Below are 224512 nucleotides of genomic sequence, written 5' to 3' on the forward strand. Positions count from 1 at the left end.
CGGCAACGTTCCGTTGGATCACGAAGTCGCAACCGAGCATTTCATCACCGTCGTTGCATCTGACGGCAAGGTGAGCGGCCAATCGGAAACCTTTAAAATCGCCATTCTCAATGTCAGGGACGAGCCGAACGTTGCTCCTTCGCAACCATCCCTTACCGGCGCTTCAATTGCAGAGAATGCGAGCTCCGGTGCCGTTGTCGGCATCCTCAAGGCCACCGACGCCAATGGAGACTTGGTGACCTACAAGCTGACCAGTGACGCAGAAGGGCGCTTCAGCGTCGTAGGGAATCAGGTTGTGGTTTCTGGAACGACCCCACTCGATTTCGAGAAGGCCTCAACGCACACGATTAGCATCGTTGCCAGCGATGGGGATATGAACAGCCTGCCTGCTACTTTCGCCATTTCTGTTACCGATGTCATGGAGAAGCTCCCTGGCACGAAAGGCAAGGACATACTTGCCGGTACAGTGGGCCAGGATCTGATGAACGGCTATCTGGGTAACGACACTCTGACCGGTGGCGGCGGCAAGGATGTTTTCGCGTTCACCACCAAGCTCGGCAAGAGCAACATCGATAGGCTCACGGATTTTCTGCCCAAGCAGGACAAGATCCATCTTGATAATGCAATCTTCAAGAAGCTGCCCAAGGTCGGTGCCCTGAAGAAGGAAGTATTCTACCAAGGCAGCGCGGCTCATGATAAGGATGACAAGATCATCTATAACCAGAAAACGGGTGCTCTCTATTACGACCTGGATGGGACCGGAGCTTCGAAAGCTGTGCATTTCGCGACGCTCTCGAACAAAGCCAATCTTAAATACTCGGACTTCTTGGTGATCTAAGGGGGTGGTGCGCAGACTTAGATGAAGCATGCCCTGTCAATGGGACGACTGGTGCTCCAGCATCCCACCTTCATCGCTCAGCGGAACATCCATGACGCACACGACGCCGGCTAGGTCGTAAGTCAGGCGGACCTCGCCGCCGAGGTCCTGGGCCAGGCTGCGTTCGATCAGGCGGGTGCCGAAGCCCCTGCGGGTGGGGGGCGCCACGGGGGGGCCGTTCTGCTCCTGCCAGCGCAGGACGAGGCGCGGCGTGGCGTCGGGCACGAGCGTCCACGCGATGACGACGCATCCGGACGGAACGGAGAGGGCCCCGTACTTGGCGGCGTTCGTCGCCAGTTCGTGAATCGCCATGGCGATGGCGAGCGCCGTTCTCGGAATGAGGCGAAGGCGCGGCCCCTCGATCTCGAAATGCCTGGTGCTCTGCCGGAGATAGGGCTCGACGACCTCGTGAATGATCTCGCGAAGCTCCGCGCCCTCCCAGTTCTCGCGGGTGAGCACGTCATGGGCCCGGGCCAGGGCGAACAGCCGGTCCTGGAAGGCCTGAAGCTCGGGGCGGCTGCCGTCCCCCACCTGGCGCAGGCTCTGGGCGGCCATCGCCTGAACGATGGCCAGCGTGTTCTTCACCCGGTGGTTCAGCTCGTTGATGAGGAGGCGCTGATGCTCCTCCCAGCGCTTGCGCTCGTTGATGTCCACGCAGATCCCGAACCACCGCTCGATCGTGCCGTCCGACCCGGTCTGCGGCACGGCGCGGAAGGCATGCCAGCAATACTCGCCGTCATGGCGGCGGTAGCGCGCTTCGCCCTCGTAGATCTCGCCCGTCTCCCGGCATCGCTGCCAATAGGGCAGGATGCGCCCCAGATCGTCCGGGTGGATCGCGGCGGTCCAGCCGGAGCCGACAGCCTCGTCCATGCGCTGGCCGGTGAACTCGTACCAGCGCTCGTTCAGGTAGACGATGTTGCCGTCGTTCGAGGAGACCCACACGAGAGCGGGGGTGGCGTTGGTGACCGTCCTGAACGCAGCCTCGCTTTCCCGCAGGCGCTCCTCGACCTCCTTGCGGTCGCCGATATCGAGCACCGAGCCGACGAAGCCGAGGAAGCTGCCGTCGCTGCCGAAGCGCGGCGCGGCGGCGTCGATGGCCCAGCGGTAGGTGCCATCGGCCCGGCGCAAGCGGTATTCGAGCCGGAACGGCTCCCGTTTGGCATTGGCGTCCCGGAACACCTCGGCCGACCAGGCGCGGTCATCGGGGTGAACGGCACCGAGCCAGCCGAAGCCGAGGCCCGTCTCCGGCGTCTGGCCCGTAAACTCGTACCAGGAACGCGACAGGTAGGTGCAGATGGCATCGGGCTCCGTCACCCAGACCATCACCGGCGCATGGTCGGCGAGATTGCGGAACCGCGCCTCGCTTTCGCGCAGGCTCTTCTCGGCCTGGACCCGCTCGGTGACGTCGTAGCCTTCGGCGAAAATGCCTCTGACGTTGCCTTCCCGATCCGTGACCGGCTGGTAGACGAGGTCGACGACCCGCTCCTCGACGGGGCTTCCGGGCTTTCGCTGCAGCCCGACCCGCACGCTGCTCCCGGTGAAGGGTTCGCCGGTTGCGTAGACGCGGTCGAGCAGCTCGAAGAATCCCTGTCCCTCGACCTCGGGCAAGGCCTCCCGCACAGGCTTGCCGATGATGTCGCGGCGATGGCCCACCAGCTGGAGATAGGCATCGTTCACCAGCTCGAAGACGTGATCGCGGCCGGAGAGCATGGCCATGAAGCTCGGCGCCTGCTTGAACAGCTCGCGCAAGCGGTCCTGCTCCTCCTTCAGGGCCGCGCGGGATCTGACCTCCTGGGTGGTCTCCGTGCAGGCGCAGAACATGCCGGCGATGCCGCCCGTCTCGTCCCGGACGGGCGAGTAGGAGAAGGTATACCAGGTATCCTCCGGATAGCCGTTGCGCTCCATCACCAGGTGCAGGTCCTCGTGATAGGTCGCCTCCCCGGCAAGAGCCTTCTTCACCAGCGGCTCGATATCGGCCCAGATTTCCGACCACACCTGGCGGAAGGGCAGGCCGAGCGCGTGCGGGTGCTTGGCGCCGAAGATCGGCCGGTAGCCGTCATTGTACAGGAAGGCGAGCTCCGGGCCCCAGGCGATGAACATGGGGAACTTGGAGGTGAGCATCAGGCTCACCACGGTCCGCAGGCTCTGCGGCCAGCGCTCCGGGAGGCCGAGCGGCGAGGTGGACCAGTCGTGGGCGCGCATGAGCGCCCCCATCTCGCCGCCGTCGCTGAGGAAATCGAGGCCGGGGGTGAGCTTACCGTGCATTGCACCTGCCTGCTGGGAACGTCCGGCCGTTCCGCCCAGCGGAACCCAGCCCTGCCTTGGCCGTCGCAGGGCCTCCAGGCTCGGGCATGCAGGCGGCGTTCAAGATTGTGCTGGTGAGCATGCAGAGCTTCGGAGCGGCAAGGGGAAATCAGTCATTTAAGGCCCCGCCACATGACTTCAATCGCTGCATGGACCATACCGTGATCCCGCTCCGTGTCCATTGCAAAAGCATGACCGCCCGCGATCCCACGCTCAGGAGCCACATGCCGGCTTCGGGATACGGCATCACTCGCAGCCCTGCGCCGGCACGCTCACCTCTCCCTTCCCCATCCGGGTCGGGTGTTCCCGATCCGGACCTCCCCCGCACTCACGTCGGAAACATCCGGCGTGAGTGCGGGGGAGGGTGGCGAGCGGAGCGAGCCGGGAGAGGGCGAGGTGCGGGTGCAATGTTCTCACTTTGTTCTTGACAGTTCGCTTAAGCTGGGCTATATCATGGCTCATCCTCGTCCGATGAGGGGCGCGCTCGCGAGGCGTCGCAGATGCGGGACGGGGCGCGGTCCCGCCGCAGGCCTCGCACGCCTGTGGTCGCGGGAGGCCGATCCTGGCCTGTTCCAGGTCCGCCTGAAAAGAACCGCGCGTGACGAGCAGTCCGGCTCTCACACTCACCACCATCCCCCATCGAGCCGGGCTGCCCCAAGCGCCACCCTCGAGCAACCCTGACGGCCCGCAGCTCACGCTGCGGGCCCGAAGGCGCTGGATCTTTCAGGGAAGGGCTACAGGCGCCGGCGTCGTTCCGCCCCCGTCCAGAACGAACTTCCATGCCCCATCCGGCTGCCGCTTCCAGATGCTCACATAAACGCCGTATCCCTTGATCTCTCCGCCCTCGCTCAGCGTGTAGCGGCCGAAGGTATAGCCGAGGTCCTGGCTGGCGGCGATCTCCGCCTTGAGGGGCTCCCACGCAAGGGTCGAGCCGCTGGCCTTCGAAAAGGCCTCGATGAAGGCCGGCCGGCCGAGCAACGGCATGCTGCCCGGGCGGATCAGCACCGCGTCGGCGGCGGAATAGGCGATGAAGGCTTTTCCCGTGCCTTCCGCTTGGGCCATGTCGTTGAAGGCCCTGTCGGTATCGATCAGCTGCTGAACTGACATTCGGTCCAAACACCACGCGTTGCGCGCCGACGAAGAGGACCACGGGCCATCGCCGGCCGCGGCCTCATGTGATTTATGCAACTCTATAGCGTGAGCTTGCCGCCCTGCCCAGCTTGCAATCCTGTTCCCTGCCCTATTGCCGCCGCTCTCCGATCATTATATTGCAGCGCATCAGATTTTCCGCCCGGTACGAGCCAGGGGCGCGGCCGAGCTTGCCGCGGACCGGGCTGCTTTGCTTTGAAAGACCCCTTATGAAACTACGCAATATCGCCATCATCGCCCACGTCGACCACGGCAAGACCACCCTGGTCGACAAGCTGCTCCAGCAATCCGGCGCGTTCCGCGAGAACCAGCGCGTGGAAGAGCGCGCCATGGATTCCAACGACCTGGAAAAGGAGCGCGGCATCACCATCCTGGCCAAGGCGACCTCGGTGGTCTGGAAGGACACCCGGATCAACATCGTCGACACCCCCGGCCACGCCGATTTCGGCGGCGAGGTGGAGCGCATCCTGAGCATGGTCGACGGCGCCATCGTGCTCGTCGACGCGGCCGAAGGCCCCATGCCGCAGACCAAGTTCGTGGTGTCGAAGGCCCTCAAGATCGGCCTCAAGCCCATCGTGGCCATCAACAAGATCGACCGTCCCGATGCCCGGCATCAGGAGGTCATCAACGAGGTGTTCGACCTGTTCGCGGCGCTCGACGCCACCGACGAGCAGCTCGACTTCCCGATCCTCTACGGGTCCGGCCGCAACGGCTGGATGGCGAAGTCGCCGGAAGGCCCGAGCGACCAGGGCCTCGCGCCCCTGTTCGACCTCGTGCTCGAGCACGTGCCCCCGGCCAAGACCGAGGAGGGCCCGTTCCGCATGCTCGGCACCCTGCTGGAATCCAACCCCTTCCTGGGCCGGATCGTCACGGGCCGCATCAGCTCAGGCACGGTGAGGCCGAACCAGGCGATCAAGGTGATCGACCGCGAGGGCAAGCTCGTCGAGACCGGCCGCGTGTCCAAGATCCTCGCCTTCCGTGGCCTGGAGCGCCAGCCCATCGACATCGGCGAGGCGGGCGACATCGTCTCCATCGCGGGGCTGGAGAAGGGCTCCGTGGCCGATACCTTCTGCGCGCCCGAAAACGACATTCCGATCCAGGCCCAGCCCATCGATCCGCCGACCGTGACCATGTCGTTCATCGTGAACGACTCGCCGCTCGCCGGCACCGAGGGCGACAAGGTCACGAGCCGCATGATCCGCGACCGCCTGTTCAAGGAAGCGGAAGGCAACGTGACCCTCAAGATCGAGGAGGCCTCCGACAAGGATTCGTTCTACGTGTCGGGCCGCGGCGAATTGCAGCTTGCGATCCTGATCGAGACCATGCGCCGCGAGGGCTTCGAGCTTGCCGTGTCGCGCCCCCGCGTGGTGTTCGAGAAGGATGAGAACGGCCAGCTTCTCGAGCCCATCGAGGAGGTGGTGATCGACGTGGACGAGGAGTTCTCCGGCGTCGTGGTGCAGAAGATGTCCGAGCGCCGCGCCGAGATGGTGGAGATGCGCCCCTCCGGCGGCAACCGCCAGCGCCTCGTGTTCTACGCCCCGACCCGCGGCCTCATCGGCTACCAGAGCGAGCTGCTGACGGACACCCGCGGCACGGCGATCATGAACCGCCTGTTCCATGCCTACGAGCCCTACAAGGGCGAGATCGCCGGCCGCACCAACGGCGTGCTGATCTCCAACGACCAGGGCGAGGCGGTGGCCTATGCCCTGTGGAACCTGGAGGACCGCGGCCCGATGATCATCGAGCCGGGCTGGAAGGTCTATCAGGGCATGATCATCGGCATCCACAGCCGCGAGAACGATCTCGAGGTGAACGTGCTCAAGGGCAAGAAGCTCACCAACATCCGCACGACCTCCAAGGACGAGGCGGTGCGCCTGACCCCGCCGATCCGCATGACCCTGGAAAAGGCGCTCGCCTGGATCCAGGACGACGAGCTCGTCGAGGTGACGCCGAAGTCGATCCGCATCCGCAAGGCGATCCTCGACCCGAACGAGCGCAAGCGCGCCGAGAAGCAGAAGGAAGCGCTGAGCGCTTAAAATTCAGCGCCTGAGGCAATGGTTGAAAGGCCGCTCTCCGGAGCGGCCTTTTTCATGAAGCGGCCGGAGCGGGCTCGGCGACCGGATCTGGCAGCCGCGTCAGCTTCGGGACGGCCGAGGTCAGGATGACGAGGAGCTGCACCACGAAGCCGAGGACCGCGATGACGATGCACGATTGCGGTCCGTAGGCGATCCCGACCGCCGCGCCGAGGGCGGCCCCGACGGGCCGCACGCCGGCCGTCGCCGTCATGACGAGCGCCGAGACCCGCCCCAGCAGGGCACCCGGCGTCACCGTTTGACGAAGGGTCGTCTGGCTGATGGTCCAAAGGATCGGACCGGCCCCGAACAGGAAGAAGGACAATCCGGCGAGGGTGCCGGACGGCAGCCAGAGGGTCGCGGCCATCGTCATGGCCGCCATGACGGACACCAAGGGCCCGACGACGATGGCGACGCCGAAGGAGAGGCGGGCGATCAGGCGGGGGGCGAGGAGGGCGCCGACGACCATGCCGAGACCATAGGCGGCCAGGGACGTTCCGATCCCCGACGCCGTCAGCCCGAGCACATGGGCGGCATAGGGCACATAGGCCGCCTGGAGCACGAACCAAGCGAGATTCCAGGCGATGGCCGTCAGCAGAATGGGCCTGAGAAGGCGATGATTCCATGCAAAGGCCGCTCCCTCCTGCAGATCGCGCCAGAAATGCCGCTTCGGCAGGCTGGGGCGTGGGGCCTCCGGCACCTGGAGCAGGAACAGGGCCGCCAGGAGCGAGAGCATCGCCGCCAGCATGAAAGTCTGCGATCCGCCCACCCAGCCCACGAGAGCGCCTGCGAGGGCCGGTCCGGCCGCGAAGGCCAAACTGCGCGCCAGTTCGAGAGAGCCGTTGGCCCGCGCCAGCATCTCGCGGGGCACCAGGGTCGGGACGAGAGCGGGCGCAGCCACGCTGAAGACCACGGTTCCCGTCGCCGCCGCAAAGCCCAGGATGGCCAGGGCCGGTACGGAGAGGAGCCCGAAAGCCGCCAGCACGGGGAGAGCCAGGAGAGCCAGAGCCCGGAGGACTTCCGCGGCCGTCATCAGCACACGGCGCGGCATGCGGTCGGCGAGCACGCCGGCAGGAAACGAGAGCAGCAGAAACGGCAGGGCCTGCACCGCGACGAGCAGCCCCGTCTCGCCCGTTCCTGCCCCGAGGGCCAGGACTGCGATCATCGGAGAGGCCGCAAGACCGATCTGTTCGGCGGACTGGGCGGCGATGTTCGACCAAGCGAGACGCCGGAACGAAACGGGGAGGGAAGAATGGGACATGGGGCGGAAGGCCTTCGCAGGTTTTTTCCGCCCTAGGAGATATTGTTTCGCAATCAGCGCCCACCCGATTCCTGTGGCGCGGAAGCGCGAGACCCTGATCGGCGGCCCTAGCCTTCGGCCTTGTCGCTCTGTCCCTTCTTGGCACCCTCGCCCATTGGATTCGTCGAATCCTCACCCGAGGCTTCGGGATTCTCGCGGCCCTGCGGAGTCAGCCGGGGGGCGCTGATGTCCTCTTCGGTTGCCGTGTTCGATTTCTTGTCGGGTGTCGTCATCGCTGATTGTCCCTCATGAACTTGTGGTATCGGTCGCATCCCGGTCGCCCGCCTCCGGCAGGGCTCCGGTGCCGGGAGTGGAATCCGGGTTCGTGAGCGACGGCTTGGCATGGGGGCCTGCCGCCGGCTGCTTTGCGCCGGACGACTGCTTGTCGGACGAGGCGTGCTGGCCGCCCTGCGGATCGAGCCGCTTCGACTCGACGTCCTGCTTCGTGTCTTCGGTGTGGTTGCCGTAGCCTGCATTGCCCATGGGGCTCTCCTGTCAGCCGTGCTGCTTGCCGTTCACGGCGGTGGCGCGCTCGATGGCCTCGGCGGTGGCGTCCTTGTCGTCGGGCGAGAGAGTGGCATCGCTCAGATGCCTGGTGGCCTCGGGCGTCTCGGCGGCGGTGAGCTCGTCATGGCCGTCATGACCGGCCTTGCTGGTCTGGCCCGTCTGGCCTTGGCGGTAGGCATAGGCCTCGCCGCCCGGCTGGCTCCAGACGCGGCGCAGGGTGGCGCTGCCTTCGATGCCGCCATCCCGGTTCGGGTCGATGGGGCTGTCGATGCCGCCGCGCTGCTCGTTGCGGATCTGATCCGCGTCCTGATCCCGCAATGAATGGGGAGCCTTGCGTTCCGCCATGATGAACTCCTTGAAACATCGTTTGAATTCGCATGCAGCAAGGAGAACCCGAGGGATGGGGGGAAGTTCTGGCCAAGGTTGGCGTTCAAGCCAACAAAAAGGGCGGCCGTGAAGCCGCCCTTCGCAACGGATCTGAATGGATGGATCAGAGCCCTTCGAAGAGAGCGCTCGAGATGTAGCGCTCGGCGAAGGAGGGCGCGACGGTGATGATGCGCTTGCCCTTGAACTCGGGACGTGCGGCCACTTCGAGCGCCGCCGCCACATTGGCGCCCGTGGAGATGCCGCCGGGGATTCCTTCGAGCTTCGCGAGGCGGCGCGCCGTGTCGAAGGCCGTCTGGTTGCCGACCGTCACCACGTCGTCGATGAGGGAGCGGTCGAGCACGTCCGGCACGAAGCCGGCGCCGATGCCCTGGATCTTGTGCGGGCCGGGCTGGCCGCCGGAGAGCACCGGCGAATCCTCCGGCTCCACGGCGATCACCTTCATGTGCGGCAGCCGCGGCTTGATCACCTGGGCGACGCCCGTGATCGTGCCGCCCGTGCCGACGCCGGCCACGAAGGCATCGAACTGGCCGCCCGTGTCGTTCCAGATCTCCTCGGCGGTGGTTTTGCGGTGAATCTCCGGATTGGCCGGGTTCTTGAACTGCTGCGGGATGACCGAGCCGGGGATTTCCTTAAGCAGCTCCTCGGCGCGGGCAATCGCACCCTTCATCCCCTGGGGGCCGGGGGTAAGCTCGAGCTCCGCTCCCAGATAGGCCAGCATCTTGCGGCGCTCGATCGACATGGTCTCGGGCATGACCAGGATCAGACGGTAGCCCCGTGCCGCAGCCACGAAGGCCAGCGCAATGCCGGTGTTGCCGGATGTGGGCTCGATCAGGGTCGCGCCGGGCTTGATGTGGCCTGCGGCCTCCATGGCCTCGATCATGCTGACGCCGATGCGGTCCTTCACGCTCGAGATCGGGTTGAAGAACTCGAGCTTGAGGAGAATCTCCGCGTCGATCCCGTGCTCCTTCGGCAGGCGGTTCAGGCGCACGAGCGGGGTATTGCCGATGGTCTCGGTGATGGAACCGTAGATGCGGCCGCGGCCGGGCTTCGTGTTCGTGCCCGAGGCGTTCAGGGTGTCAGCCATGGGTGGTGCTCCTTCGATGGAAGCGACCTTATCCGTATTTGCAGCCTGTGTCGATATTTTACATATTTCACTTGCCTAAATCGTGAAATCTACGGTGGGGGTCGCCTGGACGGCCGCCTCGGCCTGCGCCTTCTGGCACAGGTCCTCCACCGTCACCTGGTCGAGTTCGCTTAGAAAAGCCTCGGTTCCGCGCTGGACCAGGGGGCCGACCACCGCCTCGGCCAGCCGGGATTCCGGCACGGGGGAGGAGCCGTCCTCCTCGAGCGCCGACATGGCGATGCGCACGATGTCCCCTGCCGTGATCCGCCGGCGCTCCCGGGCCAGTTCGTAGCCGCCGCGCGGGCCGCGAACCCCTTTCAGGATGCCCTGCCGCACCAGCGCCTGCAGGACCGGCTCGAGATAGCGGGGCGGCAGGTTGTGCCGGGCGGCGAGGGCCTTGGACGAAACCGGCATGGGCCGGGCGTGAAGTGCGATGTCGGTGACGGCGGCAATGGCGAGAAGCGAGCGGCGGGAGAGGAAGTTCATGGGCTCAACCACAGGCGTCGCTGGCGGTCGCGCAGGACGCGACTCGGGTACGGATACTGACCATGCTCGTTTTCACCAGCCTCCTTGCTCTCGACAGCAGGCCCATCTTAGCGGCACTCACTGCGGGTCGTCCATTTTCGCCGGGCCCGTGCCGGTCGAGCCGAAGCCGCCCTCGCCCCGTTCGCTGGTGCCGGAGAAGTCCTGAACCACGCTGAAATGGGGACGCAGGATCGGCACGAACATCATCTGCGCGATGCGCTCGCCGGGTTCGATCACGATCGGGCTTGTGCCCGGGCCGTTCCGGTTCCAGACGCTGACCATGATCGGTCCGAGATAATCCGCATCGATCACGCCCTGGAGGTTGCCCAGCACCAGCCCTTTCCTGTGACCGAGCCCGGATCGCGGCGCGACGATCGCCGCCATGTGGGCATTGTCCATGTGAAGGGCGATTCCCGCCGGAACCAGGTGAGCGGGAGAGCCGGGGGGCAGGACGAGGGCCTCGTCGAGGCAGGCATGCAGGTCGATGGCGGCGGCCATGGCGCTCTGATAGCGGGGCAGGCCCCATTGCTCCAGGCGCGGATCGAGCACCTTGATCTCTACGCGCGGATTCCATTCAACCATCGCCTGAGCCCCTGCTCCCCGTGTCCACGTTGCCGAGCACTAGAGCAGGATGGGCGATCCCACAATCGGCGATCCTCGAGGCTCATTGAGCTTCGACGCCCCGGCTTGCTAGGATCGCTGCCGGCTGCAGGGAGTTGACCTCGGCCCTGCGGGCGGTCAAGCCGTCCTTGCAGCAGCGAGAGCCACGTTCGATCGGATCTGGGATGGTATCGTTCTTTTCGCCCTATCGTCACGACTTCGCCCGCATCGCAGCCTGCGTGCCCCGGATCGAGGTGGCGGATCCCGGCTTCAACGTGGAGCGCACCCTCGAACTCCTGCACCGGGGGCACGAGGAGCGGATCGCCCTGATGGTTTTTCCGGAGCTCGGCCTGTCGGCCTATGCCATCGACGATCTCCTGCACCAGGATGCCCTGCTCGAAGCCGTGGAGAAGGGCATCGCGCGCCTTGCGGAGGAGAGCGCCGATCTCTTCCCGGCCTTCGCGGTGGGAGCCCCGCTGCGTCTGGACGGGCGGCTCTACAATGCCGCCGTGGTCATCCATGCGGGCCGCATCCTGGGCGTGGTGCCGAAGGCCTACCTTCCCAACTACCGCGAGTTCTACGAGCGCCGTCATTTCGCGCCGGGCGCCGGGATCCGCGGGCAGATGATCGAAGTCGCCGGCATCCAGGCGCCCTTCGGCACCGATCTCCTGTTCCGGTCCGCCGGCAGCTGCGCCTTCACCTTCCATGTGGAGATCTGCGAGGACATGTGGGTGCCCCAGCCGCCGAGCACCCGGGCAGCGCTCGCGGGAGCCGAGATCCTGCTCAACCTCTCCGCCAGCAACATCACCATCGGCAAGGCCGAGGACCGGCGCCTGCTGTGCGGCTCCCAGTCCATGCGCTGCGTCGCGGCCTATGCCTATTCGGCGGCGGGTCCGGGAGAGTCGACCACCGACCTCGCCTGGGACGGACATGGCGGCATCTTCGAGGACGGGCTACGTCTCGCCGAGACCGACCGCTTTCCCTCCGGCTCCACCATGGCGGTCGCCGACGTGGATCTCGGGCGCCTGCGCCAGGAGCGCATGCGGCGCGTCACCTTCCGCGATTGCGGCGACGAGCTCCAGGTGAGGCCGGGCGACTTCCGCATCGTTCCCCTCGCCCTCGATGCGCCGGAGGAGGCCCTGCCCCTGCGCCGGCCGGTGGAGCGCTTCCCTTACGTGCCGTCCGACCCCGCCAAGCTCGCGGAGAACTGCTACGAGGCCTACAACATCCAAGTGCAGGGCCTCGCCAAGCGCCTGCAGGCGACCCGCACCGGGAAGGTGGTGATCGGCGTCTCGGGCGGCCTCGATTCCACGCAGGCCCTTCTCGTCTGCTGCCGCGCCATGGACAGGCTCGGGCTGCCCCGCACCAGCATCCTCGCCTATACCCTGCCGGGCTTCGCCACGAGCGAGGGCACCAAGGGCAATGCCTGGGCGCTGATGCGGGCGCTCGGCGTCAGCGCTGCGGAGATCGACATCCGTCCGGCCGCGCGGCAGATGCTGGGCGATCTGGGGCATCCCTTCGCCGAGGGGCAGCCCGTCTACGACGTGACCTTCGAGAACGTGCAGGCGGGCCTGCGCACCGATTACCTGTTCCGGCTCGCCAACCATCACCGCGGCATCGTCGTCGGCACGGGCGATCTTTCCGAGCTCGGGCTCGGCTGGTGCACCTACGGCGTGGGCGATCAGATGTCCCACTACAATGTCAACGCCTCGGTGTCGAAGACCCTGATCCAGCACCTCATCCGCTTCGTCGCCGCCTCCGGCGACGTGGACGAGGCGACGGCGAAGATCCTCCACGCGATCCTGGCCACCGAGATCTCGCCCGAGCTCGTGCCGCAGGATGCGTCGGGGCAGATCCAGTCGACGGAGGCCACCATCGGCCCCTATGCGCTGCAGGACTTCAACCTCTATTATCTCACCCGCTACGGCTTCCGGCCGTCCAAGATCGCCTTCCTCTCCTGGCACGCCTGGAAGGATGCCGAGGCCGGCACCTGGCCGCCGAACATCCCGGCCGGCGCGCGCCGCTCCTACGAGCTTCCCGAGATCAAGAAATGGCTGCGGGTTTTCCTAAGCCGCTTCTTCACCAGCCAGTTCAAGCGCACGGCGATGCCGAACGGGCCGAAGATCTCGTCCGGCGGCTCCCTTTCGCCGCGCGGCGACTGGCGGGCGCCGTCCGATGCGGGGCCGGCGGTCTGGCTCGCGGAACTGGAGAGCGGCGTGCCGGACGGCGAAGCCGCCTGAGGCGCTAAGCCCGGCCGCCGGCGATCATCTCGCCCAGCCGCTCGACGAGCCTTTTCGCGACATCCGTCTTCGACAGGGTGGGCCAGGTTTCCACATGCGATGCGGTGACGAGGTGCACGGTATTGCTGTCGCCGCCCATCACACCCGTTGCCGCCGAGACGTCGTTGGCAAGGATGAGGTCGCAGCCCTTCTTCGCGAGCTTCTGCTGTGCGTGAGCGATCACGTTCTCGGTTTCCGCCGCGAAGCCCACCATGAGCGGCGGGCGTCCGTCCTTGCGCCGGGAGATCGTGGCGAGGATGTCCGGGTTCTCGGCGAGCGCCAGGTTCGGCAGGGCACCGTTCACCTTCTTGATCTTCTGCGCGCCCGCATTGGCCACGCGCCAGTCGGCCACGGCGGCGGCGAAGATGCCGATATCGGCGGGCAGGGCCTGTTCCACGGCCTCCAGCATCTCGCGGGCGCTTTCCACAGGCACGACCGTCACGCCCGCCGGATGGGGCAGGGTGACAGGGCCGGAGATCAGCGTCACGCGCGCCCCGGCCTCGGCGGCGGCCTTTGCGATGGCGTGGCCCTGCTTGCCTGAGGAACGGTTGGCGATGTAGCGCACCGGATCGATGGGCTCGTGGGTCGGGCCGGAGGTGACGATGACGTGCCTGCCGGAGAGCGGCCCCGAAGGCGCCAGCAGCCGCTCGACGGCGGCTGCAATTTCGAGGGGCTCCGCCATGCGGCCGGGACCGAATTCGGCCTCCGCCATGGCGCCCTCGTTCGGGCCGACGACGTGAATGCCGTCCGCCTGAAGCGCCTTCAGATTGCGCTGCGTCGCCGGATGCAGCCACATGCGCACGTTCATGGCAGGCGCGATCAGGATCGGCAGGGTGGTGGCGAGCAGGACCGTGGAAGCGAGATCGTCCGCATGCCCCCCGGCCATCTTCGCCATGAGGTTGGCGGTGGCGGGGGCAACGACGACGAGGTCGGCATCGCGGGCGAGCTTGATGTGCCCGATATCGGCCTCGTCCTCGCGGTTGAAGAGATCCGTGTGCGAGCGCTGGCCCGTGAGAGCAGAGGCGGCGAGCGGCGTGATGAACTGCTGCGCGCCGTTCGTCAGGATGCAGCGCACGGAGGCGCCGCGCTCGCGCAGGCGGCGGATGAGGTCGAGGGATTTATAGGCCGCGATACCGCCGCCGATGACGAGGAGGATACGTTTGCCGGAAAGCGCCGTCATGCGAAGCCCCTGAACAGCATGATCATCAGCGAAGCGGCGATGATCCACAAGGCCGCCACGCCCCAACGGTTGCCCCGCGCCTCGGCCCGGCCGATGGCGGCGACGCTGTCCTGGTTGAGCGCCACGCCGCGGGCTGTCACGTCCTCGAGCTGGTTGAGCACCCGCTCGGCGCGCAGGGCCAGCTCCGGCAGGTCGCCGATGACTCCGGCCAGCGTCCACAGGCCGCGGCCCGCCTGCTCGGCGCGGCCGAGGGGGCCGAGGTTCCGCTCGATCCAGTCCCGCACCACCGGCTCCGACGTGGTCCACATGTCGAGCTTCGGATCGAGGTTGCGGGCGACGCCCTCCACCACGACCATGGTCTTTTGCAGCATGACGAGTTCGATGCGCGTCTGCATGTCGAAGAGCGCGGTGATCTCGAAGAGAAGCGTCAAGAGCTTCGCCATGGAGATCTCGTCGGCCCGCCGGTCGTGGATCGGCTCGCCGATCGCGCGGATGGCCTGCGCGAAATCCTCCACCGAATGGTGCGGCGGCACGTAGCCGGCCTCGAAATGCACCTGCGCCACGCGAAGATAATCGCGGCGGATGAAGCCTAGGAGAATTTCGGCGAGGAAGCGCCGCTCCTTCATGCCGAGCCGGCCCATGATGCCGAAGTCGACGGCGACGAGACGGCCTTCCGGGTCCACGAACAGGTTGCCGGGATGCATGTCGGCGTGGAAGTAGCCGTCGCGGATCGCATGGCGCAGGAACGACTGGATCACGGTGCGCCCGAGCGCCACCCGGTCGAAGCCGGCAGCCTCGATGGAGGCGAGATCGTTGAGACGGATGCCGTCGATCCAGGTGGTGGTGAGCACGTCGCGGGCGGTGAGGTCCCATTCGGGCTTCGGCACGCGGAAATCGGGATCGTTCTTGGTGTTCTCCGCCAGCTCCGAGACGGCGGCGGCTTCGAGCCGCAGGTCCATCTCGACGGCCACGGAGCGGGCCAGCGCCTCCACCACCTCGAGCGGCTTGAGGCGCTTGGCATCGGGCACCACGCGCTCGAACAGGCGGGCTGCGGCGCGCATGGCCTGAAGGTCGCGGGCGAAGCCCTCGCGCACGCCGGGCCGCACCACCTTCACGGCGACGATCTCCTCGCCCTCCGGGGTGCGGATGCGGGCCTTGTGCACCTGTGCGATGGAGGCGGCGGCGATCGGTTCGCTGAATTCCAGGAAGAGTTCGTCGATAGGGCGTCCCAGAGCGATCTCGACCATGCGCACGGCCTCCGCCCGGGGAAAGGGCGGCATGCGGTCCTGCAGGCGCTCCAGGTCGCGGGCGGCGGCCACGCCGACGATGTCGGGGCGCGTTGCCAGGAACTGGCCGAACTTCACGTATGAAGGACCTAGCCGCGTCAGCGCCTTGGAGAGCCGCGCCGCGCCGTCGCCGGCTTGCGGCCGCTCGATGAGGCGCGCGAGCTTCAAGGCAAGCCGCGCGGCGGGCGGCAGGGCGCTGGGATCGACGAGCGCCAGCGCGCCTTCGCGCGCCAGGACGAAGCCGGCGCGCAGGTTGCGGGCAAGGTGAAAGATGCTGCCGATCACGGGCTCAGATCTTCCAGCCGGAGTGAATGGCGACGACGCCCGCCGTCAGCGTGCGGTGCGTGACGCGCCGGAAGCCCGCCTCCTCGATCATCCGCGCGAAGGCGGCCGGAGGCGGGAAGCGCCGGATCGACTCGACGAGGTACTGGTAGGATTCCGCATCCCCCGTCACCATCTGCCCGAGCCGCGGGATGACGTTGAAGGAATAGGCATCGTAGATCCTGTCGATGACCGGCACGTCGACCTTGGAAAATTCCAGGCACAGGAAGCGCCCGCCCGGTTTCAGCACCCGGTGGGCTTCGCTCAAGGCGCGGTCGATGCGCGGCACGTTCCGGATGCCGAAGGCGATGGTGTAGGCATCGAAGGTCCTGGGCTCGAAGGGCAGCTCCTCCGCATTGGCTTCCACGAAGTCGATGCGACCCCCGTAGCGGCGCCCGGCGCGCTCGGCGCCCACCTTCAGCATCTCGCCGTTGATGTCGAGCACGGTCACGTGGGTCTGCGGCCCGCTCTCCTCCAGGATGCGGAACGCCACGTCCCCGGTGCCGCCGGCGACGTCCAGATGGCGGAAAACCCGGTCGCGGGGCGGGCGCAGGGTGGCGACGAGATCGCCTTTCCAGAGCCGGTGGAGGCCTGCGGACATGAGGTCGTTCATCAGGTCGTAGCGGCCGGCTACGGAGCGGAAGACCTCGTTGACCTTGCCCTGCTTCTCGCCCAGGGGCACGGACTGGAACCCGAAATGGGTGTTCTCGTCGGTCATGGTCTCCATCCAACCTTTCGTACCTAGAGCATCGGACCCAAAAGTGGATTTGCACTTTTGGGATCGATCCGATGCTCCACCCTCCGAAATGCGCATCGTTGGGTGCGGAAAACCGGGGACCGCTTTTCCGCACGATGCGCCAGTGTCGCGATCCATAGCGGAAGCGGACCTCAAAGGCTATGTAAGAGCCCTCAAGAAGCCGAGAGATGGTTGATGCCCGAACTGCCCGAAGTCGAGACCGTGCGCCGGGGCCTGGAGCCCGCCATGGTCGGAGCCCGCTTCACCAAGGTCGTCCAGCGCCGGCCCGACCTGCGCTTTCCCTTTCCGGAGCGGTTTTCGGAACGCCTGGAGGGGCAGGAGGTGCGGTCCCTCAGCCGGCGGGCCAAGTATCTGCTCGCCGATCTCTCCTCCGGCGAGGTGCTCGTCATGCACTTGGGCATGTCCGGCCGCTTTCTCGTCACCATGGACGGCGCCACCCGGATGCCGGGCGAGTTCCATCACGAGCATGGCGGCGCAGGGGCCCACGACCATGTGGTGTTCGGGCTCTCCAACGGGGCGACCGTCACCTATAACGACGCCCGCCGCTTCGGCTTCATGGACCTGGTGCCCCGGGCCGGGATCGAGAGCTCGAAGCATTTTGCCGGCATGGGGATCGAGCCCCTCGGCAACGAGCTCTCGGGCGAGGCCATCGCCCGATTGTTCATGGCTAAGCGCACGCCCCTGAAGGCCGCCCTCCTCGATCAGCGCCTGATCGCGGGCCTCGGCAACATCTATGTCTGCGAAGCCCTGTTCCGCACCGGCCTTCATCCGGAGGCTCCGGCCGGCTCGCTCGTGACCAAGACGGGGGAGCCGACGGAGAAGGCGCATCGGCTGGCGGACATCATCCGGGAGGTGCTTGCCGAGGCGGTGGAGGCCGGCGGCTCCACCTTGCGCGACCACGCCCAGGTGGACGGCTCGCTCGGCTACTTCCAGCATTCCTTCCGGGTCTACGACCGGGAGGGGGAGCCCTGCGTGACGCCCGGCTGCGCCGGCACGGTGGCGCGGCTCGTGCAGTCGGGACGCTCCACCTTTTATTGCCCGGAATGCCAGCCGCACTCCCCGTCGAAGGCACGGTAGGCTTCGATTTTCTCTTGCCGCGGCCTGCGCCCTCGCCTACCGGTGTCCTGTCATCGATGAGGAGATGCCGGCATGGCTTTTGAGACGATTCTCGTTGAGACCCGCGGCAAGGTGGGGCTGATCACCCTCAACCGGCCCCAGGCGCTGAACGCCCTCAATTCCACCCTTCTCGGCGAGGTGAACCAGGCGCTCGACGCCTTCGAGGCGGACGCAAACATCGGCTGCATCGTCATCACCGGTTCGGAGAAGGCTTTTGCCGCCGGCGCCGACATCAAGGAGATGGCGGAACTCGCCTATCCTCATACCTACATGGCCGACTTCTTCTCCGGCTGGGAGAAGGTGTCGGGGCGGCGCAAGCCGATGATCGCGGCGGTGGCGGGCTTTGCGCTCGGGGGCGGCTGCGAATTCGCCATGATGTGCGACTTCATCATCGCGGCCGACAACGCCAAGTTCGGCCAGCCCGAGATCAAGCTCGGCGTGATGCCGGGCATGGGCGGCACCCAGCGCCTCACCCGCCTCATCGGCAAGGCCAAGGCCATGGAGATGTGCCTGACGGGCCGCATGATGGGCGCGGAGGAGGCCGAGCGCTCCGGGCTCGTCGCCCGCGTGGTGCCGCTGGCGGATCTTCTCCCCGAGGCGCTGAAGACGGCCGAGACCATCGCCTCCATGTCGCTGCCCATCGCCATGATGACGAAGGAGACGATCAACCGGGCCGACGAGGTGTCGCTCTCCGAGGGCATCCGCTTCGAGCGGCGCCTGTTCCACGCCATGTTCGCCACCGCCGACCAGAAGGAAGGCATGGCCGCCTTCATCGGGAAGCGGCCCCCTGACTTCAAGAACACCTGAACCTTGGACGCCATCGGCTTCGACATGATCGCGGCGCTCGCCGCGGTCTCCTTTTTGGCGGGCTTCGTCGACGCGATCGCCGGGGGCGGCGGGCTCCTGACCGTGCCCGCCCTGCTGCTTGCCGGCCTCGATCCGGCCCAGGCCATCGCCACCAACAAGGTGCAGGGCTCCGTGGCCGCGGCCTCCGCCACCTACACCTTCGGCCGGAGGGGCCTGATCGACTGGAGAAGGGCGTGGGGTTTCACCCTCGTGGCCTTTGCGAGCAGCGTGGCCGGGGCGCTCTGCGTGCAGTTCCTGCCGCGCGCGGTGCTCGAGGTGCTGATCCCGCTTCTCCTCATCGTCATCGCCCTCTACTTCGCTTTTTCGCGCAAGGTGAAGGACGAGGACGCCCAGGCCCGCATGACGGCTCTCGCCTTCGGGCTCACCGCCCCGGTGGCGGTGGGCTTCTACGACGGCATCTTCGGGCCGGGCGCCGGCTCCTTCTACATGCTCGCCTTCGTGACCCTTCTCGGCTACGGGGTGGTCCGGGCCACCGCCCACACCAAGCTCGTCAATTTCGCGAGCAATTTCGGCAGCCTCCTTCTTTATGCGGCGACAGGCGCGGTGGTCTGGCCGCTGGGCCTCGCCATGTCGGCGGCCTCCCTGCTCGGGGCCCAGATCGGATCGCGGCTGGCCCTTCGGCTCGGCTCCCGGCTCATCCGCCCCCTGCTGGTCCTGGTATCGAGCCTGATGGCCCTGAGGCTCCTGCTCGACCCTGCCAATCCGTGGCGGCAGGCCCTTCGGGGGCTTTTTTGACGCGCAAAGGCCCATGGACGTTGACGTTCACAGGGTTCGCGTCTATAAGCCGCCTCACATGAGCCCGCGCGTCCCGCGGGCTCTTCGGTTTCCATGCAATCAACCGATCGCTGCCGGAGCTCTCCAGGGCTTGAGCTTGGCCATCGGGATTTTGAAAAGAACGAGGATGGGCCATGGCCAACACCGTGTCCGCCAAGAAGATGACCCGCAAGATCGCGAAGCGCACCGCGATCAACAAGTCGCGTCGCAGCCGGATGCGGACCTTCATCCGCAAGGTTGAGGAGGCGATCGCCTCCGGCAACCAGGCCGAGGCTGTGGCGGCTCTGCGCGCCGCCGAACCGGAGATGATGCGCGCGGCCCAGAAGGGCATCGTGCACAAGAACACCGCGTCGCGGAAGGTCTCGCGCCTCGCGCACCGCATCAAGACGCTGAGCGCTTAAAAAGCAGCTTCGAAGCTGTCTTCTCATCACCGATCAGACCCGGCCGAAAGGCCGGGTTTTTTCATGTCCGGCTTCAGGTTCTGCGTCTAAATTTTATCCACATGAGAGCTTGACTTTATCCCCGTTCGACAGGGTGAAGGCTGCGCGGCTCAGATTCAAACTGCACACAAAAGATTCTTCATCCTCAACACTTTAGCAGGCAAAGCATTGCGAAGCATCAGAATCACCCTGCGATTCGACACGAATCGCGCGTGATTCAAGGTTGCGCGAAAACTCTTTTTTCGGATCCCGGGCCGACCCGCGCGACACAGTGAATCACCTGAAGAGTCAGGACTTTAAAGCCGAGTTTGAAAACCTGTGGACGAGGCCGTGGACACAATCACGGGTTTGCCGGCGCCCGTGACTCGACTCGGCCGTATTGCACCCCCTCCTGCACCCTGTGTAAGGTCAACCTGCTTCAACGGCTCGCCGTTAAGTCATTCACTCAACGATCGAACTAAACACACCATGCGTGGGGATAAGCTGTTGTTTCATTCCTTTAAGAAGCAGGCGAAGGCTGATCCTTTACCAAGGGGTACACTTGACAGACCTTGAGTGATCCAAAAGGGGGCGGCATCCGACGACCGTCTCCACTTAAAAACAGACGTATAATCTTTAGTACAATTTGGGGGCTCCACGTTCTGAACATCTTGTGAGGCAGCTGTGTCCGGGTGTTCAAAACGGGTCATGCGTGGGGGTTTCGGCCGTGTCAGGCATCGGAACCTCGTGGAGGGATGTTGATGTATCGCAGCGACGATCACCGAACCTATGCCGCGTCCAGCGAGAACGGCATGGAGGTTCCGGGCGAGCAAACGGCAGCGGAGGTATGGGCGCGGGTGAAGCGCCGACTGCGGGCCGAGCTGGGCGAGGATATCTTCGCCAGCTGGTTCGGCCGCCTGGAGCTGGATTCGGTGATCGAGGGCTGCGCCTATCTCACGGTGCCCACCCGCTTCCTGAAGAGCTGGATCGAGTCCCACTATGCGGACCGCGTGCTGGCGGTCTACCGCTCCGAGGCCGGCAACGTGGAGCGCATCTCCATCGGCGTGCGCAGCACCCTCGGCCGCGACCCGGCCGCTCAGCGCCGGGCGAGCGAGGCGCCGCGTCCTTCTCCCGCTCCCTCCATGGCCATGCCGACCAGCCCCGGCGAGATCAAGCTCCCTTCCTCGCCCGGTCCGCAAGAGGAGCGCGGCGAGTCCGGCGATCTCGGCGGAGCGCCGCTCGACCCGCGCCTCACCTTCGAAAGCTTCATCGTCGGACGCTCCAACGCGCTGGCCCACGCGGCCGCCGACCGGGTCGCCCATGCGCAGAACGGACAGGTGATCTACAACCCGCTCTACCTTCACGCGGGCGTCGGCCTCGGCAAGACGCACCTTCTTCATGCGATCGGCCATGCGGTGCGCGCGCAGGGACGCCGGGTGATCTATCTCACCGCCGACCGTTTCATGTACGGCTTCGTCGCTTCCCTGAAGGCCCAGACGTCGCTTGCCTTCAAGGAGCGCCTGCGCGGCATCGACCTGCTCATCATCGACGACGTGCAGTTCATCCAGGGCAAGCAGATCCAGCAGGAATTCGGCCATACCCTGAACGCGCTCATCGATGCGGGACGCCAGATCGTGATCGCCGCGGATCGTCCGCCGGCGGATCTCGAAAACCTCGACGAGCGGGTGCGCTCGCGCCTCGCCGGCGGGCTCGTGGTCGAGGTCAGCGCCCTGGACGAGGCGCTGCGCACCTCGATCCTCACCACCCGCATCGAGGCGCTCAGGACCATTCATCCCAGCTTCGAGGTGGGGCCGAACGTGATCGCCTACGTGGCCCGCGCCATCACGGCCAACGGGCGCGACCTGGAGGGTGCGGTGAACCGCCTGCTGGCGCATGCCACGCTCACCGGATCGGCCATCACCCTCGAGACCGCCGAGACCGCGATCCGCGATCTCGTGCGCAACCGGGAGCCGAAGCGGGTCAAGATCGAGGACATCCAGAAGCTGGTGGCCTCCCGCTACAACGTCTCCCGCTCCGACATCCTCTCGGAGCGCCGCACCGCCGCCGTGGTGCGCCCGCGCCAGATCGCCATGTACCTGTCGAAGGTGCTCACCCTGCGCTCCCTGCCGGAGATCGGCCGCCGCTTCGGCGGGCGCGACCACACCACCGTGCTCCATGCGGTGCGCAAAATCGAGAAGGCCTTGGGCGAGGACAATGCGCTCTCCGACGAGGTCGAGCTCCTGAAAAGGATGCTGCAGGAGTAGGCGCTTCAGGGCCGGGACAGCCCCCGGCCTTGCTTTCTCCTGAGACAAAAGCCAATCTTGCTGCCCTGCTTGCCCCGCCCGAGGCCCCCTCGAGGCGGATATGAGCCAAGAATTTCACCGAAACCGGGTGCATAAGGTTATGAGAGTTACCGTTGAGCGCGCCGCTCTGCTGAAGGCGCTGGGGCACGTGCACCGCGTCGTCGAGCGCCGCAACACCATCCCGATCCTGTCCAACGTCCTGCTGCGGGCGGAGGAGGGGTCGCTGCGCCTCAAGGCCACCGATCTCGACATCGAGGTGACGGAGACGATCCCGGCCGACATCACGGAGGCCGGCTCCACCACCGTGCCGGCCTACATGATCTACGACATCGTGCGCAAACTGCCGGACGGCTCGCAGGTCTCCCTCGAGATGAGCCCCGACATGGGCCAGATGCAGATCCGCTCCGGCCGTTCGCGCTTCATGCTGCAGGCGCTGCCGGAGAGCGATTTTCCGGATCTCGCCGCCGGCGACCTGCCGCACCGCTTCACGCTCCCCGCCTCGGACCTCAAGCGCCTGATCGAAAAGACCCAGTTCGCGATCTCGACGGAGGAAACGCGCTACTATCTCAACGGCATCTACCTCCACACCCTGGATGCCGGCGGCTCCGTGGTCATGCGCGCCGTCGCCACCGACGGCCACCGCCTGGCCCGCGTCGAGATCCCGGCGCCGGCCGGTTCCGAGGGCATGCCCGGCGTGATCGTGCCGCGCAAGGCCGTGGCCGAGATCGTCAAGCTCGTGGAGGACGGCTCGGAGAACATCACCATCGAACTCTCCTCCGCCAAGGTGCGGCTGACCTTCGATGGCGTGGTGCTGACCTCCAAGCTCATCGACGGCACCTTCCCCGATTACCAGCGGGTCATCCCGGCCGGGAACGACAAGGTGCTCGTGGTCGAGCGCGGCGACTTCTCCAAGGCCGTGGACCGCGTCTCCACCATCTCGTCCGAGCGCGGCCGTGCGGTGAAGCTGGCGCTCGCCGACGGGCGCCTGACGCTGACCGTCAACAACCCGGATTCGGGCAGCGCGACGGAGGAGCTCGAGGTCGACTACGATGCGGCGCCGATCGATATCGGCTTCAACGCCCGCTACCTCCTCGACATCGCAGGTCAGCTCGACGGCGACACCGCCCTGTTCAAGCTCGCCGATCCCGGCTCCCCCACCATCATCCAGGACCGCGAAGGCGCCGCCGCGCTCTACGTCCTGATGCCGATGCGGGTGTAGCCCACGTGGTCATCCCGGACGGAGCGTAGCGACGATCCGGGATCGTCTTCAGAATAAGGCGCCATTCCTGTCGACCGATCCCGGGTTCCGCTGCGCGGCCCCGGGATGACGCTTCTGTTGCCGTCAAAGCTTGATCTTTCGCCCCCGCTCCTGAAAGAAGGGGGCGCATGTCCTCCGCCCCCGTTGCCGCGTCCCGAATCGTCCGCCTGATCCTTCAGGATTTCCGCACCTATGCGAGCCTGGACCTCTCCGTCTCGCGCCCGCTCGTGGCGCTCGTCGGCGAGAACGGCGCGGGCAAGACCAATGTGCTGGAGGCGATCTCCCTCTTCATGCCGGGACGGGGCCTGAGGCGCGCGGAGCTCGCCGAGATGGCGCGCCACGAAGGGCCTGGCTCGTTTGCCGTATCCGTCGCGCTCGATGCACCTTACGGCGAGCATCGCCTCGGCACGGGAATCGAGAGCCCGAACGACGGCTCCCGGTCCTCGCGGGTCTGCCGCATCGACGGCATGTCGGCCCCCTCGCCCACGGCTTTCGCCGAGTACCTGCGCATCGTCTGGCTCACGCCGGATCTCGACGCCCTCTTCCGCGGCCCCGCCGGCGACCGAAGGCGGTTCCTCGACCGGCTCGTGCTGGCGGTGGATGCGGAGCATGGCGCCCGGGTGAATGCGCTCGAGCGGGCCCTGCGCTCGCGCAACCGGGTGCTGGAAGAAAACCCCGACGACCGCCTCTGGCTCGACGCGCTGGAGCGCGAGGTGGCGGAACTGGCGATCGCGGTCGCGGCCGCCCGCCGCGAGACGGTGGAGCGGCTGGCAAGCCTCATCCTCGAGACCCGCGAGGACAACTCGCCCTTTCCCTTCGCCACGATGGGCCTGGAAGGCGAGATCGACACGCTGGTTGCCACTCTGCCTGCCGTCGATGCCGAGGACCGCTACCGCGCGATCCTGCGGGAGCACCGCCCCCGCGACCGGGCGGCGGGCCGCACCCTCGTGGGCCCCCAGGCCTCGGACCTGCTGGTGCGCCATGGACCGAAGGATATCCCGGCCAGCACCGCCTCCACCGGCGAGCAGAAGGCGCTGCTCATCGGCCTGGTGCTCGCCCATGCCCGGCTGGTGGCCAGCATGAGCGGCATCGCCCCTTTCGTGCTTCTCGACGAGGTGGCGGCCCATCTGGACCCCCGCCGCCGGGCCGGCCTCTTCACGGCGCTGGAATCGCTGGGCGGTCAGGTCTGGATGACGGGAGCCGATCCGAGCCTGTTTGCCGAGCTTGAGGGACGGGCCGACATCGTGCGCGTATTCCCAGGTCGGGTCGAGGTCTGAGATGTGGTTCCTCGCTCCCTTCGCAGTTTTCGGAGCCATAGGCCTCATCGGCGTGGCTTCCCTCATCCCTACCCTCGGTCCTACCCTCGACAAGCTGCGATCGCTTCCCAAACCGCCTTCCCAGTCGGATGTGGGACTGGTTGCCCTTGTTCTGATTCAGCCGACGATGCTCGTCCTGCTGACGGTCGCCGCCGGCGTCCTTCTCGCAGACCGGGTCGGCCTGCGCTCCTACCTCCTCGCATGGTCGCGGGGGGTGTCCTTGCCTGGAAGCTTCGGCTCGGGAGTTCCGGCGGCTATCGGCCTGGCGCTTGCCACCGGGACGGCCATCATCGCTTTGGATCTCCTTTTCAAGGAGGTCATGGAGCCCGGGTCCATCGCAAAGCTTGCGGGGACGAGCCCTATGCCGAATTGGGCCGCCCGGGCGAGCGCCATCCTTTACGGAGGCATCACGGAGGAAGTGATGATGCGCTTCGGCCTCATGACACTCCTCATCTGGTTAGCGAGCCTTGTTCTTCCCGGCACCTTCGCCAGCCGTCCCGGCATCCTGATCGGGACGGCGATCATCGTCTCGGCGCTCCTGTTCGGCCTTGGACATCTGCCCCGGCTTTTTGCCGCGACACAGCCCTCGACGGCGCTCGTCCTGCATATTGTCGTCCTCAACATGCTGGCGGGGCTCGCCTATGGCTGGCTTTACTGGCGGCACAGCCTGGAGCACGCCATGCTGGCCCATGCGCTTACGCACGTCACCTTCTGGATAATGACGCCGGGTCTCGTCCGTATTGGGCAAAGTCTCGCTAAGTGACGGCGGAGAACTCCCCGCAACATTGAAGGCCGGCCGATATCTTGCAGGCCCCAGCCGGAATAATCGAACCCATCACAATTCCTTGATGGTCTACGGGGTCCACAGATTGTAGTCTGGCCCGCGACGCCGCTTCTCATCGTACCCGATTTCTAGCCATGGATCCCGCAGGCCTTCTGCTCTTCTCCTCCGCCCTCTTCATCGCCGCGGCCTCGCCGGGGCCGGGGATTGCCGCCATCGTGGCGCGGGTGCTGGGGCGCGGTCCCAGGGGCGCCGTGGCGTTCAGCATGGGCGTGGCCCTGGGCGACGTGGTGTGGCTGTCCTTCGCAGTCCTGGGCCTTGCCGCCCTGGCGCAGACCTTCCACGGGATTTTCCTGGTCATCAAATATCTCGGCGCCGCCTATCTCCTGTACATTGCCTACAAGCTCTGGACGGCACCCGCGGCATCCCAGGAGGTGGAGGCGAATCGGGCGGCGGAGCACCCGGCCAAGCTCTTCCTCGCCGGGCTCGCCGTGACCATGGGGAATCCGAAGGTCATGGTGTTCTACCTGGCGCTCCTGCCCACCTTCCTCGACCTCACCCGGATCACGGTGCTCGGCTTTGCCGAGCTTGCCCTGGCGGCCTTGACGGTTCTGGGCGTGGTCTTCGCCGGCTACATCGTCCTCGCCGCCCGCGCCCGCCGGCTTTTCACCAGCCCGCGGGCGGTCCGCATCCTCAACCGGGCCACGGGCACGGTCATGGCGGGCGCAGCCGCTGCCGTTGCGGCCCGCTGAGGGCTCTTCCGGCCTGAGGCAACAAACCACCCCTGAAGGGCCTCGATTCGGCGGTTTTTGGTGGATTTTCCCGCCCCTTTTCACGCGCGCATATGCGCGCGGGGGTGAAATTTCAACCATTCATCCCTAAATAACTGATCTGACGAATCAAAAGCCTGGCGCGCCCTTTTCCTTTCGCCGCGCCATGAAGGATCCCAAATGGCCGAACCTGCTATCAACGTGAATGCCGACGCCTATGGCGCGGAATCGATCAAGGTGCTCAAGGGCCTTGATGCGGTGCGCAAGCGGCCGGGCATGTATATCGGCGATACCGATGACGGCTCGGGCCTGCACCACATGGTCTACGAGGTGGTGGACAACGCCATCGACGAGGCGCTCGCCGGTCACGCAACGGAAGTCACCGTCACGCTCAATGCGGACGGCTCGGTGACCGTGACCGACAACGGCCGCGGCATCCCCACCGACATCCACCCGGGCGAGGGTGTCTCGGCGGCCGAGGTCATCATGACCCAGCTGCATGCGGGCGGAAAGTTCGACCAGAACTCCTACAAGGTCTCGGGCGGACTGCACGGCGTGGGCGTGTCCGTGGTGAATGCGCTCTCCACGTCGCTCAAGCTGCGCATTTTCCGCAACGGCAAGGAACACTTCATGGAGTTCCGCCACGGCGAGGCGGTGGCCCCGCTCGCCGTCGTGGGCGACGCGCCGGGCAAGCGCGGCACGGAGGTGACCTTCACGCCCTCCCCTGAAACCTTCACCATGGTGGAGTTCGACTATTCCACCCTCGAGCACCGTCTGCGCGAGCTCGCCTTCCTGAACTCCGGCGTGCGCATCATCCTCACCGACAAGCGCCATGCGGAGCACAAGCGCGAGGAGCTGATGTACGAGGGCGGCGTCGAGGCCTTCGTGCGCTATCTCGACCGCACCAAGAACCCGCTGATCCAGCAGCCGATCATGATCCGCTCCGAGAAGGACGGCATCGGCGTGGAGGTGGCGCTGTGGTGGAACGATTCCTACCACGAGAACGTGCTCTGCTTCACCAACAACATCCCGCAGCGGGACGGCGGCACCCATCTTGCGGGCTTCCGCGCGGCCTTGACGCGCCAGGTGAACGGCTACGCCGAGTCCTCGGGCCTGACCAAGAAGGAAAAGGTCTCGCTCACCGGCGACGATTGCCGGGAAGGCCTGACCGCCGTCGTGTCCGTGAAGGTGCCGGACCCGAAATTCTCGTCGCAGACGAAGGACAAGCTCGTCTCGTCCGAGGTGCGGCCGGCCGTCGAGAACGTGGTCAACGAGGCTCTCAACAACTGGCTCGAGGAGCATCCGCAGGAGGCACGCACCCTCGTCGGCAAGGTGGTGGAAGCCGCCGCCGCCCGCGAGGCCGCCCGCAAGGCGCGCGAGCTCACCCGACGCAAGGGAGCGCTCGACGTGGCCTCCCTGCCCGGCAAGCTCGCGGACTGCCAGGAGCGCGACCCCTCGAAATGCGAGCTGCTGCTCGTCGAGGGCGACTCGGCCGGCGGCTCCGCCAAGCAGGGCCGCGACCGCGCCTTCCAGGCCGTGCTTCCCTTGCGCGGAAAAATCCTCAACGTGGAGCGCGCGCGCTTCGACAAGATGCTCTCGAGCCAGGAGATCGGCACGCTGATCACCGCGCTCGGCACGGGCATCGGCCGCGAGGAGTTCAACATCGAGAAGCTGCGCTACCACCGCATCATCATCATGACGGATGCGGACGTGGACGGCTCGCACATCCGCACGCTCCTGCTCACCTTCTTCTTCCGGCAGATGCCGGAGCTGATCGAGCGCGGGCACCTCTACATCGCGCAGCCGCCGCTCTACAAGGCGACCCGCGGCAAGTCCTCGATCTACCTGAAGGACGAGCGCGCGCTCGAAGACTACCTCATCGGGGAAGGCATCGAGGGCGCCTCGCTGCAGCTCGAAACCGGCGTGTCCTTCCAGGGCGACCAGCTGAGAGGCCTGATCGACGAGTCGCGTCTCGTGCGGCAGGTGCTCAACAGCCTGCACACCCGCTACGACCGCAAGATCGTGGAGCAGGCGGCCATCGCCGGGGCTCTGCGTCCGGACGTGGCCGAGGATCCGCAGCAAGGTCCCGCGAAAGCCGCCTATATCGCCCAGCGCCTCGATGCGATCTCGGAGGAGCTCGAGCGCGGCTGGACCGGCGAGGTCCGCGAGGGCGGCTACGTCTTCTCGCGCACCGTGCGCGGCGTGACGCAGACCGCAATCCTCGACCAGGCGCTGATCGCCAGTCAGGAGTCCAAGAAGCTCGACGAGCGCGCGGCCACCCTGCAGGACGTCTACGCCAGGCCTGCGAAACTCCTGCGCAAGAACGACGAGACGCAGATCGACGGTCCGCTCTCCCTGTTCCAGGCGGTGCTCGCCGCCGGCCGCAAGGGCCTTCAGCTCCAGCGCTACAAGGGTCTCGGCGAGATGACGGCCCAGCAGCTCTGGGAGACCACCCTCGACCGCGACGTGCGCTCGCTCCTGCAGGTGAAGGTGAAGGACACCACCGACGCCGACGACCTGTTCGTGAAGCTCATGGGCGACGTGGTGGAGCCGCGGCGCGAGTTCATCCAGGAGAACGCGCTCTCGGTGGCGAACCTGGACGTGTAAGCCGCACTATCTGTGGACAGTCACGCAATAAATGAGAAATCGACCGGCAAATATTGCGAAACTTTCCATCAAATGGGCTGCCCTCCTTTATTATTGTGGCACAAGGACTTAGATCCGCAAAGCCGCACAGGAGCCTGAGGTTAACGGCATTGCTATTCGCACTGGCAACGCCACGAGGGAAAGCGGCTGGAACGGAATTTGAACTGAAACGGCGCGCCCTGGGTGCGCCGTTCTGTTCTCTGGAGGGGACTTTGGACAGCTCCAGCCCATTGCACACGCTCTACCTTTGGCTGGCCGTGACTGGCTTGTTGCGAGTTCACATCGTCTCCCCTCCACGATCAATAGAGCCCCTTTCCAAACCCTGTGACAAGCCTTCCCAGAAATCGACAAGGTGAGCTGCTGCTGAAACCATAGAGACCTGCTGATCGTGTCGTTACAATGCAACCCTGCGAGGCCTGCACCTTTCCAGCGCAGTCCTTTTGCGTTCCAGTGCCCTCCCAAGGGAGTTCGAGCAACCGGCAGCACGGTCTTCTTGACAGGATCGCGGTGGAGGCTCACCGCCTATGCCTACGCAATGGCGTCAGCGGGGAAGCAGCGGGCTTGGCGCGAGTGCTGGCACCATGAGTTCCACACTGGCCTTCGCACGGCTCAGCGCCACGTAGGCTAGACGACGGCCACGTTCGTCAGCAAAGTGCCCAGCACTGAAGTTTCCCACCAACACGTGGTCGTACTCCAAGCCCTTGGCCTTGTGGATGGTGCCGATGCTTCGAGCAGGCTGTGGGAGCGACAGCTTGCGGGCACCGATGGCGGCATCGAGGGCCTCCAGGGCATCGTCCGGGCCCGAAGGACGGATGCGTCCAAGGATGCGCAGGCACTCAGGCTGACGTAGGCGCAGCCAGTCTGGGGGGCAACGCGCGATGCCTTCGATGGCGGCGCAGAAACTCGCAAGATCTGGGCAGGAGTAAATCGGCGCGAAGGTCGCCAGAAACGGCGCGAGGGCACGGCTACGCCCAGCTTGGACACCTTGGACAGTTAGCGCACGACCAATGGTCTCACGATAAGCCGCTGTTAGCCCTGTTGCGACCTCACCGAGCAGGTCAAGAATGATCAAACATAGATCCCTTGGACGGCCGACCGCTGCGATGGCACGCTCCAGCGCAGAGTAAGCGCCCTCGAAATCCGCACCCTCATTGAACGTAAGGCGGCCGCGTCCGCAGCCGTAAAGCCCAACGGACAGGAGCCTGCTGGCGGCGAGAACCGAAACCGTGCCGTGTCGATGACGGTTGAGAAAATCCTGCAGCGGCTGTGCCAGGAAGCGAGGATTCCCCTTCCCGAAGCCCGCATCGGGCATTCCGGGTACATAAGTGAGGCGCACGCCCTCGGGCCGCCGAGACATGGGCAGCGCCGTGCCGGCCTTGAGCGCGTTGCGAGCCCTGAGGATCCACTCGCCCAGTTCAGGCGCCTGGGACCAGCGCTGCGGAGTATCAAGCGCGACGCGGACATCAGCTTCGCACTCCAACTGGCGCCACGAAATTGCGTCTCCGTCGTCGTAGATAGCCTGGAGAGGGTCCCCAAATATCCGCAGCCGCCCGGAGCCGGCCTCCGCGAGAATGCGTGCCACCCGATGTTGGTCGCGGCGGGCGTCCTGGTGCTCGTCTACGATGATGACTGGGTACCGGGCCGCCACCATGCGCGCGAGCGAAGGGCTGCGCGACAGGAGTTCCACCGCCTTACAAGCCAGAGTGTCAAAGGGCACACGGTCGCGGCCCGGCCCGACCTGACGGCGCAAGTCGGATGGCAACCCGAGCACACTCGCGTAGGGACTTAGGAGGTCAAGGCAAAACGCGTCGATGGTGGTGACCCGCACGGACCCGCGCACACCTCGCGTCCTTGCCGAGAATGCCTGCACAGCAGCATTCGTATGGGCCAAGACCAGCACCTCGCGCCCCGGATCCAGCGTCGGTGCGAGGTCTGCAGCGAGGGCGGCTGCCTCATGCGTCTTTCCGCAACCGGCCGGCGCCTCCGTGAGCACCACCGGCGCCGATGAGCGCAGGATTTCCCGGCATCGGATCAGGGTCATGTTGTGCCCCGAAGCGCCGCGGCAAAGGGTTCAACCTGCCTCCTGATGGCTTCTGGCAAGCCTACATCCAGAAGGCGCTGACCGAGAAGACGGCCAGCATCAACCGTTTTGAACCAAGTGTTGTTGCTCATGCAGGCTGCCAGAGCCTGCCGCACGGCTCTGGCACCGAACTCATCGATCAATTCGCCAATGGTTCTGCCCGCTGGTTGGGAAAACCGGCCCCGGACTTGGTCCACATATGAACGCTCACGACCATCCCTTGCCTCGGCCGCCCAGGCCGGGACATCGACGAGCCGCTCCTCGGGCAACCACTGAGCGACGGCCTCCTCGATGTTGCAGGCGTCTTCCCAGACGAATAGGTGACAGCCTGCGCTGAGGCGTGCGCGCTTTTCAGGAAACGCTGCCTCGTTGTCGAGGAAGGCGGCGCATCGAAGGCCGGCCGCAGCGAACGCCTCCACCCTCCCAAATACCTGCGGCTGTCCCCGCCCGTCGATGAGATGAATACCAAGACGATCAAGGGAGCCGCCCAGCAATGGGGGCAGCACGACTGACAGCAGTCCAATCTCTGTTGGGCCTTCACAGAACACAGGCAGGGGGCAAAGAAGCGCCTCAGGATCAGTTGCGAGAACCTTGTGCAGGTCAGGGCTGTCCAGGGCCACGATTTCTGTGCTTGGACCCATGCGCCAGACGGATCCTGCTGGCATCCGTGACAGCACAGCTGGAGCGTGCGTGGTGAGGAAGGCGTGGCCGCGTTCACCTGAAAGCTCGACGATGCGTTCGGCCGCAAGACGCTGCCGGTACGGCTCAAGCCCGCGTTCAGGCTCGTCGACGACTATCACTGGCTGTTCGAGTGCGAGTGCGGAAGACAGCTCCAGCAAGGCGAGGTGACGGGTGCCGGTTCCAGACAATGCAATTGGAATGGCCTCGGCAGGATCGGCTCCGTGCAGGAGAGTCACCATTCCCGGCAGCGTTGTGCCCCCCGCCGGCGGCACGATGCCAAGGTGCAGGTCTGTCGGAAGATTAGCCCGCTCGAAGAGCGCGGCCATGCTCGCCACGCCCTCCTGTACGCTTGTGGGTAGTTCGAGGCTGCGGGACGCGACAGCCACCGCCTGGTGCAGCGCTGGGCGGAAATCAGTCCGTCCGAGATATTTATCGAGGAGACTGCCTGGCCCGACCCGCAGATCACGTGGAGCTCGGTCTTCCCCAGAAAGGCGTGCCAAGGCAAACCGTCGACGTAAGGCAACCGAGAAAGGTGGGCACTCCACCGCCTCTGTGGGCGGGACGATCTCGTGAAGGGCCTCCATGTCAGGTGTGCCACGCACCCGCACCACGATCACCGGTTCAGCGCCGTCCTCATCCGGGAGTGGGGTCACCTCCCCATTTCGCCATCCCTGAAGCAGTGGAGGGAAGCGGTCTGTCGCGAGAAGCCTCGGATCTGGCACATTGATGACCGCAGTTATCTCAAATCCGTTGCCGACCCGACGCCCGTAGTAGTCAAATTCGCTGCACGGCCCCGCTGGGTACGGTGCCAAGAGAAGCGAGATAGCGGCAAGTACCGTGCTCTTCCCGCTATCGCCAGGTCCGATCAGACAGTTGACCCCGGGTTTCGGGTCCCATGTGAAATCGCTTAGACCGCGGTAGTTCCTGATGGTGAGTCGTCGAATGTGCATGAGCCGCACTATGCAGGTGGCAGTCACAAGCGACGATGGGAAACTCTTCTATGTCCACATCATCCACAGATAGGGCCAATCGGGAGAACACTTCGGGTCACTTTCATCGATGAACGGTTGCTGACCGGCCTACCCTCATGGCGAGCGAGTAGGGAGTTGTTGCTCCCAACAAAAAGCCCCCGGGCTGTATTACCTGGGGGCTCTGTCGCCATGACTACTTTGAATTGATTAATCGCTATCCTTGGCCGTCAGGATCCGACACCGCTTTTTCTTCCCGGGCATCAGAATGCATTGCTATCAGTTCCTCTTCGTCGATCACGAAAGGACCACGGCGGCTTGAGGGCTTCTTCAGCAGCGATGCGCACGCCTGATGGAACTGGGAATAAAGCCAGCTGGAGTCCTTATCCTCTCGACGCGCACTTGCCTGATCATAGCTTAACATTGCATCGTCTCTCCATCGGCAGTGATTCCGTCGGAACTTACACCGAACAAATCTCAAGCCCCAAGCGATGGTTCCATACTATGGATAAAGAGTTGTTAATAACGCCGAGTCAAAACAAAGGCGCACAGAGTACAAAAACAATCGGAAATCCTGAAATAATATTTGGTATTGTTGGCCCTATTGGCGTCGATATCGATGGCGTCGTTGCTGCATTATCTAAATCACTCCAAAGTGTTAATTATAATACTAACACAATACATCTAACCAAGTTCATCAAGGATCCGCGTATTGAGATCGAAATTGACGAGTCGAGTTATTTCAAACGCTACAAATCCCTCATCGAGTACGGGAATGAGTTTCGTAAGCTTGCTAATTCAGCCAACGCGATGGCAGCTATCGGAATCGCCAAAATCCGGGAGAGGCGTACGGATTTAACTCAAGATGTCGAGCAGCCCGCATTTGGTCATGCATACATCGTTAGGCAGTTTAAGAGAACGGAAGAAGTCGAACTCATGCGCCAAGTCTACGGCCGCAAGTTCATTCAGGTATCCGTATTCGGAAGCCCGGCAGATAGAAGGCGGATCCTCATAGAGAAAATTCGCTCGTACAATTCATCTCCAAAGAGCGACGCCCAATGCGAGACCGAAGCCATTGAACTGATTGATATGGATCACAACCAGAAGGACGATGACAATGGTCAGCGCCTTTCCGAGGTCTTCCATCTTGGTGACGTTTTCGTGGATGGCATAAATCGCGACAAGGCCGAGGAGACAATCGACCGGTTCATAAGAGCATTCTTTGGGGATACTTCGGTATCACCAACGAAGGACGAGTATGGGCTTTACATCGCTACGGCTGCCGCACTGCGCTCCGTCGATCTTTCACGTCAAGTGGGCGCCGCCATCTTCAGCAAGCGTGGCGAGGTGATTTCCCTCGGGTGCAATGAGGTTCCAAAAGCAGACGGCGGTACATATTGGTCTGATGATGACCAGCCTCCTGTCCGGGACATTGAATGGGGCAGAGATCCGAACCAGGAACGCAAGAACGAGATTATCTATGACTTGCTGGACCGCATGTTCGATGAAGGACTCCTTTCCGACAAGCTCGGATCGATGGAGGATGGACAGAAGAGAGTGGATTCGCTTCTCGCAAGCAAGAAGATCAGAGATGCTCAGCTTCTCGACATCATTGAGTTCGGGAGGATCATCCACGCTGAAATGTCTGCGATCTCAGACGCCGCACGGCTGGGACGAGCGACGGCAGGCGCAAGCCTCTACTGCACGACCTTCCCGTGTCACTTGTGTGCAAAGCATATCGTAGCCGCAGGTATGGATCGCGTCGTCTTTCTGGAACCATACCCAAAGAGCTACGCCCAGAAACTGCACCCTGACTCAATCACTTTCGATCCTGCTGATCGAAGCAGAGTTCTTTTCCAACCATTTATGGGGATATCACCTCGACGCTACCGGGATATCTTTGAAAAGAAGAAGAGAAAAGATGCTGAAGGCAAAGCCATCAGCTGGTACGAGAAAGTACCAACTCCGCGCCTTGAAGATCGCAGCGGATCGTATGTTGAAAATGAAGAAGGCGCGATGGTGTCCGCGCTGAAGAACCTGTTCCAATCGTCGGCACCGGCTGACGAGGCCGACAATCCCTCCAACCTAGAAAGCAGCTAAGGGCTTGTGTACGCTCTTCCTCTTAGATCCCACGATCAAGGAAGAGCGGCAGTCCCTCGGTGCCACGATCTTCGCGGCGGGCAGGAGCGGGCCTCGCTGCCTCTCGCTCGGCCACTCTGCGCATCAAGGCTTCGACAAACTTATCCATCTCTGCCTTGAGCACATCGTCTGATAGGAGGTCGAACTTATCGCGTCCGCGGATATGCAGAGACCGGGATTCATTTTTCCCTGGCCGTGAAAGATCAACCAAGTCCAATTCGAACTCCGTCAGATCTGGCAAAGTGAATACGGCCTTCTCCAAGATCGTCGCAAAAAGGGATGCCGTGAATCCCCTTAACTTCGGCTGGGACCAGAAGCTTATCCAGAGAACCTTTTGCCTCTCTTCACTCAGCAAAAGGAAAGGTGGATTAACTGGTACTTGCAAACCGCGCCCGATGGGGAAGTAGGTTCTTTCGAAAGAAACGCACTTATATCCTCGGTTCAGCTCAATGTAACCGCGCAGCGCTGTCAGGGCCGAGAGGTTGGAGCTTCGATTGAGCTCACCCTTCAAGATGCTGTCGGCGGCCCTGTAAACTTGCTCAAACGGAAGCCCTAATTGTAGGAGATCGAGCAGCCATTTTGTCCGAAGGGTCTCATAGCTCACAAGGATTGAGTCATTCTCACTCTTTCGTATTCGGTTGTAGATCTCGTCAACAGTTCCGCCACAAAAGGTTACAAAATGCTGCAGGCTTGGGATCTTTAGTTCACGCACTACTACTTCCTCCAGGCGACTCATGTTGCCGGAAGTACTCAGCAACTAAGTCGTCTGGTATGATCATGCCAGGATTTGACGGCGACAAGTGGTTCCAGATCCTATCCCATGGGCCATCAGGCTCATGGGAGAGCTCGACCAATTTCCAGGCCGGTATCCGAATGTAAAAATCGATAACTGGAGCAATAAATTTTAGCTCGTTCGGCGGCAATGCAATCGAAAATTCGACCATCTTCCCAGAAGAAACATCTAGTTTCTTGGCTCTCGCATTGATTGATTTCTTCTCGAAAGAACTAAATTGCCGATAAATCTCGCGATAAACCGGCCCGAACTCCCAGGCTTCTGCTTTCTCTCGAAGCAAAGGTTTATTGAAATGCGCTAAGAAGTGCCCGTGCGCAAAATATAGAATCTTGTTGATAGACAAGTTGGTGACGCTGATGCCGAGGTGCTCTGCTCGGTCAAGCACAACGTTCGCAATTGCGCGCACGTCGTACGCCATAACAACTCCTAGAACTCAGTAATTTGATTCGAAGATAGCCCCATCCATGGTCAGAGCAACCGGTAAGCGCGTTTGGCGTCCAAAGATCCTTAACAAACGGGGTGCGCCCAATAAGTAGCTGCCCCCTTCAAGACGCCGTCAGCAGTTCTCAGTGCGTCTCGTGCAGGCACTTGTCGTGGTCGGCGAGCACCTCGATGATCCGGCACTTGGCCACCTTACCGTTGTCACAGGCAACCATGTTCTGGAGTTCGTCCCGCAAGGCGGTCAGACGGGCGATCTTGTCGTTGACCTCGGTGAGATGGGCCTTGGTGATCTCATGCGCCTCGCCGCAGGAGCGGTCAGGATGGCTGGCAAGGCCCAACAGCTGGCGGATGGCCTCGACCTCGAAGCCTAGCTCGCGGGCGTGGCGGATGAAGTTGAGCCGGCGCACATCCTCAGGCCAATACCGACGCTGCTGACCCTCGGTCCGGACCGGCTCCGCCAGCAGGCCGATCTGCTCGTAGTAGCGAATGGTGGGGATCTTTACCTGGGCCTGTCGCGACAACTCGCCAATCGTCAGGGACATCGAAAAAACCTCTTGAACCTATAGCCGCTAGAGGATGTAGCCTCCGGCCGAATCAAAGTGAAGAGGTTTGTGATGTGTGAGGCATGCAATCTGCCCGGCTCCCGCGAGGAGAAGCCTAAGGCCGTGCCAACGCAGGGGCAGCGCACCCGCTACCGGGTTTCCGGCATGGACTGCGCCTCGTGCGCGGCCAAGATCGACACGGCCCTCCGGCGCACCCCCGGTGTGGCGGACGTGAGTGTGTCAGTCCCTGCGGGAACCGTAACGGTAGCCCACGACGACACGGTCGTTCCTGCCGCCTTGGCTCAAAGGATCAAGACGCTTGGGTACAAGGTCACGGGACAGGGACCGGCCGATGGTACGGCGGCTCCGTCGAAGTCCGATCACCAGGAACACCAGCATGATCATGATGGTCATGATGATGCGCACGATCATGATGCCGAGACCACGGCCGGCCTGCACGGGCACATGCATGACCATGGCGCCTCTGAAGGGCCTTGGTGGCGCAGCCAGCGTGGTCTGCTGACCATCGCCTGCGGCGTCGCGCTGGTGGCGGCCTATGTCGTGGGACAGGTCGCGCCGGTGACCGAGCGCTGGGCGTTCCTTGCCGCCATGGCCATCGGCCTGGTGCCGATTGCCCGACGCGCCTTCGTGGCAGCCCGCTTCGGCACCCCGTTCTCCATTGAGATGCTCATGACCATTGCCGCCGTGGGCGCCGTGATCATCGGCGCCACCGAGGAGGCGGCCATGGTGGTTTTCCTGTTCCTCGTTGGCGAGCTTCTGGAGGGCGTCGCAGCAGGGCGTGCGCGCGCCAGCATCCAGGGCCTGACCAAGCTGGTGCCCAAGACGGCCCTACTAGAGCGGAACGGCTCAACCGAGGAGGTCCCGGCCGAGAGTCTCACCGTTGGATCCGTCATCCTGGTGCGTCCGGGCGACCGCGTTCCGGCCGACGGCGAGATCGTCTCGGGCGAGAGCGCCGTCGACGAGGCGCCCGTCACCGGCGAGAGCGTGCCCAAGCGCAAGAGTGTCGACGACACCGTCTTCGCCGGCACGATCAACGGCGACGGTGCGCTCCGCGTGCGCGTCACCGCGGCCGCGCAGGACAACACCATCGCGCGCATCGTGCGCCTGGTTGAGGAGGCGCAGGAGGCCAAGGCTCCGACCGAACGCTTCATCGACCGCTTCTCGCGCTACTACACGCCGGCCGTCCTCGTCGTCGGCGCCCTCGTCGCCATCGTGCCGCCGCTCCTCTTCGGCGCTCCATGGGGTGAGTGGGTCTACAAGGGCCTAGCGATCCTGCTGATCGGCTGCCCATGCGCGCTGGTGATCTCGACCCCGGCCGCCATCGCCGCCGGCCTGTCGGCCGGCGCCCGCCGCGGCCTGCTGATGAAGGGCGGGGCCGTGCTGGAGAGCCTCGGCAAGATCACCATGGCAGCCTTCGACAAGACCGGCACCCTGACCGAGGGCAAGCCCAAGGTCACGGACGTGATCCCGATGGCTCGTTCCGAGCGGGAGGTGCTGTCCCTGGCGGCCGCTCTGGAAACTGGATCGAGCCATCCGCTCGCCACGGCGATCCTGGCCAAGGCCGCGGAGGCCAAGGCTCCGGTCCCTCCGGCTGCGGACGGCGCGGCCGTCGGCGGCAAGGGCGTGACCGGCAGCGTCGGCGGGGTGTCGCTGTTCCTCGGCTCGCCCAAGGCCGCCGGCGAGAAGGTCGCGCTCCCGCCCGAGGCTGAGGCCCGGATCGGGGCTTTGCAGGAGGAAGGCAAAACCGTCTCGGTTCTCCTGGCGGGAGATCAGGTCGCGGGGCTGATTGCCATGCGCGACGAGCCGCGCCCCGACGCCAAGGCCGGCCTTGAGGCCCTGAAGAAGGCCGGCGTGGAGGCCGTGATGGTCACAGGCGACAACAGTCGCACGGCGCAAGCCATTGCCACCAGTCTCGGCATCGAGCCCCGGGCCGAACTGTTGCCGCAGGACAAGCAGACCATCGTCCGCGAACTCCAGGCCAAGGGCCAAGTCGTCGCCAAGATCGGCGACGGCATCAACGACGCCCCGGGATTGGCCGCCGCCGACGTCGGCATCGCCATGGGTGGCGGCACCGACGTCGCGCTGGAGACCGCCGACGCCGCGGTCCTGCATGGGCGCGTGACGGACGTCGCCCGCATGGTGCGCCTGTCGCGGGATACGATGGCGAACATCCGCCAGAACATCACCATCGCGCTCAGCCTCAAGGCGGTGTTCCTGGTGACCACCATCCTCGGCATCACAGGCTTGTGGCCGGCGATCCTTGCCGACACCGGCGCCACGGTGCTGGTCACCGCCAACGCCATGCGCCTGCTCGCGGCCGGAGGACGGACTTGAGGATGGTCGCAAAAAGGATCCGCCGCCTTCTTGAGGTGACGGTGCCCGTCGTGATGATCGATCAGGTCTCCAAAGGGCTCGCGCGGGCATCCCTCATGCCCGGGGAGGTCCATGAGCTCCTGCCGTTCGCGAACCTCAGGCTGGGCTTCAACCGGGGCATCAGCTTCGGGTTCCTGCCGGCCGACGAGGCCTCCGGTGTGCTCCTGTTGATCGGGATCACTGCCCTCATCTCCCTCGGCATGGCGGTTTGGAGCGTCATGGCTCAGACTTGGCAGGAGGCCACGGCCTTAGCCCTGATCCTGGGCGGCGCGCTCGGCAACCTGATCGACCGGGTTCGGGACGGCATGGTGACCGATTTCATCGATCTCCATGCCGCCGGCTACCACTGGCCGACCTTCAATGGCGCCGACATCGCCATCACGCTCGGTGCGGTCTGGCTCGTGGTGGACAGCCTCGGCATCGGGGTCCGGCGGAGGGAGGCATCCTGATGCCGTCCACCATTCTCCCTGTCGTGTTGCTCATCGGCCTTGGCGTGGCGTTTGCGCTGCTCACCCGCCGCGTGTCGCAGCGCCTCGGCCATTCGGCCGACAGGTTCGGTACGGGCGACACCGCCCATGACTTCGTCGGGCGGGTCTATCGCATCGGTGGCGCGATCCTGTTCGTCTTCCTGATCGTGCGGGTGGTCCTGCCGACAGCCGATATGGCCGTTGGCCTGATCCCGGTGTTGGCCCAGCCCGCCTTCGCATGGCTTGGTCTCGTGGTGATGGCTGCCGGCAGTGCCGTCATCCTCGCCGCGCAGGTGCAGATGGGGATGTCATGGCGGATCGGCCTCGATCATGAGAGGACCGGGCTCGTGACCGCGGGCCTGTTCGCATGGTCACGAAATCCAACGTTCCTCGGGATGATGGCCGTGGCGGTCGGTGCCTTCCTCATGGCTCCGACCGCCATCACCGGCATCGTGCTGGCCGCCGCCTGGGTCGCCTTCTCGCTCCAGATCCGGATGGAGGAGGAGCACCTGCAGCGCATGCATGGTGTTACCTATGACCGATACCGCGCTGCCGTGCCACGATGGATCGCCCTTAGGCCTTCGGCCAGGGCGGATACCGCTCGTGGCTCACCTGTGGATCAGGGGTGACTGAGTAGGGCCGGCCTCAATCCTGCCGGACTTGTTGGCATTCTATACGTCGGACGGTTCAGGCTTGCGGCAGGGCGGCGTTCCGGCGGTAAGACAGGGTTAAAGCTAACGATTTAAGAGTATCGGGGAACTGCCCGGCAGCAACGTCCGGGCAGGTCGTCAAGGAATGCGGGGATCCCCATGATGAAGCGTATCGCAATGGCTGCGGGCCTGGTGCTCGCGCTCGCCGCCTGCCAGGGCGAGGGCGGTTCTGTCAGTTCCACGCGCCACCTGGCGCCGATCCCGCCGGCCACCATGGCGTTGATGTCCACCAAGGGCATGTCCAAGGACGACCCGATCCTCATGCGCTCCTTCAAGAAGGAGTCCGAGATAGAGGTCTGGAAGCGTGGCCGCGATGGCAAGTACGCGCTCCTCAAGACCTATCCGATGTGCCGCTGGTCGGGCCAACTCGGGCCGAAGATCCGCGAGGGCGACCGCCAGGCGCCAGAGGGCTTCTATACGGTCACGCCCGCGGCCATGAACCCGAATTCGCAGCTCTATCTCTCGTTCAACCTCGGCTACCCGAACGCCTATGACCGCGCCCATGGCCGGACGGGGTCGCACCTGATGGTGCACGGCTCGTGCTCGTCCATGGGGTGTTTCGCCATGACGGACGAGGCCATCTCAGAGGTGTACGCGCTCGCCCGCGAGTCGTTCGCCAGCGGCCAGCGCGGCTTCCAGTTCCAATCCTATCCGTTCCGGATGACCGCGGAGAACCTGGCCAAGCATCGCTACGACCCGAACATCGCCTTCTGGAAAAACCTCAAGGAAGGTTCAGACTACTTCGAGGTGGCGAAGCAGGAGCCGCAGGTGTCCGTGGCCAACCAGCAGTACGCGTTCGGCGGCGACGCCTCCGTCATGGCAGCGGTCGCGCAGAAGCAGCGCCAGGACGAGCAGGAGGTCGCTGGGCTCGTGGCCAAGGGCGTGCAGCCGATCAAACTGGTCTACGACGATGGTGGGCAGCATCAGACCTTCCGTCAGGCGCTTGCAGGTGATGCCTCTGGAGACGGCGGCTCGCTTGCCGTCGACGCCAGCGCCCGCAACCGCCTTGGGGACGTGAGCCGACCCGAAGCCTTGGCAGCTGGGCCGCGGGAGATCATCCTCGCCGCCAATGGCAAGCCGAGGCAGCAGACATCGTCCACGCTCGCTTATGCCTCGCAGAGGCCCGTGGGCCAGGCGCGCGCTGTCCAAGGCATCCCGCCGTCGGCTCCGGTCGCGGGTGCGGCACCTGAGCCGACCGTCCAGGCATCGGGGGGCGAAGGACGCTCGGTGCTTGATCGCTTCCGGGGACTTTTCGGCGGTTAGCAGCCACTCCGGGCGGTGATGAAGATTTGAGCAAATTCCGAACGTCAGCGCACCTCGGACGGTCTCCGCTAGCCCTGGGCAATCTACGACTGCTATTGCTTGGGGCACCATGTCTGGAATCACCCGCATCGCGCCGAAATCTTCGGCACGAGGGCTCAAGGCCTTCGTTCTCGTGGTTTGCCTCATTATGCTGGGTGGCGAGGGCTGGCGCGATTGGAGTGAGCGGGAGCAGGAAATTGCCAGCGTCAGCACCGACACGCTGAACCTCGCCAAGTCACTGGCACAGCATGCGCAAGACTCCTTTGAAGTCGCAGACGCCCTTCTGGTGGATGTGGTTGACCGTGTCCAAACCAGCGGCGCTGTGCCTGATGCCATCGATAGACTGGGGAGCTTCCTCGTCGAGCGGGTGCAGTCCCTGCAACGCATCAAATCCCTGACGGTCTATGGAGCGGACGGGCTGCTCCTGACCAGTTCCCTGCCGGGGCACCGCGGCCGGGTGAACGTGAGCGATGAGCCCTTCTTTCAGCACCACAACGCTGTCACAGGCAGTGGTTGGTTCTTGGGGCCCTTGATCCGCGATCCGCTCGGAAGCGACTGGGTCCTCACACTGTCACGTCGGTTCAACAAACTTGACGGAAGCTTCGGCGGGGTCGTCCAAGCCAGCATTCCGCCCCGTTATTTCGCAAACTTCTTCGGCCGCATCGACGTCGGCACGCAAGGTTCAATCTCGCTCTTCCACACGGATGGCACGCTTCTGTCCCGCTATCCCTACGTCGAGCGGGCCATCGGGACCAATGGAGCTTACGAGCCCTGGTTCCGGGATGGGAAGGCCTCCGGCGTCTACGAGTACAAGTCCCCCGTCGATGGAGTGAAACGCATCGGCGGCTTCCAACGCAACCACATCTTCCCCATCGGGGTCCTCGCGTCGATTGGCCGGGACGAGGCACTATCAAACTGGAATCACACACTCATTGTTCGCCTTATCCTCACTGGATTGCTTGTCGGCACCATCGCCATCCTCGGCTGGAGCCTTATCGGACAATTACGGCGACGGGAGGAGGCGGAGGCGGAACTCGCGATCCTTGCGACGACCGATGGCCTGACGGGCCTTGCCAACCGACGGACATTCGACCGGCAGCTCGAAACGGAGTGGCTCCGCGCGGCGCGTGATGGAAAATCCGTTGCGCTCCTGCTGGTCGATGTGGATCGGTTCAAGTCGTACAACGATATCTACGGACATCAGGCCGGCGACGAATGCCTGCAGACGGTTGCAAAGGTCATTGCAGGCTCGGCTCGCAGGCCGTCTGACTTGGTCGCTCGCTATGGTGGCGAGGAGTTCATTGTTCTGTTGCCGGACCTGAGCGCTGCTGGCGCAGCCGCCGTGGCGGAGGATATCCGCGCACGGATCGAGGCGCTACACCTGCCGCACGAGGGGAACACCCCAATAGGCATCCTGACAGTCAGCATCGGCTCCGCGAGCCGTAGCGCGAGCGTGGACCGCTCCCGCATCAGCCCAAGGGATCTCATCTCGCTGGCCGACGCCGCGCTCTACAGAGCCAAACAAAGCGGACGCAACCGGATCGCAACAGCGAAGGCCGATCTGTCGGAGGCGCGGCTTCAAGGCTGATGGGATGGTGCCGGCTCAATGTCCGGGACGTTACGGTCGAGGTTGTCCAGCAACACGCTTGGCCCCGCGTCGGACGGGGCACCTCAATCGCCGCGTGGGGACAGGGAGCCACCGGACAAGATCCTCGGTGCCCACCCAGCCGCATGATGCCAAGCGGCTAATATTTGCTCAACGGGCGACCCGGATTAACTAGGGCGCAGGTTTGGAGGGAGGACCTGCATGGGCTTGCGGATCCTCCCGGTGGCGGAGATCCTCGCGCTCACGGGTTTTCACGAATGAGACTGCGTAGAGGATGATGGTCAGGACCACGAGAGCCAGGGCGAGCGCAAGGTTCCTGCGGCCTCGCCGGTTCCGCCATTCATCCATTCCTGCTGCCCTCCGCCAGATTGTGGCTGCCGACCTAGCACCTCAAGCCGCTAGAGGTTCAAGCCTGAATTTTTCGGATCGCAGCAAAGATAGACTTACGGAGCTGAAACTGAGGGCGCGCTCCCCCCGACACACGCACACGGGCATGCCCACTCTCACGGCAGCGCCGGCTCAGAGGATCGATCTCCCAACGCAGGCGCCGTCTGCTGATCGCACTTGCACTCAACCTCGGCATCACGGTCGTCGAGGGCGTCGGGGCGTAATTCCCGGTTCGCTCGCGCTCCTCGCGGACGCGACGCACAACTTCTCCGGCGCGGCCTCCGTGCTTGTGTCCTACATCGCCTGGCGGATTTCCAGGCCCGAGCCGGACCGCCGCCGCACCTTCGACTACGATAAGTTGTTGGCTGAGCTGAAGGCGTTCCCCTCGGTCGAGGACGTGCATCCCTTGCACGTCTGGCAGCCAGACGAGGGGCGAACCGCCTTGGAAAAGCACGTGGCGGTGTTCGAGCGGGATCTCGCCGCCGTGGCCGACCTCTAGGAGCACCTTAGAGACCTGTTCGGCATCGACCACACCGCACCGGAGTTCGAGCTCTCATCGCAAGTCCGGCACAGCCGCGCACTGCTCCAGGACCAATGAGGTCGGCCGTTTGGCTCCAGCCTATTGGTTGGCAGTCATGGTAGGCGACGTGCGGCCGCCGAGCGAGGCCCAGATCGAGCCCGCATCGCCCTCGCGCTTGATGTAAACGTAGCCCGTCTTGTGCCACGGCAGAATGGCGTTACGCTTGTTGTCGAGGATGAAGTCACCGCGGGTGGTGCGCACCATCATCACGGCATGACCAGCGCCCTCCTCGTCGATGACAACCGTCATCCGCAGCGCCCGGCGCGGGAAGCCGGCCTCGACCAGGCGCTTGCGCTTGACAAGCTGGTAGTCCTCACAATCGCCATAGCCGTCCTCGGCGAAGTCCCAGACGTCGTCGACGCCCCAGTGGTCCTTGTCGGTCTTGGCCTTGATGTCGGTGTTGACCTGCTGATTGATCCTGACGAGCATCTGCCAGTCCTTTGACGTGAGATTGATCGTCGTTGGCTCGGACGGGTCGACAGCGCATTCCGCCGGGTTCTGTTCGCAGAAACGGATCCAGCCCATGATCGGCTTGGCAACGCCCACTTGCGCTACGGGCTGTGTGGCGCCTGGCAGGATGCTCCCAGTCTGCGCCTGTACCCCGGTCCCGATCACGGTAAGCGCCATCGCGAGGCCTGCGAGACGAAGCATGTTCCGGAGAGAAGGTCGAGTGTTCAGAGACCCGAAGAGAGGTTGCCGCATTGCCCCCACCGCTGTGCCGTTAAGGTTTTGTTCATCAAACCTGACACAATGGGCGGGAGCCGCTCAAGGCAAAAGTTAAACGAGAGTTAACAGGTCGCACCCTGTTTCGTTCCGGAAATTGCGTTAACCATGTCCTGCGCGTAATGTCGCAGCAATGATCTCCAAGCGCCCGCTCACGTCGTCGAATGAGAGGGCGTAGTGGACGTCAGCGCTGTCCCGGTGCGCCTCACCCACGCTGAGCGCGGCATCACCAAGTTCGAGCAGGAACTCGCCACGGCGCTCCGCCGCCATTCTTGGATCGTAGACGACCATCGTCGCACCGAGCACGGTCAGCGTATCGTCGACGAGCTTCGTCGCCGCCGCATCGTCTCCCTGGCGGAACGTGGCCGCGATCATGATCCGCTCGGTGACCGGACGATCCGGCGGGCCAACCACTTCGATGCCGACCTGACGCGCGGCGTAACGACAGCGACTGCTGACCACACAGGAGGTTTGCCGGACGCGAAGATCAGCGCCGAACTGTCCAAGCGCCGGATTGATCATTTCTGCATAATTTGGCGGCGGGGCATCAAATGGATCGGCCGTCGCCTGGGAGGCAAGGGCGAGCGTTGCTATGAAAAAGGCAAAGACTGGTCGCATGGCCCCTCCGAATGTTGCCGATATGCCGCCTGAGCATCATGGCAGGCGCATGACCCACCATTCCTTTCCGATGTCGTTATCCCCGCAAAAAATGGAGCATGGCCGACGGGGCTGCCAACCTCCCGGTTGTAATGCGTCGCTTTACCTCTCCAGCGGACACAAGCTATTGATTGTGCCGCGCTTCACATTTCAGGGGGCATGTGAGAGGCTCCCGGCATGAAGCCGTGGCTTGCCATCACACGTATGCTCTCGATCCTTGCGATCTTTGGGCTCGTGCTCGCCCCGTTCACCGTTCCCGCGGTGGCCGGAGGGCTGGTCACGCCTATCACGGCGTCTGACACCGGAATGGCACGGGCCTCCGCAACCTATGACATGGCGATGGCCGAGGCGCAGTGCTGCGCGCCTGCCCGGTCATCCAAGTCGGAAGGCCCCAAGGCCTGCCCGCTTGCGGCTTTGTGCCATGCGAAGATCGTTCAGGGCGTTTCGGTCGCCACTGTGGTGCTGCGTTGGTTCAGCCCTGCACAGGCCCGGGCACCCGGGAACGATGCCACGCCGAAGACGCTGGCCCAGGCTCCACCTGCTCGGCCCCCGCAAGCCTGAGGATCCCGCCGGCGCAAGCGCCGGAAGCCGCGTGACAATCGCCGCGCCGAGGCCGACCTGTTGGGACATGGCCGCCGTCGATCTTGGGACAATCCAATAAAGCCGTCCATCCGGGCACGCCCTCTCGGCGGCGCTCCTCCGGGCAATACCAGGACGACCCCGATACCTAAGCACAGACGTGATGATGCACCCCGTCGAGGGGCGAAAGACACCAAAATGACGAAGCGATCTCTCGTTGCTCTCCTATCGACCCTGGCCATCGGTGGCATGCCGGCTGCGATGGCCCAGGCCCCTGAAACCTACCGCGCCGGCGCCATCGTGGTGGAGGCGCCCTGGTCCCGTGCCACGCCGGGCGGCGCCAAGGTGGGCAGCGGCTACATGCGGATCATGAACACAGGTTCGGAGCCCGACCGTCTGGTTGGCGGCTCGACCGTGGTCGCGGAACGCTTTGAGGTGCACCGCTCCACGGTTGTCGATGGCGTCGCCCGCATGGAGCCCGTCACCGGAGGCCTGGAGATCGGCCCGGGTCAGACCGTGGAGCTGAAGCCGGGCGCGCTGCATGCCATGCTCGTCAACCTGCGGCAGGGATTGAACCCAGGCGACACAGTGAAGGGCATGCTCATCTTCGAGAAGGCGGGCGTGCTCAAGATCGAATACCGGGTCGGCGGCATCGGGGCACAGGCCGCCCCGGCGGCTGCCAACGTTCACCAGGGCCACTAAGGCGGTGCGATGTCATCCGCTCTCAAGATCATTCGCTGGGTCGCATTTGCGCTCATCGCCGTCCTGCTACTCCAGATCGGTTTCTTCGCCTGGCACTGGTACCGCGGGGAGACGTCCGCCTCTCGGTTCGCCCAACCCGTCATCACGACGACCGGCGTTCCAGATGTCGGTGGCCCGTTCTCGCTGGTGAACCACCGTGGCGAGCGCGTCACCCAGGACACCTTCAAGGGCAAGCCGACGGTGTATTTCTTCGGCTTCACCCACTGCCCGGAGGTGTGCCCGACGACGCTGTTCGAGATGAGCCAGCATCTCAAGGACCTCGGCCCCGACGCCGACCGCCTCAACGTCGTCTTCGTGACGGTCGACCCGGAGCGGGACACCCCCGAGTTGCTGAAGACCTACATGGAAAGCTTCGATCCCCGGATCGCCGCGCTCACCGGCTCGCCGGAGGAAGTGACCGCGGCGGCGAAGGCCTTCCGCGTCGCCTACCGCAAGGTGCCGACGGAGGGCGGCAACTACACGATGGAACACTCCGCGTCGGTGATCGTGACCGATGCACAGGGCGGGTTCGTCAGCCTGATCGACTACCACGAAGACAAGGCAACGGCGCTCGCGAAACTCAAACGAGCGATCCGGGGATAGGACATGGGCCAAACCGCCAGCACTCGTCACGTGACCATGCCCGGTGGGCTGCTCACAACCTCAGGCCGTCACGCGTGGGCGTACCTGTTCGCCGCCTGGATCATCGCGCTTGCGGCAACCTTCGGGGCCCTGTTCATCGGAGAGGTCATGGGGCAGACGCCCTGTAGCCTATGCTGGCACCAACGGGTCTTCATGTTCCCGCTTGCCGTCATCCTGGCTGTGGCGACCTTCCGCGAGGATCCCGACGTCTGGCGCTACGCCTTGCCCATCGCAGGGCTTGGGTGGCTCGTCGCCGCCTTCCACTCGCTGCTCTACGCCGGGATCATCCCCGAGGCGATCAAGCCCTGTGGACAGGGTCCGTCCTGCTCCAGCGCCGACATGACCGTTCTGGACCTGCCGCTGCCCTACCTGTCGCTCGCGGCCTTCACCGCCATCGCCGTTCTTCTCATTCCTGCCAGTCGAAAGAAATCCAATGTCTAAGCGCCTCCTTGTCATCCTGACCGCCCTGATCGTGGTCGCCGCCTTTGCCGGTGGCGCCTTCCTATATGACCGCTCCGGCAAGGGCGCTGAGCCTGCCTCCGCGGCCACCGCCGCCAACGGCACCCTGGTCCGGCCGCACTCGCCGGTCATCGGCCCACCAGAGGCCCCGATCACCATCGTGGAGTTCTTCGATCCGATGTGCGAGGCCTGCCGGGCCTTCTACCCCATCGTCAAGCAAATCCTTGCGGACTTCCCGAAGGACGTGCGCCTGGTCCTGCGGTACACACCCTTCCATGAAGGGTCCGACATCGCTGTCTTCATCCTTGAGGCGGCTCGCGGACAAAATAAGTTTGAGCCGGTTCTCGAAACCCTGCTGGCGAACCAGCCGGAATGGGCCGCACATGGCGCGCCGGACCTCGACAAGGCTTGGCGCTTCGCCGCGGCCGCGGGCCTTGATGTGCAGCAGGGCAAGAAGTTGGCATCCACACCCCTTATGGGTCGTATGCTGGAGACAGACATCGCCGACGTGAAGGCCAACAATGTCCGGCAGACGCCGACCTTCTTCGTCAACGGCAAACCGCTGACCAATTTCGGCCCGCAGCAGCTCCGCGACCTGGTCCAACGCGAGGTCGACCAGGTGCGGAAGGGGTCATGATCGCCCAATTGGTCTTAGGTCCCTATGGGATCCGGCCAAAGGTCGGATCCCCGGCGGACTGAACTGTTGTAGTTCTCGGAGGCTCCGTTGAAACCCTGGCCACCCGCTGATCTCATGCCCGCCCGAGTCAAACGATCCTCCCGACGTCCGCTCACGAAGTCGGGGGGCACCCCTTGGGTCAGGATCCTCACCGTCGCCCTCGGCCTTGCCGTTGGTCTTTCCGCCGCCGGCGCCGCGGAGGCGCCGCCACGTCTGATCGTGCATGAGACGCCGCGCCCCATCCCGGAGCTTTCCTTCAAGGACGACGGCGGGCGGCAAGTTTCCCTCGCCGATCTGCGCGGCAGGATCGTCGTTCTGAACATCTGGGCGACTTGGTGTTCCCCCTGTCGTGAGGAGATGCCCGCCCTTGATCGCCTCCAGGCCCAGTTCGACCGAAAGGATGTCGAGGTCGTCGCCCTGTCGATTGACCGGAAGGGGCTCGATCCGGTGCGAAAGTTCCTCACCACGGTCGGTGTCAGGCATCTGGCGCCGTACATCGACGAGAGCGGCAGCGCGTCGCGCAGCCTCGGCCTCGTCGGCCTGCCGGGCACCTTGGTGATCGACCGGGACGGGCGGGAGATTGGCCGCCTGTTGGGCGCCGCGGAGTGGGACAGCCCGGAAACCGTCAAATTCCTGAAGGCACGTGTCGAACAAGGGAAGACCGCTCCAGCCCGGGAGCCCGCATTGTGATGCTGGCTCGATCCCGCCACGTGCCTTGGACGAACACTTTGGACGCCCGGTCCTTGTGCCGCGGCGCTAGGATCGAGTGAAGGACCCATGCTCAGCGTCTCCCTCCCGGCCGCCATGCTCGGCGGCCTCATCAGTTTCCTGAGTCCCTGCGTCCTGCCGCTGGTGCCGCCCTACCTGTCGTTCCTGGCGGGCACGACCTTCGACCGGCTGAGCGCGGGCGACGACCGCGCTGTCCGTCGGCGGGCCGTCCTGGCGGCGCTGCTGTTCGTGGCGGGCTTCTCCACCGTCTTCGTGCTGCTGGGGGCTACCGCTTCGGCCCTTGGCCAAGTGATCCGACGGTACCTCGATGTGCTGAGCACCCTCGCTGGCGTCTCGATCATCGTGATGGGGCTGCATTTCCTCGGCGTCTTTCGCATCGGGCTGTTCTACCGCGAGGCGCGGTTCAGTGTGCCCAAGCCGACCGGGCTGTGGGGCGCCTATGTGATGGGTCTGGCCTTCGCCTTCGGCTGGACACCCTGCATTGGACCGGTGCTGGCTGCGATCCTGACCGTGGCGGGCTCGGAGCAGAGCGTCGCGCAGGGGGCCTTGCTGCTCGCCGCCTACTCGGCAGGCCTTGGCATTCCCTTCCTGCTCGCAGCCTTCGCCATGAAGCCCTTCGTGGCGCTCCTGAAGAGCATGCGCTCCCGCTTCGTGCTGATCGAGAAGACCATGGGCGTCCTCCTCGTCCTGACCGGGATCGCGTTCCTCACCGGCTGGATCACCAACATGTCATTCTGGCTTCTGGAGACGTTCCCGGCCCTAGGGACGTTGGGCTGAGGCGGAAGCGAGTCGGCGCCATCTAAAGTGACACCGCTCATGGTGTAGGCGTCCGCGCAGGACTGTTGCCCGATCACCCTCAATCGGAAGCAGCTATCCTTTGCCCGCTCAACGATGGGTCTTGCCGGCCACTTCGTGGCGTTCAGGATTCCTTTCGCGCGGTTCTTCTTCGCCCATAGAGTTCCAGGCGATGGCCAACGAGGTCAAACCCGAGTTCCCGCGCGACCACAGCCTGAAGTCGCTCGATCTCCTCGGAACGGAACTCAATCACTGTGCCCGTATCCACGTCAATCAGGTGGTCGTGGTGCCGCTTTGCGGCCGGCTCGTACCGCGCCCGCCCGTCCCGAAACTCATGTCGCTCAAGAATGCCGAGTTCTTCGAAACGCTTCATGGTCCGGTAGACGGTCGCGAGGGAGATGCGATCATCCTCCTCGGCCACGCGGCGGTGCAGTTCGGGCACATCGGGATGGTCGTGGGCGCTGGCAACAACCTGCGCGATGAGCTTGCGCTGGCCCGTGAGCCGAAGGCCCTTGGCCCGGATCTGAGCTTCAATCCTGTTGGTTATATGCACTGACTCCCAGGCGGCCGAGATCAGCCTATCACAAAGTCCACCAGGAGCTTGACGTTCAAGGTCACGATCACGGCGGCGATGATCCCCGCGAGGCCCACGAGCCACGCCGGAGCGACGAGCGCGCCCATCTTCGCCTTGCTTGACGTGAACATGATGAGCGGGATCACCGCGAAGGACAGTTGCAGGCTCAGGATGACCTGGCTGAGGATCAGCAGTTGAGCAGTGCCGCTCTCGCCGTACCAGATCGTCACGATGGCTGCCGGAACAATCGCCACCAGACGGGTGACGAGCCGGCGCAGCCAAGCCGGTAGGCGGATGTTGAGGAAACCCTCCATGACCGCCTGACCGGCAAGGGTCGCGGTGACCGTCGAATTGAGGCCGCAGCAGAGAAGCGCGATGCCGAACAGCGTCGGCGCGATGGCAGCGCCCAGGAGCGGCGAGAGAAGGCTATGCGCTTCCCCGAGTTCCGCCACCTCCGAGCGTCCGGTCGTGTGGAACGCCGCAGCGGCGAGGATCAGGATCGAAGCATTGATGAAAAGCGCGAACATCAGCGCGACCGTCGAGTCGATGGTGGCGAACTTCAGGGCCTCGCGCTTCTCAGGCAGTGAGCGCCCGTACGACCGCGTCTGCACGATGGCCGAGTGCAGGTAGAGGTTGTGGGGCATCACGGTGGCGCCCAGGATGCCAAGCGCCAGGTAGAGCATCTCCGGGTTCGTCACGATCTGGGTCGTGGGCGCGAAACCACGGATCACCCCGCCCCAATCTGGGTCCGCCAGCGCGATCTGCACGCCGAAGCAGACGGCGATGACGCCGAGCAGGGCGATCACGAAGGCCTCCAGGTACCGGAACCCGAGTCGCTGCAAGTAGAGGATCAGGAACACGTCGAGTGCGGTGATGACGACACCGATCTCCAACGGGATCCCGAACAGAAGATTGAGGCCGATGGCCGTGCCGATCACCTCCGCCAGATCGGTTGCCACGATGGCTAGTTCCGCCAGGAGCCAGAGCGGCACGCTGACAGCCTTGGGGAAGGCGTCGCGGCAGGCCTGGGCAAGGTCACGCCCAGAAGCGATGCCAAGGCGGGCGCAGAGCGACTGCAGCACGATGGCCATGATGTTGGAAACCAGGGCGACGACAAGGAGCGTGTAGCCGAACTTCGAGCCGCCGGCGATGGAGGTCGCCCAGTTGCCCGGATCCATGTAGCCCACCGAGACCAGGTAGCCCGGACCCACGAACGCGGCGAGCTTGCGCAAATTGCCCCCGATCCTGGGCACCGCCACGGTGCGGTACACCTCCGACAGGGGGGCGTCCCGCCGGGGCTGGCGCCAGCCCGTCAGGTCCTCGGCGAGATCGGGAGCTCGGGCGTCCATGGTCAACTCCAGCGTGTTGCAGTTGCAAGTGATTTGCAAGAGCATGACACAGTCCGTGCCGCGTGTGAAGTCCGGGTCGTAAAGGCTCTTTAGGAGAGGCCGGCAAACCTCGCCATGCCCCCATCCTGGCCCTGGAATGGCCCCTACAAGCCCGGCCCCTTGGCGGCACCGAGGATCCTGCCCGGCTTCCCGTCCCATGCCTTCTGAAGAAGGACGACGTACGTGTCGGCCCCCTGTGTCTCGACGGCTTCGAGGGGCATCTCGAAGCGGATGTGAGAGCCCGACCAGCGCCCGAGGGGATATAGTCCGCGCACGACATTCGTATACGTTTCCGTGCGCCCGGCGTTCTCTCCGCGATGGATCGCAACCTGGCTGTGCCGGCGGACCGGCAGCAACCAAGCCTCAGCCTCGCCGTCGCCTTCACCGACATCGACGATGACGAGACCGTTTTCCTCCTTCACCTGGATGATGACGGGTAGGGAGCCCCCAGCCGTTGCCTGATCGATGGATCTTATGGCCTGGTCCCGCGCCGACCCGATGCAGGACACCACGCCGTTGACGATCATCTCGGGCGTGTAGATCTGACCCGCCTTGCGGGCTTTCGCATATCCCTTCTGCCGTAGGGTGAAGAGCGTGTCCGCCAGCGTATCCTTCCAGCCGAGATAATCCCAGTAGTTCACGGGCAGGGTCAGCACGACGAGACTGGGATCCCGTTGCTACTCCATCATGAGCTCGTCCGCGGGCCGGCAGGCCGAGCAGCTTTGGCTGACGAAGAGTTCGAGAACCGCGCGCGGCTCCGGCGAGGCGGCAGCCTGGCCCACAACGAGGGTGGAGACAGCAGACAGGAGGCCAGTCCAGGTTCTCAGAGGATATCGCATGCCTCTAACTCAGCACGCCGTCCGGACGGCGTGGAAGTCACGTTCCCTTGATCTCGGCCCGCCCGGGACGTCAGGCCGGCTGCCGTGATCGACAGCGGGAATCCGAATCGGTAGTCATGGGGAGCTTGCAACCGGCAAGTGGCTGACCCGTCCGACGCGGAGCCGCGAACAGGACGGTCTGAACGCAAGGATCTCTGTGATGCCCTTCAACGCCCCCGCCGTGCGCCGTGTCGCGCTCCTCGCCGCGCTCGTCCTGCCGTCGGCGGTGCTGGCCCAGCCCGCTTCGTTCACGCCGGAGCAGCGCGAGGCCATCGGCGGGATCGTCCGGGAGTATCTCCTCAAGAACCCCGAGGTGCTGCAGGAGGCGTTCACCGAGCTCCAGCGGCGGCAGCAGGTGGCCGAGCAGGCGGGCCGGGCAGAGGTTCTGACCGCCGAGCGCGGCAAGCTGGAGAACTCGCCCCGCGACTTCGTGCTCGGCAACCCGCAGGGCGACGTCACCATGGTCGAGTTCCTCGATTACAACTGCGGCTACTGCAAACGTGCCATGGCCGACGTGAAGGCGCTCATCAAGTCCGACCCCAAGCTGCGGGTGGTGATCAAGGACTTTCCGGTGCTTGGGCCAGGGTCCGTCGAGGCCAGCCGCGTCGCGCTGGCGGCCAAGTCGCAGCTTGCCGGCGACAAGCTCTATGATTTTCACACCAGGTTGATGGAGAGACGCGGCCAGGCCAACGGGGAATCCGCCAAGGCAGTCGCCAAGGAGATGGGCCTCGACATGGCCCGCGTGGAAAAGGATCTGCAGAGCAACGAGATCGACGCCATGCTCCAGGAGAACATGGGGCTCGGGGAAAGATTGGGGATTAACGGCACGCCTGGCTTTGTCATCGGGAATGAGGTTATTGCGGGCGCCGTCGGGGTCGAGCCACTGAAGCAGGTCATCGCGAACACGCGGAAGTAAAGGTGCGGACCAAGGCGCCTATAGACCAACGAGGATGCGGCCAAGCCGGCATTGAAGGAACAACGGCTTGGCCTATGTGATCTCCTGCGCGTTCGTTCCCTAGCGCCCAGAGTTTCCAACATGGCCGTCACCCCTTCAACGTTTCCTCGCAGCTCCTTACGAGCTGAGCGAAGCGGGCACGGCGGCAATATGAGGTCGCCGTGCCGTGAAGCGCTGCCCCCTGCAGTTGGCAGCGGGCAAATCTCCAGTCTTCAGTTCTTCGGCTTCTCCAGCACCGGGAACTTGATGCCCAGCTGATCGAGGTACGTCGCGTACTTGGTCGGATCGTAGTAGTACTTCTTCATCTCGGGCCGGTACTGCGCCATGATGTCGGCGTTGATCTGCACCTGGGGCTTGTCCTCGGCCGAGATCATCGGGACGTACTTCTGGTTCTTCTGCTGCTCGGTGGCGAAGTACTCCTTGGCCTGCACCAGCAGCTCCGGCTTCGACAGCAGGTCGATGGACGTCATCGCGATCACCTTCGCCCCGGCAACGATGCCCTTATGCGCAATGGGCGTGGCCATCGACATGGCATTCGCCCAATGGTGACCCGGCAGGTTGGGAATGTTAGACGGGTAGTTCAACGTGATCGTCGGGACTGTCCATGAGATGTCGCCGATATCGTCGGATCCGCCGCTCTCGGGCTTCTCCAGAGGCGGTTCGAGCTTCTTCAGTTCGACGGCGAGACCTTCCTCCTTGTCCTTGACCGTGCGCTGCACCGCCTTGGCGAAGGCCTGCTCGTCCTCGGTCCATTGCGGCAGCCCAACCTGCTGGATGTTGGCATAGGCAGCCTCCGCCATTGGCTTGTTGAAGTGGCGGGGGGCGGCAGTGCCTATGATCTTCCGTGTGACGGTGGTGTCCGTCATCTTCGCCGCCGCCTCCGAGATGGTGTTGGCGATCTCGAAGTTCTTGCGGATGTTCGCGAAGTCCTGCTCGCGGATGAAGTACCAGACGCTGGCGACCGACGGCACGACATTGGGCTGGTCGCCCCCATCCGGGATCACGTAGTGGGAGCGCTGCTCCGGCCGCAGGTGCTCGCGGCGCATGTTCCAGCCGATGTTCATCAGCTCGACGCCGTCGAGCGCGCTACGACCGCGCCATGGCGCCATGGCGGAGTGGGCGGATTCACCGCTGTATGTGTACTGGACCGAGACCATGCCCGTGCCGCGGGGCTGGCCCCAGGTGGTCTCCAGATTGTTGCCGACATGGGTGAACAGGACGGCATCAACCCCGTTGAACACACCGTCACGGACCATGTAGGCCTTGCCGCCGAGAAGCTCCTCGGCCACGCCCGGCCAGAGCATGATGGTCCCGGGGATGTTCTCCCGCTCCATGATCTCTTTCAGGGCAAGCGCTGCCACGACGTTCACCGCCTGGCCCGAGTTGTGTCCCTCACCGTGTCCCGGCGCGCCTTCGATCATGGGTTCGCGGTAGGCGACGCCCGGCTTCTGCGACGCCTTCGGGATACAGTCGATGTCGCTGCCGAGCGCGATCACGGGGCCGCCTGAACCCCACTTGGCAACCCAGCCTGTCGGCAGGCCCGCGACGTTACGTTGAACCGAGAAGCCGTTCTTCTCAAGAATGTCGGTGATGTACTTGGAGGTCTCGAATTCCTGGAACGCGAGCTCGCCGAAGCTGAAGATCGAGTCGTTCATCTCCTGGGCGAGCTTGGCGCGGGCCTCGACGCCTGCGACGGCACGCTTCTTCAGTTCAGCTATGCGCTCCACGAGCGCGGCGCTCTGTTCGGGGGTTTGGGCCAGAACGGGGGCTACGGTCGTGAGCAGGGCGGTGAGTACCAGACTGGGTAGTAAACCACGTTTCATGAGAACCTCCCGGGAGTGTCGAACCGCGCGGGCAAATCAGCGGGCGCGAGCAACATCGGAGCAGATCACGCGGAATTCAGCTTCTGTGCTAAATACATTCCAGCCATCAGCTATGAACATGGCCCTCGTTGGAACTTTTCGCCTGCTGACAGAATCAAGATGGCCGCGGAAAAGGCGCCGACAAGGGCTGAAGGGGTTCAAACCGAGCTATGGCTTAGGCGCCAAGCAGAGATTGGGGGCATCGAAAGATCAATGTCCTCGTCCGCGTCCGAACTGCGCGACTAGTTCGCATCGGTCCGGCACCAGTGCCTCGACTGTCTTGAGCGTTTCCGCACTCCAGGAGCAAGCGCAGCTACTAGGTGGGGTGACCGAAATCGAGAAACCCGTGTAGAAGACCAGAAATCGCTTCCTGAGCCGCTCACCTCATATGCCATCCTTCCCTTCAGATCCTGACGAAGAGACGCTTCGGAACGTCGTGGAGGCGCTGACCGAAAGCGGACAGGCCGTCTCCATCTACGATGCCGAGGACAACCTCCGCTACGCGAACGAGACCTACCGAGGCATGTTCCTGATCGGCTACGAGGGGCCGTACACCTTCGCTGACATCCTCCGCTACGGCGCCGCGCACGGGCTCGGGGTGAGGATCGACGGCGGCGACGTCGAAGCCCTGATCGCCAGGACCCTTCCTCGGCGGCGGAGTTCACGCCGGAAATCCTTCGAGACCGATCTCGTCGATGGCCGCTGGTTCTGGATCGAGCACTCAGTGCTGCCGAACGGATAGATCCTGACGGTGGGAACGGACATCTCTGCCCTGAAGCACAACGAGAAGTCCCTGCGCCAGGCCCACGAGTCTGCCCTGCTTGCCTCACGCACGGACCTCCTCACCGGCCTGCCGAACCGGCGCTACATCCTCGAACTGCTCGACGAGGGCCTCGCGGCGGGCGAGGCGTCCGGCGCCGGACTGTGTGCGTCGATCATCGACATCGACCAGTTCAAGGTCGTCAACGACACCTACGGGCATGATGCCGGCGATGCCGTCCTCCGGCATTTCGCGCAGGTTTTCCGCGAGAGCCTGCGCCCCGGAGACCATCTCGGCCGGATCGGAGGCGAGGAGTTCCTGCTGCTGCAGATGGATGTCCGTCTCGACGACGCAGCCCGCCTGCTCAACGGGATCAGAGCGGAGTTTCCACCTGCCACATTGCCGGACCAGACAACGCGTCGGCCCATCGCCTTCAGTGCGGGCCTGACGGCGGCCCTGCCGCACGACGACCGGAGCTCGATCCTTTCCCGTGCGGATCGTGCTCTTTACGCTGCGAAGGCTGAGGGGCGAAACTGCACCAGGATTGGCCTTGGGATGGAACGGACCGCTACGGATCGTGCCCACGCGCCAGCGAAGACGGCTGGTCGAAGTTCCTGACCCAAGCGCTCCAGAGCCCGAGCAGGATGGCAGCTGTGCTTGCCAGGTAGACCTCTGTCCCAGACGCCATCGGTCAGGTCGAAGTCCCTCGACCAGCCATAGCCAAGCCAGCCCCTACACCCTCCCGGTCCTCTGCCTTGCAGCAAGTCCACACACTTCCGTGAGGTCGGACCAGCCTGCGGAACCGTGGTCCTGACTGGACGTCTGTAGGATTGTCGCCTTGTATTCCTACCTGGAGGACTTTTCCCTATGCGTCTTGTCGGTCTGCTTGTCGCCTCCTTGCTTGGCACTCTCACACTCGGAGCTGGTTGGGCGAAAGCGGATGTCCTGATCACCGTCGACAAGACCACCCAGCACATGTCGGTCTCCGTTGGTGGCAAGCCGCGCTACGCTTGGTCGGTGTCGACCGGCAAGGCGGGATATGAGACGCCGGTTGGCACCTTCACGCCATCTCGCTTGGTGAAAGACCATGCCTCCAAGGAATGGGACAACTCGCCCATGCCGCACTCGATCTTCTTCACGCACCGGGGCCATGCGATCCACGGCAGCAACGCCACCCGTACCTTGGGGCGGCCCGCTTCGCACGGGTGCGTCCGCCTCGCGCCCTCAAACGCAGCAAAGCTGTTTGCCCTGGTTCGAAGCGAGGGCCTAGGGAACACGAAGATTGTGATCCGAGGAGATGAGCCGAAGAAATCCTCGGCGCGGACGGTCACGCAGGAGCGGCCCAAAGCCCGGAATGCTGAGCCTTCGTCTGTCGGAGCAGGTTACTCCGACCGTCGGCCACAACGTCCAGAGGCCCTACGCCCAGCACCGGCTTATGGATACGCAAGCCCGCTGAACACGCAGGCCATTTTCGATTGGCAATGAACAGTGCCCTGCCGCTCACCCTCAAGACAGGCGTATGCCAAAAACATCAGGCATCCCGCGATTTCGGCGAGCGCTACCTCAATGGAGGCGAGAGCGGTCAGTGGTGGCCCTTGCGGCCATGCCCCTGGCCTCCCGAGGCCTGGTAGCCACGCAGTTCACCGTAGCGGCGGACCTGCTCGGGCGTGAGCACGTCGAGGGTGGAGAGGTGATAGCGCAGGTGGGCTCCGCGAAGAGCGCCCTGCGTCGCCCCGATGTCGGCCGTGGCGGCTTGCAGGCTCGCCGAAGTAACTGACTTGGTGGCAAATTGACGGTCGAGGTCCGTCTCCTGCGCGATCAGGCGCTCGCCGAGCGGCACCGTCTCCGCCCTCATCGCCATGTGGAGCTCCTCAACCCGGGTGCGCTGCTCCCCGGTCAGCGCAAGCTTCGCGCCGAGTTCCAGGACATGGATCGGACCGGGATAGCCGTTGAGTTCTGCCGGCAACGCCAGTCCCATGCCGCGGCCCGCGCGGAGGTCGGCGATCTGCTCATCGGACAGTGCCTTGACCGGCCGCGCCTCCAGGCCGGTATACGGCGAGGCCGGGGTATGCTGGGCTTGCGCGGCATCAGCGGCAGCGAGGGTTGCGGCAATCACGATCCAAGCGCGGTACATTGATGATCTCCTAGAAAGATGCTGTCAGAGCAGGCGTGCACCCTCATAGCGGGCGAAGGCCTTCTGGCCTGATGGCCCAAACAGCACGACGTCGTAGGTGTCATTCTCAACACCCGCGACCTCCATGCCGGGCGATCCAACCGGCATGCCAGGGACGGCTAGGCCCTTCGCCTGGGGCTTCTCAGCCAGCAGGCGCTTGACCGCGTCCGCCGGCACGTGCCCCTCGATGACATAGCCGCCAACCTCCGCCGTGTGGCAGGAGGCGAGTTCGTCCGGGACGCCCAGGCGGACCTTGACCCGGTTCACCTCTGGCGTGGTGACGACGTCAACCGGGAAGCCGGCGGCCTTCATGTGCTCGACCCAACCACCGCAGCAACCGCAGTTCGGGTCCTTGGCGACGACGACCTTCGGCAGGGCGGCCTGTGCGAAGGAGGGCCCTGTCGTGAGGGCCGCACCGGCGGCACCGAGAACAGTCAGGAAGCGGCGGCGGCTGAGCATGGGGATCTCCTTCAGGCTGCGGTCGGAGTGTAGCCGGCCTCGGACACGAGGGCCTTGATCGAAGTCAGATCGGTGCTGCCGCGGACGGATACAAGCTTGGAGGCCGGATCCGCTTCGACGCTCGTTCCGGGCAAGCCCGTCTCGATGGCCTTCTTGATGGTACCGGCGCAGTGGCCGCAGGTCATGTCCTCGACCCGCAGGGTGAGGGCGTCCGGGTGGCGGGCCACGGTCTGGTCCGACTGAGATTGGTGGGGGCTGCATCCGCACATGGTGCTTACTCCGTTTCGTGATGACGATGCGGGCACCCTGCACCTTCCCATGATGGCAAGGTCAAGAGGCGACTTGAACCCTGCACTCCAAGGATCCCTGGCCGGGCCAGGGGAACCCGATGCCGAAGGCCACCGTTGGGCCGATGATCATAGGGATGGTGCCTTGCATGACCTGATCCGCCTCATGCTCAGCCGCCTGACGGTCGCGCTGCTGGCCTTCGGCCTCGCCAGCGCGCCGCTGTATGCGGCTGTCCAGGCGGGAACCTCTGATCATGGACCGTCCGCCCATGCGGTGCAGACCACGCACGCATCCCATGGCCAGTCCGATCACCACCACAGCGGTGCTTCCAAGCCCTATGCGGCCGGCCAGTTCTGCTGCCATCCCGGCTGCATCATGGCCGTCTTCCCCATCCCTGCGAACCTGACGCAGGGCGTGCCGCTGTCCGAGGTGGTCCCGATCCCGCCGGACCTGACGCCCGTGCCGGCCATGCTGTTCGGCATCGACCGCCCACCGAAACGCACCTGATCTACGCCGAGCGGCCATGCCGCTTGCGATGAAAGCCGGCCCGTTGGCGTGTCCGGCGCCGCGCCCATGTGGGCCGATCAGATCACCGCGCCTGGAATAAGGATTTCAACATGACTATTCGAATGATCGCTTTCGCCACTGCCGTTCTCTCCATCAGCGCCTGGGGCGCCGCGGCTCAACAAAACCAAGGCCAGATGCAGCATCCCTCAGGTGGCCAGATGGCCATGTCCACCGAGGGGCTGCCGGAGGAGTGCCGGACCGCGGCTCAGGCCGGCGGGCCGATGCCGAACATGCAGGGCATGGACATGTCAGGCATGATGCAAAGCATGCAGGGCATGATGGCCAACATGAACGAGGCTCAAAAGGGCTACATGGACACCATGATGAAGATGCACGGTCCCATGATGAGTGCCCACATGATCAAGGACTCCGATGTCGCCTTCGTCTGCGGGATGATCCCCCACCACCAGGGCGCCATCGACATGGCCCGCGTCGTCCTCAAGACTGGCGACAACGCCGAGGCCAGGAAGATGGCGGAGACGGTGATCAAGGCGCAGGAGCAGGAGATCGCCGAGATGAAGGACTGGCTGAAGAAAAACGCCAAGAAGGAAGGAAGCAACTGAAGTCGGGCATTCTGAGCCGGCAATCAAAAGGTGGTGCCCGCTGGCCCGAGGTGGTCAGTGGGCACTTGGAGCATCCAGGCTTGACCTTCCCATGATGGGAGGGTCTAAACCGCCTGTCGAACATCGAATCCGTGGTCTCAAGGAGACAAGCGATGGCCGACGACAAGCAGCACGTTCACCACGATGGGCACAGCGAACCCACCCATGGGCACAAACGCGGGCATGGCGCTCACGTCCATGAGGCCGGTCCGGCGGGCCATGAGCACCACCATCATGGTCATTCTGAACTGGCGGCCGATGGCCATAAGGTGAAGGATCCGGTTTGCGGGATGTGGGTCGATCCCCACAGCACCCGGCACAAGGCGGAGCACAACGGCCATCCCTACTATTTCTGCTCCTCGGGCTGTAAGTCGAAGTTCGTGGCCGAGCCCGTGAAGTACGTCGAACCAGCAGTGGCCAGGAAGGCCGAGCCCGTTCCCGAGGGCACGATCTACACCTGCCCGATGCACCCCGAGATCCGCCAGGTCGGCCCCGGCTCCTGCCCGATCTGCGGCATGGCGCTCGAACCGGTTCTCGTCAGCGCCGAGGCGACGCCCAACGCCGAGCTCATCGACATGACCCGGCGGTTCTGGGTTGGCCTCGCCATGACCGTCCCCGTGTTCGCGCTGGAGATGGGGGCTCACCTCACCGGCCTGGATCACCTCATTCCGCGCGGCACGTCAAACTGGATCCAGCTCGCCTTCGCCACGCCGGTCGTGCTCTGGGCCGGCTGGCCCTTCTTCGTACGGGGCTGGCAGTCGCTCGTGAACCGCAGCCTCAACATGTTCACCCTGATCGCCATGGGCACTGGGGTGGCCTGGGTCTATAGCGTTATCGCGACGCTGATGCCCGGCATCTTCCCGGCCGCCTTCCGTGGCCACGATGGCTCGGTCGCCGTGTATTTCGAAGCGGCGGCGGTGATCACCGTCCTCGTGTTGCTCGGGCAGGTGCTCGAACTCCGCGCCCGGGAGAACACGAGTGGCGCGATCCGGGCGCTCCTCGACCTGGCGCCCAAGACCGCCCGGCTCATTCGCCCCGATGGCTCCGAGGAGGAAGTCCAGCTTGACGCTGTGCATGTCGGCGACCGCCTGCGGGTACGCCCGGGTGAGAAGGTCCCGGTGGACGGCGCTGTCGTCGATGGCCGCAGCTCCATCGATGAGTCGATGGTCACAGGCGAGTCCATGCCTGTCACGAAATCCGTCGGTGACACGGTGATCGGCGGCACGATGAACCAGTCCGGTGGCGTCGTCATCGAGGCCCGGAAGGTTGGCCGAGATACGATGCTGTCGCAGATCGTCCAGCTCGTGGCCGAGGCTCAGCGCAGCCGCGCTCCGATCCAGCGCCTTGCCGACCAGGTCTCCGGCTACTTCGTGCCCGCGGTGATTGTGGTGGCGCTCCTGGCCTTTGCCGCTTGGGCGATCTGGGGACCCGATCCCCGTCTCGCGTTCGGCCTCGTGGCTGCGGTTTCGGTGCTCATCATCGCCTGTCCCTGTGCCCTTGGCTTGGCCACGCCGATGTCGATCATGGTCGGCGTCGGGCGCGGCGCCCAAGCTGGCGTCCTCATCAAGAATGCCGAGGCGTTGGAGCACATGGAGAAGGTCGACACCTTGGTTGTCGACAAGACCGGCACGCTCACCGAGGGCAAGCCCGCCGTCACGACCATCGTTCCCCATGAAGGGTTTAGCGAGACGGAGATCCTTCGTCTGGCCGCCAGTGTCGAGCGTGCGAGCGAGCACCCGCTGGCTCTCGCCATCGTGGCTGCGGCCGACACCAGGAAAGTGGCCACCACCCCGGTGGGCGAATTCGACTCCCCGACCGGCAAGGGGGCCTTGGGAACCGTCGAGGGACGGCGCGTCGTGCTCGGCAACGCCAAGTTCCTTGCTGAGCATGGTGTCGATGTCGCTTCGCTGGCCAAGGCGGCTGACAACCTGAGGCGGGACGGCGCCACGGCGATCTTCGCCGGCGTCGATGGCCGTCCTGCCGGCATTCTGGCCATTGCCGACCCGGTGAAGGCCTCGACGCCGGAGGCCCTGGCGGCATTGAAGAAGGAAGGCATCCGGGTCGTCATGCTCACGGGCGACAACCGCACGACGGCTGAGGCCGTGGCCCGCCGGCTTGGGATCCCCGAGGTCGAGGCGGAAGTCCTGCCGGAGCAGAAGAGCGCCGTCGTCGAAAAGTTCAAGCGCGAGGGCCGGGTGGTTGCCATGGCCGGCGACGGGGTCAACGATGCCCCGGCTCTGGCTGCTGCGGACGTCGGCATCGCCATGGGATCGGGAACGGACGTGGCCATTCAGAGTGCGGGCGTCACCCTCCTCAAGGGCGATCTGACAGGGATCGTGCGGGCACGGCGGCTGTCACAGGCCGTGATGGGCAACATCCGCCAGAACCTGTTCTTCGCCTTCATCTACAACGCGCTCGGCGTGCCGGTAGCGGCGGGGGTGCTCTACCCGGTGTTCGGGATCCTGCTGTCGCCAGTCATCGCCGCGGCGGCCATGGCCCTGTCCTCGGTGAGCGTCATCGCCAATGCCCTGCGCCTCCGCGCCACCACGCTTTAGAATAGGAGGCGTGATCCCTGGATTGGAAATCAAGCCGCGCAACTGCTCGGGGCATCTCGGAACCAGCCGTTGCCGCCGGCGCGGAGGATTTCATCGATATCAGATACCAAGGTCTCAAAGGTACTTGGTGAGGGTCTTGAACTCGGCGAGCGCTGCCTTCGCCCCGCGGCCGTTCTGGGCGGCGGCGTCCTCCAGGCAGTGGTCGATGTGATCCTGGATCAACTCCCGCTTGGCGTTCGCGATGGCCTTCTCGACCGCGTGGAGCTGCTGGGCGAGATCGATGCAGGGGCGGCCGGTCTCGATCATCTGGATAACGGAGGCGAGATGGCCATGGGCCCGCTTGAGACGGGCGATGATGTCGGGATGGCTTGCGTGGTTCATGCGATTGTCCTATCCCCCTGGAGGGGATCAGGCAAGCGCATTGGTGCTTGGCCGCTCCCCGCTGCGTTCTTCCCATCGCGGTCGACTCACGCATGACATCGGTCAGGAGCACCCATGCTCGAAGTCCTCGCCAACCGCACCTACCGCCACCTCTTCATGGCCCAGGTGATCGCGCTCGCCGGCACAGGGTTGCTGACGGTCGCGCTTGGTCTTCTGGCCTACGACCTCGCAGGAGCAGACGCAGGGGTTGTCCTCGGCACGGCGCTCGCCATCAAGATGGTGGCCTATGTTGGGGTGGCGCCCGTCGTCGGTGCCTTCGCCAACCAGCTTCCCCGCCGCGCCTTCCTGGTGGCGATGGACCTCGTGCGGGCCGCGATTGCGCTGCTGCTGCCGTTCATCACGGAGGTCTGGCAGATTTACGTCCTCATCTTCCTGCTTCAGTCGGCCTCGGCCGCCTTCACCCCCACCTTCCAGGCCACCATCCCGGACGTCCTGCCGGACGAGAAGGAGTACACCCGGGCGCTCTCGCTCTCGCGCCTCGCGTACGATCTCGAAAGTCTGCTCAGCCCGGCGCTGGCGGCGGCGCTGCTGACAGTCATCAGCTTCCACTGGCTGTTTGGCGGCACGGTCGTCGGATTCCTGTGCTCCGCCGCCCTGGTGCTGTCTGTGCGGCTCCCGCAGCCGGCTGCATCCGAGCGGAAGGGTGGCGTTTACGACAAGACGACCCAGGGTCTGCGCATCTACCTCAAGACGCCGCGCCTGCGGGGATTGCTCGCCCTCAACCTGTCGGTTGCGGCCGCTGGAGCCATGGTCATCGTCAACACCGTCGTTATTGTACGCGGCGTACTGGGCCTGCCGGAGAACGACGTCGCGCTGGCGCTCGGCTGTTTCGGCGGTGGATCGATGGTCGCGGCCCTCCTCCTGCCCAAGGTACTCGACAGACTGGAGGATCGGGCGGTGATGCTGCCGGCGGCAACGCTCCTGGGAGTGGTCCTGCTCGCCTTCGCCGCGGCGACCTGGACCGGGTCCATCAACTGGGTGGCACTGCTCGTCACCTGGGTGTTCCTTGGGATCGGCTACTCGGCGGTGCAGACGCCGACCGGGCGCCTGCTGCGGCGTTCGGCCCAGGCCGAAGACCGTCCCGCGCTCTTTGCCGCCCAGTTCGCCCTGTCGCACGCCTGCTGGCTTCTGACCTACCCGCTCGCAGGTTGGCTAGGACGCGTAGTCGGAATTCCGATGACCCTCGCAGTGCTCGGGCTGGTGACCCTGCTCGGGTTCATCCTGGCGGCACGAATCTGGCCCACGGATGATCCCGAGGAACTCGTGCATGCCCACCCCGAGCTGCCGCCGGATCACCCGCACCTGCGGCAGCATCACGGACGTGGCCATGCGCATGCATTCACGATTGACGACCTGCACCGACGCTGGCCCGCCAAAGGGGCACAAGGACATGAGGCATCGACGGTCTCAGGAAGGACATGATCATCCCGCACGTCCTGCCGACTTGCAGCAGGTGGGCTTTGCCCTAACTCCCGGTGCCCACCCGCCCCAGTTAACTCCCGATCAACCCGGCAATCCTTAAATCCCCTCATGACGAGAGCGGCACTCCTGAACGGTCTACGCCTCATCATCGCCCTGGCGGTGATGTTGAGCGCGTTGCCCTTCCTGCGTGCGGCTCCGGCTATGCATGACTTCGGACAAGTCCAGGTGACGGACAGCATGGCCTCTACAGGCTTCGCAGGCGAGGTCGGGCACGGGCACACCCATGGCGATGATGACCTTGATCCGGATCACCGACCTGGCCATGGCCCCGAGCACAAGGATCACTCTCATGTCACGTTGGGACTCGCGGCTGCGCCAGCATCCCTGATCGCTCCCGATGGCAGGTTCCTGCGCCTGTGGGAGCAGGGCCGCCCACCGTCGCATCTCTCGTTCCAGCTCGACCGGCCGCCGTGTCCTTCGGTCATCGCCTGATCCCGCAGGCCGCCTGAACGCGGCCATTCCAGACGAACGAACATCGGACTTTCAACAATGCACAGACCTCTTCGCGGAGGCTGGTCGTGGCTGCCATCCGTGCGCCCACCGACCGCCTTCCTTGCGCTCGCCGCAGCCCTCCTGATGCTGTCGCTCTCCAGCCTGGAGGCGCTCGCCCATGCCGTCGCCGAGGGCGATAAGGGCTACATCCAGGAGATCACCGGGGTTCACCTGATCCCCTTCGTCTATCTCGGCGCCAAGCACATGGTGACCGGCTACGACCACATCCTGTTCCTGCTCGGGGTGATCTTCTTCCTCTACCGGGCCAAGGACATCGGGCTCTATGTCAGCCTGTTCGCCCTCGGCCACTCCCTGACGATGATCTTCGGCGTCCTCTACGGGATCAGCGTCAGCGCCTACCTGATCGACGCCATCATCGGCTTCTCGGTTGTCTACAAGGCGCTTGACAACCTTGGCGCCTTCCAGCGCTGGTTCGGCTTCCAGCCCAACACCAAGCTGGCCACCCTGATCTTCGGCCTGTTCCACGGCTTCGGCCTAGCTGCGAAGATCCAGGAATATGACGTCTCGCCCGACGGGCTGCTGCCGAACCTGCTTGCCTTCAACGTCGGCGTGGAGATCGGCCAGCTTCTGGCGCTCTCCGCAATCCTGATCCTGATGGGCTACTGGCGCCGCACCGACGGCTTCTTCCGCCACGCCTACACCGCCAACGTCGCGATGATGAGCGCTGGCTTCGTGCTGATCGGCATGCAGCTCACGGGCTACTTCGTCGCGACGCCTGCCACCTGATCCCTCGAACACAAGGAACACACCGATGTACAACACCGACATGCCCACCCGCGCCGAACTCCCGTCCTCGGCCCAGCTCGTGCGCTCCACCTTCATAGCGGCCGGGGTCGCCGCAGCACTCCTCGTCACGGTCGTGCTGCCGTCCGAGTACGGCATTGACCCAACCGGTGCCGGACGTGCGCTCGGCCTCACCGAGATGGGCGAGATCAAGACTCAGCTCGCCGATGAGGCGGAGGCCGACCGGGCCAAGGATCAGGCCGGCCAGACGCCCGCCGCTCCTGTGGCACCCACTACGCCGGCTCCCGAGCAGCGCTCCAGCCTGCTCGGTGCGATCTTCGCACAACTCGTGATCGGATCGGCGCAGGCCCAGACCCCCGCGGCCAAGTCGCAGGAGATCGTGGTCACCCTCCAGCCCGGCGAGGGCACCGAGGTGAAGGCCGACATGAAGCAGGGCGCGAAGCTGACCTATTCCTGGAAAGTCGACGGCGGCACGGTCAACCACGACACCCATGGGGCAGGCCCAGGCGGCAAGGAAGTCTCTTACTCGAAGGGCCGCGGCGTTCCAGGTGACGAGGGTGAGATTACGGCGGGCTTCGACGGCGGCCATGGCTGGTTCTGGCGCAACCGCGGCTCCGCCCCGGTCACGGTCAAGCTGACCGCGAGCGGTGACTTCGGCAGCCTGAAGCAGGCGAAATAGGCGGGTCTCCCTGCGGGCTTCCTCACCGAAGTTCGCAGGGACCGCCATGGAAATCCTATGGAACATTGGCTCGAATACCTCGGACTGGCCGGGGCTGCCTTCCTGTCGGCGACGATCTTCCCGTTCCAGTCGGAGGTGGTTCTCTTCGGCATGCTGGTGGCCGAGCACTATCAGGTTTGGCTGCTCGTGCTCGCCGCGAGCTTCGGCAACATCCTCGGCTCCTGCGTGAACTGGTTCCTGGGCCGCTTCATCGCGTATTTCGAGGACCGTCGGTGGTTCCCGCTTACCAAGAAGCAGGTCGTCAAGGCCGAGGGCTGGTATCACCGCTACGGGCGATGGTCCCTGCTGCTGTCGTGGGTGCCGATCATCGGCGACCCGCTCACCATCGTGGCCGGCGTCCTGCGTGAGCCTTTCCCGGTGTTTCTCGCCTTGATAGTGGTAGCCAAGACCGCCCGCTACCTCGCGGTCACCGGGCTGACGCTGGGGTGGATGTAGGCATGGTGTCCCTGATCGCGGTTCAGAAATGGATCCGCCAGTCGATCACCGCGGACCTGAATGCCTTCGCAGCGACCCACGACTGGGCAGCCCTGTTCCTCGTCCTGCCGCTGGGGATCCTGTTTGGGGCCTGCGCATGTGCTGATCCCGGGGCCCAGAATGAGGAGACACCGTTGGTAATGCTCCGACACGAGGAGCCCGAACAGCACGACCTCGGACTGAATGGCAGCACCGTGCGGACAGGAACGCCGCCGCGAACAGACCGCCCTATTCTAGAATTTGGTTCAACCAACCAATCCTTCATGAGCTGCAGCCTCAGCTTCAACGAAGCGAACCGACAGGATGTCCGGCAAGTCCTCATCGCCAGGGCGCCGCTCGACTGGACGCGCATCGAGCCGGGCACGTCGGGAGGGTGTCAGCAGACGGAGGAACTTCTTTGACGCGACCACCCCCAGGTTGGCCTGCTTGGACCGCCGCTCCATCCGCGGCAGGGCGTTCATCGCAGGTCCGAGCACCGTGAACTCGGCGCGGCGTCCGTCATCGAAGACGCCGGCGAGGACAGGACCGCAGTGGAGCGTGGCGATGACATGCGTGCCCGACGGCATCTCGTCGTGGCTGCGCCAAGTGTTCAGGGGGCGCAGGATCTCATCGGCTGCGTCAAAGGCCCGGGCCGCCTGGTCCTCGGGTGAGCCTTCGAGGAACACCGCGAGAACGCCGTCCCCCAGGTACTTGTCAACGATGCCGCCGTGGCGTGAGACCGCGTCGTGGACGAAGCGTCGGAACGCCATCAAATCATCGATGACCTCGCGGCCCGGCCGTTCCCGGGTCAGCGCGGAGAAGCCGCGGATGTCCACGGCCAGCAGACAGGCATGGCGCTCCGTGACCTCCGCCGTCTCCTCGCTGGCCACCACCTCGGCGGCGATCCCCTCGGGCAGGAAGCGCGACAGGAGCATCCGGTCCCATCGCGCCTTCAGCACAGCCGCCCAGGCCAGCCGCGTGCGATGCACCGCGTAAAGGACGAAGCCCGCCGCCACCGCGAACGACAGAAAACCGAGCGTCTGCCGGAACGCGAAGGCGGGCGTGGGCCCGGTCGCGGGTAGCGACGCCGAATGCGTGAGCAGGGCTAGCGCCGTGAGCCAACCTCCTGCCACGATCCCGGCAAAGGCGGCGACAAGATCACGGCGCAACCTCATCCCGGTCTGGATGAGAAGGAGAATGGCCGGCAGCAGGCTGACCGCATCCGTCGCGAGGAAGAGATCGTGGGCATCGCGCGGCAAGTGGTCGGCAATGACATAGACCGCCAGCACCGCGTCGGTCACCGTGGCAGCCCACGGCAGCCATCGACCGCCAATGGAAAAGCGTGACGCGAAAGCCAGCACGACAGTCGTCAGGCAGTAGACCACCAGCACGATCCAGTGACCTTCCCGGTGGCCATGGCCGTATTCGAGGACGGCTCCGGCCCCGAGGATCGCCAGGACCAGAAGCCGCGGCACCAGGGCCCGACGGTCGAAGTCGTTTTCAGGTACTCGGGCAGCCCGCCGGTCGGGTGCCGACCAAGGACGGGCCTGCCTGGGCCATCGCTCTCCGGTGGGCGCGGATCCCGGCGGATCAGGTTCAGCATCCGGTGCCGTTGCGTGGCTGCGCCGGGCCCCCATCGGCGATCTTTGCGGTGTCTGGACCGGCACTCCGGGTCGAGCCGGTGGCGACGGGACCGACATGGAGCGTCAGCGGGCTCTCATAGGAGCCGAGAACCAGGCGCGCCGGAACCGTCGTGTCCGGCTCAAGGTCCCGGGCAAGGGGGCCGACCTCGATCCAGACCTTCCGGCCATCCAGGCTCTCCGTGGCGCCCGACCTGACCGGCAGCGTCCCGATCTCGCCGGTGCGTCCCTGGCCGAAGGATCCCATGATCCGCGATGGCTCCCCATCCGGCAGGCGCAGCCCCGTGATCAGAACGCGGTCCTCTCCGGAGTTGTCGACCGAGAAGGTGACGATGGCCGTCTCACCGGCCCGGGCCGGGGTGGCGGCGACCTGCGTGACCGTGACATCGCCGAAGACGGCTCCCTCGTCGTCAGCCCTGGCGAAGCAAGGCTGCAGGATGGAATAGGCTGCCATCGTCGCAACAGCCGCCCCGACGGCAACGAACCGCTTCATCGAATGCATAGAGGTTTCCTTGTTGTTGTTCTTGGATGCCGCCGGCCGCCGCGGCGACTCCGAAAGCGCGGCGGCCGGCGACGGTCCGCCCGGGGTTGGGACCGGACGGAGTCTCGTGGCTACCTGCCCTTGCGGATGCTGACGACGGAGATCTGCCCGTTCACGCGGTCAGCCTGGAACTGAACCTTGTCCCCCGCCTTCACGCCCTTGAGCACCGCCGGATCCTGCACCCGGAACACCATGGTCATAGCATCCATGTTCAGATTGGGGATTGGCCCATGGTCGATGGTGACTTTGCCCTGGGCGGTGTCGACCTTCTCGACCGTGCCGGACACCGTGGGGAGGTTCGTCGCGGCGGCCGGCTGGGCCGCAGGCCGGGTCGGAGATGGCTGGGGCCTGCCGGTCTCAATCCTCACGACGGAGATCTGGCCGTTCACGCGGTCGGCCTGGAACTGGATCTTGTCGCCTTCCTTCACGCCCTGGAGGATGGCAGGGTCCTGGGCACGGAAGACCATCGTCATCGCGTCCATGTTTAGGTTCGGGATCGCGCCGTGATCGATGGTGACCTTGCCGCCACTGGCATCCACCTTCTCAACCGTGCCGGAGACCATCGGTAGATTGCTTGCGGCGGGTTGTGCAGCGGGCTGCGCCGGTGCGGTTGCCTGGACCTGGGCGGTCTGCCCAGCCTTCTGGTCAAGCGGCCCGGACCCATGCGGCGGCTGGTCCAACCGGGCGCGGTAGTCGGGCTGCCGGTTGCGGACCTGCCATTCCTTCAGCTCGCTGATCTGCTTCTGCTGCTCGTCGAGGATCTTCTGCGCAACCTGGCGGAGCTTCTCGTCAGCACCGTGCTCCAAGTGCGTCCGGGCAAGGAAGATCAGGTCCTCGTGGTGGGCGATGAGCAGCGCGGCGAAATCCTTATCGGGATCGCCGGCGAGCTTCATGTCCTTGAAGCGGTCGTCCATGACCTCGCGGACGCGTTCGTAGGCAGCCAGCGCACCCTTGGCCGGCTGCGCCTGTGCAATCTGGTCCGGGCCGATGGCGACGACAGCCAGCAGGGTCCCGAGTGCGGAGAGGGTGGTGGTCAGGCGTTTCATGGCAGTCTCTCGCTGGACAGAGGGAGGGGCCGCCCCGCAACGGTGGGTCTCGGGCACCGGTTGCGGGGCGGCTAGGGCGTTATTTGCCCTTCTTGATCGAGGTGACGGAGATCTGGCCGTTCACGCGGTCGGCCGTGAACTGCACCTTGTCTCCGGCCTTCACGTCCTTGAGCAGGGCGGGGTCCTGAGCGCGGAACACCATGGACATGGCATCCATGTTGAGATTCGGGATTGGCCCGTGGTCGATGGTGATCTTGCCTTGGGCGGTGTCGACCTTCTCAACCGTGCCGGACACGGTCGGCAGGCTCTGCGCGAAGGCGGCGCCGGAGAGGCTCAAGGCCGCAATCAGGCTGATGGCGATACGTTTCATATAAAACTCCTGGTTCGGATGGTGGCGAGGAGATCGGGTTGTCACTTGACGACCACGGTGCCGTGCATGCCGGACTCGTAGTGGCCGGGGATCAGGCAGGCGAATTCGAAGGTGCCGGGCTTGGTGAACTGCCACACCATCTCCCCGCCCTTGCTGACGGCCAGGCGCCGGGCATTCGGATCGTCGTGCTCCATGTCCGGGTTCTTCTGCATCTCGATCTTGTGCTTGGCGTTGCTCTCGACGGTGTCGAGGACAAACTCGTGATCGACCTTGCCGTTGTTCTTGAGGACGAACTTGATCTGCTCGCCCTGGCGCACCTCCACCTTGTCGGGGAAGTAGACCATCTTGCCGTCGTCGGTTTCCCTCATGCTGATGGACACGACACGGGCCGGCTTCTTTGGGTCGCCGGGCTTGCCGTACGCGGCTTCCTTGTCATGTCCGTGCCCGGCTGCTCCAGGGCCCGCGAGCGCGAGTCCGGCCGAGAGGGCAAGGACCGCGAGGCCGGTGCCGAAGGTCAGGATGTGCTTCATCGTTGAGTGCTCCTAGTCTGTGATGGATCAGTGATTGCCGTGTCCGCCGGCCTTGGCCGCGCGAACGGGACGCTTGCGGGGGTCGACGGCGCGGAACTCAGTCGCCTTCACGCCGCTGTCTGGGGACGTGCCGCGGGCAGGCTCGGCGAGCTTCTCGCCGGTCCACTCGTAGGCGACCGTGCCCTCCGGGTGCTTGTACCAACCCGGATCCTTGTAATCGTCGTGGGCCAGGCCGGGCCTGACCTTCACGACCGAGAACATGCCGCCCATCTCGATGGGTCCAAACTGGCCGTAACCCGTCATCATCGGCAGCGTGTTGTCGGGCAGCGGCATCTCCATCGAGCCCATCTCGCCCATGCCGGCGCCGCCCATCGGCATGTAGCCCGGCGCGATCTTCTTCAGCGCCGGTGCAGTCTTGTTCATGTTGACGCCGATGAAGGTGCGCACGTCGTGGCCCATGGCATTCATGGTGTGGTGGCTCTTATGGCAGTGGATCGCCCAGTCACCGGGCGCATCGGCCACGAACTCGAACGCGCGCATCTGCCCGACGGCTACGTCAATGGAGACCTCCGGCCACGCTGCTCCCTCCGGCACCCAGCCGCCATCCGTGCCCGTGACCTTGAAGTCGTAGCCGTGCATGTGGATCGGGTGGTTTGTCATCGTCAGGTTGCCGAACCGGACGCGGACTTTGTCGCCCTGGCGCACCACGAGTGGATCGATGCCGGGGAACACGCGGGTGTTCCAGCACCAGAGGTTAAAGTCCGTCATCTCGTTGACCCGGGGCACGTAGCTTCCGGCTTCGATGTCAAACGCGTTGAGCAGGAACACGAAGTCACGGTCCACGCGGCGCTCGGCCGGGTCGCGCGGGTGCACGACGAAAAAGCCCATCATGCCCATCGCCATCTGCACCATCTCGTCCGAATGCGGGTGGTACATGAAGGTGCCGGACTTTTGCAGGACGAACTCGTAGACGAACGTCTTGCCCGGCGGGATGTGCGGCTGGGTCAGGCCGCCGACGCCGTCCATGCCGTTGGGCAGGAGCTGGCCGTGCCAGTGCACCGCCGTGTTCTCCGGCAGCTTGTTGGTGACGAAGATGCGCACCTTGTCGCCCTCGACGGCTTCAATGGTCGGGCCCGGCGACTGGCCGTTGTAGCCCCACAGGTGCGCCTTCATGCCGGGCGCGAGCTCGCGCACGACGGGTTCAGCGACGAGATGGAACTCCTTCCAGTCGCCGTTCTGGCGCCACGGCAGCGTCCAGCCGTTGAGGGTGACCACGGGCTGGTAGTCCGGCCCGCTCTTCGGGTAGAGCGGCGGCTGCATCGTGGCCTCGGTCATGGTGGGCGCCTCGGGCAGGCTTGCGGCCTGGGTGCGCCCGCTGATCATGGAGGCTCCGGCGAGGGCTAATCCCCCTGCGCCGAGAAAACCTCTTCGCGATACGGTCATTGGGTTTCTCCTCAAAGATTTCAGTGTCCGCCGGCGCCGGCTCCCCCGCCGGCGGCAGCTGTGGTGGCTTCTCCGCCGCCTTCTCCACCGCCGACCCCGCCGCCGATCAGAGCGGCCTTGAGGTCGGTGTCGGCGATCCAGAAGTCGCGGCGGGCGTTGATGGCGTCGACGTTGCTGAGGATGCGGGCGCGGGCGTCGAGGATGAGCTGGCTCACGTCGACGAGCATGCCGCTGTACTGGAGCAGGGCCTCGTCCTGGATCCGCTTCTGCAGCGGCAGGACCCGACCCTGGTAGTGGCGGGCGAGGTCGTAGTTGCCGCGGTAGCGCAGGTAGGCCTCGCGCGCCTCGGAGCGCACATTGACAGCGCGCTCGGCGAGGCGATTGGCCGCCGCCATATAGGTTTCCTGGGCATTACGCGTCGCGGTGCCGCCGAAGTCGAAAATCGGGATCTGGAACTCGATTTCCAAACCCCGCCTTTTGACCACCTCACGCTCGACCTCGGTTTCGCCCAACTCGTTGGTGGTGAACGACTTCGCCCGTTCGTAACTGGAGATGCCAGCGAGCTCGATGTCGGTCACAAACCGCGTGGCATTGGTCAGCCCGAACTGGCTTGCAACCCCGGTGAGATCGTTGCGCAAGGCCTGGAGGTCGACACGTTTCTCCAGCGCCTGACGCTCAATGTCCTTGGCCGAGGCAATGCGGGCCGGCAGCGGCGGCAATGAGCTGGGTAACCGGAAGTCGATATCCCGCCCCCACACGCCGAGCTGCCGGATCAAACGCTCGCGGGCGACCTTCTGCTCGATCCGGGCGCGGGCGAGCTGGGCCCCGAGCTCCTGGTAGAAGGCGTGCTCACGGGCCTGCTCCAGTTTGTTCATCGAGCCGCTCTCTCCGAGCTGCTTGGCAAGCTCTGACGCCGTCTCGGCGGTTCCCAGGGCCTGCTGCATAAAGGCAACCTGCTGATTGGCCGCGATGGCGCGGTAATACTCCCGGCGCGTCTCGGCGGCGAGGCGGAGCACAGCCTCTGCGGCGCGGAACTGAGCGGCCCGGAACTGCTGCTGGGCGATGGCCGCCCGCGCCGGCAGGGTGGCAAGCTCGAACAGCCCGATGACGATTTGGCGCTCAACCTCCAGCTCAAGGTTGCCGCCGAGGCGCGACAGCGCCACCGTCGGGTTCGGAGGCAGCGTCGCCTGGACGTACTCGGCCTCCGAGACGCCCAGTTCGTTGAAGTCAGCCTGCAAGCCACGGTTCTTGAGCAACGCGATCTGCACGGCGCTGTCCGCTGTGAGCGGGCGCCGCAGCAGTTCCTCAACCCGCTGCTGAGTGGCGAGCGCCTCGGCCTCGTTCGTGACCTTGACCACGTCCTTGTTGAGTTCGGTGTAGGCCACGTTCTGCGCCACCGAGAGCCCAGCATCCGGGGAAAACGAGGCGCATCCCCCCAGAAGCAGGGCGATGGCCACGCCCCCGAGCAGCCTCAGCCGATGGTGGGGCGTCCCTTTGCAGTCTTGTGAGGTCATTGTGCTGCCTTCCTTGCGCGTGCCCTGCCGAACCGCCTCCTGGCGGCTGGTGTGTTATTGTCGTGCTCCATTGGTCACCGTCCCCGCCGGGCCGCGTCGTCGGAGTCGCCCCGCTCGGGATCTGTCCCGGCTCCAGGTGCCACGCGCCGGTTGAGCTCACGCCAGTCGCCAGGCTCGACGACGTCGTAGTTGCGGACGCCCGCAGTCACGGAGGCATAGCCCGGGCTTCGGGTGCCAATGGCGGGATCCGTGGGCGCGGCCAGGTAAGTGGGAAGGGTAGTGGGCACGCATGCGCCAAGGCCGAGGCCAAGGGCGACAAAGGGGATTAGCTTCATCATGGGGTCCATCTCCGGGCGGACCTCCACAGGGCGGCATTGAATCCGGGCGCAGTGCTGGCGGACAACGAGTCCGCCCATCACGAGCCAGGCGTTCGGATCGCGTTCTGGGAAGGGTGACCGGTTCGAGCGTCAGGTCGGTCGCAGCCGGCTCTCAGGAGCGGGCGCGCCGGTTCGTGCGGGCCCTAGCGGCCCGCGCCTGGCTCAGACGGTTCGCGGCGGGCGGTCGAGGCCACCTGTGGTGATGCCTTCGACCTGCTCGTCACCAGCCATGGCCATGGAAACCTGGGAGACGGTCGGGGAGTAGACGGTGGGGGCCGCACTCTCCTGGAAGGCATGGCATGTGCTCATGCTGCAGCAAACAGGGCCGGAGCACTCCTGGGAGCCCTGGTGGTGATCGGCCGAAGCATCCAGGGCAGCGTCGTGAGACGGCGCCAGTTCATCGGCGTGCTCGTGATCCCCGGCAATGGCGGCATTCTCGTGCCCGGCGTCGACCCTGACGGCGTGGTGGTTCCCAGCCGACGCAGCCGCCTGCGGCATGGAGATCGGAATGATCGCCATGGTGATCGCAAGCAGAGCAACGATGATGGTGCCCATCAGCCGCAAGGGGAAAACGCTCCAGTTCGTCAGGAGGGGATATGTGTCACGAAAGGTTGGATTCGACAAGGCGTGGTTGGACCGAACGCCTGCGGCATTCATCGTCGGGAGTGCGTGACGGTAGAGCATCAGGATCCCTGCCTCAGGTTCGCTTCTAGCTTCTCTGCACCTTGCCATGGTGGCAAGGTCAATACCCTATGGGCCGGTGCAGAGGTGGGTTGTGGCGAAGGGGCCTTGGTCCAGAGGGGAGTGTGAGCGGAGCCTGTGGATCAGGAGGCTTGCCGCGGATGCCGCCGCCCCCTTCGCGGCCGGGCAATCAGCAGATAAGCATCCCCCAGCGACGAGCCGGGGCGTGGCTCGCCTTGCAGGGCTTCAAGTGCCTGGAGCAGGTGCTCCGCGACATCCAGCCGGTCTTCGACCATGGCCTCCTTGAGGACGGCCAGGACCTTTTGATCAAGCGGGCGCCGGACAGCCATGTTCTTCCCATCATGAACCAAACCCGATGATGCACCCTGCCACGGTTGCAAGGTCAAGCGCCACATCAGGCCAAGTACTACCCAAACTTTCTCGTTCATAGGTTCGCCCACCGCAGGGGCATGATGCTTGAGGCTGGCGGAGATTGTGGGCTTGGCATGCCGGGCGGCGTTATCCGAGAGGCTGGATTACCCGTTCGGCGGGTTAGCCCGCCCCGTGGAGGGCCCGCGGGAGCGCGGACTTGAAGCATCGGGAAACGCCCCGGAACCTGCGATTGGGCAGGTCCGCATCGAGGCGGACCGTGTGGTCGATGTTCTGCAACCCCGGACGATGGAAACCCAGGCAGTCCCCACACTTATGTCAGGCACATGGAAAAGATGCATGGGATGGATCCTAACCTTTTCGAGCCCCGATCCCTCTGCTCCTTCCCATCACGGCAGGGTCAAGCACAGATGCTGTCACCCATCGGTGCATGCACCGACCGGCGCCGCACTCTCGGCCTCGTGAAGCGACCGGGCTTCCCAATTCCGGATTCGTGTGAGAGTTTGGCCCCATGAAGTCGTGGCTTGCCATCACACGTCTGCTCGCGATCTTTGCGATCCTCGGGCTTGTGCTTGCCCCGTTCACCGCCCCGGCGGTGGCTGGCGGGATGGCCGCGCCCATGGCAATGGCGGATGTCGTGGCGATGGACATGGCGTCTATGGGCGATGACATGACGATGGCGGACATGTCGTGCTGCCCGCCCGAGAAGCCGGTCATGCCGGACTGCCAGAAGGCCTGTCCGCTGGCGACCCTCTGCCTGGCCAAGGTCGTTCAAGGCATCGCGCCCGTAAGCGCTGTGCCGTCCCGGTTCAGCGTCGCCAGGGCGTTGCTTCCTGGGAATGACGCCAACATGGATACGCTGGCGCCGATCCCGCCTCCTCGACCTCCGCAAGCCTGAGATCAACGCCGGCCTGAGGGCCGGCCGCTGCCGCGTGACCAGCTCCGCGCGGCAAGACAGGTCGCATTTCGCGGCCGCCGTTGATCTCAGGAGAATACGCAACATGACGTCGTCTACATTGATGCGCGCCCTCGGGGCTGCGCTGTTTGGCCTTGCCCTCGTCGGCCCTGCCCGGGCCGAACCCAAGGACTATGAGTTCCAACTCGTCCAGAGGGAGCTGAAGATGGGCGAGGCCGTCGTCGCGGTCCGCCTCGTCGACAAACGCTCCGGCAAGGCCGTGCCGGACGCGGTGATCTTCGCCAAGCGCATCGACATGGCCCCGGACGGCATGCCGACGATGGACTCGCCCATCGAGCAGGTGTCGTCGACCGAGCCCGGCGTCTACCAGTTCAAGACGCGGTTGATGATGGCCGGCGGCTGGCAGCTCTCGCTCGGGGCGAAGGTCCAGGGCGAGGAGGGCACGGTCGAGAACAAGCTCGTCCTCAAGGCCACCCAATGAGCCGGGCTGCATGGATTGCCGGAACCCTCGCCGCGCTCGCGGCCGGGGGCGGCGGCTATTGGGCTGGGCAGGGAAAAATCGGGCTGCCGGCCATCGACGTGCCGGCACTGGTCTCTACGGCCCGGACACACTTGGGCCTAGAGCAGCCGGCGGCTGCCCCAAGTTCCGCGCCTGCTCAGGCTGGGACCGGACCAGTCATCTACTATCGCGATCCGGATGGGAAGCCGTTCTATTCGCTGGAGCCGAAGCGGACCACGGACGGACGCGATTACCGTCCGGTCCGCGCCAGCGAGGACGTGAGCTTCGAGGACGAGCTGGTGCAGGCTGCCGGGACACCCGCCCCAGCCGCGCAGGGCGACAGGCGCGTGCTCTACTACCGCAACCCGATGGGGCTGCCCGACACCTCGCCGGTGCCGAAGAAGGACTCAATGGGGATGGATTACATCCCGGTCTACGAAGGCGAGGATGACGGATCCACGGTCACCGTCTCCCCCGGAAAACTCCAGCGCACCGGCGTCCGGTCCGAGGTGGTCGAGTTGCGCAGGCTAGAGCTGCCCGTGCGCTCGCCCGGAACCCTCGTTGAGGACGAGCGCCGGATCTCCGTGGTCTCCGTCCGCTCCGAGTCCTTCATCGAGAAGGTCGAGAACGTCACGACGGGCGACCATGTCCGCCGGGGCGAGCCGCTGCTGCGGCTGTATTCGCCTGAGATCGCGGCCGCGGGCGCCCAATACCTGAGCACGGTGATGGACGGGGGTGCCCAGTCCGGTGGCCGTCTGGTCTTGGACGGCGCCCGGCGGCGGCTGGAGAACCTCGGAGTCTCGGCCGAGGTGCTCGCTGAGATCGAACGCACCCGTCGGGTCCCGCTCACCATCCCCTGGACGGCACCGCGGGACGGCGTGGTGGTCGAGCGCAGCGTGTCGGACGGCATGCGTGCTATGGCGGGCGACGTGCTCTTCCGCATCGTCGACCACTCGGTGATGTGGGTGCTGGCCGATGTGACGGAGCGCGAATTGGCCCTGATCCGCGAGGGCCAATCGGCCACGGTCCGGGTCCGGGGCTTTCCCGGCCGCGAGTTCACCGGGACGGTGGCCCGCATCTACCCGCATCTGGCCACCGAAACCCGGACAGCGCGGATCCGGATCGAGCTTGCCAACCCGAACGGGATCCTGCGTCCCGCGATGTATGCCGACGTGGAGTTCGCCGCTGGTTCGCAGGATGCCGTGGTGGCGGTGCCGGACAGTGCCGTGATCGACACCGGCACGCGCCAGGTCGTGATCCTGGACAAGGGCGACGGCAAGTTCGAACCGCGCGAGGTCAAGGCTGGCGTGCGCGGTGCCGGCTACACCGAGATCAAGGAAGGCGTGGCTGACGGCGACCGGGTCGTCGTGACGGCGAACTTCCTCATCGACGCCGAGAGCAACCTCAAGGCCGCCCTTCAGGGCATGGCCACATCGGAGGCGACGCCATGATCGCCCGCGTCATCGCCTGGTCTGCCCGGAACCTCGTCCTGATTTTCATCGGCGCGGCGTTCGCCGCCGCCGCAGGCGTCTATGCGCTCCGCACCTTGCCGCTCGACGCCATTCCCGACCTCTCGGACGTGCAAGTCATCGTCTATACCGACTACCCCGGACAGGCGCCCCAGGTCGTCGAGGATCAGGTCACCTATCCGCTGACCACCTCGATGCTGACCGTGCCCAAATCGAAGGTCGTGCGCGGCTTCTCGTTCTTCGGGGTCTCGTTCGTCTACGTGATCTTCGAGGAAGGCACGGATCCATACTGGGCGCGCAGCCGCGTGCTCGAATATCTCAACGCTGCCAGCCGCCGGTTGCCCACTGGGGTGACACCAAGCCTGGGGCCGGACGCAACTGGCGTGGGCTGGGTGTACCAATACGCGGTCGTGGACAAAGAGATGTCGCTGGCGGAGCTGCGCTCGCTTCAGGATTGGGTGGTGCGCTACGCCGCGTCCAGTGCCGAGGGCGTCGCCGAGGTCGCGAGCGTCGGCGGCTTCGTTAAGCAGTACAATGTCGTCGTCGATCCCCGCCGGCTGCGCGCGCAGGGCATTCCGCTCCAGAGGCTCCGGGACGCGATCCGCACCAGCAACATGGACGTCGGCGGACGCACGGTGGAGCTGTCCGAGTTCGAGTTCATGGTGCGGGGCCGCGGCTATCTCAAAGGCATCCAGGACATCGAGGCCATCGTTCTGAAAACCGAGGCCGGCGTTCCCGTCCGCGTCGGTGACGTCGCCCGGGTCGAGCTTGGGCCCGACGAGCGCCGCGGCATCACCGAGATGAACGGTGAGGGCGAGGTCGCCAGCGGCATTGTCCTGCAACGGTTCGGGGCCAACGCGCTGAACGTGATCGACAGCGTGAAGACGCGTCTGGCGGAGATCGCCCCCAGCCTGCCGAAAGGCGCGGAGATCGTCCCGGTCTACGACCGCTCGCAACTGATCAACGATGCCGTCGCGACGCTCAAGACAACGCTCATCGAGGAAAGCATCGTCGTCGCGCTGGTCTGCATCGTCTTCCTCCTGCACGTGCGGAGCGCGCTGGTCGCCATCCTCATGCTGCCGGTCGGCATCCTGATGGCGTTCGCCGCCATGAAGCTGATGGGGCTCGGCTCCAACATCATGAGCCTCGGCGGCATCGCCATCGCCATCGGAGCGATGATCGACGCGGCCATCGTGATGATCGAGAACGCCCACAAGCACCTGGAGCGCGCTCCCAAGGACAAGCCGCGGGTCGAGATCCTGATCGAGGCGGCGAGCGAGGTCGGGCCGGCGCTATTCTTCAGCCTGCTGATCATCACGGTATCGTTCCTGCCCATCTTCACGCTGGAAAGCCAGGAGGGGCGCCTGTTCGGGCCGCTCGCCTTCACCAAGACCTTCGCGATGGCGGCAGCCGCCATACTCTCCGTGACGTTCGTTCCGGCTCTGATGGTGATCTTCGTGCGCGGACGCATCGTGCCGGAGCACCGGAACCCGATCAACCGCTTCCTGATCTGGATCTATCGTCCGGTCATCCGCGGCGTGCTCAGGGCCAAGACGCTGACGATCCTGGTTGCGCTCGTGGCGCTCGCCGCCACCGTGTGGCCGGCACGCCAACTCGGGTCGGAGTTCATGCCCGACCTCGACGAGGGCACGCTGATGTACATGCCGACGACCCTGCCCGGATTGTCGGTGACCAAGGCTGCCGAGCTTTTGGCGACGCAGGACAGGATCATCAAGTCGTTCCCGGAGGTCGCCTCCGTCTACGGCAAGGCGGGTCGTGCCCTGACGGCGACCGACCCGGCCCCGACCGAAATGTTCGAGACGATCATCAACCTGAAACCCAAGAGCGAGTGGCGGCCGGGCGTCACGCTGGCAAGCCTGAAGGCCGAGATGGACCAGGCGCTGCAGTTCCCTGGTGTCTCCAACGCGTGGACGATGCCGATCCGGGTCCGCATCGACATGCTCTCGACCGGCATCCGGACGCCGGTCGGCATCAAGGTGTTCGGGTCGGATCTCGCGGAGATGGAGAAGGCGGCCCGCCAGGTCGAGGCTGTGGTCAAGGCGGTACCTGGCACGACGAGCGCCTATGCCGAGCGCGTGATCGGAGGCTACTACCTCGACCTCGTGCCCGACCGGATCGCGCTCGGCCGCTACGGCCTGACTGTCGGCGATGTGCAGGACGTGATCTTGACCGCGCTCGGCGGCGAGGTTGTCACGACCACTGTCGAGGGTCGGGAACGCTATGGCGTCACCATCCGCTACCCGCGCGACCTGCGCTCGAACCCGCAGGCCATCGCGGGCGAGGTGCAGGTCCCGCTGCCAGCGGGCGGCACCGTGCCGCTCGGCGAGGTGGCGGAGGTCAAGCTCACACGGGGCGCCACCTCTATCCGGACAGAGAACGGGCAGCTGGCGATCTACATCTTCGTCGACATCGCCGGCCGTGACCTTGGGGGATACGTCGCCGAGGCCCGGCAGGCGGTCGCCAACGAGGTGAAGTTCCCGGCGGGCACGTATGTCCAATGGAGCGGCCAGTTCGAATATCTCGAACGTGCTGCGGCGCGCTTGAAGATCGTGGTGCCCGTCACGCTCCTCATCATCTTCCTGCTGCTGTATCTCAACTTCCGCCGGATCACCGAGACGCTGATCGTCATGCTGTCGCTGCCCTTCGCCCTGGTCGGGGGCGTGTGGATGATGTGGTGGCTCGGGTTCAACCTGTCGGTCGCGGTCGCCGTCGGCTTCATCGCTCTCGCGGGCGTCGCCGCCGAAACCGGGGTCGTGATGCTGATCTACCTCGATCACGCGCTGAAGCACCTGAAAGCCGAGCGCGCGGCTCAGGACAGGCCATTCACCCGGGCGGACCTCTACGAGGCCATCATGGTCGGTGCGGTCGAGCGCGTCCGGCCCAAGATGATGACGGTGGTCGCGATCATGGCGGGCCTGCTGCCGATCCTGTGGAGCACCGGCACCGGATCGGAGGTCATGCAGCGCATTGCCGTGCCGATGATCGGGGGCATGATCTCGTCGACCTTGCTCACCCTGATCGTGATCCCGGCGATCTACGGCCTCGCCAAACGGCGGGAACTGACGACGGAGGCAGTGGTCGCCTGCGCGACAATCGACGTCGACACACAAGGGTTAAAGCACGCCGCGGAGTGATCACCTGAGGAGGATGCCATGATGCACGACATGATGGGAGGAGGAATGATGTGGGGCATGGGCCTGTTTGGGTTCCTGGCCCTCATCCTGGCGCTGCTCGCCGTCGCTGCCCTCGTCAAATACGTCTTCTTCCGGTGAAGGCCGACCATCTCAACGACTCGAACGAAGAGAACCAAGGAAAACGCTATGAACAACGCATTCGCATGGACCCGGCGAGCCTTCATCGCCGGACTGGCCGGAGCGGCCGTTGCGGCGCCGCTCCGCGCTGCTGAGGGATTGCCGAAGGTGGTGGTCACCAAAGATCCGAACTGCGGTTGCTGCTCCGGGTGGGCGGACCACCTGAAGCAGGCAGGCTTCCAAGTCGAAGTCGTCGAGACCACTGAGATGAACCGCGTCAAGACGCGCCTTGGCGTGCCGCAGGCGCTGGCGTCCTGCCACACCGGCGAGGTTGGCGGTTATGTGATCGAAGGGCACGTGCCCGCCCCATCGATCAAGCGACTGCTCGCCGAGAGACATCAGGCAGTTGGGCTGGCCGTTCCCGGGATGCCGGTCGGATCGCCTGGGATGGAGGTCGAAGGCATGGAGCCCGACACCTATGAGGTGATCCTGTTCGGACCGTCTGGCCAGCGCTCCTTCGCGCGCTATCGGGGCCGCCAGGAAGCCTGATTGCACCCGTGTCCGACAACACCCCGGCGTTGGGGCTAGAGCGAAACAAGCCCCGCTTCGGCGGGGCTCCCTTCTTCGGGCATGCGCCGGGACCCGTGGCCAGGTCATGTCCGTGACGGTCGTGAGACCACCCAAAGCCAGGTGACAAGACCGACGTCCATTATTGTGCCCTCCCAGTCACACCCAGGGCTTTTCCGCCGATCCTGTCGGTACGTTGCCGACAGCAGCTTCACCGGTCGCATGCGCGCGGATAACAGGGGGCAAACATACAATGGGGCATGCCTGCACATGGCACGGGTACGAGTCGTCGAGATCCGCAATTTCCGATCCATCAAGGAACTCAGCTGGGTGCCTTCGGCGGGCATCAATTGCCTCGTCGGTCCCGGCGACAGCGGCAAGTCGACGATCCTTGACGCGTTAGACTTGTGCTTAGGCGCCCGGCGCAACGCCACCTTCACCGACGCAGACTTTCACAACCTGAATGTCGACGAGTCCATCACCATCCTGGTCACCGTCGGCGAGCTCGAAGACACGCAGAAGAATTTCGAGAGCTACGGGCTGTACCTCCGAGGGTTTAACAAGGACACGGGCGAGGTCGAGGACGAGCCTGGTGTCGACCTGGAGACTGTCCTGACAATCAAGCTTGAGGTCGAAAGTGATCTGGAGCCGTCCTGGTGCCTTGTGTCGGACCGCGCGACCGCCCAGGGGCAATCGCGCCTGTTGCAGTGGGCTGATCGCGTCAAGTTGGCACCAACGAGGATCGGAGCTGTCGCGCATCATAATCTGGGATGGCAGCGGGGCTCCGTTCTCAACCGTGTCTCGACCGAGCGCGCGGACGCGTCGTCGGCTTTGGCCAAGGCCGCACGGGATGCCCGCGCGGCCTTTGGCCAGGAGGCGGAAACGCAGCTTGGCGCCACCCTGGGGATCGTGGCCAATACGGCAAGAGAGCTCGGCATTCCGGTAGGCCCGTCCGTGAAGGCCATGCTTGACGCGCATTCCGTCTCGTTCGTCGGCGGCACGATTTCGCTGCACGACGATGGTGGCGTACCGCTCCGTGGTCTTGGCATCGGCTCGACGCGGCTGCTCATCGCGGGGCTGCAGCGCAAGGCAGCCGAACGGTCGACGATCATTCTGGTGGACGAGCTGGAGCATGGGCTTGAGCCGCATCGGATCATCCGGTTCGTCAACTCCCTGGGCTCGAAGGAGCGCGAGCCGCCCCTGCAGGTCTTCGCGACGAGCCACTCGCCCGTCGCTTTGAGCGAACTCTCCGTGGACCAGCTCAATGTCGTCCGTCGGTCGGACGTGCGGCACGAGATCCTGCGGTCCAGTGCGGAGGACGACATCCAAGGTACGGTTCGATCCTATCCGGGAGCGTTCCTCGCGACCTCGATCTATGTTTGCGAGGGGGCAAGCGAAGTGGGGTTGCTGCGAGGCCTCGACCAGCACCTGGTGGCGGCGCAAGGCCAAACGTCCCTTTTCGCGTCGGGTGCGTTCCTCGTGGACATCGGCGGAGCCCAGAAGATCTACCGTGGGGCGGAAGCCTTCCGCAAGTTGGGCTACCGCATCGCGGTCCTTCGGGATGACGATATCCAGCCCACGCCGGAAGCCGAGCAAGCGTTCACGGCCGCAGGCGGGCAGCTCTTTGTGTGGCAGGGCGGCCGCACGACGGAGGACGAGCTCTTCCTCAGCCTCTCCGACGAGGGGGTGCGGAAGCTGGTGGCGTTGGCTGTCGACCTGCATGGGGACGACACGGTCGACAGCCATATCCGTTCGGCGGACAGGCGCTTCACCCTGGCCTCGGTTGCAGGGATGATCAGCACCGACCTGAGGATCGCCCTCGGCAGAGCCGCGAAGGCCAAGAAATCGGCTTGGTTCAAATCCGTCACCGATATGGAGACCGTTGGGCGGGAGATCGTGGCGCCCGACCTGCCGCAGGCCGACGCAACCTTCGTCCAGACAATCGCATCATTGATCGGATGGGCTTCCCATGGCTGACGCGGACATCGATCTCCTCAGTGTCAGACTGGGCTCCGTCACCGCACCGGCTGGGTGCGGGAAGACGCAACTGATTGCGTCGACGCTGGCCCGGTGCGGGGACGACAAGCCGGTTTTGGTGCTCACACACACCAACGCTGGTGTGGCGGCGCTGCGGAGCAGGCTCGACCGTCTTGGCATCCCAGCCAAGCGGTACCGCCTGTCGACCATCGATGGCTGGTCGATGCGCCTGATATCAGCCTTTCCGGCCCGGAGCGACATCGACCCGGCTGTTCTGATGCTCCAGAACCCCAGGAACGATTATCCCGTGATCCGCAACGCCGCGCATGCATTGCTCGAAAGTGGCCATGTGAACGATGTACTTGCGGCCACTTATTCCCGCATCATCGTGGACGAATATCAGGACTGCTCCGTCCCGCAGCATTGCATCGTCGGGTATGCGTCAACGGTGCTGCCAACGTGCGTCTTGGGTGATCCCTTGCAATCGATCTTCGGGTTCAAAGGCGTACCCATGCCTGATTGGGACGAGCATGTCCGCGCGCACTTCCCTGAGGTCGGGGTTCTGTCCGAGCCGTGGCGCTGGATCCGCGCGGGCACGGAACACTTTGGGCGTTGGCTGCTCGACGTCAGAGAAAAGCTCCTGAACCGAGAACGAATCGACCTGCGAAACGCGCCGGCGGAGGTGACCTGGGTGCACCTCGACGGGACAGACGATGAAAAGCTCCGTCTCGCGGCCGCCCGAACCAAGGGGTTGTCCGCGGAAGACAGGGTCCTCGTGATCGGCTACAGCACCAAACCCGCCGCTCAGCAGGACATCGCGCGGCGTACGCCCGGAGCCCAGGCCATTGAGGCCGTGGACCTAAAGGATCTCACCCAGTTCGCGGGCAGGCTGAACCTCCATCATGCCGACGCCCTCGACGTCGTGGCCACCTTCGCCCAGTCCGTCATGTCGAACGTCGGCGCAGCCGACTACATCCGTCGGGTGGACTCCCTACGACGGGGAACGGCGCGTCTCGCGGCGAGCGCGGCGGAGCAGGCCGGCTTGAACTTCGTCGCCGCACCCTCGTACAGCGGTGTGGCCGACGTGCTGGTGGAGATCGGCAAGACCCCAGGCGTGATCACCTACCGGTCCAGCATGATGCGGGCGTGCCTCAAGGCCCTTCAAATGTGCCATGCCTCCGGCGGATCACTTTCGTTCCACGACGCTGCCGTCCATGTCCGGGAGCAGAGCCGGCTCCTGGGTCGTGCGCTTCCGCGGCGTGCCGTTGGCAGCAATCTGCTACTCAAGGGGCTGGAGGGCGAGGTCGCCGTGATCCTGGATGCGGATGAGCTCGATGCCCGCCACCTCTATGTGTCAATGACTCGGGGTTCTACATCCCTTGTCATCTGTTCCCGGAGCCAAGTCCTCAACCCACATGTGAACTAACCTTGCCTCACACACTGCTCCCTCTGGCAGGAGGCTGGATCGTGAGCAGAACCTGGGCTGGCCCGGCACGTGGCGCAATCGCATGGATGATCCCGCGTTGGGATCGGCAGGTCCAATGGCGCAGTGGTGTGCCCTCAGGGACCGTTGGCAAGCCGAAGGAGGGTGCTAAGGTCACAGCCGAAGTCGTCGAACTCCTCGTCGAGCAATCCCTCAATGGATTGGCCTGTGTCAACGCCACCGTGCGGCTGGCGGGTGTCGGCAATCGCGCTCCTGTGGCACGACTCCGGCAGGCTAACCGGCATGCGCGCCCTCATGGCCGTCGCTGTCGACCGTGGGCTGCGGCGGGTGGCGGCGACGCTGCCTGAGGGCATGAGGGGCTGCGTCGGGGTCTCGACCGGGCGAGCCACGCGGGAGCCTGCACCCCTGCGGCGTGGTCGGGAGACCTCCGGGGTGACAGCCAGGGCACGGATGGTGTTTGCGGCGTATGGCATGGGTGATCGTCCTTGTGGTTGGACCTTTGCGACCTTGAAGGTCAGGGACGCCGCAGCGACGGCCTGGCGTTGGCGAGAGTGAACGGAGGAGTGCGCCGATGGAGTTCGCGCATGATGGCGGTTCGGCGGGCGGGGCGGCTGGAACGGGCCGTTTGCCTTGGAGCCGTTCCAGCCGGCAGGAAGGTGGGACCGCGATCCGTGTCAGGGCGGCGGGATGCTCCCCTTGCGGCGGGAACGGTTTGGTGGGTGTCCGACAGCAACTCGAACATGTCCGCGAGCGCTGACAGTTTCTCGCCAAGACGGCGGTCCTCTAGGCCTGGGCCGGGATCCAGCATGTCGGCAAGTCCTGCCCTGTCGAGGCAATCGGCGAACGGATCGGCGGCGGCGGCTTCCAAGGCGGCGGCCAGCAGAAGCCCATGGCGCAGGATGGAGGGCGCCGGCGATCCCCCCATAAGCGCTGCGGTGTCGGCCCGGCGCAGGAGGGGCATCGCGAGGGGAAGAAGGCGGGTCGTCTGCTGCCGCGTCGACGCTGTGCGTTCATCGTGAACGTTTCCGATAGTGTCCGCAACGTTGTGGTAGCCACAGGCAAGAAGCCAATGCGGCACGTCGCGGTCCGACGGGGAAGCGTTCCTGAGCCTGTGGACAGCCTTCTTCATCGCGGCGGTCCCCATGAATGTCGCGCCACATGGCAGCACGGGCAGATGGCGGCAAGAAGCCAGCAGCGGCGAGCGTATGAGATGCAGCGGAGCGGCCAGGATTAGATCGCCGTCCTCCTCCACCTGGTCGAGCAGCCGTCGCAGATCAGCGAGCGGGCGGCTTCCTGCATCGATCCGCACGACCGGGACGGATGATGCTGTCGAGGGAGCACTCAGTGCGATGGCACCGGGGTGCGTGAACTGGACCAGCGTCGCCGGCCTGTCGACGGTGGCAAGGCCACGGGCGGTCAGCAGCGCCGCATGGGATGCGGATGTATCGTCCGCGAAGAACGCAACGATCATGGTACCTCTCCAGCCCCCTGGTGCGCTGGTCCGCCCTCTTTTGTCGGGTCGATGTCCTAGTGCGTCTGGTACGGGCACGCCCTTTTCGAGCATGTAAGAATTATATCATTGATATACCTCTAGAAACTAGAGGGTCAGGCGAACAACATCGCTGCTTGGTTACCAAGAGGTTGCCGACGGGTCCGAGCACCACGGGTTTGCCGGCGCCGAAGCGCTGCGAGGCCCCGGGCCAGTGGGACAGGCATCACGGGTGTTGCGGCAACGGCCGGAACGGCAACAAGCATCGGGGAAGGACGATCCGACGATTGCCAGCGGTCGAGAAACTCGCCCAGGTGCGGGCGTTCCGCCCTCCCCGCCTCCAGGCAGCTGACGAGACTTTCCATGCTGGCGTTGTGCCCGGCCGCATCGATCCGCCCGGTGAGGAATGCCCAGCGAACGTACAGGGCATACAAGTTCAGGACATCGCCCTCGCAATAGGCCCTGACTTGCTCGATGTCGCCCCGCTCGACCATGGCCTCGACCTCGGAGCCGTGACCGCCGATCTTGCCGGGCAGGCCCATCGCGCGGGCCGCCTCGTCCAGGCCCATCCGTGCGCTCGCCCCATAGTCGGAGAGCACCTCCATGAGGTCGCAATGCCAGTCCGGCGCAAAACGCTGGGCGTAGTTGTTCCACCTGTTGCCGCGTTGGCTCCAGGCGTCGGCGGTGATGCCATGGATCAGGGAGCGCAGTTGCAGGACCGCGATGTCGAAGGCCCGCCCGTTCCAGGTCACCATGCGCATGTTCCGTTGCGCGAAGTGGCGCCAGAACGCGGTGAGGATGCGCCGCTCGTTCCAGTCGGGGCGTCCACCCGAGCGGCAGCACTCGACGACGTAGCGCTCCTGCTCCGTGCCTTCGTCGCGCTCGATCCTTGCCTCCACCACCGAGATCGCGACGATGCGGTGCCAGATCGGTTTTGGGAACTTGTCGGCGGGCCAGTCCGCAGGAATGAGATCGCGGTCCGGAACGGTTTCGATGTCGAGGCAGATCAGGCGGTCGTGCTGCATCGTGGACTCCATGGTGAACGACAGCGGTGTCAGGGGTGACGAAGTGGCCGTTGAAGGAAAGGCGACCGGGCAGGTGCAGGTGGGGCGAGCGGCTCAGACCTCGACGATGAGCCCCGGGCTGGGAGCGTCGGTGTGCCCGGTGCCACCGGGATTGCTCACGACACGGGTTTTCCCGACCCGGTAGTCGACGGCTCCCGCCACGTGTCCGTGGACCCACAGGGCGGGAGCGCCCCAGCTCTGCATGATCGGCTCTAGATCGGACGCATGGGCTGTGGGCAGCCAGCGCTCGGTGGAGCACCAGCCGATCCAGTCGTCAGGCAGGGAGCGTCGGGATGGGGCGTGATGGGTCAGCACGACGGCCCGGTCGCCCGGTCGCACGCCGGTGATCATCGACTCCGGGGACGGGCGAATGCCGTGCTCCTGGCAGACGATGCTGCCGAGGACGTCTTCAATGTAGGCACGTGACCGCGCGTGCGCGCCGGCGGCCACGTGCGGTGACCAAGACCGTTGTTGCGTCAGGATGATGCGCTGACAATCTGGCCACGAGCCGCGCGCAAAGCCACGTGCAACGGTGGCCCGGTCGGCGCCATTGAGGCCCCAATCGGTCCACAGCGTTGCACCGACGACGTGCACGCCCCGCCCCTGCCTGTCGACGAGGCTGGCGGTTTCGTCCGAGAGCAGCGTGATGCCAGTGTTGCGCGCGAACTCGCGACCGCGGGCCAAGGTCTCGGCCATCGGGCGCCCGTTCCAGTACTCCTCGTTGCCTGGGACCATGAGGATGGGGTGATCGCGGCAACGGCTGCGCAAGGAGCGGTCGACCCACCGCAGCGCCTCCTCCAGATCCGAGGCCACGCCGCCCGCGATCAGGACTGCATCGCAGTCCGGCAGATGGTCCGGCAGCGTGAAGGGCGGGAGGCGTCCGTCATCAACGTGCAGGTCGGACATGATCCAGAACCGCATGCCGCAATCCGGCGCGGCCTTGGGACGCGCCGGTGCCGACCTGGCGGCCGCGCGCCCGCGGGAGGCGTCGTGGGTGGGCCGGCGCAGGGGAGCGGTCGGCGTGCCGGGAGTGGATTTCGGGAGCGGAGGAATGGTTCTTGGCTTCGGCGTGGTCCGAGGTGCGTCAGTCATTCTCGCGAGGTCTCCGCCATTGGGCTTTGGGCCGCAGGAGTTCAGCCGGTCGGGATCAAGGGAGGGAAAGCGTCACTGCGGCCTTGCAAGGCTGGCGTGTTCTCGGACCCGCAGGACCGCGTCGACCATGCGCCGAAGCCTGCGCACGGAGCCACCCTGCCAGCGCGTGCGGAGGGCATCCCGTTCGATGCCGTCCAAGGGCGGAAAGTAGCGCGCATCCAGTCCCCGCTCGCGGGCGATGTCCTCGACCAGGGCGGGCAGAAGGGCGTCCAGGTGCTCGGGACCCGGCTCGGGAAAGAACAGGACGGCGCGGAAGCGGTCGAGCAGGGGACTAGGGAGACGCCAGACTTCGTTCGCGGTGCAGATCATGGACACCCAAGACAAGTCGAGGTCCGCCTGCAGGCAAGGGTCGGGAAAGCGGGCCGCCGTCTCCGGCTCCATCGCCTGCAGCATGGAGTCCCACAGCCGGCCGTAATCCGAGCGGGTCGGCGCCTTGTCGACCTCGTCCACAAGCAGCAGCGGATTCGCTTGCTGGAACCGGGCGATGGCCATGAAGGGGCGGCACGGCTCGGTCGAATACCACCGCCGTTCGGTGCCGCCGAACGAGCCGCCTCCGTCGTTGGATCCATCCACGCGGAAGACACCCATGCCCAAGGCCTCGCCGAGACGCCTCACGAAACGGCTTTTCCCCGACCCCGGCGCCCCTTCGACCAGAAGGTGTCCAAGATGCACATAAGGGCGGCCCACAAGCCACCGCAATGTTTGGTCGATGACAGCCTCAGCCTGCGGGAACTCACGGAGCAGGGTCCGGCGGACCGCCGGCAGGTCGGGGGTGGCGACCAGGGGCAACGCAGCGCCGATGACATGCTCGTAGCCGCGCCAAGCCTCCCTGCCCCGGCTGCTTCCTGTTTCGCCTGCGGACCGGCAGACAATCACATGGCCCTCTGGAGGCGGAGCGTCGGCCGGTGCCGCGTCCGGCTGGGACGCCGGTGTCTGCGTGCTCTTTTCCTGCTCTTTGCGGCGGGCGAGGGCCGCCTTGCGCTCCGCGACGCGGCGGCGTTCCTCCGCCACCGCAAGGCGCTCGACCGGTCCGAGGACGAGGCGGCCGGCCTTGAGGGCCACGGTCGCCAGTGTTTCGTAGGCATAGGCCTCCGGCACGCGTCCGACAGCCATGACTGACAACCCTGTGCCCAAGCAGGCGACGTCCTTCTTGAGCCCGTTGTAGGCCGCGCCGAGCGCTTGGCGCCATTGCTGGGCAGCATCCGTCCGGACGGCCGCACTCGCCGGGAAGGTGGCGCCCATCTCAGGATCGTCGACCTGGGCAAGAAGGTCATCGAACGGGTTCGGCGCCTCCTCCTGGTCTCCCTCGGATGCCAGGAGGAGGCTCAGCCGCGCAAGGGCCGTTCCGACCTCGTCGAGCCGCTCCGCGTCGCGCCAGACCGCCAAGGCGAGGCGCATGGCGATGTCCCGTTCACCCGCGGGGCCGAGGAGCATGAGCAAGGCGTCTGCCACCTCCCGCGCCGCGGGCCGGTCGGTGAGGGCGGCAACCTCATCGAGCATGGAGCAGGTGCCTGCCAGCGGGATGTCCGCCGGCAGGCGGAGCGTTCCAACGGCGGCGTCGAGGCAGCGCTGGACCGTCGCGCCAAGACCGGCGCCGAGCGCGCGGGCATCGACAATGAGCTGCTTCGCGGGCTCGCCGTGGATGCCGTCGGCGTCGAGAGCCGTCCGGAGGACCCGGGGAAACGCCCGAAGCACGATGGATCGTGCCAGCGCGGGCTTGATACGTGACATGGGGCAGCCTTGGTGTCGGGTAGACGGATCCGCAGTCCAACAGGGACGCGGATGGGCGAATTCGGTGCCTCTGATTGAGGCGGGCCCCAGCCTATGAGGCGACCTCCACGACGAGCGCCGGGTCGAATTTGCTGTTTTCGGTTCCGTATCCCTTTGGATTGCACACGACCCGCGTGCCGCCGATCCGGTAGTCGACGCTCGCATGCATATGGCCATGGACCCACAGGGTCGGCGCCGCCGCCTCGATGAGCGGCTCCAGATCGGATGCGTATGCCGGGTTCAGGGCGCTCTTGGCGAACTGTGGCGCCACCGACCGCCGGCTCGGAGCATGGTGCGTGATCACCACACGCGATACGAGGTCGTCCGCCACGCGCAGGTCGCCAAGCAGGACCTCCCTGAGATAGGCCCGCGAGGCCGCATGAAGGGCGGCGGCCTCCTCCGGTCGGAAGCGTCGCCACTGGGGCTTGGTCGCCCAGGCGATCCGTCGGTGGTCGTTCATGCCACGGCGCGCGGACTCCATCGCCAGCGGCCGCAGTACGGCACCGTCGAGGGCATAGTCCGTCCACAGGGTGCAACCCGTGATGCCCACCCGCCCGATCACGACGCTGTCGTTCTCCAGGAGGTGGATGCCGCGCTCGGCCGCCGCGGCCCGGCCTCTGGCCAGCTCCGCCGGCAGTTCGCTGCGGTAGAACTCATGGTTGCCCGCCACCATCAGCACGGGCATGTGCGGCCGTATCGTCTCGCCCGCCCAGGCGATGCTGTCCACGAGTCCTTCGCCGATGTCGCCGGCGATCACGGCCACGTCAGCCTGCGGGATGGTGGCAGGAGCCCATGCGGGCCCGACGTCCCGGTGAAGGTCGGACAAGATCCAAAGTCGCAAGCAATCCTCCCAGGGCTGGGGTTAGGGACATTGGCAGGTCGGCTAGGCCGGTGGCTGCGGCGGGTCCGTCAGCGGGCCGGGTGCGGGACGGCGGCTCCATTGCCGCCACCGGACAGACAGGTCGAGGCACGCCGCATGCCGCTCCGACTGGCGGGCCAGGCGCGACAGCGCGTGGGCCAGAATGAACGGCGAGGCCGCATCGCCTTGCAGCCCGTGCGCGAGAAGGCAGCTCATGACGAAGTCGGCGTAGCGGCTGTCGAGCGCGCCGCGGCGCAGCAGGAGATCGACCGCGGCTCCGATCACGAGCGCCGAGTTGGCCCGCGCATGCAGGCGCCGGCTGCCAACGGACGCGGGGCCGTTCAGGGCGAGCACCCGTTCCAGCACGCGCCGGCGCCCGGCCCCGATCTCCTCCGGGGCCAGGGTGCGCCAGAAAGCCAGGGCCTGCCGCTCCGTGGCCGTCACGTGCCGTTGCCGGCCGCCCCGTCGCGGCCGCCGACCGGCGCGGGCTCCACCGGGGGGCGAGACTTTGCGCGGCCGGGGGACGGCCGGCCTGATGTGCTGGGGGCGCTTGACGATGGGCGGCATGGTTGCTCCGTCGGCTGCCCGGGCCTGGTCCCGGGTTCGGTGTCTGATGGCTGGCGGGGTGATGGTCGGGATCGACTCAGTGCACCGAAGCGGCAGCGGACCCGTCCTGGGCCGGGGTCCCGAGCCTGTACAGGCGCGAAAGCGTGCGGGCGTAGGTGCGGCCGTCGGTGGCGTATACCTCCGAGGTCCGGACCAGCCGTCCGGAAGGAATGCTGGGATGGCCATAGGATCGGCCCTCCAGGATGCGGACGGGCCGGGTCGTCCGCACCCAATCATCGAGCACCGGCGCCGTGGCGAGTTCCTCCGGCGTGGGCGGGTTCCCGTCGCGGATCGCCTGGAGCGCGTCCGCAAGGTCGCGCAGCCGCTCCGGCTCGTCGCGCTCGTCCGCCGTGATCCGCGTCGGATCGCCCGCCCCCAGGATCTCGGCGAAGGCCGCAGGGTCGATGTCCGGCGCGGAGGGGGCCGCGGCGACGGCGCGCAGGGCGGCGGTGAGGAGCACGCCCGAGCGCAACAACCAGGGCCGGGGCTGTCCGGCCAGCAGCGAGGCCGCCTCGCCCCGGCTCAGCAGCGGCAGCGTGAGGGGCAGGACGCGGGCCGGCACGGGTCCGGCGTCGGCGGTGAGGAGCGCCTGCATGGTCTCGGTGAAGCCGGCCAGGGCGGGTCCGCCGCCGGAGCGCCCGCATCCCAGCAGCCACGGCACAGGGCGTGCGGCCTGCGGCCCCCCGTCCATGCCCTGCCGGGACCCAGGCTCCCGCGGACCCATGCCGGCCGCCAAGTCGTGGAGGGCCGAGGCGACGAGGTGCTCGTCCAGCGGGGCCGGGCCGACGGGAACGACCGGCAGCACTCGCGCGCGCGCCGGCCCGGCCCAGTCGGTGAGCTCGGCGAGTGGCATGTCGAGCACGACGGCCCGGCCGTCGCCCTCGGCGGCGGCAATGGCCCGGTCGACGGCTGGACGGTGTCCTGCCGCAGCGAGCGGATGCTCGACGACGCGGACGGCATCTGGCATCGTTTCCGGACTCGGGAGCGCCGCCTCGGCCGCTCCCGTGATCCGGACCAGGGTCACGGGTCGGTTTGCGGCGATGCCGAGGCCACAGGCAGCAAGCAAGGCCGCGTGGGTGCTGACGGAGCGCCCATCGACGGCGACAAAGGCGGGGATCATGGCGGAAAAACTCTCCCTCAAACAGGGCCGGCACCAAGGGCCGGACGTGGGGGCGACGTCCGGAGGAGATGGAACGGCAGGAGCGACGAAGAAATGGAACTATACCATTGGTATACGAATTTTTCAAGACAATCCTGCCCGGCCGCCTGCGCTCGAAGCGCTGATGGTTAACGGCTTCCCGGCCGACGAGCCTATTCCGGGGGAGCTGTGCCAGGCGGCCAGGACGATGCTCGGGCTTTCGCAGCGGCAGCTCGCGGAGGCGGCGGGCGTCTCGAAACTTTACATCAATGATTTTGAGAACGGCTTCCGCAGGATCGCAGCGAAGTCCGTCGCAAAGCTGCGCGCGGCGCTGGAGGCTGGCGGTGCCCGCTTCCTCAAGGGCGACGGCTGCACTGGCGTCGTCACGGAGATGGATCGGCCGGAGTTCGAGCGGCAGTCCCGCTCGCCGGAAAGACGGGAACGAGGCGCAGGATCGGACGCTGACGGAGCCGAGGCTGAAGGAGGGGGGCAGCAGGCGCCGCGTCCGCGGGGAAGGCCGCGCAAGGCGTCCTTGCCACCGGCCGCGTGAGCCTGGGCCTGCCAGCTCGGTGTCTCGCGCGCGAGGATGGACGGGACCGGGTGGCTTGGCATGCTTGCATGAACCGTCCCGATTGTGATTCGGCCCGGAGGCGTTAACCGAGATGGCCAGGCTTGACGCGGCGGCCTCGATTTGCCTCGCTTTTTGTTTATACCAATGGTATAATTGCCGGTCGCCGCGCCTCCGCCCAGGCTGACAGGGGCCCGGCTGCCGAACCCCGTGACGCGCCCGCCGGAGAAAGGAGCGTGGATTGAATCCTTGTGCACATCGTTCGATACAAGCTTTTGCGAAGGATATCCCTAAGCCGTTGCGGAGATTGGAAAATCAAGCTCCAGCCCTGAAGATCCGGCAAAGAATCAAGTATTCAATCCTTTCCCACCAAGGATAAGGCAAGGATTACAGCACTACTTCTTGCGTTTGCTTCTTGCCCGTGGACATGGCCAAAGTCGACAGGCAGCTTCATGAAGTAAGCCTCCAATAATCCTGTTGACTCACCTGGGCTCGCTCAGGCAAACCATGCGCCGCAACGGCGGGCGGTGGCCAGCACGCATGGGCGGCCCAGGCTTCCGCCGCTAGTTGCGACGCGAGGCTGCCGAAACCCAAGGAGGTCTGCCCATGTTTGCAAGCCCGCGGCCGTCCTGGCGGCCAAGTCTCCGCAAGGGCCGGCCACCGGCTCTGCCGGCGCGCCGTGTCCGCCCGGTTAACCAGTCATCAACCATGTCGGAGGAAAGATGTTGCTCCACGGCCGCGCTTAGGCTTAGCTGTGCGGATGCTGCGAAAACCGAAATCGACACCGCTCCCGCTGGGGCGCATCCGCCAGGCCTAACGGCCGGCCCATCGGTCGTCATGATCGTGGCGTCGGCTCGTCGAGCCGGCCACGGCGCCGCCTCCCCGCCAGGGCGCCTATCCCCTCTGCCTGCGTTCGATGGGCCGGGCGGCATCTTCGCAACAGCCCCACCCTTCCCCCACTGCGACCGGGCCCGGCATGGCCCCGTCCACCAGATGCCCTTGGCCTCCGTTCCCGGCCAGGGCGTCCAATCCGGGATCCGCCCCCGGACGATCCGCCCGGCCCCCAACGGCCGAGCCGCCTGTTCGGGCAAGGTCGTCCGCGGCCGGGTTTCCGGTGCGGGACCGGCAATGGCAACCGCCTGAGCCGAACCCAAAACAGAAAGCGCGCGGCCATCCGTGGCCACGCGCTTCTGAAACTGCAGGACCCCAAGGGTCGGGCCGGTGTGTTTTCCAGGCGCCCCGTACCGTCCCTGCCAAGGTCCACCGCAAGGAGCTCGACTTCCCAGCCCGATGACGGCTGTCGGGAGAAGGTCGGCCTGCGCCTTTGGGGGCGCAGCGTCTTTCTGACAGCTCCAGCGGCAAAGTGCAAGAGCGGGCGCCCCGAGCGCCCGTGCCATCCCGCGCAACCAAGCGCACCGCAAAGGAGCCGTACCATGGCAAAGTTTAAGAAGCCCTTGCCAACCAGGGAAGACGGGGCTGCCGGCCACCGCCGCAGATCCCGTCCCCCCGTGCGTCCGACGGACGGGCCCGTGGCAGACATCGGTTTGCCCCTGACCGGCGACGCTCCGGCGCCCCGGCTGACCGGCCGGAGCGCCGCGCCGGACTACTCAGCGGAAAAGGCCGCCCGCGAGCGGCTGGCCAGGGCCCTGGCCCATGCGTCCGGACACCCCGTTCCGGCCGTCGCGCAGCCTGAGGGCCAGCCCGGATCGTCCCTGCCCCACCGGTCGACGCTGGAACGGTGGGTCCGCCGCCTTCGCGAGAGCGAAGAAGGTCAGAACACCGAACTGGTCGCCCGGACGAGGAACCGCGCCCGGCGGCGTTTCTCGCCCGTGGTCGAGACCATTCTCACAGAGGCCGTGCTCTCCTACCGGGCGGCCCCCCGGGGAACCACCATCGACCAGGTCTGGCAGCAGGTCCGCCTCCAGGTCTGCGCCGCCTCGCGCAACTCGCGAAGGGAGCTGACGGTGCCGAGCCGGGAAACCGTGCGGCGCTACCTGAAGCGTGGACTCCAGTTCGCGGGCGATCCTTCGTCTGAGCAGCCCAAGACCCGACTGGTCCGCATTTCCGGCCACGGCCGGCCGTGCCTCATGCCCGCTGAACAAGGGCGGACGGTGTTGTCGGACGAGCCACCGGCGGATCCGGCGGCGACGGCAAAGGCGTGGCTTTTGATCCGACGGCTCACGGCCACCGGAATCCATGTTGGCGGGCGCCGGTACCAGGACCCGGGCTTGGCGGCGCTTCGGGCGGCAGGCGCCGATACGATCCTTGTGCGGGTCGATCCGTCCGATCCGTCCTGCATCGCGGTGCAGGAGCCATCGGGGCGGTGGATGCGGATCGCGGCGTGCCAAGGGTGCCGTGACAGGGGCAACGGGCCCAAAGGGTGAGCCGCACCGAAACCCGGCCGAAACGGCCCGGGGGCGGCTCAAGCCGCCCCGGATCGACAACCACCCATCCAACCCAAGGACAGACAAGGAGCCTGACCATGGCCACACATCCTGTGGCGACCGCCCCTGTGCAAGGCGGACGCGTGGAATTCCTGGACCTCAACTACACCGGGGCGGGGCTCGACCGCCTGCGCGCGGAGATCGGCGACGAACTCAGGGAAGTGGAGGTGATCTTCGACCCGACCGACCTCCGCTTCATCGTCGTGCGGCACCGCCCCACGGGCTATGTCGGGCGGTTGCGCTGCACCGACCAGATCTATGCCGCCATGACCACCGTCGCCGTGCAGAGCACGCTGGCGCGGCGCGCGAAGTTCAGGGCCCTCGCGCAGGAGCTCGGGCAGGGTGGCGGGAGGGCGGCGCCCGGGCCGGATCCAACTCCGGGACAGCCCGTCAAACCGGACGCTGGTCACCCCCTCTGATCTGGCGGCGACGTCTCCCATCCTCGCGGGCCCTCGGCCCCCGCCCTGTTCATCCGATGGATCATCCCATGCGCTTCAACCTGATCACCACCACGCGTCCGAAGCTGCACGCCAAGAAGCTGAAGAAGTTCGTCGCCGCGCTCGGCTACGACCTGCCGCTTTTCGCCTGCCTGGACCTCGTCGCCGAGATGCTCGGCTATCGCGACTATCGTGAGCTTCACGCATGCGTCGGCTCCGCTCCTCCTTCACTTGGCGATGCCTTTGTCGACGATGCCACCGCGGCAGCCCGCCGCCGCCGGCACATCGCCGTTCTCGTGGATGCCGGTCTCGATGCCGGGCATGCCGCGGCGGCGGTCGACGCCATCGGACCGACCGACTACGGCGAGCCGCCTCCCGCCGAAGATGCCGACGACGGCAAGATGTCCGCATTCGAGTGCGAATGGGGCCTGTGCGGAGCACAGAAGTCCGTCGTCGTCGAAATCCGAAAGGCGAGGCGCTCCCGCCCGGGCTGAGCACCGGTCGGCACCGACGCCGGAGGCGCTCCTCCCCTCAACCTCACCCTCTCCAGCGGCCGCGTCGCCCCGGTGGCGCGCGGCATCAAGGAACCCCGCGATGCGCATGACGCCCGCCCAATCCATTCTTGCGGCCCGCGCCGCCAACCGCGAGCAGACCCCGTTGACGCTGCCCGCATTCCCGAAGCCTGCCGCCGCGACGGCAGGCTCGGACCACACCGGAGACCTGGCGGCATACTTCCGCGCCAGGCTCGCCAGTCCGGTTCCCGAGCCGCTGACGCCCGATGACCCCGAACCGGTCGCGCGGGACTGGCCCGCCGCCGCAGGACCGGCCGAGCCGCTCTCGGGCGTCCGGATCACCCACCGCCATCCTGCCCTCGCCTTCGGCCTCGAAGCCGTCCCGGAGATGGCCATCGGACGCTCGCCCCGCAGCTCCCAGCGCGGCCGCCGGAGCCGGTTCCACAGCCTCAAGACGCGACGCACGCTGCGGGCGGCATCCAGCTCGGAGCATGACAATTTCCTGCACCACGAGCTTGATCCCTCGGTCCTGATGTTCGTCGAGCAGCCCATCCGTCTCCAGTACCTCGACCGGAGCGGCGCGGTGCGGTTCCACCGGCCGGACTGCCTCGTCCTGCGGCCCGACTGGGTGTTCGAGGAGGTCAAGCCGGAGGAGGACGCCGCGCGCGAGGAGAACGAGGCCCGCTGGCCCGAGATCGGCGCGGCGCTGAACAGCCTTGGCTACTCCTTCAGGGTCGTCACCGAGCGCCACCTGCACCGCAAGCCGCGCTGGCCCAACCTCACCCTGATCTGGCGGCACCGCCTCGCGCCGGTGCCGCAGACGGACCTGCGCGATGGGCTCGCCGCTGCCCTGCGCGACGCTGGCTGCCTGACCATCGCGGAGATCCTCACGCGCTTCCCGGCGCTGGAGGGCAAGCACGTCTACGCGCTCTGCCGCCGCGGCTTTCTGGCCGTCGACCTCGATGGCCCTCCGCTCGGTCCCGCCACCCCGGTGCGCCTGGGGCGCGGTCTGATGACTTGGCTCGGTTCGGTCGACGGGGAGGAATGACATGGCCCGCCACAGCTTTGCCGTCGGCGTCCACATTTACATCGGCCGGACGCGGTACCAGATGGTGGCGTCCTTCCCCAAGGAAGGCGTGGAGCACTGGGAGCTCAAGAACACCAAGAACGGCGTCAGAACGGACAAGCCGCGCACCGAGCTCGAACACCTCTATGACGAGGGGGACCTGCGCTTCGACGGGGACCGGGACGAGGACACCGAGGACAAGCGCCGGGAGCGCCGTCGCCGGCACGGCGTGCCGCTGAGCGACATGGACCCGGCGAAGCAGAAGCGCGTGGCCTTCCGCCGGGCCGTGATCCGCACGGTCGACGAACGCACCGCTCCGGGCACCAAGACGGCGAAGGTGATCGTGAACGGCGCGGCCACCGGAACCACGGTGCTGCAGGCGCTGCTGGACGAACTCGGCCGCACGCTTGGGCTGGAGCATCTCGGGAAGGAGCAAACCGTCAGCCAGGCCACCTACTACCGGTGGTGCGCGATTTACCGTGCCTACGACGAGCACCGCGACCTCGGCGGCGACCATGACCAGCGCGGCAACCGCAAGCAGCTGCATCCCTTGGTGGCGAGGATCATGAAGGAGGAGATGGCGGCCGAGATCGAGGCGGCGCGCCACCGGAACCAGCCGGGAGGGAAGGTCCATCCCGTGATGGCCTCCATCATGGGCAGGGTCCTGAAGCGGGTCAAGGCCGAGCGCCTCAGGCACCCGGGCGAGACGCTGCGCATGCCCGAGAAGACCACGTTCTACAATCACTGGAACGAGTTCGACGCCCGCCTGCGCGACATCGCCAAGTACGGTCTTGTGAGAGCGCGGCAGATGCACCGCTTCCCGCGGCCGAGCGTCGATCCGGAGCACGCCCTCGACCTTGTGCAATTCGATGAGACGCGGCTGCCGATCTTCGTGATCGACGAGATCCTGGGCATCCCGCTCGGACGCCCGTGGCTGGCCTGGCTGGTCGACGTGTACACGGGCGCGATCATCGGGGTCTACCTGGGGTTCGAGCCGCCGGGCGACCTGGTGATCGGCAGCACGCTCCGGCATGCCGCCTCGATGAAGAGCTATGTGGCGAAGGAGTACCCGGGCCTTCCCCCCTGGCGCTTCTCCGGCCTGCCGCGGCACATGACCTTCGACAACAGCCTTCAGGCCCACGGCAGGACCATCCAGACCATCGCCGGCAACCTCGACATTCCCTACGACTTCACCCCGGCCCGCATGCCCTGGACCAAGTCGGAGGTCGAGGGCGCCTTCCAGGTCGCCAACACGCAGTGGCTCCAGGAGATGAACGGCTTCGTGCTCGCCGCCAGGGACGAGATCGACGGCCAGGACTACGACCCCACGCGGAACGCCGTCATGGGCTTCCGGCACCTGTTCTACATCCTGCATTGCTGGCTGCTGGAGGTTTACCACCAGAAGCCGACGCCGGGAACGCGCCTCTCGCCCGACCAGCGCTGGAGCGCCGGCACGGCCCAGGTCGACCCTGAGTTCCCGGAAGACGGCACCGATCTCGACCTCATGTTCGGCATCGTCCGGGAGGGCCAGCTCCTCGACCACCGCGGCGTCGTCTACGAGAACATCCGCTATTACTCCGAGGGCCTCAGCCGCGTGCGCGACCGCAACGGCCACTCGCTGAAGGTGAGGGTCAAGGTGAACCCGCTCAACCTTGGCAAGATCCACGTCTGGGACCCGAAGGTGGAGATGTGGATCCCGGCGACGGCGCGGGAAATGGGGTACGGCGACTACGCGGAGGGCCTCGAACTCCACTGCCACAAGCTGTATCTGCGGCACGCCGACCGCCTGTCCGGCCGGAAGTCGCTGGAGGCGCTCATCGAGTCGCGCCTCCACCTGCAGGATCTGATCGCGCATGCCCTGCCCGACGCGCTGAGCATCCGGACGAACACCCTGATCGCGCGCGCGATGGGTGTCGGCTCGCAGCACATCATCGCCAATCTCGATGCGGGCGGAAATCTGCCGCGGCTGACGGGTCCCTTCGCCGGCCTGCCGCTCAATCCGCTCCTGCCCCCGCCGCAGCCCGTCGCCGTGCCGCCCGTCAAGCAGATCGGCGGCCCCGCGCCGGCAGCCGCGGCACCGGCCTCGGAGGCCCCGGGCGCGGCCCCCGTCCGGCCGCGGCGCGCCATCCCAACCTTCAAGACCAACCGCTCCATTGGCCGCGGCTGAGCCCGGCACCAACCGCACCCACGAAAGGTACCCCCCATGAATGCCGTTGTCCCTGTCCCGACCCCGTCCAATCCGTGGGCCGTCATGCAAAGCGTCTTCGTCGAGCACCCCCTGTTCGACGACATCATGGTCGAGGTCGAGGACGTTCTAAGCCTCCACGGCTCCGCCGCCGAGGTTCCGTGCGTGATGATCAGCGGCGTCACCGGCATCGGCAAGTCGACCCTGTTCGGGAAGCTGGTGGAAAGATACCCCGTGACGAAGGACGGACGCCGGACGGTGCTGGCCTCCGGGGAGGAGCTGACCGTCGACGACGTGCCGCTCCTGGCCCTGGAGATGCCGTCGCGGCCGCGGGTGATCCCGGTGGCGAAGGCGATGCTCAAGGCCCTCGGCGACCCGCTCTGGAACAAGGGCAAGCGGGAGGATCTGGAGGACCGTGTCGACCTGTACCTGAGGGCTTGCGGCACCAAGGGAGTGCTGATCGACGAGGCGCAGCGCGCCGTCGACCGCAACGGCGCGCTGACCGCGGCGGACCTGATCGACTGGATCAAGTCGCGCCATGGCAACACCGGCATCAGCTTCATCTTCCTCGGCCTGCCCCGGATGCGGCTGCTGGTCGAACAGGATGGGCAGTTCGACCGCCGCTGGGACAACGACATCCCGATGCCGCCCTACGAATGGGGCCGGGACATTCCGCCGAAGGACGTCCCGGACGAGGAGGCCGACGACGAGGAGCCGGAGAGCCGCCTTTTCTTCTACGGCCTGCTTGCTGCCTTCCAACGCGAGAGCCCCTTCCCTTTCGCGGGGGAGATCGACATTGGGGACTACACCACCGCGAAGCGCTTCTACTACGCCAGCCGCGGCGTGATCGGCCGGCTGAAGAAGCTGTTGGCCATGGCGATGCGCGTCATCATGCGCGAGAAGAAGGACAAGGAGATCACGTTCGCCGTGCTGGAGAAGGCGTTCGACCGCGCCTTCCGCAAGGACAAGGCGCTTGAGAGGCTCGTCAATCCCTTCGGCAAGGCGTGGAAGGGCGAACTCCCGCCGCCCCTGCCCCAGGACGATGTGCCCGTGCCAAGGGCTCGTCCCCAACCGCGGGGTGGACAGGCGCCGAAGCGGGGCGGGGGTGGACGCAAGTCCGAGCGCAATCTTGCCGTCATGGCCGCCCTGACGAAGAGGAGCTGAGTACGGATGCCGGCTCACCACACCCACACGGCCGGATGCCTGGTCGTCCGGACCGCTCCGGATCCGGAGGAGGGACTTCACCAGTTCGTGTCCCGCCTGGCGGCGCTGAACGGCTACCACGACCCGCGCTGGCTCATCCGCGGTGCCGGGCTGTCGCGGGTGTTCCTCACGACGCCATGCGATCTGACACGCATGGTGGCCATGCTCGACGGGGCGGTGGACGCCGACACGCTGGCCGCAACGGCCTACTGGCCCCTGCCCGGCGCCCCGGACCGTGTCCGCTTCGGCGATGTGCCATCCGGTGTGAGCCCGCGGGGCCTGACGCTGGCGCGGGGCAAGGTGTGCCCGGCCTGCCATGCGGATGGGCGGCCGGCGCGCCGGACCTGGGACCTGTTCGGGATCGCGGTCTGCCTGCGCCATGGCTGCCTGCTGCGGGACGGCTGCACCGCCTGCGGCTCCGCGTTCCCGCTGCTTGGCCCTGGCCTCCCGGCCGGGCGCACCCGGTGCCTCTGGTGCGGCGGGCCGGTGCTTGCGGAGCCCGTCCCGGCACCTCCTCCGGCCTTGGCCCTCGCCGCTTGGCTTGATGCCTTGGCTCGGGGCGCAAACCCGCCTGGCCGTGCGGTGCCCCTGCGCGAGTTGGACGCGGCGGTCCACCTGGTCCGCTTCTTCGGAGCGAGGGACATGGAGGCCGGCGGACGCGGGTGGCGGTCCGGCTACATCGCCAAGCCGCGCATGGACGACATGCTCACCGTGACCGAACGCGCCGCAACGGTTCTCCTCGACTGGCCGGGCGGGTTCATCGACTACCTCGAACGACACCGGCGCGCCCCGGATGCCCGGGTCGGCCTTGCGGCGGAATTCGGGTCGCTGCTGGTTCGCCTGCGCTCCGCCCTCGATCAGCCGCGCTTCGAGGCCGTCCTGGAACTCGCCCGGCGCCACGTCGCCCGGTCCATTCCCGGCCCGACGCTGAAGCCGTGGTCGTTTTTCAGCGTCCCGCCGGATCATCACGGGCCGGCCGGAGCCTCAACCGTGAGCGGCGTGGCCGCAGCCCGGGCGCTTGGCGTCAGCGTCGCGGCGGTGGCCCGGATAATCGCGGCGGGGGAACTCAAGGGTGAAAGCCGTCGCATGGGCCGGCGTCAGGCGCATCTCGTCGACGCAGCGTCGTTGACGGCCCTGACCGCACAGCGGTCTGGATCCCTGTCGGCGGCCCAGGCCGCATCCGAGCTGGGCCTGACGTCGTATCAGGTCGAGCGCCTTCGGGCGGCTGGGCTCCTGCATGGCAGGCGCGGCCGGGGCACGCCCGCCCACGAGTATCGGTTCGCTCCGGCCGACCTCGCCGCCTTTGTGGACCAGCTCCATCAGGCCGCCCAGGCTGACCGCGCGGCGCCGCCCCGCACCCATGCGGTCAGCCTGTCGGAGGTGGCGGGCATGCGGGCGTTCAGCCTCGTCGAGGTCGTCAGGCGGATCATCTCCGGGATCCTGCCCGTGTTCGCGGCGCCTGACGGCCTCTCCGGCTCGCGCGGACGCCTCGGCCGGCTGATGGTCTCACGCTCCGACTTGTTGGGGCAGCGGGCGGACCCGGCCGGCGGAGTCAGCCTTGACGTCCGGCGGGCCGCCAAGGGACTCGGCGTGTCGGTGCGCATGATCCCGGTGCTGGTTCGTGCCGGCTGCCTCAGCGCTGGCACCCGGAACGCGGACACGCTGGCCAGGCGCAGCGTCAGCGCATCGTCCGTTGCCCGGTTCCGGCGTGGCTTCGTGATGGCCCGCGCCTTGGCGGCCCAGCACCGGACCAGCACCCGCATGGTCGTGAAGGGGTTGGCCGCCGCCGGCGTCTCGCCGGTCGTGGCTTCGGATCCGCGTAAGGGGATCTCCGCCGTCTGGCGTCGCGACGATGTCGACGCGGTGGACCTCGGGCGGGTGCTCCGGCGCATCGGTGGGGACGCCTCATGACGCTGTTGCGGAGGGGAACCAGGAGCCCGGGGCACGCCGGGGCGCCACCCGCCCCCGCGGCGGACCCGCCCGACGTCCTGGCGAACCCGCCGACAGGCAGGCTTGTTGTGCGCTCGCCTCCCCTGCCGCAGGAAGGTTTTCTGGAGTGGCTCCTCCGCCTCTCCGCCCGCAACATCCTTCCCGGGCCACAGGCCATCCTCAAGGCCGCTGGCCTCGGCGGCGGCATTCGGAACCATGGCCGGGACAAGGTCGTTGCGAGGGTCGCCGCCCTGACCGGCACACCGCCGGAATCGGTGTCGATCCGGCTTGCCGAACGCTGGGCTGGCCCCCGGGACGGCCTCTTCATCGTCCCCGGCCATCCGGACCTGCGTCGGCGCATGCTGCGTTTTCATGAACCTGCAGTGTGTCTGGCCTGCCTTGAGGAGGATGGCGGTGTCGTCCCCGCCGCATGGGGCCTGGCGGCCTGGGTGGCTTGCCCACGCCATGAGTGCCGGATGGTTAGGACGTGCCCGGCGTGCTCCACACCGTTGTCGTGGAGCCGGCCCGCGGCCGGCCGCTGTGGTGCTCCAGGTTGTGGAAGGGCTTTGTTCTGCGACGCGCCCGATCCCGCACCTGCCCCAGTTGTCGATCTCGTGCGTCTGATCGCCAAGGCGGCGGGCGTAGGGGACATGCCGCCCTCGTCTCTGGAGCCCGTGTTCGGTAGCCTGCCACTCAAGCACCTCCTGATGATGATATCGGCCTTGGACGCGCCACTGCCGAATACGCCGGACAAGAAGCTTTGGACATCGCGGCGGTCGGGCGAGGACGCGGTTCATGCGGCTTCCGAGCTGCTTGCGGATTGGCCGAGGCAGTTCCACGCCCACCTGCACCGCATTCGCGATCCAGACGCGGCGGGCCGCCATGTAAGCCTTCAAAAGGAGTTCCCCGAGTTCTTCCGTCGGCTGTCGCTCCGGGCTTTCTTCCCTGAGGACGCGCGGACAATCCTGCTCAAGGAGGCCGTGGCGTTCCTCGATGAGCACTGGACCGGCGATCCGGTGAAGTCACAGCGTCTAGCCCGCCTGGGCGGGGCGTTGCCCACCTCCAAGTGGATCAGCCGGGGACAGGCGGCGCGCCGGCTTCGGGTGAATACACCTGCCATCGTGGATCTGGTCAACAAAGGGCTTCTCAAGGGGGAAAGGCGGGTGGCGGCCGGCTCCAACCGCCTGTGGATCGACCGGGCCGATCTTGAGCGCTTCGTCGTCGAAGAGAGTCGGCATGTCAGCCGGGAGGCGTTCAAGGCGACAAATGGCCTTTTGACCAAGCAGGAAATCGCACAGCGGCTCGGGGTCGACTTGCCCCGGGTTGTCCACCTGGCCGAGGCAGGTCACCTTGATCAGCGGGGCCGCTATCCGGACCTGTATTACACCGAGGCTTCGGCCGATGGGCTGGTCGCGATGTTCGAGCGCGCGGCCTCGGGCACCCTCCCTCCTGGCCAAACCGCGAGTTCCCGACGCTTGGTCAGCGAACGTGGGCTGCGGCAGGGACGCTTGTCCATCGACATCGTCAAGCTGGTGGAGGCCGTGTCGGCCGGCTTGGCCGCACCGGCGCACGTTGATCAGGCGAAATCCGGCCTGCGCCGCTACTCGTTCGATGCGGACGAGATGAAGGCTCTGGCCCGGACCCTGAGCGGCGACACGACCCTCGACGTCGTCGCGGCGCAGAAGGCCCTGGCATGCGGGACGAAGGACGTGCCGCGCCTCATTGCGGCTGGCCTCCTTGCAGACCTTCGGTCCGGCCTTGGCGACTGTGGTGGCAAGGGCGTGCGCCGGCGGGTGACACGCGAGAGTGTCGAGAACCTTCGGCGGGACGTGGCGCCATCCTCTGTGTTGGCGCGCGAACACGGCGTCCCGGCAAGCGCCTTCGACCGGCTTATGGCGGGGTTTGGGATTGAGCCGGTGCTCGCGCGGGCCGGAGAGAACACGCGGTCATTCTGGCGCCGAGAGGAGGTCGCGGCGGCTCTCGCAGGTCGGGAAGCGCGAAACGCTTCGCAGGAATTGCGGGAAAGTGATGGTGGATTCGCAGGAATTGGTGGTCAGAATTCGCATTCCTGCGTGGAAAGAAATTCGTAAGCGATTGATTTTGCTTGAGGGCGATTCGCACTTATTGCGTGACTGTCCAATCTGCGAATCGTCACCCGCTGCGGTGAAGATGGAGAGAGGCAGTTCAGCGAACTGCCTCTCTTTTTGCCCGCGAGGCTTCAAGGATTGGCAGCACCGGCCAACGCTTTGTTCTGGATCAAGGAGAGATCCCGCACGACCCGGCAGATTCTGCCCGACAATCTGAAAAGGTGCGGGTATGAACGGGAGAAGCGACAGAACCGTTCCGGTTTGGTGGCCATGGTTCCTGGCCAGTCTAGCGACCACGAGCTTTGCCTTGTCTTCATTGATCCGGTGAAAGACAGGACGGCGAGCGCCAACAGTCGTTCCGAAAACGGAAACAGCTCCGCTGAAACCGATCACGAGGGCATGAGTTGCCCCTTGGAGACAACAACAGGGGGAATGCAGGGCACTTTCACGAGAACAGAGCCATGCAGCAGCAGAACAGCCGTGACTGGCCGCGCGACATTCCCAACAGCTTGAACTTCTCGCAAGAGCAGGTGGTCTTTTTCCTGGGGCACTCCCTGCGAAGCCTGTATGCCGACGTCGTCGCTGCCGACCTTCCGGATCATCTGAAGGCCATCGTTCTCAAGCTCGAAGAAAGAACTTCTCCATAGCGCCGCTCCTTCGCGAGCGGCCGGAAGGGCAGTCCGATGCGAACCGCCCTTCCGCCACCTTGCATCAAGCCGCGCGGATCTCGCGGAAGAAGTGCTCGACCCTTTGCTTCAGCAGCTCCGATTGGCGGGACAATTCGCCTGCCGCATCGAGAACCTGGGCGGCGCCGGCGCCGGTGAGGCTTGCCCCCTGCGTCACGTTCGCCACGTTCTGCGAGACCTCCTGGGTGCCCTGGGCCGCCTGATGCACGTTGTGGGCGATCTCGCCGGTGGCGGCTCCCTGCTGCTCCATGGCACGGGCGATCTCGGCCGAGATCGCATTCATCTCGATGACGATGTCGCTGATGGAGCGGATGGCCTGCGCCGCCTGATCGGAGACCTGCTGCATCTCCTGGATCTGGCGGGCGATGTCCTCCGTCGCCTTGGCGGTCTGCGAGGCCAGCGTCTTCACCTCCGTGGCCACCACCGCAAAGCCCTTGCCGGCCTCCCCGGCCCGTGCGGCTTCGATGGTGGCGTTGAGCGCCAGAAGATTCGTCTGCGAGGCGATGTCGCTGATGAGCCCGACGACCTGCCCGATTCCCTGCGTGGTCGAAACCAGGCTGCGCACCGTCTCGTCGGTCTGCTGCGCGGCCTGGGCGGCGTTCTCGGCGATCAGGCGCGAGGCTTCGACCCGGCTGGCGATCTCGCTCACCGAGGCCGCGAGCTCCTCGGAGGCCGCCGCGATGCTGCGCACGTTCACGGAGGCCTCCTCGGACGCGGCCGCCACGCTCATGGCGTTCTGCGCGCTCGCTTCGGCGGTCTGGCTCAGGGTCTGCGCCGTCGCCTTGAGCTGGACGGAAGCCGAAGCGACGGTCTGAAGCGCCTGCGCCATGTCGCCGTCGAAGGCGCTGATGAGGGCGTCCACCGCCGCCACACGGCGCTCCCGGGCGGACTGCTCCGCGAATTGCTGCGCCTCGAGGCGCTGCCGCGCGATGGCGTTCTCCTTGAACACCTGAACCGCCGCCGCCATGGCGCCGATCTCATCCTTGCGCCCGTGGCCCGGAATCGGGGCGGACAGGTCCCCGCCGGCCAGTCGCTTCATGGCTTCGGTCATCTGGTTGATCGGCCGGGCCACGAGCCTGTGGGTGAGGAAGCCGAGGAGGACGAGCATCAGCATCACCGCGCAAAGGGTCGCGATGGCCGCCGAGACCCGGAACTCGGAGAGGTTGGCATAGGCCTTGGCGCTGTCGATCGAGAGACCGACATACCACTTCACGGAAGGCAGGCCCGGAATCTCGAAGAACGTGACGATCCGGTCGTTCCCGTCCTGCACCGTCTCGCTCAGCACGCTCGCGATCTTGGGCGTGCTGACGGGATAGACGTCGCCGAGGCGCTTGTTGATCAGCTCCTTGTTGGGATGGACCAGGATCTTTCCCTCGGCGCTCATGAGGAAGGCCTGCCCCATGCCGCCGAGATCCATGGCGCCGATCATGTCCACCAGGGCATCGAGGTTCATGTCGGCGCCCGCCACGCCGACGAAGGCGCCGTTCTTCTGCACGGGAGTGGCCATCGACAGGATCAGCTTCTTCGTCGAGGCGTCGATATAGGGCTCCGTGAGCGTGCTGGTTCCCGCCGACACCGCGTCCTTGTACCAGGGGCGCACCCGCGGATCGTAATCCTTCGGCATCTCGGACGGAGGCCACATGGTGAACCGGCCGTCCTTCTCGCCGAGATAGGTGGTCTGGAAGCTGTCCACATAGACCTTCTGCTGCAGCAGGGACAGGACTTGGGAAGGTTCCCCGAAGCTGGCGACGCCCTGGGCGACGCTCTGGTTCAGGGCCACCCGGCCGCCGAGCCAGTTCCTGATGCTCTCCGCCGTGGTGGAGCCGACATTCGACAGGTAGCGCTCGATTTGGGAGCGCGTCGCATTCCGTTGGAAGTAATCGTTGTAGAGCGAGAATGCCGAGAAGGCGCCAACGACCGCTAAAGCCGCAGCGAAAAGAATTCTCAGCATCAAAGACGATCTGCGGGGGATGAATCTGTTTTGCGCGAGAGATGACACGGGATCGACCTAGTAATCTTATTGCCAATGCGAACATGCCTTTACGGCATGAACGTCCCGGTCGTCATAAGGTGAAATTATTAACGATAATCTTCTTTACTTTGAGCCTGTTGGCGCCCGGGAGCGTGGCTGATCCGCTGCGGTAGCCGACACCCAGGCACGAGCATGGCGATCCAGACCAGCTTTCGAGGCGATCTCTTCGGCAGAATGCCCATGATGAGAATGCACCACCGATCACTCCGGCAGCAGCTCACCCTGCTGGTCAGCGTGCTGTGCCTCGCCCTCATGTGCATCCTCGCGGCAGGGGCCGCCTATATCGCGCAGAGCCGGATCCGGCAGATCGTCATGCACTACGCGGCGCAGGAGGCGGCGCTCACCGCCAGCATCCTGGACCGGGGCATGTTCGAACGCCATCGGGAGGCGCGCAACCTGGCGGCGATGGTGCCGCTGAAGACCGTTTGGTCGGGCAGCAAAGCCGGGATCCGCCAGGTGCTCGAGCAGCTGCAGGCCTCCTATCCCGACTATGCCTGGATCGGATACGTCACACCGGACGGGATCGTGCAGGCCGCCACCCAGGGCATGCTGGAGGGGCAATCCGTTCGGGCGCGCCCCTGGTTTCAGGACGGCCTCAAGGGACCCGCCGTCGGCGACGTTCACGAGGCCCAGCTCCTGGCGAAACTTCTCGGCCCTTCGCCCTCCGGAGAGCCTTTCCGCTTCGTGGACGTGGCCGCTCCGGTCCATGACTCCGCCGGGCAGGTGGCGGGCGTGATCGGCGTTCACCTGAGCTGGACATGGGCGGACGAGGCGCGTGAGGCGATCCTCGGCGAGCAGGCTCGCGCAGCCGGCAAGTCGATCTGGATCCTGGCGGGCGACGGCACCATGCTGCTCGGACCCGGCGTGGGGAGCAGGCCCTTCGGGGACGACATCGTTGCAGCCATGCGCCAGGCGAAGGCAGGAGCCTTCGAGGACGAAACCGGCTCCGAGGCCATGCTGACGGGCTTTGCCGTGGCCGAAGGGTACAGGGATTATTCCGGCCTCAACTGGATCGTCGTCTCGCGCCAGCCGGACAGCATCGCGTTCGCGGCCGCCAAGGGCATCGTCTGGACGATCCTCGGTCTCGGATGCGGCATCGCGCTGGCGGGACTGATCTTCACCCTTCTCATCGCCCGGCGCGTGACGCGGCCCTTGCGCGCCATCATCGAGGCTGCGAACCGGATCGGCCGGGATCCCACCATCTCGCAGGTTCCGCGCGTCTCCGGCTCGCTGGAGATCGTGCAGCTCTCCTCGGCGCTGCGCTCGCTGCTGCGCCGGGCAGGCGCCGCGGAGCAGCAGGTGATCGCAACCTCCTCCCAGCATGAGAAGGACGTGACGGTGCTGCGCCATCTGGCGGAGACGGATGCCCTCTCGGGGCTCCTCAACCGCCGCGGCTTCAGCCTTCTCGCCGACGACGCCTTCGCCCTCTACAAGCGCTACGAGCGGCCGCTCGCGGTCCTCATCCTCGACATCGACTTCTTCAAGGCCATCAACGACACCTATGGCCATGCCGCCGGCGATGCGGTGATCCGCAGCGTCGGGGAGATCCTGACCCGGACCCTGCGTTCGTCGGACAAGGTCGCCCGGTTCGGCGGCGAGGAGTTCGTGGTGCTCGTGCACGAGGTGGATGCCGGCGGCATCATCACCGTTGCCCAGAACCTGCGCCGGGCCGTCGAGACCCTCGCGATCGAGCATCAGGAGCACAGCATCTCCGTGACGGTCAGCATCGGTGGCGCCATGGCCCATCGGGGCGATGCGGACATCCAGGAGGTTCTCGAACGGGCGGACGCCGCTCTCTACAAGGCGAAGGCTGCAGGCCGCAACCGCGTGGTCGTGGACGGCCTGCAGATCCAGCTGGCCACGGCAGTCGCCTGAGGGCGAAAGGGCGCACGAACCTGTCCCCTCGAGGAGGGTTCTTGATACGGCTCAATAAGGCAAGCTGCGGCGATTGACCGTGTCTCAGCGGCCGGACAGTTGTTCGCGGAGCTGGTCTTCGCGTGCGGCGAGTTCCGGCGTCAGGGCCTCGCCGAAATCGGCCGCCTCCACCACCGGGCGGATCTCGATCTCGCTGGGTCCTGGCATCGGATTGGGGCAGCGCCTCACCCACTCGACCGCCTCGGCCATGTCCTTGACCTCCCAGAGCCAGAAGCCGGCCACCAGTTCGCGGGTTTCGGCAAAAGGCCCGTCGACGACGGTGCGGCTTGGGCCATCGAAGGCCACGCGCTTGCCCTGGGATGACGGCTTCAAGCCCTCGCCAGCCAGCAGAATGCCGGCCTTGACCAACTCCTCGTTGTACTTGCCCATGGCCTCAAGGAGCTCGGTCGAGGGCATGAGGCCTGCCTCGCTGTCCTTCGTCGCCTTCACCAGAACCATCACACGCATCGTCTTCTCCCCTGCGCTCCAGGCAGGCCGTGTCGGCCTGCCGGCCTTGCCTCGGGCGGGCGCTGATCAGGCCGACGCCGTCTCGCCCATGGCTTCCTTCGCCGCTTCCACGTCCATCCACATCACTTCCCAAATATGGCCATCGGGATCCTCGAAGCTGCGGCCGTACATGAAGCCGTAATCCTGCTTGGGGCCGGGATCGATGGCGCCGCCGGCCGCCTCCGCCCGGGCGATCATGCCGTCGACCGCCGCACGGCTCTCAGCCGAGATGCAGATCAGGACCTCCGTGGTCTCCCGCGCATCGGCGATCCGCCTGGGCGTGAACTGGCGGAACTTGTCGTGGGTGAGGAGCATCACGTGAATGGTCTCGGACAGAACCATGCAGGCGGCCGTATGGTCGGTGAACTGCTCGTTCTTCACCGCGCCGACCGCCTCGTAGAAGGCGACGGCACGCGCAAGATCGCTCACAGGCAGGTTCACGAAGATCAGCTTGGACATGAGGCTCCCCCGGATGGTGTATCGTCGGCCTTGACAAAAATCGTTGATATCAACATAATAGGTGCATGTCAAACAGCCGTGACATTCCCTTCGAGACGACTCATCTGGTCCGCGACACCTGCCTCTGCCTTCATACGCAGCGTGCCGCGCGGGCGCTCGCCCGGCGCTTCGACGAGGCGCTGCGGCCCGTAGGGCTCACCAACGGCCAGTTCTCGCTGCTGATGTCCCTGAACCGGCCGCAGCCCGCCACCATGGGATCGGTGGCCTCGCTGCTCGCCATGGACCGGACGACCCTGACCGCCGCCCTGAAGCCGCTGGAGCGGCGCGGGCTGGTGGAGGTGCGGCCGGATCCCAAGGACAGGCGCAGCCGGCTCATCGTGCTGACGCCGGAGGGCCTGAGCCTCCTCTCCCGTGCCGTTCCGATCTGGGAGGCGACGCACAAGGATGTGGAGGCCCTCACAGGCGGGGAGGCAGAGCGCCTCAGGCTGCATCTGCGCGCCCTGTCCTGAGCGGCCTCTCCTGCGCGGCTGCCGGCGCCCTATCTTCAAGCCCTGCAGACCAACAGGCTTTCCCTCTCCAAGGCACCCCGATGACCGCTTCATCACAGCTCGGCCGGGAGCAGCCGCTCGTTCTTGCGCTCGGCGGCGGGAATGCGCTCGGCTCCTATCTCGCCGGCGCCTACGAGCACCTGCAGCAGCGAGGGATCGAGCCGCAATGGATCGTCGGCGGCTCCATCGGCGCGGTGACGGGGGCGATCATCGCCGGTAACGCGCCCGAGGATCGCATGCCGCGGCTCAGGGCCTTCTGGGACGAGGCGATGATCCGCTCCCCCGGTCTGCTCGGGCGCGGCACGAAGATCCGCCACGCCTACAACGAGATCCACACGATCACCGCGCTGCTGTTCGGGCGGCCGGGCCTGTTCGGGCACCGCTTTCCGGGGATGCTCTCCATGCTGCCCTGGATGCCGGGCGACGTGGCGCTCTACGATCACAAGCCCCTGCTGCAGACGCTGGAACGGCTCGTGGATTTCGAGCGGCTGAACCGGGGCGACATCCGGCTCACCGTCGGCTGCGTCGATCTGGAATCCGGGGAGGAGGTCTTCTTCGACACCGTGCGGGACACCCTCACGCCCGAGCACTTTCTCGCCTCCTCGGCCATCACCCCGGTCTTCCCGCCGGTCGAGATCGGCGGGCGTTTGCTCTGCGACCCGGGCTACACCAACAACCTGCCCCTCGACGTGCCGTTCGCCGAGCCCCTGCCGGACGATTTCACCTGCATTGCGGTGGAGCTGTTCAGCCTTCAGGCATCGCGCCCGGCTTCGCTCGATGCGACGGCAGAGCGGGCCAACGACCTGATCTTCGCAAGCCCCACGCGACGGAGCCTGGAGGCGCTCAAGCGCGAATACGCCCTGCGGGATCGGTGGGAGCCGGACGGCCCCCAGGCCACGCTGCTGCACATGGCCTATTACGCGGGAAGCGACGAGCGGGCCGGCAAGACCTTCGACTATTCGCCGTCCTCCATCCAGGACCGCTGGGCGGCCGGGCGGCGCGACATGGAGCGCAGCCTCGCTCTGCTCGACGGCGCGCCGGCCGAGGGGCGCCGCTTCCGCTATCTTGCCTTGGGCCCGCAGGAGGAAGCAGCTTCCGCCGAACGCGGCGCGGGGGCGTGATCGTCAGGGGCCGCCCGCGAGCGACCCCACCACCGCCATGGTCAGCTCGTCGAGGTTGATGCGGCCCTCGACGGTGATCGTCTCGGCCTCTCCCGTCTGGACGCGAAGGCCCCGCTGGCCCGCTTCCGACTGGCGCTTCAGCTCAGCGACGATGGCCTCGCGCACTTGATCCTCGATGTTCATCACTCGCTCCCGTTCGCCGGATGCCACCTCGCTGGCGAACGCCCGTGCCGACCGCCCGTTCCATGCACCCCGTTCAGGTCTCGCGCCCGGCAGCCTTGACGGCGCGGAACGCCTCCACGTCCATCACGCCGCGCTCGTTGTTGCAGGCGGAGCAGGCGAGCACGAGGTTCTCGCGGGTCAGCGGGCCGCCGAGGGATCGGGGCACCACATGGTCGAGGGTTGCCAGATCGGCAGCGCGCCTCACGCCGCGGCCCGGCCGGCGCGCGACGATTCCGCAATAGACGCAGCGCCCGCCGTCGCGGGCGTAGACCTCCTCGAAGAGCCGGATGCGTTGCGCGGGCTTCATGGCGGGAACCACACGGAATTGGGTTGGTTGCTCCTGCGAAGACAGGAGCAGAACCATGGTAGACACCCGCCGCAGGAACCGAAACCCCATCAACGACGACAACGGCTACGGCGACGTGCCCCAAGGCGCCGTGGGCTTCCGCGGCGAAGGGCGCGAGTATCCGGGCGGGTACGGCAGCGACGCGAACGAATTTTCCGGCGGCGTGATCGACGACGGGCGCGGAGGTCCCCTTGACGACGAGGGCTTCGATCCCGGCTACAGCCGCCGCCGCTCGGGCTACGGCGGCTTAGGCGACCGCGATCCGAACGACGGGGATGTCCGGGGCGGGCGTGACGAAGGGCGATCCGGCGCAGGGCTCCATCGCGGCCGCGGTCCGAAAGGCTACAGGCGCTCCGACGAGCGCATCCATGAGGACGTATGCGAGCGCCTGACCGAGGATCCCTTCATCGATGCTTCGGACATCGAGGTTGCCGTGAAGGACGGCGAGGTCACGCTCAGCGGCACCGTCTCCAGCCGCGGACTCAAGCGTCGCGCGGAGGATCTCGCGGAACTCGCCTCGGGCGTCGCCCACGTGCAGAACAATCTTCGGGTGCAGGGAGCCTGAGGATCGTCGCAGCCCGCATCGCGCGGTGCGGGCTTGCCGTCATGTCTCACCGGGCCAGGGGCGAGCTGTCGTAGTGCTGAAGCAGGTGCTCCGGTCCCTCGTAGACCGCCATGCAGCCGGCATCGCGGAGGGCCTGCTCGGCGAAGCCGCCCGACAGCACCCCGACGGATTTCGTCCCGGCGTTGCGCGCGGCCTCCGCATCGTAGGGCGTGTCGCCGATCACCACGGCCTGTTCAGGGCTCACCGACGGCAGCTTGGCGAGGGCGGCTTGAAAGATGTCCGGAAAAGGCTTCGAGCGCTCCGCATCGTCCGAGGACGTGGCCCCGTCGATCAGATCCGCGATGCCCGCGATCTCCTTGTACCGCTCGACTTCGTCCGCAGTGCCGGAGGAGGCCAGCACCGCCTGCTGCCCCGCCGCGCGGATGCGCTCGAAGAGCGCGCGGACGCCCGGAAAGGCGCGGGCCTTGTGCAGGTACTCGCGCTTGAACAGGCTGGCGCGGAAGTCCTTGATCTCCTCGCTCTGCCGCTCGACGGCCTCGGGCGGCAGGAGCCCGTGCAGGATCTGGTCGCCGCCCTTGCCGATCTGCGCGCGCATGTCCTGGAACGCGATGTCGTAGCCGAAATGCGCGAGCGCCTTCACCCAGGCCTCGGCGTGCAGATCGACGGTGTCGATGAGGGTGCCGTCGATATCGAAAATGACTGCCTTGATCATGGGATAGGGTGCTCCACGCGCTGCGGCGTCATCCGTGCTTGAGCTTGAAATAGAGGATCGTGCCCGCAAGCATGAGCGTGACGCCGTTTGCAGCGACGAGCGGAATCTCTCCCTTCCAGAAGCCGTAGGTCAGCCAGAGGGCGAGACCGGTGACGAGCACCAGAAACATCTTGAGCGAGATATCCTTGGTGGAACGCGTGCGCCACACCCTGACCACCTGCGGAATGTAGGCCGAGGTGGTGCAGATCGCGGCCGCGTAGCCGGTATAGTCCATAAGCGACATGGGGAGGTCACCGTCCTGCAAGAAGCCTCCAACGCTGCGGGGGCAGCGATGTTCCAGCGCCTTCTGCCGCGCCGCCGCACGGGAGGGGAACAGCGGCCCCTGCTCCGGCGTTGGCGCGGCTTGAAGGGAAGGGCGCAGCGCCATGGCCGGGACAGATTACACGTCAGGGGTTCTCAAGGCGCGTCCGGAGAGGATCGCAGGCCCCGGTGCGGCCAAGCCGGGCCGCCAGCCTCTCGGGCTGGACGTCCGGCGTGACGGAGCCGTTCTGGTGCCGGACGGGCTCGACCCGGCCGTGCCCGCGCCGCTCATCGTCGCCCTTCACGGAGCCGGGGGCATCGCCTCGCACATCATCGATCTCGTCGCCCCGCAGGCGCAGCAGCATGGGATCATCGTTCTGGCGCCCGAGTCGCGCGGTTTGACGTGGGACGTGATCCGCGGCGGGTACGGCCGCGACGTGGCATTCATCGACCGCGCCCTGGCGACGGTCTTCGGGATCCATCCCATCGATCCCGCCCGCATCGCCGTTGCGGGGTTTTCGGACGGTGCGTCCTATGCGCTGTCGCTCGGCGTCGTCAACGGCGAGCTGTTCGACCACATCCTCGCTTTCTCCCCGGGCTTCATGGTGCCGACGAAGACGGCGGACACGCCGCGGATCTTCGTGTCTCACGGCACCCAAGACGAGGTGCTGCCCATCGATCCCTGCAGCCGCAGGATCGTGCCGTCGCTCCGGCGGGCCGGCTACGACGTGGACTATCGGGAATTCGACGGCGGCCATGTGGTGCCGCCCGGAATGGTCGACCGTGCGGTGGCCCGCTTCCTCGGCTGAGAGCTCACGGCCGAGGAAGCGAGCCTCACGGCACCTCGGGCTGAGGCGTCGGGTGGATCACCGGCCTGTCGGGCTCGGGCGGCTGCTCGGGCAGGGAGGAGGGCACGCTCGGTGACGTGGTGGGAGCCGGGGCTCCGGGCGGCATCGGCGGCGCGGCGGCCGGTTCCGTCGGAGGCGGCTTGGGATAGAACTCGTCCGGCTGCGGACGGCTGCTGGCGCTGTACGGGAACACGCGGGTCTCCTTCGATCCTGAGATGGTCAACAGCCCGGCTGCGGGAAAGTTCTCCGCGGTCCGCCCCGGTTCGCCGGGCCTGGTGAGAATGGCGAAACCATAGGCGCGATCCCCGGCTTGACCTTGCGTCCGTTTGCGGCCACCACGGCAGGGTGGAATTGCGAGCCTGGAGGAATCATGCACCTCGCCCGATCCTTTGCCCTGCTCACCCTGCTCGTGACGGGCTCGACCCTCGCCGAGGCCGCCGATCCCCTGTTCTCGCCCCAGCCGCTACAGAACGCGTCCGGATGGATCGTCACCGTGAAGGGCAACCTGCGGGTGGGGCCGTCCTATCCCGGCTCGGACGAGTTCAGCGTCATCGGCTATCCGTCCTTCAGCATCCGCCGGGCGGGCACGGTGGAGCGCTTCAGCGCCCCCGACGACGGGCTGAGCTTCTCGTTCCTGGAGGAATCCGCATTCCGCTTCGGCGTCGTCGGCCGCTTCCAGGGCGGACGCTACCTGCAGGACGACCGGCGCCTGTTCGGCCTGGAGAAGATCGACTGGGCGGTGGAGCCCGGCGTGTTCGTCGAGTACTGGCCCCTCGAATTCCTGCGCGCCCGGGCCGAGATCCGGCGCGGCTTCAACGGGCATGAGGGCTTCGTGGCCGATCTGGGCCTCGACGCGGTCCAGCGGTTCGGCGCCTTCACCCTTTCGGTCGGGCCCCGCCTGTCCCTGGGCGACAGCGAGTTCGCGCGCACCTATTTCGGCGTGACGCCGGCGGAGGCGGCGCTCAACGGGCAGGTCGCGGCCTACCGGCCTTCCGGCGGCATCACCTCGGTGGGGGCCACCGGCGCGGTGAGCTACGACTGGTCGCCGCAATGGTCGACGACCGCCTTCGTCACCTACAAGCATCTGGTGGGCGACGCCGCCGACAGCCCCATCGTCCAGCGCTTCGGCTCCGAGCATCAGGTCGGCCTCGGCCTCACCGTATCCTATTCCTTCGGCTACACGCCGTAGGCCGAGCACCGCTTCTCGAACAAGAAAGCCGCCCCTAAAGGCGGCTTTTTTCATGAGGGAGAGCTCTCCCCTCAGGCTGCGAGGCTGGAGCCTCCGACATCGCCTTCGCCGCGATAGATGCAGCCCTCCGACGATCCGGCCATGCCGCGCTTGAGCTCGACCTCCTCGAGGCCGGGGAAGCGCTCCTTCACCAGCTTCCAGATGTACTTGGTGACGTTCTCGAGGGAGGCGATCCCGATGGCCGGGTTCAGATCCAGGTTGCCGTGATCGAGGCCGGACCCGTGCTCGCCCTTGATCTCCTTGATGAAGTTCTCGACGTCGTAGAGATTGACCGGCCAGCCATAGACCTCGTCCACCGGCCCGCCGAAGGTGAGCTTGACGATGAAGGTGTGCCCGTGAAGCCCCGAATAGGGGGCGACCGAGTGAGCCGCTTCGAACGTGAACTCGCAATAGGTCTTCATTCATCCTGCTCCGGAAACGATGGGAAGGACCGTCTGGAAAAGCGCCGGCGTCGAAACTGCGACAGGGCTCTGCCTACCATAACCCGCGAAGCGCACCAACGGGGTCCGCCCAGGACTCTCCCAGGACTCATGCGACCTCGGTGGGCTGCCTGAGAGCGGCGAGCGTATGCACGAGGTCCCGCGCCGGCCTCGGGCGGCCGAAATAGTAGCCCTGCGCGTCCGTGCATCCGGCCGCTTCGATCCGGCGCAGCTGGTCCTCGGTCTCGATGCCCTCGGCCACGGTGGGCATGCCGAGATTGGCGCCGAGGCTGGCGACGGATTGCACGATGGCCGCGCAATCGGCCCTCTGCGACATCTCCCGCACGAAGGACTGGTCGATCTTGATCTTGTCGAACGGGAAGCTGCGCAGGTAGCTCAGGGAGGAATAGCCGGTGCCGAAATCGTCCATGGCGATGCGCACCCCGAGACGGCGCAGCTGGTGCAGCATGGACAGGGTGGCTTCGTTGTCCTGCAGCAGGACCGACTCGGTGATCTCCAGCTCCAGCCGTTCGGGAGCCAGTCCCGACACGGCCAGCGCGCGGCTGACGCTCTGCACGAGCCCGCGGCTGCGGAACTGCACCGGCGAGAGATTGACCGCCACATGGATGTTGCGCGGCCATCCGGCGGCTTCGCGGCAGGCCTGCTCGAGGATCCACTCGCCCAGGGTCGAGAGCAGGCCCGTATCCTCGGCGACGGGGATGAACTCCGAGGGCGGAATCGGGCCGCGCTCCGGATGATGCCAGCGCAGGAGGGTTTCGAAACCGGTGATCTCGTTGGCCTTGAGGTTGATCTGCGGCTGGTAATGGAGCTCGAACTCCCCGTTGGCCATGGCCTTGCGCAGATCGGCCTCGAGCAGGCGCCGGGCATGGAGCTGCTCGTCCATGGCCGGCTCGAAGAAGCGGAAGGTGCCGCGCCCGTCGGCCTTGGCGTGGTAGAGCGCCATGTCCGCGTGCTTGAGGATCTGGCTCGACGTGACGCCGCCCTGCGCGAGGGCGATGCCGATGCTCGTGCCGATGAAGATCTCCTGGCCGTTGACGCTGAACGGTGCCCGCAGGGCTTCGACGATGCGGGCGGCAAGAGCCGCGCTCTCTTCCGGGCGGCGGATGCCCGTCTGCAGGATGGCGAACTCGTCGCCGCCGAAGCGCGAGATCAGGTTCTTCGTATGGCCTTCGTCGACGGGGATGCAGTCGCGCAGCCGTTCGGCCACGGCCTTGAGCAGCTCGTCGCCCGTCTCGTGCCCGAAGGAATCGTTCACGTCCTTGAAGTGGTCGAGATCGAGATAGGCCACCGCCAGGGAGGGCCCTTTGGCCCGCAGGCCGGCAAGGCCCTGCTCGAGCCGCTCGCGCAGCACCACGCGGTTGGGCAATCCGGTCAGGGCATCCTGGTGGGCGAGGACGTGGAGTTCCTGATGGGCCCTCGTGAGCAGGCGGTTGTGCCTGTCGAGGAGGAGGATGAGGACAACCCCGATGAGGATCAGGCTCACGGCGATGCCGGAGAACAGCCAGTGCAGGCGCACCAGTTCCTGCTGGTCCTTCTGCACGAGCGCCGCCCCGTGGTTGTGCGCCGCTGACGCCAGCTGCGCGAGCTTGCCCTCGAGGGGCCTCAGGATGTCCAGGGCCTGACGGGCTGCGGCCGGGTTCCGGTCGAGCTCCCCGACGAGCGGCTGGATGGCGGCGAGCCTGTCCTGTAACTCGCGCAGGGTCGCGCCGTGTTCCGGATTGCGCTCGAGAAGGCCCTGGAAGCGTCCCTCGGTGAGGATCTGCGCCCGGCCCACCAGAATGTCGTAGCGCAGCTCCACCTCGTTCCTGTCGACCGTGCTGCCGGGCCTGCCGAGCTCGGAGAGGCGCTGCTCGAGCCTGATGAACTCCGATGCCGCCTGCCCCGCCTCCCAGGCAGGATTGTAGAGGGAGATCTGCCTCAGGGCGCCCTGGCGCTCGACCACGAGCACCGAGATATAGATCCCGGCGATCAGGAACCCGCCGATGACGATGGCGATCACCATCTTGAATGTGCGCAGCGACAATGGGGCGCCTCCGGGCCACGCCGGCCTTGGATTATCTCACCTCGATCTTGGCGACCTGCCAGGCGGAGCGCGCATAGTAGGTCTGGGTCCTCAGGTCGGGATTGCTGTCGAACGGATAAACGATGAAGAGCGGGCCCTTGTCGCGCACGGGCATGTACTCGCCGTTGCGCTTGAGCGCGAGGATCACGTTGAACCGGCTGACATCCTCGATCGGGATCTCCGTGGCATAGTCGTTGAGCGCGACGACGATGAGCCGCTGCCCCGCCGCCCCCACATGCTTCATCAGCCTGTCCATGGGGACGCCCTCGAACCTGACCTTGCCCTCGTGCCAGGGCGTCGTCGTCTCCACGGCCGTCATGCCGAGGGCTTCCAGCATCGCCCGGTCGAACTGCGCCGTGCCGTCCTTGTTGGTGTTGGAGATCTTGCCCGAGATCGTCAGGATCGGCCTTTCAGCCGGTGCGGCCAGCGAGGCGGCATGAGCCGCAGCCATGAGGGCCACGAATGCAATGAAGGCCCCTGCCAGGCCCCTTCCCGTCTTGGCGCCGAACATCAAGATCCCCTACGAGGCACAATCTGAAAAAACACGAATAGACATAGAATTCGGGCAAGTCTTGCACAACAGTGCAGACGAAGCAAAAGCCTCGTGCAGGTATTGTTACGGTTTACGGACCTTTACCGTGTGGCAGGCTCGCTAGAGCGGCTTGAGTCCGGCCTCGATCTGCGCCCGGCGCGGCTCCAGGAAAGGCGGCAGGGCGAGACGCTCGCCAAGCTTGTCCATGGGCTCGTCGGTGGCGAAGCCCGGCCCGTCGGTGGCGATCTCGAACAGGATGCCGTTGGGCTCGCGGAAATAGAGGCTGCGGAAGTAGTAGCGATCCACCGGGCCGCTGGAGGGCGCCCGCAAGGATTGCAGGCGCTCCCAGCATTCCTGGTAGCTCCGCTCGTCCGGCGTCCGAAAGGCCACGTGATGCACCCCGCCCGCGCCGGGCCGGGCCGGCGGGAGCCCCGGCTCGACGGCGATGTGCAGTTCGGCCGCGGGGCCGCCTTCGCCCATGTCGAAGACATGAACCGGGGTGTCGCCCACGCGGTATTCCCGCGCGGCCCGCATGCCCATGGCCTCGGTCAGGACCCGGGCCGTGCGCTCAAGCTTCGGCACGCTGAGCCGGATCGGGCCGAGCCCCCGGATCTGGTACTCGGCCGGCACGGGGCTGCGCTCCCAGGGATGCGCCTCGCCCTGCCCGCCGTCATCCACGAAGCTGAGGCGCTGGCCCTCGAAATCCTCGAAGTCGAGGGAGAGGCGCCCGTCGCGCTCGACGATCTCGCTGCTGCGCACATGGCGGCTGTCGAGGCGCTCCTTCCACCATTGCAGCGCCTTCATCCCGTTCACCCGCAGCGCCGTCTGCGAAATGCTGTGGGTGCCGCGCCGCTCGCGCTCCACCGGCCAGTCGAAGAAGGTGAGGTCGGTGCCGGGAGAGGCCAGCCCGTCCGCATAGAAGAGGTGATAGGCGCTCACATCGTCCTGATTGACCGTCTTCTTCACGAGCCGCATGCCGAGCACCTGCGTGTAGAAGGCGTGGTTGCCGCGCGCATCGGCGGTGACGGCGGTGAGATGGTGAATTCCGGTCAGCTTCATGGGAGGCTCTCTTCGTTGCAGGAGCGTAGATAAGTCTGCACCGGCGCCAGGGCGAGCCCTTCAGGGTCAAGATGGGTTTGCCGAAATGCAAGAACGCCCCGGCTCCCGGCGGAACGTTCACGGCCATGGGCCGTCCTGCCGTCAGGCGGCCTTGGCGCGCAGGTCATCGGGCGTCACATCGTCCGGGATCGGGCAGCGGTAGGGCTGTCCGCCGGTGCGCTCCTTCAGCTCCGCCTTGGCGCGGGCGACGAGATCCGGGTTGCGCAGGCAGTCGGCGGCGGTGGCCGCCATGGCCTTGGCGGCGAGCACCATGCCCTTGTGCGCCGCAGGCAGGTTGCCCTGCGCCACGAGCTGCCAGGTGTGGAACGGGGTGCCGATGGCGAAGCAGGCCGTGTGGCACTGCACGGTCGGCACGATCCAGCTCACGTCGCCCACATCGGTGGTGCCCATGGAGACTTCCTCCCGCGCCGGCATGGCGAGCACGCCGTCGTGCAGCACCTTGGTCTTGAGCGAGAGATCGTGCGGCTTCACGCTGGCAAGGATCTCTTCCTCCGTGAGCGCGGCCTTCTGCAGCTTCTCCGCGAAGGCGAGGTCCGCCTCGTCGAAGGCGGGCGGACCGAGGCGGCGCATGTTCTCGTACATGGCCTCCTGCAGCGCCCTGTTGGGCACGATGTTGGAGGTGGCGTCCGTGATCTGCACCGAGACGGCGGTTTCCGTCATCAGCGCCGCGCCTTCCGCGATCTTCTTCACGCGCTCGAACAGGCGCTCCGCGTCCGGCAGATGCGGCGAGCGCACGAGGTAGAGCGCCTCCGCATAGGCCTGCACCACGTTGGGCGCATCGCCGCCGGTGTTGGTGATGGCGTAGTGCACGCGCGCATCGGAGGGCATGTGCTCGCGCATGTAGTTCACGCCCACATTCATCAGCTCCACCGCATCGAGCGCCGAGCGGCCCACATGGGGCGCGGCGGCCGCATGCGCCGCGCGGCCGCGGAAGCGAAAGTAAGCCTGGATGCAGGCAAGCGACGAGGTGGTCTGCACCTCGTTGACCACGCTCGGATGCCAGCAGAAGGCGGCATCGAGATCGTCGAACAGGCCGGCGCGGGCCATGAAGGTCTTGCCGGATCCGCTCTCCTCCGCCGGGCAGCCGTAATAGCGCACCCGGCCGGCGATGCCCTCCGCTTGGAGCGCATCTTTCAGCGCGACGGCGGCGAGCGCGGAACCGGCGCCGAGCAGGTTGTGGCCGCAGCCATGGCCCGGCGCGCCCCTCACCGTCGGCCTGTGCTCGGTGCGGCCGGATTCCTGCGCCAGATCGGGGAGGGCGTCGAACTCGCCGAGGATCCCGACCACGGGACCGCCCGAGCCCCATTCGGCCACGAAGGCGGTGGCCATGCCGGCGACGTTCCTCGCGATGCGAAAGCCCTCGCGCTCCAGGATAGTGATCTGCTCCTGAACCGAGCGATGCTCCTCGAAGGCGAGTTCCGGCATTGCCCAGATGCGGTCGCTCAAGGCGCAGTAATCCTCGGCTTTCGCGTCCACATGGCGGGCAATGGCCTCGAGGCTCAGGCGATCGTTGTGCATGGCGTGACGACATCTCGGACAATGGGGATGGCGCGAACTTACCCATGATCGGGCGCGGGTGAAAGGGTGCGATGCGGCCAGGCTTTTATTTCCGCCGTCGCCGGCCTCGTGCGGACGATCCCGGTCGTGTGAAGCGCGGCGCTGGATGACGGTGCCGGCTGGTTTGCGCGATCCCGGATCGGCTTCGCCGTCCGGGATGACGCTGATGAATGTCACAGATCCAGCGCCTTCGGGCCCGCAGCGTGAGCTGCGAGCCGTCAGGGTTGCTCGAGGGTGGCGCTTGGGGCAGCCCGGCTCGATGGGTGGTGGTGTGGATGGAAGAGCCGGACGGCCTCTTCGCGCACGGTTCTTTTCAGGCGGACCTCCTGCGGCAGAGCCCAGGGTCGGCCTCCCGCGACCACAGGTTTGCGAGACCTGCGGCGGGACCGCGCCCCGTCCCGCATCTGCGACGCCTCGCGAGCGCGCCCCTCACCGGACGAGGATGAGCCATGATATAGCCGAGCTTAGGCGAACTGTCAAGAACAAAGTAAGAACATTGCACCCGCGCCTCGCCCTCTCCCCGCTGCGGGATAGGGTGGCCTGCACAGCAGGCCGGGAGAGGGGCCGTGCTCACCCAGTACTCCCCCTCTCCCGGCCCGCCCCGAACGACCCCGCCCCTCACACCGCTTCGTCCCTGGTCTCCCCGCGCGGCGCCAGGAACCCGCCGGACTGGCGCGACCAGAGGCCGGCATAGAGGCCGTTATTCTCCAGCAGCTCCCGATGGGTGCCCTCCTCCACGATCCGCGCCTCGTCCATGACGATCAGGCGGTCCATGAGCTGGAGGGTCGAGAGGCGGTGGGCGATGGCGATCACCGTCTTGCCCTCCATGAGCGTGGCGAGAGATTCCTGGATCGCGGCCTCGACCTCCGAGTCCAAGGCCGAGGTCGCCTCGTCGAGCACCAGGATCGGCGCGTCCTTGAGGATCACGCGGGCGATGGCGATGCGCTGGCGCTGGCCGCCGGAGAGTTTCACCCCGCGCTCGCCCACATGGGCGTCGAAGCCGCGCCGGCCGCGGCCGTCCACGAGGCGCTCGATGAACTCCGTGGCATGGGCCTGCCGCGCGGCCTCGCGCATGGCCTCCTCGCTGGCATCGGGCCGCCCGTAGAGGATGTTCTCGCGGATCGAACGGTGCAGGAGCGACGTGTCCTGCGTCACCACCGAAATTTTTTCGCGCAGGCTCTCCTCCTGCACGTCGGCGATGTCCTGCCCGTCGATGAGGATGCGGCCCTCCTGCGGGAGGAAGAAGCGCAGCAGCAGGTTCACCAGCGTGGTCTTGCCGACGCCGGAGCGGCCCACGAGTCCGATCTTCTCGCCCGGGCGGATGGTGAGGTTGAGCCGGTCGATCACCCTGTCGCCCTCGCCGTAGGAGAAGCTCACATCCTCGAAGCGGATCTCGCCGCGCAACACGCTCAAGGGCCTTGCGGTCGGCTTGTCCTGCATGGTGAGCGGGCGCGAGATCGTCTTCATGCCCTCCTGCACCGTGCCCACGTTCTCGAAGATGCCCATGACCTCGAAGGCGACCCAGCCGGACATGGAGACGATCTGGGTGGAGAGCAGCAAAGCCGTGGTCATGGTGCCGGCATCGACGCGGTTCTCGCTGAAGAGCCACACGGCCACAGCGCCGGTCGCGACCAGGAAGACGGCGTTCAGGAAGGTCAGCCCCGCCACGTAGAGCGTGTTGACGCGCTGCTGGCGCATGAAGGCGTCGTTGAGCCGGCTGTAGCCCTCGCTGATGTACTCGTCCTCGTCCTTGCGGCGCCCGAAGAGTTTGACCGTCATGATGTTGGTAAAACTGTCCACCACCTTGCCGGTGACGGCGGAGCGCGCCTCGCTCGACAGGCGCGAGAGCTTCTGGATGCGCGGCACGGAAAAGCCGAGGAGCGCCGCATAGAGCACGAACCATCCGGCCATGGGCAGGGCGAGGCGCCAATCCTGCGTTCCCATCAACCCGATGGAGGCCGCGCCGAAGATCAGGATCTGCCAGACGGCCCGCGCCACGGAGAGAACCGTCTCGCGCAAGGGACGGCCCGTCTGCAGCACCCGGTTGGCGATGCGCCCGGCAAAGTCCTCCTGAAAGAAGTTTAAGGGCTGGCGCACCACGTGCCAGTAGTTCTGCCAGTGCACCATGGTGGTGAAGGAGACGGCGAGCGAGTGGTTGACCAGCAGCCGGAACAGGATCGTGCCGAGGGGCCGCACGAGCAGGATGATCGCCGCCATGGCGATCAGCAGCGGCCCGGCCTCATCGAAGATGCCTTTGGGTGTGGCGGTCGAGAGGGCGTTCACCAGGCGGCCGATGAGCCAGGGCACGAGCGCCTCGACCACAGCGAGCACGAAGCCCAGCGCGAAGAGCGCGAGAAATAAGCCCTTTGCCTGCCGGATGAAGTGCCAGTAGAAGCCCCAGAGCGTATCCGGCGGCGCTTCCTCCGGCGGCTTTTTTCGGAAATCGATGCGGGTCTCGAAAAAGCGGAACATCAGGGCCTGCGTGCGTTTCGACCCGAATCAAACGGGCCAGCGGCCGGAATGATGCAGCAATGTTTGGCTTGAGGGTGACGATTGCCTCATCAATCCGTCGACTGTTTACAGCAGTCACGTACAATCGGATCTGTCCTCCCGACGTGCTCTGTATATGAGCGCCGCTTTCTTCAACTGCATTACGAAACAAAGAAAAAGAGTCATTGCCACTGGAAAGGCGATGGGAACAAACATCAAAAGTTTTATATCATTAAACTTGTTTTTCTTGCTCAATGTAGAGGCATCTATATACTGTATGATGAAAATCATGAACAATCCAAAGGCCAAGCCCCCTATCCCAGTCATGATCTCGGAACTTACATGGCGTATGCGGACTTTATCGCTGCTTTGCGACTCAACTTTGTAGTACTCTAGTCCAAGATCTTTTATGACGAGAAATAGGATCGGCAGAGACAAGAGTGATGTTGCGAGAGAAACATTGAAGGCAATCAACACAAAAACATCCCTGAACGAAGCTTTCCACTTGATGTTAAATCTGATGAAATCAGCAATTCCTGGCGCAGAAAAATCTAGAACGCTCATCATGATATATGTTGCTGTTGAACAGCATATATCTTGCGAATGTATGTAAAACGCTGAAATGATTAGGCTGATGATGGGAGACAAATAGATCATCAGCACAAACAAACCGAGCCGTTTCTTCGTGACAGCGGCACGCGCGAGTTCAGCCTCAGTAAGAGGGATAGAAGATATGTCCTGCGTCACTGTGCTGAACCGGTGAATTAATCCAACAGATGTTCTATGACGGTTTCTAGTCAGATGACAATTTAGGGACCTGCACTCTTACGAAGCTCGACTAAACGGCCTACCCCACCGCGAACAGATCCCGCGTCTCCGGTCCCTGCGGCTCCTCGAAGGCGTTGGGGTCGCCGGGGCCGGTTTCCCAGCCGAGATCGGGCAGCGCGATGATGCGCAAGCCCCGCGGGTCGTTGCGGGTCACGACGATGTTGCGGCTTTCCATATAGGCGATGAGGCGCCGGGCGCGGCCCGGCGAGCGGCTGCCGCAGGCCCGGGCGATCTCGCCGTCCGGCGGGCAGGGCGAGCCCTCCATGGCGGCGCGGGCGATGAGCAGATAGATGCCCTGGATGTCCTCGGCGAGATCCGACGCGAAGGCCACCGCCCGGTCCCATTCGGTGCCATCAGTGGTGGCGGTGTCGACGCCGGCGCGGGCGACCGCGAGGCGGCGGCGGAAGGCGTTGAGGTTCAGGGGCTCGCCGGAAACCCGGCGGATCCGGCAGCGGACGAGAAAATCCTGATACAGCACGGCCACGGAGCGGAAGGCGGCTTCCCTGTCGTCCAGGATCTCGCGCAGGATCGCGTCGAGGGCGGCCTCGCGCTCGGCCCTGGACTGCTCGGTCTCTTCGGCCTGCAGCTCGGGTGCTGCGGCCGGGCGCGAGCGGGCGAGCTGGGCGAGAAGATCGTTGGTGGAGGGGGCCGGCGGCGGCGGGGGCGCGCGGCGCGGCATCGCCGGGCGGGCGGCCACCTCGTCCTCGCCCGCCTTGAAGATGAGGTCGCGGGCCTCCTCCTTCGGCTGCTCGGGCAAGGGCACGAGCTTGAAGGTGCCGGTGCGGGTGGAGGTTTCCACCGGGCCGATGCGGATGGGGAGCGGGCGGCGCGACAGGGCCGGCCCGAGGGCCACGAAATGGCCGCGCTCGAGGTCGCGGAACATCTCGGCCTGGCGGCGCTCCATGCCCAGAAGGTCGGCGGCGCGGGCCATGTCGATGTCGAGGAAGGTGCGGCCCATGAGGAAGTTCGAGGCCTCCGCGGCCACGTTCTTGGCGAGCTTGGCGAGGCGCTGGGTGGCAATGATGCCGGCAAGCCCGCGCTTGCGGCCGCGGCACATGAGGTTGGTCATGGCCCCGAGCGAGACCTTTCGCGCCTCGTCCGACACCTCGCCCGCGGCGGCGGGGGCGAAGAGCTGCGCCTCGTCCACCACCACCAGCATCGGGTACCAGTAATCGCGCTCCGCATCGAAGAGGCCGCCGAGGAAGGCCGCCGCGCAGCGCATCTGCGCCTCGGCGTCGAGACCCTCCAGGCTCAGCACCACCGAGACCCGGTGCTGGCGCACGCGGGCGGCGATGCGTTGCAGGTCGCCCTCGGAGCGGGAGGCGTCCACCACCACATGGCCGAACTTGTCGGCGAGCGTCACGAAATCGCCCTCCGGGTCGATGACGGCCTGCTGGACGAGATGGGCGCTCTGCTCGAGAAGGCGGCGCAGGAGATGCGACTTGCCGGAGCCGGAATTGCCCTGGACGAGCAGACGCGTCGCCAGAAGCTCCTCCAGATCGAGCAGCGCCGGTTGCCCCCCCGGAGCGGAGGACGTCACTCCCATGTCGATGCCAGCCTTCATCAGCCTCCCTCGTGCGATTGCCGTCGAAACCCGGCACGGTCCTAACACGGCAAGGCTTATGGAAGTGCCGGGCGATCGAGAGCTCTCCACAGGCGAGAGGCCCTATCCCCAGCCACGACGCCGCAGGATGAAGGAAACCCTTGCGCCGGAGGATCATTGGTTCCGGCCACGAGCCCCTTCGAGCTTGGCTCATAAAGCCATAAGCTGCTCTTCCCTCCCCCTTGCGGGGAGGGGTAGGGGTGAGGGTGGTGCGACCGGGTGAGCAGCCTAACGTGAGAAGCGCTGTAGCAGCCTTATTGATCTCTGAAGCTGTGGGGAGTTCCGACTTTGCGACCCCCACCCGGCCGCTACGCGGCCCTCCCTCCCCGCAAGAGGGGAGGGAAACGTACGGCACCCTTTATGAGCCAAATCATAGGATGGACGATGCCGATTCCCGCCCACCGAATCACCCATGACGCCCTGGTCGTCCGCGCCCAGGGCACGACCCCCGGCATCGAGACGCCGGGATCGCAGACCACGCCGCCCGGCGCGGCGGAGACGGAGGGGGCCTTCGGCATTTTCGGGATGATGATCTCGGGGCTGATCATCATCTTCGCCATCGTGCTGCTCTACCTGCGCTCGCGGAACCGGGGCTGACTAATCCGCGACGGCCGCCTCCGCGGCCTTCGCGGCGCCGCCGCGCAGGGGCCGCTCCTCCAGGGCGAGCAGGAAGGCGAGGGACAGGCCGAAGCCCAGGATGGCCGCCACGAACACGGAGCGGAAGACATCCGCGAGATCGATGCCGCTTCGGGCGGCCGCCTCGCCCAGGGCCTCGAAGCTCGCGGCTCCCGTCACGCCCGAGCCGCTGAGCACGATGGCGCCGAAGACCGCCACGATGAAGGCGCCGCCGAGGGAACGGAAGAAATTGGCCGTGCCGGTCGCCGTGCCCATCTGGTGCGGCGCCACCGCGTTCTGGGTCGTGACCATGGTGACGGGCAGGACCGTGCCGAGGCCGATGCTGACGATGGCGAGAATGACCTCGACGGCGGCGATCGACAGGGCCTCCCCGTAGAGAACGAGCACGCCCGTGGCCGCCATCGCCACCAGGAGCCCGGCGATCGGCAGCCGCTTGTAGTGCGTCACCTTCGCCATGGTGCGGCCGGACAGGGTCGCGCCCACCACGGTGCCGGCCATCAGGGGGATGAGGGCCAGCCCCGAGAGGCTCGCGGAGAGGCCGCGCACCGTCTCGAAATAGACCGGCAGGTAGATGGTCAGCCCGATATAGGTGCCCATGCCGAAGCAGGCGGAGAGGGTCGCCATGCGCACGACGGGATTGTGCAGCACGCCCGGCGGGATCAGCGGCTCGGGGGCGAGACGCATGCGCAGAGCGAAGAGAACCCACAGGGCGAGCGAGCCCGCCAGAAGCCCGAGGATCGGCCCGGAGCCCCAGGCATAGCGGATGCCGCCCCAGCTCAGGGCCAGGAGCAGGACGACGGTGGCCGTGACGAGCAGGGCGGCCCCGAGAAGATCGAGCCGGTGCGGGCGCTCGAACCGGGGCAGGCGCTTCAGGCTGCGATAGGCGATCGCGAAGGCGAGGAGGCCGAGCGGCAGGTTGATCCAGAAGATCACCGACCAGTGCAGCTTCTCGGCGAAGAAGCCGCCGAGCACCGGCCCGAGCAGGCTCGACGTCATGAACACGCTCGCGAAATAGACCTGATAGCGCCCGCGCTCCTTCGGCGGCACGAGATCGGCGATGATGGTCTGGGCCAGCGCGATCAGCCCGCCCCCGCCGATGCCCTGCAGGCCGCGGGCGAGGATGAGCGCGAACATGGTCGGAGCCAGCGCGCAGGCGATGGAGCCGACGATGAAGACCACGATGCCGATCAGCATGATGCTGCGCCGGCCATAGGAATCGCTGAGCTTGCCGTAGAGCGGCGTCACGGCGGTGGAGGTCAGGAGATAGACCGTCACGATCCAGGACAGGTGCTCCAGGTCGCCGAGCTCGCGCCCGATGGTCGGAAGGGCGGTCGCGATGATCGTCTGGTCGAGCGCCGCCAGGAACATGGCGAGCAGCACGCCCACGATGATGGTGCGGATCTCGGCCTGGCTCAGGGCGGGTTTCCGGTCGGCACGGGTCTGTGGTGCGGGTGATTGATCCATCGGGTCCATCGCGTTCCGGCAGGCACATCTAGGGGAGGGGCCGCCGCCGTGCCGGATCATCCTTTGCAGGTCTGGTATGCGTTCGCGTCGAAGAATGGACCAAGCGCCGGCTCCGTCCACAGGTTCCGTCCGCGGATGCTGGCACCGGAGAGCGCTGTTCCTCTATTGTTCGCGCCATGCCGATCCGCACCCGAATCACCCTCGCCCAGGCCCGGCGCATCGCCCTGGCGGCCCAGGGGCTTCACGAGGGCCGCCCCGCCGCCGCCTCCCGGCGCCACCTGAGCCGTGCGCTGCAGCGCTCGCACCTCCTGCAGATCGACTCGGTCAACGTGCTGGTGCGGGCCCATTACATGCCCCTGTTCTCGCGGCTCGGGGCCTATGACCGGGGCCTTCTCGAAACGATCGCCTACCACCGGCGCAGGCGCGAGACCTTCGAGTACTGGGGCCACGAGGCCTCCCTGATCCGCCTCGACCTGCAGCCGCTCTTCCGCTGGCGCATGGCCCGCGCCGCCCGGGGCGAGGGCATCTATGGGGGCCTCGCCCGATTCGGGCGCGAGAAGCGCGCCTTCATCGAGGAGGTGCGCCGCGAGATCGCGCTGCGCGGACCCATCGGGGCGGGCGAGCTCTCCATCGGCGGCAAGGGCCAGGGCTCCTGGTGGGGCTGGAGCGACGGCAAGCGGGCGCTCGAATGGCTGTTCTGGGCCGGCGAGGTCACCACCGCGGCGCGGCGCGGCTTCGAGCGCCTCTACGACCTGCCGGAGCGGGTGCTGCCGCCCGAGATCCTGAACGCGCCGACACCCTCGGCGGAGGAGGCGCAGCGGGAACTCCTGCGCCTCTCCATCCGCGCGCTCGGCATCGCCTCGGAGCGCTGCCTGCGCGACTATTTCCGCCTGGAGCCGCAGGACGCCAAGGCGCGCATTCCCGAACTGGTGGAGGCGGGCGATCTCATCCCGGTCACGGTCGAGGGCTGGGGCCCGGTCTATCTCGACCCGCAGGCGAAGATCCCGCGCCGGGTCGAGGCGCGGGCGCTGGTGTCGCCCTTCGACCCCATCGTCTGGGAGCGCACGCGCACGGAGCGCCTGTTCGACTTCCGCTACCGCATCGAGATCTACACGCCCGCCGAGAAGCGGGAATTCGGCTATTACTGCCTGCCCTTCGTGCTGGGCGAGCGGATCGTCGCCCGCACGGACCTGAAGGCCGACCGCGCCGCGGGCAATCTCATCGTCCATTCCATTCATCCGGAGGCCGGGGTTACGCCGGAGGAGATCGCCCCCGCGCTTGGAGATGAATTGCGTCTCATGACCGAGTGGCTCAACCTCGGCTCCATCACCGCGCCGAAGGAGTGGCGGAGGCGGCTGCAGGTTTGACGGCAGCGATCCCAGCCTGCAAGCACCAAGACTGATGACCACCGCGTCATGGCCGGGCTTGTCCCGGCCATCTCGATCCGAAGAGCGCGGCGCTTCAAAAAATTCGGATCACCGGCACAAGGCCGGTGATGACGTCCGTAGAGAACTGAAGCCCCTCGCCAGACGCCCCATCCTTTCCTATGTCATGAGGCCATGAACACGCTTCTCGCCCCCGCCACCCGCCTGTGGATCCGCCTGCGGCTCAACGAGATCGGCCCGCTCCTGTCGCTTTCGGCCTGCGGCTTCTTCGCCTGGGCCTTCATCGAGCTTGCCGACGAGGTGCAGGAGGGCGAGACCCATGCGCTCGACAGCGAGCTCCTGCTGGCCCTGCGCGATCCGCAGAACCCGGCCAATCCCCTCGGCCCCTCCTGGCTCGAGGAATCGGCGCGGGACATCACGGGGCTCGGCGGCTACGCCATCCTGTCGATCATCACCCTGGCCACATGGGTCTATCTGCTCATGACCCGCAGGCAGGGCGCGGCGCTTCTGGTGCTGATCGCCATCGTCGGCGGCATGCTGATCTCCACCGGCCTCAAGATGGGCTTCGAGCGGCCCCGTCCTGACCTGGTGCCCCATGCCACCCGGATCTACACCGCAAGCTTCCCCAGCGGCCATGCCATGATGTCGGCCATCACCTATCTGACCCTCGGCGCCCTGCTCGCCCGGGTGGAGAGGAGCCGGCGCGCCAGCGCCTTCATCATGGGGCTTGCCATCGTCATGACCCTGCTGGTCGGCGTGAGCCGCGTCTATCTCGGCGTCCACTGGCCGAGCGACGTGGTGGCCGGCTGGGCGGTGGGTGCCGCGTGGGCGGCCCTGTGCTGGTTCGTGGCCCTGCAGCTGCAGCGGCGCGGGCAAGTAGAGAGGCCGGGAGAGACCTCGCCCGCATCGGACGCCAAGCCGGAATGACGGACGCAACCGACAAGCCCCTCGCTAAACCGCCGCGCAAGGTGACGGAGGCCTATCTGCAGCGGGCGGCGCTCGCCTATCTGGAGCGCTATGCCTCCTCGGCGGAGAACCTGCGCCGCGTGCTCCGGCGCAAGGTGGACAAGCGCTGCCGCCTGCGCGGCGAGGACCCGGCCGAGTTCCAGGACATGATCGACGAGGCGGTGGCCAAAAGCCTGCGCAGCGGCCTCATCGACGACACGCGCTATGCGCAGGCCCGCGTCGCCACCCTGCGCCGCCGGGGCGGCTCCGCCCGCGCCATCCAGGCGAAGCTCTCCGCCAAGGGAGTCGACCGCACCACCATCGCGGCAGCGCTCGAAGATGGCCACGAGGACGACGAGGAGCAGGCGGCCCGCGCCTTCGCCCGCCGCCGCAAGCTCGGACCCTTCCGGCCCGGCGAGCGCGCGCCCTACCGCGACAAGGATCTGGCCGCCATGGCCCGCGCGGGCTTCCGCTTCGACGTGGCGCGCAGCGTCATCGAGGGCGAGCGGGACAAGGACGAAGCCTAGAGCTGATTCCTCTGACGTGGAATCAGCTCTAGTCTTTGCTTAGCCACGCTTTTTGGCGGCGAACCGGACCCACTTCGCTAAAAAAGCGCTTTAGGTGCCGTCCCGCACGAACATGATCGTGGGATTGTCCTTGTAGGTGGTGCGGCACAGTTCCCGGTAGCCGCATTTCTGAGCCACGCGAATGGAGGGCGCGTTCTCCGGAGCAATGATGCAGGCGGTCCGCACCGGGCCGAAATGCGCCTCGCCCCAGGCAATGACGGCGCGCGCAGCCTCCGTCGCATAGCCCCTGCCCTGCGCATGGGGCGCGAGCGCCCAGCCGATCTCGGGCATGCCGTCGAGGGACGGCTCGATCTCGCGCCGGAAATTGGAGAAGCCCGCCTCGCCGACGAAGCGTCCGGTCTCCCTTTCCACGACGACCCAGTAGCCGAAGCCGAGCAGCGACCAATGGCCGGCATAGCGCAGGAGGCGCGACCAGGTCTCCTCGCGGGTGGAGGGCTTGCCGCCGATGAAGCGGGTCACCTCCGGATCGCTCCACAGGGCGAGGCTGTCGGGAAAGTCGTCCAGCCGGTGCCCGCGCAGGATCAGGCGCTCGGTCTCAATGTCGGGAGCAAGACCAGGCGAAGGAGCGTGACTGGACATCGGAAAACCCGGTTGTAGCAGTGTTTGCAGGATCGACCGTGTTCATAGCAGCCCGGCCCCCACATTGACCGCAAGCGCCAGAACAGTGGTGTTGAAGAGGAAGGACAGGATCGTGTGCGCCAGCGCGAGGCGGCGCATGCGCCGGGAGACGATCGCCACGTCGGAGGTCTGGGCCGCCGCACCGAGATTGAACGAGAAATACAGGAAGTCCCAGTAGTCAGGCCGGTTTTCATGCGGGAAGACCAGGCCCCGGCGCTCGCCCCCATCGCCGTAATATTCGTGCGCGTAGTGAATGGCGTAGATGGTGTGCACGAAGAACCATGAGCACAGGATGGTGACAGCGGCGATCCCGAGGCGGGAGGCCTGCTGCCCCGCCTGACCATCGCGGATCCCGGCGAGCTCCACGGCGATGGCGGCGAGGCTGGCGACGGAGGCCGCCAGCGTCAGGGCGAGAACCACGACGGCGCTCTCGTCCTCTTGCGCCGCCCGCTCCTGCATCTTGGCCGTGGAGGAACGCAAGGCCATGATCCCGGCGAGCGCGAGGTAGCACACGACCCCGATGTCCCACGCCGCGAGCAGGCGCGAGTTCACCAGCCACGACCACGGCAGAGCGGCAAAGACCAGGCAGGCCACGACGGCCGAGCCGAGAAGCCGCGGACGCAGGCGGGCCTCGAGATGGATCATGGCTCACCTCGTCACGCAAATGGCGGCCTCTGGAGGTTGGCCGTCCCTGTTCTAGATCACCAAGCCTCACTGCATAAGGAGATCAGGATGAACCGCAAGGCAAGAGCCGTCTGGCAGGGCACGGGCAAGGAGGGCACCGGCCACCTCACCTCGGATTCCGGCGTTCTGTCCTCGACGCCCTATTCCTTCAAGACCCGCTTCGAGAACGAGAAGGGCACGAACCCGGAGGAGCTGATCGCGGCCGCCCATGCGGGCTGCTTCACCATGGCGCTCGCCTTCCAGCTTCAGGGCGCGGGCTTCACGCCGACCGAGCTCGCCACGGAGGCGGTGGTCTCCCTCGAGCAGGAAGGCAGCGGATTTGCGATCAGGAAATCGGCGCTTACCCTCAAGGCCAATGTGCCGGGCATCGACCGCGGCAAATTCGAGGAGCTCGCCCGCGCGGCGGAGAAGAACTGCCCCGTGTCGAAGGTGCTCAACGCCGAGATCACGATGGATTTCACGCTGGCGTAACTTCCCTATCAATCACCCGTCATCCCGGGGCTGCGCGGCAGAACCCGGGATCGTCCGACGAGAGTGGCGCCGGAAACCCTCCTCCCCCCTTGTGGGGTGGAGGTGTGAGCGCTCACCTCATAAGGTCTGGCGCCGTTTCAGTGCCGGCACCCCACCCTGGCCCTCCCCACAAGGGGGAGGGAAACCCGCGCTCGATTCTGAAGGCGATCCCGGATCGGCTGGCGCGTCCGGGATGACGCGTGAAGCTTCGGCCTGCTACGACCCCGCCTTCTTATAGGCATCCACGATGGCCTGACCTTCGGGACCGGCCTTCTTCAGCCAATCCGCCGTGAGCTGCTCGCCGATCTTCAGGAGGCCTGCCTTCAGCTCGGGGCCGGGGGGCTGCACCTTCATGCCCTTGGCGGCCATCTGCTCCACGTACCACTTGGTCTTTTCCTGCGCGGTCTTCCAGCCGCGCTCCTCGGCCGTCTTGGCGGCCTTGAGCACCGCCTCCTGCGCTGGCTTGTCGAGGGCATCGAACGCGGCCTTGTTGACGAAGGTGATGTTCTTCGGGATCCAGGCCTGGGTGTCGTAGAAGTGGGTGAGCGATTCCCACACCTTCGAATCGTAGCCGGTCGCGCCCGAGGTCATGAAGGTGTTGACCACGCCGGTGGCGAGCGCCTGGGGCAGATCGGCGGCCTGCACCGTCACCGGCTGCGCGCCGACGAGCTCGGCGATGCGCGCGGTGCCCGGATTGTAGGAGCGCCACTTCACGCCCTTCAGGTCCTCGACGGTGTTGATGTCCTTCTTGGCGAAGATGCCTTGCGGCGGCCATGGAACGGCAAAGAGCAGCATCAGGCCCTGGCCGGACAGCTTCTTCTCCAGGGCCGGGCGCTGCACGTCCCAGAGCTTCTTCGCCTGGTCGAACGAGGTGGCGAGGAAGGGCACCACGTCGAGGCCGTAGACCGGATCCTCGTTCTCGTGGAGCGACATCAGCACCTCGCCGGCCTGGGCCTGGCCGGTCTGCACCGCGCGCTTGATCTCCGGCGCCTTGAACAGGGAGGCGTTGCCGTGAACCGCGATCTGCAGCTTGCCGCCGGTGGCGTCCGCCACGTCCTTGGCGAAGAGCGACAGGTTCTCGGTATGGAAGTTGTCCTGCGGATAGGCCGCGGGCAGGTTCCACTTGGTCTGCGCCAGCGCGGGGGCTGCCATCAGCAGCGCACCGGCGAGGCTTAGGGTGAGGCGCGTCATGTGTTTCATCGGTCTGTCTCCCTCTGCTGTTGTGAACGACGCTAGTCCGGAAAGGCCATCTGCGGAAGCACCATGACGATCTGCGGAAAGACCGTGATGATCGCCACCGCCACCACGAGCAGGAAAAAGAACGGCAGCGAGGCGAGCGCCACCGTGTTCGAATCCCTGCCCGACATGGTCTGGAGCACGAAGAGGTTGAAGCCGACCGGCGGCGACACCTCCGCCATCTCGACCACGAGAATGAGGAAGATGCCGAACCAGATCAGATCGAAGCCCGCCGTCTTCACCATCGGTATCACCACCGCCGTGGTGAGCACGATCATGGAGATGCCGTCGAGCGCGGTGCCGAGCAGGATGTACATGATCGTGAGCGCGGCGATGAGCGCATAGGGCGAGAGGTTCAGCCCGTCGACCCAAGTGGCGAGCGCCTGCGGAATGCCCGTATAGGCCATGGAGGTCGACATGAACGAGGCACCCGCCAGGATCAGCATGATCATGCAGGTGATCCGCGTCGTGCCCATGACGCTCTTCCAGAACGAATCCCACGACAGGGAGCCCGACCACCAGGCGATGGCGAGAGAGCCGAGCACGCCCCAGGCGGCGCATTCCGTCGCCGTGGCCCAGCCGAGCAGCAGGGTGAGGAAGACGAGCGCGATCAGGAGCGCCACGGGGATGAGGTTGGCCGATTCCCGCACCTTCTCGCGAAAGCTCATGGCGGGCTCGGGCGGCGGCGCCTTCTTCGGGTTGAGCAGCGACCAGACGGCGATATAGCCGGAATAGAGCGCCATCACGAGAAGGCCCGGCAGGAAGCCTGCCAGAAAAATCTGGATGATGGAGACGTTCGCGGCCACCGCATAGACCACCATGGTGATCGAGGGCGGGATGAGGATGCCGAGCGTGCCGGCACCCGCGAGGCTGCCTAGGCTCACCATGTCGTCGTAGCCGCGCTTCTTGAGTTCCGGCAGGGCGATCTTGGCCACCGTCGCGCAGGTGGCGGCGGACGAGCCGGAGACGGAGCCGAAGAGGCCGCAGGCGAGCACGTTGACGTGCATCAGCCGCCCGGGCAGCCAGTTGAGCCAGGGGGCAAGCCCCCGGAACATCTCCTCCGACAGGCGCGTGCGGAACAGGATCTCGCCCATCCAGATGAAGAGCGGCAAGGCGGCCAGCGTCCAGGAGGCGGAATTGCCCCAGATCGTGGTGGCGAGCACCGAGCCCGCCGGAATGCCGCCGCCCACGAACTGCATGCCGACCCAGCCGCAGGCCATGAGCGCGATGGCGATCCAGACGCCGCCGGCGAGCAGCACCGCCAGCAGCAGGAGCAGAAGCCCTGAGATCTCGATGAGCTCCATTGCGCCCTACACCCCGCTCTGGAGCGCGCGCTCCACCACCTCTTCGGCGGTGGCGGGAGGCGGCTTCTCGTAGCGCGGATCGCCGCCGCGCAGCACGTGGACGAACTCGTCCAGGAAAGCGATGAACAGGATCACGAGACCGGTGGCATAGCCGATCTGCGGGATCCAGAGCGGGATCGCCAGCACCCCTTGAGCCATGTCGTTGAAGCGCCAGCTGTCATAGGTGAGCTGCACCGCGTGCCAGGCGAAGAAGCCCACGAAGCCGAGGCCGATCACCAGAGAGAAGATTTCGAACCACCAGCGGGTTCGCCCCTGCAGACGATCGACCAGCAATCCCACCCGGATCATCTCCCCGGACCGGAAGGTATGGGCCAACCCCAAGAACGCCATCGCGGCCATCGACCAGGAGGCGAGATCGTCCCCGGCCGGAATGTTGATTCCCACACCGCGCCCGAGGGACAGGCCCATCATGAGGAGAAAGATGATGAGGAGAAACAGGCCGGCGAGATAGCCGGCGAGGAGGTAGAGACCGTCGAGGGCGGAACGGAGCATGCAGCCTGATTTCTTTCGCGCCCGATGCGCGAGCCAGAGCTTAACCCGACGGCAGGCGGGGGCAAGGGTCTCTTCCTGACCGAATGCACAAGCTTTCCGTCTCTGGTGCGCAAGTCGTGGGCAGGCATGTTTCGAGACTTGCGCTGTCATCCCGGACGGCGAAGCCGATCCGGGATCGCGTGCAGGATCGAGCGCAGGTTTCCCTCCCCCTTGTGGGGAGGGTCAGGGTGGGGGTGCCGGCGCTGACCTGGACCAGCGTGACGCAGGTTCACCTCTCCCCGGCGGGGAGAGGTCGAGCACAGCGAGGGTGAGGGGGAGAGCGGTCTCCGGAGAGGGCTGTCACCCCTCACCCGGACCTGACGGTCCGACCTCTCCCTCAGGGAGAGGTGAACAGGCGCCACACGCGGATAGGCTCTCGCTCACACCCCCACCTCCAACTCCTCCCCGCCGCAAGTCGGGTGTTCCCGACTTGCGGCAGACCAAAGGCAAGTCTCGGGCAGGCCCGAGGCTTGTGGGGGAGGAGAGTTCCAGCGCCACTCTCTTCGGACGATCCCGGGTTCCGCTGCGCAGCCCCGGGATGACGCAGAGCCCCCTTCCTCGTGCGACCTCCCGCCCTCTTCCGAAACCCTCGCCAGCGCCCCATCTCCGTGCTAGAACAAAACACGAACAATTGTGCGGAAGATCCATGGACGAGAAGCTTTCGAAGAAGCTGCGCATCCTGGCGGACGCGGCGAAATACGACGCCTCCTGCTCCTCCTCCGGCGCGCCCAAGCGCAAGGCGGATGTGGGCGGCCTCGGCTCCACGGTCGGAACCGGCATCTGCCACGCCTACACGCCGGACGGGCGCTGCGTGTCGCTGTTGAAAATCCTGCTCACCAATTACTGCCTGTTCGACTGCGCCTATTGCGTGAACCGGCGCTCGTCCAACGTGAAGCGGGCGAAGTTCTCCGTCGACGAGGTGGTGACGCTGACCGTCGAGTTCTACAAGCGCAACTACATCGAGGGCCTGTTCCTCTCATCCGGCATCATCCGCTCGCCCGACTACACCATGGAGCAGATGATCCTGGTGGCGAAGAAGCTGCGGCGCGATCACGGCTTTCGCGGCTACATCCACCTGAAGACCATCCCCGAGGCGAGCCCCTGGCTCATCGAGGAGGCGGGGCTTTGGGCCGACCGCCTGTCGATCAACCTCGAACTGCCGACGGAGCGCAGCCTGGAGCAGCTGGCGCCCGAGAAGGACGGCGCCTCCATCGAAACCGCCATGGCGCAGATGTTCGAGCGCATCGAGGAGGCCCGGGAGGAGCGCCGCCATTTTTCCCCCGCCGGCCAGACCACGCAGATGATCGTCGGTGCCGACGAGAGCACGGATGCGGATGTGTTGCGCACATCGGCCAAGCTCTACGGCCACTACGACATGAGGCGCGTCTACTACTCCGCCTTCAGCCCAATCCCGGATTCGAGCGCGATCCTGCCCCTGAAATCGCCGCCGCTCATGCGCGAGAGCAGGCTGTACCAGGCCGATTGGCTGCTGCGCTATTACGGCTTCGACGTGGACGAGATCGCATCCAGCGGAGAGAAAGGGATGCTCGACCTCGACGTCGACCCGAAGCTCGCCTGGGCGCTCAAGAACCGCCACCGCTTCCCGGTCGACGTGAACCGGGCCGAGCGCGAGATGCTGCTGCGCGTGCCGGGCCTCGGCGCCCGCGCCGTGGACAAGATCGTGGTGGCGCGACGGCACACGATGCTGCGCCTCGAGGATGTCGCCCGCCTCACCTCGGGCCTGAAGCGCGCAAAACCCTTCCTCGTCACAACCGATCATCATCCGAAAGCCAGGCTCGACAAGCTCGACCTGCGCGAGCGGCTGATCGAGAAGCCTGAACAGCTGAGCTTGTTTGCATGAGCAGAGGTTCAGCCGTCATCCCAGGGTTGCGAAACAGAACCCCAGACTGTTGGACGCCAAGAGCGCTGGAGCCCTCTCCCCCCTTGTGGGGGAGAGTTGGAGAGGGGGGTAGCCACGGGTCAACCGGATGCAACGGTCAGCCTGTAAGCGCCGTACCCCCCTCCCTGGCCCTCCCCCACAAGGGGAGAGGGGAACCGCGCTTTGTCCTTAAACTCCGATGCGCTCTGGCTGGGAATGACAATGGAGAGCACTCATGAGTCTCCACCGCATCACTCTCAAGGCAGGCGCCGATCTGAACGGCTTTCGCAAGGCGGTGCGGCAGCTCGTTGCGGAGGAGCTGGCGCCGCAGCATGTGGTGTTCGCCATCGACGATGCGCCGGGCCTCTTCGGCGACGAGACGGTTGCCGACGCGCCGCCCGTCTCCATCCCGAAGGGCGTGGCGCGGCTGATCGAGCAGGTGGTCTGCCATCACGATCCCGAACGCTACGCCCTGCTCTACCAGCTCGTCTGGCGCGTGCTCAACGGCGAGCGCGACCTTCTGGAGGTCGCAAGCGACCCGCTCGTCCACCGCATCGACCTGATGGCGCGCTCCGTCAGGCGCGACCTGCACAAGATGCACGCCTTCGTGCGCTTCCGCCGGATGCAGGGAGAACTTGAGCGCTTCGCCGCCTGGTTCGAGCCGGAGCACTATATTCTCGAGGCAGCGGCCCCGTTCTTCGTCGACCGCTTCCGCTCCCTCGACTGGACGATCCTCACGCCCATCGGCTCCATGCGCTGGGACCGCGCGGCGCTCGCCTTCGGCCCGCCTGCCTCGCGGGAGGAGGCGCCCGACGGCGACAGCTTCGAGGAGGGCTGGCGCGGCTATTACGAGAGCGTGTTCAACCCGGCGCGGGTCAACCCCACCGCGATGCGGGCCGAGATGCCCAAAAAATACTGGCGCAACATGCCCGAGACCGCCGCCATTCCCGGGTTGATCCAAACCGCCGCCCAGCGCGTTGAACGGATGATCGAACAGGAGGCGACCATGCCCGCCAAACGCACGCCCGAACGCGCGATTCAAGCCATGTGGGATCAGGAGCCGAAGACGCTGAAGGAGCTCAACGCCATCATCGCGAAGGCGGGACCGCTGGTGCCCGGCGCCACCCAGGCCGTGTTCGGCGAGGGGCCTCAACATGCGGAGATCGTCTTCGTGGGCGAGCAGCCGGGCGACCAGGAGGACCTGCAGGGCCGGCCCTTCGTCGGTCCCGCGGGCAAGCTTCTGGCCAAGGCCATGAAGGAAGCGGGCATCGATCGCGAGAAGGCGTACCTCACCAATGCGGTCAAGCACTTCAAGTTCGAGCAGCGCGGCCACCGGCGCATCCACGCCAAGCCCACCGCCGGCGAGGTGAAGCATTACCGGCCCTGGCTCATGAAGGAGCTGGAGCTGGTGAAACCGAAGCTCGTGGTGGCCTTGGGCGCAACCGCCGTGCTCGCGCTCACGGGCAAGGCGACGCCGATCACCCGCTCGCGCGGACGGGCGCAGCTCGGGCCTTATCAGGGCTACATCACCGTGCATCCGAGCTACCTGCTGCGCCTGCCCGACGAGGCCACGAAGCGGGAGGCCTACGAGGCGTTCCTCGACGACCTGCGCCGCATCCACGATCTCGCGCAGGCGGACCTGGACACGGGCGAGCTGCCGCTGGCGGCGGAGTAGCATCGTCCGCGAGCATGCGCAGCGGGGAGGGTTTTCGGCAGGCAGCATTGCGCAGGTTCGAACCATGATCGACCCTGCGACGGCCGATCAAGGCAGCTTCGAACCGGGCAAGCTGCCCCGATGGATGTCCGGGGCGAGCCGCTGGCTGATCCAGGCCTGGGCCTGGTCGAGATCGGGGAAAATCGGATGGCTCAGCCCGTCGATCCGGCCGAAGCCGGCTTCCAGGTACCACTGCCCCGGAGCCACCTCGTTCCGGTCTGAGAGGCGCACCAGCACCGCCACCAGCCTCTGCTCCTCATCGAGGACCATCATGCCTTCCTCGTCGAAGCCCGTCGCAACGCGTATGGGCCGAAGGGTGAAACTCATGCAGCTACCTGGTGGCTCTCCAGATGAAGATAGGTTGGGTCGAAGTCACCTGCCTGCATCAACTTCTCCCAGTCGGGAATGTTCAGCCGGTCGCCTTTCAGCTCGATGAGGCCGTCGGCCCGCATGGCTTTCAGAACCCGGTTGACGTGCACCGTCGTGATGCCGAGCGCATCGCCGATCTCGGCCTGGGTGATCGGCCAATGACAGCTAGAGCCGTTGACCAGCCCTACCGCCCTCAGCCGCATCATCATCTCGCATAGAAGATGGGCGACGCGCGAATAGGCTTCGCGCTGCCCGATGCTGGTCATCCACTCCCGGAAGATCGCCCCATCGATCAAGGTCTCGCGCCAGAAGGCCTTTGCAATCCGGTAGTGGCGCTCGCACAGCTCGTCCAGGGCCTCATGGGTGATGAACCCGACACTGCAGGGGGTGAGAGTGCCGAGGCTGTTGTCCAGCACCTTCAGGTGGAGGCTTTGCAGGTCGGGAATGTCGCCGGGGACGTGGAAGTTGTGGATCTGGCGCTTGCCGTCTCCCGTGATCTTGTAGGTGCAGGCAATGCCGCTCAGGATCAAGCAGGACCGGGAGGGGTTATCGCCCACGCGCACGATGTCCTGGTTTTCCTTGATGGCCACGATCTGCATCGGCAAGGCTTCGACGGCTTGGCGCTCGTCATCGGTCAGCGTGAAGAGGCTCTCCAGCTTGCGGATGAGAATGGCCGTCGTGAAAGGATGAGTGGCGTCCAAGATGGCGCTCCCCTGTTGACAGGCGGGAGCACACGGATCTCTCAGGCATCAGCGCCTATGATCGGTTGCCGATGATGAGAACATCATGGCACGGAAGTAAACGACCGTCACTAACCTATGTTGGTCTCTCGGCCGAGCCTTCCGCCTTTCGGCGTTGATCAAGGTGCCGCATGGCCGGCGTGACCGTGATGCCGTGGAGCACGATGGAGACCAGGATGATGAAGCCGGCGGTGCTCCAGAGAAGATCGGCATTGTCGAACTTCGCGTGGTTCAGGGCGTAGGCGAGATAGTAGATCGAGCCGAGCCCCCGGATGCCGAAGAAGCCGATCGCTGCCTTCTCGCCGGGCGGCGGATCGGTGCCGACGAGGCTGACCCAGCCGGCGAGCGGGCGCACCACGAAGAGCGCCAGGAGGCCGAATGCGGCTGCCGGCCAGGTGAGCGCATCGAACAGGCCGCCGCCGGTCATCGCGCCGCCGAACAGGACGAGCAGCACCATCATCATGAGGCGCTCCAGCTCCTCCGCGAAGTCGTGGAGCTTCTGGTGATATTCGTGCTCCGGCTCCGTGGCCCGCAGGGCCAGGGCCGCCACGAAGACGGCAAGGAAGCCGTAGCCCTTCACCATCTCCGTCAGGCCATAGGCGATGCAGGTGATGCCGAGCGCCACGAAGCCCGCCCCCGTGCGCGACAGCTTGGCCCGGTTCGGCAGGTGGAAGGTGAGCCAGCCCAGCGCCCGCCCGATCCCATAGCCCATGCCGATGCCGGCGGCGATCTTCCAGAGCACCGCATAGGCGAACCACTCCGCCACGCCCGTGAGGCTGATCTCGTGGGCGAAGGCGATGGCCAGCAGAACGAAGGGAAAGGCGAGGCCGTCGTTGAGGCCGGCCTCCGAGGTCAGCGTGAAGCGCACCTCGTCCTCCTCCCGGTCCCCCGGCGGTCCCACCTGCACGTCGCTGGCAAGCACCGGATCGGTGGGGGCAAGGGAGGCCGCCAGCAGCAAAGCGGCGGCCAGGCTCACCCCCAGAAGGCTCGTGCCGAGCCAGGCGAGCGCCAGGATCGTGAGGGGCATGGCAAGGCCGAGGAGCCGCCAGGTGAGCCGCCAGCGCGTCCAGCCGAAGGGCCGGTCGATCTTCAGGCCCGCGCCCATGAGCGAGATGATGACCACGAACTCGCTCAGGCGCTCGACCATGGCGAGCTCCTCGTTCGGATGGGGAATGACTCCGGGAAGATCCGGAAAGGCGAAGATGAGCGCGCCCAGCCCGACGCAGAAGATCGGCAGGGAGAGCGGCAGCTCCTTGAGGACCATGGGGAGCCAGGCGGTCAGCAGCACGACCACCCCGAACCCGGCGAGCACGACGATGTAGGCGTTCATCAGCGGGCGAACGCGGTCCGGACTCGGCAGTTCCGGAGAAGAAGGGGTTAACCCCCGTTAACCGCCCCTTAAACCGCCACAATTAGGGTGCTCCACAGCATCAAAGGCTGGAACCCACCGGCCGGGTGCATGCGGGGTTACAACAACGTGGCGAACGGACGCGACCGGCGCGAGCCGGTCTTCGACGCGCCCGCGACGCAAGCGGGGGAGCTGGATTTTCGCCTCTCGCCCGACGATCGGGCAGGGGGAACCATGGCGCGCAGGCGAGCTTCTCAGGACGACGATCGGCCCCGCCGCGCCGCCCGCCCCAGGAAGGCCAAGCGGCGCAGCGGCCGCTCCTTCTTCAGCAAGCTGGTCTATGCCGGGCTGGTGCTGTGCCTGTGGGGCGTGATCGGGGTCGGCGGCATCGTGGCCTATTACGCCTCGCAGCTGCCGCCCATCGACCAGCTCACCGTGCCCAAGCGCCCTCCCAACATCGCCGTCATGGCAAGCGACGGCTCGCTGCTTGCCAACCGCGGCGAGACCGGCGGACGCACCGTCACGCTCAAGGAGCTTCCGCCGTACCTGCCCAAGGCTTTCGTGGCCATCGAGGACCGGCGCTTCTACGATCATTTCGGCATCGACCCCATCGGCATCGCCCGCGCGGTGTACCGCAACTTGAGCAACAGCGGCGGCCTGCAGGGCGGCTCGACCCTGACGCAGCAGCTTGCGAAAAACCTCTTCCTGACCCAGGAGCGCACCGCCTCGCGCAAGATCCAGGAGGCGATCCTGGCGCTCTGGCTCGAGCGCAACTACTCGAAGGACCAGATCCTCGAGCTCTACCTCAACCGGGTCTATTTCGGCGCCGGCGCCTATGGCGTCGAGGCCGCCGCCCAGCGCTATTACGGCAAGTCGGCCCGCAGCGTCTCGCTTGCGGAGGCCGCCGTGCTGGCGGGCCTCGTCCAGTCCCCGTCGCGGCTGGCCCCCAACCGCTATCCCGAGCGCGCCCAGGCCCGGGCGGAGCTCGTGATCGCGGCCATGAACGAGCTCGGCTTCATCACGCCCGGCATGACCAAGACGGCGCTCGGCGATCCCGCCGAGCCGGTCCGGCCGCGCGGCGCAGGATCGGCCAATTATGCCGCCGACTACGTCATGGACGTGCTCGACGACTTCGTCGGCACCATCGAATCGGACATCGTGGTCTCGACCACGATCGAGCCCGCCATGCAGGCGGCGGCCGAGCGCGTGCTGGTGGAGGAGCTCAACGCCAAGGGCCAGAAGTTCAACGTGAGCCAGGGCGCCATCGTCGCCCTGCAGCCGGACGGCGCCGTGAAGGCGCTGGTCGGCGGCCGCAACTACGAGACGAGCCAGTTCAACCGGGCCACCGCCGCCCGCCGCCAGCCCGGCTCGGCCTTCAAGCCCTTCGTCTATCTCACCGCCCTGGAGCGGGGCTACACGCCGGACATGGTGCTGGAAGACGCCCCCGTCGCCTACAAGGGCTGGGCCCCCAAGAACTACGACCGCAAGTACCGGGGGCCGATCACGATCCGCGATGCGCTGGCGCTCTCGCTCAACACCATCGCGGTGAAGCTCAACATGGAGGTGGGACCCAAGGCCGTGGTGCAGACCGCGCAGCGGCTCGGCATCTCCTCGCCGCTCCAGGCCAACGGCTCGCTGGCGCTCGGCACCTCGGAGGTCACGCCGCTCGAGCTCGTCAGCGCCTATGCGGCCTTCGCCAACGGGGGCATCGGCGTCGTTCCTTACGTGATCACCCAGGTGAAGACCACCGACGGCAAGCTCATCTACAAGCGCCCGAATTCGGGCGGCCTCGGCCGCGTGATCGATCCGGGCATCGTGGCCCAGATGAACGACATGATGCACAACGTCTTCGTCATCGGCACGGCGCAGAAGGCGCAGATTCCGGGCTGGTCCCTCGCCGGCAAGACCGGCACCACCGACGACTACAAGGATGCCTGGTTCGTGGGCTTCTCCGGCAGCCTCGTGGCCGGCGTCTGGCTCGGCAACGACGACGGCGCGCTCACCAAGCGCGTCACCGGCGGCAACCTGCCCACGGAGGTCTGGCACAACTTCATGACGGCGGCCCTCAAGGACCAGCAGCCCGTGCCCCTGCCCGGCAGCGAGCGCTTCCGGACCCCGGCGGACGTGCCGGTGGCCAGCGCCGGAGCCGATCCGCGCTACGCCAATGCGGGCGACAGAAGCTGGGTGCAGCCCGCGCCCCAGCGCCGCGCCAGCCGCGAGAAGAACTTTTTCGAGAAGCTGTTCGGGCTTTAAGCCTCGGATGTTCCCGACACTGTCATTCCGGGGCCGCGCAGCGGAGCCCGGAACCCATGACCGCCAACGGCGCAGGAAGAAGCGCGACGCGGCTCGCCTCTTCTTGAGCTGTGGCGGTCATGGATCCCCGCCTGCGCGGGGATGACAGGGGGTGCTTTTGAGCGAACCTTCGAACATTACCTCGCACGTCATCGCCAACCCTCTCTCCATGCAGCATGCTCCGTTCATCACCTGAGAAGGAGCCTGCCATGTCCACCTACGCCATCGGTCATCTGCACGACGTGAATGTCGGTCCGGATGTCGTCGAGTATCTCCGGCGGATCGACGAGACGCTCGCCCCTTTCGGCGGGCGGTTCATCATCCACGGAGGACCTGCGACGGTCATGGAGGGATCGTGGTCGGGAGACCTGATCGTGATCGCATTCCCGGACCGGGACAGCGCCCATGCTTGGTATGAATCCGCTGCCTATCAGCGGATCCTGCCCCTGCGCACCGGGAACTCGCGCGGCGACGTGTTCTTCATCGAGGGCGTCGATGCCGGCCACAGGGCGACGGATGTCCTCGCCGGAATCCCCGCGCATCAGCCCCCCGGCTGATGCCTCCGCGCCCGCCCCGTCGTCACGAAGAGGATGAGCGCCAGCACGCCGGTGGCGGCGATGGTGGCGGGCAGGGGAATGGCCGATCCGTCGAGGTTGCGTCCGAGCCCGATGCCGACGATGGCGGCAAAGGTCATCTGGCAGATGCCCAGCAGCGAGGAGGCCGCGCCGGCGCGCTCCGGGAAGGGCATCAGCGCCGAGGCCATGGATTGCGGCATGGTGAGCCCGACGCCGATGCCGTAGACCGCCATGGGGGCGCTGATGCCGAGTGAGGACGGCACGCCCAGGAGCACCAGGACGAGCATGGTCGCGCCGCCGAGCGCCAGGCATGTCACCCCGAGCTGGATCGTGCCGTCGAGCCCGCGCCGGCCGACGAGATGCTGCGCGAGATACGTGCCGCCGATGAAGCCCACCACCACGAAGGTGAAGGAGAAGGCGTAGGACAGCTCGTCCAGGCCGTAGATCCTCTGCAGCACGAAGGACGAACCGGAGATGAAGGCGAAGAGCCCGCCATAGGTGAGCATGGAGAGGCCCACATAGGTGCGGTAGCCCTTGTGCCCGAGCAGGATTCCGAAGCCGCGCAGGATGGCCGCGAAGGAGATCGGCACCTCCGATTTCTTCCGGATGCTCTCGGGCATGCGCAGGCCGATGACGGCCGCCATGGCGATGCCGAACAGGATCGACACCGCGAAGGTCACGCGCCACCCGCTGAACCGCTCGATGACGCCGCCGAGGATCGGGGCTGCCGCCGGCACGACGCCCATGATCGTGCCCATGCGCGACAATTCCCGGCCCGCCCGCGGGCCCTCGTAGAAGTCGCGCACGATGGCGCGCCCGAGCACGATGGGGCCGGAGGCGCCCAGCGCCTGCAGGAAGCGGGCGCCGATCAGGGTCTCGATATTGGGCGAGAGCGCGCAGATCAGGCTCGCCAGCGTGAAGAGCCCGAGCCCGAAGAGCAGCACGGGCTTCCTTCCGATCCGGTCGGACACCGGACCGTAGACGAACTGGCCGGCCGCGAAGCCGAGGAGGAAGGCCGAGAGCGTGAGCTGCGTCTGGCCCGTGGTGGCCTCGAGCCCCGACGCGATCGCGGGAAGCGACGGCAGGTACATGTCCGTGGACAGGGGTCCGAGCGCGGTGAGCAGCGCCAGGACGACGGTGAGGGCCAGGGTGTCGGGCTTGAGCATGTCTTCGGGACGGCAGCGATGGTGACAGGTGGGACTAAGCCGAAATGCGGGACCTGTCACTCTTTAAGACGGCTGCTCGCAGGATCGCCGGCTGAAGACAGCGCCGTCCTTAAACTTCCTGCGGCGGATCGAACGCAAGCCCTCTGCCGCATCCGGCCGGGATCGGCAGCCTGGCTCAATCGCGAAAGGCGCCTTCGACCGGCGCCGACAGCCTTTCATCCGCCGCGCGGATCTCCGCCACGACCCTCGCGCAGGAGGGACGCTCGCCCAGCCGCGCATACCAGGCCGCCAGAGCCTCGTGCCCTCTCAGCGACGGGCCGGCCAGGCGCCTCGTCCAGAACACGCTCATGAACACGGCGATGTCGGCGGCCGAGAAGGCGCCGCAGAAATAGTCCCGGCCCCGGAGCTGCCGGTCGAGTTCGGCGAAATGGCCGGCGAGCGCCGGCTCGGCCTCCCTGGCCTTCAGCTCCTTCGCGTTCCAGCGCTCCGGATCGTCCGGCCTCGGCTCGGTGCGGTGCATGAGAAAGCGCAAGGGGGCGAGCATCACCTCGTCGGCGAACACGTCGAGGAGGCGGCAGCGGGCGCGCTCCTGGGCCAAGCGCGGATAGAGCGAGGGCTCGGGATAGGCATCCTCGAGATATTCGAGGATCACGGTCGAATCGTAGAGGGACAGGCTCCCGTCCACGAGGACCGGAACCTGTCCCTTGGGGTTGGCGGCCAGAACGTCCGGGTGCTTGGGGGCATAGCCCGCCGTCTGGCTGAAGGCGACCTCGACGCGCTCGAAGGCGAGCCCCTTCTCGTGAAGAGCGATCTCCACCTTGCGGGAGAAAAGGCTCAAGGGGCCGGAATAGAGCTTCATCGGGGCGCCTTTCGTGGGATCAACGGCTGAAGGGTGACGGCAGGTGGTCCTGCCAGGAAGCCTCATTCAAGCCGTCCACATCGGCCCGCGACAACCCGATATCGGCGAGCGCATGGTCGTCGAGTTCGTAGAGCGTCTTCACGGTCCGACGCCGGTCGAGCCAGGCCTCGTAGCGCAGCAGCAGGCCCATGATCGTGGTCCGGCTCTCGCGGCGGGCAGTGTGGAGCCCAAGATTTGCTGTGGCATATCCGGTCGCCATGACAGATCTCCTTCGATGGCGTTTCGCTGGAGAAGAATGTGCTCCCGTGATAGGCTTCCGGCAAACGAGAAGTTCTTGCCTCTCGCCCAAGAAAAACTTGGGCTGAACAGCCCCCGGAGCGTCATGTCCCGCCGCCGACTGCCCCCGCTCAATGCCCTGCGCGCCTTCGAGGCCGCCGCCCGCCACCTCAATTTCGAGAAGGCGGGCGACGAGATCGCGGTGACGGCCAGCGCCGTGGGCCAGCAGGTGAAGGCGCTCGAGGCCTGGCTCGGGCGCCCGCTCTTCCTGCGCCACCCGAGCCGCGGCGTGGCGCTCACGCCCTTGGGGGAGCGCTACGCCGCGGCGCTCTCCGGCATCCTCGACCGGCTCGACGAGGCCACCGCCCAGGCCCTGCGGCCGGAGGCGTCGAACGTCATCACCGTGAGCGCCATGCCGAGCCTCGCCTCGAACTGGCTCATCCCCCGCCTCGGCTCGTTCCGGGACCGTCACCCGGAGCTCGACGTCCGGGTCTCGGTCTCGATGAAGCTCACCGATTTCGCGCGGGAGGACGTGGACATCGCGATCCGCTTCGGGCGCGGGGATTACCCGGGCCTGCGCACGGACCTGCTGATGGAGGAGTTCTTCTTTGCCGTGTGCAGCGCGAACCTGCTCAACAATCCGGAGCGGCCCCTGAGGGAGCCTGCGGACCTGCGCCATCACACGCTCATCCACGAGACCGTGGACGGCGTGCTCGACTACGTCACCTGGGACCGATGGCTGAAGGCCGTCGGCGTCGAGGGCGTCGACACCTCCCGCGGCCCGCGCTTCACCCACACCTATCTCTGCCTGCAGGCGGCGGCCTCCGGCCAGGGCGTGGCGCTCGCCACCAGCGTCCTCATCGGCGACCACCTCCAGGCAGGCCGCCTGGTGCAGCCTTTCCCGCACCAGGTGAAGGGCGCCTACCGCTACTACGTGGTCTGCCCCGAGGCGACCGCCGACCGGCCGGCGCTCGCGGCGTTCCGGGCCTGGCTGCTGGACGAGGCGCGTTCATGAAATCCTCACCGTCATGGCCGGGCTTGTCCCGGCCATCCCGATGCTGTGATGCGCGCCGTTTCGATCGGTCGGGATCACCGGCACAAGGCCGGTGATGACGTGGGGAACGTCGGCGACGTCACGCCGCTCTCAAAGCCCGCCGCACCTCGGCCTCGGCGAAGGCGGTGGCCTGCTTGCGGCTGCCGTTGAACGGCATCGGCTCGCCCCAGGTCACCACCACGTCGAGGGGGATGCCCCGGACGAAGAGCTTGAGATGGGGCGCCAGGTCCATGTCGCCGTACCAGGCGATGAACGGGCGCTCGCGCCGGGTCACGGGCAGGCCGTTGCGATGGGTGTAGGCGATGGCCAGCGGCTGCAGGAGCACGCGCTCGACGCTGTCGTGCATGAGCGCGGTCTGGGCCGCGCCGACAAGCGACGAGCGGAAGGGCAGGAGCCGGTTGCCGTCGCTCGTGGTGCCTTCCGCGAACAGCACGATCACCTCGCCCTTCACCAGCCGGTGGGCGAGCGCATCGTTCACCTCCGCCGTGGCCTTGCGGCGGGCGCGGTCGATGAAGACCGAGCGGTGCAGCCGCGCCAGGGTGCCCACCACGGGCCAGCCCTCGATCTCCGATTTCGCGATGAAGGAGAGCGGATGAAGCGACCCGATCACGGGGATGTCGAGCCAGGAGACGTGGTTCGAGAGCACGATGGTCGGCGCCCGGCCCGGCGGCGTGCCCCGCTCGATCACGCGCACGTTGAAGATCTTGAGAAGGGCACGGTGGAACCACACGGGCAGCGCATGCAGCAGGAAGGACCAGCCGAAGCGCAGGGCCAGCATCTGCAGCGGCACGAGGACGAGGCTGCACAGGCCGAGCAGCAGCAACCTGAAGGCGACGGCGATGTTGGTCACGCGTCGTCCCTGTCGAGGGGAACCGCATAGAGCTCCAGGCGGTGATAGACGACCCGGTAGCCCAGCCGCCGGGCGATCTCGTTCTGCAGCGCCTCGATCTCCTCGGAGCGGAACTCGATCACGGCGCCGGTCTCGAGATTGATCAGGTGGTCGTGGTGCTCGCGGGCCGCCTGCTCGTAGCGCGAGCGCCCGTCGCGGAAGTCGAGCCGCTCCAGGATGCCTTCGGTCTCGAACAGCTTCACCGTGCGGTAGACCGTGGAGAGCGAGATGCGCTCGTCCACCTCCGCCGCGCGCCGGTGCAGCTCCACCACGTCCGGGTGGTCCTCGGCGGCATCCAGGATCTGCGCGATGACCTTGCGCTGGCCGGTCATGCGCAGGCCCTTCTCGCGGCAGGCGCGCTCGATGGCGTCCGACCGGCGCGTTCTGGTGGATGTGCTGTTGCGCGTGGCCAAGATGAAAACGCTCCTTGTGCACCGGACCCGGAAATGGAGGCCACTTCCGGGACCCATCCGATGCTCATCCTGATAACCTGCGCATCGTTGGGCGCGGACCCAGCGGGCCGCGCCGGCGAAAACCGGGTCCACCCTTCCGCACGATGCGCCTACGAGGCTTATAGGGGACGCGAGCGCAGCGGGCTATAGCGCCAGCGCCATGGTGAGGGCCGTGGCCTTCGTCCCGTCGGCCTTGTGGTAATAGCCCGCCCGCCGTCCGGTTTCACCAAACCCCAGACGGCGGTAGAGGGCGAGCGCCGGCGCGTTGCCCTCCTCCACCTCCAGATGCACCCGGGCGACCCCGCGGCGGGAGAGGGCTTCGAGGTGATGGGCGAGCAGCGGGCGGGCATGGCCCTTCCCGCGCGCCTCCGCGGCCATCGCCACGGTGATGATCTCCGCCTCGTCGAGCACGATCCGCGACAGGACGAAGCCCGAGGGCTTTCCGCTGCGCCCGACGAAGAGCCCGTCCGCCATCACGCCGCGTTCGCTGAGCAGGCGCTCGAAGTCGAGCGTGCTCCAGGGGCGGGGGAAGGCGGAGGCGTGGATGGCCGCAAGACGCGCGGCCGCCTCGGTTCCCACGGGCTGCACGTGGGGGGCGGGGGGATGGATGAACCGGTCGAGGATGCTCATTGCCGCGCGATTCGCGCGCCGTCCTGGGGCTTGGCGTCGGGCTCGCGCAGGTAGAGAGGCTTCGGCAGGGCCTGGGACGGATCGGCGAGGGAGCCGAGGCGGGCCACCCAGGCGATGTCGGGAAAGGCCGACACCTCGCCGATATGGGCCTCGACCCCCTGCACCCGCGCCTCCGCCGCGAGCAGGGCCGCGGCCGAGCCCGCCACCACGATCGGGCCCGATCCTAGGAGCCGCATGGCGTCGCGATAGGTCATCAGCCCCGGCGGGATGATGGTGCGCCCGCCCGGGGCCACGGCCTGGATGTAGAGGTGGCCGTGCTTGGCGTCGATGGCAGCGGTGAAGAGCCCGCGCCGGTCGCCCACCATCAGGGGCGCGAGAAAGGCCGAGAGGGTGGCCACCCCCACCACCGGCACCCCGGCGGCCAGGCCGATGCCGCGGGCCGCGCTGATGCCGACCCGCAATCCCGTATAGCTGCCCGGCCCCACCGTCACCGCCACCCGGTCGAGGCTCTCGAAGCCGCCGTCGACCTGCGCGGAAAGCCGGTCGAGCAGCGGCATCAGCGCCTCCGCATGGCCGCGCTCCATGGGAATGGTCTCGGCGGCGAGCGGGACGGGCTCGCCCGCCTGGACGATGCAGGCCGAGCAGGCGCCGAGGGCGGTGTCGATGGCAAGGACGCGCAAGGGTCGTCTCCGTCAGGTCGTCCCGTTCCTTTAGATCATGAGCCCCGCGGGAGAAACCCCGGAATCGCCGTTCCGGCTCCCGTCACGGGGAGGCGGGCGGCAGGGCGCCGGCCTCGTATTGCGCGGCGAATGCGGGTGCCGGCGGGATCGGCTTGATGATGTCGATCAGCACGCCGTTCGGATCCGCGGTGATGAAGTGCCGCTGCCCGAAAGGCTCGTCGCGCAAGGGAACCAGGATCGGCAGCCCCCTCGCCTGCACCTCCCCGTAGAGGGCATCCGGATCCTCGACCTCGAAGTTGAGGATCAGGCCTGCGGCGGGCTTCCGGGCCTCGGCAGGCACCGTGTCGTGCCGGCAGTCCAGCACCGCGAGGTTGACCGAGGGGTCCGCGCCGGACTGGAGATGGACGTACCAGTCGCTCGTGAAGAGGGGCCGGAAGCCGAGATGCTCGCTGTAGAAGGCGGCCGTGCCCTCCACGTTCCGGGTCATGATCACCGGGTAGTAGCTCGTGATCCTCATCCCTGTTCAACCTCCCCGTTCTGACATACAGTCTGCATGTTTGTGTCAAATAACATACAGGCTGTATGTATGCAACAGAGGCGACCCAATCCGGAACGGGCCGAGGCCACCCGCTCGGCACTCCTGGCCGCGGCCCGGACGCTTTTCGTGGAAAAGGGCTATGCGGACACCTCGACGCCGGAGATCGTCGCGGCCGCAAAGGTCACCCGCGGCGCCCTCTACCACCATTATGCGGACAAGGCCGATTTGTTTCGCGCGGTGATCGAGCGGGAGGCGAAGGCCGTGGCCGACGAGATCGAGGCCTCGGCTTCCCCCGATGCGCCCCCCGGGGAAGCGCTGCTCCGGGGGAGCCTCGCCTATCTCGAGGCCATGTCGGTTCCCGGACGAACGCGGCTCCTTCTCGTCGACGGCCCGGCGGTGCTCGGGCCGGGCGCGCTCGCCGCCCTCGACGAGGCGCATGCGGCGCGAACCCTGCGGGAGGGGCTGGAGGCCGCGCTGCGCCCGCCGCGGCAGGAAGGCGCGTTCATCGAGGCGCTGACCGCCCTTCTCTCCGCCGCCTTCGATCGGGCGGCGCTCGCCATCGAGGCCGGCGGCGACAGGGCGGCCTACACGGCGGCCATGATCGGGCTCGTGGAGCGGGTGACCGCATCCCGGTGAGGGCGCCCAAAGAAAAAGCGCGGCCGGGATGGCCGCGCTTCGGGATCGGGGCAGGGGCGGATCAGACCGCCTGCACCTCGCGCACGTCCGGCAGGAAGTGGCGCAGCAGGTTCTGGATGCCGTGGCGCAGGGTTGCCGTCGAGGACGGGCAGCCGGAGCAGGCGCCCTTCATCACGAGGTAGACGACCCCGTCCTTGAAGCCGCGGAAGGTGATGTCGCCGCCGTCCCCCGCCACCGCCGGGCGGATGCGGGTCTCGAGCAGCTCCTTGATCGTCTCGACCGTGGAGGCATCCTCGGGGTCGAAGAACTCCTCGCCGTCCTCCTCCGCGGCGCCGTAGCCGTTGGCGAAGAGCGGCGCGCCGGTCATGAAATGCTCCATGATCGCGCCGAGGATCGCCGGCTTCAGGTGCTGCCATTCCCCATCCGCCTTCGTGACCGTGACGAAGTCGTAGCCGAAGAAGACGCCGGTCACGCCCGGCACGGCGAAGAGCCGCTGGGCGAGCGGCGACACCTCCGCCTGGGCGGGGGTCTTGGCCTCGAAGGTGCCCTCCGGCATGACCACGCGGCCGGGCAGGAATTTCAGGGTGGCGGGATTGGGGGTGGCTTCGGTCTGGATGAACATCGCGTCTTGTCCTCTGCGCCGGTTCAAGGCCGGCCGAGCGGTGGATTTAGAATCGTTCTAACGGATTCCCTCCCCAATGTGGATCGAATCGGGGCGGATTCCAAGGGGAGAGGCCATACTTGGACGTCATCCCGGGGCTGCGCGGCAGAACCCGGGATCGGGAGACAAGAATGGTGCCCTACTCGGCACACGATCCCGGATCTCGCTTCGCTTGTCCGGGATGACCATAACTAACCAGCCAGGGCGTCGATCTCCTCGTCCGTCAGGCTGCCTGGGACGATGACGATGGGGACCGGGAAGGAGGCGGCGGCGCGCCCGCCGAGCGTCGAGGTCAGGGGGCCGGGGCCTTCCTTGCCGCTGCCGGCGGCGAGCACCAGGAAGGAGATGTCCTCGTCCTCGCGGATGAGCTTCATGATCTCGTCCGCCCGGGTGCCGACGCGGATCACCTGCTCGGGCTCGACGCCCGCGGCGCTGCGCGCCTCGCGGGCGGCGGCCTCGAGCAGCTTCTGGGCGTCCTCGCTCGCCTCCTCGATCATGGCCTCGCCGACGCCGATCCACTCGAAATTGTCCGGCGGGTCCACGACCGCGAGCATCACCATGCTGGCGCCGGTGCGGGCGGCGCGGCGCGAGGCGAAATGCACCGCCCGGGCGCATTCCGGGGTGCTGTCGACCACCACCATGAATTTCGGGCGGTGGCCCGATTCGTAGGATCGGCGCTTGCCGCTCACGGAACGCTCTCCTGATGACGCCCGATGCTGCCCTGCCTTTGCGTCAAGGGCAAGCGGGGGCTGCTCGTGGGGAGCACGTCCTTGCAAGCAGACCCGGTTCCCATCGTTGCCCTCGGGCCCTAGCGCGAGCGCAGGAAGCCGACGATGTCCTTCACCGCGTCCATGGTCACGGAGGCGAGGGCCCGGGCCCGGGCCGAGCCGTCGGCCAGCACCGCGTCGATGTGGCCGGGATCGGCCATGAGGCGGCGCATCTCGGAGGCCACGGGGGCGAGCTTCGTCACCGCCACGTCCACCAGGGCGGCCTTGAAGCCGGAGAACTGCGCCCCGCCATGCTCGCGCAGCACCTCCTCGGGCGCGACGTCCATGAGCGCCGCGTAGATCGCCACCAGGTTCTCGGCCTCCGGCCGGGCCTTGAGGCCCTCGACCTCGGAGGGCAGGGGCTCGGGATCGGTCTTCGCCTTGCGGATCTTCTGGGCGATGGCGTCGGCATCGTCCGTGAGGTTGATGCGCGAATAGTCGGACGGGTCCGACTTCGACATCTTCTTCGAGCCGTCGCGCAGGGACATGACGCGGGTGGCGGGCCCGTGGATCATCGGCTCGGTGAGCGGGAAGAAGGCATCGCCGTAGCCATGGGCCGCGATCGACTCCGCCCAGTCGTTGTTGAACTTCTGGGCGATGTCGCGGGTCAGCTCCAGGTGCTGCTTCTGGTCCTCGCCCACCGGCACGTGGGTGGCGCGGTAGAGCAGGATGTCGGCGGCCATCAGGTTCGGATAGGCGTAGAGGCCCACGGACGCGTTCTCCCGGTCCTTGCCCGCCTTGTCCTTGAACTGGGTCATGCGGTTGAGCCAGCCCAGCCGCGCGACGCAGTTGAACACCCAGGCGAGCTCGGCATGCTGGGGCACCTGGGACTGGTTGAAGACGATGTGGCGCTTCGGGTCGATGCCGGCGGCCAGGAACGCCGCCGTCACCTCCCGGATCTGCCGGGTGAGGTCGGCCGGGTTCTGCGGCACCGTGATCGCGTGCATGTCCACGACGCAGTAGATGCAGTCGTAGGATTCCTGCATGGCCACGAAGCGCTTGATGGCGCCGAGATAATTCCCGAGATGAAGGTTTCCGGTGGGCTGAACGCCCGAGAACACCAGTTCCTTGAACTGCGCCATCGTCCTGAACTCCACAGGGGCCCGTGCGGGTTCAGGCCGAACCGCCGATCGCCCCGGATTGTCTGCGACGGCGCCCGGAGGCCGCAAGCCGCTTCTTCTCGAAACGCCGTCGTGAGGCGCGGGTTATGACAGGGCCGTGCCACGATGCAAGGGTTCTTACGCTTTTTTCGTCAGCGCAGCCCAATCGGCGCGGGTCACGGCGCCGGTGGCCCAGGCGGCGAGGGCATAGAGCGCAAGCCCGCCGAGGCACAGGGCGGCGAGACCGAGAGGCTGGTCCTGCGGCAGCACCCGCTGCGCCGCCACGAGGCCGAGGCTCATGGCCAGGGCCGACGCCGCCGTGCGCGCGAGGCGCGCCGCGTTGCGCCGGTCCGGGCGCCAGAGGCCGAATCGGGCAAGCCCCGGCACCAGAGCCGCCGCATGGGCGAGGCAGCCGAGGCTCACCCCGAGCGCGATGCCGACGGGGCCGAGGGGCCAGACGAGGAGCAGGGCGCCCGCCACCGTCGCCCCAAGGCCCGCAAAGGCCGCCGCGAGCGCGGCCCGCAGCGACCCGCAGGCGAAGAGCGTCTGGCTCAGCACCTTCGCCACCGTGGCGAAGGGCAGGCCGAGGCTGAGCGCCATCAGCACCCGCGCGGTGCCCTCCGCGTCGGCGGCATCGAAGGCGCCGCGCTCGAACAGGACGGTGCTGACCGGGCGCGCAAGGACGAGCAGGGCGGCGGCCGCGGGCAGGGCGAGGAGCAGCGCCACGTCCAGGGCCCGGTTCTGCGCCGCCACCAGATCGTCCGTGGCATCCGCGCCGTAGCGGCGGGCGAGCTCCGGCAGCAGGAGGCTCGATCCCAGCGCCGCCACGAGCCCGAGGGGGAGCTGCATCACCCGCTCGGCATAGTAGAGCCAGGACACGCCGGAGGGCCAGAACGAGGCGATCTGGGCGGCGGCGAGAAGGAAGACCTGCACCGCGCCGCTCGCGGCGAGCACCGGAAGCCCGGCGAGGAGCAGGCTTTTCAGGGCCTCCGGCCGGCCCGAGGCCCGGAACCGCACGAGGCGGGGCCTGCCGCGCATCAGCGCCGCGGCCACGATCGCGAGCTGCACGAGGCCCGCCAGGCTCGAGGCGGCGGCAAGCCACGCGGCCTTCTGCGCAAGCGGCAGGCCGGAGCGGGCTTCGAGCACCGCGAGCGCCAGGATCAGGCCGCCATTGACGGCGAGCGGCGCGAGCGCGGTGGCGGCGAAGCGTCCGCGCAGGTTCAGGATGGCGGCACCGATGGAGGCCAGCGTCACGCAGAGCACGATGGGAAAGGCGAGGCGGGTGTAGAGCGCGACGAGACCCAGCGCCTCCCCGTCATCGTGCAGGCCCGGCGCCAGCAGCAGGGCGATGAGCCCCGCCCCGATCTCCACGAGACCGGTCAGCGCGAGGAGCGCGAGGCCGAAGGCCCTGAGCAAGCCGCCGGCGGCGGCTGCGGCCTCGTTCGGCTCCAGACGGCTCAAGGCAGGCACGAGCGCCGGGTTGAGCCCGCCCTCGCCCAGGATGCGGCGCACGAGGCTCGGCAGCCGAAAGGCCGCGAGAAACGCATCCGCCACGGGGCCCGCGCCCAGAGCCTGCGCGAACAGCACGTCGCGCGCGAATCCCAGAACGCGCGAGGCCATCGAACCGAGGCCGACCAAAAGGGAGGAGCGGAGGAGCGACATGCCCTGTGAGGCTTAGCGAGTTCCTGGGGAAAGTCCAAGGAAGGGGGAGATGTGACCATTGTCATTCCGGGGCGAGCGCAGCGAGAGCCCGGAATCCATAAACACCACGTCCTAAGAAGGAACGAGCGGGGTTTCGCCCCTTCTTGCACCGTTAGCGGTTATGGATTCCGGGCTCGCCTACGGCGCCCCGGAATGACAGTGAGCAGCTACCCTCTCGCCTGCGCGATGGCCTCGCGCTTCTGGGCCAGGGTCATGCCGCCCACATAGGATTGCGTGGCGACCAGGAAGGACGGGGTGGCGACGAAACCGAGGGAATTGCCGAGGGTGAAGGCGTCCTTCATCCATTGCGTCGTGCGCTCGCCATTGGCAGCCTCCTCCAGGCGCCCGCGGTCGCCGCCGAGGCGCTCGGCTTCCTTGAGCGCCCGCTCCCCGTCGACCGTGCCGCGCAGGCGGAACAGGGCGAGGTGCAGGTCGAGATAGCGCTCGGGGCCGTGGAGCTGGAGATAGGCGAGCGCCGCCTTGTGGGCGGTCACGGAGGGAATGCCGAGCACCGCGAAGTTCACCAGCACGTAGGTGAGCTCCGGCTCCGCCTTCAGGAGTGCCGGCAGGTCCCCGGCCGAGCGCCGGCACCAGGGGCAGTTGTAGTCGAAATACTCGATCATGATCACGTCGCCATGCTTGTGCCCGAGGCGCACGGCCGAAGGCAGGGCAAGCGAGTCCTCCACCAGCTCGATGGGAACGAGCTGCGCCTCCGGGGCCTGCTGCGCCAGGGCGGGGGCGCCGGAGGCGGAGGCGGCAAGGGCGGCGAGAAGGGTGCGGCGGGAGAGGATCATGAACGGCGACTCGCGTGAGGGGAGGCCCCTCGTGCCGCGGGATCGTGGCGGAGACAAGGCCAAGGTTTGCCGTCTCGCAGACCTGTGAAGGGCCGGGCTCGGTTGCGCCTGGTCCTGCTCTCGCCGACAATGGCCGCGACAGACGGAAAGGCCCGATGAGTTCCGCTTTCAGCCCCGACGAGCTGGCCGTGATCCGGCGCGCCTACGCCAAGCAGATTCTCGCGCTCTCGAGCGTTGCGGATGATCCTGAGCTTGAAGAGGCCTTCGCCACGGTTCCGCGCGAGCGCTTCCTCGGCGCTCCGCCCTGGCAGATCTCCCGCGCGGGGAGAGGCTACGAGGCCGTGGCCTCGCACGATCCGGCGGTGCTCTATCAGGACGCCCTATTCGCCCTCGCATCCGAAAAGGGGGTCAACAACGGCAGCCCGTCCCTTCATGCCCGCTGCCTGCATGCCCTGTCCCCGCGCGAGGGGGAGCGCGTCGCCCATATCGGTGCGGGGACGGGCTATTACACGGCGCTTCTGGCGCATCTCGTCGGCCCAAAGGGGCATGTGCTCGCGGTGGAGTTCGATCCTGCTCTTGCGGAGCGCGCCCGGGCCAACCTGGCCGACCGCGCCAACGTCACCGTCGTCCAGGGCGACGGCGCCGAATGGCCGCGCGAGGATGTGGATGCCGTTTACGTGAATTTCGCCGCCGAGCGGCCGGCCGAGGCCTGGATCGAGCGTCTCAAGCCGAACGGCCGTCTCATCTTCCCCCTCGGCGTTCCCCGGCCAAAGCCGAGCCCGTGGGGAGGAACGCATACGCTCCATGGGGCGGGTTTGTGCGTGACGCGCAAGAGAACCGGCCTTGCCGTGCGATGGCTCGGCCAGGTTTCCTTCGTCTGCGCGGAAGGGCGCCTGTCGCAGCCGGGCGAGGACAGGCGTGCGCTGCAGGCCGCCTTCGAGACCGGCGGGATGGAATTCGTGCGCAGCCTGGTCTGGCGGGAGGGCGCCCCGCCCGGACGGTGCTGCTTCACCGGCTCGGGCTGGGCCCTGTCCTATGACCCCGTGGAGGATTAGCCCTCTTCGCCGGTCACGCCGGCGGCGTCCTGGGCCTTCAGAACCTCGGGACGGGGCATGGAGATGATGTTGTAGCCGGAATCCACGTAGTGGATCTCGCCGGTCACGCCGCTGGAGAGATCGGAGAGCAGGTAGAGGGCCGAGCCGCCCACATCCTCGATGGTGATGTTCTGGCGCAGGGGCGAGTGGGCCTTCTGGTAGGTGAACATGAGGCGCGCATCGGCGATGCCAGCGCCCGCGAGCGTCCGCACGGGGCCGGCCGAGATGGCGTTGCAGCGGATGCCGGCAGGCCCGAGATCGTTGGCGATGTAGCGCACGGAGGCCTCGAGCGCCGCCTTCGCCACCCCCATCACGTTGTAGTTCGGCATGACCCGGGTGGAGCCGCCATAGGTCAGCGTCAGGAGCGCGCCGCCCTTCCTCATGCGCTTGGCGGCGCGCTGGGCGATCTCCGTGAAGGAGAAGCAGGAGATCACCATGGTGCGGGAAAAATTCTCGCGGGTGGTGACGTCCACGTAAGGCCCCTTGAGCTGGGACTTGTCGGAGAAGCCGATGGCATGGACCACGAAATCGAGGCCGTCCCAGTGCCTGTCCAGGGTCTCGAACACCGCATCGACGGAGGCAATGTCCTCCACGTCGCAGGGAACGACGAGGCTGGAGCCCAGCGACTGCGCCAGCGGCGTCACGCGCTTGCCCAGCGCCTCGCCCTGGTAGGTGAAGGCGAGCTCGGCGCCGTGCTGCGCCAGGGTCTTTGCGATGCCCCAGGCAATGGAGTGGTCGTTCGCGACGCCCATGATGAGGCCGCGCTTTCCTTGCATCAGACCGGTCACGTGGGTCCCCCTCTGCAACGGCTCCATGCTGCGACGCGAATTGTTATGAAAATGTGCATCGCGAGCCGGAAGAATGGTGTGATTCAGCGTATCCATGCGAGGTCCCCCGTGGTTGGCCGGGGGCATCGCATGGCGCCGTCTCAGGTTTATGACACCGTCTTACCCGTTGTAGCGGCTGAAGACGAGTGTGGCATTGGTGCCGCCGAAGCCAAAGGAGTTCGACAGCACCGTGTCGATCTTGGCGTCGTCGATGCGCTTGCGGACGATGTTCATGTCGGCGAATTCCGGATCGAGCTCGTCGATATGGGCGCTCTCGCAGATGAAGCGGTTGTTCATCATCAGGAGCGAGTAGATCGCCTCCTGCACGCCGGTGGCGCCCAGCGAGTGGCCGGTGAGCGACTTTGTCGCGGAGATCGGCGGGCACTTGTCGCCCGAGCCGAAGACCGCGCGGATCGCCTCGATCTCCTTCTGGTCGCCCACGGGGGTCGAGGTGGCGTGCGGGTTGATGTAGTCGACCGGGTTGTGCACGTTCTGGAGCGCCATGCGCATGCAGCGGATCGCGCCCTCGCCCGAGGGGGCCACCATGTCGTAGCCGTCCGAGGTCATGCCGTAGCCGACGATCTCGCCGTAGATGCGGGCGCCGCGGGCCTTGGCATGCTCCAGTTCCTCGAGCACCAGCACGCCCGCGCCGCCGGCGATGACGAATCCGTCGCGGTTGGCGTCATAGGCGCGGGAGGCCCGGGCCGGGGTGTCGTTGTACTTGGTGGACATGGCGCCCATGGCGTCGAAGAGGTTGGACATGGACCAGTCCAGATCCTCGCAGCCGCCGGCGAACATCACGTCCTGCTTGCCGTACTGGATCATCTCGTAGGCGTTGCCGACGCAATGGTTCGAGGTCGCGCAGGCCGAGGAGATCGAATAGTTCACGCCCTTGATCTTGAACCAGGTGGCCAGCGTCGCGGAGGCCGTGGAGGACATGGCCTTGGGCACCGCGAAGGGGCCGATGCGCTTGGGACCCTTGTCGCGGGTGATGTCGGCCGCTTCCATGATGACCCGGGTGGAGGGGCCGCCCGAGCCCATGATGATGCCCGTGCGCTCGTTGGAGATCTCGTTCTCCTCGAGGCCGGCATCCCGGATCGCCTGATCCATGGCCACATGGTTCCAGGCGGTGCCCCGGGCGTGGAAGCGCATGGCGCGCCGGTCGACGATCTCCTCCGGGTTCAGGCTCGGGGCGCCCTGCACCTGGCAGCGGAAGCCGTACTTCGCGAAATCCTCGGCCTTGCTGATGCCGGATCTCGCTTCGCGCAGGGAGGCCAGCACCTCCTGCGTGTTGTTGCCGATGGACGACACGATGCCCATTCCGGTGACGACGACGCGCCTCATAGCCTACCTCTTCAAAGGACCTTCACTGCCGGCCTGTCCCGCAGACGTAAGGCCGACCCTGCCCATTCTCAACCGTGAGCCTGCGAAAGCATGCAAGCGCGATGCGCAGGCCGGGGATCCTGCCTTGGGGCAGTGACGCCGGTTTTTCGAAAAGACCGCGCTTTGTCAACAGGATGTGGGCGCGGCGCCGGCCAGGGACCCCGCCGCGCGAATTCTTCAGCCGCCCACCGGGGCCTCGGCCTGGAAGAGGCCGACCCGCATGTCCTTGGCCTCGTAGATCCGGCGCCCGTCGGCCTCCAGCCAGCCGTCGGCGATGCCGAGCACCAGCTTGGAGCGGAAGACGCGCTTGAGATCGACGCCGTAGACCACCTTCTTGACGGTGGGGAGCACCTGGTCGGTGAACTTCACCTCGCCGACGCCGAGCGCCCGGCCGCGGCCCGGGGAGCCGCCCCAGCCGAGGAAGAAGCCCGTCATCTGCCAGAGCGCATCGAGGCCGAGGCAGCCCGGCATCACCGGATCGCCCTTGAAGTGGCAGGGGAAGAACCAGAGGTCCGGCCGCACGTCGAGCTCCGCGATCACATGGCCCTTGCCGTAGGCGCCGCCATCCTCGCCAATGGAGGTGATGCGGTCGAACATCAGCATGGGCGGAAGCGGCAGCTGGGCGTTGCCGGGGCCGAACAACTCTCCGCGCCCGCAGGCAAGGAGCTCTTCGTAAGTAAAGCTGGACTGGCGGGCCATGCCGGTTGCCGATCCTTTCCTTGTGTCTCGAATAGGCCTCGAGGGAGCCCCGGGGCCAAGGTGCGCTCTGGTAGCACAGGCTTGGCCATCCATCAAAGGACCTCGGCCGGGATTCTTCGCTGACTCAGGAATGTCCCAAGAATGTCCCACGGGGCGGTCCCGGGGCAACCTTGCGACAACCCTCTCGCTTTCCTATGATTGTGAGGTTAGAAGCGCTCATTCCTCCATTCAGTTCCGCGACATGACCGATCCTTTGTCCGCCTACATCGAGTCCACCACCGCTCCGACGCACCGGAAGGGCTGTCCCGTGTCCGAGCTGCGGGACAAGCTGCGCCGCGTGGGCCTGCGCCCGACCCGGCAGCGCGTGTCGCTGGGGTGGCTCCTGTTCGGCAAGGGCGACCGGCACATCACGGCCGAGATGCTCTTCGACGAGGCGACCCGCGCCCGGGTCCCGGTCTCGCTCGCCACCGTCTACAACACCCTGCACCAGTTCACGGAGGCGGGGCTCCTGCGCCAGCTCGCGGTCGACGGGGCCAAGGCCTATTTCGACACCAACCCGAGCGAGCACCACCACTTCTTCCTGGAGGAGGAGGGCGAGCTCGTCGACATGCCCTCCTCGGGGATCAGCGTGGCCGACCTGCCGTCCCCGCCCGAGGGCATGGAAGTCGCCGGGGTCGAGGTGATCGTACGGCTGCGCCGCAAGAAGGCCTGATCGGCCGCCCCTCGCCACAACCTCGAGAGAGCGGCAGCCCGGGTTCAAAAATCAGATGCCGCTCAGCCACAGCCTCGCCGCCCTTCTCGTCACGACCATCTGGGGCCTGAGCTTCGTCGTCATCAAGCTCGGGGTCGGCGCCATGCCGCCCCTGCTGCTGGCGGCGCTCCGGTTTCTCCTCGCGGCGGTTCCGGCCGTCCTCTTCATCCCGCGCCCGAAGACCGGATGGAGGAACGTGGTCGCCTACGGCTTCTTCCTCGGCGTCGCCCAGTTCGGGCTGCTCTTCGCCGCCATCGCCCTCGGCATGCCGGCGAGCCTCGCCTCCGTGGTCATGCAGGCGCAGGTCTTCTTCACGATCCTCTTCGCGGCGGTGCTGATGGCCGAGCGGCCGCGGCCCCACCAGATCCTGGGCGGGATCGTGGCCGGCCTCGGCCTCGTGCTCATCGCCTGGCCGCGGATGACGGGCGGAGGCGCCGGTCCCTTCCTCATGACGGTGGTCGCGGCCGCCTGCTGGGGCGTGGCCAACATCGTCTCCAAGCGGGCCGGCCGGGTCGACATGCTGGGCTACATCGTCTGGTCCAGCCTGGTCGCCCCGCTGCCGCTGCTCGGCCTCTCGCTCTGGTTCGACGGCCCGGATCGGGTGATTGATGCGCTGACCCGGATGGACGGCGGCACCCTGGCGGCGATAGCCTATCTCGCCTATCCCACCACGATCTTCGCCTTCGGGGTCTGGGCCTATCTGCTCTCCCGCCACCCGGCGGCCACGGTGACGCCTTTCGCGCTCTTCGTGCCGGTCGCCGGGATCCTGGGCTCGACCCTGATTCTCGGCGAGGCCCTGCATCCGATCGAGGCCGTCGGGGGAGCGGTGATCGTGCTGGGGCTCGCCTTCAACGTGTTCGGTGGCCGCCTGATGCGCCGGCCCCTCAGCGGATGAATCCGTAGCCCACCAGGGCGTAGACGATCAGGAAGATCGCCACGAAGACGTTGAGGAAGCGCGGCGCGACGAGCGACGCGATGCCGAGCGCCAGGGCCAGGATCGGCAGGAGTTTGAAGCTCAGGTTCAGGGTCATGGGCAGGCGTCCGCGGTGAAGGAAACGATGTTTCCTTATCTAGAGCCCGAATGCTTGATAAATCGGAAAGGCCCTATTCCACCGTCTCGTTGGGATAGACGCCCCAGAGCCGGTCCTGCTGGATGTAGCCGTCCACGTCCGGCGCGCCGTCCATCACGATCATCACCCGGCACCACTTGCCGTCGCAGCCCTTGATGTTGGTGATCACGCCCGGCTGCAGATGGGCCACCACGGCGCCCTTCTCGTCGGCCCGGTCGAAGAGGCTGATCGCGGGCTGCTTGCCCTTGGCCCAGGGCATCACCAGGGCCGTGCGCCGGCCCGAGAGCAGGGAGTGGAGCACCCATCCCTCCGTGCCTTCCGAATCGCGGATGCGCCGCCAGGTCTCGTATTCGGCGATGATCTCCACGGGGAGCCCCGCGCGCTGGAACACCCAGGCCGTCCGGTGGTCCTTGGAGGGGCCCTCGCGGAGATTGACGCGGTCGGTCTTGAGGCTGACGTAGCGCGGCACGGGCAGGCCCGTGCCCAGGCGCCCGCCAGGCGGCTGCTGCGCAAGAGCCGACGCGGCGCTCAGGCTGACGACGGCAAGGGCAAGAACGATCCTGCGCATGGTTCCCCCGATCTGGCTTTGTCTTGAATTTCAGGCTCTGGTAGAGAAGCTTGACGGATGCCGCCACGCGGCGGGCTGTCGCCTTTGATCGCCGAAGCAGGGTTAAGAGAGCGTGAAACTCTTTCCAAGTCGCGGCTTTTTCAGTGCTGGGGACCCATGAGCCGATGAAGAAGAGACCCTTGGTCGTTGTCACCCGCCGCCTGCCCGACGCCATCGAGACGCGCCTGCGCGAACTTTTCGACACGCGCCTCAACCTGGAGGACAAGCCCCTCTCCGCGGAGGAGCTCGTCGAGGCGGTCAGGACGGCCGACGTGCTGGTTCCCACCATCACCGACGAGATCGACGCCTCCGTCGTCGCGCAGGCCGGGCCCAACCTGAAGCTGATCGCCAATTTCGGCAACGGCGTCGACAACATCGACGTGGCGGCGGCGGTGGCCAAGGGCATCACCGTCACCAACACGCCGGGCGTGCTCACCGAGGACACGGCAGACATGACCATGGCGCTGATCCTGGCGGTGGCCCGCCGCCTGCCCGAGGGCGTGCGCGTGATTCCGGACGGGGACTGGGCCGGCTGGTCGCCCACCTGGATGCTGGGGCGGCGCATCACGGGCAAGCGCCTGGGCATCGTCGGCATGGGCCGCATCGGCCAGGCGCTCGCGCGGCGCGCCAAGGCCTTCGGCCTCTCGATCCACTATCACAACCGGCGCCGCGTGCCGCCGAAGATCGAGGCGGAGCTCGAGGCGACCTACTGGGAATCCCTCGACCAGATGCTGGCGCGCATGGACATCGTGTCCGTGAACTGCCCGCATACGCCCGCCACCTATCACCTGCTCTCCGCCCGGCGCCTGAAGCTCATGCGGCCGGATGCGATCCTGGTGAACACCGCCCGCGGCGAGATCATCGACGAAGGGGCGCTCACCAAGCTCATCGAATCCGGCGCCATCGCCGGCGCGGGCCTCGACGTGTTCGAGGAGGAGCCCGCCGTGAACCCGCGCCTCGTGCGGCTAGCCAAGCAGGGCAAGGTGGTGCTGCTGCCCCATATGGGCTCGGCAACGCACGAGGGCCGCATCGCCATGGGCGAGAAGGTGATCGTGAACATCCGCGCCTTCGTGGACGGCCACAAGCCGCCGGACCGCGTGCTGCCGAGCATGCTGTGAGGAAATATGGATCGTTATATATCTGAAGTTCTCCTGCGGCATTACAAAAGTATTGGCCGCTGCCGTGTGAAGTTGGGCTCTCTCTCAATCTTGGTTGGCCCAAATGGTGCAGGTAAAAGCAATTTTATAGATGCGATAAAGTTCACCAGTGAGGCTTTATCGCAGGGGCTAGATTACGCAATACGCCAGAGAGGCGGAATCGATGGTGTACGTCGGCGCTCCACAGGTCACCCAACACACTTTGGAATTAGATTAAATATCCGATTGAGTGATAAAGCTTCTGCATACTTCGCTTTCGAAATAGGCGCACAACCAAACGGTGCATACGTAGTGCAAAGAGAAGTTGCTTCCATCTCAAGTGATGGGATAGAACCAGCCCACTACGAAATAAAGCGGGGCGAGACTGTAAAATTCAGCGGATCAGTACAAGCCTTTCCGAAGATCACATCAGATAGGCTGATGCTGGTAAGCTTATCTGGCTTGGAAGAATTCAGAGATTTGTACGATTTCCTGACCAGGATGGCTTTTTACAATATAAACCCTGCGGATATCCGGGCTCCGCAGCCACATGAAGCCGGAGATATATTATCTCACACTGGACGTAATATTTCTTCTGTTATCAGGCAAATGAAAGAAAGCGCTCCACAGTCTGTTGAGAGAGTTGAAGCATATCTTAGATCGATCAATCCAATGATTGAAGGAGTAGATAATAGGTCCTTTGGCCCTCAGGAAACACTTGAGTTTAGACAGAAAGTTCAGAATTCTGCTCATCCATGGCGTTTCCTTGCTCATTCTATGTCTGATGGAACCCTCCGTTCGATAGGCCTCTTAACTGCCCTCTTTCAAAACAGCCGGGTCTATGGTCCTCCGTCACTAGTAAGTATTGAAGAGCCAGAAATGACTATCCATCCTGGTGCGGCAGGAATAGTAATGGACGCCCTCTTCGAAGCTTCCAGATCCCAGCAGGTTATTGCGACAACTCACAGCCCTGATTTGCTAGATCACGAGAATCTGAAAATCGATGATGTAAGAGTAGTAAGGAATATAGATGGAGAAACTTTTGTAAGCAATGCTGATAAATCGAGTGTTGATGCCATAAAACAGCAACTTTATACAGCCGGAGATCTGTTGAGAAATAGGCAGTTAGAGCCTGACTTAACGAATATTAAGCCTATTACTCAGTTGGAACTTTTTGCACACTCATGAGTAAGAATATTGGTATATTCTCCATTGTGGAGGGGCATGGTGAAGTTCCGGCAGTACCGGTACTATTACGCCGCTTTGCACATGAAATATACAATAGATACGATTTTGATGTCTTAACGCCATTTCGATTACCAAGGTCCAAGTATGCTAAAGATGACGAGCTTATGCGTTCATTGTTGCTAGGTAGTGTTAAACTATCTGAATACAGTAAGCCACATATTCTGATTATAATGGATGCAGATGATGACTGTCCAGTCACCGAACAACAGAGATTGAGTAGACTTATCTTAAATAATAATTTTAATGTACCTGTTTCCCTCGTAATGCCATACAGGGAATATGAGACTTGGTTCAATACATCAATTGGGCCAGGTACTAACCATGCTACGTTTAAAGCACCTTACAATCCATCTCCAAATGCACATGGTATAAGAGATGCCAAGGGTTATTTCGAGCGTAATTACCTCAATCAAGGAGTGTTCTATAGCGAAACTGTTGATCAACAGAAATATACATCGTTGATCGACCTACAAGCGAATGACGATCGATCATTTAGAAAAATGCGAAAAGAGATGAGTATTATATTCAATTGATACTATAATTTAGAATAATTAATGTTCGTTCTATATTATAAAATATTATTGGTTTTGTATTAAGAATACATGCAGAAATGTATTCTGATGAAATTAAACTTTCTGCATATATAAATTAATTTGTTTCATCACGCACCTAACGACAGATTGCAGGAACAGAAACCATCCTGGGCATAAACATATGTGAGTGCAGCTAAGTTCGGTCTCCGACCAGAACAGGGGTTCCACGATCCCCCCGCACGGCCCTGATGACCAACCCCTTGATTCTGAAACTCGAACAGCGCGACCGGCTCTCGGACGAGGAAAAGAAGGTGCTGGAGAATGCGATCTCCCGGGTTCGCGTGGTCGAGGCCGACGAGGATATCGTGCGGGAGGGTGATCGCCCGACGGAAAGCTCCCTGCTCCTGGACGGGTTCGCGGCGCGCTACAAGATCGTCTCCAACGGACGGCGGCAGATCTCCGCCCTGCACGTGGCCGGCGACTTCCTCGACCTGCACAGCTTTCTCCTGAAGACCATGGATCACGGCGTGCTGGCGCTGACCACCTGCCGCATCGCCACCGTTCCGCATGCGACCCTGGAAAAGATCACCGACGAATATCCGCATCTAACCCGGATGCTCTGGCTCAACACGCTCATCGACGGTGCCATCCACCGGGAATGGCTCACCGCCATGGGCCGCCTGTCCGCCACCGCCCACATGGCGCATCTGATCTGCGAGCTTTACCTGCGCCTCAAGACGGTGGGCCGGGCCGAGGGCGACACGGTGCAGCTTCCGATCACGCAGGCCGAGCTCGGCGACACGCTGGGGCTCTCCACCGTGCATGTGAACCGGGTGCTGCAGGAGTTGCGCAAGGAGGGCATGATCCGCTTCCAGGGCGACGCGCTGACCATCCTCGACTGGGAGCGCCTGAAGACGACGGGCGAGTTCACCTCGACCTACCTCAACCTCCAGCGCGAGAGCCGCTAGCCCCGTTTCGGGGAGCAAGCTGCCCGAGAACCTCCGCCGCCGCCCGCTCCCCCTCCTCCCACGCGCCGCCTGCCGTGCCCCACTGGGCGCGCGAGAGCGCCTCGCCCGCAAACCAGATCCGCTCCCCGACCGGCGCCTTCAGCATGTCGCGGATCGGATGGAGGCCCGGCGGCACCACGGCCCAGGAGGCGCGCGACCAGGGATCGTGGCGCCAGGCGGTGGCGTGCATCACGGTGAGATCCCGGATCGCCCGGTGCCCGAAATGCTCCGCCAGCACCTCGCGGGCGAAGCGGAAGGGCGCGTGGGGATCGCGGCGGTCGAAGCCTGCGGCTCCGGGCTGGTCGAGCTCGAAGAAATGGAACGGCGTGTCGTCGATGCAGGTGAGAAGCCCCGGCGGCTCCCGGCGCCCGCCCGTGAGGCTCGCCAGGCGGTCCGCGCCGCGAAAGGGCGAGCCCGGCCAGTGCAGCACCACGTGCTCGTAGACGCCTTCCGTGAAGCCGTGGATCGCCTCCCTGCAGGCGTCCGGCAGGGCCGGGACGAAGCGGATCGCCTCCCGCTGCAGCACGGCCATCGGGGCCGTGACGATGGCGGCTCTCCCATGCAGCGTCCCGGCGCTGCTCTCGACCCGCACGCCCTGCCCCGACCAGTCGATGGCGTGCACGGCGGTGCCGAGCCGCACCGGCAGGCCCCGGGCCAGGCGCTCCACATAGGCGCCGAGGCCGCCGGCGATGAAGAGATTGTCGGCATATTCCATGCTGGGGAAATCGTGCAGGCTCACCTCGCCGAGGGGCCGGCCCGACACGAGCCCGTGGATGGCGGCCACGCGCCTTCCCTGCGGCCCCATGGGCGGCAGGGCCTTTGCCGCCGGCTGGTCCTCGCGCCCCTTCGCGGCCTGGGTCATGGCCCGGTCGGCCATGGCGAAGGCCCGGTCGAGGGCGGCGCCCTGAGCCCGACTTCCCGGCCGGCCCCGCACGAAGACATGCCCCTCCACCGGCGCCCGCCGCAGCGGCTCGCGCCTCTCGCGGCCCAGCCTCACCAGCGGGTTGATGGGTCCCGCATGCAGCCAGTGGGCGCCGAGATCGAGGGGATGGCCCCGGAAGCGCCGCGTCAGCGTGCGCCCGCCGATGCGGCTGCGCGCCTCGAGCACCACGACGCTCAGCCCGTTCGCCAGGAGGCGCCGCGCCGCCGCGATGCCGGCGCTGCCGGCCCCGACGATCACCACGTCCGCGTTCGTCCCAGGAACACCTCCAGGAACGCCCGTCGTCTCGGTTTCCAGCGCCACGGCCCCTCCCGCCTCTCGCTTTGCAGCCGCGTCGTTCATAAGTAAGCTCCGCGCCCCGCGGCAAGCGTGGCCTTGGCACCCTTAGGAGACGAACGACAGATGCTCATCCAATCGGTTTTCGCGGCAGCCCGCGAGGTCTTCTCGCCCGCGCTGCGGCGCATCCTCTGGAAATCGGTTGGATTGACCCTGGCGCTGCTCGCCCTGGTCTGGCTCGGCCTGACCAAGCTCCTCGACATCTTCCTCACCAACCACGATCTGAGCGCCAGCTACCCGATCCTCGACAGCTTCGCCTTCTTCCTGGCGGGTTTCGGCCTTTTCGTGGCGCTGATCTACCTGCTGCCGGCCGTCTCGGCCATCGTGGCGGGCTATTTCCTCGACGACGTGGCCGAGGTGGTGGAGAGCAAGGACTACCCGGTCGATCCGCCGGGGCGCGCCCTGCCCTTCGGCCAGGCTCTTCTCTACGGCATCCGCTTCGCCGGGCTCTCGCTGCTGGTCAACTTTGCCGCCCTGTTCCTGCTCTTCATCCCCGGGATCAACATCGCTGCCTTCTTCGTGGCCAATGCCTACCTGCTCGGCCGGGAATACTTCGAGCTGGCGGCCGGCCGCTTCTGGTCGGCGGAGGAGGTGGCGCGCCTGCGCCACGAGCACCGGGGCACGGTGCTCGCCGCGGGTGCGGTGTTGGCGGGCCTGGTGCTGGTGCCGGTGCTGAACCTTCTCGTGCCGATCTTCGGCGCCACGATGATGGTGCACCTGCACAAGAGGCTCACGCGCGGCCGGGCTGCGATCCCGTCGGGCCGGGAAGGCCAGGCGTCCCTCCAGAACCGCTGAAGGGCCGGCGGCTCAGCGGCTTGCCCGCTGGCCGACCGCCGGGCCGATCGCCCGATCCGGGTGGAAGTCGGACCCGGCTCCCCCTGACTGGGGCGCGAGCAGATCCGGCACGCTGCCCGGGGTGGCGTTGCGCCTGAGATCGAACTGGCCGCTCTTGCGGAAGCGCACCAGGTAGCTCGGCACGATGGCCTCGATGGTGGTGGGGGTGACCCCCAGCGCCTCGAGCGTGCGGCCCTCGGCGCGGGCGCTCTCCGACACCACGTTGTCGCGCTCCAGCAGGATCGCCTGGTCGCGGGTGGTGACGAGCTCGTTCGGCATCAGGCCGAGGGTGAGCCAGTCGAGGCCGCCCAGGACGCTGCCCATGGCCCGGGCGATGCCGGCCGGAACGGGCAGGATGGCGCGCCTGCGCTCGGTGACGTGGAAGACGAAGTCCATCATCTGGCGGAGGGTGCGGATCTCGGGCCCGCCGAGCTCGTAGGTGCGGCCGGTCGGCACCTTGCCGTCCACTGCGGCCACGATGGCGGCGGCCACGTCGCCCGCATAGATCGGCTGGAAGCGGGTGTCGGCGCCGGGCAGGGGCAGCACGGGGAGCATGCGGGCGAGCGTCGCGAAGCGGTTGAAGGAGTTGTCCCCCGGCCCGAACAGCAGGGAGGGGCGCAGGATCACCGCATCCGGGCGCACCCGCAGGAGCGCCGCCTCGCCCTCGGCCTTGGAGCGGGCATAGGCCGATTCGGAATTCGCATCGGCGCCGATGGCCGAGACATGGGTGAAGGAGACGGCCTTCCTGGCGGCCTCGGCGATCAGGGCCGGCGCCTGGGCATGGATGGCGTCGAAGCGCTGGCGGCGGGTCTCCTGCAGGATGCCGACCAGGTTGACCACATGGTCGGCCCGGGCCACCGCATGGGCCACCGAGTCGGGGTGGCGCAGGTTGGCATGGATCGGGTGGATCTGCCCCACCTTGCCCAGGGGCAGGAAGTTCGCGAGGTTCGGCTGCCGGGTCGGCACCAGGACGCGGTAGCCGCGCTGGGCCAGGAGGCTCACCACATAGCGGCCGAGAAAGCCCGACCCGCCGAAGACGGTGACGATTTGCTGCTCAGGCGTGCGAAGGGCGCCGATCATGAAACTCTCCTGCCCGGATAAGGACCTGCAACGAGCTTGGGTGTGAAAACTGGAACGTCTCTAGTCAAACGCCGATGACCTGTGAAGAGGTGCGGGCCCAAGAAAGCGCATCGCTCGCATTTTCGGTGATTGACGCGCCGCCAGAAGCACCGTAAACGAAGCCTCGCCGACAAGGCATGCCCAGGTGGCGGAATTGGTAGACGCGCTGGTTTCAGGTACCAGTGGTGAAAGCCGTGGAGGTTCGAGTCCTCTCCTGGGCACCAACTATCCCCTAAGTAGTTGAAGTGCTGATTTCATTGGCCTTTTGATCCGGCGACCGGTACACATTTCCGGTACACATGGTCGTGATCATGGGTCGTAGAATGGCCTTCACCAGCCAGCGCCGTGATTCTTCCAATTGGCGGTTCCGACAGCGGGTGCCGGTGGACGTGCTCGGCAAGGTGCGCGGCCGGCGCATCATCATCTCGTTCCCGAGCACAGGCCGCGAACCGCCGTTCACCGTCGAGACCACCATCGGCACTGAGGTGAGCTTTTCCACCCGAACGCCTGACAAGAACGTCCATGAGGCTCGCTCTCTGGTCGCCCAAACCCATCTGGCGAAAATCTATGCGGCTGCCCGCACCGAGCCGGTGAAACTCTCGTCCCGCACCCTGACCGCCCTGTCGAAAGACATTTACGACCTGTTCCTTGCCACTCACGGCGACGATCCCGGCCCGGTCAGGCGCTGGGAAGCCTTCAAGGGCTTTTCCCGTGCGGCGATGGAAGGACGTATCCAGGATGCGCCCGAGCTGGTGCCCGGCAGCGAACCCGACGAGGCCGCCGCCGCCGAAGCCCGGTTCGGACCGGGCCTAACCCAAGGGATTGATGCCCTGCCGGCGTCGGACTCGACCGCCGCTCTGGAGCAACGCTTCGGACGGCTGGCCAACTGGCTGCTCGCCGAGCGCGGGATCGAGCTGCTTCCCGAGCAACGGCCGCTCCTGCTCAAGCTCACGGCCATGGCGGCGATCCAGGCCGGCCGACAGCTCAAGAAGCACGCCGCCTACGATTTCAGCCCCGATCCCGAGATCAGCCGGTTTCCCACCTTCGAGCCGCCCTCGGAAGCGGGCGGCTCCCACCGAACCCTGACCGACGTGTTCGAGCGCTGGCGCAAGGAGACCCATCCCTCCGCCAGCACGGTTTCAACATGGCGCGGCGTGGTCGCATCCCTGAAAAGACACCTCGGGCACGAGGTCGTGGGCCGGATCACGCACGAGGATATCGTGCGATGGAAAGACCGGCTGGTTGACGCCGGCCTCAGCCGGAAGACCATCAGCCACAATCATCTTGCAGCGATCAAGGCGCTGTTGAATTTCGAGATTCAGAACAAGCGTCTGGCAGTGAACCCCGCCGCCGGCATAAAAATGGGCGTGAAGCGACGCGCTGGCCAGAGAATGCGGCCGTACACCGACAATGAGGTCGCACGCATCCTGGCGCTGGCCGCCCGCGAGACGAGCCCGGCCCAGCGATGGCTGCCATGGCTGGCCGCCCTGAGCGGTGCCCGCATCGGCGAGGTCGCGCAGCTGTGGGGGCAGCGCATCACGATGGAGGACGGCATCGCCGTGATGGTGATCCGGCCGGCCGAGGATGGCGGCTCGCTCAAGAACGAGTGGAGCGAACGGACGGTGCCCATTCACCCTGCCATCATTGAGGCCGGTTTCCTCGACTTCGTGCGACAGCATGGTTCAGGACCGCTGTTCTACCGCCGCAGCTCCGGCGACCCTTCGAAGAAACACGCATCGAAGGGCGTCACGAACCGGCTTGCCGCATGGATCAGAGAGCAAGGATTCACCGATCCACGCAAAGCCCCCAACCATGCACTGCGGCACTGGTTCGTCACCATGGGCCAACGCCTCCACATCAACGACAGTGTGATCGAAGCCATTATCGGGCACGAGGAGGGTTCCGAATATCGGCATGGGCATACACAGACCTTGTACGAAGCCATCATCAAGATCCCGGTGCCGGTGGAGACGGGAAATCAGAACCAGACTGTTGGGGGCGGGAGCCTGGGCTGTCCTGCTCCCACGCGTCACGGCCGGGAGCCACCCGCCTGAACACTCGCCGGGGCATCACCGACTGGAGCCCAATTCCACCGGTTTTCAACCTGCTTGACCGGAAGGGTGATGGGGAAAGCGCGACTCGTCAGCTCGTCCCGGACGACGAGCCTGATCACGGTAGGATCGGCAGCGGGCTCCGATGGAGCCTGCGCCTGCGCAGCGGCTGCGGCGCGGATGGCTGCCAGTTCCTCCTGGACGGTGCGGCGGGCGCGCTCGTTCTCGGCAACGCGCACGAGCACGTCCTCGATCTTGGTCACGGGAATGAAGGGGCTGCGATGCCGGTATTCGCCAATGAGGCGGAGCCCCTCTTCACGGCAGGATAGGTACAGGCGATTGCTTCGGTCAAGACCGCGTTGGCGCGCAATAAGCTCGGTCAACTCCTCGCGGAGCTGCCGCTCGACATCAACGAACTGCTGATCATTCATCGTCATCAGCGCGCTCCCGCTTCTGCCATGAGCTGCTGAGCCAACTCGGGTTGGGTGTTCTCCAGCGTGTATTGCTGAGTGACGTTCCACGTTTCCTTGCGCCACGGATTGACGGTCGGGCGGGTGCTGGCCTGGGGTTTGGTCGCGGGTGCCGGTGCTCCGGTCAGAGCCTCAAGCTCCAGCTCTGCTTGGCGAAGGGATTGCGGGCAAGACTGGCTGGCGTCGCCGTGGGGAACATCGAGCGGTTGGCCTGGATGAGATCGCGCAAGAACTCGTCCAAGCCACGTCGATGACTTTGCCCTGAGCATCGACGCTCAAGATGGTGCCGCCATGAGGATCGTGCAGCGTCACGTGGGCCTTATCGCCCGCGACTTCGACGCGCATTGTTTAGTCAAGAGCTTGAACGACGAAGGCCCGCGCCTCCGGGCTAGCGTGGAGACCCATACGGGCCATGGTGATCGGCTAGGATTTCAGCGTGACCGGGCATTATGAGTGCTTTCAGGTTGGGTTTGTTAACGCGAACGAGAACGGCAGACATGTGGTTGTTCTTGACGAGCTTGAGATCATCATGCAGTCTCTTATGAAACCCTCAAGAAGGAGAGTTTCATGATTGATCCAACTGCCGAAGCCTTGGCCCGTCTCGCGCAGTCCGTTGGCAAGGCGCTGCTGGAGTTCTCCCAGCAGATTTCCTCGCCTCGGCGGGACGAGACGGGGAGGGCGGCCATCTCAGATGACTTAGCCACTGAGATCATCAAGGATCTCAAGCGCAAATACCGCAACGCTTCATGGGTCATGTTGCGCAAGGGCTGCGAGGAACTCGACGGTCAGCCGGCGCGCCACACCACCAAGGATGTCGGCGCATCAAGCAGATCCTTCGCCCGCCGTGCCATGGAGGCGACCGGGCTGGGGCCTGCGGCCATCCTGGCCATCATGGATCGGAACGGCTGGTAGGGGCGAGGCCGGGGTGGGCGACATGAGCCCCACCCCGGTTTCAAGAGTTGCCGACCGGGAATCTAATCAGGCCAAGTTGAGAGACAACGCGCTTAGGCGATGTCCGTCTCTAGGTCATTGGTCCGGCGCGTCCACACTGCGGAGATGTGGCGCTGCACGGAGGCAGCCATCTGGTGGTGGTCCATGCTGCCACCGTTGATGTTGATGGTGGTCGAGGGACCGCCGAAGTCGTTGTAGCTCGTGCGGTTGCCGCCACCGGGACTGTTGGCCGAGGGCACGTCGCGGATCAGGCCCTCGGGCGTCGGCACAGGCTGCTCGAAGCTGCTGGGCTGCGTCTGCGCCGGCACCCTGGGCCTTAAGGCCCTGGCCTGGGCACGCTGGCGCTCAAGAAAGGCCCGATACTTCTCCGCCACCTTCTGGCCCTTGAGCGCCCAATGGAGATGCGGAGGCGCATCCCCGCGAGCATGATGGTCGATGACCTCGTACTCCCTCGGACCCAGGCCTGCCGCTTGAAACTGCTCGCGCAGCTTCCGCGCCATCACTTTGTACTGCCTAGGATCGTTGAAGGTGGCATCGCCGGCCAGGCTTGTCGAGGATGAACAGGCCGACGATGCGGTCGCGGATCTGCCGCTGTAGACCGGTCAGGCTTGTCTTGAGGCGGTCGATGAGATCGTGGCCTTCGACATTGAGGCCGACCTGGATCTGAACGCTTGTTGTTTGGTCAGCCACTGCACCGCCCTCTGGTTTGAGTAGGGAGAGCAGTCATCACACCGTCGCTTTCTCCTGTCGGGCGGCCCGCGCCGCTGCACGTCGGATGAAGGCTGAGCGCGAGATCATCTCGGCGGCGGCGAGCTGATCAATAACAGCCAGCAGGTCAGCCGGCAGCGAGACGACGGCGACGGTTCGCGTGTCCTTTTTCATGAGGATTGTCCTGTAACGGGAGAGGTCCGGCAGGAGGACGACCCTGACCGGAGGAATAGACGCACGTCGGCTGTGCGCTGGCCGAACGGGGCCAGTCCGGAGCCGTTTTCGCTCCTGCTCAGGAGTCCTTCACGAGGAAAAAGAACGAATACATCCTAGCATAATTGTGCAAAAACGCAAGACTCGGAAGCATAATAATGCATATATGCAAGCATGACCATAGCAGCCGGCTAAGCTGGCGCAGCCGCGCCGTGCGGAACGCTGTCCTATTGTGGTCAGGCCGCAATCCGATACCTTGCCCGCCACTCGGCGACGGCTTTTGCATCGATGTCACGGCTGCACCCGCAGCGCTTGCCGAGAATGGGGCCGCCAAGCTTGTAGGAGAGGCTGGTGCCACGGGCGACGTTCGAGCCCATGTTCTTGAGCACATAGGTGACGACGCTGTGATAGCGGCCGTTGGCCGTGCGCTTGGCCGCCGTGCTGGCCGGGCGCATGTCCACCTCGCCCGCCTGTCGAAAGCGATTGGTGAGATAGGCCTCGATCTTCCGCCGGAGCGCCCGGTTAGGGACATGGATCAGCAGATGCAAGTGCTCGCCCCGGCCATCGTTGAGGAGCCGGCATGACTCCCGCGCCCACAGGTGCGTGGCGGGCAGCCCGGCATTGCGCAGCGGCTGGCCGATAGCGCAGATGAGCATCTGCCAGTACCGGGAGCGCTCCTCCGCCGGCATGGCGTCCATCTCGGTCGGCGTGATCGAGATGAACAGGTTGAGAGGCCTATCGATGCGATTGGCATGAGCCGCCGCGTCAAAGAGAGCCGCCACCGTGCGCTTGAGCTTGATACAGCGCGAGACCCGGCGAAGCCCCACCTTGCGACGGCGGTGCCACGGTCCAGGAGGACGGCCAGGGCGGCGGATAATTTCAGCAGACCCTAAACCTATACTACACGCGGCGGGAGCACTCAGAGGTGCAGGAGTGGTATCCCTCTGCCGGGACTGGAGAAAGTCGTCCAGGAGGGAAACTTGACCGTATTGGCAATCTTCGAGGTCAAAAGGAGGCTCGTAGGTGGTCCAGTAGGCCCAGAAAGCCTCGGCTTCTTGCGAATTATTCGCAACAAAGGTATAGTGGTTCTTCATGGCGATGCTTCACACCCCTGCTCGGCCTCCGGTGGCACGCTGGCGAGCAGGGGTTTTTTGTATGGATCGGAGCCGCCGCTCCCCTCATGGACGGAGAGCGGCGGAGCTAACGGAATGTTCCGTCACCAGGGACGAGAGCTTGCCGGGCCGGGCGGTCGCGGAGGGACTTTGATATACTGAATTAAGTTGCCTGGGCTTTTTTGGGCAGCCTCAGTCGGCAGGCGAAGGCAGTTCCGGCCCCGCTCCCTCTCCCCTTGCCCCACAAGGCCTTTTGAGAGCCCCGCCATAGTTTGAATTCCACATGCGAGAGGCGTGGAATTCAATCGGGAACCCACTGGGCCGTCGAAACCCGAAGACTTTTTACAGAACGCAACAAAATTTCATAAAGGAAAGGCCGACGCCTCTTTCTTTGGGGGGTGGGGTTGGGCCTTTGATTTCGGCCTTTTGTACGCAGCGATTGTGTCGGTCAAAGCAAAGGCGGCGGCCTAGTCGTAATAAAAGATATAGGGTTGTACATTTGCCCGCTTGCTTGAAGTCGAACAATGCAACAATGCAAATTAGAGGCCGGCGATGCTCTTGAAACTACTTCTCTTGAACGTTGGTCCTGATGCGTTATGCTGTTGCCGTGTCTTTGCGGGACCCTCACGATCCGTCCGAATACCTCCAAAGATCTGATGCGCGGGCCGGAACTGGCGCTAGGATCTTCATGGGGCTGACCATGGAGGTGAACATGTGGAACGAAGAGGAGCGGCATGAGCTGGTGCAGCAGCTCGAAGAACTCTACAGGCGCTTGGTCAGGCGACCGATGGCAGAGCGGCAGCAATGGCCACATGCCCAAGCAGAAGAGGCGGTGCTCTGCCTGCTCGACAGCTACGTGAGGGCAGAGCCGCAGGCCTGAGCCAAGGGGTAAGCGGGGCGGTAGCCTCAAGCGGAAGCCCCACTCACCCCCCGCTGGCCGTCAGTGTCGGGCTCGGCGCTCTTGGTCCATGACCTTCGTCTGCGCCCGCAGCTCCCGGTTCTGGCGCTCCAGGGCTTGGGCCTGGGCTTCAGCAGCGCGGGCCTGATCGCGGGCAGCCCGAAGGTGCGCCGGATCATTGCAGGCGAGAGCGGGAGCGGCGGCGAGTGCGGCAACCATGACGAGAGACGCGGCGAGCTTGTTCATGGCAGAACCTCCGCGGAGACAATGCCGAGAGCTGGCAGCAGGATTCATCTCGTTCAACAGGGGCTTGGTCTTGGCTGCCGTCTTCAGAGTGTGACTTATGCTTACAGCCTTTCCACTCTCAACAAGAGCCTGATCCGCAGGACCGGCTGCCCAGCCCTATCCCTCACCGTGGCGTCAAAGTCGCGCTGGTCTCCATCAGGGGGGAGATCTTTGGCGATCTCGGTTAGGGTGTTCTGCGCCACCGCCTTAGCCGCCTCGATACCATCCAACTCCAGGCCATGTAGGTCTTGAGTGAACCTCTTACCGTCGTCGATGTCGAAATAGTACCGGGGCACTGGCGCTCAAACTCTTATCGCTCATCAACAATGAGCCCCGCGCTTTGTTCATCGTTCCAATAAGGCAGGACCTGCTGGAACGTTCCGGCTCCCGTCTACATCCGTTCCGGATAAATAGCAATTGACATTTGGAACGGGACTGGCTTCAATGTCTTAGACCTTTTGGAACGATCGGAAGCCGCCATGCTCGTCGGATACGCCAGAACATCCACCCTGGAACAGGAGGCCGGCCTCGAAGCCCAGGTGCGCGACCTGAAGGCGCTCGGCTGCGAGCGGATCTTCTCGGAGCGGGTCTCATCGATCGGCCGCCGCGCCGAACTGGAGGCCGCCCTCGATTTCGTGCGCGAGGGCGACGTGCTCGTCGTGACCAAGATGGATCGTCTCGCCCGATCGGTGCGGCACATGTGGGAGATCGTCGGTCGACTCCAGGCGAAGGGCGTCGGGCTCAACATCGTCAATCTCGGGATCGACACGACAACGCCGACCGGCAAGCTGATGATGACCATGCTGGGCGGGGTCGCCGAATTCGAGCGCGACATGATGCTCGAACGCCAGCGCGAGGGGATCGCGAAGGCCAAGAGCGAGGGCAAGTACAAAGGCCGGCCGGCGACGATCCAGACCAAGGCCGACGAGATCAATGCGCTCGCCGCCCAGGGCATGAGCATGGGCAAGATCGCGGCGCAGCTCGGAATCGGAAAGGGGAGTGTCCATCGCACTCTCACCCGAGGCAATTCGAGGAGCCCTCGGTCCTCATGACAATCGTGACGCTATGCTACGTTGTCATGCGCAAGCTTGTCTGTTACGAACATATCATGAACATCCAAGCGGAAAACCGGTCGTTAGGTTGTCTGTGCATATCATGCACCAACCACTGGCCAAGTAACGGCTGCTTGCGGGAAAACTGAACAGGGACGGGGGTGTCGGTGTGATCGTTCTGGCGTCCCCCCTCCTGAAGCTATGGTGAACGGGAATGAACCCGTCAGAGTCACGAGGCTGCAAAAACGTGCCTGAATTCGAAGACGCAATTGAGAATCTTGATCGGGAAGATCTGATCAAACTTGCTCGTAGTCTGCTGTCGAATGGCGTCGCCCTGAGCTTTCATGGCAAACGCTCGGCCATGGAGATCGCCCGGCGAGTGCGCCCACGCATCATGCGCCGTGAACCCAAGCTCCATGTCGGCTCTCCTGCGGAACAAGCCCGAAATTTGCTGGTCGAGGGCGAAAACCTGCAGGCAATGGTAACCCTCTACAAATGGCGTGGTCAGGTTGATCTAATTGTCACCGACCCGCCCTACAACACAGGCAATCAGTTCCGTTACAACGATCGCTGGGACGTCGACCCGAACGATCCCGACCTCGGAACCTTGGTTTCGAAGGAGGATGGCTCGCGCCACACCAAGTGGATCAAGGCGATGATGCCGCGACTGCAGATGATGAAGGCAATGCTCCGCCCCTCCGGTGTGATCGCGATCTGCATCGACGATAATGAACTCTTCCACCTCGGAATGATGATGGACGAGGTGTTCGGCGAGGAGAACCGGCTCGGCATCATCAACTGGCAAAAGTCCGCCGCACCTCGCCCTGACAACAAGCATGTGTCGACTTCGACGGAATATGTGCTGGTCTACGCCAAGGATATGACGAAGGCCCGAACCGGCTCGCTAGAGCGTGGGGAGGACGATAACCGGCGCTACGCAAACTGGGATAATGATCCCGGCGGCGATTGGCGCGAGGGCAATCTCACCGCCAAGACCTACTCGGCCAAGGCGGATTATGCGATCCAATCGCCCTTCACCGGCGAGTTGCACTACCCGGCAGGGAATGGCGCTTGGCGGCATACGAAGAAGAACATCAAGAGCTGGCTCTCCGAATGGGGCACCCCCTACGAGGAGCGGGGCATCCGAGACGGCAAAGAGAAGGCGCTAATGGTGGTCGGCGCCGAGCCTGGGAAGGTCCCCTCGGAGGTCCGCGAGCGTGCGCTGGAGATTTTGAAGAAAGGCCCTTGGCCATTCGTGTGGTTCGGTCGCGACGGGCAAGGCCGCCCACGGGTTAAGACCTATCTGGAGCAGATCAAGAAGGGCAAAGTCCCGGTCACCTACTGGGCTGACGACGACTTCAGCGGTGACGAGGGCGAAGTCGAGCCGACCGAGACTGGCGCGGTATCCTGGGACTACACCGAGTCCGGGCGGTCCAGCGACGGCGTAAGTGAGCTCACGGCCATTGTCGGCGAGGGGCACGGCTTCACCACGGTGAAGCCGTTGAAGCTCTTCTCTAAAATCATACAGATCTGGTGCCCGCCGAACGGTCTGGTTATGGACCCCTACGCCGGGTCTGGGACCACGGGCCATGCCGTGCTGGAGCTCAACAAGACCACGGGCGCCACCCGCCGGTTCATCCTGATCGAGCAGGGCTCGCCGGAGAATGGCGACAAGTATGCCCGCACCCTCACTTGGCAACGCGTTCACAACGTGATCAGCGGAACGCGCCCTGGCAGCAACTCGGCGCCGCCACTTGGAGGTGGCTTCGAATATCGCCTGCTCACGAAGACCATTGATGCGCGCGCCGTCATGACGATGAAGCGGGACGAGCTCATAGACGTCGTGATCACGTCGCATTGGGAGAACCACCGCCGGACGGCGCCCAACCTGCAGCGCATCGACGAGGAAGGATACCAGTATCTCATAGGGAGGGACGAGACCGGGGAAGGCTACTTCCTGATCTGGAACAACGGCGGACCGGTCGGGTCCGTCGACCTCGATAGCTACAAGGTCGTGGCTGCAGAGGCGAAGCGGGCCGGTATCAAGCCACCCTTCCACGTCTATGCCCGATACGAGGATTTCCAGTCACCCAACGTTCGGTTCTGGAAGATCCCCGACAAGATCCTGGCCCACCTTGGGCTGGACGAGAACGAGCGCTACAACCACGACGACGAGGCCGCCTGATGGAGTTGTTCAAGTTTCAGGAGGCCGCCTCGACGCAGATCGCGGAGCGCTTCGCCGAGTACGTCTCCAACCCTCTCATGGTCGACATGACCAAGACGGTGCCGTTCTTCCAGCTCCTCGTCTCGATCACTGGCAGCGGCAAGACACTCATCCTTGCGGACACTTGCGCCCAAATCCAGGCGCGACTGCCCCGACAGCCTGTCGTGCTCTGGCTGTCGAAAGGACGCGTCGTGGTTTGGCAGACCTATAACAATCTCTCGGCCGGCAAGTACGCTGAGAACATCCCGGGCTTCAATGTGAAGCCCCTCTTAGAGCTCGCACCCTCCGATATGGAGGATGCGGCTACGCCCCTGATGCTCGTCGCAACGGTGGGTAAGTTCGCGCGGCAGGATGACCAGGAGCAGGACCGCCGCATCTTCCAAGTCCAACTCGACCTCGCTGACGAGTCGCTTTGGACCCTGCTCAAGCGGCGCCGGACCACAAACGGCGAGCGCCGGCCGCTCATCGTGATCTACGATGAGGGACAGAACCTCTCGGACCTGCAGACCGAGCGTCTCATGGAGCTCGCCCCGGACGCGCTGATCTCCGCGAGCGCCACTCCAACCGTTCCTACCGCGCTCGACCGGATCATGAGCCGGTTGCGCACGGACCGGAGCTGGACTGATGACGACTTCAAGACAACCGTTGCAAGCGCGGCGGTGGTGGAAGCGGGCCTCGTGAAGCGCCGCATCTCCATCGGGGGCTATGTCACGCCCATGGAGACCGCGGTCGACGCGATGCTCGCCGATATGCGCGAGGCCACCCAGGCCGCCGCCAATATCGATAAACCGTTCCATCCAAAGGCCATATACGTCTGCACGACGAATGCCGTCGACGGGGTTCCCATCGCGGAGGACGCCAAGCGCCCATTCGAGGAGCGGCAGGCGCGCCCAATATTGATCTGGCGCCATCTGGTGGCGTCAGGCATCGACCCAAGCAAGATCGCCGTCTACGCCCAGCTCAAGTTCCCCGGTGCGCCGCCGCCCAAAATCTTCAATCTGTTCGGGGCAGGAGACCGCGACTACGACCACTTCGTCTCCGGCAGCTACGAACACATCATCTTCAACCTTGCTCTTCAGGAGGGATGGGACGACCCGCAGTGCGGCTTCGCCTACATTGACAAAGAGATGGCGTCGCCCCGTCAGATCACGCAGGTGATCGGGCGCGTGCTCCGGCAGCCGGGCGCCCAGCACTATGCCGACCCTATCCTCAACACCGCTCACTTCTATATCAGGTCCGATGAGCAGGGCGTATTCGAAGATATTATCGACGACGTCAGCGCTCAGCTCGCGTCAGAACACCCAGCTGTCGAACTCTCGGTACGCCCGGAGAATCGGCGCGCCGACCAGTACCGCGTGCCGCCTTCCAAGCCCCGCGCAGTCCCGACCGTTTCGATCTACTCCAAGGCCGCGCGGGATGCGATCAACGGGATCGTGTCGAGGATGATGGATTTCCGCGGTGGTGGCCCGAACGTCGTCGGTGCCGGGCGACGCATGCACGTGCTCCAGGATATTGGGGTTAACGGGCGGACGAGTTACGAGTGGATTGACGTCGAGCACAGCAACCGCGTCTCCGTACGGTCGATCTTCCGCCGTGAAATCCAGAGGCTCTTCCCCGGAGGTCTCCGCCGGGCCGGGGGGCCGGTCAATTTGGTGGATATCGAGCTCCCCAAGTTCGATGCCATGGTCGAGATCGCAAGCCCAGCGGCTCAGCACGTGCGTGACGTCGCAGCTCAGGTTGTCGATGCGTACATCGAACATTCCAGAATTCTCCAGAACGAGGACGACATTCCCTATAGCGTCAAGCCCATCGCGGTGGATCCCGGGAAAGCAGTGACGTTCAACAATGCTCTCCATCCCCGCTACAGCGGGCTGAATGATTTCGAGCTCGATATCGCCCGAGCACTCGACCGCACCCAACGAGTATGGTGCCGTAACCCCGAGAACGGAGGCTATTTCATCCCCCTGCTGGACCGCGGGTCCACGGGTACCTTCTGGCCCGACTTCCTCGTTTGGCTCGACAGGATGGTCGTCGCCATTGACACTAAAGGGCACCATCTCATTTCAGAGGACGCTCGCCGAAAGCTGTTCGACATCGACAGCACCGGCGACCGCCCACGAATCCAGGTGCGCCTAATCACCGAAGGCCGCTGGAACATCGCGTCCTCCGGGCAGATCGGGTCTTCGGGCCGGGAAGGCTACACCGTCTGGCGTTGGGTAAGCGGAAGGCTCGGGACGACGCATGTGCCGGATACGAAGACGGCAGTCGAGACGGCGCTCACTCTTTAGCCGCTGGACTCCTATCCTGGCCTACTGTCTCCGCGCCACCAGCAAGCTTGCAGCCCAAGCCAGCCTCGGTTCCGAGGCTCGTTCACTTCCGTGGCCGTCACGTGCATGGTGGCGAGGCTTAGGTTCGTCGGCGCTGTTCCCGTTCAGATCCTCCGAACGGAGATGCGCTCGCTCAAGTCGCTCCTGTCAGGTCTCCTGACGGAAACGAAGCTGTCGATATGCCATCATCACGAGTTCTGCTGGGCATACGCGCGAACCTCCTCAACCGTCCTGACCCGAGCTTCCTCAGCGGCATCAGCAAAAATTCGGTTTTCCGATCCTGTATTGCCAACGGCTCTGATCTGCTGGATCAGGTCCGAGGACAACGATTTTCGGAAGACAGCCGCTCGTCTGCGTGTCCCTGCTCGTAAGCTGGACCATCATCGGCTGGATTGCGACGATGGTCTTGTTCGAGGCGGACAGGGACCAATCAGCCTACGCATCCTCATCGGGCCGAGCGAACTCACCGAAGTGTTGACGGGCCGCTTGCGCATAGACCTCGGCCGCGACCTCGGGGAGCCTGTACGATCCCAAATGGATCGTGCGGCCATCGACGGTAATGCTGGCCGCAAAGCGGTTGCCGCTCCGACTCACGCCCCGGAACCCGGTGCTGTTGCGGCTGGCACGATAGCGCCGGTTCTCCGTCGCTGTCGCCGAACGCAAATTTGCGATCCGGTTGTCCGAGCGGTTTCCGTTGAGGTGGTCAAGATAGGCCGGCGGCCATACGCCATGATAAAGCGCCCAGGCAACCCGATGGGCCAGGAATGACCGGTCATTGATCTCAATCCGGATATAGCCGTCTTTGGACGTGTGCCCAGCAATAGACCCGATGCCCCGCGAGCCACTGCGGCGCACGGCCCACCGGATATCCCCTGTTCCAGGATCATATGTCAGCAACTCACGGAGGCGCTCAGGGGGCAGGGCAGCCTCTCTTTCGGCCGTGCGCTGGGCACGCGCCTGAAGGGGGGTGGTCATGAATGTTTCTCCTGAAATGCAATCGACCGGGGCTTGCGACCGGTACACAAAACCGGTACACATCGAGGCACCGGACGGCTCAGAAGAGCCATTAAAATCAAGCGCTTAGCTCCGGGAGGCATCAGTCCTCTCCTGGGCACCATCTATCCCTTAAGTAGTTGATGAACTTGATCTCGTTGGGCTTTTGACCTGGCGACCGGCACACATGGTCGCGCTCATGGGTCGTAGAACAGCCTGCACCAGCCAGCGCCGCGATTCCCCCAAAAAGCCCTACAGGAGAGTCGCTGGAGGCAGAGCAGCGTTCCGGGCAGCTAACGGCCTAAACCAGCTTCACAAGTCCTTCAGTTGATCTAGAGCCATGCAACAGCCTGACCGAACTCCGCAGAGGGTCAGGAGCCGAGATTCCCTGCGCCTCCGGAACGTCCGGTCCACGGACGATTGCTGCCTTCGAACTTAGGTTCGAGGTGTGCCAGACCCGGAAATCCCGGGCACACCACGGCAGCTGTGGCGGGTCCCCCCAAGGCACAGAAAGATGGCGCCCCGTCGAGCGCCGAGTCGGGATCGCACCCAAGATCAACCCTGGAAAAACCCGCTTGACCTTCCCATGATGGGAAGGTGCATCGTCCGCACATCGTCAACACCAAACGGATGTCAGACCATGTGCGGATGCAGCACCCACCAGCCCCAGCCGGGCACCACCGTCGAGCGCGATCCGAATGCCCTGACCCTCAAGGTCGAGGACATGACATGCGGCCATTGCGCCAGCACGATCGCCAAGGCGGTCGAGGCCGGCCTGCCCGGTGCCCGGGTCCAGGCCGATCCGGCAACGAAGCTCGTCTCGGTCCGGGGCACCCGCGACCTCGCCAAGGTCGAGGCCCTGATCGCCGGCGCCGGCTACACCCCGACCGTTCCGGCACTCGGATAGGCGCAGGCGGGATCCCGCAGCACGGACGAAGACAAGGACCCGGACCATGCACCGCGACCAGGCCGACAACCTCCTCCACATCCCGAAGATGATGTGCGACCGCTGCGTCGCCGCCCTGACCCGCGCCCTGCATGCCATCGACGGAACCGCACGGGTCGAGGCCGACCTCGCGGACCGCACCGTCCGGGTCGTCTCCCGGCACTACCAATCCGCACTCCTGAGAACCCTGCGCGAGGCGGGATTCTAGGCCGAGCCCGTCCTGCAACCTCTTGGATAGGAGACCGTCATGCAAGCCGACGCTCATCACCATCATGGTCATCATGGATCCACGGCCCCGGCCCCGAGCCTCAACCGCGTGGCCTTCAGCGCCACCGTCCACTGCCTCACGGGCTGTGCCATCGGCGAGGTGCTCGGCATGGTGATCGGCACCGCCCTGGGCTGGGGCGCGGCCGCCACCATCGCGCTCGCGGTCGCCCTCGCCTTCCTGTTCGGCTACGCGCTCACCATGCTGCCCCTCCTGCGCAGCGGCATGGCACTCAGTACCGCCGTCGGCCTGGCCTTCGCCTCCGACACGGCCTCGATCACTCTCATGGAGATCGTCGACAACGCCGTCATGCTGGTGATCCCCGGCGCCATGGACGCGCCGCTGTCGAGCCCGCTCTTCTGGGGCAGCCTCGCGGTCGCCCTCGTGATCGCCGGCGCCTTCGCCTTCCCGCTCAACCGCTGGCTCATTGCCCGCGGGCGGGGGCATGCTCTCGTCCACGCCCATCACTGAAGGAGGCTGCCATGCGCGTTCTTCCAACAATCCTGGCCGCCACTGGGATCGCCCTGAACGATGCTAGTCCCCGTCCATCGCGACCTTCAGGCCGCGCTTGATCGTCTTGAGGGCGATCAGGCTCTTGTACTTGCGCACGACAGGCTGCTCGGTCATCAGCCGCTCGATGAAGGCGTTGTAGCCGTCGAGGTCGCGGGTTGAGACCAGGAGCACGTAGTCCGCGTCGCCCGTGACGTACCAGCACGACTGCACCTCCGGCGCCTCGACGACCCAGCGCTTGAAGGCTTCAAGCGCACTGCGGCGCTCGTTTTCGATTTCCACCTCGACCAGCACCGTCACCGTGCGGCCGACCGAACGAGGCTCGACCAGCGCCACGATCTTCTCGATAACCCCTTCCCTTTTCAGCCGCGAGATTCGCCGCTGCACGGCGGAGGCCGACAGACCTACCGCGCTGGCGATCGCCTCGCCCGGCATTTCGGCATTCTCCTGGACGAGATCGAGGATGCGCAGATCGAGGGCGTCCAAGTCAGTCATGCAACAATCTCGCGCCGCACACGTGGATAATGCGCTCCAACGGCGTAAGTGATCCGAAAAACGGGACAACGCGGCGCAGGAAGCTGCTACGGTTGTGACATGAGCACGACCCTGTTGTCACCAGCCCGGATCGCCGGGGCCCAGCACCTCATCGACTCGGTTTTCCTCGGCTCAGCTCTGCGGACAGCGCCGGACCTCGACCGGCACCTCGGAATGTCGGTGTGGTTGAAGGACGAGACCGAAAACCCGATCCGCAGCTTCAAGGGACGCGGCACGAGTCTGTTCGTCAATCGCGAGTTGCGCGAGATGACCGCCCTGGTCGCGGCCTCGGCCGGCAACTTCGGCCAGGGGCTCGCCTACGCCGCAGCCCGGTCGGGCCGTCGGGTCGTCGTCTTTGCCGCCGAGACGGCAAGCTCCGTCAAGATCGAGGCCATGCGCCGGCTCGGAGCCGAGGTCATCCTCCACGGCCCGGATCTCGATGCCGCCAAGGCCGAGGCGCGGGCTTTTGCTGCCGACCATGGCTTCCGTTTCGTCGAGGACGGGGCGGAGCCGGCTATCGCGGAAGGCGCTGGCACGATCGCTCTGGAGATGACGCAAGCACTGCCTGCGCTCGATGCCGTGTTCATCCCGCTGGGGAACGGCGCGCTCGCAACGGGCATGGGCTGCTGGCTCAAGCACCGGTCGCCGCAGACCCGCATCGTTGCCGTCGCAGCCGAGGGGGCTCCGTGCATGGCGCACTCCTTCGCGGCAGGTCGTCCGCTGGAGACGCCGGCCGTCGAGACGATCGCCGACGGCATCGCCGTCCGGGTTCCGGTGCCTTTCGCGGTCACGTCCATGCAAGGCACTGTCGACGAGGTGATGCTCGTGAGCGACGAAGCGATCCTGGAGGCCATGAGGCTCGTCCGCCAGCATCTCGGGCGGATGGTCGAACCGGCTGGGGCCGCGGGTCTCGCGGGGCTTCTCACGCGCCGGCAGGACCATGCGGGTTCCCGCGTGGCCACGGTCCTGTGCGGGGCGAACCTGACGCCGCAGCAAATCGCGGCCTGGCTGCCGGACTGACGCTCCCGTCCAAAACTTTCTCGATCCGCCTCATCCACGGAGACAGTCCCGATGCCTCTGCCCGCCGGCGTGGCCAGCCGCCCTGCCCTCGCGTTCACGATATCCGCCCTCGCCGAAATCATGACCGCCTGCTTCGAGGGTTATGTCGTGCCCCAGACGGTCAACGGCGAGATGTTCAACGCCCGCTTTCGCCGCGAATCTCTCGACCTGCGCGCCAGCCGCGTTCTCATGGAGGGCGAACGCCCTGTCGCCCTCATCCTCGTGGCCCGCCGCGGCTGGACGGCCAGGATCGCCGCGATGGGCATCGTTCCCTCCCACCGGGCCCGCGGCCTCGGGCGATCAGCCTTGGGCGAGGTCATTGACGATCTGCGCGGGCTGGGCGACCGGCGCCTGGTGCTCGAGGTCATCGACAGCAACGAGCCGGCAATCCGCCTCTACAGCAGCCTCGGGTTCAGGACGCGCCGCCGCCTGATCGGCTATCGCCGCCCGGCCGGACCCGAGGCTTCGCCGCCCATGGCCGACCTCGTGGAAGTCGATCCCTTGATCGTTGCCCGCAGGGTCGCCGAGGAGGGGCCGCCCGATTTGCCCTGGATCATGGCGCCGGAGACGCTCGCCGCCGGAGCCGCGCCGGCCCGGGGGCTGTCTCTCGCAGGAGAGGCCTTCGCCATCGTTGAGCCCGTGCCGCAGCCGTCGGGCCTCGCCCTGCGGACTCTCGTCGTGAGCCGCAACGCGCGGGGCCGTGGATTGGGGGAGGCCATGATCCGCGCCCTGGCTGCAGCCCATCCGGGACAGGACCTCCTGATCTCGGCGAACTTCCCGGAGGATCTCGTTCCGGGCTTCATGGTCCGCATGGGCTTCGACCGGACGCCGATCGGCCAGTTCGAGATGGAGCTTGACCTCCCTGTCTGAGGCCTATTGGACTGTTTCCAACCATTGAGTGAATGCCCGATGTCTGAATACGAACTGATCGCCTCCAAGGGCTGCGGCTCCGCCGTGATCGAGATGGCGCTGGCCCTGACAGGCCTGCCGCACACAGTGACGATGATCCCATTTCTTGCCCCGGGCCCGGGGCGGGAGCGGCTGCTGTCGCTCAATCCGCTCGGGCAGGTGCCGACGCTGATCCTGCCGGACGGCGCGGTGATGACCGAGAGCGCCGCCATGGTGCTGCACATCCACGATGTCGCGCCGCAGGCGGGGCTCGTGCCATCCGGCGTCGAGCGCCGGGCCGCCTTCTTCAACCTGCTGGTCGTCCTGGTCGGCGCCGTCTACCCGACCTTCACCTTCGGGGACGAGCCGGAGCATTTCGGGCTCGACGGTGCTGCGGCTTCGACCCTGCGCTCGGAGAGCGACGCCCGCCGCATGCGGATCTGGCGGCACATGGAAACCCTGGTCGCGCCGGAGCCCTACGTGCTCGGATCGGCCCTGACGGCCCTCGACCTCTATCTCGCCGTGATGACGGCCTGGAGGCCTGGACGATCATGGTTCGCGGAGCACTGCCCCAAGCTCTTCTCCGCTGCCGAGGCGGCGACCCGGGTTCCCGCCATCGCCCATGTGATCGAGCGAAACAGCTAGCATGCCAGACAAGGCATCGTCCGGCGCGATTTGGGCTGCGTCGCGCAAGATCGTTCTTCGACAGGCTCAGGCGGCGGACCTTCCGGCCATGAACCGCCTCATGCAGGCCTCGCGCGCCTACGAAGGCGAGTACCGCCGCATCCTCGACGGATACGCCGTCACTCCCGAACAGATCGCGCGGGACCATGTCGTCCTGGCCGAGGGCGACGGGCACGTGCTCGGGTTCTACAGCCTGATCACGGACGGCGAACCTGAACTCGATCTCATGTTTGTGGCGGACGCCGCCCAAGGCATGGGGCTCGGCGCCCGGCTGTTCAGGCACATGCGAGCCCAGGCCGCACGGCTCGGCATCGGCTCCGTGAGGATCGTCTCGCACCCGCCCGCCGCCGGTTTCTACGAGCGCATGGGTGCCGTACAGGTCGGAATCAAACCTCCTTCCGGCCGGGTCACCTGGGAGCGCCCCATCCTTGCACTGCCCGTGACGCCTCCCGGGACGAAGCCCTGCTGCACCACCGGCCCAGGCATGGATGCTTCGATGCCGGCCTGCAAAGAATGAGATATTCCTGACGGCCGGAGCGTTCTTCGGCGCAGCGGATCCGGCTTGCCGTCACAAGATGCGTCACGCCAAGACAAGAGGTGATTCCGTGCCAATGGAAACAGCTCTGGCGGCACACCGACCGCATTCCGCCATCGCGAGCTATTCCGGCATCCCCGGTGGCGAATGGATGAGATCCGGAATGCTGGGCTGCAGGATGGCACGCCGTTCACGAGCTGCTGACGCGGCCCCGGCCTGAGAACTGGGCCGCACACGGCATGCGCCAAGCGACGGCAACCAGCCAGATCATCCATACCAGGCTCAAGACCCAGGCCAGCACGATGGCAACCGACTGCGCCGGCGAAAAGCCCTCGGAGCCGGCCACCCAGCCCTGCACTAGGTAGGCGAGGCCGGAGAGCGCCATCAGGTAGGCTATCGGCCGCGGGACCCAGGCCTCGCGCGCCACCGCAGCCGCGAACAGCAGCAAGGCGAGGCCCAGCGCAAAGTCGTGGTAGCTCCTCACCCCCCACTCCAACCAGCGAATCGCCTCGGCGTTGGCAAAGCGTGCCGCCTTCTCGGCCTCCGGGGCGCTCGCCCACGCGCTCACGGCTTGCTTGAGCGCGACGCCGTCCACCGCTTGGAGGACGCCGTACAGCGCCAGCGCCGCCACTGCCGAAGCGGCACCGAGGCAACCCACCCATCGCGCCCATCCATCCTGAACATCCAGGGCGAAGAACAGGGTGAGCAGCCCCGCGAGCAGGATCGCCATGCCCGCGAACTGGCCAAGATGCACGGCCGTCCAGATCCCGCTGCCGGCGTATGCGGCGAAGATGGCGGGATGGTTGTTGGCGTCCCCACCGGCGTGAAGCTGCGTGATCACGATGTACAGGAGCTGTCCTGCAAGCAGCAGCCAGGCCGACAGGCGTGCCGAGGTGCGGGGACTGAATGTTGTGTTGGTCATAACCATGTTCCTCGTCGCGTTCATCGAATGACCTCGAATCGTATTATCCTGGCAGCGGGGTGCATCGGGTCCCCCAGGATCAAAGCCCGCCGAGCCGCTTGGAATGCGGCTTGCGCATGATCCAGACCTCCGCGCTGGAGCTCGCGAACGGCACCATCTTCACCCCCTCGACCTCGAAGCCGAGACGCTCGTACAGCCGCCGCGCATCAGGGTTCAGAGTGAAGACCGAGAGTGTCAAATCCCCGACGGCCCAGCGCTCAGCCTCCGCCATCAGGGCCGTCCCGATCCCCTGCCCCTGATGCTGCGGGTCGACGAACAGATTGGAAACGTGGCTCCCGACCAGGTCGAGAAAACCCACAACAGTGCCGTCGCGGATAGCGACGATGCGCGTGTCCGCAGGCTCCAGCGGCTGCGTCTCGACAAACCGGTTGCGGCACTCCGGCATGTGCGGCCCGTACGAGCTGAGCGCCGCCAGGGCGGCGATCTTCTGGCACCTCGCCCGGTCGTCTTCCGAGAAGAGCCGCAATTCAAGGCTATTGTAGCCGTGGGGGTGCTCTTGACGCATTGAAGCACACGACATCCGTCGGATCATCATCAGGGCTCGTTCATCCGCCGCGAGGATGGCGTCGCGCCGGGTCCGCTCGGGTTGCGGTTTGGGGGTGATCGTTCGTCAGTTCGGCCGGTGACGGGTTCGCCTCGCGGCAAGCACAAGGTCCACGGCCATGGCCAGCTCGCGCTCATCGAATTCGAAGCATCCGCAGCCATCGATCGTTGAGCGGGTCGCGGTCGAATAAACCTCGAGCCAGAATGGCGGGATGCTTGAGGCCGGTCGAACTTCGGTCATGCGCACCTCAATGTCGCCAAATCGGGCAAGGGTGATCGTCCGGCAGCTGTCGTGCTGACGAGGCACAAGTGCGAGCTGAACGTATGCACGAACAATCTGCTGCCCGATCTCGCCACGCGAAGCTGTGGACCAGAAAGAGTTGCTGGTGTGTTGCCCACGCATTTGCAAAGCCGTCGCGTTCATCGCGTGCTCACCTCAATGGCTGCAGGTCTATGGCTGGAGCTCAGTTTGCCGTCGGGCTGCTGTCCCCTCTCGGAGGGGTTCAGAAGCCTTTGCCGCCAGTTCCGGTCGGGTTCGGGTTCAGGGTCGCCAGGAAGGCCATCAGCTGCCGCCGCTCCCTCTCGCTCAGGTTGAGCGGCCGAAGCTCGCTGTGTCCGGCCGGAGCCTGCGGGGCGGCGCTGTAATGGGCCACCACGTCCGCCAGCGTGGCGATCTGGCCGGCATGCATGTAGGGTGGCCGGCTCGCGGCGCCGCGCAGCGACGGGGTCTTGAAGGCGCGCAGCAACTCATGCCCGTCCGCCGTCATGAACCGCAGCTCGGAGCAGTCGCCCTCGGCCGCATCGCTGTAGGGGCCGAGGCAGTTGAACGGATCCTCCCGCACCAGCTTCGCGCCGGATGCCCGGCCGTGGTCCTCCGGCAGTCCGGGCGCTGCCGGCACGCCGGTGTTGTGGAAGTGGTTGTCGGTCAGGAGCGGACCGTTATGGCAGTTGACGCACTCGCCCTTGCCGATGAACAGGCGCAGCCCGGCAATCTCATCATCGGTGAGAATCCCGGAACCCCTGCCGGAGCGAAGCGCGGCCGCATAGGCGTCGAACCGCGTCGGCACAGGCAGGATCGTACGCTCGTAAGCCGCGATGGCCTTGCCGATATTGGCGAACACCCGGTTGATCGCCGCGCGGTCCGCCTCCGGCATGGCCTCCCAAGCCGCAGCCGCCTGGGGATCGGCGACGGGGCCGGCATGGGGCGGCAGGCGGCTCATCTCGGGCAACGTCCCGAAAACGGACTCGTAGGGCTCGCGGTAGTGCTCGGCAATTATGCGCGCATATTGCGTGCGGTCTCCGCCATGCTCGACCGGGCTTTCCAGCGGGCCCAAGGCCTGCGCCCAGAGACTGTCCTTGCGCCCGTCCCAGAACAGGAACGGGCTGTGTGCCATCCCGGCAATCGGCATCGTGCGCCGGGTGGTGACGCCGACGCCCTTGGCCAGCGGCACATCATCCTGGAACTGGCGGTCGGGCAGGTGGCAGCTGGCGCAGGCGACCTGGCCGTTGGCGCTCAGCCGCGTGTCGAAGAACAGCGCGCGGCCGAGCTCCGCCGCCCGGGGATCATCGGCGACCTTGTTCGACGGGTCCTTGGGTGGCGGAGGCAGGGCGTCCAGGGCGAGCGACTGAATGATGGCGCGCTCTGCCTCCGTCCACCGCGCGCCGGGCGCGGCATGGAGCCCCGCCGCGAGGATCCCCGCAGCGAGCACGATCGATGAGATGGCGAGGGCTCCCTTGCGCATCGCGGTCTCCTCAGAGCACGAGATTGAAGGTGACCGTATCGGTTCCCTTCGGGCCGTCGATGGCGAGATCGAGCGTCCACCAGCCGCGCATGTTGAATTTCATGCCCTCAACCAGGTAACGGCCTTGGCCCAGACTCTTGGTCACCTGTGGCGCCGTCGGCAGGCCATGGCCGTGCTGCGGCATGCCGCCCTTGATCCCAATTTTCGCGGCTTCCACCGGAGCGCCGTTGGCAGTCTGAAGGGTCACCGTCCAGGCATGCATCTGTCCGACCGTGAGGGGCGCGGACTGTGGTGCTATGGCGGCCTTGTAGAGGCCCGCTGCGGTCGGCTTCTCCAGCGCGAGATCGAGGTTTTCGGGAACGGAGCGCATCATCGCGCCAGCGGCGACAATGCCGCCGGCGAGCAGGAGAGCGGGAATGCCGAGCAGGGTCGCGCGGCGCAAGGTCAGGGTCAACATGTTGGTAGGTCCTTTGTCGGCACCATTGCAGCGCGGGTCTGAAAGCAGGCAATCTATGCATCCGACGGACCCGGCGCTTGAACGTAGCTGCTGACTTTTGCCGTCGAATCCCGTGTACTAGGCTCCGGAGAGCAACGGAGATTGCGGGCAGAACCCATGAGGATCGTAGGGCGCGGCCGGATCGTGATGTGGGAGGGCGGCAGTCTCTGGACCTTTGACGTGCCGCCCGCGCCGGAAGGCCGGCCATCCACCCGTCTGCACGCCCACCATGCCATTCAGATCACCCTGTCGGCCGGCGGGCGCTTCCGCATTCGGACGGAGGGCGGGTGCATGGATGGACCCGTTGTCCTGATCGCGCCCGATGTGCCCCATGCGTTCGAGCCGGAGGGCAAGATCGCGCTGCTTTTCGTGGACCCGGAAAGCCGTGCCGGCCGGGCACTGACGCAAGGACTGGAGGGTGCGCCGGTGGCGAGGCTGGATACCCGGCTCGGGCATGCCCCGTCCAGGCTCGCAGATCTCTGGGCGGACGTGCGGCCTGACGACCGAATGGTCGAGGCCCTGGGCCAGGCCCTTGTCCAGGACGCGATTGGCGGGGCCGTTCCGGCGCGTACGCTCGATCCGCGGATTGCGCGTACCCTCACCTGGCTCAGGTCGCGGATCGGCGAGGGCGTCGGGCTTGCCGAGGCCGCAGCCATCGCCTGCCTTTCGGACAGCCGCTTCAGCCACCTCTTCGCCGCCGAGGTCGGCCTGCCCTTCCGGAGCTATCTGCTATGGCGACGGCTCATGCTCGCGGTCGAGCGGATCTCCGCGGGATCGTCCATCACGGAGGCCGCGCACGAAGCCGGGTTCGCGGATTCGGCCCATTTCAGCCGGACGTTCCGCCGGATGTTCGGCGTGCCGGCAGCGGCCTTGCAGCTCATATGACAGAGCCGAGCCTATCCGACCACGTTGGATCGATCAGGAGGAGTCTCGTCCGTCGAGCCAAGTGCACGTTTCCGGTCGAAACTGCCTCCAGGAATGACCGCTTCGGGTCAACAGGAGAAGCGGGCAGTCGTCCCCAAAAGTCCGCCGAGCGGCAGTGACCCGTCATTCACTGATCCGAGTGCGCTTTTCGGCAGATCGGAGGAGAGCCCGGAATATTGACGAACGGCGCTCCAATGGCAAAAACGGGCGAGAACGAAGCGTATCCTTCCCGCCGGAACGAGCCTCACGAATGTCTGCTCAAGCCACTGTGCAACCCATCAACGACCCCGTCTGCGCCTATATCACCGAGCGCATAGACGCTCTGAACGGCATCAAGAGCCAGCGCGAGATTGCAGCAGAAGCAGGCCTGCCGCGGCCCAATGTCGTCTCGATGATCAAAAAGGGCGACATGAAGCTTCCCTTGGAGCGAGTGCCTGCCTTTGCACGGGCGATCAACGCCGACCCTGCTTACCTCTTCCGATTGGTGATGGAACAGTATTGGCCCGGCGGAGCGGACGTCGTGTCGGAAATTTTCGGAACCGTCACGAGTCGCAACGAGGCAGCGATCTTGAACAAGATACGGCAGGTAAGCCGGGGCACCGATCCTGCTCTTACACCTGCCCTGGAGAAGGCCCTGGAAGAAGCATTCGGTTCGCCCTGAGCCTCACAGCCATACGATCAGGAGAAGGCGCCTCCTCAGAGGCTGATTGGCGCATCGTCCAGCCCCGGAGGCCGGCGGGACGATGCGCCCTTCCGTTTCGGCTGCTCGGGGCCGAAGCCGGTTCGCCGCGGCCGTTGCCACCTGCGTGGCACCCTGCTTCCGGAGGATCCCCCCTTTCATGCCGCGGCGCCTGCGGCCGCTCGCATCCTAAAACGGCGCTTCGACGACCTCCACCCGTACCGTGACAGGGGTGGCCCGCACCGCATTGGTCCGGGCGTCCGACTGGTGGAGCATGAACACGAAGGAATCCGTGCCGGCTTTGTTGGATCTGTAGCGGATCGAGTAGGATCCGTGCGCCACCTCGCCCATGGCAGGCTTCTTCGTCACCTCGATCGGCCTGTAGAAGGGATTGTTGCTCTGGAAATGAAGGTTGCACCAGTTCCAGGGCTGCGCTCCGGGGACGGCGGAGGTTCTTTTGACCGAGGCGACGACCGTCTTCATCGTGGTCTCCACGGCTTGGCCGGGCACATAGATGAAATGGTCGACTTTGCAGAACGACTGAGCATGGACGCCAGCCGGGAACAAGGCCAGCAAGGACGCAACGGCTCGTACCACAACCATCTTTTCCCCCTATCTTCATGCCGAGCTTAGAAGGAAGCCGCTGCGGCCGTCGGACCATTCAGGATAGGGCTCCCAGGAAATCGGCCGGATCCCGAGCCTGGGACGCGGGTCCGCTCTTTCGTGCATGGAGCCGGGGCGGCTCTTCTCACCGACATGCAAATGTGATCTTCTAACGGCAGAAGAGACGCGAAAAGCGCATTCAGGGAGGATGTCGGGACCATGGACGGCTCCGTTTCGGCCGCGATCGAGGTCGATCATCTCCAGGTCAGCTATGGCAGCCAGCGGGTGCTGCACGGGGTCAGCCTCTCGGTGGCGCCAGGCGAGTTCGTCGCCATCCTGGGCTCGTCCGGCTGCGGCAAGACCACCTTGCTTCGCACCATCGCCGGCTTCCAGAAGGCGTCCGGCGGCGCCATCCGCCTGTTCGGGCGGGACGTGGTGAACACGCCGCCGGAGAAGCGCGGCATGGCGATGATGTTCCAGTCCTATGCCCTGTGGCCGCACATGACCGTGCTCGGCAATGTGGGCTACGGCCTGCGCCTGCGCGGGGTGCCCAAGGAGGAGGTCCGCGCCCGGGTCGCCGCCGTGCTGAAGATGCTCAACCTCTCCGGCCTCGAGGACCGCAAGGTGACGGCCCTCTCCGGCGGCCAGCGCCAGCGCGTGGCCCTGGGGCGGGCGCTCGCCATCGAGCCGCCGATCCTGCTCCTCGACGAGCCCCTGTCCAACCTCGACGCCAAGGTGCGCCTCCAGCTCCGCTCCGAGATCAAGACCCTGCAGAGCCGCCTCGGCTTCACGGCGATCCACGTCACCCACGACCGGGAGGAGGCCATGACCATGGCCGACCGGATCGTGGTGATGGATGCGGGCCGCATCGCGCAGGTGGGAACGCCGAAGGAGGTCTACGACCATCCCAATTCCCCCTTCGTCGCGAGCTTCATGGGGGCGGAGAACACGCTGGCCCTCGACGTGCGCCCGAGCGGCGCCGGCGTGGAGGTCAGGGCCGACGACGGCAGCGCGGCGCTTTATGGCGGCAGCGTGCCGGTCGGCGCCGTGACGGCCTATTTTCGCGACGACATCGCTTCGCTCGACGATCCGGACGCCCGGATCGACGGGTCGATCGTCCTTCCCGGAAAAATCACGCAGAGAACGTATCCGGGAGGGCACTACAGGTACGTGGTCGCCATCGGCAGCCGTCATTTTACCGTGACGGACAGCCGCTACCACGAGCTCGACCGTCCGGTGGGCCTGCGCCTGCCGCTGGCGGACCTGCACCTGTTTCCCAACGCTCAGAACACGGGAGGACACCATGCGTAAAGGCCTATTGGCTGCGGGACTCGCAGCCCTTCTCACCAGCGGCGCGGCGAACGCCCAGACCCTCAACGTCGCCACCGCCGGCGACCAGAACATGGTCGACTACATCAAGGACTATCTCGGCCCGCTCTTCGAGAAGAAGCATCCGGGCGTGAAGGTCGTGGCGGTGGGCACCGGCCCGGGCGACGGCGGCTCGCAGAAGATCTACGAGAAGCTCGACGCGCAGAAGAAGGCGGGCGCGCCCTCCGACTTCGACGTGGTGGTGGTGCACCAGAAGGCCGCCGGCACCATGGTGAAGGAGGAGCTGCTCAAGAAGTACCGCGACCAGATCCCCACCGGCAGCCTCGTCACCCGCGAGACGGCGACCAACGCCCTCGGCACCGACGTGTCGGGCTACGTCATGCCCATGTTCCACTCGCAGACCGCCATCGCCTACAACCCGGACCTCGTGAAGAACCCGCCCAACAGCTACCCCGAGCTGCGCGAATGGGTGAGGAAGAACCCCAAGCAGTTCGGCTATAACGGCATCAAGGGCGGCATGTCCGGCGTCGCCTTCGTGGCCGGCTGGGTCGCGGCCTTCGGCGGCGATGCGGCGAAGCTGGAGAAAGGCCCCTACGATCCGGCCGCCAAGGCCACCTGGGACAAGGCCATGGCCGATCTCAAGGAGTTCAACCAGAACGTCGTCATCACCCCCGGCAATGCCGGCACCCTCGACATGCTCAACCGGGGCGAGATCGCCATGGGACCCGTGTGGGTCGACATGTTCTACACCTGGAAGGCGGAAGGAAAGCTTCCCCCCACCATGCGCCTGAAGCTCGTCACCCCCGGCATGCCCGGCCAGCCCATGTACTACGCGATCCCCGCCAAGACCGCGCAGGAGAAGCTCGCCGCCGAGTTCATCGCGCTCGCCACGAGCCCCGACGTGCAGGCCGAGGGCATCGTCAAGCGCTTCAACTGGTATCCCGGCATCGACGCCAAGAACCTCGAGGGCAAGCTCGATCAGGCCGCCTGGAAGCAGCTCTTCTCCGACATCCCGCCGGAGACGCTGGCGGCGAACGGCAAGCCGTTCCCCATCGGCCCCTACTTCAACGACATCCTCGAAGCCTACGAGAGGAAGGTGGCGAACTAGCCCCTGCATCACCCGACGCGGACGGCCGGACGGGCCGCCCGCGCCTCCTCCCGATGTCGTCCCGCGGCACGATCGGACGGTTTTCCACCATGGCGAGACCCTCGTTCTTCGGCCTTCTGCTCATCGCGCCGGCGCTCGCGATGATCGGCGCCCTGTTCCTCTACCCGCTCGGGTACTCGCTCGCCGCCGCCTTCACCGACCCGCAGGGCGGCCTCTCGCTCGTGAATTTCGGCAAGGCCTACGAGTTCTACTCCACCGACATCCTGTTCACGCTCTTCATCGTCATCACCTCGACGCTGCTCACCGGCCTCGTCTCCATCGCGATCGCGGGAATCCTCACCCTCGGCGAGACGCCCTGGCTGGTCGCGGCCCTGCGCGCCCTCTACCGCTGGCCGCTCTTCATCCCGTTCATCGTGGCGGCGCAGTGCATGCGCACGTTCCTGGCCAAGAACGGCCTCATGAACAACACCTTCGTGGCGCTCGGCATCATGGAGCCGATCCAGGCCACGAGCCTCCTCGACTGGCGCGGCATCATCATCACCTTCGTGTGGAAGCAGGTGCCCTTCGTCACGCTCATGCTGGCGGGCGCCATGGCCTCCATCGACCGCGCCACCATCGAGGCCGGGCGCAACCTCGGCGCCTCGCGGCTGCGCGTGCTGGTCGAGATCGTCCTGCCGCAGGTGGCGCAGACGCTGCTCGTCGGCCTCGTCCTCTCCTTCGTCACCATGCTCTCCGTGCTGTCGGTGCCGCTGATGGTGGCGGGCTCGCAGCCCACCATGCTCACCGTGGACATGGCGTTCCGCATCAACTCCTACGGCGACTACGCCACGGCCAACGCGCTGGGCGTCATCTCCTATGCCATCGCCGGAACCGTGGCCTGGATCTACCTGCGCCACTCCGTCAAGCGCGAGGTGCAGGCATGAGCGGGGAGGTTCATCTGTCCGCCGCCCGCGCGCAGACGCTCGGACCGCGGGGCGCGGCGCGGGAGCGGTCCTCCCCGGCCGCAGCGCGGGTCTGGGCTTTCGGCGCCACCGCCCTCAAGATGCTGGGCCTCGCCGTCTTCGCCTTCCTGCTGTTCGGGCCTCTCGCCAACCTCGCCCTGTGGTCGGTGGCGGAGCGCTGGTATGCGCCGTTCAAGCTGCCGGTCTCCTACGGCATGCGCTACTGGGAGGTGGTCTTCCGCCCCACGGGCGACGCCATGTCGTCGCTGATGACCAGCATCGGCATCGCCTGCCTGACGGTGCTGGTGGCGCTTGCCGTGTCGATCCCGGCGGGCTACGCGCTCGCGCGCCTCAGGCTGCCGTGGCGCACGGCGCTGATGATCCTGTTCCTGCTGCCCCAGGCCTTTCCGTCGGTGGCGATCTACATCAACGTGGCGCGGGTCTTCTACGGCTTCGGGCTCACGGGCACGATCACCGGGGTCGTGCTCGTCCACGCCGCCCACGGCCTGGTCTATTCGGTCTGGATCGCCGCCGCGGCCTTCGCCGCCGTGGACCGGGACCTGGAGCTCGCCGCCCGCAACATCGGCGCCTCGCCCCTGCGCACCTTCTTCACCGTGACGCTGCCGCTTGCCGCGCCCGGCATCATGGCGAGCGCCATCTTCGTCTTCCTGGAATCCCTCGACGAATTCACCGGCACCTTCTTCGTCGGCGTGCCCCAGGTGACCACCCTGCCGCTTCTCCTCTACAACGCCAGCATGGGCGGCAACTACCAGATCGCCTCCATCACGGCCCTCATCCTGCTCGTGCCCTCCGTCGCCTTCATGTTCGTCATCGAGCGCTTCCTGAAGGCGGACGTGCTGAGCAAGGTCGGCCAGTAAGCCTTTCGGGAATCGCATGATCAGAATCGTCACCTGGAACATTCAATGGGGCCTCGGCATCGACGGCACCGTCGATCTCGCGCGCATGGTGCGCGAGGCGCGTGCGCTCGCGGATTTCGACGTGCTCTGCCTGCAGGAGGTGTCGGACAATTTTTCCAGCCTGAAGGGCAATAGCGGCGCCAACCAGTTCGCGGAGCTCGCGGCGCTGCTGCCGGGCTACACCGCGGTGGAGGGCGTGGCGCTCGACTTGCCCGACGGAGCCGGCCGCCGCCGCCGCTTCGGCAACATGATCCTGTCGCGCCTGCCCGTGGGCCAGGTGCTGCGCTACACCCTGCCCTGGGAGGCCGCCGCCACCCGCAACATGCCGCGCCTCCTCCTCGAGGCGACGGTGACGACGCCCTCCGGCCCCTTGCGGGTCATGACCACGCATCTGGAATATTCCTCCGATGCCCTGCGTCGCGCCCAGGTGGAGGGCATCCGCGAGGCGCACCGCACCGCCTGCGCGCGCACCGTCACCCCGCGCGAGGACGGCCCCGGCACCTATGTGCGCCTTCCGAGCGCGCCCTCGGCGGTGCTGACCGGGGATTTCAACATGCGTCCGGAGGATCCGGTGAAGCGGCGCATCTCGGAGCCCTTCGCCGACGGCGCACCGGCGCTCCTGGATGCCTGGCAGGCGCTTCACCGAGAGGAGCCGCATCCGGCATCGTTCTGCATCTACGACCGCACGAGCAGCGAGCCCCTTTGCTGCGATTTCGTCTTCGTGACGCAGGACATCGCATCCCGGCTGCGGCGGATCGCCTACGATCAGGAGACCCAGGCTTCCGATCACCAGCCGGTGCTGATCGAGCTCGACCTGTGACCCGGCGCGCCCGGGGCTTGAGGCGGGGCGGCGGCCGGTCCATCTATTCCTCGATCGGGCCATCCGGGATGCAGGGAGATCGAGGCGCATGGCGAAGGATCCGGTTCTGCCCGTCGACGACGAGGCCCGCGGGCTTGCCAAGAGGCTCATGCGCACCGCGCGCTCGGGGGCTCTGGCCACCAACGATGCCGGGAGCGGCACGCCCTTTTCCAGCCTCGTGCAGGTGGGCACGGACCTCGACGGCGCGCCCGTGATCCTGACCTCGCAGCTCTCCCTGCATACCCGGCTTCTGGAGGCGGATCCGCGCTGCTCGCTGCTTCTCTCCGCCGTCGGCAAGGGCGATCCCCTGGCCCATCCGCGCCTGACCCTTCTGGCCAGGGCCCGGCGCCTGGAGCGGGAGAGCGGGGAGGCGCAGGCGATCCGCCGCCGCTACCTGCTGCAGCACCCGAAGGCCGAGCTTTACGTGGATTTCCCCGACTTCGCCTTCTGGCGCCTGGACGTGGCTTCAGGCAGTCTCAACGGCGGCTTCGGCCGCGCCTATCGCATGGCGAAGGAGGACCTGCTCACGGACATTTCCGGTTTCTTCGACTTCTACGATTTCGAGGCCGGAGCCATCGCGCACATGAACGAGGATCACGCCGATGCGGTGGCGCTCTACGCCATGCGGCTCTGCGGCGCCCGCGAGGGCGCCTGGCGCCTCGTCGGCATCGATCCGGAAGGGATCCAGATGGCGCTCGGCGACGAGATCCTGCGCCTGCCTTTCCCGAAGCCGCTCACCGGCCCGCACGAGGTGCGGCCGATGCTGATCAGGCTTGCGAACGAGGCGAGGGGCCGGGAGGGCTGAGGACCGCCGTCACTCCGGAACGCCGGCGAGCTGGAGCGCGTCGAGGTAGCGCTGGCCGAAGGCCTGGTCGCGCCAGGGATTGATCTGGCGCTGCAGGGTGAGGGTATAGGTGGGAAAGGCCTCCATCAGGCGATTTGCGGCAGCCCTGGCCTCGTCGAGGCGCCCGAGCCCCACCAGCGCTCCGATGACGACCCGGTAGGACGAGCCGTAGCCCGGCATCTCCCGAAGGGCCATCTCGCCCCATTTCAGCGCGTCCTCGAACTGCTCGAGCATGAGGTAGCTCATGCCGATGCCGGACAGCGCGATGCCCTTCTCGGGATCGACCGGGCTCAGGCGCATGGCCTTGTGGAAGTGGTCGATGGCGATCAGCGGACGGCTCGAATGGGTGTTGACCCAGCCGCTGCTCGTGTAGCTCTGGGCGGAGTTCGGGTTGAGGTAGAGGGAGCGCTCGATGGCGGCGAGCGCGGCCTCGTAGTCCCTGGCGCTGTAGGCCAGAACCTGGGCGGCGAAGCGCAGGCTCGTCGGATCGTCGCGCGCCTCCGCCATCACCTCGCGCGCCATGCGGATCGCCACGCGGATGTCGTCCGGCTCGTGCCAGCACTGGCTCACCGAGATGCTGCGGATATAGGCGCCGAGCGCCTTGGCAAGGGTGAAGCGGGGATCGATGCTGAGCGCCTCGTTGGTGAGCTTGCGCACGTCGGCGAAGCCCTCCCGTGTCATCTTGTAGAAGCAGGGCAGGGCGCGAAGATACAGGTCGTAGGCGCTCACGAAGGCGGTGGGCTTGTTGTTGGCCTGGCGGATCTCCTCCAGCCGGATGCTGGGCTCCACCGCGCCGACGACGCTTTCCGTCACCCGATCCTGGAGATCGAAGATGTCGCTCAGATCTCCCTCGAAGCGGTCGGCCCAGACATGGTGCCCGGTGGTGCCGTCGATGAGCTGGCCCACGATGCGCACCCGCGATCCCGCCTTGCGGATGCTGCCCTCCAGCACGTAGCGGACGCCCAGTTCGCGCGAGACCTGCCTCACGTCCACCGCGCGGCCCTTGTAGGTGAAGGAGGAGTTGCGTGCGATGACGAAGAAGGACCGCACCCGGCTCAGGCCCGTGATGATGTCCTCCACCAGGCCGTCCGCGAAATAGTCCTGCTCCGGGTCGCCGCTCAGGTTCGTGAAGGGCAGCACCGCGATCGAGGGTCGGTCCGGGAGAGGCAGGGCCATGCCGTATTCCGCAGCGCCTGCGCCCGCGGAGCCCGAGGCGAGGGCATAGGCCCTCACGGGCTCCTCCAGGTTCTTCACCTTCTGCGGCCCGAGATCCGTGAAGGTGAAGGGCAGGAGCTTGCGCACATAGGCATAGGCCGTCTCCGAGATGCAGATGCAGCCCGGCCGGGCGAGCTCCTGCAGGCGGGCGGCGACATTGACGCCCTCGCCGAGAAGATCGCCGCCCCGCACCACCACGTCGCCCACGTGCACCCCGATCCGGAATCGCAGGCTCGAACCCTCCGGCTCCTGGTCGAGCCGATCCTGGACCTCGACCGCGCATTGGACGGCGCTGACCGCGCTCGGGAACTCGGCGAGAAGGCTGTCGCCGGCCGTGTTGGCGATCCGTCCGCCGTTTTCGTCGATGAGACCGTCCATGATCGCGCGCCGGACGGTCAGGGCGCGCAGCGTTCCGGCCTCGTCGGCCTCCATCAGGCGCGAGTAGCCCGCAACGTCGGCGGCAAAGATCGCCGCCAGCCGCCGCTCGACCTTCTGCTTCTGCGGATCCATGGCAGCCTCAGGGCGTGGTCGCGGCTATTGTGCTTCCGTTTGGGAAGGCCGTCCAGCGTCACTGCCGTCGAATCTCTGCGGCGTCGGGCTTTCCCCTGCGGGGCGTCTAGCTCACGCCCTCGTCCTGCTTCCTCTCGCAGTCCCGCTTCGGGGTCTGCTGCGGAGCCCGCTGCTCCTGGGCGATCACGGTGTCCTCCCGGGGCGCCTCGGTGGCGAAGGACGGAACGGCGACGGTGGCGAGCAAGGCAAGGGAGAGGATGCGGAGCATGGCTGTCGTTCCCTGTGGAGGCGCCCCGATGCTAGGGCCATGCGGACCCGCTGGCCAGCCCGTTTCGACCGCGAAAACCGGTCCTCACGCCCTCTTGAAAACCGGAAAAGCCGTTCCTAACATCAAGAACGCCAAGGCTTTTCAACGGCTTGGCAGGACGGGCGCCGGCGGGTGTCCGGCGCTCTCGGACCCATGTTGCTCAATGGAGGATATGGCGATGAGATCAGCTTTCGACTTCTCTCCCCTGTACCGTTCGACGGTCGGCTTCGACCGTCTCTTCGACATGCTCGACCAGTCCGCGCAGGTCGAGTCCATGACCAACTGGCCGCCCTACAACATCGAGAAGCTGGGCGAGGACCAGTACGTCGTCACCATGGCGATCGCGGGCTTCTCCGCCGACGAGATCGAGGTCGTGCAGAAGGAGAGCCAGCTCGTCGTGACAGGCCAGAAGAAGGGTTCCGACGACGGCAAGCAGTATCTGCACCGCGGCATCGCGACCCGCGCCTTCAAGCAGACCTTCAACCTCGCCGACCACGTGAAGGTCACCGGCGCGAGCCTCGAGAACGGGTTGCTCACGGTCGACCTCAAGCGCGAGGTGCCCGAGGCGCTCAAACCCCGCCGGATCGAGATCAAGTCCGCCGGCGCGAAGAGTCTCGCTCAGGACAACCAGCCTGCGCAGATCGAGCACGGCAAGGCCGCGTAAGGTCGGCTCCCATCGCTGCAACGGCGCCGGCCGCGTCGCCGGCGCCGAACCCAAGGGCTTGGATTCATGGGCTTGGATTCATGGGCTCGGATGAAGGAGGATAGCATCATGAACATGCGCGATCTCATTCCCTGGGGTCGCAATCATCAGGCGACCCCGAGCCGCTACCGCGAGGAGGGCGATCCCTTCATGACCCTCCATCGGGAGATGAACCGCCTCTTCGACGACGTCTTCCGCAGCTTCGACATGGCCCCGTTCGGCGCCCTGGGCCGCCTGGCGGCCTGGCCGAGCGTGGAGGTCGTCGAGAATGACAAGGACGTGCGGATTTGCGCCGAACTGCCGGGCCTCGACGAGAAGGACGTCGAGGTGCTGATGGGCGAGGGGGTGCTCACCATCCGCGGCGAGAAGAAGTCCGAGGTGGAGGACAAGGAGCGCGCCTTCAGCGAGCGCACCTATGGCCGCTTCGAGCGCCGCATCCCGCTCCCCTGGGAGGTGCAGGAGGACAAGATCGACGCCGCCTTCAGGAACGGCGTTCTCACCGTCACCCTGCCCAAGTCGGCGGAGAGCCGCCCGCAGGTGAAGCGCATCGCCATCAACCGCGGGGGCGAGGAGACCAAGCACTAGGCTCATGACCGGGCGCCCGGCAACCCGGGCGCCCCGCACGCTCACCGGAGGAAAGGATCGGATGACACAACAGACCATGATCGACAGCCGCACGGATCTGCGCCGCGAGCAGGCCTTTGCCGCTGCCATCGGCCCGTCGTGCCCCACGACCCCTTCCTACACGGAGGCCCTCGTGGATCCGGGCGGCGTCTTCCGCACGCCGGCGGAGGTCGCGGAGCATCCCTGGTTCTCGCACGAGGAGAAGCGCACCGTGCTGCTGTCCTGGGCGCGGGACGAACTCGTGCTCGAGCAGGTGGCGAACCGGAGCCTGCCCGAGCTGAAGCCGCGCTCGCGGATCGACGCGGTGATCGCCGCCCTCTCCCGGTTCGATCCGGGTGCGGCATCCGAGTACCGCGCTGCGGTACGCTCGATCAGGGCGCAGCATCCGCGCAGATCCTCCGGCGGCGCTCTGAAGAAGCTGGTGAAGGCCAAGATCATCCAGAGGGAGGTTTCATGCATCACTCTGTGATCGGAATCGGCCTGGCGATCGCCATCGTGGCTGCCGTCGAGCTGTGGCTGCTCCACGGCAATCCTCCGGCGAAGACCGCCTGACATTGAGATATGGGGCTTGGCATCGGGCTTCGGCCCGGTGCCGGGCCTATCGGCCGGAAGGCCTCAAGGCGAGGCGTGCATGAAGAGAGCGGCCTTCACGAGACGGTCGGGGCCGAGATCGTCGTCCGACTCGAAGCTCATCAGTTCCGCCAGGCGGTTGCGGGCACGGTTGATGCGGCTCTTGATGGTGCCGATGTTTGTGCCGCAGATGCGGGCCGCATCCTCGTAGGACAGCCCCTCCGCGCCCACCAGGAGCAGGGCCTCGCGCTGCTCCACCGGCAGCTTGCTCAAGGCCCTCAGCATGTCCTTGACGTCGAGCCGCACGCCCTGGTCGGGCATGACGGCGACGTTCTCCGCCCAGGCGCCCTCCGGGTCCTCGACTTCGCGCTTCTTCCGGCGGGCCTGGGTGAGGAAATCGTTGCGCAGGATCGTGAAGAGCCAGGCCTGCATGCTGGTGCCCGGCTCGAACTTGTCGAGGTGGGTGAGGCCTTTCAGCAGGGCGCCCTGAACGAGGTCGTCCGCCTTGTCGACGCTGCCGGAGAGGGAGATGGCGAAGGCCCGCAGGTGCGGAATGGCCTTGAGCATCTGCTCCTTCGGGGAGTTTTCAGCCATTACTCGTCCAACCCTACGAATCGAGCTTTCTAGAAGGCCCTTCCCGGGCTCCAGCCGCATTAACCTATGCGAAGCTTGGCCTTGATCCGCGCCAGATGTCGGGAGGGAATCGCCGGGAATCAAGGGAGCGACCGAAATCGGCCCCGATCTGCGGTCAAGCTTTACATGTGGCAATGAGACGGACCGCAGTCGGAGCTACTTTTATTGAGCCGGAACCCATGCATCGTCAGTCCCTGCCGACCGCGAAACGCCTGCCCCGCCGGCCCGTAAGGAACCCCATGACTCAGGCCCGCTGCATCATCGTGGAAGACCAGGCCCTCATCGGCATGTCCCTGGAGGCCTTCCTGGAAGACGCGGGTTATGCCGTAGCCGGCGTCTTCATGAGCAAGGCCGAGGCCTTGCGATGGCTCGAGGGCGATGTGCCCGACATCGCCGTCCTCGACATCATGATCAGGGACGGCACCTCCCTGGAGGTGGCCCGGACGCTCAGGACCCTCGGGGTGCCCTTCGCGGTCTATTCGGGCCTGCCCTCGAGCGCCGACTGCCCCGCCGAGTTCAAGGGCGTTCCGTGGCTTGAGAAGCCCGTGAGCCGCGAAACCCTGGCGGAGGTTCTCGGACGCCTGGCCGCACCTGAAAAGCCGGCCGCTGAGCCCATCGTCGTCGCGCACCGGCCGTAAGGAGGGACCCGAGACAAACGAGGAACATCAGGGCTTCGCGCGCCGTTGTCATGGAGGTTCCTGCTCCTGGGAGGACACCATGAACGTGTCGTTCAAAACCCTGCTGGCTGCGGGCCTTGCCCTGGCCGGATCGATGATCGTTCAGCCCGCGCCGGCCGAGGCCCAGCCCTATTGGGGCTATCGCCACCATCACGCCGGATGGGGCTATCGCCCCTCTTACGGCTATGCGCCGCGGGCTTATTTCGGCCCGCGCTATTACGGATACCGCTACGGCTATCCCTATTATCGCCGCCACTCCGCCGGAGGCGCCCTGGCGGCGGGCCTGATCGGCGGACTGGCTCTGGGCGCCATCGCGAGCGCGGCGGCCAATCCCTACTATGCCCCGGCCTATTACCGCCCGGTCGCCTACGCGCCGCGCCGCTGCTTCGTCGAGCGGCGCCGGTTCGTGAACCCCTACGGGCGCGTGGTCGTCCGGCGGATCGAGACCTGCTACTGAGGCTTTCCCTCCGTCGTCACCCGAAAGCCCCGCAGCCGCGGGGCTTTTGCCGTCCGTTGAAGCCGCCGCCCGGACAGGCTGGAGCATTTTTCGGCGAAGTGGATCCGGTTCGCCGTCAAAAAATGCGGCACGCGAAGAAAAGAGATGATTCCATCTGAATGGAAACAGCTCTAGAGCTGCAGCAGCCCATCCCTGGATGACCCATGACAGCACGCTTCCATCGCGGCGACCTGCCCGCGGATTACCAGCCCGGCTCCGCCATCGCCGTCGACACCGAGACCCTCGGCCTCAACCCGCATCGCGACCGCCTGTGCGTGGTGCAGGTCTCCACCGGCGACGGCACGGCGGACGTGGTGCAGATCGTGAAGGGCGACCCCCTGCCGGAGAATCTCATCCGCGTGCTCTCCGACGAGAGCGTGCTTAAGATCTTTCATTACGCCCGCTTCGACCTGGCGGTTCTCTTCCATACCTTCGGGGTCATGCCGCGCCCGGTCTATTGCACCAAGGTCGCTTCGCGCCTCGTTCGCACCTACACCGACCGCCATGGCCTGAAGGATCTCGTGCGCGAGCAGCTCGGCGTGGAACTGTCGAAGCAGCAGCAATCCTCCGATTGGGGCGCCGACGCGCTCACCCCCGCCCAGCTCGACTACGCCGCCTCCGACGTGCTGCACCTGCACGCCTTGAAGGAGAGGCTCGACCGCATGCTGGAGCGGGAGAACCGCCTCGGCATCGCCCATCAATGCTTCAGCTTCCTGCCGACCCGGGCCCAGCTCGACCTGCTGGGCTGGGCGGAGACGGACATTTTCGCCCATTCTTGACGGGCACTTAAACTTTCCCTCATAAACCTTTATGTCCGTCATAACATCGCCATGAGCCTCCGGCATGGCGCCATGCCGATTGTCAGGCGGAGGGGGTTGACCAGGTGGCGGTACTTCAGGGCACCACAATGGGTGAGGGCCCGGCCTTGCGGCCGGTCGAACGCTCGCGCGCCTTCCGGAGCGCCCGCCGCCACTCGCGCTGGGTGCGGTTCGCCAAGGTCGCCATCCCCCTGGGCTCCCTGCTGGGCATGGCGGCCGTGGGCTTCGTGGCCTATTACGACCCGTTCCGGCAGATCGAGAACCTGAGCTTCGGCTCCATCGGGGTGAGCGGCACCAACGTCACCATGGAAAGCCCGAAGCTGACCGGCTTCAAGAACGACAACCGCCCCTATGAGGTGACGGCCAGCGCCGCCACCCAGGACGTGCGCAAGCCGAACTTCGTGCAGCTCAAGGACCTGAAGGCGCGCATCGTCACCGACGAGCGCGGCACCGTGGCCCGGCTCCAGGCCGCCAGCGGCGTGCTCGACACCAAGCGGGAGCAGATGCGGCTGCGCGACAACATCGTGGTCACCACGGATGCCGGCCACGAGGTCAAGCTCCGCTCGGCCTTCGTGCGTTTCAAGTCCGGCTCCGTGACCTCCAACGAACCCGTGGTCGTGTCCTTCGGCAGCGGCACCATCGAGGCGGAAGGCCTCAGCGTCACCGACAACGGCAAGGTGATGAGCTTCACCGGCCGCGTCCGCACCATTATCCAACCTTCTTCGAATTCCGCCTCCTCCGCCCCGGAGGCTGCCGGCACGGGCTCGACCGTCCCAGCGCCCCAACAGACAAGTGTTCGTCCATGATGAGTCTCACACGCGCCGCCCTCGCCCTCGCGCTTCTGTCCTCCGTTCCGCCGGGGGCCGCCTGGGCTCAGGCCAGCAAGGAGCGGGCCGTGGGCTTCGGCAATTTCGGCTCCAGCAAGGAGCCGATCAAGATCGATGCCAACAAGCTCGACGTCTTCGACAAGGAAGGCCGCGCGGTCTTCACCGGCGATGTGGTCGCGGTCCAGGGCGAGAGCACCATGAAGTGCACGGTCATGACCGTGTTCTACGAGCAGCGCGACCAGAGCGGCGGCCCGGCCACGCCCGCGCCTGCGGCGGCGGCGGGAGCCGACGACAGCGCCATCAAGAAGATCGACTGCAAGGGACCCGTCACCATCGTGTCGCGCACCCAGGTGGCGACCGGCGAGAACGCCACCTTCGACCGGGGCTCCAACAAGATCCTGCTCACCGGCAACGCCACCTTGAGCGACGGACCGAACGTCACCAAGGGCGAGCGGGTGCTCTACGACATCAACACCGGCGTCGCCAATATCGAGACGGCGCCGGGCGGACGCGTGCGAGCCCTGTTCGTTCCGGGCAGCGGCGGCCCGGCGCCCACGGGCGCCGGCGGAGGCGCCAATGCGCCCGCCAAGCCCAAGCCGCAACAGAGGCCGGCCACGAACTGAAACGGGGGGCTTCCCCCGCCTTGACCCTTCCACCACCAGCGACGATCCTGTGAAACCGCTTTTCAACCGTTCCCCCTCCGGTCCTTCGAACGTGAGCCTCCTGGAGCCGCAAGGCGCGGGCAGGGGCCCCGTTGCGCATTCGCGCCGGGATGCCGAAGCCGTGTTCGGCGGACCCGGCATTCTCGCGGTCAAGGGCCTGCAGAAGAGCTATCGCGGCCGCACCGTGGTGCAGGATGCGGGCTTGAGCGTGCGCGCGGGCGAGGCGGTGGGCCTGCTGGGCCCGAACGGCGCGGGCAAGACCACGATCTTCTACATGATCACCGGCCTCGTCGGGGCGGATCGCGGCGTGATCAGCCTCGACGGCCACGACGTCACGGGCCTGCCCATGTACCGGCGCGCCCGTCTGGGCATCGGCTACCTGCCGCAGGAGGCCTCGATCTTCCGCGGCCTCAACGTGGAGGACAACATCCGCGCCGTGCTCGAGATCGTGGAGCCCAGCCGCAAGGAGCGCGAGCGCAAGCTCGACGCGCTGCTCGACGAGTTCAACATCACGCGCCTGCGCAAGTCGCCCTCCATCGCCCTCTCGGGCGGCGAGCGGCGGCGTTGCGAGATCGCCCGGGCGCTGGCGGGCGAGCCCACCTTCATGCTCCTCGACGAGCCCTTCGCCGGCATCGACCCGATTGCGGTGGGCGACATCCAGAACCTCGTGCGGCACCTGACGCGCCGCGGCATCGGCGTGCTCATCACCGATCACAATGTGCGCGAGACCCTGGGCCTCATCGACCGGGCCTACATCATCCATTCCGGCCGCGTGCTCACCGAGGGCACCCCGGACGCCATCGTGGCCAACGAGGACGTGCGCCGCCTCTATCTCGGCGAGGATTTCCGGCTCTAGAGCATCGTGCGGAAAACTGGATCCGGTTTTCCGACCGGAGCGATGCTCTTAACTTTAACTCAAAGACAAAGCCTCGGACCCAAAAGTGGATCTGCACTTTTGGGTCCGAGGCTTTGGGAACCTCCAGCCTTTTGACGCCGCCCGGCCAGCCGCAGTAAAACGGCACAGGCATGCAAGAACCATGCCTGAAACGCCGGGGTGCGGTCATGAATGCGATGCAACGGCTGGAGCTGCGCCAGGGCCAGTCCCTGACCCTCACCCCCCAGCTCGTCCAGTCCATCAAGCTGCTGCAGCTCTCCCAGGCGGAGCTGGCGGCCTACGTGGCGGCTGAGCTCGCGTGCAATCCCCTCCTGCAGGAGGCCGCCGCGGGGCCCGACGCGGCGGCGCCGACCCTGGCCGATTTCCTGCGCGCCAAGGACAGGGCACGGGCCGCGGGCTCCCGCATCGTACCCGGAGCGCCGCCCCTGCGAACGCAGGCGGCGGGGGGCGCATCGGGGCAGGCGCCGGGCGCAGGCCATGACGAGCTCGGGCCGGAGGTCGAGAACAGCGTCGTCCGCGCGGCGAGCCTGGCGGAGCACCTGGAGGCGCAGCTCGACCTCGCCGCCGCCGATCCGCGCCTGCGCACGATCGGCCGGCACCTGATCCACGCCCTCGACGAGGCCGGCTACCTCGCCGAGGATCTGGCGGCGATCGCAGGCCGCCTGGGAATCGGCATGGAGGATGCCGAGGCGGCGCTGCGGCTCGTCCAGACCCTCGAGCCCTCCGGCGTGGGCGCGCGCGATCTTGCCGAGTGCCTGGCGATCCAGCTGAAGGAGCGCGACCGGCTCGATCCGGCGATGCAGGCCCTGCTCGATCATCTCCCCCTTCTCGCCCGACGGGACCTCGCCGCCCTGCGCAAGGCGTGCGGCGTCGATGAGGAGGATCTTGCCGACATGCTGGCCGAGATCCGCCGGCTGAACCCGAGGCCGGGCCTCGCCTTCGCGCCGGCGCCCGTCCAGGTGCTCGTGCCCGACGTGCTGGTGCGGGCGGCCTCCGACGGCAGCCTTGCGGTCGAGCTCAATCCCGACACCCTGCCCCGCATCCTGCTCAACCGCACCTACTATGCCGAGGTCGCCAAGGTCCTGCGCAAGGACGAGGACAAACGCTTCCTCGCCGAGTGCTTCGAGACGGCGAGCTGGCTCACCCGCAGCCTCGAGCAGCGCTCCAGGACGATCCTCAAGGTAGCCGCCGAGATCGTGCGCCAGCAGGAGGCGTTCTTCCGCGAAGGCGTGGGAGCCCTGCGCCCCATGACGCTGAAGGGCGTGGCGGAGGCGATCGGGATGCACGAATCCACCGTCTCCCGGGTGACGGCGAACAAGGCGCTGGGCACCGAGCGCGGCACCTATCCGATGAAGTTCTTCTTCGGCACGGCCACGGGCGAGGGCGAGCATGCCGCCAGGGCCGTTCGCCACCGGATCGGCCAGCTGATCGCCGCGGAGAGCCCGGACCGGGTGCTCTCGGACGAGGCCATCGCCCGGATGCTGAAAGGCGAGGGAATCCAGGTCGCCCGCCGCACGGTGGCGAAGTACCGGGAGGCCCTGCGCATCCCCTCCTCCGCAGCCCGCCGCAGGGAGCACGGAGATCAAGCCTGACCGTTTCGGCCCCGGATTTCAAGTCTTGCATTGGCCCGCAGACGGATCATCATCGCCCTCGGAGCACACCCTTCGACGATCGCCGCGAAGCGGGGTGCGAGGCTGAGGAGGACAGGATGACGTTGAGGGTGTCGGGCAAGAACATCGATATCGGCGAAGCTCTCAGGTCCCAGGTCCAAGCCCGGGTGGCCGGCGCCCTGGCCAAGTATTTCGACGGCGGCTATTCCGGCCATGTGACCGTCACCCGCGACGGCGGCAGCTTCCGCACCGACTGCGTGCTTCACCTGACCTCGGGCATGACGCTCGAGGCCTCGGGCCTCGCCGCCGACGCCTATGCCAGCTTCGACCGCACGGCGGACCGAATCGAGAACCGCCTGCGCCGGTACAAGCAGCGACTCAAGGACCGCCCCGGCTCGGGTCATGAGCGCGCGGGCGCGAGCCTGGAGGTGCCCTATGCGGTCTTCGAGGCTCCGAACGACGAGACGGTGGAGGAGGACGGCTACCACCCCATCGTCATCGCGGAGACCACGAAACCCCTGCACAGGCTCTCCGTCAGCGACGCTGTGATGCAGCTCGATCTGACGGGAGCGGCGGCTCTGGTGTTCATCCACGCTAGCACCGGACGCGTGAACGTCGTATATCGCCGCGGCGACGGGGCGATCGGCTGGGTCGATCCGCCGCCTGCACAGCCGTGAAGGGGGGTACTCCTTCTGGCCCGGTTCTTGCGTGGAACGGTGAGAGGCCTTCCAGGCTTCACATCAAAATGCGGCGTGATCGATGCCTTTGCTGGATTTTCTAGACCCTCAAGCCGTGCTGCCCGCCCTGCGCGCCAACGGCAAGAAGCAGGCTCTTCAGGAACTGGCCTCCCATGCGGCCCGGCTGACCGGCCTTCCCGGCAGCGCCATCTACGAGGCCCTGCTGCAGCGGGAGAGGCTCGGCTCCACCGGGATCGGCGAGGGCATCGCCATTCCCCACGGCAAGCTGCCGGGCCTGACCCGGATCTTCGGGCTGGTGGCGCGGCTCGACAAGCCCATCGACTTCGAGGCCCTCGACGGCCAGCCGGTCGACGTGCTCTTCCTCCTGCTCGCCCCCGAGGGCGCCGGAGCCGATCATCTGAAGGCGCTGGCGCGGGTGGCGCGGGTGCTGCGCGAGCCGGGGCTCATCGAGCGGCTGCGCGCCACCCGCGATGCCACGGCCATCTACGCCATCATGACCGAGCTGCCGAAAGCCGCCTGAAGCCGCAAAGAGCGGCACGGGACGCTCGCTGCGGCATTCTTACCCATCGTAAACCCCTCCTTAACCCTCCTCCCGGATCCTGCTGCCGCAAGGTAACAAAAAGGATTCGGGGCTCATGGCGTCTCTGGCTCGGTTGAAGCAGCCGTCCGTACGGGTGCGCGTCGCCACCTTGAGCGGCGTGATGGTGCTGGGCTTCGCGGTGATCGGCGCGGTGTTCCAGATGGGACGCCAGGACGTGGACCGGGCGCTCTCCGCCCAGCAGACCTATTCCGCCCTGGCCGAGAAGGCCAATGCCTTCCGGGGCCAGGCCGATGCCCTGAAGGTCACCGCCGGTGAGTGGACCGCAAGCCGCCTCAGCCATCACGGGCAGGCCTTCGTCGACCGCCACAAGGCCATGGCCGCCGAACTCGACGCGATGGGCGCCGCCTCCGGGGCGCGCCTGGTCGAGCCCGAGATCGCGACGCTGAAGCAGCATGCCGCCACCCTGATCGACCAGGCGAACGCCCTCGGCAAGCTCTATGCCGCCATCGGCACCAAGCCCGACGAGGGCGTGCAGGGCCGTCTCCTCAAGGCCGAGGCCGCCCTCGAGCGGGCCGTGCGCCCCCTGACCAGCAGCGGCGAGACGGTGACGTGGCGGCTCTGGGCGGCGACGCTCGGCATGTTCAACCAGGAGGCCCGCGCCCGCATCCTGCTCGAGGAGAGCATCATGGCGGCCTTCGACGTGGAGCAGGGCCGGTTCGCCCGCGCCCTGGCCCAGCTCTCGGGCGAGGCCGCCAAGGAGAAGGCCGCAATCGAGGCCGCCAGCACGGAGTTCCAGACCGCCTTCCAGGCCTGGGGCGAGCTGGAGCGCCAGGTTTCCGGGCAGGGCGAGAAGCTGATGGGCCAGTTCGACCTGCTCGTGCCGGTTCTCGACCAGCTCCTCGCCAAGGTGCGCGCGGAGGCGCATCAGACGGAGGAGCAGCTCACCGCCTCGCAGAACCGCACCTTCTCCCTCATCCTCTGGGCCATGGGCGTCACGCTGCTGCTGGGCCTGATCCTGAACTTCCTCGTCGGCCGCTCGATCTCCCTGCCGCTCACCCGGCTCCAGCAGGCCATGCAGCGGCTTGCGGACGGCGATGCGAGCGTCGACATCCCGTCCACCTCCGCCGCCAACGAGATCGGCGCCATGGCCCGCACCGTCCTCGTGTTCCGCGACAACGCCCGGGAGCGCGAGCGGCTCACCCGTGAACGCGAGGGCATGGCGGCGCTCGATGCGGAGCGCGCCCATGCGATCTCCGGCGCCATCGCCGCCTTCGACGCCTCCGTCGAGCAGATCCTGGCGGAGGTTCGCCAGGTCACGGGGGATCTCGCCCAGGCGTCGAGCCAGCTCGAAGGCTCGGCCAATCACGTCACCCGGCAGGCGCAGATCGCGGGCAGCGCCTCTATGCGCACGGCGCAGAACATGTCGGCGGTGGCGAGCGCCGCCGAGGAGCTCGACGCCTCGCTCGCCGAGGTGGCCGCTCAGACGAGCGCCTCGGCCCAGGCCTCCGAGCGCGCCGTCGCCGAGGCGCGGGGAGCGTCGAGCAGCATGACCGCCCTGTCCGCCGCGACCAGCCAGATCGGCGAGGTGGCGGGCCTCATCCGCACCATCGCGGCCCAGACGAACCTCCTGGCGCTCAACGCCACCATCGAGGCGGCGCGGGCCGGCGAGGCCGGCAAGGGCTTCGCCGTGGTGGCCAACGAGGTGAAGGACCTGGCGGGCCAGACCGCCAAGGCCACCGAGGAGATCGCCCGGCAGATCGAGGCGGTGCAGGCCGCCTCCCGCGAGACCCTCGTGGCGCTCGGCACCGTGCAGGCCTCCGTGGAGGATCTCGCCGGCGTGGTCTCCACCGTGGCCGGAACCGTGGGCCAGCAGACGGCCGCCGTGTCCGAGATCGCCCAGTCCGTGGCCCAGGTCTCCACCGAGGCGCAGGCGGGCACCTCCGCCATTGAGACGACCCAGGGCGTGGCCCTGCAATCCCTCGAGGCGGCCAAGGCGGTGGCGGACCTTTCCGAGACCCTGGAGCGTCAGGCGCAGCGCCTCGGCGCCGAAATCCACCAGTTCCTCAACAGCGTCCGGGCGGCCTAAGGCTGCCCGGCGATCTCCCAGACGAGCTGCACGTTGGCCGTGTAGCGGATCGTTGCCGGCGGCACGATCGGCACCGCTTCGGCGCCTGACGCCGCCATGCGCATCCGCGCGCCCATCTCGGGCTGGGGCTCGAAGGGCTGGGCCGAGCCGTCCCGGATCTCGACCAGGCGGCCGAGCGACACGCCGGCCGCCCTCGCATAGACCTCCGCCTGGCGCTTCGCGTCCTGCACGGCCGCCTCGCGGGCGCGGGCGCCGCCCTCCTCCTGCCGGTCGAGACCGAAGCTGACCGCCTGGAACGTCATGTCGCCGCTCGACAGGATCTCGCCGGCCAGGCGCCCGACACCGTCGAGGTCGCGGGTGGTGATGCGCAGCTGGTGGTGGGCCGAGAACCGCGGCGCCTTGATCTCCTTGCCGTCGGGTCCCGCCTGGGGCGGCGTCCGGAACACCTGGAAATTGGCGGTGCGGATGTCCTCCCGCTTGACCCCGAGGCTCTGGATGCGGGCGAGCACCCGCTCCGTCGCCGTGCTGTTGGCGGCACTGGCCTGGGCCACCGTGTCGGCCCGGGTTTCCACCGTCACATGGATGCGCGCGAAATCGGGCTTCAGCTCCGCCTCGCCGGTGCCCATCACGCCGATCGTGGGCTGGCGCGGAGCAGGGGTCTGGGCGAAGGCGGGAAAGGCGAGGCTGGCGGCAAGGAGGGCTGCGGGGGCCGAACGCATGACGAAACGTCCTTCTTTCATGAAAAAAGCTCCGCCCGAGTGGACGGAGCTTGGCGGGCGCGCCGAATCTGCGCGACCCAATCTGAGCGCCGGATTAACGGCCGGTCTTCACCCGGGTCCAGAGCCTTGTGACGGTGCGCTGGGAGCGCTCGTCATAGGCCGTGTTGGTGAAGAGGCGCTTCATGGTGGCCTCGTCCGGATAGATGCCCGGGTTGTCGAGGATCGCCTTGTCGATGTGCTGCTTGGCGGCGAGGTTGCCGGAGGCGTAGGACACGAAGTTCGTGTTCATGGCGGCGATCTCCGGGCGGAGCATGAAGTTGATGAACTCATGCGCCTCGGCCACATTCTTGGCGTCCGCCGGGATGACGAAGCTGTCGAACCACATCAGCGCGCCCTCGCGCGGGATGACGTAGCTCACCTCGACCCCGTTCTTGGCCTCCTCGGCCCGGCTCTTGGCCTGGATCATGTCGCCGGAATAGCCCACCGCCACGCAGATGTCGCCGTTGGCGAGCGCGTTGATGTACTCGGAGGAGTGGAACTTCTGGATGTTGCCGCGCACCCGGAACAGGGCATCGCCCGCCTTGTTCAGGTCCTCGGTGCGCTTGGAATCGGGGTTGAGGCCGAGATAGGCCAGCACGCCGGGAAACAGATCCTCGGGCGAGTCCAGCATGTAGATGCCGCAGCTCTTGAGCTTGGAGGAGATCTCCGGCTTCAGCACCAGGTCCCAGGTGTTGAGCGGCATGTCGCCCAGGATCTCCTTCACCTTCTTGACGTTCACGCCGATGCCGGTGGTGCCCCACATGTAGTTCACGGCATATTGGTTGCCGGGATCGTACACGGCCAGACGCTGCGTCACCTCCGGCCATTGGTTGGCGAGGTTGGGCAGCTTCGCCTTGTCGAGCTTCTGGAACACCTTGGCGCCGATGAGCCGCTGCACGAAGGGGCCCGACGGCACCACGATGTCGTAGCCCGACTTGCCGGCCAGAAGCTTGGTCTCGACGATCTCGTTGTTGTCGTAGGTGTCGTAGACCACCTTGATGCCGGTCTGTTTCGTGAACTCGTCCAGCGCCTTCGGATCCACGTAGTCGGACCAGTTATAGACGTTGACCACGCGCTGCTGCTGCGCGGCGGCGCCGGTCACAAGCCCTACGGTGAGGGCGACGGAAGCGAGAAGACGGAACATCAGGGGTGGGAACTCCTCACGATGAGAGTGACGACCGGGGCAGGCTAAGAAATTCCGGGCAAAGAAACAATGTCCAAGTGATCGCCTTCAAGTGATTGCCCGGCGGATGGTTTTTCAGGCCGCCCGCTTGATGGCCTTCGCCAGCCGCTCCAGCCCGGCGTCGAGGGTGGAATCCTTCTTGGCGAAGCAGAAGCGCACCACGGTCTTCACCGCCCCCTCCGCGTAGAAGGCCGAGACCGGGATCGCGGCGACCCCGTGCTCCAACACGAGCCGGCGGCAGAAGGCGACGTCGTCGGTTTCCCCCAAGGCCGAGATGTCGATGTTGACGAAATAGGTGCCCTGGCTCGGGATCACGTCGAAGCCGAGGGTCTTCAGGCCGTCGGTGAAGCGGTCGCGGCTGCGGGCGAAGTTTTTCCGCATGTCCTCGAAGTAGGAATCGTCCTTGGCAAGCCCGTAGGCCACGGCGTGCTGCAGGTTCGGCGCGGTGGTGAAGGTGAGGAACTGGTGGGACTTCGCCAGCACCTTCATGATCGGCGGCGCGGCGCAGACGAAGCCCACCTTCCAGCCCGTGAGGCTGAAGATCTTTCCGGCCGAGCCGATCTTCACCGAGCGCTCGCGCAGGCCCTCCAGCGCCAGGATCGGCCGGTGCCGCCTGCCGTCGAACACCACATGCTCCCAGACCTCGTCGGAAATCGCGATGGCGTCGAACCTCCGGCAGAAATCGGCCAGGAGGTTCAGGTCCTCGTCGGAGAACACGGTGGCCGTGGGGTTGAGCGGGTTGTTGAACACAACCGCCTTGGTCTTCGGCGAGAAGGCTTTTGCGAGCGCCTCCTCCGTCAGGCGGAAATGCGGCGGCTGCAGGGTGACGAATTTCGGCACGCCGCCGGCGAGCCGCACGAGGGGCAGATAGGCGTCGTACATGGGCTCGAACAGCACCACCTCGTCGCCCGGCTCCACGATGCCGAGGATGGCGCCCGCGAGCGCCTCCGTGGCGCCCGAGGTTACCATCACCTCCGTGTTCGCATCGAGATCGACCCCCTGCCAGTGCCGGTAATGGGCGGCGATCGCCGTGCGCAGCTCCGGGATGCCCATCATCGAGGGATACTGGTTGTAGCCATTGAGCACCGCATCCGCCGCCGCACGCCGCACGTCCTCCGGCCCCGGATCGTCCGGAAAGCCTTGGCCGAGATTGATAGCCCCGGTCTCCCGGGCCAGGCTCGACATCACTTCGAAGACGGTGGTGGGCAGGTTGGCGAACAGGCGGTTCATGCGGCTCTCTCGTGCGGAGTTCTTGGAAGGCGCTGATGGCTTCGTATCACGGAGCGGCGGGAGATCGAACCCTTGTTGACCCATTCGGGTCATCCCGGACGGAGCGCGGCGGAGATCCGGGATCGGGAGCAGGATGTAACGCAGGTCTCCCTCTCCCGGATCTCGGGAAAACCCGAGATCCGTTCCTGCACGCCTAAGTCGGGAACACCCGACTTAGGAGGGGAGAGGGTCGGGGTGAGGGGTGAGTGTCCTATCCGGAGAGAGCGTAACCCCTCACCCGCGCCTGAAGGCGCGACCTCTCCCACCGGGAGAGGTGAACTTGCGCTGTTCTCGTCGTGCGATCCCGGATCGGCTTTCGCCGTCCGGGATGACGATGCGAGGGGCGCTTTGTCATCCTGGCGTTTCATGCTCTATCGGGGAGGGTCAATGAAACCGTCCCCATGCCTCGTCCCCGATCCCCTCTCATTCCCTGCCTCGCCGTCCTCATCGGAGCCTTGAGCCTTGGCTCCCTCCTGATCGGCCCGGCGCCGATCACGGCGCCGGTGGCGGTGAAGGCGCTCGTGTCCGATCAGGGGGCGGCGAGCGTCGTGGTGCGGGAGATCCGGCTGCCGCGGACATGGCTGGCCCTCATGATCGGCTGGATCTTCGGCCTGTCGGGCGCGGCGCTGCAGGGCCTGCTGCGCAATCCGCTCGCCGACACGGCGGTGTTCGGCGCGCCGCAGGCATCGGCCTTCGGGGCGGTGCTCGTGATCTATTCCGGCCTCGTGGGCACCCTGTCCTGGGCCCTTCCCGTCGCGGCGATCCTCGGCGCGCTCCTGTCCATCGGCCTCGTCGTTCTCGTGGCGGGCCGCGGGGCGAGCGTCGTGGTGCTCGTCCTGGCAGGGCTTGCGGTGGGGAGCCTCGCCGGAGCGGGCACCTCGCTCGCCATCAGCCTGTCGCCCAATCCCTTCGCGGTGACGGAGATCGTGTTCTGGCTGCTGGGCTCCTTCGAGGACCGCTCCGCGACGCATGTGCTGCTGGCCGCGCCCTTCGTGCTCCTGGCCTCGCTCCTCATCCTGCAGGCCGCTTCGGGCCTGCGGGCCCTGTCGCTGGGCGAGGAGACGGCCCTGAGCCTCGGGGTGGACGTGGCGCGGCTGCGGGGCCTGATCGTCGCGGGCGCCGCCATCGGCACGGGAGCCTCCGTGGCGGTGGCGGGGTCCATCGGCTTCGTGGGCCTCGTGGCGCCCCATCTGGTGCGGCCCCTCACCGGCTACGATCCGGCCCGCACCCTCGTGCCTGCGGGGCTTGCCGGCGCGGCGCTGCTGCTCGCGGGGGATTGCGCCGCGCGCCTGATCCCGTCCGGCACGGAGGTGAAGGTCGGGGTGCTCACGGCGCTGCTCGGGGTGCCGTTCTTCCTGTGGGTGATCGCCCGCCGCAAGGCGGAACTCTTGGAGACGCCCGCATGACGCTTGTCGAAGCCCGCTCCTTAAGCGTGGATCTCGGCGCCCGCCGGGTTCTCGACCGGGTGAGCCTCGCCCTGGAGCCCGGCCGCCTCACGGCCGTCGTCGGCCCGAACGGTGCCGGCAAGACGAGCCTGCTGCGGGCGCTCGCCGGGCTGCTGAGCCCGGCCGGGGGCGAGGCCGTCCTGAACGGCGCCCCGGTCGACCGCATGCGCCCCGCGGAGCGGGCGCGGGCCATCGCCTATCTGCCGCAGGGCGGCGGCATCGCCTGGCCGCTGCCGGTGGCGGAGGTGGTCGCCCTCGGCCGCCTGCCGCACGGCGAGCGGCCCGGGGCCCTGCCCGAAGCCGGCCGGCAGGCCGTCGCGGCGGCGCTCGCGGCGGTGGGGCTGCAGGGCTTCGAGAATCGCCCCGCCACGGCGCTCTCCGGCGGGGAGCGCACCCGCGTGCTTCTCGCCCGCGCCCTGGCGACGCAGGCGCCCGTGCTCCTTGCCGACGAGCCGGTCGCGGCCCTCGACCCGCGCCACCAGCTCGTGGTTCTCGGCGCCCTGAAGGACCGCGCCCGGGAGGGGGCCACGGTGGCCGCCATCCTGCACGACCTCACCCTCGCCGCCCGCTTCGCCGACACGATCCTGCTGCTGCGGCAGGGACAAATCGAAGCGCTGGGGCCTCCCGAGGCGGTCCTGACCGAGGCGCGGATCGCCGTAAGCTTCGGGGTCCGCGCCGAGGTGCTGCGGCAGGCAGGCCGTCCCGTGGTGGTGGCGCTGAGCCCCCTTTCCGGGACTTGAGAGGGCTGCGCCATGTGCATTGTGAAAGATACATGGTTACATTGACAAAGCCCGGAGGCCTCCGATACCCCGGAGCCGGGACGTGGCAGGATCATGAATCGGCAGGATTTCAAGAAGACGCTCATCGTTGTGCATGATCTCGTGATGACGGGCGTGGCCGTCCTCGCGACCTTCTTCGTGCGCTTCGAGGGGTCGCTCCTGAACGAGCGCCTCGTTCATCTCCCCCTCTTCCTGCCGCCCTTCATCGCTTTTGCCGGCGTGATCTACTGGTTCTCCCAGCTCTACCGCTCCAAGTGGCGCTTCGCCTCCCTGCCGGACCTGTTCAACATCTTCCGGGCCTCCAGCATCCTGGCGATGACCCTGCTGGTGGTGGATTACGTCCTGGTCTCGCCGCAGCTCCTGGGCACCTTCTTCTTCGGCAAGATCACGATCGCCCTCTACTGGCTGGTCCAGATGTTCCTGCTGGGCGGCCCGCGGCTCGCCTTCCGCTACCTGAAATACGCCCGCTCCCGCCAGACCCTGCAGCGCGATTCCAGCACGCCGACCCTGCTGCTCGGGCGCGGCAGCGACATCGAGGTGATCCTGCGCGCCATCGAATCGGGAACGGTCAAGAAGGTTCATCCCAGAGGCATCCTGTCCTGGCGCGCCGACGATCTCGGCCAGTCCATGCGCGGCGTGCCCGTGCTCGGCAGCTTCGACGACCTCGACCAGGTGGTGCAGGACTTCCAGGAGCGGGGCGTCCCGATCCGCCGCCTGCTGGCGACGCCGGGCGCCCTCACGCCGGAGGCGAACCCCGACCGGCTGCTCGCCCGCGCCCGCCGCCTCGGCCTGCCCCTGGTGCGGGTCACGAGCCTTGGCGAGGGCATGCGCGATGCCGAGCTCGCGCCGCTGGAGATCGAGGACCTGCTCCTGCGCCCCACCGTGCAGATCGACCGGCAGCGGCTCGAGGCCTTCATCCGCGGCAAGCGCATCCTCGTCACCGGCGGCGGCGGCTCCATCGGCTCGGAGATCTGCACCCGCGTCGTGGCCTTCGGCGCCAGCGACCTGCTCATCCTCGAAAGCTCCGAGCCCTCGCTCCATCACATCCTCGAGAACCCGACGCTTCTGTCCAGCGACACCAACGTGGACGGGGTCATCGCCGAC

Annotated in this window: 229 protein-coding genes, 1 tRNA gene and 3 pseudogenes (2 of these 233 only partly in view); 119 read left to right on the plus strand and 114 right to left on the minus strand. The window is 66.1% G+C overall.

Going from position 1 to position 224512, the window contains the following annotated elements; translation table 11 throughout:
* Positions 1-838, plus strand: the end of a protein-coding gene (locus tag GR303_RS04595) for a cadherin domain-containing protein (protein WP_161721181.1). Its footprint begins 1115 nt before the window's first position; the window shows 838 of its 1953 coding nt (coding positions 1116-1953); its start codon lies off the left edge, out of view; its stop codon occupies positions 836-838.
* A 36-nt stretch (positions 839-874) separates the two neighbouring features.
* Here GR303_RS04595 and GR303_RS04600 read toward each other — a convergent pair whose 3' ends face one another.
* Positions 875-3142, minus strand: a complete 2268-nt coding sequence (locus GR303_RS04600) for a PAS domain-containing sensor histidine kinase (RefSeq protein WP_161721180.1) — start codon at positions 3140-3142, stop codon at positions 875-877.
* A gap of 762 nt (positions 3143-3904) precedes the next feature.
* Positions 3905-4288, minus strand: coding sequence for a YybH family protein (locus tag GR303_RS04605; protein WP_161721179.1), 384 nt, complete (start codon positions 4286-4288; stop codon positions 3905-3907).
* Between the two features lie 251 nt (positions 4289-4539).
* On the opposite strand from GR303_RS04605, the gene typA reads away from it, so the two are divergent.
* Entirely contained in the window at positions 4540-6366 is a 1827-nt protein-coding gene (gene typA, locus GR303_RS04610) for a translational GTPase TypA (RefSeq protein WP_161721178.1), read from the plus strand.
* 52 nt (positions 6367-6418) lie between these two features.
* Here typA and GR303_RS04615 read toward each other — a convergent pair whose 3' ends face one another.
* The 7 genes from GR303_RS04615 to dut form a co-directional block, all read right to left on the minus strand.
* A complete protein-coding gene (locus GR303_RS04615; RefSeq protein WP_161721177.1) occupies positions 6419-7663 on the minus strand; it encodes an MFS transporter in 1245 nt (414 codons plus the stop codon).
* A 107-nt stretch (positions 7664-7770) separates the two neighbouring features.
* Complete coding sequence (locus tag GR303_RS24320) at positions 7771-7935, minus strand: hypothetical protein (RefSeq protein ID WP_201751893.1); 165 nt, start codon at positions 7933-7935, stop codon at positions 7771-7773.
* 13 nt (positions 7936-7948) lie between these two features.
* Entirely contained in the window at positions 7949-8185 is a 237-nt protein-coding gene (locus tag GR303_RS04620) for a hypothetical protein (RefSeq protein ID WP_161721176.1), read from the minus strand.
* 12 nt (positions 8186-8197) lie between these two features.
* Positions 8198-8554, minus strand: a complete 357-nt coding sequence (locus tag GR303_RS04625; protein ID WP_161721175.1) for a hypothetical protein — start codon at positions 8552-8554, stop codon at positions 8198-8200.
* 145 nt (positions 8555-8699) lie between these two features.
* On the minus strand, positions 8700-9680 hold the full coding sequence (cysK, locus tag GR303_RS04630; RefSeq protein WP_161721174.1) for a cysteine synthase A: 981 nt from the start codon (positions 9678-9680) through the stop codon (positions 8700-8702).
* 75 nt (positions 9681-9755) lie between these two features.
* Positions 9756-10205, minus strand: coding sequence for an RrF2 family transcriptional regulator (locus tag GR303_RS04635; protein WP_161721173.1), 450 nt, complete (start codon positions 10203-10205; stop codon positions 9756-9758).
* 117 nt (positions 10206-10322) lie between these two features.
* Positions 10323-10826, minus strand: coding sequence for a dUTP diphosphatase (gene dut / locus GR303_RS04640; protein ID WP_161721172.1), 504 nt, complete (start codon positions 10824-10826; stop codon positions 10323-10325).
* 203 nt (positions 10827-11029) lie between these two features.
* Here dut and GR303_RS04645 point away from each other — a divergent pair, with 203 nt between their 5' ends.
* Positions 11030-13084, plus strand: a complete 2055-nt coding sequence (locus GR303_RS04645) for an NAD(+) synthase (protein WP_161721171.1) — start codon at positions 11030-11032, stop codon at positions 13082-13084.
* 4 nt (positions 13085-13088) lie between these two features.
* On the opposite strand, the gene coaBC is transcribed toward GR303_RS04645, so the two are convergent.
* Genes coaBC through ubiE form a run of 3 tightly spaced genes read right to left on the minus strand, consistent with a single transcriptional unit; the run spans position 13089 to position 16628 of the window.
* Positions 13089-14303 (minus strand): bifunctional phosphopantothenoylcysteine decarboxylase/phosphopantothenate--cysteine ligase CoaBC, encoded by a 1215-nt coding sequence (gene coaBC, locus GR303_RS04650; RefSeq protein ID WP_161721170.1) that lies wholly within the window; start codon positions 14301-14303, stop codon positions 13089-13091.
* Positions 14300-15874, minus strand: a complete 1575-nt coding sequence (ubiB, locus tag GR303_RS04655) for a 2-polyprenylphenol 6-hydroxylase (protein WP_161721169.1) — start codon at positions 15872-15874, stop codon at positions 14300-14302. The genes coaBC and ubiB overlap by 4 nt, the downstream gene beginning before the upstream one ends.
* Positions 15875-15878: 4 nt before the next feature.
* Entirely contained in the window at positions 15879-16628 is a 750-nt protein-coding gene (gene ubiE, locus GR303_RS04660; RefSeq protein ID WP_161721168.1) for a bifunctional demethylmenaquinone methyltransferase/2-methoxy-6-polyprenyl-1,4-benzoquinol methylase UbiE, read from the minus strand.
* Positions 16629-16841: 213 nt separating this feature from the next.
* On the opposite strand from ubiE, the gene mutM reads away from it, so the two are divergent.
* The 10 genes from mutM (at position 16842) to gyrB (ending at position 28878) form a co-directional block, all read left to right on the plus strand.
* On the plus strand, positions 16842-17744 hold the full coding sequence (gene mutM / locus GR303_RS04665) for a bifunctional DNA-formamidopyrimidine glycosylase/DNA-(apurinic or apyrimidinic site) lyase (RefSeq protein WP_161721167.1): 903 nt from the start codon (positions 16842-16844) through the stop codon (positions 17742-17744).
* Between the two features lie 72 nt (positions 17745-17816).
* On the plus strand, positions 17817-18590 hold the full coding sequence (locus GR303_RS04670; RefSeq protein WP_161721166.1) for an enoyl-CoA hydratase: 774 nt from the start codon (positions 17817-17819) through the stop codon (positions 18588-18590).
* A 24-nt stretch (positions 18591-18614) separates the two neighbouring features.
* Positions 18615-19385, plus strand: a complete 771-nt coding sequence (locus GR303_RS04675) for a TSUP family transporter (RefSeq protein ID WP_201751917.1) — start codon at positions 18615-18617, stop codon at positions 19383-19385.
* A 173-nt stretch (positions 19386-19558) separates the two neighbouring features.
* Positions 19559-19825 (plus strand): 30S ribosomal protein S20, encoded by a 267-nt coding sequence (rpsT, locus tag GR303_RS04680; RefSeq protein WP_161721164.1) that lies wholly within the window; start codon positions 19559-19561, stop codon positions 19823-19825.
* A gap of 830 nt (positions 19826-20655) precedes the next feature.
* On the plus strand, positions 20656-22107 hold the full coding sequence (gene dnaA / locus GR303_RS04685; RefSeq protein ID WP_201751918.1) for a chromosomal replication initiator protein DnaA: 1452 nt from the start codon (positions 20656-20658) through the stop codon (positions 22105-22107).
* Between the two features lie 139 nt (positions 22108-22246).
* A complete protein-coding gene (gene dnaN, locus GR303_RS04690) occupies positions 22247-23365 on the plus strand; it encodes a DNA polymerase III subunit beta (RefSeq protein ID WP_161721162.1) in 1119 nt (372 codons plus the stop codon).
* A gap of 167 nt (positions 23366-23532) precedes the next feature.
* The gene (recF, locus tag GR303_RS04695; RefSeq protein ID WP_161721161.1) at positions 23533-24681 is read left to right on the plus strand and encodes a DNA replication/repair protein RecF; all 1149 of its coding nucleotides are present in this window, start codon (positions 23533-23535) and stop codon (positions 24679-24681) included.
* Position 24682: 1 nt separating this feature from the next.
* Positions 24683-25483 carry a CPBP family intramembrane glutamic endopeptidase gene (locus GR303_RS04700; RefSeq protein ID WP_161721160.1) on the plus strand — a complete coding sequence of 267 codons (801 nt, stop codon included), beginning with the start codon at positions 24683-24685 and terminating at the stop codon, positions 25481-25483.
* Positions 25484-25638: 155 nt separating this feature from the next.
* The gene (locus tag GR303_RS04705; RefSeq protein ID WP_161721159.1) at positions 25639-26253 is read left to right on the plus strand and encodes a LysE family translocator; all 615 of its coding nucleotides are present in this window, start codon (positions 25639-25641) and stop codon (positions 26251-26253) included.
* A gap of 198 nt (positions 26254-26451) precedes the next feature.
* Positions 26452-28878 carry a DNA topoisomerase (ATP-hydrolyzing) subunit B gene (gyrB, locus tag GR303_RS04710; protein WP_161721158.1) on the plus strand — a complete coding sequence of 809 codons (2427 nt, stop codon included), beginning with the start codon at positions 26452-26454 and terminating at the stop codon, positions 28876-28878.
* Positions 28879-29458: 580 nt separating this feature from the next.
* Here gyrB and GR303_RS04715 read toward each other — a convergent pair.
* The 4 genes and pseudogenes from GR303_RS04715 to GR303_RS24470 form a co-directional block, all read right to left on the minus strand.
* A complete protein-coding gene (locus GR303_RS04715) occupies positions 29459-30958 on the minus strand; it encodes a UvrD-helicase domain-containing protein (protein ID WP_161721157.1) in 1500 nt (499 codons plus the stop codon).
* On the minus strand, positions 30955-32004 hold the full coding sequence (locus GR303_RS24585) for an AAA family ATPase (protein ID WP_246205239.1): 1050 nt from the start codon (positions 32002-32004) through the stop codon (positions 30955-30957). The genes GR303_RS04715 and GR303_RS24585 overlap by 4 nt, the downstream gene beginning before the upstream one ends.
* Positions 32005-32496: 492 nt before the next feature.
* Positions 32497-32628 (minus strand): annotated as a pseudogene (locus tag GR303_RS25380) (AAA family ATPase); the annotation flags it as partial.
* A 235-nt stretch (positions 32629-32863) separates the two neighbouring features.
* Complete coding sequence (locus GR303_RS24470; RefSeq protein WP_161721155.1) at positions 32864-33070, minus strand: hypothetical protein; 207 nt, start codon at positions 33068-33070, stop codon at positions 32864-32866.
* 80 nt (positions 33071-33150) lie between these two features.
* Here GR303_RS24470 and GR303_RS04725 point away from each other — a divergent pair, with 80 nt between their 5' ends.
* Positions 33151-34746: an anti-phage dCTP deaminase gene (locus GR303_RS04725; protein WP_161721154.1), complete on the plus strand. Its 1596-nt coding sequence runs from the start codon at positions 33151-33153 to the stop codon at positions 34744-34746.
* Between the two features lie 22 nt (positions 34747-34768).
* Here the strand turns inward: GR303_RS04725 and GR303_RS04730 are convergent, their stop codons facing one another.
* From GR303_RS04730 to GR303_RS04740, 3 genes are all read right to left on the minus strand, one after another.
* Complete coding sequence (locus GR303_RS04730; RefSeq protein WP_161721153.1) at positions 34769-35497, minus strand: hypothetical protein; 729 nt, start codon at positions 35495-35497, stop codon at positions 34769-34771.
* Entirely contained in the window at positions 35490-35996 is a 507-nt protein-coding gene (locus tag GR303_RS04735) for a Panacea domain-containing protein (RefSeq protein ID WP_161721152.1), read from the minus strand. The genes GR303_RS04730 and GR303_RS04735 overlap by 8 nt, the downstream gene beginning before the upstream one ends.
* Positions 35997-36144: 148 nt before the next feature.
* Entirely contained in the window at positions 36145-36561 is a 417-nt protein-coding gene (locus GR303_RS04740) for a MerR family transcriptional regulator (RefSeq protein WP_161721151.1), read from the minus strand.
* A 72-nt stretch (positions 36562-36633) separates the two neighbouring features.
* On the opposite strand from GR303_RS04740, the gene GR303_RS04745 reads away from it, so the two are divergent.
* From GR303_RS04745 to GR303_RS04770, 6 genes are all read left to right on the plus strand, one after another.
* Positions 36634-38916: a heavy metal translocating P-type ATPase gene (locus tag GR303_RS04745; protein ID WP_161721150.1), complete on the plus strand. Its 2283-nt coding sequence runs from the start codon at positions 36634-36636 to the stop codon at positions 38914-38916.
* A gap of 2 nt (positions 38917-38918) precedes the next feature.
* Complete coding sequence (gene lspA / locus GR303_RS04750; protein WP_161721149.1) at positions 38919-39404, plus strand: signal peptidase II; 486 nt, start codon at positions 38919-38921, stop codon at positions 39402-39404.
* On the plus strand, positions 39404-40051 hold the full coding sequence (locus GR303_RS04755) for a methyltransferase family protein (RefSeq protein ID WP_161721148.1): 648 nt from the start codon (positions 39404-39406) through the stop codon (positions 40049-40051). The genes lspA and GR303_RS04755 overlap by 1 nt, the downstream gene beginning before the upstream one ends.
* Before the next feature lie 180 nt (positions 40052-40231).
* Positions 40232-41395, plus strand: a complete 1164-nt coding sequence (locus GR303_RS04760; RefSeq protein WP_343038378.1) for a murein L,D-transpeptidase family protein — start codon at positions 40232-40234, stop codon at positions 41393-41395.
* A 109-nt stretch (positions 41396-41504) separates the two neighbouring features.
* On the plus strand, positions 41505-43022 hold the full coding sequence (locus tag GR303_RS04765) for a sensor domain-containing diguanylate cyclase (protein WP_161721147.1): 1518 nt from the start codon (positions 41505-41507) through the stop codon (positions 43020-43022).
* A 511-nt stretch (positions 43023-43533) separates the two neighbouring features.
* The gene (locus GR303_RS04770; protein WP_161721146.1) at positions 43534-43926 is read left to right on the plus strand and encodes a cation transporter; all 393 of its coding nucleotides are present in this window, start codon (positions 43534-43536) and stop codon (positions 43924-43926) included.
* Between the two features lie 120 nt (positions 43927-44046).
* Here the strand turns inward: GR303_RS04770 and GR303_RS04775 are convergent, their stop codons facing one another.
* Positions 44047-44658, minus strand: coding sequence for a transglutaminase-like cysteine peptidase (locus tag GR303_RS04775; RefSeq protein WP_246205234.1), 612 nt, complete (start codon positions 44656-44658; stop codon positions 44047-44049).
* A gap of 174 nt (positions 44659-44832) precedes the next feature.
* A complete protein-coding gene (locus GR303_RS04780; protein WP_161721144.1) occupies positions 44833-45348 on the minus strand; it encodes a hypothetical protein in 516 nt (171 codons plus the stop codon).
* A 216-nt stretch (positions 45349-45564) separates the two neighbouring features.
* Between GR303_RS04780 and GR303_RS04785 the strand changes: the two genes are divergently transcribed.
* The 7 genes from GR303_RS04785 to GR303_RS04815 all read left to right on the plus strand — a co-directional run bounded on the left by GR303_RS04785 (position 45565) and on the right by GR303_RS04815 (position 49990).
* The gene (locus tag GR303_RS04785) at positions 45565-45948 is read left to right on the plus strand and encodes a hypothetical protein (protein WP_161721143.1); all 384 of its coding nucleotides are present in this window, start codon (positions 45565-45567) and stop codon (positions 45946-45948) included.
* A 216-nt stretch (positions 45949-46164) separates the two neighbouring features.
* Positions 46165-46668: a copper chaperone PCu(A)C gene (locus GR303_RS04790; protein WP_161721142.1), complete on the plus strand. Its 504-nt coding sequence runs from the start codon at positions 46165-46167 to the stop codon at positions 46666-46668.
* A gap of 9 nt (positions 46669-46677) precedes the next feature.
* Positions 46678-47310: an SCO family protein gene (locus GR303_RS04795; protein WP_161721141.1), complete on the plus strand. Its 633-nt coding sequence runs from the start codon at positions 46678-46680 to the stop codon at positions 47308-47310.
* 3 nt (positions 47311-47313) lie between these two features.
* On the plus strand, positions 47314-47790 hold the full coding sequence (locus GR303_RS04800) for a disulfide bond formation protein B (RefSeq protein WP_246205233.1): 477 nt from the start codon (positions 47314-47316) through the stop codon (positions 47788-47790).
* Positions 47783-48445, plus strand: coding sequence for a DsbA family protein (locus tag GR303_RS04805; protein WP_161721140.1), 663 nt, complete (start codon positions 47783-47785; stop codon positions 48443-48445). The genes GR303_RS04800 and GR303_RS04805 overlap by 8 nt, the downstream gene beginning before the upstream one ends.
* A gap of 114 nt (positions 48446-48559) precedes the next feature.
* Positions 48560-49174: a TlpA family protein disulfide reductase gene (locus GR303_RS04810; protein ID WP_161721427.1), complete on the plus strand. Its 615-nt coding sequence runs from the start codon at positions 48560-48562 to the stop codon at positions 49172-49174.
* A gap of 87 nt (positions 49175-49261) precedes the next feature.
* Positions 49262-49990 carry a cytochrome c biogenesis CcdA family protein gene (locus GR303_RS04815; RefSeq protein WP_161721139.1) on the plus strand — a complete coding sequence of 243 codons (729 nt, stop codon included), beginning with the start codon at positions 49262-49264 and terminating at the stop codon, positions 49988-49990.
* Positions 49991-50132: 142 nt separating this feature from the next.
* On the opposite strand, the gene GR303_RS04820 is transcribed toward GR303_RS04815, so the two are convergent.
* From GR303_RS04820 to GR303_RS24475, 4 genes and pseudogenes are all read right to left on the minus strand, one after another.
* Complete coding sequence (locus GR303_RS04820) at positions 50133-50666, minus strand: Fur family transcriptional regulator (RefSeq protein ID WP_343231977.1); 534 nt, start codon at positions 50664-50666, stop codon at positions 50133-50135.
* Entirely contained in the window at positions 50582-51931 is a 1350-nt protein-coding gene (locus tag GR303_RS04825) for an Nramp family divalent metal transporter (RefSeq protein WP_161721138.1), read from the minus strand. Before GR303_RS04825 ends, GR303_RS04820 begins: the two co-directional genes overlap by 85 nt.
* Before the next feature lie 143 nt (positions 51932-52074).
* Positions 52075-52632 (minus strand): annotated as a pseudogene (locus GR303_RS04830) (DUF1223 domain-containing protein); the annotation flags it as partial.
* A gap of 15 nt (positions 52633-52647) precedes the next feature.
* A complete protein-coding gene (locus GR303_RS24475; RefSeq protein ID WP_210253384.1) occupies positions 52648-52809 on the minus strand; it encodes a hypothetical protein in 162 nt (53 codons plus the stop codon).
* Positions 52810-53008: 199 nt separating this feature from the next.
* Here GR303_RS24475 and GR303_RS04835 point away from each other — a divergent pair, with 199 nt between their 5' ends.
* Positions 53009-53764: a DsbA family protein gene (locus GR303_RS04835; protein WP_161721136.1), complete on the plus strand. Its 756-nt coding sequence runs from the start codon at positions 53009-53011 to the stop codon at positions 53762-53764.
* Positions 53765-54015: 251 nt separating this feature from the next.
* On the opposite strand, the gene GR303_RS04840 is transcribed toward GR303_RS04835, so the two are convergent.
* The gene (locus GR303_RS04840; protein WP_161721135.1) at positions 54016-55626 is read right to left on the minus strand and encodes an amidohydrolase; all 1611 of its coding nucleotides are present in this window, start codon (positions 55624-55626) and stop codon (positions 54016-54018) included.
* 475 nt (positions 55627-56101) lie between these two features.
* On the opposite strand from GR303_RS04840, the gene GR303_RS24590 reads away from it, so the two are divergent.
* From GR303_RS24590 to GR303_RS04855, 3 genes are all read left to right on the plus strand, one after another.
* On the plus strand, positions 56102-56407 hold the full coding sequence (locus GR303_RS24590) for a PAS-domain containing protein (RefSeq protein WP_161721134.1): 306 nt from the start codon (positions 56102-56104) through the stop codon (positions 56405-56407).
* Between the two features lie 9 nt (positions 56408-56416).
* Positions 56417-57043, plus strand: a complete 627-nt coding sequence (locus GR303_RS24595; RefSeq protein WP_161721133.1) for a diguanylate cyclase — start codon at positions 56417-56419, stop codon at positions 57041-57043.
* Between the two features lie 249 nt (positions 57044-57292).
* Positions 57293-57910 (plus strand): L,D-transpeptidase, encoded by a 618-nt coding sequence (locus GR303_RS04855; protein ID WP_161721132.1) that lies wholly within the window; start codon positions 57293-57295, stop codon positions 57908-57910.
* A 97-nt stretch (positions 57911-58007) separates the two neighbouring features.
* Here GR303_RS04855 and GR303_RS04860 read toward each other — a convergent pair whose 3' ends face one another.
* Genes GR303_RS04860 through GR303_RS04870 form a run of 3 tightly spaced genes read right to left on the minus strand, consistent with a single transcriptional unit; the run spans position 58008 to position 59284 of the window.
* Positions 58008-58559 carry a Spy/CpxP family protein refolding chaperone gene (locus GR303_RS04860; RefSeq protein WP_161721131.1) on the minus strand — a complete coding sequence of 184 codons (552 nt, stop codon included), beginning with the start codon at positions 58557-58559 and terminating at the stop codon, positions 58008-58010.
* Positions 58560-58583: 24 nt separating this feature from the next.
* Positions 58584-59057 carry a DUF411 domain-containing protein gene (locus GR303_RS04865; RefSeq protein ID WP_161721130.1) on the minus strand — a complete coding sequence of 158 codons (474 nt, stop codon included), beginning with the start codon at positions 59055-59057 and terminating at the stop codon, positions 58584-58586.
* An 11-nt stretch (positions 59058-59068) separates the two neighbouring features.
* Positions 59069-59284, minus strand: coding sequence for a heavy-metal-associated domain-containing protein (locus GR303_RS04870; RefSeq protein ID WP_343038374.1), 216 nt, complete (start codon positions 59282-59284; stop codon positions 59069-59071).
* A 205-nt stretch (positions 59285-59489) separates the two neighbouring features.
* Between GR303_RS04870 and GR303_RS04875 the strand changes: the two genes are divergently transcribed.
* The 3 genes from GR303_RS04875 to GR303_RS04885 all read left to right on the plus strand — a co-directional run bounded on the left by GR303_RS04875 (position 59490) and on the right by GR303_RS04885 (position 63069).
* Complete coding sequence (locus GR303_RS04875; RefSeq protein WP_161721128.1) at positions 59490-59852, plus strand: hypothetical protein; 363 nt, start codon at positions 59490-59492, stop codon at positions 59850-59852.
* 110 nt (positions 59853-59962) lie between these two features.
* Positions 59963-60475 (plus strand): CopM family metallochaperone, encoded by a 513-nt coding sequence (copM, locus tag GR303_RS04880; protein WP_161721127.1) that lies wholly within the window; start codon positions 59963-59965, stop codon positions 60473-60475.
* A gap of 152 nt (positions 60476-60627) precedes the next feature.
* Positions 60628-63069: a heavy metal translocating P-type ATPase gene (locus tag GR303_RS04885; RefSeq protein ID WP_161721126.1), complete on the plus strand. Its 2442-nt coding sequence runs from the start codon at positions 60628-60630 to the stop codon at positions 63067-63069.
* Between the two features lie 114 nt (positions 63070-63183).
* Here GR303_RS04885 and GR303_RS04890 read toward each other — a convergent pair whose 3' ends face one another.
* Complete coding sequence (locus tag GR303_RS04890) at positions 63184-63450, minus strand: metal-sensing transcriptional repressor (protein ID WP_161721125.1); 267 nt, start codon at positions 63448-63450, stop codon at positions 63184-63186.
* Between the two features lie 114 nt (positions 63451-63564).
* On the opposite strand from GR303_RS04890, the gene GR303_RS04895 reads away from it, so the two are divergent.
* The 5 genes from GR303_RS04895 to GR303_RS04915 all read left to right on the plus strand — a co-directional run bounded on the left by GR303_RS04895 (position 63565) and on the right by GR303_RS04915 (position 67423).
* A complete protein-coding gene (locus tag GR303_RS04895; protein ID WP_161721124.1) occupies positions 63565-64932 on the plus strand; it encodes an MFS transporter in 1368 nt (455 codons plus the stop codon).
* A gap of 108 nt (positions 64933-65040) precedes the next feature.
* Positions 65041-65424 carry a hypothetical protein gene (locus GR303_RS04900; protein ID WP_161721123.1) on the plus strand — a complete coding sequence of 128 codons (384 nt, stop codon included), beginning with the start codon at positions 65041-65043 and terminating at the stop codon, positions 65422-65424.
* Between the two features lie 57 nt (positions 65425-65481).
* Positions 65482-66231, plus strand: coding sequence for a HupE/UreJ family protein (locus tag GR303_RS04905; protein ID WP_161721122.1), 750 nt, complete (start codon positions 65482-65484; stop codon positions 66229-66231).
* A 25-nt stretch (positions 66232-66256) separates the two neighbouring features.
* The gene (locus tag GR303_RS04910) at positions 66257-66928 is read left to right on the plus strand and encodes a transmembrane anchor protein (RefSeq protein WP_161721121.1); all 672 of its coding nucleotides are present in this window, start codon (positions 66257-66259) and stop codon (positions 66926-66928) included.
* A 57-nt stretch (positions 66929-66985) separates the two neighbouring features.
* Entirely contained in the window at positions 66986-67423 is a 438-nt protein-coding gene (locus tag GR303_RS04915) for a YqaA family protein (RefSeq protein ID WP_161721120.1), read from the plus strand.
* Between the two features lie 284 nt (positions 67424-67707).
* Here the strand turns inward: GR303_RS04915 and GR303_RS25275 are convergent, their stop codons facing one another.
* The 10 genes from GR303_RS25275 to GR303_RS04965 all read right to left on the minus strand — a co-directional run bounded on the left by GR303_RS25275 (position 67708) and on the right by GR303_RS04965 (position 76032).
* Positions 67708-68916 (minus strand): adenylate/guanylate cyclase domain-containing protein, encoded by a 1209-nt coding sequence (locus GR303_RS25275; RefSeq protein WP_161721119.1) that lies wholly within the window; start codon positions 68914-68916, stop codon positions 67708-67710.
* Between the two features lie 121 nt (positions 68917-69037).
* A complete protein-coding gene (locus tag GR303_RS04925; RefSeq protein ID WP_210254021.1) occupies positions 69038-69583 on the minus strand; it encodes a hypothetical protein in 546 nt (181 codons plus the stop codon).
* Between the two features lie 110 nt (positions 69584-69693).
* Positions 69694-70668, minus strand: coding sequence for a copper-binding protein (locus GR303_RS04930; protein ID WP_246205229.1), 975 nt, complete (start codon positions 70666-70668; stop codon positions 69694-69696).
* Between the two features lie 79 nt (positions 70669-70747).
* Positions 70748-71038 (minus strand): copper-binding protein, encoded by a 291-nt coding sequence (locus GR303_RS04935; protein WP_161721117.1) that lies wholly within the window; start codon positions 71036-71038, stop codon positions 70748-70750.
* Positions 71039-71079: 41 nt separating this feature from the next.
* A complete protein-coding gene (locus GR303_RS04940; protein ID WP_161721116.1) occupies positions 71080-71568 on the minus strand; it encodes a cupredoxin domain-containing protein in 489 nt (162 codons plus the stop codon).
* Positions 71569-71595: 27 nt separating this feature from the next.
* Positions 71596-73011 (minus strand): multicopper oxidase family protein, encoded by a 1416-nt coding sequence (locus GR303_RS04945; protein WP_161721115.1) that lies wholly within the window; start codon positions 73009-73011, stop codon positions 71596-71598.
* Between the two features lie 20 nt (positions 73012-73031).
* Positions 73032-74468: a TolC family protein gene (locus GR303_RS04950; RefSeq protein WP_343038373.1), complete on the minus strand. Its 1437-nt coding sequence runs from the start codon at positions 74466-74468 to the stop codon at positions 73032-73034.
* A gap of 131 nt (positions 74469-74599) precedes the next feature.
* Positions 74600-74863 (minus strand): hypothetical protein, encoded by a 264-nt coding sequence (locus GR303_RS04955; RefSeq protein WP_161721113.1) that lies wholly within the window; start codon positions 74861-74863, stop codon positions 74600-74602.
* Positions 74864-75064: 201 nt separating this feature from the next.
* A complete protein-coding gene (locus GR303_RS04960) occupies positions 75065-75586 on the minus strand; it encodes a hypothetical protein (protein WP_210254022.1) in 522 nt (173 codons plus the stop codon).
* Between the two features lie 140 nt (positions 75587-75726).
* Positions 75727-76032 carry a hypothetical protein gene (locus GR303_RS04965; protein WP_161721111.1) on the minus strand — a complete coding sequence of 102 codons (306 nt, stop codon included), beginning with the start codon at positions 76030-76032 and terminating at the stop codon, positions 75727-75729.
* A 452-nt stretch (positions 76033-76484) separates the two neighbouring features.
* Between GR303_RS04965 and GR303_RS04970 the strand changes: the two genes are divergently transcribed.
* The 7 genes from GR303_RS04970 (at position 76485) to GR303_RS05000 (ending at position 86099) form a co-directional block, all read left to right on the plus strand.
* Complete coding sequence (locus GR303_RS04970; protein WP_161721110.1) at positions 76485-76871, plus strand: hypothetical protein; 387 nt, start codon at positions 76485-76487, stop codon at positions 76869-76871.
* A gap of 103 nt (positions 76872-76974) precedes the next feature.
* Positions 76975-77370 carry a FixH family protein gene (locus GR303_RS04975; protein ID WP_161721109.1) on the plus strand — a complete coding sequence of 132 codons (396 nt, stop codon included), beginning with the start codon at positions 76975-76977 and terminating at the stop codon, positions 77368-77370.
* On the plus strand, positions 77367-78839 hold the full coding sequence (locus tag GR303_RS04980; RefSeq protein ID WP_161721108.1) for an efflux RND transporter periplasmic adaptor subunit: 1473 nt from the start codon (positions 77367-77369) through the stop codon (positions 78837-78839). Before GR303_RS04975 ends, GR303_RS04980 begins: the two co-directional genes overlap by 4 nt.
* On the plus strand, positions 78836-82012 hold the full coding sequence (locus GR303_RS04985; protein WP_161721107.1) for an efflux RND transporter permease subunit: 3177 nt from the start codon (positions 78836-78838) through the stop codon (positions 82010-82012). Before GR303_RS04980 ends, GR303_RS04985 begins: the two co-directional genes overlap by 4 nt.
* Positions 82013-82198: 186 nt before the next feature.
* Positions 82199-82678 (plus strand): DUF411 domain-containing protein, encoded by a 480-nt coding sequence (locus GR303_RS04990; protein WP_161721106.1) that lies wholly within the window; start codon positions 82199-82201, stop codon positions 82676-82678.
* 81 nt (positions 82679-82759) lie between these two features.
* A complete protein-coding gene (locus GR303_RS04995; protein WP_246205226.1) occupies positions 82760-84673 on the plus strand; it encodes an ATP-dependent nuclease in 1914 nt (637 codons plus the stop codon).
* Positions 84666-86099, plus strand: coding sequence for a UvrD-helicase domain-containing protein (locus tag GR303_RS05000; protein ID WP_161721104.1), 1434 nt, complete (start codon positions 84666-84668; stop codon positions 86097-86099). Before GR303_RS04995 ends, GR303_RS05000 begins: the two co-directional genes overlap by 8 nt.
* A 134-nt stretch (positions 86100-86233) precedes the next feature.
* On the opposite strand, the gene GR303_RS05005 is transcribed toward GR303_RS05000, so the two are convergent.
* From GR303_RS05005 to GR303_RS05040, 8 genes are all read right to left on the minus strand, one after another.
* Positions 86234-86590, minus strand: coding sequence for a hypothetical protein (locus GR303_RS05005; RefSeq protein WP_161721103.1), 357 nt, complete (start codon positions 86588-86590; stop codon positions 86234-86236).
* 41 nt (positions 86591-86631) lie between these two features.
* Positions 86632-87588: a hypothetical protein gene (locus tag GR303_RS05010; RefSeq protein WP_161721102.1), complete on the minus strand. Its 957-nt coding sequence runs from the start codon at positions 87586-87588 to the stop codon at positions 86632-86634.
* A gap of 134 nt (positions 87589-87722) precedes the next feature.
* Positions 87723-88631 carry a 3'-5' exonuclease gene (locus GR303_RS05015; RefSeq protein WP_246205222.1) on the minus strand — a complete coding sequence of 303 codons (909 nt, stop codon included), beginning with the start codon at positions 88629-88631 and terminating at the stop codon, positions 87723-87725.
* 93 nt (positions 88632-88724) lie between these two features.
* Positions 88725-89762: a metallophosphoesterase family protein gene (locus GR303_RS05020; RefSeq protein ID WP_161721100.1), complete on the minus strand. Its 1038-nt coding sequence runs from the start codon at positions 89760-89762 to the stop codon at positions 88725-88727.
* Positions 89763-89834: 72 nt separating this feature from the next.
* Complete coding sequence (locus GR303_RS24605) at positions 89835-91553, minus strand: AAA family ATPase (protein WP_246205221.1); 1719 nt, start codon at positions 91551-91553, stop codon at positions 89835-89837.
* A 91-nt stretch (positions 91554-91644) separates the two neighbouring features.
* Positions 91645-92433 (minus strand): metallophosphoesterase, encoded by a 789-nt coding sequence (locus tag GR303_RS05030; RefSeq protein ID WP_161721099.1) that lies wholly within the window; start codon positions 92431-92433, stop codon positions 91645-91647.
* A gap of 42 nt (positions 92434-92475) precedes the next feature.
* Positions 92476-92895 carry a hypothetical protein gene (locus GR303_RS05035; protein WP_152584410.1) on the minus strand — a complete coding sequence of 140 codons (420 nt, stop codon included), beginning with the start codon at positions 92893-92895 and terminating at the stop codon, positions 92476-92478.
* Between the two features lie 199 nt (positions 92896-93094).
* Entirely contained in the window at positions 93095-94177 is a 1083-nt protein-coding gene (locus GR303_RS05040; RefSeq protein WP_161721098.1) for a hypothetical protein, read from the minus strand.
* Here GR303_RS05040 and GR303_RS05045 point away from each other — a divergent pair.
* The 10 genes from GR303_RS05045 (at position 94176) to GR303_RS05090 (ending at position 107273) form a co-directional block, all read left to right on the plus strand.
* Complete coding sequence (locus GR303_RS05045; RefSeq protein ID WP_246205220.1) at positions 94176-94745, plus strand: helix-turn-helix domain-containing protein; 570 nt, start codon at positions 94176-94178, stop codon at positions 94743-94745. The two genes, GR303_RS05040 and GR303_RS05045, sit on opposite strands and share 2 nt — an antisense overlap.
* Positions 94746-96292: 1547 nt before the next feature.
* The gene (locus tag GR303_RS25280; RefSeq protein WP_161721097.1) at positions 96293-97147 is read left to right on the plus strand and encodes a Mu transposase C-terminal domain-containing protein; all 855 of its coding nucleotides are present in this window, start codon (positions 96293-96295) and stop codon (positions 97145-97147) included.
* Between the two features lie 98 nt (positions 97148-97245).
* A complete protein-coding gene (locus GR303_RS05055) occupies positions 97246-97626 on the plus strand; it encodes a hypothetical protein (RefSeq protein WP_161721096.1) in 381 nt (126 codons plus the stop codon).
* Positions 97627-97694: 68 nt separating this feature from the next.
* On the plus strand, positions 97695-98138 hold the full coding sequence (locus tag GR303_RS05060; protein ID WP_161721095.1) for a hypothetical protein: 444 nt from the start codon (positions 97695-97697) through the stop codon (positions 98136-98138).
* Between the two features lie 100 nt (positions 98139-98238).
* Entirely contained in the window at positions 98239-99204 is a 966-nt protein-coding gene (locus GR303_RS05065; RefSeq protein WP_161721094.1) for a TnsA endonuclease N-terminal domain-containing protein, read from the plus strand.
* Position 99205: 1 nt separating this feature from the next.
* Complete coding sequence (locus GR303_RS05070; protein ID WP_161721093.1) at positions 99206-101389, plus strand: Mu transposase C-terminal domain-containing protein; 2184 nt, start codon at positions 99206-99208, stop codon at positions 101387-101389.
* 36 nt (positions 101390-101425) lie between these two features.
* On the plus strand, positions 101426-102571 hold the full coding sequence (locus GR303_RS05075) for a TniB family NTP-binding protein (protein ID WP_161721092.1): 1146 nt from the start codon (positions 101426-101428) through the stop codon (positions 102569-102571).
* Positions 102572-102577: 6 nt separating this feature from the next.
* Positions 102578-104521, plus strand: coding sequence for a TniQ family protein (locus GR303_RS05080; protein ID WP_161721091.1), 1944 nt, complete (start codon positions 102578-102580; stop codon positions 104519-104521).
* A 107-nt stretch (positions 104522-104628) separates the two neighbouring features.
* Entirely contained in the window at positions 104629-106629 is a 2001-nt protein-coding gene (locus tag GR303_RS05085) for a TniQ family protein (RefSeq protein ID WP_161721090.1), read from the plus strand.
* A 458-nt stretch (positions 106630-107087) separates the two neighbouring features.
* Positions 107088-107273 (plus strand): NepR family anti-sigma factor, encoded by a 186-nt coding sequence (locus tag GR303_RS05090; RefSeq protein WP_161721089.1) that lies wholly within the window; start codon positions 107088-107090, stop codon positions 107271-107273.
* Between the two features lie 64 nt (positions 107274-107337).
* Here the strand turns inward: GR303_RS05090 and GR303_RS05095 are convergent.
* A pseudogene (locus GR303_RS05095) lies at positions 107338-109167 on the minus strand (methyl-accepting chemotaxis protein); the annotation flags it as partial.
* 366 nt (positions 109168-109533) lie between these two features.
* On the opposite strand from GR303_RS05095, the gene GR303_RS05100 reads away from it, so the two are divergent.
* Positions 109534-111219 (plus strand): sensor domain-containing diguanylate cyclase, encoded by a 1686-nt coding sequence (locus GR303_RS05100; RefSeq protein WP_161721087.1) that lies wholly within the window; start codon positions 109534-109536, stop codon positions 111217-111219.
* Between the two features lie 84 nt (positions 111220-111303).
* On the opposite strand, the gene GR303_RS05105 is transcribed toward GR303_RS05100, so the two are convergent.
* On the minus strand, positions 111304-111726 hold the full coding sequence (locus tag GR303_RS05105; RefSeq protein ID WP_161721086.1) for a YciI family protein: 423 nt from the start codon (positions 111724-111726) through the stop codon (positions 111304-111306).
* A 66-nt stretch (positions 111727-111792) separates the two neighbouring features.
* Positions 111793-112224 carry a VOC family protein gene (locus GR303_RS05110; RefSeq protein ID WP_161721085.1) on the minus strand — a complete coding sequence of 144 codons (432 nt, stop codon included), beginning with the start codon at positions 112222-112224 and terminating at the stop codon, positions 111793-111795.
* Between the two features lie 65 nt (positions 112225-112289).
* Here GR303_RS05110 and GR303_RS05115 point away from each other — a divergent pair, with 65 nt between their 5' ends.
* The gene (locus GR303_RS05115) at positions 112290-112733 is read left to right on the plus strand and encodes a MarR family winged helix-turn-helix transcriptional regulator (protein ID WP_161721084.1); all 444 of its coding nucleotides are present in this window, start codon (positions 112290-112292) and stop codon (positions 112731-112733) included.
* Between the two features lie 80 nt (positions 112734-112813).
* Complete coding sequence (locus tag GR303_RS05120) at positions 112814-113893, plus strand: patatin-like phospholipase family protein (protein ID WP_161721083.1); 1080 nt, start codon at positions 112814-112816, stop codon at positions 113891-113893.
* Between the two features lie 3 nt (positions 113894-113896).
* Here the strand turns inward: GR303_RS05120 and GR303_RS05125 are convergent, their stop codons facing one another.
* Together GR303_RS05125 and GR303_RS05130 are read right to left on the minus strand one after the other, a co-directional pair.
* Entirely contained in the window at positions 113897-114076 is a 180-nt protein-coding gene (locus tag GR303_RS05125) for a hypothetical protein (RefSeq protein WP_161721082.1), read from the minus strand.
* 73 nt (positions 114077-114149) lie between these two features.
* On the minus strand, positions 114150-114422 hold the full coding sequence (locus GR303_RS05130) for an HNH endonuclease (RefSeq protein WP_246205218.1): 273 nt from the start codon (positions 114420-114422) through the stop codon (positions 114150-114152).
* A 55-nt stretch (positions 114423-114477) separates the two neighbouring features.
* Here GR303_RS05130 and GR303_RS24325 point away from each other — a divergent pair, with 55 nt between their 5' ends.
* Complete coding sequence (locus tag GR303_RS24325; RefSeq protein ID WP_246205216.1) at positions 114478-115026, plus strand: BON domain-containing protein; 549 nt, start codon at positions 114478-114480, stop codon at positions 115024-115026.
* Between the two features lie 46 nt (positions 115027-115072).
* Here GR303_RS24325 and GR303_RS05140 read toward each other — a convergent pair whose 3' ends face one another.
* Positions 115073-115738 carry an HAD family hydrolase gene (locus tag GR303_RS05140; RefSeq protein ID WP_201751895.1) on the minus strand — a complete coding sequence of 222 codons (666 nt, stop codon included), beginning with the start codon at positions 115736-115738 and terminating at the stop codon, positions 115073-115075.
* Between the two features lie 28 nt (positions 115739-115766).
* Positions 115767-116165, minus strand: coding sequence for a SemiSWEET transporter (locus tag GR303_RS25385; protein WP_425487082.1), 399 nt, complete (start codon positions 116163-116165; stop codon positions 115767-115769).
* On the opposite strand from GR303_RS25385, the gene GR303_RS05150 reads away from it, so the two are divergent.
* A complete protein-coding gene (locus GR303_RS05150; protein ID WP_161721080.1) occupies positions 116164-116847 on the plus strand; it encodes an alpha/beta hydrolase in 684 nt (227 codons plus the stop codon). The two genes, GR303_RS25385 and GR303_RS05150, sit on opposite strands and share 2 nt — an antisense overlap.
* A gap of 25 nt (positions 116848-116872) precedes the next feature.
* Here the strand turns inward: GR303_RS05150 and GR303_RS05155 are convergent, their stop codons facing one another.
* Positions 116873-117079 carry a hypothetical protein gene (locus tag GR303_RS05155; RefSeq protein WP_161721079.1) on the minus strand — a complete coding sequence of 69 codons (207 nt, stop codon included), beginning with the start codon at positions 117077-117079 and terminating at the stop codon, positions 116873-116875.
* Positions 117080-117256: 177 nt separating this feature from the next.
* On the opposite strand from GR303_RS05155, the gene GR303_RS05160 reads away from it, so the two are divergent.
* Positions 117257-118075, plus strand: a complete 819-nt coding sequence (locus GR303_RS05160; RefSeq protein ID WP_161721078.1) for a MipA/OmpV family protein — start codon at positions 117257-117259, stop codon at positions 118073-118075.
* A 71-nt stretch (positions 118076-118146) separates the two neighbouring features.
* Here the strand turns inward: GR303_RS05160 and GR303_RS05165 are convergent, their stop codons facing one another.
* From GR303_RS05165 to GR303_RS05200, 8 genes are all read right to left on the minus strand, one after another.
* Complete coding sequence (locus GR303_RS05165; protein ID WP_161721077.1) at positions 118147-118536, minus strand: 6-carboxytetrahydropterin synthase; 390 nt, start codon at positions 118534-118536, stop codon at positions 118147-118149.
* A gap of 127 nt (positions 118537-118663) precedes the next feature.
* Positions 118664-120598 (minus strand): putative bifunctional diguanylate cyclase/phosphodiesterase, encoded by a 1935-nt coding sequence (locus GR303_RS05170; RefSeq protein WP_161721076.1) that lies wholly within the window; start codon positions 120596-120598, stop codon positions 118664-118666.
* 31 nt (positions 120599-120629) lie between these two features.
* The gene (locus GR303_RS05175; RefSeq protein ID WP_161721075.1) at positions 120630-121148 is read right to left on the minus strand and encodes a putative pterin-binding protein; all 519 of its coding nucleotides are present in this window, start codon (positions 121146-121148) and stop codon (positions 120630-120632) included.
* A gap of 141 nt (positions 121149-121289) precedes the next feature.
* Positions 121290-122228 (minus strand): ring-cleaving dioxygenase, encoded by a 939-nt coding sequence (locus GR303_RS05180; RefSeq protein ID WP_161721074.1) that lies wholly within the window; start codon positions 122226-122228, stop codon positions 121290-121292.
* A 141-nt stretch (positions 122229-122369) separates the two neighbouring features.
* Complete coding sequence (locus GR303_RS05185) at positions 122370-123806, minus strand: M20 family metallopeptidase (RefSeq protein ID WP_161721073.1); 1437 nt, start codon at positions 123804-123806, stop codon at positions 122370-122372.
* Positions 123807-124463: 657 nt separating this feature from the next.
* A complete protein-coding gene (locus GR303_RS05190; protein WP_161721072.1) occupies positions 124464-126317 on the minus strand; it encodes an ABC transporter ATP-binding protein in 1854 nt (617 codons plus the stop codon).
* 114 nt (positions 126318-126431) lie between these two features.
* Entirely contained in the window at positions 126432-127082 is a 651-nt protein-coding gene (locus GR303_RS05195) for a hypothetical protein (RefSeq protein WP_161721071.1), read from the minus strand.
* Positions 127083-127182: 100 nt separating this feature from the next.
* Positions 127183-128727 carry a helicase HerA domain-containing protein gene (locus GR303_RS05200; RefSeq protein WP_161721070.1) on the minus strand — a complete coding sequence of 515 codons (1545 nt, stop codon included), beginning with the start codon at positions 128725-128727 and terminating at the stop codon, positions 127183-127185.
* Between the two features lie 423 nt (positions 128728-129150).
* Between GR303_RS05200 and GR303_RS05205 the strand changes: the two genes are divergently transcribed.
* Complete coding sequence (locus GR303_RS05205; protein WP_161721069.1) at positions 129151-129363, plus strand: hypothetical protein; 213 nt, start codon at positions 129151-129153, stop codon at positions 129361-129363.
* Here the strand turns inward: GR303_RS05205 and GR303_RS05210 are convergent, their stop codons facing one another.
* Positions 129364-130875, minus strand: coding sequence for an MDR family MFS transporter (locus tag GR303_RS05210; RefSeq protein WP_161721068.1), 1512 nt, complete (start codon positions 130873-130875; stop codon positions 129364-129366).
* Between the two features lie 173 nt (positions 130876-131048).
* Here GR303_RS05210 and GR303_RS05215 point away from each other — a divergent pair, with 173 nt between their 5' ends.
* From GR303_RS05215 to GR303_RS05225, 3 genes are all read left to right on the plus strand, one after another.
* Positions 131049-132233, plus strand: coding sequence for a winged helix-turn-helix domain-containing protein (locus GR303_RS05215; protein WP_343038382.1), 1185 nt, complete (start codon positions 131049-131051; stop codon positions 132231-132233).
* A gap of 192 nt (positions 132234-132425) precedes the next feature.
* A complete protein-coding gene (locus GR303_RS05220; protein WP_161721066.1) occupies positions 132426-133178 on the plus strand; it encodes a phosphatase PAP2 family protein in 753 nt (250 codons plus the stop codon).
* Complete coding sequence (locus GR303_RS05225; RefSeq protein ID WP_161721065.1) at positions 133175-133723, plus strand: regulatory protein RecX; 549 nt, start codon at positions 133175-133177, stop codon at positions 133721-133723. Before GR303_RS05220 ends, GR303_RS05225 begins: the two co-directional genes overlap by 4 nt.
* Positions 133724-133813: 90 nt before the next feature.
* On the opposite strand, the gene GR303_RS05230 is transcribed toward GR303_RS05225, so the two are convergent.
* Together GR303_RS05230 and GR303_RS05235 are read right to left on the minus strand one after the other, a co-directional pair.
* Positions 133814-134362 carry a GNAT family N-acetyltransferase gene (locus tag GR303_RS05230; protein ID WP_161721064.1) on the minus strand — a complete coding sequence of 183 codons (549 nt, stop codon included), beginning with the start codon at positions 134360-134362 and terminating at the stop codon, positions 133814-133816.
* Between the two features lie 42 nt (positions 134363-134404).
* The gene (locus GR303_RS05235) at positions 134405-135046 is read right to left on the minus strand and encodes a DUF1345 domain-containing protein (RefSeq protein ID WP_161721063.1); all 642 of its coding nucleotides are present in this window, start codon (positions 135044-135046) and stop codon (positions 134405-134407) included.
* A gap of 87 nt (positions 135047-135133) precedes the next feature.
* Between GR303_RS05235 and GR303_RS05240 the strand changes: the two genes are divergently transcribed.
* Positions 135134-135556 carry an OsmC family protein gene (locus GR303_RS05240; protein ID WP_161721062.1) on the plus strand — a complete coding sequence of 141 codons (423 nt, stop codon included), beginning with the start codon at positions 135134-135136 and terminating at the stop codon, positions 135554-135556.
* Positions 135557-135811: 255 nt separating this feature from the next.
* Here GR303_RS05240 and GR303_RS05245 read toward each other — a convergent pair whose 3' ends face one another.
* Genes GR303_RS05245 through GR303_RS05255 form a run of 3 tightly spaced genes read right to left on the minus strand, consistent with a single transcriptional unit; the run spans position 135812 to position 138687 of the window.
* Positions 135812-136795: a TRAP transporter substrate-binding protein gene (locus GR303_RS05245; RefSeq protein WP_161721061.1), complete on the minus strand. Its 984-nt coding sequence runs from the start codon at positions 136793-136795 to the stop codon at positions 135812-135814.
* A gap of 32 nt (positions 136796-136827) precedes the next feature.
* Positions 136828-138135, minus strand: coding sequence for a TRAP transporter large permease (locus GR303_RS05250; protein ID WP_161721060.1), 1308 nt, complete (start codon positions 138133-138135; stop codon positions 136828-136830).
* 6 nt (positions 138136-138141) lie between these two features.
* Positions 138142-138687, minus strand: a complete 546-nt coding sequence (locus GR303_RS05255; protein ID WP_161721059.1) for a TRAP transporter small permease — start codon at positions 138685-138687, stop codon at positions 138142-138144.
* A 685-nt stretch (positions 138688-139372) separates the two neighbouring features.
* On the opposite strand from GR303_RS05255, the gene GR303_RS05260 reads away from it, so the two are divergent.
* Both GR303_RS05260 and GR303_RS05265 read left to right on the plus strand, forming a co-directional pair.
* Entirely contained in the window at positions 139373-140587 is a 1215-nt protein-coding gene (locus tag GR303_RS05260; RefSeq protein WP_161721058.1) for a putative DNA modification/repair radical SAM protein, read from the plus strand.
* 253 nt (positions 140588-140840) lie between these two features.
* Positions 140841-142280 carry a UdgX family uracil-DNA binding protein gene (locus tag GR303_RS05265; protein ID WP_161721057.1) on the plus strand — a complete coding sequence of 480 codons (1440 nt, stop codon included), beginning with the start codon at positions 140841-140843 and terminating at the stop codon, positions 142278-142280.
* 87 nt (positions 142281-142367) lie between these two features.
* On the opposite strand, the gene GR303_RS05270 is transcribed toward GR303_RS05265, so the two are convergent.
* From GR303_RS05270 to GR303_RS05280, 3 genes are all read right to left on the minus strand, one after another.
* Entirely contained in the window at positions 142368-142646 is a 279-nt protein-coding gene (locus tag GR303_RS05270; protein WP_161721056.1) for a hypothetical protein, read from the minus strand.
* The gene (locus GR303_RS05275) at positions 142643-143389 is read right to left on the minus strand and encodes a Crp/Fnr family transcriptional regulator (protein ID WP_246205214.1); all 747 of its coding nucleotides are present in this window, start codon (positions 143387-143389) and stop codon (positions 142643-142645) included. Before GR303_RS05275 ends, GR303_RS05270 begins: the two co-directional genes overlap by 4 nt.
* A gap of 115 nt (positions 143390-143504) precedes the next feature.
* On the minus strand, positions 143505-144758 hold the full coding sequence (locus GR303_RS05280; RefSeq protein WP_161721055.1) for a cation:proton antiporter: 1254 nt from the start codon (positions 144756-144758) through the stop codon (positions 143505-143507).
* Between the two features lie 147 nt (positions 144759-144905).
* Here GR303_RS05280 and GR303_RS05285 point away from each other — a divergent pair, with 147 nt between their 5' ends.
* Positions 144906-147029 carry a transglycosylase domain-containing protein gene (locus GR303_RS05285; RefSeq protein WP_161721419.1) on the plus strand — a complete coding sequence of 708 codons (2124 nt, stop codon included), beginning with the start codon at positions 144906-144908 and terminating at the stop codon, positions 147027-147029.
* A gap of 248 nt (positions 147030-147277) precedes the next feature.
* Positions 147278-147625 carry a DUF1330 domain-containing protein gene (locus GR303_RS05290; protein ID WP_161721054.1) on the plus strand — a complete coding sequence of 116 codons (348 nt, stop codon included), beginning with the start codon at positions 147278-147280 and terminating at the stop codon, positions 147623-147625.
* On the opposite strand, the gene GR303_RS05295 is transcribed toward GR303_RS05290, so the two are convergent.
* The 3 genes from GR303_RS05295 to GR303_RS05305 all read right to left on the minus strand — a co-directional run bounded on the left by GR303_RS05295 (position 147610) and on the right by GR303_RS05305 (position 149927).
* A complete protein-coding gene (locus GR303_RS05295; RefSeq protein ID WP_161721053.1) occupies positions 147610-148809 on the minus strand; it encodes a multidrug effflux MFS transporter in 1200 nt (399 codons plus the stop codon). The two genes, GR303_RS05290 and GR303_RS05295, sit on opposite strands and share 16 nt — an antisense overlap.
* A gap of 175 nt (positions 148810-148984) precedes the next feature.
* Positions 148985-149668, minus strand: coding sequence for a glutathione S-transferase family protein (locus GR303_RS05300; RefSeq protein WP_161721052.1), 684 nt, complete (start codon positions 149666-149668; stop codon positions 148985-148987).
* A gap of 19 nt (positions 149669-149687) precedes the next feature.
* Positions 149688-149927, minus strand: coding sequence for a DUF1127 domain-containing protein (locus tag GR303_RS05305; protein WP_161721051.1), 240 nt, complete (start codon positions 149925-149927; stop codon positions 149688-149690).
* 123 nt (positions 149928-150050) lie between these two features.
* Between GR303_RS05305 and GR303_RS05310 the strand changes: the two genes are divergently transcribed.
* On the plus strand, positions 150051-150959 hold the full coding sequence (locus tag GR303_RS05310; RefSeq protein WP_161721050.1) for a transcriptional regulator GcvA: 909 nt from the start codon (positions 150051-150053) through the stop codon (positions 150957-150959).
* Between the two features lie 118 nt (positions 150960-151077).
* On the opposite strand, the gene GR303_RS05315 is transcribed toward GR303_RS05310, so the two are convergent.
* The 5 genes from GR303_RS05315 to GR303_RS05335 form a co-directional block, all read right to left on the minus strand.
* Positions 151078-151848 carry a lysophospholipid acyltransferase family protein gene (locus GR303_RS05315; protein ID WP_343038372.1) on the minus strand — a complete coding sequence of 257 codons (771 nt, stop codon included), beginning with the start codon at positions 151846-151848 and terminating at the stop codon, positions 151078-151080.
* Positions 151845-152300 (minus strand): Fur family transcriptional regulator, encoded by a 456-nt coding sequence (locus GR303_RS05320; RefSeq protein ID WP_281351409.1) that lies wholly within the window; start codon positions 152298-152300, stop codon positions 151845-151847. Before GR303_RS05320 ends, GR303_RS05315 begins: the two co-directional genes overlap by 4 nt.
* A 183-nt stretch (positions 152301-152483) precedes the next feature.
* Complete coding sequence (locus tag GR303_RS05325) at positions 152484-152969, minus strand: GNAT family N-acetyltransferase (RefSeq protein WP_161721048.1); 486 nt, start codon at positions 152967-152969, stop codon at positions 152484-152486.
* Positions 152966-153649: a tRNA (adenosine(37)-N6)-threonylcarbamoyltransferase complex dimerization subunit type 1 TsaB gene (tsaB, locus tag GR303_RS05330; RefSeq protein WP_161721047.1), complete on the minus strand. Its 684-nt coding sequence runs from the start codon at positions 153647-153649 to the stop codon at positions 152966-152968. Before tsaB ends, GR303_RS05325 begins: the two co-directional genes overlap by 4 nt.
* Positions 153650-153731: 82 nt before the next feature.
* A complete protein-coding gene (locus GR303_RS05335; protein ID WP_161721046.1) occupies positions 153732-154166 on the minus strand; it encodes a VOC family protein in 435 nt (144 codons plus the stop codon).
* 69 nt (positions 154167-154235) lie between these two features.
* On the opposite strand from GR303_RS05335, the gene GR303_RS05340 reads away from it, so the two are divergent.
* The gene (locus GR303_RS05340; RefSeq protein WP_161721045.1) at positions 154236-154823 is read left to right on the plus strand and encodes a TetR/AcrR family transcriptional regulator; all 588 of its coding nucleotides are present in this window, start codon (positions 154236-154238) and stop codon (positions 154821-154823) included.
* Between the two features lie 61 nt (positions 154824-154884).
* Here GR303_RS05340 and GR303_RS05345 read toward each other — a convergent pair whose 3' ends face one another.
* The 5 genes from GR303_RS05345 to GR303_RS05365 all read right to left on the minus strand — a co-directional run bounded on the left by GR303_RS05345 (position 154885) and on the right by GR303_RS05365 (position 159846).
* Positions 154885-155445: a NifU family protein gene (locus GR303_RS05345; RefSeq protein WP_161721044.1), complete on the minus strand. Its 561-nt coding sequence runs from the start codon at positions 155443-155445 to the stop codon at positions 154885-154887.
* A gap of 230 nt (positions 155446-155675) precedes the next feature.
* The gene (locus GR303_RS05350; protein ID WP_343038371.1) at positions 155676-156173 is read right to left on the minus strand and encodes a universal stress protein; all 498 of its coding nucleotides are present in this window, start codon (positions 156171-156173) and stop codon (positions 155676-155678) included.
* Positions 156174-156292: 119 nt separating this feature from the next.
* Positions 156293-157333, minus strand: coding sequence for a tryptophan--tRNA ligase (trpS, locus tag GR303_RS05355; protein WP_161721043.1), 1041 nt, complete (start codon positions 157331-157333; stop codon positions 156293-156295).
* A gap of 156 nt (positions 157334-157489) precedes the next feature.
* The gene (gene murJ, locus GR303_RS05360; protein WP_161747572.1) at positions 157490-159013 is read right to left on the minus strand and encodes a murein biosynthesis integral membrane protein MurJ; all 1524 of its coding nucleotides are present in this window, start codon (positions 159011-159013) and stop codon (positions 157490-157492) included.
* 206 nt (positions 159014-159219) lie between these two features.
* Positions 159220-159846 carry a thioredoxin domain-containing protein gene (locus GR303_RS05365; RefSeq protein WP_161721041.1) on the minus strand — a complete coding sequence of 209 codons (627 nt, stop codon included), beginning with the start codon at positions 159844-159846 and terminating at the stop codon, positions 159220-159222.
* 155 nt (positions 159847-160001) lie between these two features.
* On the opposite strand from GR303_RS05365, the gene GR303_RS05370 reads away from it, so the two are divergent.
* On the plus strand, positions 160002-160901 hold the full coding sequence (locus GR303_RS05370) for a protein-L-isoaspartate O-methyltransferase family protein (RefSeq protein ID WP_161721040.1): 900 nt from the start codon (positions 160002-160004) through the stop codon (positions 160899-160901).
* Here GR303_RS05370 and fabI read toward each other — a convergent pair.
* The 3 genes from fabI to fabA form a co-directional block, all read right to left on the minus strand.
* Positions 160898-161728: an enoyl-ACP reductase FabI gene (gene fabI, locus GR303_RS05375; protein ID WP_161721039.1), complete on the minus strand. Its 831-nt coding sequence runs from the start codon at positions 161726-161728 to the stop codon at positions 160898-160900. The genes GR303_RS05370 and fabI overlap by 4 nt on opposite strands.
* A gap of 159 nt (positions 161729-161887) precedes the next feature.
* Positions 161888-163111, minus strand: coding sequence for a beta-ketoacyl-ACP synthase I (fabB, locus tag GR303_RS05380; protein WP_161721038.1), 1224 nt, complete (start codon positions 163109-163111; stop codon positions 161888-161890).
* 216 nt (positions 163112-163327) lie between these two features.
* Complete coding sequence (gene fabA / locus GR303_RS05385) at positions 163328-163849, minus strand: 3-hydroxyacyl-[acyl-carrier-protein] dehydratase FabA (protein WP_161721037.1); 522 nt, start codon at positions 163847-163849, stop codon at positions 163328-163330.
* A gap of 241 nt (positions 163850-164090) precedes the next feature.
* Between fabA and irrA the strand changes: the two genes are divergently transcribed.
* Complete coding sequence (gene irrA, locus GR303_RS05390) at positions 164091-164561, plus strand: iron response transcriptional regulator IrrA (RefSeq protein ID WP_161721036.1); 471 nt, start codon at positions 164091-164093, stop codon at positions 164559-164561.
* Between the two features lie 55 nt (positions 164562-164616).
* Complete coding sequence (locus GR303_RS05395) at positions 164617-165495, plus strand: EamA family transporter (protein WP_161721035.1); 879 nt, start codon at positions 164617-164619, stop codon at positions 165493-165495.
* Here the strand turns inward: GR303_RS05395 and GR303_RS05400 are convergent.
* Positions 165485-165631: a DUF3096 domain-containing protein gene (locus GR303_RS05400; RefSeq protein ID WP_161721034.1), complete on the minus strand. Its 147-nt coding sequence runs from the start codon at positions 165629-165631 to the stop codon at positions 165485-165487. The genes GR303_RS05395 and GR303_RS05400 overlap by 11 nt on opposite strands.
* A gap of 73 nt (positions 165632-165704) precedes the next feature.
* Positions 165705-166238: an SH3 domain-containing protein gene (locus GR303_RS05405; protein WP_161721033.1), complete on the minus strand. Its 534-nt coding sequence runs from the start codon at positions 166236-166238 to the stop codon at positions 165705-165707.
* A 164-nt stretch (positions 166239-166402) separates the two neighbouring features.
* Here GR303_RS05405 and GR303_RS05410 point away from each other — a divergent pair, with 164 nt between their 5' ends.
* From GR303_RS05410 to GR303_RS05425, 4 genes are all read left to right on the plus strand, one after another.
* On the plus strand, positions 166403-167395 hold the full coding sequence (locus GR303_RS05410) for a 2-hydroxyacid dehydrogenase (protein ID WP_161721032.1): 993 nt from the start codon (positions 166403-166405) through the stop codon (positions 167393-167395).
* Between the two features lie 6 nt (positions 167396-167401).
* A complete protein-coding gene (locus tag GR303_RS05415; RefSeq protein WP_161721031.1) occupies positions 167402-168601 on the plus strand; it encodes an AAA family ATPase in 1200 nt (399 codons plus the stop codon).
* Positions 168598-169194, plus strand: a complete 597-nt coding sequence (locus GR303_RS05420; protein ID WP_161721030.1) for a hypothetical protein — start codon at positions 168598-168600, stop codon at positions 169192-169194. Before GR303_RS05415 ends, GR303_RS05420 begins: the two co-directional genes overlap by 4 nt.
* A gap of 248 nt (positions 169195-169442) precedes the next feature.
* Complete coding sequence (locus GR303_RS05425) at positions 169443-170162, plus strand: Crp/Fnr family transcriptional regulator (protein ID WP_161721029.1); 720 nt, start codon at positions 169443-169445, stop codon at positions 170160-170162.
* Here GR303_RS05425 and GR303_RS05430 read toward each other — a convergent pair.
* Positions 170137-171483: a flavin monoamine oxidase family protein gene (locus GR303_RS05430; RefSeq protein WP_161721028.1), complete on the minus strand. Its 1347-nt coding sequence runs from the start codon at positions 171481-171483 to the stop codon at positions 170137-170139. The genes GR303_RS05425 and GR303_RS05430 overlap by 26 nt on opposite strands.
* Before the next feature lie 60 nt (positions 171484-171543).
* Between GR303_RS05430 and GR303_RS05435 the strand changes: the two genes are divergently transcribed.
* A complete protein-coding gene (locus tag GR303_RS05435) occupies positions 171544-172272 on the plus strand; it encodes a sulfate transporter family protein (RefSeq protein ID WP_161721027.1) in 729 nt (242 codons plus the stop codon).
* 12 nt (positions 172273-172284) lie between these two features.
* Here the strand turns inward: GR303_RS05435 and GR303_RS05440 are convergent, their stop codons facing one another.
* On the minus strand, positions 172285-173391 hold the full coding sequence (locus GR303_RS05440) for a complex I NDUFA9 subunit family protein (protein ID WP_161721026.1): 1107 nt from the start codon (positions 173389-173391) through the stop codon (positions 172285-172287).
* Positions 173392-173569: 178 nt separating this feature from the next.
* Here GR303_RS05440 and GR303_RS05445 point away from each other — a divergent pair.
* Together GR303_RS05445 and GR303_RS05450 are read left to right on the plus strand one after the other, a co-directional pair.
* Positions 173570-173654 (plus strand) — tRNA-Leu (locus tag GR303_RS05445).
* A gap of 99 nt (positions 173655-173753) precedes the next feature.
* Complete coding sequence (locus GR303_RS05450; protein WP_161721025.1) at positions 173754-175484, plus strand: site-specific integrase; 1731 nt, start codon at positions 173754-173756, stop codon at positions 175482-175484.
* On the opposite strand, the gene GR303_RS05455 is transcribed toward GR303_RS05450, so the two are convergent.
* Positions 175460-175918: a hypothetical protein gene (locus tag GR303_RS05455; protein WP_161721024.1), complete on the minus strand. Its 459-nt coding sequence runs from the start codon at positions 175916-175918 to the stop codon at positions 175460-175462. The two genes, GR303_RS05450 and GR303_RS05455, sit on opposite strands and share 25 nt — an antisense overlap.
* A gap of 600 nt (positions 175919-176518) precedes the next feature.
* On the opposite strand from GR303_RS05455, the gene GR303_RS05460 reads away from it, so the two are divergent.
* A complete protein-coding gene (locus GR303_RS05460; RefSeq protein ID WP_161721023.1) occupies positions 176519-176863 on the plus strand; it encodes a hypothetical protein in 345 nt (114 codons plus the stop codon).
* 92 nt (positions 176864-176955) lie between these two features.
* Here the strand turns inward: GR303_RS05460 and GR303_RS05465 are convergent, their stop codons facing one another.
* The 4 genes from GR303_RS05465 to GR303_RS05480 form a co-directional block, all read right to left on the minus strand.
* Complete coding sequence (locus GR303_RS05465; RefSeq protein WP_161721022.1) at positions 176956-177402, minus strand: hypothetical protein; 447 nt, start codon at positions 177400-177402, stop codon at positions 176956-176958.
* Positions 177403-177415: 13 nt separating this feature from the next.
* Entirely contained in the window at positions 177416-177592 is a 177-nt protein-coding gene (locus GR303_RS05470; protein ID WP_161721021.1) for a hypothetical protein, read from the minus strand.
* A gap of 36 nt (positions 177593-177628) precedes the next feature.
* Positions 177629-177784 (minus strand): ribbon-helix-helix protein, CopG family, encoded by a 156-nt coding sequence (locus tag GR303_RS05475; protein ID WP_161721020.1) that lies wholly within the window; start codon positions 177782-177784, stop codon positions 177629-177631.
* Between the two features lie 275 nt (positions 177785-178059).
* Positions 178060-178917, minus strand: coding sequence for a hypothetical protein (locus tag GR303_RS05480; protein ID WP_161721019.1), 858 nt, complete (start codon positions 178915-178917; stop codon positions 178060-178062).
* 706 nt (positions 178918-179623) lie between these two features.
* Here GR303_RS05480 and GR303_RS05485 point away from each other — a divergent pair.
* Positions 179624-179815, plus strand: coding sequence for a hypothetical protein (locus GR303_RS05485; RefSeq protein WP_161721018.1), 192 nt, complete (start codon positions 179624-179626; stop codon positions 179813-179815).
* Positions 179816-179875: 60 nt separating this feature from the next.
* Here GR303_RS05485 and GR303_RS05490 read toward each other — a convergent pair whose 3' ends face one another.
* Both GR303_RS05490 and GR303_RS05495 read right to left on the minus strand, forming a co-directional pair.
* Positions 179876-180079, minus strand: a complete 204-nt coding sequence (locus tag GR303_RS05490; RefSeq protein WP_161721017.1) for a hypothetical protein — start codon at positions 180077-180079, stop codon at positions 179876-179878.
* 101 nt (positions 180080-180180) lie between these two features.
* A complete protein-coding gene (locus GR303_RS05495; protein ID WP_161721016.1) occupies positions 180181-180414 on the minus strand; it encodes a DUF6894 family protein in 234 nt (77 codons plus the stop codon).
* A 183-nt stretch (positions 180415-180597) separates the two neighbouring features.
* Between GR303_RS05495 and GR303_RS05500 the strand changes: the two genes are divergently transcribed.
* The 3 genes from GR303_RS05500 to GR303_RS05510 all read left to right on the plus strand — a co-directional run bounded on the left by GR303_RS05500 (position 180598) and on the right by GR303_RS05510 (position 185682).
* Positions 180598-181170, plus strand: coding sequence for a recombinase family protein (locus GR303_RS05500; protein WP_161721015.1), 573 nt, complete (start codon positions 180598-180600; stop codon positions 181168-181170).
* 247 nt (positions 181171-181417) lie between these two features.
* Positions 181418-183355 carry a DNA methyltransferase gene (locus GR303_RS05505; protein ID WP_201751898.1) on the plus strand — a complete coding sequence of 646 codons (1938 nt, stop codon included), beginning with the start codon at positions 181418-181420 and terminating at the stop codon, positions 183353-183355.
* Positions 183355-185682 carry a DEAD/DEAH box helicase family protein gene (locus GR303_RS05510; protein WP_161721013.1) on the plus strand — a complete coding sequence of 776 codons (2328 nt, stop codon included), beginning with the start codon at positions 183355-183357 and terminating at the stop codon, positions 185680-185682. The genes GR303_RS05505 and GR303_RS05510 overlap by 1 nt, the downstream gene beginning before the upstream one ends.
* A gap of 474 nt (positions 185683-186156) precedes the next feature.
* Here GR303_RS05510 and GR303_RS05515 read toward each other — a convergent pair whose 3' ends face one another.
* On the minus strand, positions 186157-186696 hold the full coding sequence (locus GR303_RS05515) for an HNH endonuclease (RefSeq protein WP_161721012.1): 540 nt from the start codon (positions 186694-186696) through the stop codon (positions 186157-186159).
* Between the two features lie 658 nt (positions 186697-187354).
* Here GR303_RS05515 and GR303_RS05520 point away from each other — a divergent pair.
* From GR303_RS05520 to GR303_RS05530, 3 genes are read left to right on the plus strand one after another with little or no spacing between them, the layout of a single operon-like run.
* Positions 187355-187621, plus strand: coding sequence for a heavy-metal-associated domain-containing protein (locus GR303_RS05520; protein WP_161721011.1), 267 nt, complete (start codon positions 187355-187357; stop codon positions 187619-187621).
* A 46-nt stretch (positions 187622-187667) separates the two neighbouring features.
* A complete protein-coding gene (locus tag GR303_RS05525; RefSeq protein WP_161721010.1) occupies positions 187668-187868 on the plus strand; it encodes a heavy-metal-associated domain-containing protein in 201 nt (66 codons plus the stop codon).
* 39 nt (positions 187869-187907) lie between these two features.
* Complete coding sequence (locus GR303_RS05530; RefSeq protein ID WP_161721009.1) at positions 187908-188396, plus strand: DUF4396 domain-containing protein; 489 nt, start codon at positions 187908-187910, stop codon at positions 188394-188396.
* 63 nt (positions 188397-188459) lie between these two features.
* Here the strand turns inward: GR303_RS05530 and GR303_RS05535 are convergent, their stop codons facing one another.
* Positions 188460-188930, minus strand: a complete 471-nt coding sequence (locus GR303_RS05535) for an Lrp/AsnC family transcriptional regulator (protein WP_161721008.1) — start codon at positions 188928-188930, stop codon at positions 188460-188462.
* A gap of 99 nt (positions 188931-189029) precedes the next feature.
* On the opposite strand from GR303_RS05535, the gene GR303_RS05540 reads away from it, so the two are divergent.
* Genes GR303_RS05540 through GR303_RS05555 form a run of 4 tightly spaced genes read left to right on the plus strand, consistent with a single transcriptional unit; the run spans position 189030 to position 192117 of the window.
* Complete coding sequence (locus tag GR303_RS05540; RefSeq protein ID WP_161721007.1) at positions 189030-189989, plus strand: threonine ammonia-lyase; 960 nt, start codon at positions 189030-189032, stop codon at positions 189987-189989.
* 51 nt (positions 189990-190040) lie between these two features.
* A complete protein-coding gene (locus GR303_RS05545; protein ID WP_161721006.1) occupies positions 190041-190898 on the plus strand; it encodes a GNAT family N-acetyltransferase in 858 nt (285 codons plus the stop codon).
* Positions 190899-190937: 39 nt separating this feature from the next.
* Entirely contained in the window at positions 190938-191561 is a 624-nt protein-coding gene (locus GR303_RS05550; protein WP_161721005.1) for a glutathione S-transferase family protein, read from the plus strand.
* Between the two features lies 1 nt (position 191562).
* Positions 191563-192117, plus strand: a complete 555-nt coding sequence (locus tag GR303_RS05555; protein ID WP_201751899.1) for a GNAT family N-acetyltransferase — start codon at positions 191563-191565, stop codon at positions 192115-192117.
* Between the two features lie 208 nt (positions 192118-192325).
* Here GR303_RS05555 and GR303_RS05560 read toward each other — a convergent pair whose 3' ends face one another.
* The 5 genes from GR303_RS05560 to GR303_RS05580 form a co-directional block, all read right to left on the minus strand.
* Positions 192326-193057, minus strand: a complete 732-nt coding sequence (locus GR303_RS05560; protein ID WP_161721004.1) for a DUF4386 family protein — start codon at positions 193055-193057, stop codon at positions 192326-192328.
* Positions 193058-193136: 79 nt separating this feature from the next.
* Entirely contained in the window at positions 193137-193622 is a 486-nt protein-coding gene (locus GR303_RS05565) for a GNAT family N-acetyltransferase (protein WP_161721003.1), read from the minus strand.
* A 105-nt stretch (positions 193623-193727) separates the two neighbouring features.
* Positions 193728-194084: a hypothetical protein gene (locus GR303_RS05570; protein WP_161721002.1), complete on the minus strand. Its 357-nt coding sequence runs from the start codon at positions 194082-194084 to the stop codon at positions 193728-193730.
* A 79-nt stretch (positions 194085-194163) separates the two neighbouring features.
* A complete protein-coding gene (locus GR303_RS05575; RefSeq protein WP_161721001.1) occupies positions 194164-195402 on the minus strand; it encodes a cytochrome-c peroxidase in 1239 nt (412 codons plus the stop codon).
* A gap of 10 nt (positions 195403-195412) precedes the next feature.
* Entirely contained in the window at positions 195413-195859 is a 447-nt protein-coding gene (locus GR303_RS05580; RefSeq protein ID WP_161721000.1) for a FixH family protein, read from the minus strand.
* 156 nt (positions 195860-196015) lie between these two features.
* Between GR303_RS05580 and GR303_RS05585 the strand changes: the two genes are divergently transcribed.
* Positions 196016-196783: a helix-turn-helix transcriptional regulator gene (locus tag GR303_RS05585; protein ID WP_161720999.1), complete on the plus strand. Its 768-nt coding sequence runs from the start codon at positions 196016-196018 to the stop codon at positions 196781-196783.
* 289 nt (positions 196784-197072) lie between these two features.
* Positions 197073-197483, plus strand: coding sequence for a helix-turn-helix domain-containing protein (locus GR303_RS05590; protein ID WP_161720998.1), 411 nt, complete (start codon positions 197073-197075; stop codon positions 197481-197483).
* 207 nt (positions 197484-197690) lie between these two features.
* Here GR303_RS05590 and GR303_RS05595 read toward each other — a convergent pair whose 3' ends face one another.
* Positions 197691-198104, minus strand: a complete 414-nt coding sequence (locus GR303_RS05595) for a hypothetical protein (protein ID WP_161720997.1) — start codon at positions 198102-198104, stop codon at positions 197691-197693.
* A 219-nt stretch (positions 198105-198323) separates the two neighbouring features.
* On the opposite strand from GR303_RS05595, the gene GR303_RS24330 reads away from it, so the two are divergent.
* The 6 genes from GR303_RS24330 (at position 198324) to GR303_RS05630 (ending at position 204063) form a co-directional block, all read left to right on the plus strand.
* Positions 198324-199415 (plus strand): ABC transporter ATP-binding protein, encoded by a 1092-nt coding sequence (locus GR303_RS24330; RefSeq protein WP_201751900.1) that lies wholly within the window; start codon positions 198324-198326, stop codon positions 199413-199415.
* Positions 199408-200541, plus strand: a complete 1134-nt coding sequence (locus GR303_RS05610) for an ABC transporter substrate-binding protein (RefSeq protein WP_161720995.1) — start codon at positions 199408-199410, stop codon at positions 200539-200541. The genes GR303_RS24330 and GR303_RS05610 overlap by 8 nt, the downstream gene beginning before the upstream one ends.
* Positions 200542-200630: 89 nt before the next feature.
* Positions 200631-201464 carry an ABC transporter permease gene (locus GR303_RS05615; RefSeq protein ID WP_161720994.1) on the plus strand — a complete coding sequence of 278 codons (834 nt, stop codon included), beginning with the start codon at positions 200631-200633 and terminating at the stop codon, positions 201462-201464.
* Positions 201465-201583: 119 nt separating this feature from the next.
* Positions 201584-202360 carry an ABC transporter permease gene (locus GR303_RS05620; RefSeq protein WP_161721415.1) on the plus strand — a complete coding sequence of 259 codons (777 nt, stop codon included), beginning with the start codon at positions 201584-201586 and terminating at the stop codon, positions 202358-202360.
* Positions 202361-202376: 16 nt separating this feature from the next.
* Positions 202377-203219: an endonuclease/exonuclease/phosphatase family protein gene (locus tag GR303_RS05625; protein ID WP_201751901.1), complete on the plus strand. Its 843-nt coding sequence runs from the start codon at positions 202377-202379 to the stop codon at positions 203217-203219.
* Between the two features lie 88 nt (positions 203220-203307).
* The gene (locus GR303_RS05630) at positions 203308-204063 is read left to right on the plus strand and encodes a HugZ family pyridoxamine 5'-phosphate oxidase (RefSeq protein WP_161720993.1); all 756 of its coding nucleotides are present in this window, start codon (positions 203308-203310) and stop codon (positions 204061-204063) included.
* 9 nt (positions 204064-204072) lie between these two features.
* On the opposite strand, the gene GR303_RS05635 is transcribed toward GR303_RS05630, so the two are convergent.
* Both GR303_RS05635 and GR303_RS05640 read right to left on the minus strand, forming a co-directional pair.
* On the minus strand, positions 204073-205827 hold the full coding sequence (locus GR303_RS05635) for an adenylate/guanylate cyclase domain-containing protein (protein WP_161720992.1): 1755 nt from the start codon (positions 205825-205827) through the stop codon (positions 204073-204075).
* A gap of 106 nt (positions 205828-205933) precedes the next feature.
* Positions 205934-206095 carry a hypothetical protein gene (locus GR303_RS05640; protein ID WP_161720991.1) on the minus strand — a complete coding sequence of 54 codons (162 nt, stop codon included), beginning with the start codon at positions 206093-206095 and terminating at the stop codon, positions 205934-205936.
* A 217-nt stretch (positions 206096-206312) separates the two neighbouring features.
* Between GR303_RS05640 and GR303_RS05645 the strand changes: the two genes are divergently transcribed.
* From GR303_RS05645 to GR303_RS05655, 3 genes are all read left to right on the plus strand, one after another.
* On the plus strand, positions 206313-206798 hold the full coding sequence (locus GR303_RS05645) for an Hsp20 family protein (RefSeq protein ID WP_161720990.1): 486 nt from the start codon (positions 206313-206315) through the stop codon (positions 206796-206798).
* A gap of 108 nt (positions 206799-206906) precedes the next feature.
* Positions 206907-207422, plus strand: a complete 516-nt coding sequence (locus tag GR303_RS05650) for an Hsp20/alpha crystallin family protein (protein ID WP_161720989.1) — start codon at positions 206907-206909, stop codon at positions 207420-207422.
* Between the two features lie 61 nt (positions 207423-207483).
* Positions 207484-207930, plus strand: coding sequence for a hypothetical protein (locus GR303_RS05655; RefSeq protein WP_161720988.1), 447 nt, complete (start codon positions 207484-207486; stop codon positions 207928-207930).
* Positions 207931-208076: 146 nt separating this feature from the next.
* Here GR303_RS05655 and GR303_RS05660 read toward each other — a convergent pair whose 3' ends face one another.
* Positions 208077-208625, minus strand: a complete 549-nt coding sequence (locus tag GR303_RS05660) for a sigma-70 family RNA polymerase sigma factor (protein WP_161720987.1) — start codon at positions 208623-208625, stop codon at positions 208077-208079.
* A 278-nt stretch (positions 208626-208903) separates the two neighbouring features.
* Here GR303_RS05660 and GR303_RS05665 point away from each other — a divergent pair, with 278 nt between their 5' ends.
* From GR303_RS05665 to GR303_RS05710, 10 genes are all read left to right on the plus strand, one after another.
* A complete protein-coding gene (locus tag GR303_RS05665) occupies positions 208904-209302 on the plus strand; it encodes a response regulator (protein WP_161720986.1) in 399 nt (132 codons plus the stop codon).
* A gap of 79 nt (positions 209303-209381) precedes the next feature.
* On the plus strand, positions 209382-209798 hold the full coding sequence (locus tag GR303_RS05670) for a hypothetical protein (RefSeq protein ID WP_161720985.1): 417 nt from the start codon (positions 209382-209384) through the stop codon (positions 209796-209798).
* Positions 209799-210001: 203 nt separating this feature from the next.
* Positions 210002-210616: a ribonuclease D gene (locus tag GR303_RS05675; RefSeq protein WP_161720984.1), complete on the plus strand. Its 615-nt coding sequence runs from the start codon at positions 210002-210004 to the stop codon at positions 210614-210616.
* Positions 210617-210744: 128 nt separating this feature from the next.
* Positions 210745-211461, plus strand: a complete 717-nt coding sequence (lptC, locus tag GR303_RS05680; RefSeq protein WP_161720983.1) for an LPS export ABC transporter periplasmic protein LptC — start codon at positions 210745-210747, stop codon at positions 211459-211461.
* Positions 211458-212105, plus strand: coding sequence for an LptA/OstA family protein (locus GR303_RS05685; protein ID WP_246205211.1), 648 nt, complete (start codon positions 211458-211460; stop codon positions 212103-212105). Before lptC ends, GR303_RS05685 begins: the two co-directional genes overlap by 4 nt.
* Positions 212059-213000, plus strand: coding sequence for an LPS export ABC transporter ATP-binding protein (lptB, locus tag GR303_RS05690; RefSeq protein ID WP_201751902.1), 942 nt, complete (start codon positions 212059-212061; stop codon positions 212998-213000). The genes GR303_RS05685 and lptB overlap by 47 nt, the downstream gene beginning before the upstream one ends.
* 206 nt (positions 213001-213206) lie before the next feature.
* The gene (gene rpoN, locus GR303_RS05695) at positions 213207-214631 is read left to right on the plus strand and encodes an RNA polymerase factor sigma-54 (protein ID WP_161720981.1); all 1425 of its coding nucleotides are present in this window, start codon (positions 213207-213209) and stop codon (positions 214629-214631) included.
* A gap of 116 nt (positions 214632-214747) precedes the next feature.
* On the plus strand, positions 214748-215326 hold the full coding sequence (gene hpf, locus GR303_RS05700; RefSeq protein ID WP_161720980.1) for a ribosome hibernation-promoting factor, HPF/YfiA family: 579 nt from the start codon (positions 214748-214750) through the stop codon (positions 215324-215326).
* A gap of 82 nt (positions 215327-215408) precedes the next feature.
* Complete coding sequence (gene ptsN / locus GR303_RS05705; protein WP_161720979.1) at positions 215409-215867, plus strand: PTS IIA-like nitrogen regulatory protein PtsN; 459 nt, start codon at positions 215409-215411, stop codon at positions 215865-215867.
* 115 nt (positions 215868-215982) lie between these two features.
* Positions 215983-217974 carry a methyl-accepting chemotaxis protein gene (locus GR303_RS05710; RefSeq protein ID WP_161720978.1) on the plus strand — a complete coding sequence of 664 codons (1992 nt, stop codon included), beginning with the start codon at positions 215983-215985 and terminating at the stop codon, positions 217972-217974.
* Here the strand turns inward: GR303_RS05710 and GR303_RS05715 are convergent.
* From GR303_RS05715 to GR303_RS05725, 3 genes are all read right to left on the minus strand, one after another.
* Positions 217971-218714 (minus strand): SIMPL domain-containing protein, encoded by a 744-nt coding sequence (locus GR303_RS05715; RefSeq protein WP_161720977.1) that lies wholly within the window; start codon positions 218712-218714, stop codon positions 217971-217973. The two genes, GR303_RS05710 and GR303_RS05715, sit on opposite strands and share 4 nt — an antisense overlap.
* A gap of 73 nt (positions 218715-218787) precedes the next feature.
* Entirely contained in the window at positions 218788-219876 is a 1089-nt protein-coding gene (locus GR303_RS05720; protein ID WP_161720976.1) for a polyamine ABC transporter substrate-binding protein, read from the minus strand.
* A 114-nt stretch (positions 219877-219990) separates the two neighbouring features.
* Positions 219991-221145 carry an aminotransferase gene (locus GR303_RS05725; protein WP_161720975.1) on the minus strand — a complete coding sequence of 385 codons (1155 nt, stop codon included), beginning with the start codon at positions 221143-221145 and terminating at the stop codon, positions 219991-219993.
* 440 nt (positions 221146-221585) lie between these two features.
* Here GR303_RS05725 and GR303_RS05730 point away from each other — a divergent pair, with 440 nt between their 5' ends.
* The 3 genes from GR303_RS05730 to GR303_RS05740 all read left to right on the plus strand — a co-directional run.
* Positions 221586-222590: a FecCD family ABC transporter permease gene (locus GR303_RS05730; protein ID WP_161720974.1), complete on the plus strand. Its 1005-nt coding sequence runs from the start codon at positions 221586-221588 to the stop codon at positions 222588-222590.
* Positions 222587-223369: an ABC transporter ATP-binding protein gene (locus tag GR303_RS05735; RefSeq protein WP_161747573.1), complete on the plus strand. Its 783-nt coding sequence runs from the start codon at positions 222587-222589 to the stop codon at positions 223367-223369. Before GR303_RS05730 ends, GR303_RS05735 begins: the two co-directional genes overlap by 4 nt.
* 93 nt (positions 223370-223462) lie before the next feature.
* On the plus strand, positions 223463-224512 hold the 5' portion of the coding sequence (locus GR303_RS05740) for a nucleoside-diphosphate sugar epimerase/dehydratase (RefSeq protein WP_161726322.1). Its footprint extends 915 nt past the window's final position; the window shows 1050 of its 1965 coding nt (coding positions 1-1050); its start codon is at positions 223463-223465; the stop codon falls past the right edge of the window.

The organism is Microvirga arsenatis (assembly GCF_009910705.1).
In the GTDB taxonomy this organism is placed as follows: domain Bacteria; phylum Pseudomonadota; class Alphaproteobacteria; order Rhizobiales; family Beijerinckiaceae; genus Microvirga; species Microvirga arsenatis.

Bases quoted from the DNA above. Each gene is read 5' to 3' on its own strand.
- GR303_RS05075 (WP_161721092.1), top strand. From the start codon at position 101,426: ATGAATGCCGTTGTCCCTGTCCCGACCCCGTCCAATCCGTGGGCCGTC.
- GR303_RS24330 (WP_201751900.1), top strand. From the start codon at position 198,324: ATGGACGGCTCCGTTTCGGCCGCGATCGAGGTCGATCATCTCCAGGTC.
- GR303_RS05325 (WP_161721048.1), bottom strand. From the start codon at position 152,969: ATGAGCATCCTCGACCGGTTCATCCATCCCCCCGCCCCCCACGTGCAG.
- GR303_RS04925 (WP_210254021.1), bottom strand. From the start codon at position 69,583: ATGCATTCGATGAAGCGGTTCGTTGCCGTCGGGGCGGCTGTTGCGACG.
- cysK (WP_161721174.1), bottom strand. From the start codon at position 9,680: ATGGCTGACACCCTGAACGCCTCGGGCACGAACACGAAGCCCGGCCGC.
- GR303_RS04910 (WP_161721121.1), top strand. From the start codon at position 66,257: ATGTACAACACCGACATGCCCACCCGCGCCGAACTCCCGTCCTCGGCC.
- dnaA (WP_201751918.1), top strand. From the start codon at position 20,656: ATGGAGGTTCCGGGCGAGCAAACGGCAGCGGAGGTATGGGCGCGGGTG.
- GR303_RS05270 (WP_161721056.1), bottom strand. From the start codon at position 142,646: ATGAGTTTCACCCTTCGGCCCATACGCGTTGCGACGGGCTTCGACGAG.
- GR303_RS04855 (WP_161721132.1), top strand. From the start codon at position 57,293: ATGCGTCTTGTCGGTCTGCTTGTCGCCTCCTTGCTTGGCACTCTCACA.
- GR303_RS05585 (WP_161720999.1), top strand. From the start codon at position 196,016: ATGAGGATCGTAGGGCGCGGCCGGATCGTGATGTGGGAGGGCGGCAGT.
- GR303_RS05490 (WP_161721017.1), bottom strand. From the start codon at position 180,079: ATGAACAAGCTCGCCGCGTCTCTCGTCATGGTTGCCGCACTCGCCGCC.
- GR303_RS05730 (WP_161720974.1), top strand. From the start codon at position 221,586: ATGCCTCGTCCCCGATCCCCTCTCATTCCCTGCCTCGCCGTCCTCATC.
- GR303_RS04605 (WP_161721179.1), bottom strand. From the start codon at position 4,288: ATGTCAGTTCAGCAGCTGATCGATACCGACAGGGCCTTCAACGACATG.
- ubiE (WP_161721168.1), bottom strand. From the start codon at position 16,628: ATGACCGACGAGAACACCCATTTCGGGTTCCAGTCCGTGCCCCTGGGC.
- GR303_RS05020 (WP_161721100.1), bottom strand. From the start codon at position 89,762: ATGACTGACGCACCTCGGACCACGCCGAAGCCAAGAACCATTCCTCCG.
- GR303_RS04995 (WP_246205226.1), top strand. From the start codon at position 82,760: ATGCGCCGGGACCCGTGGCCAGGTCATGTCCGTGACGGTCGTGAGACC.
- GR303_RS05670 (WP_161720985.1), top strand. From the start codon at position 209,382: ATGAACGTGTCGTTCAAAACCCTGCTGGCTGCGGGCCTTGCCCTGGCC.
- GR303_RS04930 (WP_246205229.1), bottom strand. From the start codon at position 70,668: ATGAAACGCCTGACCACCACCCTCTCCGCACTCGGGACCCTGCTGGCT.
- GR303_RS05160 (WP_161721078.1), top strand. From the start codon at position 117,257: ATGCACCTCGCCCGATCCTTTGCCCTGCTCACCCTGCTCGTGACGGGC.
- gyrB (WP_161721158.1), top strand. From the start codon at position 26,452: ATGGCCGAACCTGCTATCAACGTGAATGCCGACGCCTATGGCGCGGAA.
- GR303_RS05080 (WP_161721091.1), top strand. From the start codon at position 102,578: ATGCCGGCTCACCACACCCACACGGCCGGATGCCTGGTCGTCCGGACC.
- copM (WP_161721127.1), top strand. From the start codon at position 59,963: ATGACTATTCGAATGATCGCTTTCGCCACTGCCGTTCTCTCCATCAGC.
- GR303_RS05635 (WP_161720992.1), bottom strand. From the start codon at position 205,827: ATGGATCCGCAGAAGCAGAAGGTCGAGCGGCGGCTGGCGGCGATCTTT.
- GR303_RS05475 (WP_161721020.1), bottom strand. From the start codon at position 177,784: ATGAAAAAGGACACGCGAACCGTCGCCGTCGTCTCGCTGCCGGCTGAC.
- GR303_RS04975 (WP_161721109.1), top strand. From the start codon at position 76,975: ATGACGTCGTCTACATTGATGCGCGCCCTCGGGGCTGCGCTGTTTGGC.
- GR303_RS04620 (WP_161721176.1), bottom strand. From the start codon at position 8,185: ATGGGCAATGCAGGCTACGGCAACCACACCGAAGACACGAAGCAGGAC.
- GR303_RS05140 (WP_201751895.1), bottom strand. From the start codon at position 115,738: ATGATCAAGGCAGTCATTTTCGATATCGACGGCACCCTCATCGACACC.
- fabA (WP_161721037.1), bottom strand. From the start codon at position 163,849: ATGGCCCGCCAGTCCAGCTTTACTTACGAAGAGCTCCTTGCCTGCGGG.
- GR303_RS04770 (WP_161721146.1), top strand. From the start codon at position 43,534: ATGCCCACTCTCACGGCAGCGCCGGCTCAGAGGATCGATCTCCCAACG.
- GR303_RS05645 (WP_161720990.1), top strand. From the start codon at position 206,313: ATGAGATCAGCTTTCGACTTCTCTCCCCTGTACCGTTCGACGGTCGGC.
- GR303_RS04735 (WP_161721152.1), bottom strand. From the start codon at position 35,996: ATGGCGTACGACGTGCGCGCAATTGCGAACGTTGTGCTTGACCGAGCA.
- GR303_RS04635 (WP_161721173.1), bottom strand. From the start codon at position 10,205: ATGAACTTCCTCTCCCGCCGCTCGCTTCTCGCCATTGCCGCCGTCACC.
- GR303_RS04965 (WP_161721111.1), bottom strand. From the start codon at position 76,032: ATGAACGAGAAAGTTTGGGTAGTACTTGGCCTGATGTGGCGCTTGACC.
- GR303_RS05090 (WP_161721089.1), top strand. From the start codon at position 107,088: ATGCAGCAGCAGAACAGCCGTGACTGGCCGCGCGACATTCCCAACAGC.
- GR303_RS25385 (WP_425487082.1), bottom strand. From the start codon at position 116,165: ATGGCGCTGCGCCCTTCCCTTCAAGCCGCGCCAACGCCGGAGCAGGGG.
- GR303_RS04890 (WP_161721125.1), bottom strand. From the start codon at position 63,450: ATGAACCACGCAAGCCATCCCGACATCATCGCCCGTCTCAAGCGGGCC.
- GR303_RS05405 (WP_161721033.1), bottom strand. From the start codon at position 166,238: ATGCGCAGGATCGTTCTTGCCCTTGCCGTCGTCAGCCTGAGCGCCGCG.
- GR303_RS05395 (WP_161721035.1), top strand. From the start codon at position 164,617: ATGCCGCTCAGCCACAGCCTCGCCGCCCTTCTCGTCACGACCATCTGG.
- GR303_RS04775 (WP_246205234.1), bottom strand. From the start codon at position 44,658: ATGCTTCGTCTCGCAGGCCTCGCGATGGCGCTTACCGTGATCGGGACC.
- GR303_RS05015 (WP_246205222.1), bottom strand. From the start codon at position 88,631: ATGCAGCACGACCGCCTGATCTGCCTCGACATCGAAACCGTTCCGGAC.
- GR303_RS05400 (WP_161721034.1), bottom strand. From the start codon at position 165,631: ATGACCCTGAACCTGAGCTTCAAACTCCTGCCGATCCTGGCCCTGGCG.
- GR303_RS04960 (WP_210254022.1), bottom strand. From the start codon at position 75,586: ATGCTCTACCGTCACGCACTCCCGACGATGAATGCCGCAGGCGTTCGG.
- hpf (WP_161720980.1), top strand. From the start codon at position 214,748: ATGACGTTGAGGGTGTCGGGCAAGAACATCGATATCGGCGAAGCTCTC.
- GR303_RS04795 (WP_161721141.1), top strand. From the start codon at position 46,678: ATGTCATCCGCTCTCAAGATCATTCGCTGGGTCGCATTTGCGCTCATC.
- GR303_RS05640 (WP_161720991.1), bottom strand. From the start codon at position 206,095: ATGCTCCGCATCCTCTCCCTTGCCTTGCTCGCCACCGTCGCCGTTCCG.
- mutM (WP_161721167.1), top strand. From the start codon at position 16,842: ATGCCCGAACTGCCCGAAGTCGAGACCGTGCGCCGGGGCCTGGAGCCC.
- GR303_RS04835 (WP_161721136.1), top strand. From the start codon at position 53,009: ATGCCCTTCAACGCCCCCGCCGTGCGCCGTGTCGCGCTCCTCGCCGCG.
- GR303_RS05235 (WP_161721063.1), bottom strand. From the start codon at position 135,046: ATGATCCATCTCGAGGCCCGCCTGCGTCCGCGGCTTCTCGGCTCGGCC.
- GR303_RS04745 (WP_161721150.1), top strand. From the start codon at position 36,634: ATGTGTGAGGCATGCAATCTGCCCGGCTCCCGCGAGGAGAAGCCTAAG.
- GR303_RS05260 (WP_161721058.1), top strand. From the start codon at position 139,373: ATGGACGAGAAGCTTTCGAAGAAGCTGCGCATCCTGGCGGACGCGGCG.
- GR303_RS05675 (WP_161720984.1), top strand. From the start codon at position 210,002: ATGACAGCACGCTTCCATCGCGGCGACCTGCCCGCGGATTACCAGCCC.
- GR303_RS04940 (WP_161721116.1), bottom strand. From the start codon at position 71,568: ATGAAGCACATCCTGACCTTCGGCACCGGCCTCGCGGTCCTTGCCCTC.
- GR303_RS05295 (WP_161721053.1), bottom strand. From the start codon at position 148,809: ATGCTCAAGCCCGACACCCTGGCCCTCACCGTCGTCCTGGCGCTGCTC.
- rpoN (WP_161720981.1), top strand. From the start codon at position 213,207: ATGAATGCGATGCAACGGCTGGAGCTGCGCCAGGGCCAGTCCCTGACC.
- GR303_RS04740 (WP_161721151.1), bottom strand. From the start codon at position 36,561: ATGTCCCTGACGATTGGCGAGTTGTCGCGACAGGCCCAGGTAAAGATC.
- GR303_RS05040 (WP_161721098.1), bottom strand. From the start codon at position 94,177: ATGATCCCCGCCTTTGTCGCCGTCGATGGGCGCTCCGTCAGCACCCAC.
- GR303_RS05425 (WP_161721029.1), top strand. From the start codon at position 169,443: ATGACCAACCCCTTGATTCTGAAACTCGAACAGCGCGACCGGCTCTCG.
- GR303_RS24470 (WP_161721155.1), bottom strand. From the start codon at position 33,070: ATGTTAAGCTATGATCAGGCAAGTGCGCGTCGAGAGGATAAGGACTCC.
- GR303_RS04985 (WP_161721107.1), top strand. From the start codon at position 78,836: ATGATCGCCCGCGTCATCGCCTGGTCTGCCCGGAACCTCGTCCTGATT.
- dut (WP_161721172.1), bottom strand. From the start codon at position 10,826: ATGGTTGAATGGAATCCGCGCGTAGAGATCAAGGTGCTCGATCCGCGC.
- GR303_RS05555 (WP_201751899.1), top strand. From the start codon at position 191,563: ATGCCAGACAAGGCATCGTCCGGCGCGATTTGGGCTGCGTCGCGCAAG.
- GR303_RS04955 (WP_161721113.1), bottom strand. From the start codon at position 74,863: ATGATGAAGCTAATCCCCTTTGTCGCCCTTGGCCTCGGCCTTGGCGCA.
- GR303_RS05420 (WP_161721030.1), top strand. From the start codon at position 168,598: ATGAGTAAGAATATTGGTATATTCTCCATTGTGGAGGGGCATGGTGAA.
- GR303_RS05305 (WP_161721051.1), bottom strand. From the start codon at position 149,927: ATGGCGACCGGATATGCCACAGCAAATCTTGGGCTCCACACTGCCCGC.
- GR303_RS05335 (WP_161721046.1), bottom strand. From the start codon at position 154,166: ATGAGGATCACGAGCTACTACCCGGTGATCATGACCCGGAACGTGGAG.
- GR303_RS04615 (WP_161721177.1), bottom strand. From the start codon at position 7,663: ATGTCCCATTCTTCCCTCCCCGTTTCGTTCCGGCGTCTCGCTTGGTCG.
- GR303_RS05255 (WP_161721059.1), bottom strand. From the start codon at position 138,687: ATGCTCCGTTCCGCCCTCGACGGTCTCTACCTCCTCGCCGGCTATCTC.
- GR303_RS04805 (WP_161721140.1), top strand. From the start codon at position 47,783: ATGTCTAAGCGCCTCCTTGTCATCCTGACCGCCCTGATCGTGGTCGCC.
- GR303_RS05735 (WP_161747573.1), top strand. From the start codon at position 222,587: ATGACGCTTGTCGAAGCCCGCTCCTTAAGCGTGGATCTCGGCGCCCGC.
- GR303_RS05435 (WP_161721027.1), top strand. From the start codon at position 171,544: ATGCTCATCCAATCGGTTTTCGCGGCAGCCCGCGAGGTCTTCTCGCCC.
- GR303_RS05130 (WP_246205218.1), bottom strand. From the start codon at position 114,422: ATGAAGCCCGCGCAACGCATCCGGCTCTTCGAGGAGGTCTACGCCCGC.
- GR303_RS04980 (WP_161721108.1), top strand. From the start codon at position 77,367: ATGAGCCGGGCTGCATGGATTGCCGGAACCCTCGCCGCGCTCGCGGCC.
- GR303_RS04715 (WP_161721157.1), bottom strand. From the start codon at position 30,958: ATGACCCTGATCCGATGCCGGGAAATCCTGCGCTCATCGGCGCCGGTG.
- GR303_RS05410 (WP_161721032.1), top strand. From the start codon at position 166,403: ATGAAGAAGAGACCCTTGGTCGTTGTCACCCGCCGCCTGCCCGACGCC.
- GR303_RS05710 (WP_161720978.1), top strand. From the start codon at position 215,983: ATGGCGTCTCTGGCTCGGTTGAAGCAGCCGTCCGTACGGGTGCGCGTC.
- GR303_RS05570 (WP_161721002.1), bottom strand. From the start codon at position 194,084: ATGAACGCGACGGCTTTGCAAATGCGTGGGCAACACACCAGCAACTCT.
- GR303_RS05250 (WP_161721060.1), bottom strand. From the start codon at position 138,135: ATGGAGCTCATCGAGATCTCAGGGCTTCTGCTCCTGCTGCTGGCGGTG.
- GR303_RS05110 (WP_161721085.1), bottom strand. From the start codon at position 112,224: ATGTCCAAGCTGATCTTCGTGAACCTGCCTGTGAGCGATCTTGCGCGT.
- GR303_RS04815 (WP_161721139.1), top strand. From the start codon at position 49,262: ATGCTCAGCGTCTCCCTCCCGGCCGCCATGCTCGGCGGCCTCATCAGT.
- trpS (WP_161721043.1), bottom strand. From the start codon at position 157,333: ATGGCGCAGTTCAAGGAACTGGTGTTCTCGGGCGTTCAGCCCACCGGA.
- GR303_RS05415 (WP_161721031.1), top strand. From the start codon at position 167,402: ATGGATCGTTATATATCTGAAGTTCTCCTGCGGCATTACAAAAGTATT.
- GR303_RS05590 (WP_161720998.1), top strand. From the start codon at position 197,073: ATGTCTGCTCAAGCCACTGTGCAACCCATCAACGACCCCGTCTGCGCC.
- GR303_RS24320 (WP_201751893.1), bottom strand. From the start codon at position 7,935: ATGACGACACCCGACAAGAAATCGAACACGGCAACCGAAGAGGACATC.
- GR303_RS04785 (WP_161721143.1), top strand. From the start codon at position 45,565: ATGAAGCCGTGGCTTGCCATCACACGTATGCTCTCGATCCTTGCGATC.
- GR303_RS04645 (WP_161721171.1), top strand. From the start codon at position 11,030: ATGGTATCGTTCTTTTCGCCCTATCGTCACGACTTCGCCCGCATCGCA.
- GR303_RS05725 (WP_161720975.1), bottom strand. From the start codon at position 221,145: ATGAACCGCCTGTTCGCCAACCTGCCCACCACCGTCTTCGAAGTGATG.
- GR303_RS04675 (WP_201751917.1), top strand. From the start codon at position 18,615: ATGATCGCGGCGCTCGCCGCGGTCTCCTTTTTGGCGGGCTTCGTCGAC.
- GR303_RS24475 (WP_210253384.1), bottom strand. From the start codon at position 52,809: ATGCGATATCCTCTGAGAACCTGGACTGGCCTCCTGTCTGCTGTCTCC.
- GR303_RS04600 (WP_161721180.1), bottom strand. From the start codon at position 3,142: ATGCACGGTAAGCTCACCCCCGGCCTCGATTTCCTCAGCGACGGCGGC.
- GR303_RS24585 (WP_246205239.1), bottom strand. From the start codon at position 32,004: ATGGCCGCGCTCTTCGAGCGGGCTAATCTTCCGACAGACCTGCACCTT.
- GR303_RS05105 (WP_161721086.1), bottom strand. From the start codon at position 111,726: ATGCGTGTGATGGTTCTGGTGAAGGCGACGAAGGACAGCGAGGCAGGC.
- GR303_RS04970 (WP_161721110.1), top strand. From the start codon at position 76,485: ATGAAGTCGTGGCTTGCCATCACACGTCTGCTCGCGATCTTTGCGATC.
- GR303_RS05560 (WP_161721004.1), bottom strand. From the start codon at position 193,057: ATGACCAACACAACATTCAGTCCCCGCACCTCGGCACGCCTGTCGGCC.
- GR303_RS05460 (WP_161721023.1), top strand. From the start codon at position 176,519: ATGATTGATCCAACTGCCGAAGCCTTGGCCCGTCTCGCGCAGTCCGTT.
- GR303_RS05485 (WP_161721018.1), top strand. From the start codon at position 179,624: ATGGGGCTGACCATGGAGGTGAACATGTGGAACGAAGAGGAGCGGCAT.
- GR303_RS05615 (WP_161720994.1), top strand. From the start codon at position 200,631: ATGGCGAGACCCTCGTTCTTCGGCCTTCTGCTCATCGCGCCGGCGCTC.
- GR303_RS24605 (WP_246205221.1), bottom strand. From the start codon at position 91,553: ATGTCACGTATCAAGCCCGCGCTGGCACGATCCATCGTGCTTCGGGCG.
- GR303_RS05665 (WP_161720986.1), top strand. From the start codon at position 208,904: ATGACTCAGGCCCGCTGCATCATCGTGGAAGACCAGGCCCTCATCGGC.
- typA (WP_161721178.1), top strand. From the start codon at position 4,540: ATGAAACTACGCAATATCGCCATCATCGCCCACGTCGACCACGGCAAG.
- GR303_RS05055 (WP_161721096.1), top strand. From the start codon at position 97,246: ATGGCCACACATCCTGTGGCGACCGCCCCTGTGCAAGGCGGACGCGTG.
- recF (WP_161721161.1), top strand. From the start codon at position 23,533: ATGTCCTCCGCCCCCGTTGCCGCGTCCCGAATCGTCCGCCTGATCCTT.
- GR303_RS05655 (WP_161720988.1), top strand. From the start codon at position 207,484: ATGACACAACAGACCATGATCGACAGCCGCACGGATCTGCGCCGCGAG.
- GR303_RS04700 (WP_161721160.1), top strand. From the start codon at position 24,683: ATGTGGTTCCTCGCTCCCTTCGCAGTTTTCGGAGCCATAGGCCTCATC.
- GR303_RS05625 (WP_201751901.1), top strand. From the start codon at position 202,377: ATGATCAGAATCGTCACCTGGAACATTCAATGGGGCCTCGGCATCGAC.
- GR303_RS05065 (WP_161721094.1), top strand. From the start codon at position 98,239: ATGCGCATGACGCCCGCCCAATCCATTCTTGCGGCCCGCGCCGCCAAC.
- GR303_RS05115 (WP_161721084.1), top strand. From the start codon at position 112,290: ATGTCAAACAGCCGTGACATTCCCTTCGAGACGACTCATCTGGTCCGC.
- GR303_RS05240 (WP_161721062.1), top strand. From the start codon at position 135,134: ATGAACCGCAAGGCAAGAGCCGTCTGGCAGGGCACGGGCAAGGAGGGC.
- GR303_RS05345 (WP_161721044.1), bottom strand. From the start codon at position 155,445: ATGTTCATCCAGACCGAAGCCACCCCCAATCCCGCCACCCTGAAATTC.
- GR303_RS04810 (WP_161721427.1), top strand. From the start codon at position 48,560: ATGCCCGCCCGAGTCAAACGATCCTCCCGACGTCCGCTCACGAAGTCG.
- GR303_RS05180 (WP_161721074.1), bottom strand. From the start codon at position 122,228: ATGAAGCTGACCGGAATTCACCATCTCACCGCCGTCACCGCCGATGCG.
- GR303_RS05100 (WP_161721087.1), top strand. From the start codon at position 109,534: ATGCACCACCGATCACTCCGGCAGCAGCTCACCCTGCTGGTCAGCGTG.
- GR303_RS04840 (WP_161721135.1), bottom strand. From the start codon at position 55,626: ATGAAACGTGGTTTACTACCCAGTCTGGTACTCACCGCCCTGCTCACG.
- GR303_RS05070 (WP_161721093.1), top strand. From the start codon at position 99,206: ATGGCCCGCCACAGCTTTGCCGTCGGCGTCCACATTTACATCGGCCGG.
- GR303_RS05500 (WP_161721015.1), top strand. From the start codon at position 180,598: ATGCTCGTCGGATACGCCAGAACATCCACCCTGGAACAGGAGGCCGGC.
- GR303_RS05200 (WP_161721070.1), bottom strand. From the start codon at position 128,727: ATGAAGGCTGGCATCGACATGGGAGTGACGTCCTCCGCTCCGGGGGGG.
- GR303_RS05005 (WP_161721103.1), bottom strand. From the start codon at position 86,590: ATGCCATACGCCGCAAACACCATCCGTGCCCTGGCTGTCACCCCGGAG.
- irrA (WP_161721036.1), top strand. From the start codon at position 164,091: ATGACCGATCCTTTGTCCGCCTACATCGAGTCCACCACCGCTCCGACG.
- GR303_RS05660 (WP_161720987.1), bottom strand. From the start codon at position 208,625: ATGGCTGAAAACTCCCCGAAGGAGCAGATGCTCAAGGCCATTCCGCAC.
- GR303_RS05715 (WP_161720977.1), bottom strand. From the start codon at position 218,714: ATGAAAGAAGGACGTTTCGTCATGCGTTCGGCCCCCGCAGCCCTCCTT.
- GR303_RS04705 (WP_161721159.1), top strand. From the start codon at position 25,639: ATGGATCCCGCAGGCCTTCTGCTCTTCTCCTCCGCCCTCTTCATCGCC.
- GR303_RS05455 (WP_161721024.1), bottom strand. From the start codon at position 175,918: ATGACGATGAATGATCAGCAGTTCGTTGATGTCGAGCGGCAGCTCCGC.
- GR303_RS05045 (WP_246205220.1), top strand. From the start codon at position 94,176: ATGGCGGAAAAACTCTCCCTCAAACAGGGCCGGCACCAAGGGCCGGAC.
- GR303_RS05230 (WP_161721064.1), bottom strand. From the start codon at position 134,362: ATGTCCAGTCACGCTCCTTCGCCTGGTCTTGCTCCCGACATTGAGACC.
- GR303_RS05175 (WP_161721075.1), bottom strand. From the start codon at position 121,148: ATGTTCGGCGCCAAGACGGGAAGGGGCCTGGCAGGGGCCTTCATTGCA.
- GR303_RS04945 (WP_161721115.1), bottom strand. From the start codon at position 73,011: ATGACCGTATCGCGAAGAGGTTTTCTCGGCGCAGGGGGATTAGCCCTC.
- ptsN (WP_161720979.1), top strand. From the start codon at position 215,409: ATGCCTTTGCTGGATTTTCTAGACCCTCAAGCCGTGCTGCCCGCCCTG.
- GR303_RS05620 (WP_161721415.1), top strand. From the start codon at position 201,584: ATGCTGGGCCTCGCCGTCTTCGCCTTCCTGCTGTTCGGGCCTCTCGCC.
- GR303_RS05630 (WP_161720993.1), top strand. From the start codon at position 203,308: ATGGCGAAGGATCCGGTTCTGCCCGTCGACGACGAGGCCCGCGGGCTT.
- GR303_RS05060 (WP_161721095.1), top strand. From the start codon at position 97,695: ATGCGCTTCAACCTGATCACCACCACGCGTCCGAAGCTGCACGCCAAG.
- GR303_RS04780 (WP_161721144.1), bottom strand. From the start codon at position 45,348: ATGCGACCAGTCTTTGCCTTTTTCATAGCAACGCTCGCCCTTGCCTCC.
- GR303_RS05165 (WP_161721077.1), bottom strand. From the start codon at position 118,536: ATGAAGACCTATTGCGAGTTCACGTTCGAAGCGGCTCACTCGGTCGCC.
- GR303_RS05265 (WP_161721057.1), top strand. From the start codon at position 140,841: ATGAGTCTCCACCGCATCACTCTCAAGGCAGGCGCCGATCTGAACGGC.
- GR303_RS04625 (WP_161721175.1), bottom strand. From the start codon at position 8,554: ATGGCGGAACGCAAGGCTCCCCATTCATTGCGGGATCAGGACGCGGAT.
- lptC (WP_161720983.1), top strand. From the start codon at position 210,745: ATGGGTGAGGGCCCGGCCTTGCGGCCGGTCGAACGCTCGCGCGCCTTC.
- GR303_RS05125 (WP_161721082.1), bottom strand. From the start codon at position 114,076: ATGAACATCGAGGATCAAGTGCGCGAGGCCATCGTCGCTGAGCTGAAG.
- GR303_RS04905 (WP_161721122.1), top strand. From the start codon at position 65,482: ATGCACAGACCTCTTCGCGGAGGCTGGTCGTGGCTGCCATCCGTGCGC.
- GR303_RS05290 (WP_161721054.1), top strand. From the start codon at position 147,278: ATGTCCACCTACGCCATCGGTCATCTGCACGACGTGAATGTCGGTCCG.
- GR303_RS05465 (WP_161721022.1), bottom strand. From the start codon at position 177,402: ATGGCGCGGAAGCTGCGCGAGCAGTTTCAAGCGGCAGGCCTGGGTCCG.
- GR303_RS05340 (WP_161721045.1), top strand. From the start codon at position 154,236: ATGCAACAGAGGCGACCCAATCCGGAACGGGCCGAGGCCACCCGCTCG.
- GR303_RS04765 (WP_161721147.1), top strand. From the start codon at position 41,505: ATGTCTGGAATCACCCGCATCGCGCCGAAATCTTCGGCACGAGGGCTC.
- GR303_RS04885 (WP_161721126.1), top strand. From the start codon at position 60,628: ATGGCCGACGACAAGCAGCACGTTCACCACGATGGGCACAGCGAACCC.
- lspA (WP_161721149.1), top strand. From the start codon at position 38,919: ATGGTCGCAAAAAGGATCCGCCGCCTTCTTGAGGTGACGGTGCCCGTC.
- GR303_RS05190 (WP_161721072.1), bottom strand. From the start codon at position 126,317: ATGTTCCGCTTTTTCGAGACCCGCATCGATTTCCGAAAAAAGCCGCCG.
- GR303_RS05575 (WP_161721001.1), bottom strand. From the start codon at position 195,402: ATGCGCAAGGGAGCCCTCGCCATCTCATCGATCGTGCTCGCTGCGGGG.
- GR303_RS05300 (WP_161721052.1), bottom strand. From the start codon at position 149,668: ATGAAGCTCTATTCCGGCCCCTTGAGCCTTTTCTCCCGCAAGGTGGAG.
- GR303_RS05525 (WP_161721010.1), top strand. From the start codon at position 187,668: ATGCACCGCGACCAGGCCGACAACCTCCTCCACATCCCGAAGATGATG.
- GR303_RS05245 (WP_161721061.1), bottom strand. From the start codon at position 136,795: ATGAAACACATGACGCGCCTCACCCTAAGCCTCGCCGGTGCGCTGCTG.
- GR303_RS05450 (WP_161721025.1), top strand. From the start codon at position 173,754: ATGGCCTTCACCAGCCAGCGCCGTGATTCTTCCAATTGGCGGTTCCGA.
- GR303_RS24325 (WP_246205216.1), top strand. From the start codon at position 114,478: ATGGTAGACACCCGCCGCAGGAACCGAAACCCCATCAACGACGACAAC.
- GR303_RS04860 (WP_161721131.1), bottom strand. From the start codon at position 58,559: ATGTACCGCGCTTGGATCGTGATTGCCGCAACCCTCGCTGCCGCTGAT.
- GR303_RS05370 (WP_161721040.1), top strand. From the start codon at position 160,002: ATGAGTTCCGCTTTCAGCCCCGACGAGCTGGCCGTGATCCGGCGCGCC.
- GR303_RS05150 (WP_161721080.1), top strand. From the start codon at position 116,164: ATGGCCGGGACAGATTACACGTCAGGGGTTCTCAAGGCGCGTCCGGAG.
- coaBC (WP_161721170.1), bottom strand. From the start codon at position 14,303: ATGACGGCGCTTTCCGGCAAACGTATCCTCCTCGTCATCGGCGGCGGT.
- GR303_RS05430 (WP_161721028.1), bottom strand. From the start codon at position 171,483: ATGAACGACGCGGCTGCAAAGCGAGAGGCGGGAGGGGCCGTGGCGCTG.
- GR303_RS04670 (WP_161721166.1), top strand. From the start codon at position 17,817: ATGGCTTTTGAGACGATTCTCGTTGAGACCCGCGGCAAGGTGGGGCTG.
- GR303_RS05310 (WP_161721050.1), top strand. From the start codon at position 150,051: ATGTCCCGCCGCCGACTGCCCCCGCTCAATGCCCTGCGCGCCTTCGAG.
- GR303_RS05185 (WP_161721073.1), bottom strand. From the start codon at position 123,806: ATGCACAACGATCGCCTGAGCCTCGAGGCCATTGCCCGCCATGTGGAC.
- GR303_RS05210 (WP_161721068.1), bottom strand. From the start codon at position 130,875: ATGGACCCGATGGATCAATCACCCGCACCACAGACCCGTGCCGACCGG.
- GR303_RS04755 (WP_161721148.1), top strand. From the start codon at position 39,404: ATGCCGTCCACCATTCTCCCTGTCGTGTTGCTCATCGGCCTTGGCGTG.
- GR303_RS05365 (WP_161721041.1), bottom strand. From the start codon at position 159,846: ATGATCCTCTCCCGCCGCACCCTTCTCGCCGCCCTTGCCGCCTCCGCC.
- GR303_RS04725 (WP_161721154.1), top strand. From the start codon at position 33,151: ATGGATAAAGAGTTGTTAATAACGCCGAGTCAAAACAAAGGCGCACAG.
- dnaN (WP_161721162.1), top strand. From the start codon at position 22,247: ATGAGAGTTACCGTTGAGCGCGCCGCTCTGCTGAAGGCGCTGGGGCAC.
- GR303_RS05530 (WP_161721009.1), top strand. From the start codon at position 187,908: ATGCAAGCCGACGCTCATCACCATCATGGTCATCATGGATCCACGGCC.
- GR303_RS05580 (WP_161721000.1), bottom strand. From the start codon at position 195,859: ATGTTGACCCTGACCTTGCGCCGCGCGACCCTGCTCGGCATTCCCGCT.
- GR303_RS05565 (WP_161721003.1), bottom strand. From the start codon at position 193,622: ATGCGTCAAGAGCACCCCCACGGCTACAATAGCCTTGAATTGCGGCTC.
- rpsT (WP_161721164.1), top strand. From the start codon at position 19,559: ATGGCCAACACCGTGTCCGCCAAGAAGATGACCCGCAAGATCGCGAAG.
- fabB (WP_161721038.1), bottom strand. From the start codon at position 163,111: ATGAGGCGCGTCGTCGTCACCGGAATGGGCATCGTGTCGTCCATCGGC.
- GR303_RS04915 (WP_161721120.1), top strand. From the start codon at position 66,986: ATGGAACATTGGCTCGAATACCTCGGACTGGCCGGGGCTGCCTTCCTG.
- lptB (WP_201751902.1), top strand. From the start codon at position 212,059: ATGCGCCCGCCAAGCCCAAGCCGCAACAGAGGCCGGCCACGAACTGAA.
- GR303_RS05595 (WP_161720997.1), bottom strand. From the start codon at position 198,104: ATGGTTGTGGTACGAGCCGTTGCGTCCTTGCTGGCCTTGTTCCCGGCT.
- GR303_RS05120 (WP_161721083.1), top strand. From the start codon at position 112,814: ATGACCGCTTCATCACAGCTCGGCCGGGAGCAGCCGCTCGTTCTTGCG.
- GR303_RS05720 (WP_161720976.1), bottom strand. From the start codon at position 219,876: ATGTTCCGTCTTCTCGCTTCCGTCGCCCTCACCGTAGGGCTTGTGACC.
- GR303_RS05550 (WP_161721005.1), top strand. From the start codon at position 190,938: ATGTCTGAATACGAACTGATCGCCTCCAAGGGCTGCGGCTCCGCCGTG.
- murJ (WP_161747572.1), bottom strand. From the start codon at position 159,013: ATGTCGCTCCTCCGCTCCTCCCTTTTGGTCGGCCTCGGTTCGATGGCC.
- GR303_RS05480 (WP_161721019.1), bottom strand. From the start codon at position 178,917: ATGAAGAACCACTATACCTTTGTTGCGAATAATTCGCAAGAAGCCGAG.
- GR303_RS04825 (WP_161721138.1), bottom strand. From the start codon at position 51,931: ATGGACGCCCGAGCTCCCGATCTCGCCGAGGACCTGACGGGCTGGCGC.
- GR303_RS04900 (WP_161721123.1), top strand. From the start codon at position 65,041: ATGACGAGAGCGGCACTCCTGAACGGTCTACGCCTCATCATCGCCCTG.
- GR303_RS05610 (WP_161720995.1), top strand. From the start codon at position 199,408: ATGCGTAAAGGCCTATTGGCTGCGGGACTCGCAGCCCTTCTCACCAGC.
- GR303_RS05685 (WP_246205211.1), top strand. From the start codon at position 211,458: ATGATGAGTCTCACACGCGCCGCCCTCGCCCTCGCGCTTCTGTCCTCC.
- GR303_RS05510 (WP_161721013.1), top strand. From the start codon at position 183,355: ATGGAGTTGTTCAAGTTTCAGGAGGCCGCCTCGACGCAGATCGCGGAG.
- GR303_RS05515 (WP_161721012.1), bottom strand. From the start codon at position 186,696: ATGACCACCCCCCTTCAGGCGCGTGCCCAGCGCACGGCCGAAAGAGAG.
- GR303_RS05010 (WP_161721102.1), bottom strand. From the start codon at position 87,588: ATGATCGTTGCGTTCTTCGCGGACGATACATCCGCATCCCATGCGGCG.
- GR303_RS05220 (WP_161721066.1), top strand. From the start codon at position 132,426: ATGAACACGCTTCTCGCCCCCGCCACCCGCCTGTGGATCCGCCTGCGG.
- GR303_RS04760 (WP_343038378.1), top strand. From the start codon at position 40,232: ATGATGAAGCGTATCGCAATGGCTGCGGGCCTGGTGCTCGCGCTCGCC.
- GR303_RS05000 (WP_161721104.1), top strand. From the start codon at position 84,666: ATGGCTGACGCGGACATCGATCTCCTCAGTGTCAGACTGGGCTCCGTC.
- GR303_RS05545 (WP_161721006.1), top strand. From the start codon at position 190,041: ATGCCTCTGCCCGCCGGCGTGGCCAGCCGCCCTGCCCTCGCGTTCACG.
- GR303_RS05650 (WP_161720989.1), top strand. From the start codon at position 206,907: ATGAACATGCGCGATCTCATTCCCTGGGGTCGCAATCATCAGGCGACC.
- GR303_RS04990 (WP_161721106.1), top strand. From the start codon at position 82,199: ATGAACAACGCATTCGCATGGACCCGGCGAGCCTTCATCGCCGGACTG.
- GR303_RS05280 (WP_161721055.1), bottom strand. From the start codon at position 144,758: ATGAACGCCTACATCGTCGTGCTCGCCGGGTTCGGGGTGGTCGTGCTG.
- GR303_RS04865 (WP_161721130.1), bottom strand. From the start codon at position 59,057: ATGCTCAGCCGCCGCCGCTTCCTGACTGTTCTCGGTGCCGCCGGTGCG.
- GR303_RS05205 (WP_161721069.1), top strand. From the start codon at position 129,151: ATGCCGATTCCCGCCCACCGAATCACCCATGACGCCCTGGTCGTCCGC.
- GR303_RS05535 (WP_161721008.1), bottom strand. From the start codon at position 188,930: ATGACTGACTTGGACGCCCTCGATCTGCGCATCCTCGATCTCGTCCAG.
- GR303_RS04800 (WP_246205233.1), top strand. From the start codon at position 47,314: ATGGGCCAAACCGCCAGCACTCGTCACGTGACCATGCCCGGTGGGCTG.
- GR303_RS05540 (WP_161721007.1), top strand. From the start codon at position 189,030: ATGAGCACGACCCTGTTGTCACCAGCCCGGATCGCCGGGGCCCAGCAC.
- GR303_RS04790 (WP_161721142.1), top strand. From the start codon at position 46,165: ATGACGAAGCGATCTCTCGTTGCTCTCCTATCGACCCTGGCCATCGGT.
- GR303_RS05225 (WP_161721065.1), top strand. From the start codon at position 133,175: ATGACGGACGCAACCGACAAGCCCCTCGCTAAACCGCCGCGCAAGGTG.
- GR303_RS05440 (WP_161721026.1), bottom strand. From the start codon at position 173,391: ATGATCGGCGCCCTTCGCACGCCTGAGCAGCAAATCGTCACCGTCTTC.
- GR303_RS04895 (WP_161721124.1), top strand. From the start codon at position 63,565: ATGCTCGAAGTCCTCGCCAACCGCACCTACCGCCACCTCTTCATGGCC.
- GR303_RS05520 (WP_161721011.1), top strand. From the start codon at position 187,355: ATGTGCGGATGCAGCACCCACCAGCCCCAGCCGGGCACCACCGTCGAG.
- GR303_RS04935 (WP_161721117.1), bottom strand. From the start codon at position 71,038: ATGAAACGTATCGCCATCAGCCTGATTGCGGCCTTGAGCCTCTCCGGC.